The sequence below is a fragment of the Cognatazoarcus halotolerans genome (assembly GCF_009800965.1).
GTDB lineage: Bacteria > Pseudomonadota > Gammaproteobacteria > Burkholderiales > Rhodocyclaceae > Cognatazoarcus > Cognatazoarcus halotolerans.
In genome coordinates this window covers 1-163,478 of sequence record NZ_WUAF01000012.1, presented here as the reverse complement: position 1 = coordinate 163,478, position 163,478 = coordinate 1, and the positions used below count along the sequence as shown (strand labels likewise).

Genomic DNA, 163,478 nt, shown 5'->3' with positions numbered 1-163,478 from the left:
GCGTCGCGTCGGTCACCAGAATATCCACGCACAGGCCGTTGCGATTCTCCATGAGCACATGACCGCCGTAGCTGAGCTTGGCCGGCTGGCCGTTGCCTTTCCTCATGAGCTTCGATTCCGGGTCGGTCGTGCTCTGGTGCGTGGCATTCGATCGCTTCTCGCCCTTGAAATCGACCATGCCGGTGCCGTCACCTCCATCCTTGGGCGGCTCGCCGTCCTTGCGCCTGAAGCTCTTGAACGAGGCCCAGGCTTCGATCAGCGTGCCATCGACGGTGAAGTGATCGGAAGACAGCAGCCGCTCACGGCGCGCAAGGCACACGACTTCATCAAAAAATCGGCGCGCGATGTCGGTGACCACCAAGCGCTCGCGCAGCCGACTGAAATTCGATTGATCCAGACTGGCGCTCTCCAGATCCATGTCGAGAAACCAGCGGAAGAGAATGTTGTAATCGAGTTGCTCGCAGAATTGTCGATCGGAGCGAATCGAATACAGCGCGATGAGCAATTGGCCCTTGAGCAGCCGCTCCGGCGGAATCGACGGGCGACCCGTGCTCGAATAGAGCGCATCGAGTTCAGAAGAAATCGCGCCAAGTGCTCGCTCGGCCAGTGTCTTGACCCCACGCAGCGGATGATCTGTCGGCACGCGAGATTCGGCGGAGAAGTAATGGAACATCGAGGACTGGGGGTCGAGTTGGCCGCGCATCGCTTTCAGGCAGAGAGTTCTGGGAGCGTTTTTATGACAAACCACCGCCCAGTTCGTTCACTGGGTTTTGCATCAACCTGCTAACTGCGGCAAGCCAAGCGAATGGTCGGTCAGCAACAAATGGCGACCGTTCTGCAGCGAGCGTTGCCGCAGGATCGATCTCGGGGCGTGGGCTGCGGACGAGTATCGGGTACCGGGCTCGGAACCGGACCCGGGCAAGCTCGAGCACTGAGCCCGGCGGTGTCAGCCGCTTTGCCAGAGACCGCGAATTGCAGCGATACCGTGAGCGCCTCGAGTGCGCGCCTCGTTCATGTCGCTCGGTGCAAGGCCGCCGAGGGCGAACACGGGGAGAGGCAACTCGGCAGCGAGTGTGGCAAACGCGTTCCAACCCAGACCCGTCTGCCCGGGATGACTGGTGGTTTCCTTTACTGATCCGAGAAGCGCGTAATCCAATCCGAGCTCGGCTGCCCTTTCCAGCTCCGCGCGGGTGTGGCATGACGCGCCAACCCATTCCAGCTCCGGGCGGGTACGTGTTTTCATGAGTGAGATCGAATCCAGGTGAACGCCGTCGGCGCCGGCCTTGATCGCAAAAGCCGGCGCTGTATTGACGAACACGAGCGTGCCGGTCCCGTGGCTGCGCTGGCGGATCAGTTCGACGAATCTGGTCAATTCCGACAGATCCATCGTTTTTTCCCGCACCTGTATCAGGCGGCAACCGTTCTTCACGGCCTTGTCGATAGCGATCAGTTGGGCGTCGAGCCCAAGCGCTGTGGTGCAGGTGATCGCCATCGCGCGGGGAAGGCGCAGTGATTTGAGAATCGGACCGTTAGCCGGCAGCATCGGGCCGACGTCGAAGCGATGCGGATCCTGCCAGGCAAGCGCGGCATGTACATGGTCGCTGAGCGTTCCATGCCAGTCGGGAACCTCGAAGAAGTGGAGACGGACGTGCGCATGTTCGTAGATATGCTCGCGCATCAGCCATGGATGGGCCTGGCGCACTTCAATGCCGAGTTCCTCCCTGAGTTCGCGTATCAGCGCCTCACGTGGCGTTTCGCCCGCTTCTACCTTGCCCCCCGGAAATTCCCAGTAGCCCGGATAGAAGGTACCGGCCGCACGTTGACCCAGCAATACGGAGCCATCTGGACGAGTGAGCACGGCCGCTGCGACGTTCACCTGTTTCGACATTTCATTCCTCGAAGCGACCTGCATGATCGCGGGCAAACTGCCAGGCCACTCGGCCACTGCGCGAACCCCGCATCAGTGCCCATTGAAGAGCTTCGGCTCGGGCCCTGTCGAGACTGTTCTTCGGCGCTCCAAAGACCTTGAGCCAGTGCTCCACGACGCTCAGATATTCCTCCTGGCTGAAAGGATAAAAAGAAATCCACAGGCCAAAGCGCTCGGACAGAGAGATCTTTTCCTCCACAGCTTCGCCCGGGTGTACCTCGCCATCCACGTGGCGAGCCTGCAGGTTCTCGGCCATGTACTCTGGCATGAGATGTCGGCGATTCGAGGTCGCGTAAATCAACAGATTGTCGGACATGGCCGAAACGGAACCGTCGAGTACGCTCTTCAGGGCCTTGTAGGCGGCCTCTCCTTCTTCGAATGAAAGGTCGTCGCAGAAAATGATGAACCGTTCCGGACGATCCTGGATCAGTTCGACGATCTCCGGCAGATCGACAAGATCCGTCTTGTCGACCTCGATGAGCCGCAGGCCTTTCTTCGCGTACGCCGTGAGCAGAGCCTTGACCAGCGAAGACTTGCCGGTCCCGCGGGCGCCGGTCAGCAGGGCATTGTTGGCTCGTTTGCCCGCAAGGAATTGTCGCGTGTTACGGTCAATGCGCGATTTCTGGTCGTCGATGTCCTTGAGGTCGCTGAGGCGGATTCGATGTGGTTTTTCAATCGGGATCAGCTCGGCACGACCATTGCGCCGCCGCCATCTGAAGGCGGTCGATGCCTTCCAGTCGGGGGCCTCCGCCGGCCCGGGGAGAAGCTGCTCCAGTTTCTCGAGCACCGCATGTGCTCGCTCGAGCAGCGCGGAGAGATCGGAAGGCTTACTCATCTTCGTCCTTGTTCTTCTTGGGCCAGGTGACCCAGACTATTGTCAATAACAACGCCAACGCAACGCCGGCTTCGAGCAAGATGACCCACATTGGCGACTCCGGGCTTGAACAGGCAGGGCAAAACGAGGGTGCAGATATACTGCTGACTTTCGCAAAGCGCGAGTTTAACCGATCGATCCAGATGACGAATCCGTTGCGAAGCCTGCTTGCCGCGACCGTTGTGGCAACCTCGTTCCTGGCCGGTTGCGCCGGCCCCATGCCCAGACCGGAGCCGCTCAATTGCCCCAAGCCACAATGCCCGTCCTGTCCGGCCTGCCCTCAACAGGGGCCCGTGACCACAACGCCGGCGGCACCGGCAAAGCCGCTTGAGCGTGCCGACTGGTCGGATCTGCCCGATTGGCAGACCGACAGGCTTGCAGGGGCGCTACCTGCGCTGAAGCAGTCCTGTAGCGTTCTCGCGAGAAGACCGCTATGGCAAACGTTTTGCGCCGAACTCTCCAGTCTGGGCACGGGCGTCTCCGAGGTTCGGTTGCGACAGTTTATGGTGCGGGCGCTCAGGCCATGGCGGCTGGTCAACGCGGATGGAACACGAGAAGGGCTGGTGACCGGGTACTACGAGCCGGTGATCAGGGGCAGCAGGTTTCGTAGCGGTGCCAATCGCTGGCCGATCTATGGTGTACCGGACGACATGCTGACAATCGATCTCGGAGCCGCCTATCCGGAGCTTGCCAAATATCGTCTGCGCGGCCGTATCGAAGGTCGCCGCATCGTGCCTTACTGGAGCCGTGGCGAAATTGATGCGCACGGCGATGCCTTCAAGGCGCCTGTGCTGCTGTGGGCGGCCGACCCGATCGATCTTTTCTTCCTCCAGATTCAGGGCTCGGGGCGGATTCTGCTGCCGGATGGTTCAATGGTCAGGGTCGGCTATGCCGATCAGAACGGTTATCCGTATCAATCGATCGGACGATGGCTGGTCGCGCAGGGAGAACTGACCCTGGACAAGGCTTCGATGGCAGGGATAAAGGAGTGGGCACGGGCTAACCCTTCGCGCTTGTCCGAGCTGCTTCAAAGCAATCCGAGTTTCGTATTCTTCCGTGAATTGCCCTCCGGCAACGACGGGCCGATCGGTGCGCTCGGGGTGCCCTTGACAGCTGGGCGCAGTATTGCAGTGGATTCCCAGTCGATCCCTCTCGGGGCCCCGGTATTCCTCGCGAGCACGTGGCCGAACGAGTCTCGTCCACTGCGACGCTTGATGGTCGCTCAGGACACCGGGGGTGCAATCAAGGGCGTAGTAAGGGCGGATTTTTTCTGGGGATTCGGGCCGGAGAACGGCGCGCTCGCGGGTCGCATGCGTCAGTCAGGGGAAATGTGGGTGCTCTTGCCTGTCGGTTACGCACCGAATTGAAGCTATGCGCCGTAGTGGACGTGTCTTTGCACCGATGTTGTGCGATACCGTCTTGTGATGCACGTAGTTGGTGCAATAAATCGCCGCTTTGTGGAAGTGAAATTCACAGTCGTTTGAAAAATAAGGAAATATTTTCTGGCACGTGATCTGCTTTGTGCGCCCACATTGTGCATGGGGAGTGTGATGTGGAGCAGATCAAAGTGAGCAACGATGTCTTGTTCGTGCTGTTGGGCGCCATCATGGTGCTCGCGATGCATGCCGGCTTCGCTTTCCTGGAAGTGGGGACGGTACGCAAGAAGAATCAGGTCAATGCGCTGGTCAAGATCCTTTCCGATTTTGCAGTGTCGACCGTCGCGTATTTCTTCGTCGGCTATACGCTTGCTTATGGCACCAGTTTCATGCACGGCGCCGATCAACTCGCAGCGAGTTCGGGCTATGAATTGGTCAAGTTCTTCTTTCTCCTGACCTTTGCCGCGGCGATTCCTGCGATTGTTTCGGGTGGTATCGCTGAAAGGGCACGGTTCGTACCTCAGTTGCTGGCGACTTTCTTCATCGTCGGGCTGATCTACCCCTTCTTCGAGGGCGTTATCTGGAACGGCAATCTAGGATTTCAGGCATGGCTCGAGAAGAGCTTTGGCGCCCAGTTTCATGATTTTGCGGGCAGCGTGGTTGTCCATGCTGTGGGAGGCTGGATTGCCCTGCCTGCTGTACTGCTGCTAGGCGCACGACGCGGACGCTATCAAAAGGATGGGGGAATCGCAGCTCACCCCCCCTCGAGCATTCCTTTTCTGGCGCTGGGAGCCTGGATTCTCACGGTGGGTTGGTTCGGTTTCAACGTCATGAGTGCCCAGCGCATGGAAGCGATCAACGGCCTTGTTGCGCTGAATTCGTTGATGGCCATGGTTGGTGGCACGCTCGCGGCGCTCATTGCTGGCCGTAACGATCCAGGATTCGTGCACAACGGGCCGCTGGCTGGATTGGTTGCCGTGTGTGCGGGGTCCGATCTGATGCACCCGGTGAGTGCCTTGGTTGTCGGGGCTGTTGCAGGCGGCTTGTTCGTATACATGTTCACCTTGGCTCAGAACCGCTGGAAGATTGACGATGTGCTTGGCGTCTGGCCACTTCACGGCTTGTGTGGTGCCTGGGGTGGCGTTGCAGCAGGCATATTTGGCAGCAAGGCGCTAGGGGGGATCGGCGGCGTGAGCGTGGCGGCGCAGCTGCTGGGGACGCTTGCGGGCATTGCCGTGGCGCTGATCGGAAGTGCGTTGATATACGGGGCTATCAGGTATCTGATCGGCTTGCGACTCGATCCGGAGCAGGAATTCGAAGGCGCCGATCTCGCGCTTCACAGGATCTCCGCCACTGCGGAGCGTGAAACGTCCTGGTAGGGAAATGACGGTCCGGCCAGTCGCATCGTTGTTTATCGTGCCGATAATGCACATGAAATGAAAGAAGGCGGCGCCTTTTCGGGCGCCGCCTTCGTACCGTTTGATACGGCTTGCCGGTCAATCGTTGTTAGCGAAACCGAGCAAGTGAAGCAGGCTGGTGAAGAGGTTGTATATCGTCACGTAAAGCGTAACGGTCGCCATGATGTAGTTGGTTTCGCCACCATTGATGATGTTGCTTGTCTCATACAGAATCAAGCCGGCCATCAACAGCACGAAGGCAGCCGAAACCGCTAGCGACATCGCAGGCATCTGGAAGAAAACTGCAGCAAGACCAGCCAGAAATGCGACGATCATGCCGACCATCAGGAAGCTTCCCATGAAGGAGAAGTCCTTGCGGGTCACCAGCGCCACCGCGGATAGTGCGCCGAAAATGATCGCCGTTCCGCCCATTGCCATCGCGACAACCTGGGTGCCGTTCGGCATTGCAAGGTAGTAGCTCAAGATCGGTCCCAGGGTGTAGCCCATGAAACCGGTGAGTGCGAAGACCGCCAAGATGCCCGCGGAGCTGTTTCGCAGCTTGGTAGTAAGGAACAGCAGGCCGAAATAACCGACCAAGGTAATCAGCATGCCAGGGTGGGGTAGGCCCAGTGCCATTGTTGCACCGGCGGTGATCGCGCTGAAGAGCAACGTCGCCGACAGCAGCATGTAGGTATTGCGCAAGACCTTGTGGGTGGCAAGCAGAGAGCTTCTCTCTGCCGAGCGGCCAATAACGCGTGTGTCCTGATAGTTCATGTGTTGTTCCTCTTTCGAATTCCGGAAATCATCATCATTCTAGGTCGAGCGGTTCGGTTTCCCCCCGCATCTTGCGGAGCCGCACCGGCCGCGTTACCCGGTCAAGTCGTTTGAACACGTTGCGGGCGGTACGTTCCATGGCCCGATTGATCAGCGAACGAAGCTCGGATCCATTTTCCTCGATCGTGATTGCGCCTGCGTTCTCCATCTCCACCTTGATGCTGCAACGCTTGTCTATCCCGCCACGAGGCCCGTTGATATCGCGGAGCCTTACGCTGACCCGCCTGATTCGGTTCGAACAACGGGACAAAGCCGAATTGAGGCGCCGTGCGACATGCTCGCGAATTCCGGTCCCAATGGCCAGGCCGGGTGCTTGAAGATCGAGTTGCATGTGTGACTCCTTTCTAGTGAAGGGATAGCGTGCAATCTAGATCGGTTCAATATTCGTGTAAATTCGATTTATCGATAATGGTTGTTCGATAAAAACTGATAGAAGAGATGCTGAATTTTAAACACCTCAGATACTTCTGGACCGTTGGCAAGGCGGGGGGCGTCATCAAGGCTGCCGAGCGGTTGCACGTTACGCCGCAAACGGTCAGCGGCCAGATTCAGCTGCTCGAATCTTCGCTGGGCGTGACATTGTTCGACCGGAGTGGCCGAGCGTTGTCTCTGACCGATGCAGGGCAATTAGTCTTTGACTATGCCGAAGAGATATTTTCTCTTGGTTCGGAGCTTCAGGAGGCGGTGGAGCTGCTGGAAAGGGGCGGGCGCTTGCAGGATTTCCGGGTCGGTGTCGCCGACGCGGTGCCGAAGGCAATTGCCTACCGGTTGCTGCAGCCTGCGCTTACCCTGCCCGAAAAAGTCCGTTTGGCATGTCGCGAGTGGAAACTTGACAGCCTGATGTCGGAGCTTGCAGTGCACCGGCTGGATCTCGTGATAGCCGATGCACCGATTCCCCAATCCGTCAGCGTAAGGGCGTTCAGTCACCGTCTGGGCGAGTCCGGCATGTCGTTCTTTGCGCGGGAGGATCTCGCCGCGTCGCTTGAGGGGACTTTCCCGGGATCGCTTGACGGCGCGCCGATGCTTCTTCCGGGAGAGGACGCTGCGATCCGGTCAAGGCTGGAAGGTTGGTTCAAGCGGCTGGAAATCCGGCCTCAGGTACGGGGCGATTTCGACGATAGTGCATTGATGCGCGCCTTTGGAGAAGCGGGCGTGGGTGTCTTTGCCGGCCCGACCGCTCTTGAAAGCGATTTTCTCGGCAAGGACGGCGTCGTCATGCTGGGGCGTACCCGTGACGTACTCGAAGAGTTTTATGCGATTTCCGTCGAGCGACGGATTCGTCATCCTTGTGTCGTTGCAATTGTCGAGAATGCGCGTGATCTGCTGCTTGAGTCATGAGTAGCGGGGTCGTGCATCCTGCCATGATGCCCCACGACGATGCCGGTTATCATGACGCCCGGCTTATGCCGCATCCGGGCAGGCCACCTTATTGTTGAGAGCGAAATCAGAGCATGAATCTACAGCCCGTCATTCTTTCCGGAGGATCCGGAACCCGTCTTTGGCCGTTGTCTCGCGAGCAGCACCCCAAACAACTGCTTGCTCTTAACGGCGAGTTGACGATGTTGCAGGCCACCGCGCGTCGAATGGACGGGTTTTCCGGGCGCCTGCCGGTCGCGGCGGAGCCAATTGTCGTGTGCAACGAGGAGTACCGCTTCATTACGGCGGAGCAGCTGCGCTGTTGTGGCTGCGAAAGCCATCGGATCCTGCTGGAACCGGCCGGTCGCAATACTGCGCCGGCCCTCACGCTTGCCGCGCTGCTCGCACTCGATGACGGTAGCGACCCGTTGTTGCTGGTGATGCCGGCGGACCATGTCGTGCGTGATGGCGCGGCATTTCAGCGTGCGATCGACACCGGCGTATCCGCGGCCCAAGGCGGGGCCGTGGTGACCTTTGGCATCGTTCCCGACCAGCCTGAAACGGGCTACGGTTACATTCGTGTGGACGGTGAACTGGCCGACGGCACTCGGGCGATTGCGGCGTTTGTCGAGAAACCCGACCTTGAGACTGCCGAGGCCTACCTGGCGTCCGGAGAGTACCTCTGGAACAGTGGTCTGTTCATGATGCGGGCGAGCGTGTGGCTGAAGGCGATCGAGGCATTCAATTCCGACATGGCTGCGGCATGCCGTCGGGCATACGCCGGCGCGACGCGCGATGCGGATTTCGTTCGGGTCGACAAGGTGGCGTTTCTCGAAAGCCCTTCCGATTCGATCGACTACGCGGTCATGGAAAGGCTCGTCGACAGTGGGCTCGATATCGCTGGCGTGGTGGTCCCGATGGCCGCTGGTTGGTCGGACGTGGGGGCATGGGAAGCCCTCTGGCAGGTAGCCGAAAAGGATGACGACACCAATGTTGCCCACGGTGACGTCATCCTCGAGGATTGCAGCGGAACCCTCGTCTTTGCCGACAGCCGATTGGTTGCCGGCGTTGGTCTTGACAACGTGGTCGTCGTCGAAACGCCGGATGCGGTGCTTGTGGCGCGCAAGGATCGCACCCAGGACGTCAAGAAGATCGTTGCTCGCCTCAAGGCCGATCAGCGTACCCAGGCCAGTGCCCACCGCAAGGTGCACCGACCGTGGGGCAATTATGATTCGATCGACAACGGCGCGCGATTCCAGGTCAAGCGCATTGTGGTCAAGCCGGGGGGGAGGTTGAGCCTGCAGATGCATCATCATCGCGCCGAGCACTGGATCGTGGTGAGTGGTACTGCCATGGTGACTCGGGGCGAGGAAAGCTTCTTGCTGTCCGAGAACCAGTCAACGTACATTCCGCTCGGGGTGACGCATCGGCTGGAGAATCCGGGAAAACTGCCGCTGGAGATGATCGAGGTCCAATCGGGAAGCTATTTGGGCGAGGACGATATCGTGCGCTTTGAGGATACTTACGGACGCGGATGAGCTTTTCCCGAGCTTGCCGCATACGGCGGGTCCCGGCTGGCACGGGGCCCGCCGTCCGCATTTCTGGGTCCAGGGCGCGATCGAAGCAAGGCCTACGGCGTTGGAATGTCCTGGGTCCGACGGAGAACGAGAAAAATGGCCAGATCAGAAGCATTGACTGCAGCATTGCTGCGCAAACGTTGTGATCCCGAGCGCTTGCGGTTTGAGCGTTCCTCGGAGCTTCCGGACCTGATTGGCGGCCTTGGACAGGAGCGGGCAGAGGAGGCGTTGCGCTTTGCGCTGTCGATGCGTCAGCCCGGCTATCACGTCTTCGTGCTTGGCGAGACCGGAACCGGCCGCCATGCGACGGTTTCGCGCGTGTTGTCGGAGTTTGCCGATGGCGCACCGGTGCCCCCGGATCTTTGCTATGTCCACAACTTTGCCGAACCGTTGCGGCCCAGGCTGTTGAGATTGCCGGCCGGAATGGGAGCCAGGCTGCGGGCGCGGATGCAGCAACTGCTGCGTGAGGTCGGGCCGGCAGTCAGTGCGGCACTCGAGGCGGACGTCCATCGGAGTCGGGTGAAGGCCTTGCAGGATGCACACAAGGCCCGTGAGGAAAATGCCATACTCGAACTCGGCCGTGCCTGTGAGGCGGACGGACTTTGTCTGCTGCGCACCGCCGAGGGCTATGTATTTGCTCCCGCCGAAAAGGGAGAGCCGCTTGCTCCGGATGATTACGCAGATCTGTCCGGATCCGCGAAGGAAAAGATCGAAAAGGCTGTTGTCGCCTGGAGTGACCGACTCGAGGACGCGTTGCGCGCCTTTCCCGGATGGAGAAGGTCCTTACGAGAGTCGATCGGAGCGGCGATCCGGGCCGCGCTGCTGCCCGCGGTGGATCATCTCCTTCATCCGGCAGAGAACGAGTTCGCCGACTACCCCGGGGTCGTCGCCTTTCTTGCTGCAGTACGGGACGACCTCCTCGAAACCGGCGAGGACTGGCGAGATCCGGGCGAGGACGAAGAGGATCTCGATACCGATGGTAGTGAAATCCGCTTTCACCGCTATCAAGTGAATCTGCTGGTGGATCATTCTTCGAGTACCGGGGCTCCGGTGGTCACCGAAGACAACCCGGTGTTTGGGAATCTGATAGGGCGGATAGAGCATTTGGCTCAGATGGGTGCCTTGGTGACCAACTACAACCTCGTTCGTGCTGGCGCCTTGCAGCGGGCCAATGGCGGCTATCTTGTGATTGACGCGAACCGGCTGTTCAGCCATTCGTATGCTTGGGAAGGCCTGAAGCGAGCATTGCGGTCGCGGGAGATCCGAATCGAACCGCCGGCCGAAGCACAGGGCTGGGGGGGCGCCTTGACGCTCGAACCGGAGCCCGTGCCATGCGACCTCAAGGTCGTACTGCTTGGCGACCGGGATATCTTTTACCTTCTGAACGAAAACGATCCGGATTTCCCGGAACTGTTCAAGGTGGCGGCAGACTTCGAGGATGACATTCCGCGGTCAGTCCACACAGAATACGAACTGGCGCGCCTGCTGGCGACGCTGGCCAGAGGGAATGGTCTGCGCGAGTTCGACCGGGCAGCGGTGGCGCGCCTGATCGAGGAGTCTTCGAGACTCGCCGACGATGGTGCGCGACTCTCGTTGCAGACACGGCAGATGGCGGATCTGATGCGCGAATCTGATTATTGTGCGGATCTTGCGGGCGCCGAACTTGTCGGCGTGGCGCACGTGGATGCGGCCAGACAGGCAAGGCGGCGCCGCTTCGATCGTTTTCCGTCCAAGGTCCGCGAGTCGATTCTTGATGGCACGGTATTGATCGCCACTGACGGAAGCCAGGCAGGGCAGGTCAATGGGCTGGTCGTCGTCGAACTGGCGGGGGAGCAGTTCGGACATCCGATGCGCATCACCGCAACAGCCCGGCTGGGTGATGGCGATCTCGTAGACATCGAACGTGAAACCGAATTGGGCGGGGCCCTGCACTCAAAGGGCGTTCTGATCCTGTCGGCCTTCCTCGCGGCCAGATATGCTCGCCATCAACCCCTGTCTCTGACGGCGAGTCTGGTCTTCGAACAATCTTATGCGCCCGTTGAGGGCGATTCCGCATCACTTGCGGAGCTTTGCGCGCTGCTTTCAGCGCTGGCCGACATTCCGATTCGTCAAGCATTGGCGATTACCGGATCGGTCAACCAGTTCGGGGCGGTACAGGCTATCGGAGGTGTAAACGAGAAGATCGAGGGATTTTTCGATCTATGCGCTGCTCGCGGCCTCGTCGGAGGACAGGGTGTGGTGATTCCGGCGGCGAATGTTCGCCATCTCATGTTGCGAGAAGACGTGGTTGCTGCGGCAGCGGAAGGGCGGTTCACGGTTTATGCAGTCACCTCGGTCGACGAAGCGATGGAGGTTCTCACCGGACTGCCCGCGGGTACTGCCGATGCAAAGGGAATTATGCCAACCGGGTCGATCAACCAAAGGGTTGCTGCCGCCCTTGCCGACATGGCTGCGGCCCGGCACAGCTATTCCATGGGTGAAGGGGGGGCGCGCAAGCCGCGCCGCCGATCTGAATGATTCGGGTTGTCTCAGTCCGGGCTGGGCGCCGGATCGAATCCGAAACGTGGGGCAATGTCCTCCCGACGGGCATTGGTCACCGGGATGCGCAGCGTACCCTTTTCAAGGACGAGATCAGTCTGTTGTCGATCGATCGCCAGTAGAACGGTCGAATCATCGACGGGGGTTCCGTCGCGATGGCGAAGACATGCGAGCATCGAGGGCAAGTCGCGATCATCGATCAGTGCGATCTGATCGGTCCACCGGATCAACATGTTGCCTTCGTCGTCCAACAGGATCTCCTCCGCGGTGATCGGCTGGCCCGTGTGGGTATGTGGATTGCCCTGCTCGAACCGGCAGATCCATGGTGTGTAATCAAGACTGACGTAGACCCGCTGGGGGCCGTTCTGGAAGAAGAATCTGCCGTGTTCGTCACGGTCGTAGTTTCTGCAGATGAATCCGGTCAGGGCTGGTTGGTGGAGCCGTTCGCCGCGGATGAGCCAGTTACCCCGGCGGTCGAGCCGTAGCCAACCGAAAACCGCAGGGACATTGGGCCACTTGGCCAGCGCGGCGATGACGGAAGAATCCATTCGCGACCCTATCGCCCGGGGGCGCCGCAGTATTGTCGGCGTTCGCAGCCCTGCCTTACCAAAGCTTCCACCATGGTTTGCCGTTTGCCCCGCTTCCAAGCAGATAAGTGCTGTTGGGGAAGCTTTTGCGAAGCACTCTGTCTGCGTCGTCGCGCAGTTCCGGTAGTTCGAGGGCGTCATAGCCCTTGACCATGATGAATAGTGCTTCTTCGTTCGAAGGGGTATTGGGAAAGGACTTCAACGCTTCTGCGGCACGATTTACCGCAGCGAGATAGGCCCCCCGCTTGTAGTAGTAGCGTGCGACGTGGACCTCGTGGGCGCCAAGCGAGTTGATCAGGTACTGCATTCTCTGGCTTGCGTCGGCGGCATACTTGCTTTCGGGGAACCGCGTTACCAGCTCACGGAAAGTATCGAAAGATTCCTTTGCACCGGCCGGGTCGCGTTCAGAGAGATCCTGGTTGGCGAGATTGCCGAGGAGGCCGAGATCTTCGTTAAAGTGCACTAAGCCCTTGAGATAGTAAGCGTAATCGACATTCGGGTGATCGGGGTGGAGCTTGATGAAACGGTCGCAGGCCGCAACTGCGAGTGCGGCTTCACCCGATTTGTAGTAAGCGTAAGCGGCTTCGAGCTGGGCCTGCTGGGCATAGCGACCGTACGGATACCGGGCCTCAAGTTTTTCGAACAGCTTGATCGCCCGGTCGTAGCCGCCGTCGGTCATCGATTCGGACGCCTCGCTGTATATCCGCTGCGCAGACCAGCCCGCAGTCTCGTCCTTTTCCTCGGGCAGCGAACCGCAGCCAGAGAGCAGCAATACGGCGATTAACGCTAAACTACGTCGGGTGAAATTAGCCATCGAAAACTCGTTGGAAGTTGATCTGGACGATTATAGCGCAGCCAACTTTCCGCCTTCCGTCCGGTATCTGAACGTACCGGCGGATTGTGCCGGTTTGCGCATTGATCAGGCGCTTGCACGATTGATGCCCGAGCACTCGCGCAACCGCCTGCAGAGCTGGTTGAGGGACGGACTGATATTGGTGGATGGCGGCGGCGCCGATCCAAAACGGAAGGTGTGGGGTGGCGAAGCGCTCTCCGTCAGCGAGCCGCGTGCCGGGGAACATTCGGAGGCACTTCCCGAGAACATCCCGATCGACATCGTTTTTGAGGATGACGCGCTGCTTGTGATCAACAAGGCTGTGGGTCTGGTGGTACACCCGGGGAGCGGAAACTGGACCGGAACCCTGTTGAATGCCTTGCTGCATCACGATGGCACGCTTGCGTCCGTGCCCAGGGCGGGGATCGTGCACCGCCTCGACAAGGATACGAGTGGCCTGCTTGTGGTTGCGCGCAGCCTTCAGGCGCAGACTGAGCTGGTCAGGCAGCTGCAGGCTCGAAGCGTAAAGCGCCATTACGTGGCACTGGTGCTTGGTGACCTCGCAGGGGCTGGAACGGTCAACGAGCCAATCGGCCGGCATCCGACCCAGCGTACGCGTATGGCCGTCGTACCGGCAGGCAAGCCCGCGGTCACGCATTTTGAGGTGCGGAAGCGGTTCGGGCATTCGACCTTGGTCGAGTGCAGGCTCGAGACAGGGCGGACCCATCAGATCCGGGTTCATATGGCGCACATCGGCCATCCGCTGGTCGGTGACGAAACCTATGGGCGAAGACGGGCCGCAGAGGCGCGTCTTTGCGCGTTTCCCCGTCAGGCGCTGCATGCCTACAGGTTGGGGTTTATGCATCCGGTAACGCGTCGGGAGTGTATGTGGGAAGTACCGATGGCGCACGATATGGACGATTTGCTTTGCGGATTGGAGGCGGCATGAGGGCAGGATGGATTACCCCGGACTGGCCCGCTCCACCTAACGTCAGAGCGTTGTCCACGACGCGTGACGGTGGCGTCAGCGAGGGTTCGTTCGGGTCGTTCAACCTCGGTGCGCACGTGGGCGACACACCTTCATCGGTAAAGCGGAACAGGGAGAGTCTTGCTGCATTGCTACCTGCAGAACCGCTCTGGTTGGAGCAGGTTCACGGCGTTGCGGTGGCGGAGTGCGGTCGGGATCTTGCGGGCATCAGGGCGGACGCGTCGGTTGCTCGGCAGCCTGGGCTGGTGTGCGCCGTCATGACTGCGGATTGTCTGCCTGTGCTCTTCAGCGACGAGAGCGGCTCCGTTGTTGCGGCCGCTCATGCCGGTTGGCGGGGGCTCGAGGCGGGCGTGCTGGAGGCCACGGTACGGTCGATGGGGGTACCCGCTTCTCGAGTCATGGCATGGTTGGGTCCGGCCATCGGCCCTGAGCATTTCGAGGTCGGACCCGAAGTGCGTGATGCTTTCCTGCGCCACGGAGGTGATGCAGCGCTTGCGTTCAAGTCGACGGCGAGGCCGGAAAAATGGCTTGCCGATCTTTACGTACTCGCACGGCTTCGCTTGAGAGCGAGCGGCGTTGAGCAAGTGTCGGGTGGGGGTCTGTGTACCTATTCCGAAGCGGAGCGCTTCTATTCATTTCGCCGTGACAAGACCACCGGGCGTATGGCAAGCGTCGTGTGGCTGGTGTGACGGGCGATGAGCGGGGGGATGCAGAGTGTTTCGACGACCTGCGATAGCGCTATCCGTGTTCCTGTATCCCGGTCGCGTCGACTTCGGAGGAGCCTGGCGGGTTAGCGGCGCCCTCTTGCTTTTGCTCTTCGAGTCTATCTCGGGCGAGGCGCGCCCGTTTGCGCGCTGGGTAGCCAAAAATCCATAGGAACAGCGCCAACGGCCCAATGCCCGAAAAAAGGAATGTCATTACGCCCCCAACGATCGACGTGTCGGCGATGGAAACCATCAAAGCGACGTAAAGCCAGGCTATCGCGATAATATACATGGCAAATTGAGCGTCCGGACGCTAGGCTGTATCGATTCTGAGCTGCCGGAAGGGCTGTGCGGGGAGTGTGTACGACCCGAACGGCATTAAGTTCGTGCATCATCAATGATCAGAATAACAGGATTATGGAGGCTGTCTGATGTCCACCCCCAACGACCCGTCCGGCGCGGGTCTCGAAGGAATTCTTCAGTTCGGACAATCCCTGGCGCAGAACTTCTTTCAGTTTCTGAGTCAGCAGAGCGCGGCTTCGGGACAAGGTGCTGCGATTCCCGAAGCCGTGATCTTGCCGGGCGCCGAGCGCCTCATGGAACTACAGCGCGACCTGGCTAGCCGCCACGCGTCGTTATGGTCCGGGTTGATGCAGAAGAAGCCTGGTGAAACGTCGCCTCCTCAGGTCGCGCCGCAACCCGGTGATAGACGCTTTGCTGCGCCTGAATGGGCTGAGAGTCCGGTATTCGATTATCTCAGGCAGGCCTATTTGCTCAATGCGGAGTACCTGAGCAGGGTTTCCGATTCCCTGCCGATCGAGGATGGTCGGACCAAGGAGCGGATCCAGTTTCTGACGCGGCAGTATGTTGACGCCATGGCGCCATCGAATTTCGCCGCGACGAATCCCGAGTTTCTGAAAACGGCAGTCGAGACCAAGGGTGAGAGCATTACCCGCGGTATCAAGAATCTTCTCGCAGACCTCGAAAAGGGGCGCATCTCGATGACTGATGATGCGGCTTTCGAGGTCGGACGCAATCTCGCCATCACGCCTGGCTCTGTGATCTATGAGAATCAACTGATTCAGCTGATTCAGTATTCGCCCTTGACCGAGAAAGTTCATCAGACGCCGTTGCTGATCGTCCCGCCGTGCATCAACAAGTTCTACATTATGGATCTGCAGCCGGCGAATTCGCTGGTGAGATTCATCGTTGAGCAGGGATTCACCGTATTCCTGGTCTCCTGGAAGAACGCTGGGCCGGAGGACGCCAGGACGGGTTGGGACGACTATCTACAACTCGGGCCCATTGCGGCACTCGAGGTTGTACGGGACGTTACCAGGGTCAAGAAACCCCATGTACTTGGATTCTGTGTCGGGGGCACGATCCTGTCCTCAGCGCTTGCCGTTTTGAAGGGTCGTGGTGAGGATCCGGTGTCAAGTCTGACCCTGATGACCACCCTTCTCGATTTCGCGGATCCGGGGGAACTCGGCTGCCTGATTGATGAGAACTCTGTCGCTGCCAAGGAGGCATCGATCGGCAAGGGTGGCCTGCTGAAAGGGCAGGAGCTCGCCAATGTCTTTTCGAGCCTGCGGGCGAACGACCTTATCTGGCAGTATGTGGTCGGCAATTATCTGAAGGGCAACAAACCTCAGGCGTTTGATCTGCTTTACTGGAATTCGGACAGTACTAACTTGCCGGGGCCCTTCCTCGCGTGGTATCTGCGGAACATGTATCTCGAGAACAATCTGCGGGTGCCGGGGAAACTCAAGATGCTGGGCGTCAAGGTTGATCTTGGCAAGGTGGACGTTCCCGCGTACCTGCTTGCCACGCGTGAGGATCACATCGTTCCGTGGACGAGCGCATACCTTGCGAGAGGATTGTTGGGTGGAGATACGACCTTCGTTCTCGGTGCCAGCGGGCATATCGCAGGTGCGATCAATCCGGCTTCCAAGAACCGTCGCAGTTACTGGGTAAGTGATTCGAATGCCGCTGCGCCGGATGAGTGGCTGGAGTCGGCATCCGAGCAGCCGGGTAGCTGGTGGAGCCATTGGATGACCTGGCTCAAGCCGAAAAGCGGCAAGGAGGTCAAAGCACGCGGTCGACTCGGAAGCCCCCGCAACGAGCCAATCGAACCGGCTCCTGGTCGATATGTCAAGGCAAAGGCCTGATATCTGATAGCCTTGCCGGATAAGCCGTTCTGGAAAAAACGGAAAATGCAGCGGTAGCGGACGAGCAGGGGGCGTTACCGGCTTCTGCAGTTACCCCCGATAGCGTAAAAGGGAGAGGAGAAAACATGGCTAGAGTGGCACTCGTAACGGGTGGTATGGGTGGTCTTGGCGAGGCGATTTGCATCAAACTTGCTGCCCTTGGGTATCGCGTCGTAACAACACATTCGCCCGGAAACACCAAGGCGCACGACTGGTTGCAGAGCATGAACAACATGGGGTACGGCTTTAAGGCCTATCCTTGCGATGTCGCCGATTTCGATTCATGCAAGGCCTGTGTCGAGAAGGTGACGGCTGAAGTGGGCCCAGTCGATGTCTTGGTGAACAATGCCGGCATTACCCGCGACATGACTTTCAAGAAGATGACGAAAGCTGACTGGGATGCGGTGGTTTCGACCAACCTCGACAGCGTCTTCAACATGACCAAACAGGTGATGGACGGGATGCTGGAGCGCAAGTGGGGGCGCGTGATCAACGTTTCCTCGGTCAATGGCCAGAAGGGGGCATTCGGGCAGACGAACTATTCGGCTGCGAAGGCCGGGATGCACGGATTTACGAAGGCGCTCGCGCTTGAGGTCGCGCGTAACGGCGTTACGGTCAACACCATTTCTCCGGGCTACATTGGCACCAAGATGGTCATGGCGATCCCTCAGGAGATTCTGGACTCGAAGATCTTGCCGCAGATCCCGGTCAGCCGACTCGGCAAACCGGAGGAAATCGCGGGTCTTGTTGCGTATCTCTCATCGGAAGAGGCCGCATTCGTGACCGGCGCAAACATCTCTATCAACGGTGGTCAGCACATGTTCTGATTCCGTCGCTCGGAGTCCTAAGGACAGGCAGCACGCCTGTCGCGGCGAACGCCGTTCGGTTTTTCCGGACGGCGTTTTCTTTTGGAGGTTTCCTGTGCGTGGTTCGACATGTAGGGGGGCGTCGCAACCAGGGCAGGTGAGCGTCGGGTGGTCATGGCTTCCGACCTTCAGGATTCGGTTGAACTTGTCAGACAGTGAGCTTTTTTGCAAAAAGAAGATGTTGCGTTGCAACAGAATTTGTTCGCTGTGTATATAATCAGACCCGAGGTGGCCTTGGCCGCCGCAGGCGTGAATCGCTGTGGGTCGTGTTTTGCGGTGCAGTGACCCGCAGTACCCAACAAACAATTGCCGCGCAAGGAAATATGATGACCAAGAAAGTCGCACTTGTGACCGGAGCCATGGGTGGTCTTGGCACCGCTATCTGTCAAGCTCTCGCCAAAGACGGAATGACGGTTCTGGCTAACTGCCTGCCGGGTTTTCCTGAAAAGGATCCGTGGCTCGCGAAACAGAAGGAGTTGGGGTTCGACTTCATCGCAGCCGAAGGTGATGTCTCCGACTACGATTCGTGTGCCGCCATGGTCGCGAAGATTGAAGCGGATGTCGGCCCGATCGACGTGCTCGTGAATAACGCAGGAATTACCCGCGACAAGTTCTTTCCGAAAATGGAAAAAGGGCAGTGGGATGCGGTGATCAACACCAATCTCAACAGTCTCTACAACGTCACTCACCACATTTCGCCGAAAATGGCCGAGCGCGGCTGGGGCCGTATCATCAACATTTCTTCGGTCAACGGTGTTAAGGGTCAAGCCGGGCAGACCAACTATTCGACCGCGAAGGCGGGGGTGCTCGGTTTCACGAAGGCGCTCGCTGCGGAACTCTCGAACAAGGGTGTCACCGTCAACGCGGTTGCGCCTGGGTATATCGGTACCGACATGGTCATGGCCATCCGTGAAGACATCCGTCAGGGCATTATCGATACCGTCCCCATGAAGCGCCTTGGAAAGCCCGAAGAAATCGGCGCTCTTTGTTCCTACCTTGCCTCGGAACTCGCCGGCTATGTGACTGGTGCGACCATTAATATCAATGGTGGTCTGCACATGTGCTGATTTTCTTGTGCAAAGCGAGAAAATGTTGTTAGAGCCCCGCCGCATGGCGGGGTTTTCCTTTTCGCATCGCGATATAATGCGGCAATACGAGAGCGGGGCCTCCGCCACCGAGGAGAATGAGTAAATGGCTGATCCACAGCGTCTGATCAAGAAATACCCGAATCGGCGGTTGTACGATACCCGGACGAGTTCGTACATCACTTTGGCTGATGTGAAGGAATTGGTGCTCGCAAACGAAGAGTTTCAGGTGGTCGACGCCAAGACCAGCGAGGATCTGACCCGCAGCATTCTCTTGCAGATCATTCTTGAAGAAGAAGCTGGTGGTGCCCCGATGTTTACCAGTGATCTGCTGGCGCACATGATTCGGTTCTATGGAAATGCCATGCAGGGAATGATGGGCAAATACCTTGAAAACAACATCAAGGCGTTCACCGACATGCAGCAGAAGCTCCAGGAGCAGGCCAAGTCAATATACGGTGAGAACAGCCCGATCAGTCAGGATTTGTGGGCTCAGTTCCTCAATTTCCAGGGGCCGGCGATGCAAAGCGTCATGGGTGCCTACATGGAGCAGAGCAAGAAAATGTTCACCCAGATGCAGGAGAAGATCGAGAGCCAGACCCGAAACCTGTTCTCCGGCTTCCAGTTCCCGAACTATGTGCCCGGCGAAGGCGCTCCAGCCTCCGACAAGGCCCCGGCAACGCCGGAAGCGGGTGGCAAGCCCGCGGGTGGAAAGAAGTAATCATCAGCCGCGCGTCGGCTTCTGCCGACAGCCTCGAACGATACATGGCTAACTGAATGAGATCCGTACCTCGCGTGGGATTTGTCTCCCTCGGCTGCCCAAAGGCCACAGTTGATTCCGAGCATATCCTTACCCGTCTCCGAAGCGAAGGGTACGAAATTTCAGGTGGCTATGACGATGCCGATCTGGTTGTCGTCAATACCTGTGGGTTTATTGATGCCGCCGTCGCGGAATCGCTGGATGCGATTGGCGAGGCGCTGAACGAAAATGGCAAGGTCATCGTTACGGGATGTCTAGGTGCGAAGGATGACGTCATCTTGGCGGCTCATCCGCAGGTTCTGGAAGTGACCGGACCCCATGCGACCGAGCAGGTCATGCATGCGGTGCATCGGCATTTACCCAAGCCTCACGATCCGTTCATCGATCTTGTTCCTCCACAAGGCATCCGGCTTACGCCGCAGCACTATGCGTATCTGAAGATTTCTGAAGGCTGCAATCATCGGTGCTCCTTCTGCATTATTCCGTCGATGCGCGGCGATCTTGTCAGTCGGCCGATCGGCGAGGTGATGAGGGAAGCCGAGAAGCTCGTCGATTCAGGGGTCAGAGAGCTGTTGGTGATTTCTCAGGACACCAGCGCATACGGCGTCGATACACGTTATCGGACAGGATTCTGGGGCGGACGCCCGCTCAAGACAAAGCTCTATGATCTTTGCAGCGCGCTCGGCGAACTTGGCGTGTGGGTACGTTTGCACTATGTGTATCCATATCCAAGTGTCGATGACATCATCCCGCTGATGGCCGAAGGCAAGATCCTGCCCTATCTCGATGTGCCGTTTCAACATGCCAGTCCGCGCATCCTCAAGCTGATGAAGCGTCCGGCAAGCTCCGAAAACAACCTCGAGCGTATCCGTCGATGGCGCGAGATCTGCCCCGACCTGACCATCAGATCGACCTTCATCACAGGCTTTCCGGGCGAAACCGACGAGGACTTCGAGATGTTGTTGCAGTTCCTCGAGGAGGCCCAAGTCGACCGGGTTGGGGCGTTTGCGTATTCGCCGGTCGAGGGGGCATCGGCGAATGAACTGCCCGGCGCACTTCCTGACGAAGTTCGGGAAGAGCGGCGGATCCAGCTGATGGAGTTTCAGGAGGACATCAGCACCCAACGGCTCGAGCGTTTCATCGGCCGGGAGATGACCGTGCTGGTGGATGATATCGACGAAGATGGCGCGCTTGCCAGATCTCCAGCGGACGCTCCGGAGATCGATGGGCTGGTAATGATCCCGCAGGGCGACGCACTCGAGGTCGGTGATTTCGTCAAGGTCCGCATTACGGATTGCGACGTCCACGATCTCTATGCCGAGCCAATTGAAGCAATGCGTCAATAGATTCGCGTTGTGATGAATCCTCTTGGTGCGCGTCCCCGTATCGGTCTGGCCTTGGGGAGTGGTTCCGCGCGGGGCTGGGCACACCTCGGTGTTATTGAGGCGCTGGCTCGCGAAAGCGTAAAGCCGGATATCATCTGCGGTTGCTCGATTGGTGCTTTTGTCGGCGCTGCAGCTGCCGCAGGTGACCTTGAAAGGCTAAAGAGCTGGGTGGGCTCCCTCAAGTGGAACAATGTTGTTTCGTTGATGGATATCAGCCTGCGCAGCGGCCTGATTCGAGGCGACCGACTGATGGAGTTCTTCGAGCGGAATTTTGCCGATCGCGAGTTTTCGGCGCTCGATACGCCCTTCGCCTGCGTTGCGACAGACCTGCGCAATGGGCGAGAGGTGTGGCTGCGCGAGGGAAGTGTGTCTGCGGCAGTGCGCGCTTCGATAGCCTTGCCCGGCCTGCTCACGCCGGTCGTGCATGAGGGGCGCCTGCTGGTCGACGGCGGCCTCGTAAATCCTGTCCCTGTTTCGCTGTGTCGGGCAATGGGCGCGGATATCGTGATCGCGGTGGATTTGGGCTCCGATCTTGTCGGTAAGACGCGCAAGCCCGCAAAGGCCGATGAGGCGGAGACAGACGAGCCAGGATGGGCGGAAAGGTTCTTCAGCCGCCTCGGTATCGGCGGACGGGAGCTCGAGCCGGTCGCGCCTGATAATGATCTGCCCTCGCTGCTCAACGTGATGTCGACCAGTATCAATATCATGCAGGTGCGGATGGCGCGAAGCCGCCTTGCCGGTGAGCCGGCGGACGTGCTGATTACACCACGTCTCGGTCAGCTCGGGCCGCTGGATTATCATCGTGGTGCGGAGGCGATTGCCGAAGGTGAGGTTGCAGTGGAGCATTCCATGCACACGATTCGCTACGCCCTCGAGCTCTGAAACTGCTCCGGGGGCCGCCCCTTAAGGAGACAAGAATGGCGGACCCTTTTCTTGCATGCCTCGCCGAGCTGATTGGCGAATCGAATGTTCTCGTCGAGGCTGCTGATATGGCGCCCTATCTTACGGACTGGCGCGGTCGGTATTCCGGGCGGGCCCGTGCCGTGGCGCGGCCGGGCTCAGCCCGGCAACTCGCGGAGATCATGGCTCGCTGCTATGCAGCGGGTATCCCAATGGTGCCGCAGGGGGGCAATACCGGCTTGTGTGGTGGCGCTACGCCACGGGATGGCGGTGACGAACTGGTAATAAGTCTTGGGCGATTGAACCGGATTCGCGAATTGGACCCGGCCAACAACACACTGATTGCCGAAGCGGGCTGCACGCTTGCTGCCGTTCAGGAGGCCGCCGCGAGTATCGATCGCCTTTTTCCTTTATCGCTCGCCTCCGAAGGCAGTTGCCAGATCGGTGGCAATCTTTCGACGAACGCGGGCGGTGTGCATGTGCTCCGCTACGGGAATGCACGTGATCTCGTGTTGGGCGTCGAGGCCGTCCTGCCCGACGGCCGTCTTTGGAACGGCTTGCGTGGCTTGCGCAAGAACAATACAGGTTACGATCTCAAACAGCTTTTGATCGGTGCCGAAGGCACATTGGGCATCATCACCGCGGCGGTTCTGAAGCTGTTTCCACGGCCTCGCGCTCTTTGTGTGGCGTGGGTCGAACTCGATTCTCCTGCGCTGGCGGTAGACCTTCTTGGATTCATGCAGTCCCGGACGGGCAATGCGCTCAACAGCTTCGAACTGATCGGACGCGAGGCGCTTGATCTGGTACTGCGCCACTTGCCTGGCGCTCGCTCCCCCGTGGCGGAGCGGGGCAGGTGGGCTGTCCTGATCGAACTCGCGGATGGTGGTGACGAGGAGCGTCTGCGGGAAGTCATGGACGATGCGCTAAGCGGAGCGTTCGACCAAGGGTTGATCACCGATGCGGTCATTGCCAGCAGCCTTGCTCAGTCGCGAGCTCTTTGGCATCTACGCGAAAACATTTCCGAGGCCCAGCGTCTTGAGGGGGTCAGCATAAAGCACGATGTGTCTGTCCCGGTGAGTCTGATTCCCGCATTTCTTGAATCAGCGGGAAAAGCGCTCTGCGAGGCGTTTCCCGGAATTCGCGTTGTTGCATTCGGCCACCTCGGCGACGGAAACCTACATTACAACCTTTCGAAGCCTGATTCGGGCTCCAATGCGCACTTCATCGACTCGACCCCGACTGTGAACCGGATCGTCCATGATCTGGTGGTGAGCTTTGGTGGATCCATTTCCGCAGAGCATGGATTAGGACAACTCAAGAGAACCGAGATTTTGCGCTACCGTGATCCAGAGGAGACTGCAATGATGGTCGCGATCAAGCAACTCTTCGATCCACGCGGGCTCATGAATCCTGGAAAGGTAATTTGATTGTGGGTGCCTTGTTTGATCCGCGCGCCCCGGACGTTTTTCTGGTCGGAAGCCCCGTTCTTTTGCACAAGTGATTCGGTTGCAATTCGGTATTTACAGCTCCGGCAAGCCGACCTATAATTCGGCCTCTTTCGCGGTGCGGGGGTATAGCTCAGCTGGGAGAGCGCTTGCATGGCATGCAAGAGGTCAGCGGTTCGATCCCGCTTACCTCCACCAAAGAAAGAAATAGGTCCCCATCGTCTAGAGGCCTAGGACACCGCCCTTTCACGGCGATAACCGGGGTTCGAATCCCCGTGGGGACGCCAGCTTTGAGAGCCGGCAACGGCAGTAGCTTCGGGCAAAAATCCGGAGTTGGGTTTAGCGCGGAGTGGTAGTTCAGTTGGTTAGAATACCGGCCTGTCACGCCGGGGGTCGCGGGTTCGAGTCCCGTCCACTCCGCCAGTTTCATGTGGTTTCAGTGATGTTGGTATTGCAGAAAGTGCTTGCGTAACCAGATTCGTTTGCTATACTGCCGCCTCTGTTTGGGGGTATAGCTCAGCTGGGAGAGCGCTTGCATGGCATGCAAGAGGTCAGCGGTTCGATCCCGCTTACCTCCACCAAAGAAAGAAATAGGTCCCCATCGTCTAGAGGCCTAGGACACCGCCCTTTCACGGCGATAACCGGGGTTCGAATCCCCGTGGGGACGCCAGCTTTGAGAGCCGGCAACGGCAGTAGCTTCGGGCAAAAATCCGGAGTTGGGTTTAGCGCGGAGTGGTAGTTCAGTTGGTTAGAATACCGGCCTGTCACGCCGGGGGTCGCGGGTTCGAGTCCCGTCCACTCCGCCAAAAACAAAGAAAAAAGCCCTGCATTATGCGGGGCTTTTTTCTTTGCGCATTCCGACTTGTAGTACTTGACGTGCGTATCTTTCAGGTTCTGAAACACGGATTTGATTCGATGGTCGCAGGCCGATAGGCCCTGCTATGTCGTATCGGTGAGTGGGTCATGATCGTTGCCTATGGCGTAAAGATCGCCCGGAACATCCGAGCTCCGCGATAGGTGGATATGAAGAGTCCGTAGGCAGTTCCGATGGCAGGGTGTGCTAAGGGCCGTTAAGCGATACGGATGTGGATCGCTAGCTGCCAAAGCTAATCGATGAGACGCGCTTGGCGACATCCGTACGGTCAGTCGTCTTTGGTCGGGTGCTTTAGGAATGTCTGCACTAGCTCGTCCACCTCGGCGCACAGGTGTGGCACTTGGCTCTTCTGTATTGACCCAGTAAAAACCTGCTCAGGTGTTAGCCTTGAAAGGAAGGACACATGGGTACGGAAATGGAAGACGAAATCAAGCGTTGGACGGCCAGGCGCAAGAGCGCATTGGTGATGGAGCTCCTGCAAGGGAAGAGGACGTTAGCGGAGGCGAGTCGTTCGTACGACCTTCCCCCATCAGAGATCGAGACCTGGATCGACGAGGCGAAGGGAGGTATGGAGAACGCGCTGCGAACCAACCCGCTGGACATCCGGGAGCATTACGAGAAGCAGATCAAGCAGCTCCAGGAAGCCTATGGGGAAGCGATGCTGGAGCTGCGTGCCCGAAAAAAATTGCGTCCCTGCTGGGCGAGGACGAGAAGTGATCGAGACGATCCGCCAAGGACTGCATGAAGAAGGTGTTGTCGTCTCGATCAGTCAGCTGTGCCGGTGGTTTGAAGTGCCCCGTCGCACCTTTTACTACCAGTCGGTGAAGGCCTCGCCGAAGGTGCAGGCTCGCTTTGCCGAACCGATCAAGGCGATAATCGAGGACAACCCGTCCTTCGGCTATCGGACCGTGGCCCACCTGCTCGGTTTCAACAAGAACACCGTGCAGCGGGTGTTTCAGCTGCGTGGCTGGCAGGTCAGGAAGCGTCCGGTTGGGTTTCGGCCACGGATTGCAGCACGGCGTTCGCGAGCCTCTGAGCCCAACGAACGCTGGGCGACGGATCTGTGCCGTGTTTGGGCGGGCCGTGACGGCTGGGCCACGCTGGCGCTGGTAATCGACTGCTTCAGCCGGGAGCTGCTGGGGTGGCACGTCTCACGCAGTGGCAAGTCCCGCACTGCCGAGGCGGCGCTGGAGCAGGCCTTGATCGCCCGTTTCGGCACGCTGGGGCGTGTGAAGGAAGCGTTCCTGCTGCGCTCTGATAACGGTCTGGTCTTCACGAGCTGCAGCTACACGGCGCTGGTCAAAAGCTACGGTCTGAAGCAGGAATTCATCACCCCGTACACCCCGCAGCAAAACGGCCTGGTGGAGCGGATGATCCGTACGTTGAAGGAACAGTGTATCCACCGTCACCGCTTTGAAACTTTGCAACACGCCAGTCGTGTCATTGGCGACTGGATCCAGTTTTACAACCACCAGCGGCCGCATCAGGCCCTGGATATGAAAACGCCCGCTCAGGCATTTACATTAGTGGCGTGACCTGTGCAGGATTTGCTGGGCCAATATAACTTGGCTCTTCGAGATCCCGCTCAAGCCCGCTGCCTGCATCGGATCATCGACTGAGGAGGTGGAGATGCCTGCACGTAGGCTTTCTGAATCACCGTCGTTCGTTTCGCCTGGACCGCCCGGCGAGGCTCCAGAAAGGGCGGGAAGCAGCTGTCAGTGTGTAGCTTTGGGACTCGCGGTGCCGCGTCGGTTTTCGACATAGAGCTCCATTAGCCGCCGGGTAGTGGGGCCCACCATGTCGTCAATGATATCGTCGAGCCTTCTCAGGCAGCTTGGAAAGCTGTCTCCTGTTCTTTGGTCATCGGGGGCTTCCTCATGGACAGCCTTAAGCGTCGCGACTCTCACCGCACCGAAGTTCTCCGACGACCTACCAACTTCGCGCCCACCGTCTGTAGGCACTGCAGGGGCCACGCGGCGAACATCTCACGTCCTTATGCTACTTCTCGACACACCCTCGAGTTCTTTTTGCGCTGCTGTGGGCGACCGACTGGGCGGCATCAGCGAGCAGTGCACTCACTCAACCTTGGCGCTGTTTTCAAACGAATGAGGTTGTCCTCCGTCCGAGGCGCAAAGAATTTTCCGTTGCAGATCATGATTTCCGGACGGTGCTATACTCCGCGACTCGCTCCGGTGATCGAATTGAATGATGTGCGCCGGATAGGTGGCAGAGCGGTTGAATGCACCGGTCTTGAAAACCGGCGATCCTTCGCGGGATCCGTGGGTTCGAATCCCACCCTATCCGCCAATTCAATCAAATCCGCTCGCACAAGGCGTCCGCCCAGCAATTCGGAGTTTCATAGAGGCGAATGCGCTCCAGCCTTAGCTTGTTGTCGTAATTGTTCCGGTAAAGCGGATCGAGAATTCGGAACGCTGTCATTGCAAGATTTTCAGCTGTTGGGACAACATCAAGCAATACGGTTTTGTGGCCGGGTATCATCGAAAGCATTTCTACCACTATTGCATCGTGACGATATGCAAGGAATGCGTGATCCCAAGCCTCGACGAGATGACGATTGGCGATCGATTTGATGTCGCCAAAATCCATGACCATACCGTTTACCGCGGAACCGGCACGTTCGATGATGGTTCCTGTAAGCGTTATTTCGAGTGCGTATCGGTGGCCATGTAGATGGCGGCACTGGCTGCCATGATCGGGAATGCGGTGACCGGCATCGAATTCCAGTCTTCTGGTGATGTTCATGATGTCCAAGTGCTTGATTAAGCGGGCGAAGAGTATAGCATCGAGCCAGTATTGGACTGAGGTACTGTGATGAATTCAGTGGCGACAGGTGTTCTGAGCTTTTCGGATCACGACCGGACGGTCGTCGGTATGCGCTATGTATACCCCGTGGTGTCGCGCCGGGCCGGCGGCGTGTCGATCGGAATCAACCTGAACCCTAACAATGCGTGCAATTGGCAGTGCATGTACTGTCAAGTGCCGGGGCTGATCCGGGGGCGCGCGCCTTCATTGGATCTGGCGTTGTTACGCCACGAATTGACGAGTTTCATGGATCAGGCATTGGCCGGCGACTTCATGCAGAAGCGTGTCCCTGAAGAACTCCGCCGTATTTGTGATATTGCGTTTTCGGGCAATGGCGAACCCACGAGCTCCCACTCATTTGCAGATGCGGTGAAGCTGGTGGGTGAAATACGGGACGACTACGGCCTGACGTCATATACGCCGATTCGCCTGATCACGAACGGGAGCCTGATGGGCCGCACCAGCGTCCAAAGCGGGGTGAGTGCGCTAGGGGCACTTGGCGGTGAGGTTTGGTTCAAGGTTGATGCAGGTCGTCGCGAGGATTTTCTCGATATCAATGGGGTGGTGCTCGATCCGAGCCAGGTCGTAAACAATCTGCGAACGAGTTCCGAACTTTGTCCTACCTGGGTTCAGACCTGCCTTTTTTCGCGCGATGGCAGCCCGCCGGATGAAAACATGATTTCAGCCTATCTCACCCTGCTTGAGGAAGTCGGTACCGATCGCCTCAAGGGGGTATTGCTTTATGGTGTTGCCCGGCCGTCGATGCAGCCTACAGCGTCCCGGATCGTTGCGCTGGATCCGGATCGTCTTGAGTTCTACGCAGAAATGATAAGAAAAAAGGGACTGACCGTAGAGGTCAGTCCCTGATGAAGTGTGCCCGCCGCGCGATTACTTTGCGCTGCGGTCCTTCTTCTTTGAAGCACGCGCTTCCTTCTTGAGCGTCTTGAAAAGCTCGGGATTGCTCGCACGCAGATACTCAGTGACTTCCAGATCTTCCTTCTTGATCTTGCCGATGTCGATCTGTTCAACGTGCACCAGACGTAGTAAAGCCTGCACAGGGCGGGGAATGTTACGACCACTCTCGTAACGGGATCCGCCACTCTGAGTCACGCCGATTTTCGACCAAAATTGCGATTGATTCAGCCCCAGCTTCCGACGAATCTCGCGGACATCCACATCATCGCTTGATTTCATAGTGTTTTCTCCGGTTGGACTACCCTAGCAGGCTATGAGACATGCTTAGGGTTTGCTTGGTTCCTACGACTTTGGTCATAGGATGAATGGAGTATAGGGGACTATTCTTTAGACATACAAGACGAATTTCACGGGTGAGACCAACCGCAAAGCATCGCGTTGAATTTCTGAGCTACTACGTTTTTAGCATGGGCAATCCCAAAGCCGCCGGGTGAAAGTTGTCGTAGAGCCGGTCGCCCCGACGAGATGAGTCCAAGGAGCTTTCGGTACAATCGAAAACCTTGGGCAATCGTGGTCGGAGTAATGGCACTCATCGTTCAGAAGTATGGCGGTACTTCGGTTGGTGACCCGGAGCGGATCAAGAAGGTGGCGTCGCGCGTCGCACGTTTCCGGGCTGAGGGGCACAGGGTTGTGGTCGTGGTGTCCGCCATGAGTGGTGAGACCAATCGCTTGATCGCCCTTGCAAGTCAGATCTCTTCCAAGCCGAGCCCACGCGAGCTCGATGTCGTGCTGGCGACTGGAGAGCAAGTAACAATCGGCCTGCTATGCATGGCGATGAACGAGCTTGGAGTCAAAGCAAAAAGCTATACAGGCAGTCAGGTCAGGATTCTTACCGATAGCGCTCATACCAAAGCACGTATCCTGAGTATCGACGAGACGCCGATTCGTACCGACTTGCAAGAAGGCAGTGTGGTCGTTGTGGCAGGGTTTCAGGGCGTCGATGAGCTTGGCAACATCACTACATTAGGCCGGGGAGGGTCGGACACGACGGGCGTCGCGCTCGCCGCTGCCCTCGGGGCTGATGAGTGTCAGATATATACGGATGTCGAAGGCGTCTATACCACAGACCCGCGAATCGTTTCGGAGGCCCGCAAACTCGATACGATCACGTTCGAGGAAATGCTGGAGATGGCGAGCTTGGGGTCCAAGGTGCTTCAGATCCGGTCGGTCGAATTTGCAGGAAAATACAAGGTCAAGTTACGCGTACTGTCTAGCTTCCTTGAGGAGGGTGAGGGGACGCTGATCACTGTCGAGGAGTCCGGGGGCATGGAACAACCGATCATCTCTGGTATCGCATTCAATCGCGATGAGGCGAAACTCACAGTGCTTGGGGTGCCTGACAGACCCGGCATTGCATATCAGATCCTGGGCCCGATCGCGGAAGCAAACATTGATGTGGACATGATCATCCAGAATGTAGGCAGGGACGGCAGTACCGATTTTTCGTTTACGATCGGTCGCGCTGATTACGAGCGCGCGATGGAAGCGCTTGCAGGCGTGAAAGAGCATATTGGAGCCCGATCGATTGCAGGCGACACATCAATGGCAAAGGTGTCAATCGTGGGCGTTGGTATGCGCTCTCACCCAGGTGTTGCATCCAGGATGTTTCGGACTCTGGCGGAGGAGGGTATCAACATCCAGATGATTTCGACCTCTGAGATCAAGATTTCGGTCGTTGTCGACGAGAAATATCTTGAACTTGCCGTTCGCGTTCTGCATAAGGCATTTGAACTCGAAAATCCTGCTACGCGAGGTTTGACCGGAGCCGGATAAACCATTATTATCCGGCCTCCGTTGTACGGAGAGATGGCCGAGAGGTCGAAGGCACTCCCCTGCTAAGGGAGCATACGGGCTAAAACTCGTATCGAGGGTTCGAATCCCTCTCTCTCCGCCAAAGTTTGATGTTGTAAGTGTTTACAGAAGGCAAAAAGTGGGTATAATTCTTGCTTTCAAAACGCGCTCGTAGCTCAGTTGGATAGAGTACCTGGCTACGAACCAGGGGGTCGTGGGTTCGAATCCTGCCGAGCGCGCCAAGATAAAAAAAACGCCACCTTTTAAAGGTGGCGTTTTTTTTATCTTGGCGCATTCTTGCCGGGCCCATATCTGGTCGTTGACCGGGGCGACCCAGCCATTACGAGAATGGGGCCACCTCTTCTCACGTGCAAAGCGTCGACAAACTGTGTCAGTGCGCGGATTTTCCGACAATCGTCGTTTTTCGGGAAGCTTCCACACGGAGATGGTCGGATCCCGTGACTTTTTCCGGTGCGCTTAAGATCACGCGGACCCATTCGAGCGATGGACCCGCGTCCGTAGGCTGTGCCCTCGACAGCCATTGTCGATTGTCGGTGACAGAAGGACGGAGTTCTCAGCCTTCCGCTATCCGCCGAGCCAGGTGCGCGAGCGCTTCTTCCACCTGATCGACCAGAATCAGGCAAAGATCCCCTGGGCGAAGACGCTCCAAGGAAAGGTCTGTCGCGGCGAATTCGCCCCGGATTTCGTCGATCAGGGTTGTCCTTGTTGCACCGTTCAGCCCTTCACGCAACAGAGCCAGAACTTCCCCGTCCGCACGGCCGCGCTGGCACTGATCCTGGTAGAGGATCACTTCGTCGAAAGCCTTGCCCAGGATCCGGGTCTGATCACGAATGTCTTCGTCACGACGGTCTCCCGCGCCGCTGATGACCACGATGCGTCTACTTGCGTCCATCGCTTCAACCGCAGACACGAGCGCCTTGATCGCATCAGGATTGTGGCCGTAATCGGCGATGATGGTGGCGCCGCGGTAGGTGAATGTATTGAAGCGGCCCGGCGCCGTTGCCACATCGCAGTCGAATTCCTTCAGCGTCCTGCGAATGATTTCTGGAGCGAGTCTAAGTGACCACGCCGCAGCGACCGATGCAAGCGCATTCTCGACCTGAAAGCCGATCTTCCCTCCACCGGTGAAACCTAGCTCGGAAAGCTCAATACGGAATGATTCGTCTTTGGCTATTGCAACGATATCTCCACTTTCGACGATTACTGCCCGCCCCCCACGGAGCAGGTGCGTGGCAACGGCGGGATTGTCACGCGAGCGGGCAAACAGGATCACGCTACCGGACGAAGCCGCCGCCATCGCTGCAACCATTGGGTCGTCGGCGTTCAGCACGGCATCGCCATCCGGCGCGACATTCTGAACGATTACACGCTTCAGCACCGCGAGGTCTTCGACGGTAGTGATGTAGTTCAGTCCGAGGTGGTCACCGGAGCCGATATTGGTGACGACCGCAACCTGGCATCGATCAAAGGCAAGCCCCTCTCGGAGGAGGCCGCCCCGGGCAGTCTCGAAGACGGCGGCATCCACCTCCGGATGCATCAGAACGTTTCGCGCGCTGCGCGGCCCGCTGCAGTCGCCGGTATCGATTCGTCGTCCTTCTATATAGACGCCGTCCGTATTGGTCATTCCCACGCGCGCTCCGCTTGTTGTAAGCATTGCACTGATGAGTCGGACTGTCGTTGTCTTGCCGTTGGTGCCTGTTACCGCAACGACCGGGATGCGGCCGTCTTCGTTCGTTTCGAACATCGAGCCGATAATTGCTTCGCCAACCGCGCGGCCCTTTCCAAAGGAGGGCTGAAGGTGCATCCGTAGCCCGGGCGCAGCGTTGACTTCAACGATGCCGCCTCCCTGGCTCTCGAGTGGCTTGAGAACCGTCTCACAGACGACGTCGACGCCGCAGATGTCGAGGCCGATCATGCGTGCAGCATCAATTGCCCGGTCGGCGAGTTCGGGGTGGACTTCTTCAGTCACGTCGGTGGCAGTCCCGCCGGTACTTAGATTCGCGTTGTTTCTCAACACAACCCGGGCACCCTTCGGAGGAACGGACTCCTTGGTGAAGCCTTGGACAGCGAGACGGGCTACGGCAATGTCGTCGAGCCTGACACGAGTCAGGGACGTGGCGTGACCGGATCCTCGTCGGGGATCGGAATTTACCTGATCCACCAACTGGACGATCGTCTTCTCGCCATCTCCTATAACGTGCGGAGGGTCGCGCCGGGCGGCGGCGATCATTCTGTCGCCAACGACCAGCAGGCGAAAGTCGTGGCCGGGAATGAAGCGCTCGACCATCACTTCGTCACGGAATTCCGCTGCGGCAGCGTATGCGATTTCAAGATGCTCGCGGCTTTCGATGTTGACCGTGACGCCTTTGCCCTGGTTGCCATCACGAGGTTTGACGACGATGGGCAGGCCGATTTCGCAGGCAGCAGCCCAGGCATCAGCCGCGTCGCTGACGGGGCGGCCTTCGGGCACCGGTACGCCCGCCGCCGCCAGGAGTTTCTTGGTGAGTTCCTTGTCTTGCGCAATCGATTCCGCAATCGCGCTGCTCCGATCGGTCTCCGCCGCCTGGATTCGTCTTTGGCGGCTGCCCCATCCGAGCTGCACCAGGCTGCCATCGGTCAGTCTGCGAAAAGGAATGTTTCTGGCGACAGCCGCTTCGACGATTGACCCGGTGCTAGGTCCGAGACGCACATCTTCGTCAAGCTCACGCAACTGCTCGATCGCGGTGTCGAGTACGAACGGCAGCTCCCCGTCTGCCGCCTCGCATAGTTTTGCCGCGAGGGAGAATGCGAGTCTTCCGACGGTTTCTTCTGTGTATTCGACGACTACCTGAAAAACATTCTGTTCGACCGTTTGGGTGCTGCGGGAGAACGTTACCGGGCAACCCGCTTGTATCTGCAGATTGAGGGCGGCGTAGCGCAGCGCGTCGGCCATCGACGTCGTACCTTCGTGGCCGATCGAACGAAGCGCTCCAATCGCTGGAAAGCGCGCTCTCAAGCGGGCTTCGAAACCCGGCATGTCGGCAAGCGAGAGTTCGCGGTCTTCACATTCCAGCAATGCCTCGATTGCTGTACGCCGAGTCCAGATGTTCGGGCCGCGTAGTGCGCGAATCCGGGTTATCTTCATTTTTGTAGATCCTGTCGGCGCCGAGCACGCACCGATTTCGATGCAATCGCATGTTTGGGGAGGCCTTCGATACCGGCCTTAATCAAAGGTAGCGTCACGCCGCTACCCCAGGCCGCGGCGACGGCGGCAGCCTGCCAAAGGCTTGCCGGACCGCTCATGCCAAGTGCGATCTCGATCGGTGGGTTGGCGGCATCAAGTATCTGCAGCGTACCTGCATCGGCGACAACGGCCCGGCCGCCTTCCGCGAGATGGGCGGCAATCACCGTCGAGCCGATCGTTTCTCCAAACAGGATTACATCGCCATCGGAAAGTGACGCCATGCCCGCGATGTCGGGATTGTCTGCGTTGAGCACTGCAAATCCATCTGGCAAGACAACGTCCACCTGGGTCCGCAGAACGTTGAACAGCTGCGCAGTATCGGAGACGTGAAACGCCGAGAACTGCTCCGGATCGTGCAGATCCGTGACGATCCCGATGTGGCAGCGATCATAGGCAAGTCCGTCATTGAGGATCGACGTGGGGCCGTTTTCAATTACCGCAGCCTCGACCCGCGGGTTCATCAGCATCTGGCGTCCTGATGAGTGCCGGTCATGGTTACCACGCGCGACGGTCCTTTTGCCCAGATAGGTACCGTCGGCGCAGGCAAGACCAACCAAGCGATCATCGAGCCCAAGCAGGTATGCGAGCAGATGCGCAACGTCCCTGCCTCCGCGGGTGCCACTGATACCGATGACCGGAATGCGGCCATCGCTCGGAGCCGGCAGCAGGTGTTCGACAATTTTTTCGCCGACGGGGCGCGGGGCCCCGATGGCTGGCTTGAGATGCATCAGCAAGCCCGGCCCTGCATTGACTTCGACGATCGCTCCTCCCTGGCTCGTGAGCGGCCGCGAGATATCCTGGGCCACAAGGTCCACGCCGGCGATATCCAGGCCGATGACGCGAGCAGCAAGTATTACGGCGGCGGCCACGTCGGGATGGACTTCATCGGTGACATCCACGGCCATGTTTCCGGTTCGCTGAATCAAGACCTCACGGCCCGAATCCGGCACCGAATTCCCGTCGAGCCCTTGTCGCTGGAGTTCCATGAGGACTACTGGATTGTTCTCCAAGCGAATCTCGTCGAGCGGGAACTCTTCTTCCGCACCCCGACGAGGATCGCTGTTGAGCTGCATGTCTATCAGTTGCGAGACGCTTGAACTGCCGTCGCCGCGGACCGAGACCAGCTCGCCACGAATCGCGGCAACCATCTCGCCACCCACCACGAGGAGGCGGTGTTCGCTGCCTGGGATGAATCGTTCGACAAGCACCTCGCTACCTTCGCTGTCCGCGAGCTGCCAAGCGGCTTCGATTTCGCTGCGAATCGAGAGGTTGAGGCTGACGCCACGGGCATGATTGCCATCCACGGGTTTGACCACGACCGGCAGACCGATATCCTCCGCAATTTCCCATGCGTTCTCAGGACTCCCCGCGATTTCGCCACGCGGAACCGGGACTCCCACTGATTCAAGCAGATTCTTGGTCAGTGTCTTGTCGCGCGAAATTCCCTCCGCGATAGCGCTGGTGCGGTCCGTCTCAGCAGTCCAGACACGACGCAGGTTGGCGCCGTAACCAAGCTGAACGAGGTTGCCTTCGCTAAGGCGAATCACCGGTACTCGCCGGGCGCTCGCTGCATCGATGATCGAAGCCGTGCTAGGTCCAAGATGATGTCGGTCCAGAATTTCGCGCAGCTCCGCGACAGCCTTTGCGACGTCGAAATTCCGATCATCGGCGGCGGCAAGGAACAACTCACGTGCCAAGGTGAGTGCGCGGCGCCCTACGCGTTCATTGCGGGCACGGAACGCGACCTTGTAGATTCCGCGTACGCCGGTTTCACGCGCTTTACCAAACCCTGCCTGAAGACCTGACATGTTCTGCAGCTCAATCGCGAGATGCTCGATTATGTGCCCTGCCCAGGTGCCCTCGCGCAAACGCTTCAGAAAGCCGCCCGGTTCGCCTATTCCGCAGCGATGCTCGACCAGGCCGGGAAGCCATGTGGTGATTCGCTCGTAAAGGCCGGGCAGAGCGTTGGAGGGAAGATCTTCAAACTGTCCGATATCGACCCATGCTTCGATGACCGGGCGGTAGGTCCAGATGTTGGGCCCGTCAAGATACCGAGCCCTGAGTATTTCTATGTCTCGCTCTTTATTCATGTTTTCCGGCAGGAGGCAGGTGCACGTTCAGGCGGAACACCGATGGATCGGGTAGCACCAGAGTCCCCGAATTCCAACGCCGACGCCACGTTACGCAAAACAAACCTTCAGACCTGTATCTGCGTGTAAGTGTTGTTTGTATTCCACAGCCCGACGATATACTTCGCCCCCAACCCATGCTGAGGTCAGTTCATCGGACCTGCCGACATTTGTCTGCGGCTCTTCTGCTGAAGGTAGTTTAATACGCATCAACCGAATCTTGCTGACCGTTCTCGCCAACCGGAGGGCGGCCTAATTGTTGTGGATGCATCTTCAATGACAGCTCGCCCTCTTGCTGCCGATCTCGTGCCCATGCCTTGGCGCTCGGGCTTGCTATCGTCGCTTGCCGAGGACGAAACATTGCTTGCGGTGCTCCTGCTTGATCTTGACGCGGAACTGCGCTTTGGAAGCGGGATAGTGGCCGTAACCAGTGCACGCTTGTTCGCTTGCACGGCCGAGACTGGTGGCGACTGGAAGCAGTGGACACTGCAGAGCGGACTGAGGTTGAGCCATTACGACCATGGCGGGGTCGGAACCTTGGAGTTGCACGATTCGGAGCGACGCCTTGCACTGTGGCGCTACACCCTTGAACAAAACGCGCAGGCACTGAGAGTGGTTGACGCATTCGACCGGCGAAGAGACGTTCTCGCTGGGCTGGTCGAAGACCACACGGCGGGTGAGCACGTCTGTCCCGATTGTCGGGCGGTACTCGAACCCGATCAGGAAGAATGCCCGATCTGTGCGCGTGAGTTCGAAACGCCGCCTACTACTTGGACCCTTTTTCGATTGTGGCGTTTTGCCCGGCCCTATCGCGGTATGCTGCTTGCGGGTTTCCTGTTGACGCTCGCGTCGACGGCAGCAACCCTCGTTGCGCCGTATCTCACGATGCCAATCATGGATGACATCCTCATCCCGTACCAGAATGGTGCACCGATCAATGCTGGTCTGGTATCGATGTTCCTCGGTGGGCTTTTGCTCTCGGCTCTGGTCGCGTGGGGCCTGGGCTGGGCCAAGACCTACATTCTCGCCTTGGTGAGCGAGAGAATAGGGTCTGATTTGCGAACGGCGACCTACGATCACCTGCTTCAGCTTTCCCTTGAATACTTCGGAGGCAAGCGCACTGGCGACCTCATGGCCCGGATCGGTAGCGAGAGCGACCGGATCTGCGTATTCCTTTCGTTACACCTGCTTGATTTCGCGACTGATGTTCTCATGATCGCAATGACTGCGGTCATTCTCTTCTCAATCAACCCCACGCTTGCGTTGGTCACGCTTGTACCCTTGCCGTTCATCGCCTGGTTGATTCATAGGGTTCGGGACCGTCTGCGAACCGGATTCGAAAAAACCGGTCGAGTCTGGTCGGAGGTGACCAACGTGCTTGCCGACACCATTCCCGGGATTCGAGTCGTCAAGGCTTTTGCTCAGGAGTCGAGAGAGAGTCAGCGTTTCCGTGACGCGAACCTGCACAACCTGATGGTGAATGATCGCCTCAACAAGGTGTGGTCGGTATTTTCCCCGACAGTTTCATTGATGACCGAAATCGGTCTGCTTGTCGTGTGGGGCTTTGGTATTTGGCTGGTGGCGCACGACAGCATCACGGTGGGTGTCCTGACTGCTTTTATCGCGTATATCAGCCGCTTTTACTCACGACTAGATTCGATGAGCAGAATCGTGTCCGTCACCCAGAAGGCGGCGGCCGGGGCGAAGCGAATTTTCGACATCCTCGATCATGTGTCGAGCGTTCCGGAACCCGTGCGTCCGGTCCATCTGGCTGGCGTGACCGGAAGGCTGGAGCTGCGCGAAGTGGCATTCAGGTATGGTAGTCGCAGCGTGATTCGGGGATTGAATCTGGCGGTGAATCCAGGGGAGATGATCGGTCTGGTGGGGCACAGCGGGTCCGGCAAGAGTACGCTCGTCAACTTGATGTGCCGTTTTTATGATGTGACAGGCGGTGCAATTCTTGCCGATGGGGTCGATATACGTTCGGTGCCCGTGGCCGAATATCGTGCGAATATCGGTCTCGTTCTGCAAGAGCCCTTTCTCTTTTTCGGGACGATTGCCGAAAACATCGCATACGGCAGACCCGGTGCATCCCGCGCCGAGATCGTCGCTGCGGCCCGTGCGGCACATGCTCACGAGTTCATCCTGCGCTTGCCGCAAGGCTACGATTCGTTGGTTGGGGAGCGCGGACAGGGTCTGTCGGGCGGCGAGCGTCAACGAATCTCGATTGCCCGCGCACTGCTTATCGATCCGCGGATACTGATCCTCGACGAGGCTACATCTTCGGTCGACACCGAGACGGAAAAGGAGATCCAGAAAGCGCTCGACAATCTGGTCAGGGGCAGGACGACGATTGCAATTGCCCACCGATTGTCGACGCTGCGCAAGGCGGACCGTCTAGTGGTGATGGATCGTGGGCGGATCGTAGAGATCGGGCAGCACGAGGAGCTCATAGAGCGCCGCGGGGCCTATTTCCGTCTGTACGAAGCGCAGGCGCGGCAAGTTGATGAAGAGCCCGTTATCAGGCCGTTGCCGATTCCCGAGAAGGAGCCTTCTTGATGGCGTCGCACGAAGAGCGGGAAATCGGTGGGCTTGAGCGCGATGCGCATGGCAGGTTGGTGCTGACGCTAGCCGACGGTAGCACGCACACGGGTATCGTTCCGATAAGGGCCTTTCCGCTCGGGGCGCCGCGTGAAGGTGTGGCGTTGGTCGGGGCCACGGGTCGGGAGATTTGTTGGATCGAATGTCTCGACGAGCTTCCCGAAGACGTCTTGTTGCTCGTGGAAGAGGAACTGGCATCGCGGGATTTCATGCCCCGCATTCGTCGTCTTGTCGAAGTGTCAACATTTTCGACCCCCAGTGTCTGGCGGATTGAAACCGATCGCGGCAGTACGTCTCTGGTGTTGAAGGCGGAGGAGGACATTCGTCGGCTCGACGCCTCCCGGCTTGTCATTACCGATCGACACGGTGTTCACTACATGATCGAGAATCAGAAAGCGCTTGATCAAGCCAGCCGCAAGCTACTCGACCGGTTCCTCTGAGCATCGCGTTTCTTGGTCCGGGAGATCAGGCCCCAAGCAACTCGAGCAAATCAAGGGGGCACGAGATCACTGCGTCGGCACCCCAGTCGCTGATGCGGCAGTTTTCGCTCACGTAGCCGTAGGAGGCCGCGACCGTCTGCATTCCTGCTGCCTTGCCGGCGACGATGTCTCGTTCGTGGTCTCCGACATATATACACCGTGGAGCGCTGACCGCTGCCAGTGAGCAGGCCAGGAAGAGGGGATCGGGTGCAGGTTTGGGCGCCGCGGCGGAGTCGCCGCCAACGATTGCCGAAGCGCGTCTATCCAAATCGAGTGCGGCGAGCAGTGGCCGGGTGAGTCGAATACTCTTGTTGGTAACGACCCCCCAGCGGATTGCGCGGCATTCAAGTTCTCTCAATACTCCGGGCATGCCTTCGAAAAGACGGGTTCGCTCGCACAACGATTGTTCGTAAAGTGCCAGGAAGCGGGAGGCCAGGCGGGGAAACGCAGAGTCTTGGCGAGAGATGGAAAAACCCGCCCACAGCATGCCTGCTACGCCGTTGGAGGTCCACGGTCGTAGTACGGATTCGGGAAGGGGCTCTTCGTTTTCCTCCGTGCGCAACCGGTTCAGTGCTGAGGCGAGGTCGGGTGCCGTATCCGCGAGCGTGCCATCGAGATCGAAAAATACGGCTTCAGGCATTTCGAACTGCGTACATAAGGTAGTTGACATCGGTATCCGAGCCAAGGGAGTAGACCTTACTCAGCGGGTTGTAGCTCATGCCGATCAATTCGCGAACGTCCAGCCCCGCTGTGCGGCAACTCCGCGCGAGTTCGGACGGTTTGATGAATTTGGCGTAATCGTGGGTGCCCCGCGGTAGCAACTGGAGGATGTATTCCGCCCCGACGACTGCGAGCAGATAGCTCTTCGGATTTCTGTTCAACGTAGAAAAGAAGACATGCCCGCCCGGTTTGACCATTGCCGCGCAAGCACTGACGATACTTGCCGGATCGGGAACGTGCTCAAGCATCTCCATGCAAGTGACTACGTCGAACGTCGCTGGCATCTCGGCCGCAAGGGATTCAGCACTCTGGTGGCGATAGTCGATTTCCAGATTGCTTTCATAGAGGTGGAGCCTCGCGACCGAAAGCGCCTTGTCGGAAAGATCGATGCCGGTCACCCTGGCTCCGCGTGAGGCCATCCCTTCTGCAAGAATGCCGCCTCCGCAGCCGACATCAAGCACGCGCTTTCCTTGCAAGTTGGCATGCCGATCTATCCAATCGAGGCGAAGCGGATTTATCTCATGCAGCGGTCGGAACTCGGATTCCGGATCCCACCATCGGTGAGCCAGTTCACCAAATTTCTGAATCTCGAGCGGATCAGCATTCATTTTCTTCTGTCGCAAGCGGATGCCTTCAGGAGGCGATATTGTCTCAGAGAGGTCGGAAACTTGCCGAAAAAGAAAAAGCCCCGCGTCTGCGGGGCCTTTTCGTGCTACCGAAGCGGTGAATTACTTGGTACCGATCAGTTCAATCTCAACACGGCGATCGGGTTGCAGGCACTCGACCAGCTTCTTGTTGCGGCCGTTCTCGCGACCCATGTTGTTACAGCTACTGCCGGTAACCGGCTGCTTCTCGCCTTTGCCTTCCGTGTAGACACGGTTGGCTTCGATGCCTTTGCCGACGAGGTACTGCTTGACCGCTGCAGCGCGCTTCTCGGAGAGGCGCTGGTTGTAGCCCTCGGAGCCAAGGCGGTCGGTGTGACCGACGGCAAGGATGACTTCAAGCTTGACTTGACCGGCCTTGGCCGCAAGTTCGTCCAGCTTGGCGCGACCTTCCGAACGCAGCACGGCCTTGTCGAAGTCGAACAGGGCGTCTGCGGAGAGCTTGATCTTCTCTGCAGCAGGCTTCGGAGCCGGTGCTGCAGCAGCCGGTGCAGCCGGTGCGGCTGCCATCGGGGCTACACACTTGTCTTTCGGAACGATGTCGCTGTCGCAGCCGCAGCCGACCGGGAATTGGCCAGCCATGGCGCTCGATGCGGCGGCGGGGCTCCAGTAGCCGGTACGCCAGCAGAGATCGGCGCCGCTGCGGGCGACGACGTTGCGGCCGTCGATGACATAAGGAACTTCGCCCTTGCCGTCCACGACCACGTCAGCTGCGAACGCGGTGGCTGCCGACAGACCAAGAGCGGCAATCGAAGTTGCCAACAGAACTTGCTTTTTGAATTGTTTGACCATGTTGTCCTCGTCAATAAGGCAAGGTTGAAAACGGAATTGAGGGCTTCTATTTCCAAGCGAAACCTGAACTCAATATATAGGAGCAGCTTAACCCTTCAATTTATTCTGCCATAGCGCTGCAATTGCGAGCAATTCCTTGTTGGGAATTTGCAACACTTTGCCGTTCTCAGCCGACAGCTTTCCGTCAACCCATACATGGCTGACGTGCTCTCGACCGGCAGCATATACCAAATGCGAAACCGGGTCGAAGCAGGGGCGTGTTTCGAGTGAGGACAGGGATATAGCGATCAGGTCTGCTTGTTTGCCGGGCAGTATCGAACCGACTTGCTGTTCCAGGCCGATTGCGTGCGCGCCTCCCATTGTTGCCATCCACAGGGCCTGCTGGGCGGGGACGGCGCTGGCGTCGCCACTGACGACTTTGGCGAGCAGGGCCGCATGGCGCATTTCCTGGAAAAGATCGAGACGATTGTTGGAGGCCGCGCCATCGCTGCCGAGCGCAACAGGTATGCCCGCCGCGAGCAGTTCTCGAACCGGAGCGATTCCGCTTGCAAGCTTCATGTTGGAACTGGGGCAATGAACAACGCGGCAGGCCTTGGCCCGAAGGGTGGCTATTTCGTTTGCGTCGAGATGAACGGTGTGGACCGCTAGCAGGTTGGGGCCCACGATGCCCAGATCATCCAGTCGTGCAAAAGGTCTCTTGCCAGATTGCTCTACAGCCTGAGCGACCTCCTCGCGTGTTTCATGGAGGTGGAGGTGGATTGTCAGGTCGAGTTCATCGGCGAGGTCAACAATGCGTCTGAAGGTTTCGTCCGAAACGGTATATGGCGCATGTGGCGCCAAGCTGAAATGCATGCGGGGATTGTCTTTCCATTTGTCCCGGATACTTAGCCCCTTGGCTAGGTAATCGTCGGGGCCGGTGGCGTATGCCGTGGGAAAGTCGATGACTACCATGCCGATCATGGCACGCATCCCTGCGCGATCGAACGCTTCCGCCGCGGCGTCGGGGAAGAAGTACATGTCGTTACAGGTTGTTATCCCGCCGGCAAGCATCTCTGCTGCTGCCAACAACGTGCCGTCCCGCACGAAGGCTGCCGAGGCATGCTTCGACTCCGCAGGCCAGATTGCTTCGTGAAGCCAGCGCATCAGGGAAAGGTCATCTGCGAAGCCGCGGAGAAGGTTCATGCCGGCATGGGCATGTGCGTTGATCAACCCGGGGATCAGTGCATGATCTGGTAGTTCGACCGTCTCGTTCGGAGAGAAGAGTCGTTCTGCCTCGGCGACCGGCAAGCAATCGACTATCCGTGTGTCGTGAATTGCGACGGCGTGGTGAGGCAGTGCGGTACAGTCCGGTTCGACTCGGACGACCCATCGAGGCTTGAGAAGCAGGTCAATAGGCTGGGGCATCGGTCGGTCTCGCTTTAAGGATGAGGAACTGCCGCATCCGGCGGGGTTCGGAATCGGGGCTTCAGCGTCCTATTTTGCCGTGCCCTTTGTTTCCACGACAACCCGGCGGTCTAGTGCAAGACACCCGATCAAGTCCTTGCGGGACAGGCTGTCCGGGCAATTCACCCCCAAACAGGCTGCGTGTTCCCATAGCCGAAGGTTTCGACCCGGTCGGCATTGATACCCTTCGACACAAGATAGTTCTTCACTGCATCCGCCCGCCTTTCGGAGAACTGTTGGTTATGGGGGGGCGAACCCGTGCGGTCTGCGTACCCGGAAACGGTGATCATGCGGATCGCCCCGAATTCCGGCAGCCTGGCAAGGATTTCCCGGTCGATGGCGGTGTTGCCATCGGTCTTGAGCATGGCTTGTTCAAATCGGACGGTGCCTTGGACGACGGTCTGATTGTCTTGGGTGAAGTGGCGGTGGGCGGGGGTTCGGAGGCGGGTTTCGTTACCGTGGTCGCGGTCATCGGCGCTACGCACTTGTCCTTGGGTGCGATGTCACCGTCGCAGGCGCAGCCGGCCGCGTGTTGTCCGGCCATTGCCGAGGCGGCCGCAGCCGGAAACCAGTCGCCGGTGCGCCAGCATAGGTCGGCTCCACTTATTGCCACGACGTTGCGACCATCGACGACATAGGGCGTGTCGTCTTTTCCGTCGACAACCACATCCGCCTCGACTGCAGAAAGAGCAAAGGCGGCGCCCGCCATGATGGCAGACCGGGCCAGTCGTTTGGCGATCACGGATCGATTCCTCGTTGGCGGAGTGTGTCGCATGACGAGTGATGCCCGCTGCTTGATTGGTGCGGGGATTCAAGCGCAGGACGTCTGGCGCAACATCGAATGTACAGAGCGTTGCAGGGAGGGTGGGCCGGCCGCGCATGCTAAAATCGCGTGTTTTTCATTTTGAGCTCGCCGCTTCGAAGATCTCCATGACACAGTTCGCCAAAGAGACCCTGCCAATCAGTCTCGAGGAGGAGATGCGCCACTCCTATCTCGACTACGCAATGAGCGTGATCGTGGGGCGCGCTTTGCCTGACGCACGGGATGGACTGAAGCCGGTGCACCGTCGCGTGCTGTATGCGATGCACGAGCTTTCGAACGACTGGAACAGGGCTTACAAGAAGTCGGCACGCATCGTCGGTGACGTCATCGGTAAATACCATCCGCACGGCGATCAATCGGTTTACGACACGATCGTGCGCATGGCGCAGGATTTCTCGCTGCGATACATGCTGGTCGATGGACAGGGCAACTTCGGTTCAGTTGATGGTGATAACGCGGCGGCGATGCGTTACACCGAGATTCGCATGGCGCGGATCGGCCATGAGCTGCTGGCCGATATCGAAAAGGAGACGGTCGATTTCGGCCCGAACTACGACGGCTCGGAAAAGGAGCCGCTGGTGTTGCCGACCCGGCTCCCGAACCTGCTGATCAACGGTTCGGGCGGCATTGCCGTCGGCATGGCCACCAACATTCCGCCGCACAACCTTTCCGAGGTGGTCGAGGCATGTCTTGCCTTGCTGGCCGATCCGCAGATGGACATCGAGGATCTGATCCGCATCATCAAGGCGCCGGATTTTCCGACGGCTGCGATGATCTATGGCCTGCATGGCGTGCACGAGGGCTACCGGACAGGCAGAGGGCGCGTGGTCATGCGGGCTCGCACGCACTTCGAAGACATCGGCAAGGGCGACCGACAGGCGATCATCGTCGACGAGCTGCCATACCAGGTTAACAAGAAGACGCTGCTCGAGAAGATCGCAGAGTTGGTCAACGACAAGCGGATAGAGGGCATCAGCGAGATTCGTGACGAGTCCGACAAGTCGGGCATGCGGGTCGTGATCGAGCTCAAGCGGGGTGAAGTGGCCGAGGTTGTGCTGAACAACCTGTTCAAGCAGACCCAGATGCAGGACACCTTCGGGATGAACATGGTGGCGCTGGTCGATGGCCGGCCACGCCTGCTCAACCTCAAGCAGATGCTGGATTGCTTCCTGTCGCATCGGCGCGAGGTCATTACCCGCCGCACTGTCTTCGAATTGCGCAAGGCTCGTGAGCGGGGCCATGTCCTGGAAGGTCTTGCCGTCGCATTGTCGAATGTCGACGAGATCATTGCCTTGATCAAGGCGGCGCCAACGCCGCCCGAGGCAAAGCGCGAGCTGATGGATCGTGTCTGGCGCTCCCCGCTGGTAGAGGAAATGCTCTCGCGGGCGATGGCCGACAGCTACCGACCTGATGGGTTACTGCCCGAGTTCGGTCTTTCGGATCAGGGGTACAGGCTTTCCGATGTCCAGGCCCAGGCCATCCTCGAGCTGCGCCTGCAGCGGCTGACGGGGCTCGAACAGGACAAGATCGTCGGTGAGTACCGCGAGGTCATGGATCTGATTACCGATCTGCTCGACATTCTTGCCCGTCCCGAGCGCATCACTTCGATCATCTCGGAGGAGCTGACCGCGATCAGGAACCAGTTCGGTGACCCGCGCCGTTCCGAAGTGGTGATGAATACGGCCGAGATAAACATCGAGGATCTGATTGCCCCGGAAGACATGGTGGTGACGCTGTCGCACGCAGGCTACTTCAAGCGTCAGCCCCTCGCGGACTATCGCGCGCAGCGCAGGGGGGGGCGCGGCAAGCAGGCCACTTCGATGAAGGACGAGGATTTCATCGATCGTCTGTTCGTGGCCAATACGCATGACACCATCCTGTGCTTCTCGAATCGCGGCCGCGCGTACTGGCTGAAGGTTTATGAGGTGCCCGAGGGTACGCGCAATTCGCGCGGCAAGCCGATCGTGAACCTGTTTCCGCTTGTCGAGGGCGAAAAGATCACAGCGGTTCTGCCAGTCAAGGAGTTCGATGAGGACCACTTCGTGTTCATGGCAACCTCCATGGGCACCGTTAAAAAGACCGCCCTGACGGCCTTCTCGAATCCGCGCAAAGCCGGGATCATCGCGGTCAACCTGGACGACGGTGATCACCTCATCGGTGTTGCCATTACTGACGGCGAGAGTGACGTCATGTTGTTCTCCGATGCCGGCAAGGCGGTTCGCTTCGGTGAAGGCGACGTCCGGCCGATGGGCCGCGAGGCCCGTGGCGTGCGAGGCATGACCCTCGAAGACGGGCAACTGGTGATCGCCATGCTGGTCGCCAGCGATGAAGAGCAGTCGGTGCTGACCGCAACCGAAAATGGCTATGGCAAGCGCACGCCAGTGGCGGAATACACACGCCACGGCCGCGGCACAAAAGGCATGATCGCCATCCAGACGTCGGAGCGCAATGGCAAGCTGGTTGCGGCGGTCCTGGTCGAACCCGCCGGCGAGATCATGCTGATTTCGACCGGTGGTGTGCTGATTCGCACCAAGGTCACGAGCATTCGCGAAATGGGGCGTTCGACTCAGGGTGTGACGCTCATTTCTCTGGATGAAGGCACCTTCCTTGCGGGTGTTGAAAAGGTCGCCGAGTCGGACGAGGATGCCTATGCGGATGTCGAAGGCGGCGAGACTGCGGCAACCGAGGCAAGCGATCCGGAAGGCAGCGGTACGAACGATGATGGGGCGAAGGAATGAGTCGTGTTTTCAACTTCAGCGCGGGGCCTGCGGTCCTGCCCGAGGCCGTGCTGAAGCAGGCCGCGGAGGAAATGCTGGATTGGCATGGCTCGGGCATGGGCGTGATGGAAATGAGTCATCGCGGCAAGGAGTTCACCTCAATCTATGAAGAGGCTGAAGCCGATCTGCGTAAGTTGCTTGGGGTTCCGCCGAATTTCCGCATTCTCTTCATGCAGGGCGGCGCGATTGCCGAAAACGCGATCATTCCGCTCAACCTCCTCGGTGAGCGACGCAGTGCCGACTATGTGCTTACTGGATCGTGGGCCGTGAAGTCGCACAAGGAGGCCGGACGTTTCTGCACTGCAGGCGTGGCGGCGACGGCGGAAGGGTCAGGCTTTACGACGGTGCCGCCGATGTCGTCGTGGCGAGTGTCCGAAGATCCCGCCTATCTGTTTGTATGTACCAACGAAACCATCGGCGGGGTCGAGTATCCCTTCGATCCGGACATGGCCGCGCTCGGGCGCCCGGAAGTGCCCGTGGTCGCGGATGTGTCCTCTCACATACTTTCCAGGCCGGTCGACTTTTCCAAGTACGGCCTACTGTTTGGTGGTGCGCAAAAGAACATAGGCCCCGCGGGGCTTACGATCGTGATCGTCCGTGATGATCTCATCGGGCACGCCCATCCTGATTGTCCCTCCGCCTTCGATTATCGTCTGGTCGCAGAGAATGGGTCGATGTACAACACACCGCCGACCTACTCGATCTACGTCGCCGGCCTCGTTTTCAAGTGGTTGAAGGCTCTTGGTGGCGTGGCGGAGATCGAGCGTCGCAATATCGCGAAGGCGGCCCTGTTGTACGATTTTCTCGACGACTGCGATTTCTACGAGAATCGAGTGGATCCGGCCTGCCGCTCGCGCATGAACGTCCCTTTTTTCCTGGCGGACGAGTCGCGCAATGAGGCGTTTCTTGCAGGGGCGCGTGAAGCGGGGCTGGTGCAGTTGAAAGGGCACAAGTCGGTCGGTGGCATGAGGGCATCCATCTACAATGCGATGCCGATCGAAGGTGTCGAGGCGCTGGTGAATTACATGCGCGATTTTGCGCAACACAAGAGCTAAGAGTGGAGACGGCATGAGTGACGAACGCGACGAGCTGCTGAGCCTGCGTAGCAGCATCGATCGGCTCGATGAGGAAATTCTCGATCGCCTCTCGCAGCGGGCGAAGTGCGCTCAGCGGGTCGGCGAGATCAAGCAGGGCAGCATCTACCGGCCGGAGCGGGAAGCGCAGGTTCTTCGCCGGCTGGCCGAACTCAACCCCGGTCCTTTGCCGGATTCGGCAGTGCAGCGGATCTTTCGCGAGATCATGTCGCATTGCTTGGCACTCGAAAGACCGCTCAAGGTCGGCTACCTCGGGCCTGCAGGGACGTTTTCGGAAAGCGCTTCGCGCAAGCATTTTGGTGGTGCACCGTCATTCGTGCCGATGCCGACCATCGATGAGGTATTCCGCGCAGTAGAGTCCGGCAATCTCGACTATGGTGTCGTGCCGGTGGAGAACTCAACCGAAGGTGCGGTTGGCGGCACGCTGGATCTGTTGCTCGCCAATCCGCTAAAGATCTGCGGTGAGGTCAAGCTCCGGATTCATCAACACCTCCTCTCGAAGGCGGACGGTATCGGCGCTGCCAAGCGACTTTATTCGCATTCACAGTCATTGGCGCAATGCCATGAATGGCTGAACCGCAATCTCGCGCACGTGCCCCGCGTCCCGGTGGCGAGCAACGCGGAGGCGGCAAGGCTTGCCGCAGAAGATGGCGAGTCCTGTGCCATTGCGGGGGAGGCGGCTGCCGAGCTATACGGCCTGAAGGTGCTCGCCGCGAACGTCGAAGACGATCCCAACAACAGCACACGCTTCCTTGTGATCTCGCGTCACGAAACCGGCCCGAGTGGCAGGGACAAAACCTCCGTGGTGTTCTCTGCCCCAAACCGGCCAGGTGCGATGCATGAACTGCTCGAACCCATCGCACGCTATGGCGTCGACATGACCAAGCTGCAGTCCCGGCCTGCGCGAGGTGGATTGTGGGAGTACGTATTCTTCGTAGACATGACGGGTCATCAAAGCGACGATCAGGTTGCCGCGGCGCTGAAGGCTCTGAACGAGAAGGCGGCGTTCGTAAAAGTGCTCGGGTCGTATCCGGTAGCCGCCCTTTGAGAACGAATTCTGGAGACAGCGCATGAGCGTTGCTGCAAACGCGCCGGATTATGTCCGCGCAATTTCACCCTATCAGCCGGGCAAGCCGATTTCTGAACTTGCTCGCGAGTTGGGGCTGGAGGAGGCCGGCATCGTGAAGCTGGCTTCTAACGAGAACCCGCTGGGGATGGGGGCACTGGCTCGAGCAGCGGCAACCGAGGCGATGACCGAGATCGCTCGTTATCCCGACGGTAACGGATTTGAACTCAAGGCGGCGCTGTCGAGGCGATTTGCCTTGAGCGCCGCGCAAGTGGTGCTCGGGAACGGTTCGAACGATGTGCTTGATCTCGTCGCGCGAGCGTTGCTTGGGCCGGGTCGGGATGCCGTATTCTCGCAGTACGCGTTTGCGGTGTATCCGCTCGCGACGCAATCGGTCGGTGCCAAGGGCGTTCAGGTGCCGGCAGTAAACTATGGCCATGATCTCGACGCAATGCTTACCGCGATAACGCCGGCGACGCGCGTGGTCTTCATTGCCAATCCAAACAACCCGACAGGCACTTTCATCGCCGGCGAGGTACTGCTGGCTTTTCTTGCGAGGGTGCCCGCGGACGTCCTGGTGGTGCTCGACGAGGCCTACACCGAATACCTGGACGAATCACGTCGATACGATTCTGTCGCGTGGCTTGCCCGTTTCCCGAACCTGTTGGTGTGCAGGACTTTCTCGAAAGCCTATGGTCTGGCGGGATTGCGTGTTGGCTACGGGCTGGGGCATCCAGAGGTGATCGACCTGCTCAACAGGGTGCGCCAGCCCTTCAACGTGAGCAGCATTGCGTTGGCGGCGGCGACGGCGGCGCTGGATGATCAGGATTTTCTGATCCGCAGTGCCGAGTTGAACCGTGCCGGCATGGCTCGGATTGCGGCGGCGATGAACGAAATGGGGCTGGAAACGATCCCGTCATCCGGAAATTTCGTCACGGTCAAGGTCGGCGATGCAGCCGGCGTGAACCGGCGATTGCTGGAGCAGGGCGTCATCGTGAGGCCAATCGCGGGCTATGGAATGCCCGAATGGCTACGGGTTTCGATTGGCCTCGAGTCAGAGAACGCCCGCTTCATCGACGCGCTGAGGTTGGCGCTGGCCTGAGGTCCGGTGCCTGAATTGATCAGATGGAGACCATCGGGAAGCTCGTAATCTGCGGCGTTGGACTGATCGGAGGGTCGGTGGCGCTTGCCCTGCGCGAGGCCGGTGTCGTGAAACACATAGTCGGCATCGGGCGTTCGTCGGAGTCCTTGCTGGCAGCCCGCTCCGCGGGGGTGGTCGACGAAATCGCGGATGGCTGGAGTGAAGCCCTTGCCGGCGCAGATTTCGTGCTCGTTGCAACCCCTGTTGGGCAGATGGATGCAGTGATGGCAGCCATGGCGCCGCATCTTGAACCGCAGACGGTGGTTACCGACGCGGGCAGTACCAAACGGGATGTGATCGAGGCGGTCTATCGGCATCTCGATGCCAACCTGGCGAGAGTCGTCCCGTCGCACCCCATCGCCGGCGCAGAAAAGAGCGGGGTCGGCGCCGCTTTTTCGACGCTATATCAGGGTCGAAAGGTCGTGGTTACGCCACTGCCGGAAAATGATCCCGCTGCCATTGAGCGCGTGCGTGCCGTTTGGGGGGCCTGTGGTGCGGTCCTCTATCAGATGTCGCCCCAGGAGCATGATCGTGTCTTCGCGGCGGTCAGCCACCTGCCGCACCTGCTTGCTTTTGGACTTGTTCATGACCTGGCTCAGCGCGCCAACGCCGAACAGCTTTTCAGCTACGCCGCGAGCGGTTTTCGCGACTTCACCCGTATTGCCGGAGGTCACCCGGAAATGTGGCGTGACATCTGCGTCGCTAACAGGCAGGCATTGCTGGGGGAGCTTGACGCCTATCTTGCGGAATTGGCCTTGCTGCGCGCATACCTGATGTCCGGAGACGGGGCGGGGCTTGAAGGCATCTTCGGCGAAGCGCGCGACGCGCGAAATGCTTGGGCCGAGAAACACCTCAACAATTGAGTCGAAAAAGTGGAATACATTGAACTTGCCCCGGCCCTGAGCGCACGGGGATGCGTCCGTCTTCCGGGGTCGAAGAGCATCTCGAACAGGACACTGCTGCTTGCGGCGCTTGCCGAGGGGCGGACCGAGATCCGTGACCTGCTCAGCTCCGATGATGTAGACCGGATGCTCGAAGCGCTGGCAGCGCTCGGCGTGCAATGGTCCCGGGAGGCAGGCAGCGACCACTATATTGTCGATGGCGTGGGCGGCGCATTTCCGGTCAAGTCCGCCAAGCTCTTCCTCGGAAATGCAGGCACCGCCTTTCGGCCGCTCACGGCCGCACTTGCTCTTTCCGGTGGTGAATACGAGCTATCGGGTGTACCCCGCATGCACGAGCGCCCCATAGGCGACCTGATCGATGGCCTCGCCCAGATCGGAGCACGTATAAAGTATCTCGGTAACGGCGGTTTCCCCCCACTTGCAGTCCATCCTGGTGAAATTCGTCCGGGTGGCGTCGTGAAGATACGCGGCGACGTGTCGAGTCAGTTTCTGACGGCTCTACTCATGGCGCTGCCACTCACCGGTGAGGAAACTGCGATCGAGGTTGTGGGTGAACTCATTTCGAAGCCATACATCGCCATTACCCTTGCCTTGATGGAGCGCTTCGGCGTTCGGGTAAAGCGTGACGGGTGGGCACGGTTCGTGATACCAGGCGGTGCGCGCTATTGCAGCCCGGGTCGAATCTTCGTCGAAGGCGACGCGTCAAGCGCGTCCTATTTCCTCGCTGCAGGCGCGATCGGTGGGGGGCCTGTGCGCGTGGAAGGCGTAGGTGCCGACAGCATTCAGGGTGACGTACGTTTCGCGGAGGCCTTGGCTCAGATCGGCGCCCAGGTGGAAGCCGGAGAAAGCTGGATCGAGGCTCGCGCCCCGGAAGTTGGGCGCTTGAAGGCCTTCGACATGGACCTCAACCATATCCCGGATGCGGCGATGACGCTTGCGATCACCGCGCTCTTTGCCGACGGTCCGTGCCGACTGACGAATATTGCCAGCTGGCGCGTCAAGGAAACGGACCGGATATCTGCGATGGCAACCGAGCTCAGGAAGGTTGGTGCCGAGGTCGAGGAAGGTGCGGACTACCTGCGAATCGTGCCACCTGTCGCGTTGCGGTACGCCGAGATCGACACCTATGACGATCACCGCATGGCTATGTGCTTTGCGCTGATAAGTCTTGGCGGGAAGGGAGTCAGGATCAACGATCCGAAATGCGTCAATAAGACGTTTCCGGGTTTTTTCGATACCTTTGCGTCGGTTTGCTCTCCTGTGCCGGTGATCGCAATCGATGGACCTTCTGCATCCGGAAAGGGTACCGTCGCCGCGTTAGTCGCGGATGCGCTCGGTTATCGCTACCTGGATAGCGGGTCGATTTACCGCATCGTTGCTCTTGCGGCAATGAGGGCTGGTATTCCCCTTGATGCCGAGACCGATATTGCCCGGCTTGCTGTGACGCTACCCGCGAGCTTTGAGCACGGACGTGTCCTGCTTGGTGAGGATGACGTAAGTGATGTCATCCGCGGCGAAGAGTGCTCGGTCGGTGCCTCGAAAGTGGCTGCGCTACCGGCAGTGAGGGCCGCGTTGGTGACACGTCAACGTAACTACCGCGTAGGTCCCGGGCTTGTCGCCGATGGGCGTGACATGGGGTCGGTCATCTTTCCCGACGCAACGGTCAAGATATTCCTCACCGCGACAGCTGAAGTGCGTGCTGAGCGCCGTTATAAGCAGTTGATCGAAAAGGGGTTGCCTGCTAACATGGACAGTCTTCTGCGCGATTTGCGTGAGCGTGACGCCCGAGATTCGGGCAGACAGGTCGCGCCGCTGCAGAAAACGCCGGATGCAGTATTGCTCGACACCTCGGGCATGTCGATCGGGCAAGCGGTGGATTTCGTACTCGATCAGGTACGTTGATCCGCCATATCGTCATCCCGGAATACCTACGTTCCGGGGTGGGTGTCTAACTAGACGTCGTCGAAAGACGACTTTTCGGGTTTTTTCAATGTCAACTGCCACCCCTGTCTCCAGCCAGGAAAGTTTTGCCGCCCTGTTCGAGGAATCCCTTTCCCGCCAGGAAATGCGTACCGGTGAGGTTATCACCGCAGAAGTCGTGCGAATGGATCAGAACTTCGTGATCGTGAACGCCGGCCTCAAGTCCGAAAGCTACATCCCCATCGAAGAGTTCCGCAACGATCGCGGCGAAGTCGAAACCAAGCCGGGCGATTACGTTCAGGTGGCGATCGACGCGCTTGAGGATGGATACGGCGAGACGCGCCTGTCGCGCGACAAGGCTAAACGTATCGCTGCCTGGAACGATCTGGAGAAGGCCCTCAACGAGGGTTCGCTGGTCAATGGCGTGATTTCCGGTCGTGTCAAGGGCGGTCTGACGGTCATGACCAATGGGATCCGCGCCTTCCTGCCGGGTTCGCTGGTCGACATGCGCCCGGTCAAGGACACCACGCCTTACGAAGGTAAGGAGTTCGAATTCAAGGTCATCAAGCTGGATCGCAAGCGTAACAACGTGGTGGTTTCCCGCCGTGCGGTGCTTGAAGAAACCATGGGTGAAGAGCGCGAAAAGCTGCTCTCCAACCTCAAGGAAGGCACCGTCATCAAGGGTATCGTCAAGAACATCACCGACTACGGTGCGTTCGTGGATCTCGGTGGTATCGACGGCCTGCTTCACATCACCGATCTGGCATGGCGCAGGGTCCGTCATCCGAGCGAAGTGCTCACGGTTGGTGACGAGATCGAAGCAAAAGTGCTCAAGTTCGATCAGGAAAAGAACCGTGTTTCGCTTGGTCTCAAGCAACTCGGCGAAGATCCTTGGGTCGGCATCTCCCGCCGCTACCCGAACGGTACCCGTCTGTTTGGCAAGGTCACGAACATCACCGATTACGGCGCATTCGTGGAGGTCGAGCAGGGTATTGAAGGTCTGGTTCACGTGTCCGAAATGGACTGGACCAACAAGAACATCCATCCGACTAAGGTTGTGCAACTCGGCGACGAAGTCGAGGTGATGATTCTCGAAATCGACGAAGACCGTCGTCGTATCTCGCTGGGCATGAAGCAGTGCCTGTCCAACCCGTGGGACGATTTCGCGATCAACCACAAGAAGGGCGACAAGGTCCGTGGTCAGATCAAGTCGATCACCGACTTTGGTGTCTTTATTGGTCTGGATGGCGGCATCGACGGTTTGGTTCACCTGTCTGATCTGTCATGGAGCGACGTGGGTGACGAAGCGGTCCGTCGTTTCAAGAAGGGTGATGAGGTCGAAGCGGTGGTGCTTTCCATCGATGTCGAGCGCGAGCGTATCTCCCTTGGCGTGAAGCAACTCGAAGGTGACCCGTTCACCAACTTCATCGCAACCCACGAGAAGAACAGCCTCGTGAGCGGAACGGTGAAGTCGGTCGATGCACGTGGTGCCGTGATCGGTCTTTCGGACGAAGTCGAGGGCTACCTGCGTGCTTCGGAAGCCGCGCCGCATCGTGTAGATGACCTGACCACCATGCTCAAGGAAGGTGATGAAGTCGAAACCCTGATCATCAACGTGGATCGCAAGACCCGTTCGATCAGCCTGTCGATTCGTGCGAAGGATCAGGCAGAGCAGAACGACGCCATGCAGAAACTGGCTTCGGAAAGCTCCGCTGCGACCGGAACCACCAATCTGGGTGCGCTGCTCAAGGCCAAGCTCAACGAGCAAAAGCAGTAAGTCGGGATTGGCATGACCAAATCGGAGCTAATTGCGCGGCTGGCGGAACGCTTTCCCCAGCTCGTTGCGAAGGACGCCGATTACGCGGTCAAGATGATTATCGATGCGATGACCGAGGCTCTGGCTACTGGTGATCGCATCGAGATCCGCGGATTCGGGAGCTTTGCCCTGAATTACCGTCCGCCCCGCGTTGGACGTAACCCCAAATCTGGTGAAAAGGTACACGTACCTGAGAAGTATGTGCCTCACTTTAAGGCCGGCAAGGAGTTGCGCGAGCGAGTCGATATCCGCGAATAAGCGCCTAATTTAGTGCAATGTTTCAGAAAGGCGGCGCAAGCCGCCTTCTTTTTTGTCCCATGCTCGGCGATAATCCCGTTCATGCGAATACTTGTCTGGATCCTACGGTTGGCCATCTTCCTTTTTCTTTTCGGTTTTGCCGTAAAGAACGATCAGTTGGTCGGCCTGCAATTTTTCATGGGCGGGGCATGGCAGCTTCCGCTCGTGTTTGTCATCCTGATTTTCTTTGCGGCCGGTGCAATCCTCGGGGCGACTGCAACGATGATTTCGCTCTTTCGGTTACGCCGGGAGGTGTATAGGTTGCGTCGACGTGTGTCGAGCCTTGAATCCGACGCCTCCGCAGCTTCGCCCCCTGTTGCAGAGGCGCAATCGGCCGAATCTCTCTGAGCACGATGGAATTTGAACTCTGGTGGCTGCTGGCCTTCCCGCTTTTTTTTGTTCTGGGATGGTTGGCTGCGCGCCTCGATATCCGCCAGGTTGTGAAAGAGTCGCGATCGCTGCCGCGTTCCTATCTTACTGGCCTAAACTTCCTCCTCAACGAACAACAGGACAAGGCGATCGACTCGTTTCTTGAGGCGGTCAAGATCGATCCGCATACGATTGAATTGCATTTTGCGCTTGGAAGCCTGTTCCGGCGTCGCGGTGAAACGGATCGGGCAATTCGTATGCATCAAAATTTGGTCAGTCGCGAAGATCTTTCCCAAGAGCAGCGTTTGCAGGCGCTGGCTGAACTGGGGCAGGACTACCTGAAGGCTGGACTACTTGATCGGGCAGAGTCCGCATTCCTGCAGCTAAAGGGTACCCGGTTGGGTGATATCAGCTCAAAGTACCTGTTAGAAATATTTCAGCAGGAGAAGGACTGGGCCAAGGCAATAGAAGTGATTCGTTCGTTGCCCGAGCATGAGCAGGTGATGTGGCGCAAGGAGCTTGCGAACTTTCATTGCGAGCTCGCCGCTTCGGCAATCGCAGATTCACGCTTTGGCGAGGCACATGAGCACCTTGATGAGGCTCTGGCACAGAATCGCCAGTGCGTGCGAGCGAGTCTGCTGCGAGGCGAGTTGCTGGCTGATCAGGGCGATGACGAGGCTGCGCTCGACGTCTGGAAACGTGTCGAGAACCAGAGTCCGATCTATCTGGCGATGGTCGCCGAACCAATGATGGAGGCGTATCAAAGACAGGGTCGGGTCGAGGCTGGACTGCAGTTGCTCGCGTCGTGGCTTGAGCGTCATCCCTCGCTCGACCTTCTCGACGAAGTGTTTCAATGGGAGCTCGAACGAGAAGGACCGCGTGCAGCGTACGAGTTGGTTCGTGATGAGCTGCGTCGTAATCCGACCTTGTTGGGTCTTGATAAGTTGCTGGAAGCGGCGTTGTTGACCGCACCGGTAGAGCAGCGTCACGACATAGACCTGGTCAAGCAGTTGATCCATGGTCATACGCGTCGGGTTGCACGTTATCGTTGTGACGCCTGTGGCTTCAAGGCGAGGCAGTTTTATTGGCGTTGTCCTGCGTGTGGTGGATGGGAGACTTATCCGCCGAGGCGCACGGAGGAATTTGATCTCTCGCCCTGAGTGGAGGTTCCCGGATATCGTTTCCTGACGGAGAGCCTTACCGTGACGAACTGCGGGCTAGGCCGGTTGAGATATTCGATGACCGCGTGATGGCAATTACAGGATTTGCAATGGAATACAAAACGCTTGAAGACTACGTAGGACAGACGCCGTTGGTGCGCCTCAAGCGTATCGATGGTGGCGCGGGGAATGTTCTTCTTGCGAAGCTGGAGGGTAATAATCCAGCAGGCTCCGTGAAGGACCGTCCTGCGCTTTCGATGATCATGCGGGCCGAACGGCGGGGTGAGATCCGCCCCGGTGACACCCTCATTGAGGCGACGAGCGGCAATACCGGTATCGCATTGGCAATGGCGGCTGCAATGCGCGGATATCGAATGATTCTGATCATGCCCGAGAATCAGAGTGTCGAGCGACGCCAGACGATGCGTGCGTTCGGTGCCGAGCTCGTTCTCACTCCGCGGGAGGGGGGAATGGAGATGGCACGCGATGTTGCGGAGAGAATGCGTGATGAAGGAAAGGGTCGGATCCTTGACCAATTTGCAAACCCGGACAATCCCCTCTCGCATGTCGAAGGCACCGGCCCCGAAATCTGGGAGCAGACTGCTGGCCGAATCACTCATTTTGTGAGCAGTATGGGTACGACGGGCACCATTATGGGTGTTTCTCGTTACCTCAAGAGCCGCAATCCCGGAATCTGCGTCGTAGGATGTCAGCCCGAGGAGGGGGCGCAGATCCCCGGTATCAGGAAGTGGCCTGAGGCCTATCTTCCGAAGATCTACGAAGCCCCGCGTGTCGATCGACTCGAATATGTCAGTCAGGCGGACGCTGAAGAGATGACGCGTCGTCTCGCACGGGAGGAGGGAATCTTCGCAGGGATCTCTTCAGGTGGTGCGATGCATGTTGCGCAACGTCTTGGGCATGAGCTGAAAAATGCAGTGATCGTCTCGATTGTTTGTGATCGGGGTGATCGCTATCTGTCGACCGGCGTATTTCCAGCTTGAGAGTTGATAGGTGAGGAATTCACTCCCCATTTCGGCGAGCTGCTACGGTCGATGTTGACTCCGTCACAGTGCCGCAATATCGGGGTTTGAGCTGAGGCGGTTCGACTGCCCAACCCTATTCCGAAAGTGTTTTGCATTGGTGCTCTTGTTTCTTGGTCAGGCTCGCGGATAGCACCTGACCTCTCCTAAAGGCAATGCTCGACTTGCAGTTTGACGTTGTTTCCCGCGTTCGGCTCGCGATTGGAGTCGTGTCGTTGTGGAATAAGCCCTGGCAAGGTCCGCCTCCAATGACCGGAGTAAAGCTTCTGAGGCGGATTGCGACCGCATTGCTCAGGGGCTAGCGGTAAAACTCTCATACCCGCTTCAGGAATGGTTCCCCTGCTTCTTGTAAGGCACTCTTGAAGACCTTTTGATGTCGAGTGAGACGAGTTTGTCGATCACCTTATGAGTGCCGTTGAATCGTATGGGGCGAACTCGGGTGGGGCAGAGATCATTCGACCTTGGGTTCAATGTGCGCCAGGCGTGTTGCCGTATTTGCTCGTATCGGATTGCGCGACGGCAAATATCCATCGTCCAATGGCTGCGGCCGGAAAAGTATCCGTTGCATGATCCGCTCCGGAAGCTGAAGGTCTTGCAGGACCAGTACATCGCCGGATTAGTTGCCTTTGACTGGGGGGCGACGGTTCACATGCTTGAACCGACCACATTCGCGATACGATGCGGAGGAGTAGTTCCCTTTCTGCCTTATGGGGCACGCTGGGTGGATCGGTCTGACCAGTGATCGGGAATTGCTTCGAGGGGCTTGTTTGTCAGTATCGCTCGCCCAACGATGGTCGCTGGAACCGGTTGAGTCTGACAGAGAACACCGATTGTTCGGTGTGCTACATGTAGATGACAGGTGCTAACGGAGACGGGGAATGAGGACAGCAAGTGGGGATACGTTTGCCGGGCGACGGCTCGATCAGGCCCGAACAGGGTCCTGCATGCAGGACCCGAGTGAAAGTTGGAGCATTGCGTGAAGCCTGTCTTGGTGTTTGATATCGAAACGGTCCCAGATGTCGCTGGAATCCGGTTGCTGAATGATCTACCCAAAAGTTTGTCTGACGACGAAGTTGCCGAATTCGGATTTCAGCAATGCAGGGCTTCGCGGGGGAGTGATTTCCTGCCTCATCACTTACACCGAATCGTGACGATTTCCTGCGCATTTCGGGACGAACAGCAATTCCGAGTCTTCTCGCTTTCGGAGCCTGAATGTGACGAGGCGACGATCATTCAGCGCTTCTTCGACGGAATCGAGCGATTCTGCCCGCAGATCGTTTCATGGAATGGAGGTGGATTTGACCTCCCGGTTTTGCACTACAGAGGTTTGATGCACGGCTCCATTGCCCCTCGCTACTGGGATCAGGGCGATGGTGATTACTTGGATTCGCGAGAGTTCAAGTGGAACAACTATATTGGACGTTATCACGCCCGCCATCTTGATCTGATGGACCTTTTGGCGCTTTATCAGGCACGTGCGAGTGCGCCGCTGGACGAGATGGCAAAACTCATGGGCTTCCCGGGAAAGCTCGGTATGGATGGTTCTGTGGTTTGGGATGCGTTTCGTGAAGGACGCGTTAGCGAAATTCGCGACTATTGCGAGACGGACGTCGTGAATACTTACCTGGTATTTCTTCGTTTCGAGCGCATGCGCGGCCATCTCGATGCCGTCGAGTACGGGAATGAGTTGAGCCTGGTTCGCGAGTGTCTGGAGCGTACTGACGGTGCCCATTGGCGGGAGTTTCTGGCGGCTTGGTCCGTGGCCTAGACTGCCGTAGGCGGGCGTTGCACTGATTTGCACTTGCAGCGCCGGTTGTGGGTAACAATGAAACGGTATCCGCAAACAGTTGTACACGGAGGTTAGTGTGTCGATAGTGTTTACAATCCTGATAGGGTTCGTTGTTGGCGTGATCGCGAAGCTGCTTCATCCCGGCAAGGAAAATCTTGGATTCGTCATGACTGCAGTGTTGGGAATTGCAGGGTCCATGGCTGCCAGCTTTGGTGGCCAGATGCTTGGGATCTATCGGGCAGGTGAGGGGGCTGGGTTTGTTGGAGCGATCGTTGGCTCGGTCGTTCTTCTCGTGATTTACACGCGGTTGAAAGCCCGCAGCTAAAAAACTTTGACAGCCGCGCGAAAGCCTCTATAATGCGCGTCTTCGCAGTAGGCGCGTAGCTCAGCTGGTTAGAGCACCACCTTGACATGGTGGGGGTCGTTGGTTCGAGTCCAATCGCGCCTACCAGCATTCTGGAGTAAAACGCCATGGCATTTCGAACTTGTACCGTTGGTTGTAGTTGAACTCGGTCAAGTTGCGCCACGGAGTTTTGTTCCAAACGGAAAAGTGCGGCTTGCCCGCACTTTTTTTTTGTCCTGAGTCTATTCGATCATGCCCAACATCACGCTTCCAGATGGATCCATTCGCAGCTTTGACGTTCCGGTTACGGTAGGCGAAGTTGCTGCGTCAATTGGCGCTGGCTTGGCCAAGGCTGCGCTTGCCGGAAGAGTCGATGGACGTTTGGTCGATACCAGTCACCTCATTTCTTGTGATGTGGCGCTCGCGATCATCACGGACAGAGATCAGGACGGTCTTGAGGTGATCCGTCATTCGACGGCTCACCTGCTGGCTTTCGCGGTCAAAGAGCTTTTCCCCGAAGCCCAGGTTACGATCGGGCCCGTTATTGAGAACGGCTTTTATTACGACTTCGCTTATAAGCGGCCCTTTACCCCGGAAGATCTGCAGAAGATCGAATTGCGGATGGCCGAATTGGCGAAGCACGATTTTCCGGTTCAGCGCGAAGTCTGGCCTCGTGACAAGGCTGTCGAGTTTTTCAAGTCGATCGGTGAGCACTACAAGGCCGAGATCATTGCCTCGATTCCGTCCGACGAGGATGTGTCGTTGTATCGTGAAGGTGACTTCATCGATCTTTGTCGCGGACCCCACGTCCCTTCGACGGGCAAGTTGAAGGTTTTCAAGCTGATGAAGGTCGCTGGAGCCTATTGGCGGGGCGATTCGCGTAACGAGATGCTGCAGCGGATCTACGGCACGGCTTGGGCGAGGAAGGAAGATCAGCAGGCCTATCTGCATATGCTCGAGGAGGCCGAGAAGCGTGATCATCGACGGATTGGCAAGCAGCTGGATCTGTTTCACCTGCAGGATGAAGCGCCGGGAATGGTTTTCTGGCATCCCCATGGCTGGACCTTGTGGCAGCGGGTCGAACAGTACATGCGCGACGTCCTGACGGAGGCCGGCTACCAGGAGGTGAAAACCCCGCTGGTCATGGACAGGAGCCTTTGGGAGCGCTCGGGCCACTGGGAAAACTATCGTGAAAACATGTTTACGACCGAGTCGGAGAAGCGCGATTACGCCATCAAGCCGATGAACTGCCCTGGTCATGTGCAGATATTCAATCACGGTCTGCGCTCCTATCGCGATCTGCCGTTGCGGCTTGCTGAGTTTGGCTCTTGCCACCGCAATGAACCCTCGGGTGCGTTGCATGGCCTGATGCGAGTGCGCGGCTTCGTTCAGGATGATGCGCACATCTTCTGTACCGAAGATCAGATCGTGGAGGAGGTGCAGGCTTTCAATGCGTTGCTCACACGGGTTTATCGGGATTTCGGCTTCAACGATGTGGCCGTGAAGCTGTCGTTGCGACCCGATCAGCGAGCAGGCACCGACGCTGTGTGGGACAAGGCGGAGCAGGGCTTGCGCGATGCACTTTCGGCATCGGGGCTCGAGTGGCAGGAACTGCCAGGGGAGGGGGCGTTTTACGGCCCTAAGATCGAGTATCAGATCAAGGATGCATTGGGCCGCTCATGGCAATGCGGGACGATACAACTTGATTTCGTGCTCCCCGAGCGCCTGGGCGCCGAGTACGTCACGGAGGCGAACAGTAGGGCCCGGCCGGTCATGCTGCACCGTGCCATCCTCGGTTCGCTTGAGCGTTTCATCGGTATTCTCATCGAGAACCATGCTGGCAACTTCCCACTGTGGCTTTCACCGGTTCAGGCCGTAGTCCTGAATATCTCCGACAGTCAGGCTGATTACGCACGTGAAGTTGCAAATCGCCTGCTGCAGGCGGGCTTCAGGGTCGAGTCGGATTTGCGAAACGAAAAAATTACTTATAAAATACGCGAACATAGCGTGCGCAAGTTGCCTTACCAACTTGTGGTTGGTGAAAAAGAGAAGGCAGCGGGTGTGGTGGCCGTGCGCGTCCGGGGTGGTCAAGACCTCGGCCAAATGTCCCTCGATTCGTTGATCGAGCGTTGGCAGCGTGAAGTTCAGGCGCGAGCCGGCACGGCCTGATTTTGTTTGGCATTCGTGGAGATTTGAACCATCGCTCAGGATAAGAAGCAGCGCGTAAACAGAGAGATCAACGCGTTAGAAATTCGACTCATCGATGCGGACGGCGAACAGGCCGGCATCGTGTCCCTTCAGACAGCAATGAATATGGCTGAAGAGTCAGGGCTTGATCTCGTGGAGATCGCGCCGCTTGCCAAGCCGCCGGTGTGCCGGATCATGGACTTTGGCAAGTTCAAGTATCAGGAAGCGAAAAAGGCCCACGAAGCAAAGTCCAAGCAAAAGCAAACGCAGTTGAAGGAAGTAAAGCTCCGCCCCGGTACGGATGAAAACGATTACCAGATCAAGCTGCGTAATCTGACAAGATTTCTGACCGATGGAGACAAGTGCAAGGTGACCTTACGGTTCCGGGGGCGGGAAATGGCTCACCAGGAATTCGGACTGAGGCAGCTTGAGCGAGTTAAGGCCGATCTCGACGAGTTGGGTCAGGTTGAGCAAATGCCAAAGATGGAAGGGCGGCAGATGGTGATGGTGATCGCCCCGAAAAAGAAGGCTTAAGCAGGTTTTGCCCTTGAAATCCGGGGCAAGAAGCGGACGGAGGTTTGTCCGGAAACAAGTGGTGCCGGGTTTGCAAATTCGTCGAAATTGGCGGTACCCGGTGACATGTCATAAACAGGAGCTGTCATGCCCAAGATGAAAACCAAAAGCGGCGCCGCAAAGCGGTTCAAAGTCCGCGCCAGCGGTGGAATCAAGCGTTCCCAGGCGTTCAAGCGCCATATCCTTACCAAGAAGACCACGAAATCGAAGCGCCAACTGCGCGGCATGACTGAAGTGCATGCGGCAGACCAGAAGCTGATTCGTGCAATGCTTCCTTACGCTTGATTCAGGAGTAAAAGATGCCTCGAGTTAAACGCGGTGTAACCGCTCGCGCACGTCACAAGAAAGTCCTCGACCAAGCCAAAGGTTATCGCGGCCGTCGCAAGAACGTATATCGTATCGCCAAGCAGGCCGTGATGAAGGCCGGGCAGTATCAGTACCGCGACCGTCGTCAGCGCAAGCGCCAGTTCCGTGCCCTGTGGATTGCGCGTATCAACGCGGCCTCCCGCGAGCTGGGATTGACGTACAGCACCTTCATGAATGGTCTCAAGAAGGCCGCCATCGAGGTCGATCGCAAGGTTCTGGCAGACCTTGCAGTGTTTGACAAGCCTGCTTTTGCTGCTCTCGCAGAACAAGCTCGGGCCAAACTCGCTGCGTAATTGCCGGCAGCGCGAAAAAAGGAGGCCTAGCCTCCTTTTTTTTTGGAATTGACATTCAGGCTCATCCACCATGAATAACCTTGATCAAATTGTCGAGCAGGCGCGTGCAGATTTCCTGGCTGCCTCGGATAGTGCCCAACTGGAACAAGCCAAGGCACGGTTTCTTGGGCGCAGTGGCTCGCTCACCGAGCTGCTCAAGGGGTTAGGGAAACTGGAGGCCGAGCAACGGCGGGAAATCGGCGCCCGGATCAACCAGGCGAAAGGCGAGATCGAAAGCCTGCTGGAAGCGCGCCGCGAGGCATTGCTCAAAGCGGCGCTCGAAGTACAGCTTGCCGCTGAAGCGCTCGACGTGACCCTTCCCGGCCGAGGTTATGGTGTTGGCGGACTGCATCCGGTCAGCAGAACCCTTGAGCGTATCGAAACCTTGTTCCGTTCAATCGGTTTCGAGGTTGCTGATGGTCCTGAAATCGAGACCGATTATCACAATTTCACGGCATTGAATACGCCCGAAAACCATCCGGCGCGCTCGATGCACGATACCTTCTATATCGAGAACGAAGACAAGGTCCTGTTGCGCACGCATACCAGCCCGGTACAGATTCGCAGCATGGAAGCCCATGTGGCGCGCTTCGGTAGCATGGAGACGATGCCGGAATTGCGGGTGATCATCCCGGGGCGCGTATATCGGGTGGATTCTGATGCTACCCATTCGCCGATGTTCCATCAGGTCGAGGGTTTGTGGATTGGCGCGGATATCAGCTTTTCGGATCTTAAGGGGGTCGTCACGGATTTTCTCAGACGTTTTTTTGAAACCGACGATCTGCAGGTCCGTTTCCGCCCGTCTTTCTTCCCGTTTACTGAGCCCAGCGCCGAGATCGACGTTGCGTTCATGAGCGGAGAGATGAAAGGTCGATGGCTGGAAATAGCCGGATGCGGAATGGTTCACCCGAATGTTCTCAGACATGGTGGCGTGGATCCGGAGCGTTATACCGGCTTCGCGTTCGGCATGGGTCCGGACAGACTGACAATGCTCCGATATGGGGTGAATGATTTGAGACTGTTTTTCGAGGGCGATCTGCGTTTCCTCAGTCAATTCAGGTAACAGAGCATGCAATTTTCAGAGCGCTGGTTGCGGAGCCTGGTCAATCCGCCCCTCGATACCGAGGGTTTGAGCCATTTGCTGACAATGGCGGGCCTCGAGGTAGAGGAGGTCGAGCCGGTTGCGCCGGAGTTCTCCGGTATCGTCGTAGCGCGAATCTGCGCCGCGGAGAAGCATCCGAATGCGGATAAATTGCGCGTCTGTAGTGTGGACGCCGGCACCGGTGAACTGCTTCAGATCGTTTGCGGTGCGCCGAATGCGGCACCTGGACTCGTGGTGCCGTGCGCATTGGTTGGTGCGCACCTGCCGGACTTCGACATCAAGGCAGCGAAGCTCCGCGGAGTCGAATCCTTTGGTATGTTGTGCTCGGCACGTGAGCTTGGGTTGTCCGAGGATCATGGCGGCCTTCTGGAATTGCCCGTCGATGCGCCTATTGGCACTGATGTCCGGGATTACCTGGCGCTTGATGACGTATCCATCACCATCAAGCTGACCCCGAACAGGGCCGACTGCTTGAGTCTTGTCGGTGTGGGGCGCGAAGTGTCGGCCCTTACTGGGGCTGCGTTGACCCAGCCATCCTGCGAACCCGTCGCACCTACGATCGACGCACGGCGGGCAATCTTTCTGGATGCCCCCGAGGCCTGCCCCCGTTATTGTGGCCGCATTATTCGAGGGGTTGATGCTGCCGCCAAGACGCCTGACTGGATTCGCGAGCGGATCGAGCGATCGGGTATCCGCTCGATCAGCGCGTTGGTCGACATCACCAACTACGTGATGCTTGAACTCGGTCAGCCCTTGCATGCATTCGATAACAGCCGTCTCCAGGGCTCGATTCATGTCCGCTGGCCGCAAGTTGGTGAGGAGTTGCTGCTGCTGAACGAACAGAAGGTCATGCCGGACGGGGATACCCTGATGATTGCCGACGAACGTCAGGCCCTGGCGATGGCGGGTGTAATGGGCGGCGAAGAGAGCGGCATAAGTCTCGCCACTACAGACCTTTTCCTCGAGAGCGCTTTCTTCGCACCAGACGCGATCTCGGGAAGGGCTCGTCGCTACGGGTTCGGCTCTGATGCTTCGCACCGCTACGAGCGCGGTGTTGACTATGCTCTGGCGCGCCGTGCGATCGAACGTGCGACGCGCCTGGTACTGGATGTCTGCGGCGGGGAAGCAGGGCCTGTAGAAGAAGCCGAATCCGAGGCTCATCTGCCGTCCCGGTCGCCTGTGCGACTGCGTACCGCAAGGGTTCGCAAGGTCTTGGGCATAGCGCTCGATGACGCACGGATGGAGGAGATCCTCAAGGGGCTTTCACTCCAGGTCGAGAGTACGGAGAGCGGGTTCCTGGTAACGCCTCCATCCTATCGGTTCGATATCGAGATCGAAGAGGATCTCGTCGAGGAGATCGTTCGCATATACGGTTACGACAACGTACCAACCCCGCCGCCTCACGGTAGCCTGGCCATGCTTCCGAGTACCGAGTCGGGCCGGCCCGCGTGGGCTGTCCGTCACCGTCTGGCAGATCGTGAGTACCAGGAAGTCGTCAACTTTGCGTTTGTTGAAGAGGCGTGGGAGAGGGATTTCGCCGGAAACGCCAAGCCGATTCGCCTCGCCAATCCGATTGCGAGTCAGCTCAGCGTGATGCGCTCGAGTCTGATTGCGGGGCTGGTCGGGAACCTTGTCTCGAACCGTAATCGCCAAATCTTGCGGGTGAGGGTATTCGAAACCGGCAGATGCTTCCGCCGATCCGCAGACGGGGCTCCCGTAGACGGGTTTGATCAGCCGGTCATGCTTGCCGCGCTCGCGGGTGGTCCTGCTGTTCAGGAGCAGTGGGCGATGCCATCGCGCGCGGTGGACTTCTATGACGTCAAGGCCGATCTGGAGGCACTTCTTGCCCCCGCGTTGGCCGAGTTCGTGCCATGCGAGCACGCCGCCTTGCATCCGGGCCGCTGTGCTGCAGTTCGTTTGGACGGTAGGGAGATAGGGGTTGTTGGTGAACTCCATCCGTCCCTGGTCCAACGCTATGATCTTGGCGGTGCGCCGGTTGTCTTCGAGGTACGCCTTGACGCAATGATGGAGGCTCGTCTGCCGGCTTACAGCACGGTGTCGCGACAGCCTGCCGTAGTCAGGGACATCGCGTTGGTGATCGATCAGGGCGTGCCTGTCGGCACGGTGATCGAGGTCCTGCGGTCAGTTGCGGATCCCGTCGTGAGGTCCATTGACCTCTTCGATGTCTATCAGGGCAAAGGCATAGCCGCCGATAAAAAGAGCCTTGCTTTCAGGATCTTGATGCAAGATACTCGGCGCACACTTGAAGATGCGGAAGTCGATCGGGCTGTATCCGTGCTGGTCAACGCCGCCGAGTCCAGGTTCGGCGCAAAACTGCGTGGGTGAGTAGTTGAACAAGGTGACATTGACCAAGGCCGAGCTGGCTGATCTTCTTTTTGAGAAGGTCGGGTTGAACAAGCGAGAATCCAAGGATATGGTGGAGTGCTTCTTTGAAGAGATCCGCCTTGCCTTGGAGCGGGGTGACTGTGTGAAGCTGTCGGGGTTTGGAAATTTCCAGTTGAGGGACAAGCCCCAGCGCCCCGGCCGCAACCCGAAAACCGGTGAGGAAATCCCGATTACCGCGCGGCGCGTGGTCACTTTTCATTCCAGCCAGAAGTTGAAAGCGGCCGTGGAATTACTGAGCGATGCAAACAAGCAGCCCTGATAACACCAGAGAGCCATTGCCGCCGATTCCGGCAAAACGGTACTTCACGATCGGAGAAGTCAGCGAATTGTGCGGTGTGAAGCCGCATGTCTTGCGCTACTGGGAGCAAGAGTTCACACAGCTCAAGCCGGTGAAGCGTCGTGGTAATCGGCGCTATTATCAGCATCACGAAGTGCTGCTGGTTCGCAGGATTCGTGAATTGCTTTACCAGGACGGGTTTACGATTTCCGGGGCCCGGCACCGGCTTGGCGAGACGGCAATTCGCGAGCAGGAGGATGCTGAAGAGTCGGTCATGCTTCGTCGGCTGATCGGCGAAGCCCGCGACGAACTCGAAGCCATCCTGACATTATTGCGCGCGGATTAATTGAGTGATCGCGGCGATAGGCGTTAATTTCTGGATTTTTATCTTTCGACTGCTATAATGCCCGCTTGTGTCGGGGCGTAGCGCAGCCTGGTAGCGCACTTGCATGGGGTGCAAGGGGTCGCGAGTTCGAATCCCGCCGCCCCGACCAAAACAATAGAGCCCGGACATCCCGGGCTTTTTTGTTTTTTTGATACGTATTGCTCCTGACAGGCCCCCGTGCAGTCGATCTGTCCGCCCCGGTGGACCTGACCGGGTGTGCTAACATCCTTGGCTATTTCGGGGCGAAGCCGCAGTGCCATATCGAGTCGCGATCGGACTCGCCGGGCAATTTCAACAGTTAGACGATGCGCATTCTATTAAGCAACGACGACGGATATTTTGCGCCGGGGATTGCCGCTCTCGCAGCAGCGCTTGCGGACTTGGCCGACGTTACGGTCGTAGCGCCGGAACGGGATCGCAGCGGAGCGAGCAACTCGTTAACGCTCGATCGGCCACTCTCGCTCCGCAAAGCCAGCAGCGGCTTCTACTATGTCAATGGAACGCCAACCGACTGTGTGCACTTGGCGGTAACCGGTATGTTTGACGCGCTTCCCGATATGGTGGTCTCTGGAATCAATCACGGGGCCAACATGGGTGATGACACGATCTATTCGGGGACGGTGGCCGCGGCGACAGAAGGGTATCTGCTTGGCGTGCCTTCAATAGCGTTTTCGCTTGCCAGCCGCGATACAGTTGATTTCTCCGCCGCTGCACAGGTGGCCCGCGACATCGTTGTCCGATGTATGGAGCGTCCCTTCGGCCAGCCAGTACTGCTGAACGTGAATGTGCCTGAGATTCCCGTTGATCATATCAAGGGTGTCGTGATTACCCGCCTCGGGCGGCGCCACAAGGCAGAGCCTGTGATCAAGAGCGTAACACCAAGGAACGAAACGGTTTACTGGGTGGGCGCTGCCGGTTCGGCGCAGGATGCGGGGGAGGGTACCGATTTCCATGCGGTGGCCAAGGGCTTTGTTTCGGTGACACCGCTGCAGATTGATCTGACCCATCGTGGTTTGATCGACCCGCTCAAGGAGTGGTTGTCCTGATGGCCGTGAGGCAACCTGATGCAGGACTTTCCTCAATGCGGGCGCGTAACCATATGGTTGAACGCCTAAAGGAGCAGGGGGTACGAGATCAGGGCGTGCTGGCCGCCATGCTTGCCGTGCCGCGGCATGCGTTCGTTGAAGAAGCGCTTGCTTCCAGGGCATACGAGGATACCGCGTTGCCCCTGGGGCGCCAGCAGACAATCTCGCAGCCGTTCATTGTTGCCCGGATGCTAGAGATTCTTCGCATGGGCGGGCGGGAACTCGGCAAGACGCTCGAGGTCGGTGCAGGCTGTGGATATCAGGCCGCGGTCCTTTCAAGGCTCGCAAGCGATGTATATGCGGTTGAAAGGATCCGGCAGTTGATCGAGCGTGCCAAGGATAATCTTCGACCGTTGCGGCTGCCGAATGTCCGCCTGAAATATGGTGACGGTACGGTTGGCCTCCCCGAGGCAGCACCTTTTGACTCGATCGTTGTGGCGGCCGCAGCGGGAAGTATTCCACAGGCGCTAAAAGACCAGCTTGCTGACCGTGGACGCTTGATCCTGCCGGTGGGGGCTGGTGAACAACAACTCGTTTTGGTTGAGAGACAGGGTAGCGCGTTCCGTGAGAGTCGCTTTGAAAGCGTCCGGTTCGTGCCCCTGCTAATGGGTATCGAATGAATCCAAGAATTCGAATTGGTCGCCAAATCGCACTTGGCGGAATGGTCGTAGCGCTATTTGCGGGAGGTTGCGCCACGCCGGTATCGGCGCCGGTATCCGATCGGGGGGGGAGCGCGTCTGGCAGGGCAGCGCCATCGTCCACGCCACGTGCCGGTTTCTACATCGTGCGCCCGGGTGACACGCTTTACAGCATCGCGCAGCGAAAGGGCCTTACGATTCGCGATCTCGTCGCTTGGAACCAACTGGCTGATCCGAATCAGCTCGAAGTGGGCACTGAGTTGCGGATTGCCTCGCCTGACGCTGTGGTGGTTAGCCCCGTGAATATTGATGGCCCGGCTGTCGAGGTCAAACCGGTGGCGCCCGAGGCTGCAACGACCTTGCCGTCTCTCAAGCAGGAACCCAAGGGTGGAAAACAGCCCTACAGCGATCAGGCATGGGTTGCCGCGCAGAACGCAACGGTCCCGTCAATCGCAGCGGTCGAGGCCAAGGCTGCGTCCAACGAACCCGGCAAACCATCCGCAGTGCGTCCGGATGGTGCGCGCACTGTCGATGGCGTCGAATGGTCCTGGCCGGTTGGTGGCACGGTGTTCTCGGGGTTCAAGGATAACCCACGCAAAGGCCTCGATATTGCCGGCAAACCCGGGGATGGCGTGTTTGCCGCCGCTGCCGGTAAAGTCGTCTATTCCGGCACCGGCTTGCGTGGCTATGGAAAACTCGTCATCATCAAACACGACTCAAACTACCTGAGTGCTTACGCCCATAACCGGCAATTGTTGGTCAAAGAGGGGCAGACGGTAGAGAAGGGCCAGAAAATTGCGGAACTCGGCAGTACGGATAGCGACCGGCCGAAACTGCATTTCGAGATCCGTCGGCAGGGCAAGCCGGTGGATCCCGTGAACTACCTGCCCGAACGCTGAGGAGCGCTATGTACGATTCGGCCTCGCCTGATGAAAATGACAGTCAAGAGCCGGATCTGCCACCGGAGTTGGAGGCGTTTCACCAAACGCCGGCTCCGTCCTTCGAGAGCGAATTTCTCAGCGATGTCACTCAGCTCTATCTGAACGAGATCGGTGCTAATCGGCTTCTCACAGCGGAAGAGGAGCTGGCTCTCTCTCGGAGGGTGCGCGAGGGTGATTTCAAGGCACGGCAGACGATGATCGAGCGTAATCTACGCTTGGTCGTAAATATTGCGAAGCACTACCTCAATCGCGGTATTCCATTGCTCGATCTCGTTGAAGAGGGCAATCTTGGGCTTATTCACGCCCTGGAAAAATTCGATCCGGAACGAGGTTTCCGTTTTTCCACCTACGCAACGTGGTGGATAAGGCAGAACATCGAGCGCGCGATCATGAACCAGTCACGGACGATTCGGCTACCAGTTCATGTTGTTAAGGAGCTGAACCAGGTGCTCCGGGCGCAGCGCAGCGTCGAAGCCGAAAATGGAAGCGGCTCCAACATTGATGAGATAGCGCGCCGCTTGGACAAACCGGTCGAAGATGTTCGGAGCATACTTGCGCTAAGTGAGCATACGGCTTCGCTCGACGCACCGCTGGAAATAGATCCGTCTCTTTCGATCGGTGAATCTTTGGCCGACGACCGACTTGAAACGCTTGATGATCAGGTCCATTGCTCGGAAGTCGAGAGCCTCGTCGAGGAATGGATAGAGATGCTCTCGGACAAGCAGCGATTCGTGATTCGACATCGCTACGGATTCGATGAAGCTGAAATCCAGACGCTGGAAGAGTTGGCCGAACAATTAAGCCTGACGAGGGAACGCGTGCGCCAGATACAACTGGAGGCTTTGGGGCAATTGCGTCGCATCCTCAAACGTCGAGGCATGCATCGGGATTCACTGCTTTAAGGCGGGGCCCAGTGGGCAAAGCCGGTCGGCGACACTGTGGCTTCGAGGGATGTGGAAGATTGTCGATCCGGCGTGGCAAGCAGTTTCGTGGACCTTGCCTCGCTCCCGATTCGGGGCATGGCGTGCGTCACGCGATTCTGGAAGCGGCCCCGTTGGCAATGATGACGTCCGGCGAGGCGAGGCTCAGTCCCGTTGTGCCATGCGCGCATCGCTGCGCCGGCTGATCGCGTCCGCAAGCTGAAATACGGACATGGCATAGAAGCTGCTGCGGTTGTAGCGGGTAATCACGTAGAAATTCCGATAGCCCAGCCAATACTCTGTGCTACTTCCCGGGCTTGCCAGATCGATGAGGGTCGTTTGCTGATTTTCCGGGTCGCCGATCTTCGCTACTACACCGGCGGCGGCGAGCTGCTCACTCGAAAGGCTCGGCTCGATGCCCGCCGCGAGTAAAGCGTCGATCTTCGATTCGTCCGCCACGGTGGCGGGCACGGCAATGGGAGCGCCCGCTTGCCAGCCATGCAGGTGCAGGTAGTTGGCGACCGATCCGATCGCGTCGGCAATACTGTTGTCGAGATCGATTCTGCCGTCCTCGTCGAAATCTACAGCGTAGTTCCGGATGCTGCTTGGCAGGAACTGGGGCAAACCGATCGCTCCGGCAAACGATCCGTAGTATTCGTCCGCCGGGCGGCCCTGTTCGCGAGCCATCAGAAAGAGGTTCTCCAGTTCGCTTCGGAACAGCGTCGCTCGCGGCGGGTAGTCGAATGCCAGCGTGGCGAGGGCGTCGAGCACCTGAAAGTTGCCCGTGTAGCGGCCATAGATCGTCTCGACCCCGATAATGCCGACGATGATTGCTTCGTCAACGCCGAATCGTTCGGCCGCGGCTCTAACGATGGCTCGATGGGATTCCCAGAAATCGATACCCGCTTGAATGCGTATCGGTTCGATGAATCGGGACCGATACCGCAGCCAAGATCGGACGCCCGTCTTTTTCGGGGGGCTGATGTACCGAATCACCCGATCATCGTAGGTTGCGCGGGTGAGATACGATAGCGTTTCGGCCAGCGGAATCTGGTGGCGGGCCTCGAGGTCACGCGCAAACGCAATTGCCTCCTCCCTTTCCCCATAGCCCTGGGCACTGAGCGAAAGACTGAAAATGCCCAGAACTGCTGCACCGAGGAGATTCTTGATCCGCATCTCTACTGTTTTCCGAGTTCGTCTACGAGTTTCTTGAGGGTGGTGCGTTTCTGCAAGTCGTCCGGGCCCCGTAGTCCGTAGCGCAAGAATGCATACAGGGATCCGATCTGCTCGAGTTGATTAGCCAAGTCTGGCCGTAACGTCGCCGCTCGGCGCGAGAAATCCAATGGCCCTTCATTGTGCATGCGTTCCACGCCTGCTCTTGCGAGTATCGCACACAGCTTGCGCCAGCTACGGTCAAGTTCGTCGCAATCGGAGGGGCGGGCATAGACCCACCGCATGAGCGTTGCAACGATCAGCAGGCTAAGCAAAAAGATGACGAAGGTCAGTTGCCGCCAATCCGTACTGTCCAGCCCGAGCAGATTCAGGAGCAGGCGCTGTCGTCGCGGATCATAGCCCAGTACCCATTGGTTCCATGCATTGTTTGCGGCTTCCCAGCGGTAGCGTGCGGCTTGCAACCAGTCGAAATCCGCGCGGATTACGAAAGGAAGGTCAACCTCGCCCGCGAGCGCCGTACGGATGCCATCATCAATGCGACTGGGGCTGCTCTCGGCCGTGGGGTCCACCCGAACCCAACCATGCCCCTTCAGCCATACTTCTGCCCACGCATGAGCATCCGATTGGCGGACGACAATGCTGTGGTCAACCGGGTTCTGCTCTCCGCCTTGGTAGCCGGTGACTATTCTTGCTGGTACGCCCGCCGCACGGGCAATGAAAACGAAAGCCGATGCGAAGTGTTCGCAGAATCCACGACGGGTGTCGAACAGGAATTCATCGACGGGGTTGTTGCCAAGCAAAGGCGGATTCAGAGTGTAGATGAGGGCACTCTCGCGGAACTGTTCAAGTAATGCCGTGATCCGCATCCTTGGTGCATCGTGGCGCTGCCGCAGATTCTGGCCGAGTCTCCTCGCACGAGGATTGTCACTATCCGGGAGCGCGAGCGCCTCCTGCAATATGTCTTCGGTAGCCTCGGCACCCGTGCGTGCCTCTGGATAGGCGCGTGCCGAATATCGAATCCGACTGGTGACGGGGCGCTCGGAGAGCAGTTGGTAGTCGCTGGAGTAGCGCGCTTGATCCGGGCCGCCAATTGGCACCTCGAGCGCCAGAAGCCAACGCTGACCGTTCGGTTCAAGTGTCATTGTGTAGCTGTATGCCGTACCCGATACGCGATAGAACGGGGTTTTCGCTTCGCGGTGGTTAGATTGCGTCCACGTTCTGCCGTCGAATTTGCTGAGCACCGGCCCTCGCCAGTAACGGAGCCTCGGAGAGGGCGCTTCGCCACTGAATTCTGCGCGAAAGACGATCTCCCCAGATCGCACCAGATTGCTGATCGAGCCCGGCTGCATTGATCCGGACAGGCCGGTTGTGGCCGCAAAGGCATCACCCGGCAAACCCCAGAGGGGACCCTGGATTCGGGGGAAGAGAAGGAAAAGCACCAACATCAGCGGCACGCCCTGAAGTGCGAGCAATATCGCCAGACGTATCGACCCTTTCGCATTGGCAACACCGTGCAGGCGAGCGAGTGTCGATGTCGCCATGATCACGCCGATCATCGTAAACACCGCGGTGTTCATTGTTTGCGATTGCAGAAATTGACCGAGCTGCATGAAAAAGCAGAGTAATACGACCGCCAGACCGTCACGCCGAGTTCGCGCTTCCAGCAGCTTCAGACCAAGGAATGCGGTGAGCAATGCCAAGCCGGGTGCGCGGCCGAAGAGTTCCCCGAAGTGGACGCCCGTAAGTACAGTAATCGCGACGGCCATCGTGGTAAGCAAAATCTTTCCCGGCGCAGGAATACGGTGAAGATCGACGAACAGACGAGCAGCGAGCAAGAGCGTCGCCACGCCGGCCAGCCAGATTGGCAAGTTTCCCAGATGGGGTGCGAGGGTGGTGGCGACAGTCAGAACAAGCCACATGCCATCGCGGGCGGTCAACAGAGGCGAACGATGCGCGCGTTTACTCATCCCTATGCCCGAAAAGCGCGAGAGTTCTGAGGCACCGATCGCGATGCGCGGGGCCGTAACCAGTCTGGACGATACGGCCGGGAATCCGGAGCGAATAGGGGATGCCGGCCGCTTCTGCTAGCAGGGTCCAGCGAGTCAGTCGAGAGAGGCGCTCTTCCGTGCCGAGTGCTGCAGGGAGGTCTGACCAGTCGAGTTCGAGTTCAACGGCGTCTCCGCCGTCGAACTGCTTGGTGAGGAGTCGTTCGCATTTGGCCGCGAGCCGCCAGGCGATGTGACCGGGAGAGTCGGTGCGCTGGTACTCGCGGAAACCGACAAAATCGTCCTTTCCGGTGTTCCCGACGGCCGCTCCGGCAGACGAGGCCCCATGGGCCTGAATAGGCACGGATGGTGTTTCGGGACGGGCGTAAACGAGGCAACGAAGGTCTGGCGCAAATACGCTCCATGCCTTGATCATCCCCAGTGGGTAGGTGGTTGAGAGGGTCACCCGTCCTGGCGTGATCCAGCCGCGCCGCGTTGTTGGAAGCGAGATCGCCATCGATTTGTTTTCGTGGGGCGCAATGTCGAACGGCGTTCCCGCCGGGCCACCGGGAACGCTCAGGAGAAGCGCAGTCCGGGGCCGTCCGGCGTCGTTGCGGAGACGCAGCGTGAAGGTCGCCGGCGTACCGGCGTGAACCGGCGGGCAAGCCGCGGGATGTATCTCGAGATGGAGCAGATTTCGGAACGCGTGGAGGATACTGACCATACCGATACCGCCAAGGCTGAAGGTAAGTGCATAGCCGAGACTCAGGTTGTAATTGATGGAGGTCAGCAGCATGACGAGAAGCGTGAAAGCGAAGGCAACGCCAAAGCGTGTGGGCAGCACGAATATGCGGCGTTGGCGGAGTACGACGGGAAGCGCTTCCGCAGGCCGGATGCGGAACAGCCAGCCGTCGACTCGGCTACGCAGCTCACCTCGGATCTCTTTCAGCAAATGGCGACCTCGGTCAGCACACGTTGTGCCAGCGCCGAACCACTGTGCCGGGTTCCGTCGCGGGCGATCAGGCGATGCGCCGCAACGTTCGGGAACACCGCCTGGACATCTTCCGGCAGGACCATCTCTCTGCCTTCGAGCAGGGCCCATGCCTTCGCTGCGGAGAGCAGGCCGAGGCCGGCTCGCGGGCTCAAGCCAATCAATATCTCCGGATCGTCGCGCGTTGCCCGGATAAGCGCCTGCAGATAATCGGCCAGCCGGTCACTGACATGAACCCGCCCTGCCGCGATCTGTGCACCCTTCAGGGTTTCCGCATCGATTACCGGGGGGTGACGTTCCAGCATGCTGCGCCGATCCTCGCCAAGCAAGAGGGCTCGTTCAGCGATCTGATCCGGATATCCGATCGATACGCGCAACAGAAATCGGTCAAGCTGACTTTCGGGCAGCGGGAAGGTGCCGATCTGAGTAATGGGATTCTGCGTGGCAATGACGAAGAACGGATCAGGCAGATAATGGGTTGTGCCTTCAGTTGTTACCTGCTCTTCTTCAAGCACTTCGAGCAGCGCGCTCTGGGTTTTCGGCGTCGCCCGGTTGATTTCGTCGGCGAGGATGAGTTGGGCGAATACCGGGCCGGGGTGGAAGCGGAATGAGCCGCTTTCGCGATCGAATATGGACATGCCCAGAACGTCCGCCGGCAGAAGATCGCTTGTGAACTGTATTCGTTGAAATCGCAGCCCAAGCAAGCGGGCGAAAGTATGGGCCAGGGTAGTCTTGCCGACGCCCGGGATGTCTTCAATCAGTAGATGTCCGCGCGCCAGGACGGCCGTAAGGGCAAGTTTCAGGGTATGCCGTTTGCCGAGAATTATCTCTTCCGCAGCACTGAGCAAAGTGCCGAGCGCGGGCTGAAATCGAGGCTCTTGAGGCATTTGTTGAAGCTCCGATATAAGTGGATAATGAATTCCACAAACCAAAAGGCTGGCGGTGTAAACCGACGCGGCCGATTTGAAGACGAGATGGCTGAAAAGTTCGCTTTGAGGCCGAAGGGGGGGTATGACATCCACTGCATTCATCACGCATCGGGAATGCTGGTTGCACAATATGGGCGACCATCATCCCGAGTGTCCCGACCGCTTGTCGGCCATCAACGATCGCCTTATCGCAGCCGGGCTGGACATGTATCTAGGCTTTTACGACGCGCCAGTCGCCGAGCTTGAGCAGATCGCCCGAGCGCACCCCATGGAGCACGTCAAAGCGATGATGGCCAACGTGCCTGAGCACGGGATCCGTCACGTCGACCCGGATACTGCAATGTGCCCTCATACCATGCAGGCCGCATTGCGCTCGGCTGGAGCCGGCATTCTCGCGACCGATCTGGTTTTGAAGAAGGAAATAGAGAACGCCTTCTGCGCGATCAGACCCCCCGGGCATCATGCCGAGGCGACAAAGGCAATGGGGTTTTGTTTTTTCAACAATGTCGCAATCGCAGCCAGGCACGCGCTTGAGGTGCACGGGCTGGAGCGCGTCGCGATTGTCGATTTCGACGTTCACCACGGGAACGGGACCGAAGATATCTTCAAGGACGATCCTCGGGTGCTCATGGTCAGTATCTTTCAGCACCCGTTCTATCCATACAGCGGTGCGGACAATCCGGCTCCGAACATGGTCAACGTGCCGGTCCCTGCGGGAACGCGCGGAGATGCTTTCCGGCAGATCGTTTCGGACATCTGGGTGCCGGCACTGCGCGATCACTGGCCACAGATGATTTTCATTTCAGCCGGTTTCGATGCGCACTACGAAGACGACATGGGGTCCCTCGGTCTTGTCGAGGCGGATTACGTGTGGGCGACCGAACAGTTGAAGGTCGTTGCCGAGGAATGCTGCGAGAAGCGCATCGTATCGATACTGGAAGGTGGTTACTCCCTGTCGTCGCTGGCACGCAGCGTCGTATCCCATGTGAAGTCGCTTGCCGACCTGTGAGTTGCTAAGACTCCCGTACTACCCCGCTCCTGCGGGGTGGGTCTTTCCTCGTGGCCTGATGGCGTTCGGCCAATCGGGTACAATCGATTCTTTATTTGTGGTCTGAGCCGAGATGATTACCGGATCTATCGTCGCTATCGTGACGCCAATGCATGAAGATGGCAGTCTGGATTACCCGCGCTTGCGCAGCCTGATCGATTGGCACGTAGCTCAAGGTACTGACGGCATCGTCATTGTTGGCACGACCGGCGAGTCGCCAACCGTCAATGTCGAAGAGCATTGCGAACTCATTCGTGCAAGTGTTGAATACGCGGCGGGTCGTGTGCCTGTCATTGCCGGAACGGGCGCCAACTCCACGGAGGAAGCGGTCGAACTCTCGCAGTTTGCCAAGCAGGCTGGAGCGGCAGCAGGCCTGTCGGTCGTGCCTTATTACAACCGCCCGACTCAGGAAGGCCTCTATCGGCATTTCAGGCGTATTGCCGAGGCCGTGGATCTACCGCTTTACCTGTACAACGTGCCCGGTCGGACGGTCGCTGACCTTTCCAACGATACGGCGCTTCGGCTGGCTGAAGTGCCTAACATTGTGGGGCTCAAGGATGCGACGGGTAACATCGAACGTGCCTGTGACCTGGTTGCCCGGGCTCCTGCCGGCTTTGCGTTGTACAGCGGTGATGACATGACCGCGATGGTTTTCATACTGCTGGGCGGACACGGCACGATCTCGGTTACGGCAAACGTCGCACCTGCATTGATGCATCAGATGTGCGTGGCGGCGCTACGGGGTGATGCTATTGCAGCTCGAGAGATCAATGCCCGTTTGGTAGGTCTACACCGGGATCTCTTCTGCGAAGCAAATCCGATTCCTGTCAAATGGGCCGTAGCGAAGATGGGGTTGATGGAGCAGGGAATCCGTCTTCCCCTTACGCCATTGAGCGAAGCATGCCACGGACGCGTACTTTCGGCGATGCGTATGGCTGGTATCGAGGCATGAAACAGGTCAAGCGGATGAAACAGCCAATGGAGCAAGGAATTATTACTGTTGCGCTTGCGGCTGCGGTGCTCGGTATTGCGGGTTGCGGTTCGATCGGTGACAGCAAGGGCATTGACTACAAGAGTGCCCGGAAGGCCCCGTCACTCGAGATTCCGCCGGACCTGACCGCGCCGTCAACGGGGAGCCGTTACGCAATGCCGGAGGCCGGTGAGCGCGGTGTTGCAACATTCTCTTCGTATTCGGCCGATCGGGAGGCAAAGCCCTCGGAAACGGTCGCGAATGTCCAAGCAGGGACTTCGCCTGATATGCACATCGAGCGTGCCGGAAGCGAGCGATGGCTTGTCGTGAAAGGGACACCCGAGCAGCTATGGCCAGAGATCCGGTCGTTCTGGATCGAAAACGGGTTCGTACTCAATATCGATCAACCCGACATCGGTGTGATGGAAACCGATTGGGCTGAAAACCGGGCCAAACTGCCTCAGGATTTCCTGCGCCGCACATTGGGCAAGGTTCTCGACAGTGTTTACTCGACACCGGAGCGAGACAAGTTCCGGACCCGGCTTGAGCCTGGAAAGACCCCGGGTACGACCGAAGTCTACGTCAGCCATCGTGGCATGATGGAAATCTATCCGAACGAAGCGAAGGATCAAACCATCTGGCAGCCGCGAGCGGTTGATCCCGAACTCGAGGCAGAAATGCTGTCGCGTTTGATGGTTCGCTTGGGTGCCGAGGAGGCGAAGGCGAAGACGCTGCTGGCAACGCAGGCGACACCCAGTCGTGCAACGCTCGAGCAGCGAACAGATGGATCGTCGCTGTTGCATGTGCAGGACGACTTCGATCGAGCGTGGCGGCGTGTCGGCCTGGCTTTGGATCGGAGCGGGTTTGTGGTCGAGGATCGTGATCGGGCGCAAGGTATCTACTTTGTGCGGTACGTCGATCCGGAAGTCGATAACGCCACAGCTGGGGGTGGTTTGCTGTCAAAACTTGCATTCTGGCGCGATGACAAAGCCAAACTCGGGAATGCGAGCGAGTATCGCGTGCGAGTCGTGCAGTCAGGTGGCGAGTCCGTTGTCTCGATTCTTACCAAAGAAGGGGGCGAGGCAAGAGGGGATACCCCGAAGCGGATACTTACTGTCCTCCAGGAGCAACTGCGCTAGCGCTCGCGTCCGGAAGCCAGACATTTGGTGACGAGAAAAAGGCCGATCCTTGGATCGGCCTTTTTCTCGCTCGGATCTGTCCGCATGGCTGACATGTATCGGCAGAAGATATCGCCTGCGGAATCAATGCCGCAAAAAAAGCCGGCGTTAGCCGGCTTCTTGATTTCGCGGATCGCGAAATTACTTGGGCATGGCTTCTTTAGCGGCATCACCAGCGGCCTTGACGGCATCGCCAGCAGCAGCGGCAGCGGCATCACCAGCGGCCTTCACGGCATCGCCAGCGGCGGCAGCTGCGTCACCAGCAGCGGCACCTGCCGCAGCGGCGGCATCACCAGCAGCGGAGGCGGCCTGGCCGGCAGCAGCGGCAGCCTGGTCAGCAGCCGGAGCAGCTTGTTCAGTGGTGGCCGGAGCAGCTTGCTCGGTCGCGGCGGGAGCGGCTTGCTCGACAACCGGAGCCGGCTCCTCTTTCTTGCCGCAAGCGGACACGGCGAGGGCGATCAGGGCAGCAACGAGGAGGGACTTGTTCATTTTGAGATCCTTTTACGATGAAGTGATTTCAGCAAATTGCACACGCAGGACTTTTGCCTGTCGCGATAGAGCGGTCACGCCTGACTTTTTGCGTCTTCGCGTGTTGCGTTGCCGCAACGTCGGCAATGTACCCTAAATCCCAAGAAAGGCGCCATTCGGACCGGGTGTGGAGGCCTGAAAAAGTGTTTCAAATTGTGCGAGGTACTGGGCCGTCAGCGCTGTATCGTCGAGACACAATTTGCCACGCGGGCTATCGACATGGAATCGCGTCAGGAGGTGCCGGCCGTCGACAAGGGCAAACGGCTGCTGCCAGTTCCGGTGATGCAGAGCGCTTACGCGAATGTGGATCTGTTCTGAACGCAGCCTGCATAGGGTCAGCAAACGTGGGCAATGTTGCTCGATATAGCCCGGATCATGAACAACGATGCGCATCGCGAGATGACGATGCGCATTGAATTGCTCGGTCAGGCGTGAGATCGAATCGCTGGTCTCAAGCCCGCAACTGACGAGATCGGGGTCGAAGATGTCGAATGCGAAGTCGGCCAATGGCAATAGACGATGAATGCCGTCGCGATATTCAGAGAGGCTGCCGAGCGCTTCAGAAGTCATTGCGAGCGTGCGTCCGGATGCAGAAAACCATCCAGATAGAGCTCATAAAGGCCCTCCGGGTTTGTCGCATTTTTACAACGCTCCGCCGGTAGCGAGCGATTGTTCGCAAGCGCGAGCAAATCGCGATCCTCTAGAGCGGATTCGTCGACACGCTCGCCGTTAAGATACAGGGCGTTTGCACTGACGAGCAGTTGTGCCCGCGGGTCAAGGCGGCATCCGTTTTTCGCTATCGCCTCGGCGAAGCGCTTTGGAGACATCGGCGAATCGGGAGGGTCGAAGAAAACGTGTGCCTTCGGTTCGCTGAGATAGCTGCCGACAAAATCGGCAACCATGTCCTTGTTCCAGCGAATCTGCTCAAGCATGCGGGCGATCTGTTCGATCATGCCGGCTTCGATGCGAGCCGGTTCGGTGGCCGGCTGAAGATCCGGGTCGCTGTAGATTCCCTCAAGGGCGATGCGTTGCTGCAACCAGTCTAGGAAGCCCTCGGCGAGCTCCTGCGCGGTGGGTGCGCGAAAGCCGATCGAGTAGGTTGTGCATTCACCAACGGCAACCCCGTCGTGGGCCCAGTGAGGCGGGAGATAAAGCATGTCGCCCGGCTCCAACACCCACTCTTCCGTTGGTTGAAAGTCGGCGAGTATGCGCAGTGGGGCATCCTCGACAAATCGTCGGTCCTGCTGATCGCTGATTCGCCAGCGTCGTTGCCCGGTGCCTTGCAAGAGGAACACGTCGTAATTGTCGAAATGGGGACCAACCCCACCGCCGTCGGTGGCGTAACTGACCATCAAGTCGTCCAGACGGGCTTGGGGGATGAAATTGAAACAGCGCATCAGTGCGTCGCCGGCTTCGACAGAAAGGTTTACGCCCTGAACCAGGACCGTCCAGGGATCGCGCTTTCGCCGCAGATCCGCTGCACGCTGCGGCCCCGATCGGACCTCCCAGCCGTCCCTGCCTCTTCGCACAAGGCGCGACTCGACATCCTCGTCCTGCGCCATGGCGAGCAGGGCGTCATGCGACATGATGCCCTTGAAGTCAGGCAGCGCCTGTCTTATCAGAAGGGGCTTCTTCTGCCAGTAGTCGGTCAGAAATTGCTGTGGCGTGAGTCCGCCAAGGAGTGTGCTGATCATGGGTCGCAATTATAGGGCGGGAGTGAGGGGGCTGCTTTCGATCGGCTACAATCGCGACCTTTGCGTCGGGGGAAGTGGCCATGTCTGTCGCGATCATCGAGTCCCTGGATCATGAGGGGCGCGGTGTCACCCATGCTGATGGCAAGGTGGTGTTCATCGAAGGTGCGCTTCCCGGTGAAACAGTGGTGTACGACGTTACCAAGAGTCGACCGAACTATGCCCAGGCGAGCACTCGCGAGGTCGTGAAGGGTAGCGCCCAGCGGGTTGTGCCTCGCTGCGAGTACTTCGGCCATTGTGGCGGATGCAGTATGCAGCATCTGGATGCTGCGGCTCAGACGGCGGCGAAGCAACGCGTGCTTGAAGACGCGCTGCGACATATCGGCGGAGTACGGCCCGAGATCATCTATCCGGCAGTTCACGGTTCCACATGGGGTTACCGCAATCGCACGCGGCTGACGGTGCGTTTCGTCCCGCAGAAGGGTGGGGTGCTGATCGGGTTTCATGAGCGTCGTAGTAGCTACGTTGCTGATATGCGTCACTGTGTGGTACTGGCGCCTGCCATCTCTGCCCTTCTACCGAGTCTGCACGAGCTTGTCGCCCGCTTGTCGATTCCCGACCGCGTTCCACAGATCGAGGTCGCGATCAGTGAGGATGTGACGGTGCTGGTGTTTCGTATCCTGCTGCCGCTGAGCGGTGGGGACGAGACCTTGTTGCGTCGGTACGCGGATGAACGTGGCGTGCAGATCTGGTTGCAGGCGGGCGGTCCGGATAGTGCACGGCGCTTTCATCCCGTCAACGCGCCGGATCTGTGTTACACGCTGCCCGAATTCGATCTTGGTCTCGCGTTTCGACCGACCGATTTCACGCAGGTGAATGTTCATACCAACCGGTTGCTGGTCCGGCGTGCGATTGGCCTGCTTGAACTGCGTGCGGGTGAGCGGATCGCAGACCTCTTCTGCGGGCTTGGCAATTTCAGTTTGCCGATGGCCAGGCTTGGGGCCTCGGTGGTAGGAGTCGAGGGAAGCGCTGCCCTGGTACGTCGTGCTGCGGAAAATGCAGCAGCCAACGGCCTTGCCGAGCGGGCCGCCTTTTACGAGGCGAACCTCTTCGAAGCGACCGAGGATAGTCTGGCTGCGCTGGGGCATCTCGACAAAATGCTGATAGACCCGCCCAGGGAGGGTGCGGTTGCGGTAGTAAAGGCCCTAGGCCCGGAATCTCCGCAGCGAATCGTATATGTATCGTGCAATCCGGCGACCCTCGCCCGCGATGCGGCTGTGCTGGTGCATCAGAAGGGTTACCGGCTGAGGGGCGCGGGCATTGCAAACATGTTTCCGCAGACTTCGCATGTCGAGTCGATCGCACTCTTCGAGCGCTGAAAGTTTCTCGCTTCAAAAGCAAACGCCCCGCTGGGCGGGGCGTTCCGGTTACCGTCCGGTGCGCATGGCGTCAAAGAACTCGCCGTTGCTCTTGGTGGCCTTGATCTTGTCGAGCAGAAACTCCATTGCATCGATATCGTCCATGCCGTAGAGAAGCTTGCGCAGGATCCAGACTTTCTGCAAGACGTCGGGTTTGAGCAGCAGTTCTTCGCGCCGGGTGCCAGAGCGGTTGACGTTGATCGCCGGGTAGACCCTCTTTTCCGCCATACGGCGATCCAAGTGGATCTCCATGTTGCCGGTGCCCTTGAATTCCTCGTAGATCACGTCGTCCATGCGGCTGCCGGTGTCGATCAGCGCCGTGGCGATGATCGTCAGGGAGCCACCTTCCTCGACATTGCGGGCCGCTCCGAAGAAGCGCTTGGGCTTCTGCAGGGCGTTGGCGTCCACACCGCCGGTGAGGACCTTTCCCGAGGCGGGCACGACTGTGTTGTAGGCACGCGCAAGTCGCGTCAGCGAATCGAGCAAGATGACAACATCCTTCTTGTGCTCTACCAGTCGCTTGGCCTTTTCGATAACCATTTCTGCGACCTGCACGTGTCGGGTGGCAGGCTCGTCGAAGGTCGAGGCGACGACCTCACCCTTGACCGACCGTTGCATCTCGGTGACTTCTTCCGGGCGTTCGTCGATGAGCAGCACGATCATCACGACATCTGGGTGGTTCGACGTAATGGCGTGCGCAATATGCTGCAGCATCACCGTCTTGCCAGTCTTCGGCGGTGCTACCAGCAGGCCGCGCTGGCCCTTGCCGATCGGCGAGATCATGTCCACCACCCTTGAGGTGGTGTTTTCCTCGCCACGGATGTCCCGCTCGAGCTTGAGGCATTCGGTCGGGTGAAGTGGCGTCAGGTTCTCGAACAGGATCTTGTGCTTCGAGGCGTCTGGCGCCTCGTAGTTGACCTTGTCGAGTTTGACGAGGGCGAAGTAACGCTCCCCTTCCTTGGGTGTCCGGATCTCGCCCTCGATGGTGTCCCCTGTGCGCAGGTTGAAGCGGCGGATCTGTGAGGGTGATACGTAGATGTCGTCGGTGCCCGCCAGATAGGAAATATCCGGGGAGCGCAGGAATCCGAAACCGTCGGGGAGCACTTCGAGTGCGCCGTCGCCAAAAATCGGCTCACCTTTCTTGGCGCAGTTCTTGAGCAGTGCAAACACCAGTTCCTGCTTTCGCAGGCGGTTTGCGCCATCGACTTCATTGGCGATGGCCATTTCCAGCAATTGGCTGACGTGCAGAGACTTTAGCTCTGAAAGATGCATGGCGATTGTCCGGTAAGGGACCGAAGAATGAGGGGATTTTACTTGCGGGGTGATACGGACTGCGGCACCGGATCGTCGGCTGGCACCGGAGGTGCCGCAGTCAGAGGCGAGATTCTGTGCGCCTCAGAGATTACTGTCAATGAAAGCCGTCAGCTGTGACTTCGAAAGTGCCCCGACCTTTGTTGCCTCGACGTTGCCGCCCTTGAAAAGCATCAAGGTGGGGATGCCGCGGATCCCGAATTTGGCCGGGGTTTCCTGATTCTCGTCAATATTGAGCTTGGCAACCTTGAGCTTGCCGCTGTATTCGGCCGCAACATCGTCCAGAATCGGGGCGATCATCTTGCACGGGCCGCACCATTCCGCCCAGTAGTCCACCAGTACGGGCGTCTGGGACTGCAACACTTCGGCCTCGAAATTGCCGTCAGTGACGTAATGGATATGCTCGCTCATGATTCCTCACAACAGGGATTACAGGGAATGTTTGGGTCGGTCGGTCAGATCTGACCAGAAAACCGGGGTTGACATTGCGCAGGATGGCTTTGTCGAAAGGTTTGTGACACGCAAGTTATGCTAATGCCGATCGTCAGTCAAGCGAACGCCCTTTCCTTGTGTGGCCGATACTGGTTTCCGCAAGGCTGCAATCGGCTATATTCGCCAGCCATGCGGAGTCGTTCCCGATCCGCGTCATCCAGTGGAGCAAAGGCAAATGACCTATGTGGTAACCGAGTCCTGCATCAAGTGCAAATATACCGATTGTGTGGACGTCTGTCCGGTGGATTGCTTCCGCGAGGGGCCGAATTTTCTGGTCATCGATCCGGACGAATGCATCGATTGCACGCTCTGCGTGGCGGAGTGTCCGGCGGAAGCGATCTTCGCCGAGGATGATGTGCCGGATGATCAGCAGGCTTTCATTGCGCTCAACGCTGAGCTCGCAAAAAACTGGAAACCGATCATCGAACGAAAGGATCCGCTCCCGGACGCAGATGACTGGCTCAAGGCCAAGGGCAAGCTTAAGCATCTCGAGCGCTGAGGTGAGGGCGGGAAGGGAGGCGCGCCGGAAGGCTGATCCGCTTCCTGCGTCTGCGGCAGCCTGCATGAAGTTCGGGTTGGCGGTGCCATGCGTTCGGCATGATAGATGGGGCGCGGTTTGTGCGGCACGGCGTGGACATGGTTTGGTCTAACGGCTTTGCCGGGGCGCATTGATGCACTAACATCCAGCGGTAGCGCGCCGTTGCGCGGATCGCAAAATATAACAAGAGAGGTTGCAGATGCTGGTCAGTGAGATTCTCGCCATCAAGGGCAAGGTGCTTTACACCATTGCACCGAGCAAGCCGCTTGGCGAGGCGGTTTCAATCATGGCCGAGCAGGATGTCGGCTCGCTGGTGGTGTTCGAGCACGGTCGGATGGCAGGGATTCTGACCTTCCGCGAAGTGCTCAAGCGTGTTCATGAGGCCGGACGTGACTGGCTCGACATGACAGTGGCGCAGGCAATGATCAGCAGCCCGATGGTGGCTGCGCCGGAAATGGAAATGGATGAGCTTCGCAAGCTCATGGTCGACCATCACCAGCGTTACCTGCCGGTGATGGACGAAGGCACACTGCTTGGCGTGGTCTCCTTTCACGATGTCGCCAAAGCTGTACTCGAAGAGCAGAGTTTCGAGAACCGGATGTTGAAGAACTATATTCGCAACTGGCCCGCTGAGTCCGACGAGGCCTGATTGCGCTCATTCCATCGACGTAGCAGGGGGTACGTCGATGTTCCCGTCACCCGCGCGCGCAGACGCGGGAGCGGTAACCGGATACTGCTGTCCAGCTGCCTCGGGAGGGCAGGGTCGAATGAATTGCCGGCCTCGGAATCCAACGACTGGAAGGAGACGTAATGGACAAAATTTGGCTCAAGAGCTATCCCCCTGGTGTACCTGCCGAGATCGATCTGGAGGAATTCGGGTCGATCGGTGATCTCTTTGAAAAGAGTTGCCGGAAGTTCGGAAATCGCAGTGCGTTCCTCAACATGGGGAAAGCTCTGTCCTTTGCCGAACTCGATCTGCTCTCGGCACGGTTCGGCGCCTACCTTCAACACGTGCTGAAACTGGAGCGCGGCGCGCGTGTCGCGCTGATGATGCCCAACGTGCTGCAGTATCCCGTGGCCATGTTCGGCGCACTACGCGCCGGCTACACCGTGGTCAATTGCAATCCGCTATATACGGCTCGCGAACTCGAGCATCAGCTTAAGGATTCTGGCGCGGAAGCGATCGTAATCGTCGAAAATTTCGCCCATACGCTTCAGGAGGCATTGCCGCACACCGAGATCAGGCAGGTGCTTGTGACCGGGTTGGGAGATCAACTGGGCTTCCCGAAGAGCATGCTGGTGAATCTCGTCGTCCGGCATGTCAAGAAGATGGTGCCGCCGTGGTCCTTGCCAGGCCATGTCCGTTTTTCGGACGCACTGTCTCAAGGCGGGGAGCATCAACTTCTTGCGGTAGATACGGCGCACGACGATATTGCCTTTCTCCAATACACTGGAGGAACGACGGGCGTCGCAAAGGGTGCCATGCTGACGCATGGCAATATCATTGCCAACCTGCAGCAGGCCCATGCATGGATCAAGCCTTTTCTACACGAAGGTGAAGAGGTGATCATCACTGCGCTACCGCTCTACCATATTTTTTCGCTCACCGCGAATTGCCTTACCTTTTTCAAGATCGGCGCCGCCAACGTATTGATTACCAACCCGCGCGATATTCCCGGATTCGTGAAGGAATTGGGAAAACATCGCTTCACGGCCATTACCGGTGTGAATACCCTGTTCAATGCGCTTTTGCACAACCCGGATTTCGCAAAACTGGATTTTTCTTGCCTGCGCATCTCGTTGGGGGGCGGGATGGCGGTTCAGCAGGCCGTTGCGGAAAAATGGGCGGAGGTTACCGGCAAGGCGCTGGTTGAAGCCTACGGATTGACCGAAACCTCACCGGCCGTATGCATCAATCCGCTAGACCTGCCTGCTTTCAATCATTCGATTGGCTTGCCGATATCCTCGACCGACGTCGTTGTGCGGGACGATGAAGGCAATGATCTGCCGGTAGGCCAGTCCGGTGAGCTCTGTGTGCGCGGTCCTCAGGTCATGAAGGGGTATTGGAACAGACCCGACGAGACGGCCCGCGTGATAACGCGTGACGGCTTTCTCAAGACCGGTGATGTTGCTGTGATGGATGACGCGGGATTCCTGAGGATTGTGGATCGCAAGAAAGACATGATCCTGATCTCTGGCTTCAATGTCTATCCGAATGAGGTGGAAGATGTGGTGGTCAGCCACCCTGGCGTGATCGAGGCGGCCGTGATCGGTGTCCCCGATGAGCGCAGCGGGGAAGCGGTAAAGGCATTTGTTGTGCGAAAGGACCCGGGCCTTACCAAGGAGGCGCTCGTTGCTTATTGCCGCGAGAATCTGACAGCCTACAAGGTGCCGCACCTGATTGAGTTTCGCGACGAGTTGCCCAAGACGAATGTCGGCAAGATCCTGCGTAGGGCCTTGCGCGACGGCACGGCGGGCTCCTCTTGAAGAAATTCATGAATGTGGGGCATCGTCTCTTGAAATGACGCTCGTGATGTGGTTTCATCCCACCACTCCAGATCCAACTTTTGTCCGCATCGTTCGATGAACCCGGTTTCCTTCGACATTCGCTCTGTAGTAGCTGTCGTAGTACGCGTAGTAAGCGTAGGGAAACGCGCGTCGTGACGGGATAAAAGGCAAACTAGGAAAATACAGCTTACCAACCCCGCCGGCGCGCAGCCGGCGGGGTTTTTCGTTTTGGCCGCCGGATTGAACGCCAGAGCCAACATGAAGGAGTTTCAGCAATGTCTCAGATGACCGGTGCGCAATTGATTGTCCGCCTGCTCGAACGACAGGGGGTGCGCACCATAGCGGGTGTACCCGGCGGTGCCATACTGCCACTCTACGATGCGCTGTCAGGCAGCGAGTTGATCCACCACGTCCTTGCTCGTCACGAGCAAGGTGCTGGCTTCATCGCGCAGGGTATGTCGCGTATCTCGGGCCGGCCGGAAGTGTGCTTTGCATCGTCCGGCCCGGGCGCCACCAACTTGGTGACAGCGATCGCGGATGCCAAGCTTGACTCGATTCCCATGGTCGCAATCACGGGGCAGGTGCCCTTGTCGATGATCGGGACCGATGCGTTCCAGGAAGTCGACATCTACGGGATGTCGATCCCGATCACAAAGCACAATTTCCTGGTTCGTCACGTTTCCGAATTGCCAACGGTCATTCCGGAAGCCTTCCGCATAGCCATGTCCGGCCGGCCAGGGCCGGTGCTGGTGGATATCCCGAAGGATGTCCAGACCGCAGTGATCGATGTGGAAGACCTGCCCGAGCCTGCCCGGCCTGCTGCCGCAGCCGTCATCGATCTCGGCGCGGTGGAGATCGCCGCGAAGATGATCAACGAAGCGGAGCAGCCCGTACTTTATCTCGGTGGTGGGGTCGTTCACTCGGGGGCCGCCCATCAAGCGGTTACGCTCGCCGAGCAGGGGGGACTGCCGACGACCATGACCTTGATGGCGCTTGGCGCGATGCCCACGGATCATCCGCTCAGCATCGGCATGCTTGGCATGCATGGTGCACGCTATACCAATTTCGTACTGCAGGAGGCCGATCTGCTGATCTGCGTCGGCGCGCGCTTCGATGACCGCGCGATTGGCAAGACCGCCGAGTTCTGTCCGAAGGCAAAGATCATTCATATCGATATCGATCCGTCGGAGCTGCATAAGATCAAGACGGCCCATGTCGCGATCGCTGGCGACGTTGCGACGGTTCTCGATGCACTGCTGCCGCGGGTCAAGGTGATGCTGCGTAAGCGTTGGCTTTCCCATGTGGAAGGACTCAGGTCACGGTTTCCGCTGCAGATGCCGGACCGCGAAAATCCCCGAAGCCACTATGGTCTGATCCATGCAGTGGCCGAGGCACTTGATGATGACGCCGTGATCACCACCGATGTGGGGCAGCACCAGATGTGGGTCGCTCAGGCGTACCCGTTCCGGCGGTCGAGGCAGTGGCTGACCTCGGGCGGGCTTGGCACGATGGGTTTTGGCATGCCGGTTGCGATCGGTGCGGCACTCGCCGATCGCGAGCGCACCGTGGTGTGCTTCTCGGGCGATGGCAGCCTGCAGATGAACATCCAGGAGCTTGGCACGCTGGCCGACGAGAATCTGAATGTGAAGATCGTGCTGATGAACAACAACTCACTCGGGCTTGTGTATCAGCAGCAAAAGCTTTTCTACGGAAAGCGCACCTATGCCTCGAAATATGCGCGCCACACTGATTTCATCAGGATTGCGGAAGGGTTCGGGATCCCCGCCATGGATCTGGATGCCCATGAAGATCCGCGTGCCGCGCTTGCCGAGGCCCTCAATGCGCCGGGACCGTGCCTGATTCATGCCTCGATCGATCGCGAGGAGTTTGTTTATCCGATGGTTGCACCGGGTGCAGCCAATACCGAAATGATCGGAGGCTGAAGGACATGGAACACGTAGCAGAACCTCTGCAACAGGCAGGTTTCTCGAAAGTTATCCTCGAGCTCGAGGTCAACAACCACGCCGGGGTGATGTCCCACATCTGCGGGCTGTTTGCGAGGCGGGCCTTCAACATGGAAGGTATCCTGTGCATGCCGATCGGTGACAGCGGTCGCAGCCGCATCTGGTTGCTTGTCTTCGAGGATCAGCGTCTCGAGCAAATGATCCGGCAACTCGAAAAGCTTGTTGATGTAGTCGCGGTGGCGCGCCACGGTGCGGACCACGCGGTTTTCGAACGCCTCGAAGAGTTCTTCCGCTAGACGCGGTGGTCCACTATGGAGTCGCCTCGATCGGGTGGGACCGATTGGGGCGGGCTCCCGCTTTTGATAGACTGGCTGGCTATCTCTCGACCCACGGATTTCAGCATGTCCGGCAACTCCATCGGAAAACTCTTCTGCGTATCATCTTTCGGCGAATCGCACGGACCGGCTATCGGTTGCGTGGTTGATGGCTGTCCCCCGGGACTGGAGATCACCGAGGCCGATATCCAGTCGGAGCTGGATCGGCGCAAACCCGGAACGTCACGTCATGTGACCCAGCGCCGCGAGCCCGACACGGTGGAAATACTGTCGGGTGTCTTTGAAGGTCGGACCACGGGGGCGCCAATCGGCCTTTTGATTCGCAACCAGGATCAGCGCTCCAAGGATTACGGCAATATCGCCGAAACATTCCGGCCAGGCCACGCAGACTACCCTTATTGGCAAAAATATGGCATTCGTGACTATCGCGGAGGCGGGCGCTCGTCGGCACGTGAAACGGCGGTACGGGTAGCGGCAGGCGCGATAGCCCGCAAATGGTTGCGCGAACGCTACGGCGTGATGATCCGTGGCTACATGGCTCAACTCGGGCCGATCGAGATTCCATTCGAGTCGTGGTGCGAGATCGACAACAATGCTTTCTTTGCGCCGAACAGCGCGATCGTCCCCGAACTTGAGAAATATATGGATGATCTGCGCAGATCCGGGGATTCGGTGGGAGCGCGGATAAATGTCGTCGCCAGTGGTGTTCCCGTTGGCTGGGGTGAGCCGGTCTACGATCGGCTTGATGCGGATATCGCCTACGCGATGATGAACATCAACGCAGTCAAGGGGGTGGAGATCGGGGCGGGGTTTGCAAGCGTGGCTCAACTCGGCACTGAGCACGGTGACGAAATGGTGCCGGAGGGATTCTTATCGAACAATGCCGGTGGCGTATTGGGGGGTATCTCGACCGGGCAGGATGTCCTCGTGAGCATGGCAATCAAGCCGACCTCGAGCATCCGTCTCGATCGCCGTTCGATCGACAAGACGGGAAACCCTGTTATCGTCAATACACACGGCCGGCATGACCCGTGTGTCGGCATTCGGGCAACGCCGATCGCCGAGGCCATGTTGGCGATCGTGTTGATCGACCATGCGCTTCGACACAGGGCCCAGAATTCGGACGTTCAATGCGAGACGCCGCGTATAGCGGGGCTCGCTCCCAACGGTGTGCAGAACGTTCCGTCGCCCCGCGGTTGAGCGTCCGGCCCGGTTGATCCTCGTCAACGGAAGAATGCCGAGGCGGGGGTAGGGTTGAATCGGGATGCGGAGCGAGGTTCGCGCCGCGGGGACAAATATCGAAAAGGAGGAGGCCAATGGTTCTTGAGCCACACGATCTGCATCACGAGTTTCCGGAATATGGCGAGGCCATTCACAGTCTCAAGGTGTCGAACGCGCACTTTGCGCGACTTTTCGACGAATACCATGAAGTCAACAGACACGTTCAGCGGGTTGAAACCTTGGCCGAGCTCGCTACCGATGTTGAGCTTGAGGCGCTCAAGAAGCAGCGCCTCAAGCTCAAGGACGACCTCTACGGAATCCTGAAAGGCCAGTAGTCCGCCTGACTGCCGCTTCCGATAGATTGTCGGGCGTCCGTCCGGGCGCCCGATTCGTTTGCGACGCCCCGACGATGGGCCTGCGGGTCAAGCTTCCGGGCTAGAATGCCGGCCCATGTTTCCGTACTGGCGCCTGTCGGCATACTATTTTTTCTATTTTGCGTTTGTAGGCGCGTTCTCTCCGTACTTTACGCTCTACCTGCAGGCACTGGATTTTTCTGCCACCGAAATTGCGGTGCTGATGTCCTTGATGCAGGTGATGCGTATTGCCGCGCCCGTGGTCTGGGGCTGGCTATCGGATCGCTCCGGTCGCCGTGTCGCGATCATCCGGTTATCCGGGCTCGCAAGTCTCGCCGGCTTTGCGGTGTTCTTCTTTACGACCCGTTTCGAGGGCATCTTCATCGCGATGGCCTTGATGGCATTTTTCTGGAGTGCCGCGCTGCCGCTTTTTGAGGGCCTGACCTTCAATCACCTGGGAGACCGAGCCCGTGCTTATGGACGGGTTCGCTCCTGGGGTTCGGTCGGATTCGTCGTGGCAGTGCTGGCAATCGGGTATCTGCTCGATCGTCTGCCAATCGACACCCTGCTCTGGATGACTGCGCTGGTGTTGTCGGGGATCGTGGTGTGTGCGTTCTTTCTGCCTGAGGCCGTACGGCCGGTGGTTTACGTCGAGGGCGTCGGTCTTGGAGTCGTGTTGCGCCGTCGCGAAGTGCGTGCCCTTTTGGGTGCATGCTTTCTGATGTCGGCCGCCCATGGTGCGCTCTATGTCTTCTATTCGATCTATCTGGTAGAGAACGGGTACAGCAAGTCTCTGGTCGGATGGATGTGGACCTTGGGCGTGATTGCCGAAATTGGTGTTTTCATCCTGATGCCGCGGCTGCTGGGTGCGTTTTCGATCCGCGCAATCCTTGTGTTTGCGTTCGCCAGCGCCGTCTTGCGCTTCGCGCTGATTGGCTGGGGCGTCGATTCGGTGGTGGTACTGGTCTTCGCGCAGCTGTTGCACGGTGCGACCTTCGGCGCCTATCACGGGGCGGCCATCGCTGCTGTCCATGCGTGGTTTCCGGGACGTCTTCAGGCGAGGGGGCAGGCTCTGTACGGCAGTATTTCCTTTGGCGCCGGGGGGATGGTGGGCGGACTGATCAGCGGTTTGGTCTGGGATTCGATCGGAGCCGCGTGGACTTACACTGTTGGGTCGGTTTTTGCCGCGGCCGGACTGATCTGGATCGTCCTCGGCTGGCATTCCGGTGAGCAGACGAATGAAAGAGGAGCTGGTGCATGAATATCGTAAGACGACGCATTGTCACGACCCTCGTTGCGTTATCGGCCGGACTCGGCGCCGGTTGTCAAAGCATTCAAACCACACAGGCAGGCGCAGTTGGTGTTTCCCGCGAGCAGACGATGCTCGTTTCCTCGCAGGAAATCGAGGCTGCGTCGGCGAAGCAGTATCAGCAGGTGATTGCGGAAGCTGCTGCCAAGCGGGCCCTTAACCGGGATCCGGGGCAAGTGAGGCGCGTGCGTGCCATCGCCGCTCGCCTTACGCCGCAGACCGGCGTGTTCCGGGCCGATGCATTGCGCTGGAACTGGGAAGTCAATGTCATCGAGTCCAATGAGCTGAATGCCTGGTGTATGGCCGGCGGAAAAATTGCCTTCTATTCAGGCCTGATCGAGCGTCTCAATCTCAGCGACGACGAGATCGCTGCCGTCATGGGGCACGAGATCGCACATGCGCTGCGCGAGCATGCCCGTGAGCGCGTCTCGCGCTCGATGGCAACGGGGCTCGGGGTGTCCATTGCAGGTGCCTTGCTGGGTGTCGGTCAGGTCGGCAATGACCTGATGGGGCAGGTTGCCAAGGTCACCTTCGAACTTCCGAACTCGCGCTTGCACGAGACCGAGGCGGATCGGATCGGCGTAGAGCTTGCAGCGCGAGCCGGGTACGACCCGAGGGCGGCCGTTGGCCTGTGGCAGAAGATGGAGCAGGTGGGAGGCGGGCAGCCGCCACAGTGGCTTTCAACTCACCCCTCACACGATACGCGGCAGCAGGATCTCGCGCGGTATGCGGCGAAGGTGATGCCGCTGTATCTGGCTGCGCGCGCCAGACGCTGAATTCCTGCCGCCTGGGCGCAGCTATTCTTCCTTGCCGCCCTGTGAAATAATCGTCGATTATCTAAATTTCGGAAGTTCTGGATGCAAGCGCAGACGCTTTACGAAAAACTCTGGTCGAGCCACGTGGTGCACCAGGAGTCCGATGGCACCGCGTTGATCTATATCGACCGGCATCTGGTGCATGAAGTCACCAGTCCTCAGGCCTTCGAAGGGCTGAAACTGGCGGGCCGCGCGCCGTGGAGGGTGTCGTCGATTGTTGCCACTGCCGATCACAACACGCCCACCGATCATTGGGATCAAGGTATTCAGGACCCTGTGTCGAGGCAACAGGTTGAGACACTGGATGCAAACATCCGGACGGTCGGGGCCTTGGCCTACTTTCCGTTCAAGGATCAGCGCCAGGGGATCGTGCACGTGATCGGCCCCGAGAACGGCGCGACGCTACCGGGCATGACCGTGGTCTGTGGTGACTCCCATACGTCGACACACGGTGCTTTTGCATGCCTGGCGCATGGCATTGGAACTTCCGAAGTCGAACATGTGCTCGCGACCCAGTGCCTGTTGCAGAAGAAATCCAAGACCATGCTGGTAAAGGTCGAGGGCGAGCTTGCGGAGGGTGTAACCGCAAAGGACGTCGTGCTGGCGGTCATCGGGCGGATCGGTACCGCTGGGGGTACCGGCTATGCGATCGAGTTCGGTGGCAGCACGATTCGCGGGCTCTCGATGGAAGGCCGGATGACGATCTGCAACATGGCGATCGAGGCAGGCGCGAGAGCGGGAATGGTTGCGGTCGACGATGTCACGATCGAGTACCTGCGCGGTCGTCCCTACGCGCCCAAGGATGCGCACTGGGAACAGGCCGTGACTTATTGGCGGACATTGATCTCGGATGAAGGTGCGCGCTTCGACAAGGTGATCGAGATCGATGCGGCAGGCCTGCTGCCTCAGGTGACTTGGGGTACGTCGCCGGAAATGGTGACCGACATCCTCGGACGGGTGCCGAATCCTGCGAGCGTGCAGGATCCGGTCCGGCGCGAGGGCATGGAGCGTGCGCTCAGCTACATGGGGCTGGTTGCGGATACGCCGCTCAATGAGGTCGAGATCGATCAGGTGTTCATCGGTTCCTGCACCAATTCGCGTATCGAGGATCTGCGCGAAGCGGCCGCTGTCGCACGGGGGCGCCGAAAGTCCGATCGCGTGAAGCGCGTGCTCGTGGTGCCTGGTTCGGGTCTGGTCAAGCGACAGGCCGAAGCGGAAGGGTTGCACGAGATCTTCGTCGCAGCCGGTTTCGAATGGCGAGAGCCGGGTTGCTCCATGTGCCTGGCAATGAATGCGGACCGCCTTCTGCCCGGGGAGCGCTGTGCCTCGACTTCGAACCGCAATTTCGAGGGTCGACAGGGTAATGGCGGTCGAACGCACCTGGTGAGTCCCGCAATGGCGGCGGCCGCAGCCGTGACCGGGCATTTCGTCGACGTGCGTACGTTCGAGCGGCTGGCAGAGGACGGGGCATGAAGCTTGTTCTCGGGATTCTGATCGTGGCAGTTTCAGGCCTTGCCGGGTGCAATACGGTGCAGGGCATCGGCAAGGATATCGAAAAGGGTGGTGAGGCCATCCAGAAGGCGGTGAAGTAATGAAAGCATTCACAATTCTCGAGGGCTTGGTGGCGCCGCTCGATCGCGCCAACGTCGACACCGACGCGATCATCCCGAAGCAGTTCCTGAAGTCGATCAAGCGCAGCGGGTTCGGCCCCAATCTTTTCGACGAGTGGCGCTATCGGGATCACGGCGAGCCCGGGATGGACAATGCCAGCAGACCATTGAATCCGGATTTCGTCCTGAATGCTGAACGTTATCGCGGGGCGCAGATTTTGCTGACCCGGCAAAACTTTGGTTGCGGCAGTTCACGCGAACATGCGCCGTGGGCGCTAGAGGATTACGGCTTTCGTGCGTTGATCGGCCCTTCCTTTGCCGACATCTTTTTCAACAACTGCTTCAAGAACGGACTGCTGCCAATCGTTCTTCCTGAAGCAGTCGTTGACGGTTTGTTCAGTCAATGTCTGGCGAATGAAGGCTTTCGTCTCAAGATCGATCTTCGGGAACAAACCGTCAGTGCCACGGACGGTTCAGTGCTGTCCTTCGAAGTCGATGCCTTTCGCAAGGAATGCTTGCTGAACGGCTGGGACGATATTGGACTCACGTTGCGCCATGCCGAGAAAATCAGGGCATTCGAAGCGCAACGCAAAGTGGAACACCCCTATTTTTTCGCCTGAACGGGCGCCAATCATCCTGAAGCCTCGGATATACGCGGGGACTGCCGGATGAGTAGACAAGTGAGACAGGAATGAAGATTTGTGTATTGCCCGGTGACGGCATCGGCCCCGAGATCATGGTGCAGGCCGTGCGCGTGCTCGATTTGCTGCGCGGAGAAGGATTGGCGATCGAAATCGAAGAGGCCTTGATTGGCGGTGCGGCGGTTGACGCCACTGGAGGGCCGCTGCCGCAATCAACGCTGGCGCTCGCAAAGGCGGCAGACGCGGTGCTCCTCGGTGCGGTCGGTGGTCCCAAGTGGGATGTGCTGGCCCGCGAACTGCGGCCGGAGCGTGGCTTGCTCGGTATTCGCAAGGAACTCGAGTTGTTTGCCAACTTGCGCCCGGCAATTCTTTATCCCGAGTTGGCAAACGCCTCTAGCCTCAAGCCGGAAATTGTCAGCGGTCTGGACATCATGATCGTCCGGGAGCTTACCGGTGACATCTATTTCGGACAGCCTCGTGGCATCGAGGAGCGCGACGGCGAGCGGGTCGGATTCAATACCATGCTGTACAGCGAGTCGGAAGTCAGGCGGATCGGCCATGTGGCGTTTCAGATCGCACGCAAGCGGAACCACCGTCTCTGTTCGGTCGACAAGATGAATGTCCTGGAAACGACCCAGCTGTGGCGCGACGTCATGATCGAGATTTCGGCCGAATATCCGGATGTCGAGTTGAGCCACATGCTGGTCGACAATGCCGCGATGCAGCTGGTCCGCAACCCCAAACAGTTCGATGTGATGGTGACGGGCAACATGTTCGGCGATATTCTTTCCGACGAAGCGTCAATGTTGACCGGTTCTATCGGCATGCTCCCGTCCGCTTCGCTAGACTGCAACAACAAGGGTATGTACGAACCCAGTCATGGCTCTGCCCCCGATATTGCCGGCAAGGGTTTGGCGAACCCGCTTGCCACCATTCTCTCGGTGGCAATGATGCTGCGGTATAGCTTCGGCCTTGAAGAAGCGGCAGTACGGATCGAGCGGGCGGTCAAGGGCGTGCTTGCGGCCGGAATGCGTACCGGGGACATCTACGAGCCGGGAACGCGCAAGATCGGAACGGCGGAGATGGGGGACGCGGTATTGGCCGCGATGTGATCGCAGGCGGGATCAATAAACTTGGATGGGTGGAGAGATGAAGCGAGTAGGTCTGGTTGGCTGGCGTGGCATGGTTGGATCCGTGCTGATGCAGCGGATGCGCGAAGAGGGCGATTTTTCCCATATCGAGCCCGTATTCTTTACGACCTCGAACGTTGGAGGTGCCGCCCCTGATTTCGGCAAGGCAGCGCCTGCTCTCCTGGATGCTCGCAGCATCGAGGCGCTCAAGGCAATGGATATCGTCATTACCTGTCAGGGGGGCGATTACACCAACGAGATCTATCCGCAATTGCGCGCAGCCGGCTGGGCCGGCCACTGGATCGACGCGGCTTCGGCCCTGCGCATGAAAGACGATGCGGTGATCATTCTCGATCCGGTAAACATGGGCGTCATCAAGTCTGCGCTCGGCAATGGTGCCCGCGACTGGATTGGTGGTAATTGCACAGTGTCGTTGATGTTGATGGCGCTGGGCGGTTTGTTCCAGAACGATCTGGTGGAATGGGCCAGTTCGATGACCTATCAGGCAGCGTCCGGTGCAGGTGCGCAGAACATGCGCGAACTCATCAATCAGATGGGAATGCTGCACCGCGTTTCGGCCGATCTGCTCAACGATCCCGCTTCAGCGATCCTCGATATCGATCGCCAGGTCGCGGCGACGATGAGGGCCGGGGATTTCCCGACCGACAATTTTGGGGTGCCGCTTGCCGGTTCGCTGATACCGTGGATCGACAAGGATCTTGGCAATGGTCAGAGCCGCGAGGAGTGGAAGGGGCACGCCGAAACGAACAAGATCCTCGGGCGCGGGGCCAGCCCGGTTCCGATCGATGGATTGTGTGTTCGCATCGGCGCGATGCGCTGCCATAGCCAGGCGCTGACAATTAAGCTAAAGAAAAACGTTCCGCTTGACGAAATAACAGGCATGCTGGGCACCGCGAACGATTGGGTCAAGGTCGTTCCGAACCAGCGCGAGGTCACGATGAAGGAATTGACCCCTGCAACTGTGACCGGCACCCTGTCGGTTCCGGTCGGGCGTTTGCGCAAGATGGCGATGGGTGACGAGTACCTTTCCGCCTTCACGGTGGGCGACCAGTTGCTTTGGGGGGCTGCCGAGCCGTTGCGCCGGATGCTCCGGATCTTGCTAGACGCCTGAACGACATTCAGGCGCGATGCGCGCCGGAAGATCAAGCGACGATGCGCCCGGTTCTTCACCGGGCGTTTTTTTGGCCGGAGCGAATGTCGTTGCCGCACCGCCCTGCGGCGGTGCCGGATTCGCTTCGGAGAAGTTGTATTGGAAGTGGCAATGCGGGCAAGGATCGCGTCATTGCTCACACGAGTTCTCAGCTTGCTACGCTAAGTTCATGATGTTATTTTCGATTATCTGAATCAATCCGGCATGAATACGCGGTTTTGAAGGCCACCATGAAAAAGTCGATCAAACTCTCGCTGGTCGCGGCTTCAATAGCCGCGATGCCCTACTTGAGCCACGCTGCCGGAATGGGGAGGCTGACTGTACTGAGTGCCTTGGGGCAACCCCTGAGGGCGGAAATCGTGGTCAACGCCACATCGGACGAACTGCAGAGTCTCGCAGCGACGGTTCCGGAGGCGAGTGAATTCAGGCAGGCGGGGGTGGCGATTTCGCCAGTTCTGTCGGACATCCGTGTCGCGATTGAACGGCGTGGTTCGGGGGCAGTGGTTCGGCTGTCGAGCGACAGGCCGATCAACGAGCCTTTTGTCGACATGATGGTCGAGCTCAATTGGGCGAATGGGCGGTTGATTCGGGAGTACACATTCCTGCTCGATCCCGCCCAGGCCTCACCTGGAAAGCCGGTCAGCGCTGTCGCCCAGCCGGCGATGAGGCAGGCCCCGCAGGTCGCACCGATTGCGAGGATGTCGGGGGGCTCGATCGGGGCCACGGCAAGGCCGGACAATTACCGTGTCAGGCGGGGCGATACGCTTAATCGCATCGCCCAGGAGACCCGTCCCGATGGCGTGTCGCTTGACCAGATGCTGGTTGCACTGTTCCGCGCTAACCCATCGGCTTTTGACGGAAACATGAACCGATTGCGGGCGGGGCGGATCCTCAGCGTGCCAGCCGAAGATGCGGTTCGTTCCATTGATCAGGTCCAGGCTCGCCGCGAAGTCGTCGCGCAGTCAGCGGATTTCGCCGATTATCGCAGGCGACTTGCCCAAGCGACCATGGATATGACGCCGGCGGCGAGTCCGGCCGATCAGCAAAGCAGCGGACGCATTGCGCCAAAGGTGAGTGAGGCTCCCAACGCAGTAACGGAGGCCAAGGATCAGGTCCGGGTTTCCAAGACGGAGATGAGTCAGACGCCCGAGGGGGGAAGTGGGGTATCGGCGGACAGCTCGAGATTGCAGGCGCTTGAAGAAGATCTCCTGGCTCGGGACAAGGCACTCAAGGAAGCCAACGCGCGACTCGCCGAATTGGAGAAGAACATTCTCCAGCTGCAGCAATTGATCGAACTCAAGAGCAAGGGCATGGCCGAGCTGCAAGCGGCGGCCGCGCCTGCGCAAAATGTGGCAGCGTCCGGATCCGGTCAGTCGGTGCCGCCTCCGGTCGCCGAGGGGACTGCTGGCCCCGTTGCGTCTGAGACCGTGCCGCCGGCGCAGCCCGCGCCTTCCGAAACCCCGGCTCCGGTTGCCGAGACCAAGCCGGCACCGTCTGTGCAGCCGCCTCCGCCGACGGAACCCCCTCCGCCGGAGCCCGGGTTCCTCGACGAGATTCTCTCGAATCCCTTGAATCTTGCTGCTGGTGGCGGTTTGCTCGCCCTTTTGCTTGGCTGGGGGTTCTACCGCAAGCGCAAGGCTGCCGAACCTGCGGGCTTGTCGCAGGGAGGCGTCGCGACCGAGCTGTCGATCGGCGGGGCTTCGGTGTTCGGCGCCAGCGGTGGGCAAAGCGTGGATACGGGCAGCAGCATCATACAAACCGATTTCAGCCAGTCGGGAATGACTTCGATCGACGCCGATGAGGGTGTCGATCCGGTTGCCGAGGCGGACGTCTATATGGCTTATGGACGAGATGCCCAGGCGGAAGAGATTCTTCTGGACGCGCTCAAGGCCGATCCCGCTCGTACGGCAGTTCACCTGAAGCTGCTCGAGATCTACGCGCAGAGAAAGAATCTGAAGCAATTCGAGCATACTGCCACCGAGTTGTATTCACAGACGCAGGGGCAGGGCGCGGATTGGCAGAAGGCTGCGGCCATGGGGCGCAAGCTCGACCCTGCAAATCCGCTTTACGGTGAAGACGGCGTCGAGGCCGATATCGCAGGTGGTTCGAAAGGAGCACTGGCGGGGGGGGGCGCCTCGGCAGTTACGGCAAGCGCGGCTGCCGCCGGTTTGGCCGGAAGTGCAGGGCTTGGCAACGAGGAGGCGCCCGCAAGCGCGCCCGAGGCTATCGAGTCGCTCGATTTCGTTGGTGCCGAGGTAGGCGGGAAGGGTTCGGTAACCGAAATGCCGACCAGCAACGCCGAGTTGAAGGACACTTGGGCCATGCCCGGCGATCTAAATCAGTTCGTCGATGGTGAATCCGCGGCCGCTGGCGTTGCTTCGCCGCAATCGCCCGGTGAGGGGCTGGCGCCGATGGAGGGTAGCGACATCGATTTCAATCTCGACCTCGGCGATGCACCCACCGAGGAGATTACTGATGTCGGAATTCCCGTCGGAGAGGACGATTCGGTTGGAATTTCCTCGGCGCTTGAGTTCGACCTCGACATTGCCGAAGACGCACCCGCGCATGCAGGTGTTTCTGACGCCAATGCGGAGAGCCACTTGGCCGAGACTTTGGTTGAGGGAGATCCTCTTGCTGAGGTGGAGGCCGAAGAGGCACGCTTGGGTGACTCCGTCGGGCTCGATTTCGACCTAGATGTTGCGGAAACGGATGCAAGCCAGACCGAACCGATGGACCTTGCCGCAACTGTGTCGGTGTCGCCGGTTGATGCCCTGGACAACGATGACGTGGCCATGGTTGATCTGGAGAAGAGCAACTTCGACGGCACCCTGCTTGACTTTGATTTCGAGCCCGAGTCGACTGGAACGCAGCCCACGACCGAAGCCACGATGCTAGATCTTTCTTCGATCGATCTCGATCTCGAGGCGCCCGAAAGTGGCGTGGAAGCGGAAGCTGACGAGGAGAGTGCTCCTCTGGCATTGCCCGAGATCGAAACACCGATGCCCGATATTGAAGGCGCGGATCAGCCGGATATCGATCTGCAGTCGGAAGGCGACGAGGAAGGTATCGCGACCAAGCTGGAGCTTGCCCGCGCCTATGAGGAGATGGGTGACAAAGATGGTGCGCGGGAGCTCTTGGAGGAAGTACTGAAGGAGGGCGGTGAAGCGCACCAGAGCCAGGCCCGTGCGATTCTCGAGCGTCTTTGAGTGCAGCTTTCGCGGGTCGGACACGACCCGGCCCGCGGTTTGAATCCCGCGATATGGCTTGCGTACTGGGCATTGGCTGTCGTCGGTGTCCAGCGTCTTTCAGGATTTGCATTGCTGCTTGCCCTGTGTCTTCTGTTCGGAGTCGCGCTCGGCAGCCCCGGAAATGCACTTGCAAAGCTCTTGAAACGTAGCCGTTTTCTTTTTATCGCGCTTTTCGTGCTTTTTGCCTTCTTTTCACCTGGAACCGCACTCCTTCGGGATCTTCCGTCGCTCTCACCGACGCTCGAAGGTCTTGAGCTTGCTGCGATTCATCTCGGTCGCCTGATGTGCGTGATCGCCTTGGTCGCCATTCTGCTTGCCCGAATGAAGCCGTCACGACTGGTTGGCGGCATGGTGACGCTGCTGGGACCATTGCGGATCGTCGGTCTGTCGCCGGAGCGGCTTGCCGTCAGGTTGTCGTTGGTTCTCGAACTTGCGCAAGTCCCCGCAGACGGCGGCTGGCGGGCATGGCTTCAACCCACGGGAGTGCTGCTGATGCCCTCTGTGCAATTGGATCAGAAGCCCTTGAGGGCCGGCGATCTGCTTTGGGTTGTACCGTTGTTTATTTTGTGTTGGTGGATACTTTGAGTCGAATCGCACTTTGCCTGGAGTATGACGGTTCGGTCTTCGAGGGTTGGCAGAGTCAGTCTCATGGTCGTACTGCCCAGGATCAGGTCGACCGGGCCATCTCCGCAATCGCAGGCCACACGGTAGTCACCTCCTGTGCGGGTCGTACCGATACCGGTGTGCATGCGACGGTTCAGGTGGTTCATTTCGATACTGATTCGCGGCGCCCGCTCAGCGCCTGGGTGCGTGGCGTAAACAGTAATCTTGGTCCTTCGGTCGCAGTACGCTCGGCTCACGCGGTCGATGATCGGTTCCATGCCCGTTTTTCCGCATATCGGCGGCATTACCGGTATTTCCTCTTGAACCGGCCGGTCCGCCCGGCCTTGCTTTCAGGGCGTGTGGGCTGGTTTCACACGCCACTGGATGTCGGTCGCATGGCTGATGCGGTGACGGCGCTTGTGGGGGATCACGATTTCTCAGCCTTTCGTGCGGCGCGTTGCCAGGGGCGCACGCCGATTCGCCGAATGCATCATGCTGCGGTCGAGCGATGTGGTGATTTCCTGGTCTTCGATTTCGCTGCAAACGGGTTTCTCCATCATATGGTGCGCAACCTTGTCGGTGCGCTCGTGTATATCGGGCGGGGCAGCAAGGAGCCCGGCTGGATGGCTGACTTGCTACAGCAGCGTGATCGCAGGGCTGCCGCACCGACTTTTCCGGCCGATGGTCTTTATCTGTGCGGGATCGAGTATCCACCGCATTGGCCCTTGCCGGACGATGGGCGTATCATCTGCCGGCCCCAAATACCGCTCGTCTAGATCATTTGACCCGAACCAGAATCAAGATTTGCGGCCTGACACGGCCGGAAGATGTACGTGCAGCCGTTGCATCCGGTACGGATGCGATCGGTCTTGTCTTCTATCCGCCCAGTCCGCGTGCAGTCAGCGCGGAGCAGGCACGTGCGCTTTGCACGATCGTTCCGCCGTTCGTAACGATCGTGGGGCTTTTCGTGAATCCGGAACCGGTATGGGTGCGTGAAGTGATGCGCACGGTTCCGCTTCAGCTACTCCAGTTCCATGGCGATGAGTGCGAGGAGGATTGCCTGCGTTATGGACTGCCTTACATCAAGGCGGCCAGAATGCGGCAAGACCTTGATCTGATAAACTACGCGGCTTGTTTCCCGAGTGCACGCGGTTTTCTGCTTGACGCATTTGTCGAAGGCTACGGGGGGGGGGGCAAGGTCTTCGACTGGGGACTGATTCCCCGCGGATTTGCACGACCCCTGATTCTTTCTGGCGGTCTCGATGCGGAGAATGTGGGCGACGCCATCCGTCGGGTTGCACCTGTGGCGGTCGACGTCTCAAGCGGGGTCGAGTGTGCCAAGGGAATCAAGGATGCAGGAAAGATTGCCCGCTTTGTTGCCGGAGTACGAGATGCAGATGGCTGATATACCCTACAACATGCCGGATCCGCGCGGTCACTTCGGGCCGTATGGCGGCATTTTTGTCTCCGAAACGCTGATTCCTGCGTTGGAAGAGCTTCGTACCGTATATGCGGAGTGCCTTTCCGACCCTGCCTTCAAGGCCGAATTCGAGTACGAACTCAAGCATTACGTGGGGCGACCGAGCCCAATCTATCACGCCCGCCGGATGTCCGACGAGTTCGGAGGCGCTCAGATCTACCTGAAGCGCGAAGATCTCAACCATACCGGTGCGCACAAGGTGAACAACTGCATTGGTCAGGCCCTGGTTGCGCGCAAAATGGGGAAGCGACGGGTCATTGCCGAGACGGGGGCGGGCCAGCATGGTGTGGCGACTGCAACGGTCGCTGCCCGCTACGGTATGGAGTGCGTGGTCTACATGGGCTCCGAGGACGTCAAACGTCAGGCCGCCAACGTCTACCGGATGAAGCTGCTCGGTGCAACGGTGGTTCCGGTGGAGTCGGGATCCCGGACGCTCAAGGACGCGTTGAACGAAGCAATGCGCGACTGGGTCACGAACGTCGGTGACACTTTCTATATCATCGGCACCGTCGCTGGACCCCATCCCTACCCGATGATGGTGCGCGATTTTCAGGCTGTGATCGGCAGGGAATGCCTGCAACAAATGCCCGAACTGGCGGGCCGGCAACCGGATTATGTCCTGGCCTGCGTTGGTGGCGGATCGAATGCGATTGGTATTTTTCACCCATATGTGGATTTTCCCGATGTGCGACTGGTGGGCGTAGAGGCGGCGGGTGACGGCATCGAAAGCGGTCGTCACGCGGCATCACTTTCCGCCGGTCGGCCGGGTGTCCTGCATGGCAATCGGACTTATCTGCTGCAGGACGAAGACGGGCAGATCATCGAAACCCACTCGATTTCAGCGGGCCTCGATTATCCCGGGGTCGGTCCCGAGCACGCGTGGCTCAAGGACAGCGGCCGTGCAGAGTATGTGGGTATCACCGATGCCGAAGCGCTCAAGGCCTTTCATGATCTTTGCCGACTCGAGGGCATCATTCCGGCTCTGGAGTCGTCACACGCGCTGGCTTACGCGGCCAAGCTCGCTCCGACCTTGTCCACCGACCGGATCATTCTGGTGAATCTCTCGGGCCGCGGGGACAAGGACATGCATACCGTTGCCGAGAAGTCCGGCATCCAGTTCTGATCAGGCGGGAAGGGCGGACCGGATCCTCTTTTCGCAATTGCGGCGACCTATATGTCCAGAATCAAAGCTACGTTTTCCCGTCTCGAGGCAGAAGGCCGAAAGGCATTGATCCCATTCATTACGGCGGGTGACCCCGACGCCGCAACGACCTTGCCGCTCATGAGGGCATTGGTCGCCGGCGGGTCGGACATCATCGAGCTTGGTGTTCCGTTCTCGGATCCGATGGCAGACGGTCCGACCATCCAGCGTGCCTCCGAACGGGCTCTGGCCGGCGGCATGAGCCTGCGCAAGGTGCTCGGGATCGTCACGGAGTTCCGTAAAGAAGATGCGGTGACGCCGATCGTCTTGATGGGCTACGCCAATCCGATCGAAGCGATGGGGCTGGAGCGATTTGTCGACAGTGCGGTACAGGCGGGTGTCGACGGCGTGCTGGTTGTCGACTACCCGCCCGAAGAGTGCGAAACCTTTGCCGCCACGTCGAAGGCCGCGGGGCTTGACCCGATCTTCCTGCTGGCACCTACATCGGAAGACGAACGCATCCGCGACGTCGGTGCGGCTGGCCGCGGCTATATTTACTACGTGTCCCTCAAGGGGGTGACTGGCTCTGTTGCGCTCGACTTTGAAGAGGTCTCCGCGCGAATCCCGAAAATCCGTGCGGCGGTGGGTATGCCGGTGGGGGTCGGTTTCGGTATTCGTGATGCCGAGTCCGCTCGCCGCATTGCGGCCGTTGCGGATGCGGTAGTCATCGGCAGCAGAATCATAGAAGAGATCGAACAGGCAGGTGCGGCCGAGGCACCCGCTCGGGTGCAGGCCTTTATCAGTGGCGTGCGCGAAGCGCTCGATGCCGAAAGGGAGAACGTGCAATGAGTTGGCTCAAGAAGCTTCTTCCGCCCAAGATCAAGCGAGAGGCCCCGTCGAAGAAATCCATCCCGGAGGGGCTGTGGAGCAAGTGCGTTTCTTGCGAGGCGGTGTTGTACCGTTCCGATCTCGACAGCAACCTCGGCGTCTGCCCGAAGTGCGGTCATCACCAGCGGATCAGGGCACGGGCACGCATGGACATGCTGCTCGATCCCGAGGGGCGTTTTGAGGTCGGAGCCGAGGTCGTGCCGGTCGATCCGCTCAAGTTCAAGGATTCTCGCCGCTATCCCGATCGCCTTTCGGCTGCGGCAGACGACACGAGCGAGGCGGATGCGATGGTCGTGATGCAGGGCGCGATCAAGACGCTGCCGGTGGTCATTGCATGTTTCGAGTTTGACTTCCTGGGGGGGTCGATGGGGTCTGTTGTCGGTGAGCGCTTCGTTCGCGGCGTGCGCCAGGCGCTCGAGCACAATTGCCCATTCATCTGTATTACTGCAACAGGTGGCGCACGGATGCAGGAAGGTCTGTTTTCGCTCATGCAGATGGCAAAGACCACGGCTGCGATCACGCGTCTCGGTCGACAGCGGCTCCCGTTCATCACGCTGCTGACCGATCCGACCATGGGCGGGGTGTCGGCGAGTTTCGCGTTCGTGGGAGACGTGGTGATTGCCGAGCCGGGTGCGCTGATCGGGTTTGCCGGGCCGCGGGTCATCGAGCAGACGGTGCGCGAGACGCTGCCGGAAGGCTTTCAGCGCTCCGAGTTCCTGCTGGAAAAGGGGGCGGTCGACATGATTGTTGACCGCCGTCAGTTGCGCGACAAGCTCGCGGATATCATCACCTTGCTGACGCGCCAGCCCGCTGCGAGCCTCTGAATCGACGCATGACACAGTTACCGGAAACGCTGGACGGGTGGCTAGCACTTCTCGAAGCCCGCCACGACCAGCAGATTCAGCTTGGCCTGGAACGTGTAGAGAAGGTCTTTCGAGAGAGTGGGCTCGATCTGTCGTGCCCGGTCTTCACCGTCGGGGGCACCAATGGCAAGGGGTCGGTTTGCGCGATGCTCGAAGCCATCCTGCTTGCAGCCGGGTATAGGGTCGGTCTCTATACTTCACCTCATCTCTTGCAATACAACGAGCGCGTGCGGGTAAACGGGCGCGAGGTCGATGACGCGGCCTTGGTGGAAGGCTTTGCACGCATAGAGAGGGCGAGGGCGGCAACACCACTGACATATTTCGAACACGGCACTCTGGCCGCGATGTCGGTGTTCGAGGGCAGCGAACTCGATGTGGTGATCCTCGAAGTGGGACTCGGCGGGCGTCTGGATGCGGTTAATGTGATTGATCCCGACTGCGCGATCGTGACCAGTGTCGCCATGGATCACATGGAATACCTGGGCACGAGTCGCGAAGCGATCGGTTTCGAAAAGGCGGGAATATTCCGCGCGGGACGGCCGGCGATCTGTGGTGATCCGATACCGCCCGAGAGTCTTGTCAATCGCGCGACGGAACTCGGCGCGGAGTTGCAGATATCGGGGCGGGATTTCGGCTTTTCGGGCGACCGGACGCAGTGGGCCTTCTGGGGGCGCAACGGACTGAAGCGCGGTGGACTGGCCTATCCTGCCCTGCGCGGCGCGAATCAACTCCTCAATGCTGCGGCGGTCATCGCCGCACTGGACGCCATCAAGGAACGCCTGCCCGTTCCGATGCAGGCCGTTCGACAAGGAATGATGCTGGTGGATCTGCCCGGGCGTTTCCAGATTCTGCCCGGAAGGCCCACCGTGGTACTCGACGTCGCACATAATCCTCAAGCGGCCGGTGTGCTCGCGGAAAACCTTTCAAACATGGGTTTCTATCCAGAAACCTGGGCCGTTTTCGGAATGCTTGCCGACAAGGACGTAGCCGGGGTTGTCCAACGCCTCGGTGGGCGCGTCGATCACTGGCTTGTCGCATCGCCGCCAGGACCCCGAGCCAAGCCGGCCGGTGAGCTCGCCGAAGTGGTTAGCTCGGTGTCCGGGTGCAGTGATGTCCGCGTTTGCGAGAGTGTTCGCGACGCCTATGAGCAGGCAGGAAAATCTGCGGCCGAGGGTGATAGAATCATTGCTTTCGGCTCATTCCTGACCGTAGCCGAGGTAATGAAGGCCTTGCGCAAGCAACGCTGAGAAAAGCCGCCATGGCCGACGACGACAAGCAGATTGAACTCCGCAAGCGAGCCCGTCGCCGGCTGGTCGGTGCGGTTGCGCTCGCACTTCTGGCGGCGATTGTTCTCCCGATGGTAATGGACGCAGAACCGCGTCCGGTGAATCGTGACATTCAGGTGCGGATTCCCGCGCAGGAAGGGGAGAATGCCGTGGCCAGGCCGATCGCCGAGCCGGTCAGGTCCGGGACGTCTTCCTCAGAGGCCGGAGGTGAGCCCGAGCGACCCGACGTGACCCCGCCACCGGTGGTGATTGCCTCGCCTCGTGAAGAGCCCGCAAAGCCTGAACCGGTCAAGCGGGATCCGGCCAAGGTGGAGGTCCCCGCTCGCGAACCCTCGCGGGCGCCTGAAAGCAAAGTCGATGACGCTGCACGGGCAGCAGCAATTCTTGCTGGAAAGCCGGTGCCGGTAACTACGCCTCCCGTTTCCGCCGCGGTAGCCGGTGGCTTTGTCGTGCAGCTGGGTGCCTATCGCGACCAGGCGAATGCAAACAGCCTGCGCGGCAAGCTCAAGGCGGAGGGATACCCCGGCTATACCGAGAAGGCCGGTGACAAAACCCGTGTCAGGGTTGGTCCCTATCCAAATCGCGAGGCGGCGGAAGCGGCGATGGCGAAGCTCAAGCGTTTGGGGCTCAATGGTGCGGTATTGCCGCTTTGACGAAACGCCATGACAGCATTCGACTACGGTTTGTTGTTTCTGCTTGTCGTGACCGCAGGCCTTGGGTTCTGGCGTGGGCTCGTGTCGGAAGTGTTGTCGTTGGTGGCGTGGGTGCTCGCCATCGTGCTCGGCCGCATCTATGCGCCTCAAGTGGCGACCTGGTTGACAACCGTCGACCATCCGCTTGGCCGCTACGCACTCGCGTTCCTGTTGATCTTCGTGCTCGTTCTGCTGCTCTCCGGCGTTTTGCGCTGGCTTCTGCGGGAGTTGCTCAAGGCTGTCGGACTGGGCGTGGTGGACCGCGTGCTCGGTGCATCGTTCGGATTTGTAAAGGGCTTGGCGATCGCATTGCTGATCGTTCTGGCCGGTGGCCTGCTGGGTGTTTCGCAGGCCAGTTGGTGGCGGCAGGCGACTTTTTCGCCCATGCTTGAAACGGCCGTTCTTGCAGCCCGACCATGGTTGCCGGAAACAGTGGCTAAACGGGTTCGATTTGATTAGGTGGTGTAGTCATGTGTGGCATTCTCGGGGTCGTTGCGAAGAGTCCCGTCAATCAGTTGCTCTATGATGGTCTGCAGGTCCTGCAGCACCGGGGACAGGATGCGGCAGGGATCGCAACCGCAGAAGGCGGCCGTTTTCACATGCACAAGGGTTCGGGTTTGGTGCGGGACGTTTTCCGGACGCGTAACATGCGGAATCTGCAGGGAAACTGGGGTCTCGCGCATGTCCGCTACCCGACGGCCGGATCGGCATACAACGCTGCCGAAGCCCAGCCTTTCTATGTAAATTCGCCCTTCGGCCTGATGCTCGCCCACAACGGAAACCTGACGAATGCCGAGGCGTTGAAGCGAGAGATGTTCCTGGCCGACCTGCGGCACATCAATACGAATTCCGATTCCGAAGTTTTGCTCAACGTGCTTGCGCACGAACTGCAGGAGGCGGCGGACCAGTATCGTCTGGACGAAGATGCCATCTTCCGTGCCGTGGCCGGTGTGCATCGTCGTTGTCGGGGGGCCTATGCTGCCGTGGTGATGATCGCGGGCTATGGTCTTCTGGCCTTTCGTGATCCGTACGGGATTCGCCCGCTTGTGATCGGCCGTAACGACGTGGCAGAGGGAACCGAGTGGATGGTGGCGTCAGAGAGCGTCGCGATCGACGTCCTCGGTTTCAGCTTTCTGCGTGACGTAGCACCTGGCGAGGCCGTGTTGATCGACACTGACGGCAACTTCCACAGTCGTCAGTGTGCCGAGCGCACGATGCAGGCGCCCTGCATGTTTGAATATGTCTACCTTGCTCGACCCGATTCGCTGATCGATGGCATTTCGGTTTACGACTCGCGAGTGAAGATGGGCGAATACCTCGCCAGCAAGTTCAAGCGGATGTTGCCCCATGTGTTGCCGGACGTGGTTATCCCGGTACCCGATTCAAGTCGTCCCGCAGCGATGGAAATGGCTCATCGTCTGGGGGTTCCGTATAGCGAAGGTTTCGTCAAGAATCGCTACATTGGTCGAACCTTCATCATGCCGGGTCAGGCGATCCGGCGGAAATCGGTACGACAGAAGCTCAATGCGATCAAGCAGGAGTTCCAGGGGAAGGTCGTGCTGATCGTCGATGACTCTATCGTGCGGGGTACCACGAGCCGGGAGATCGTGCTCATGGCGCGTGAGGCCGGAGCCAAGAAAGTCTATCTTGCGTCGGCTGCGCCGCCGGTGCGCCACGCCAATGTCTACGGGATCGACATGCCGACCAGCGAGGAGCTGATTGCGGCCGATCGTGACGAGGCCGAGATCAACCGGGTGATCGGTGCGGATGGCCTGATCTATCAGGATCTCGAAGACCTCAAGGCCGCGGTGAGGGCGCTCAATCCCGCGATCAATTTCTTCGAAACATCCTGCTTCGATGGCTGCTATGTGACCGGAGATATCACCCCTGAGTATCTTTCCGGGGTGGCAAGCAAGCGAGGGGAGCCCTCCACCGGACACGATGATGGTGATGATGGGCAGCTTGACCTTAATCTCGTCTCCGCCGGGCATCAGGAACACTGAGGTACGGCATCTTGAGAAACGACCCGGCAGCGGATCCGCAATGAACGAATTTGAATTCGATACCCTGGCAGTTCGGGCCGGAACCGATCGCAGCCAGTTCAACGAGCATAGCGAGGCGCTCTATCTGACCTCGAGTTTCGTGTTCGAGAATGCGGCGCAGGCAGCGGCGCGATTCTCGGGCGCGGAAGAGGGCAATGTCTATGCCCGCTTCACCAACCCGACCGTCACCGCGATGCAGACGAGACTGGCTGCACTTGAAGGCGCAGAAGCTTGCATTGCGACGGCATCGGGGATGTCGGCCATCCTGTCGACCGTGATGGCCCTCATGAAGGCGGGTGATCATGTCGTCGCGTCGCGTGGACTGTTTGGTTCGACGCAGCAACTGTTCTCGAATGTGATGTCGAAGTTCGGCATCGAGACGACATTCGTGCCGGCAACCGATCTCGCGGCCTATCGTTCGGCGGTTCGACCGGAAACGCGCCTTTTCTTCGTCGAGACGCCATCTAATCCGCTCACCGAACTTGTCGACATTGCGGCGGTTGCAGAGATAGCGCACGAGGCAGGTGCGCTGCTTGCGGTTGACAACTGCTTCTGTACGCCTGCACTGCAGCGACCGCTCGAGTTCGGCGCCGATCTTGTGATCCACTCCGCGACAAAATACCTGGATGGCCAGGGGCGGGTGCTTGGTGGTGCGGTGGCCGGTCCGAAATCGCTGACGGAAGAGATTTTCCGATTCCTGCGTACCGCTGGCCCGAGCATCTCGCCGTTCAATGCATGGATCATTCTCAAGGGCCTGGAGACCCTGCGTGTCCGCATGGAAGCGCAATCGTCGGCTGCGCTTCAGCTCGGCTCGTGGCTGGAGCAGCAAGCACGGGTTTCCAGGGTGTTCTATCCCGGACTTCCCTCACATCCGCAGTACGAACTGGCCCTTCGTCAGCAGCGCAGCGGTGCAGCGATTGTCAGCTTCGAGGTCGATGGTGGTCGTGCGGAGGCGTGGAAAGTGGTCGACAACTGCAAGGTGATGTCTATCACTGCGAATCTGGGCGACACCAAAACCACGATCACTCATCCCGCGTCGACCACCCACGGGCGGATATCGGCCGAGGCACGGGCGGAGGCTGGCATCAAGGAGGGGCTCCTGCGAATTGCGGTCGGCCTTGAATCGGTCGAGGATCTGAAGGCTGACCTGGCTCGCGGACTGGCCCTGATCTGATCGTCAGCCCTCGTCGGGCTACTTGGCCTTTAACCAGCGGACGGCTGCCACGACTGCGGTCTGCCCGGATGTCGGGTCAGTCTTGGGCAGTCTCCGGTATGTAAACACGATCATGCAGCATTCCGGTCGACCATTCGAGATAGGGCGCGCTTGCGTTCCAGTCGGATAGCACGATACGTCTGCACAGTCTGCCATCCACGGTATGTTCGTGCCAGGCGGGGCGATGAGTATGCCCGTGGATCAGCGTCGGATAGTCATGGGCGCGGAGCAGGCGCTCGACTGCCGACATGTTGACGTCCATTATCTCCGATGCCTTTTGCGTCTTTTCGGATTCGCTGCGGGTGCGTATCTCTTCGACAAGCCTGCGACGGATGGCCAAGGGTTGCGAGAGAAAGCCCTCTTGCCAGCTGAGATCGCGTACCTGCTTACGAAATGCCTGATAGGCGATGTCATCGGTGCATAGCTGGTCGCCATGGCTCAGCAGGTAGTTGCCGTCCATCAGCTGCAACTCGAATGGATCGTCAATGCGTTCGATCCCCGCCTCGGTGGCGTACGAGGCTCCGAGCAGAAAATCACGATTCCCGGCCATGAAACGGATCCGGACGCCGGAATCCCGGACGGTCCTGAACGCGCCGGCAATCAGTGTCTTGAAATCCGTCGTATCGTCGTCACCCGCCCAGTATTCGAAGAGGTCGCCGAGGATATAGAGCTCACTGCATCGCGACGCTGGCCCTTCGAGGAATCCAAGCAAGGCCCGCGTCGTCGTCGGGCGGCCCTCGCAAAGATGAAGGTCGGAAATGAACAGAATCGTCCGTTCGGTTCCGACCGTTCCGGTTTCCATCAAACGACTTCTGCGCGCTCGATGATCACGTCTTCCTTCGGTACATCCTGATGGAATCCGCTGCGGCCCGTCTTGACCGATTTGATTTTCTCGACGACGTCCATGCCTGCGGTGACTTTACCGAAAACGCAATACCCCCAGCCGTCCTGCCCTGGATGATCGAGAAAAGCGTTATCGCTTACGTTGATGAAGAACTGAGCAGTTGCCGAATGAGGGTCGTTGGTACGGGCCATTGCCACCGAACCAAGCACATTCTTGAGCCCGTTGGCTGCTTCGTTCTTGATCGGAGCGCCGCAGCGTTTCTGAGTCATGCCCGGAGTGAAGCCGCCTCCCTGAATCATGAAGCCGTCGATGACGCGATGAAAGATCGTATTGTCGTAATGGCCTGCCTCGACATAGTCGGTGAAGTTCTTTGCCGTTTCGGGCGCCTTGTCGGCGTCCAGCTCAATGGTTATGAGGCCGAGGTTTGTGTGCAGATTGACTGCCATGTTGATCTCCGTAGGGTTATTTGTCGGCTTTGACATCTTCGATGATGCGTACCGACTTGATGACGACCGGTTGGGCGGGTACGTCCTGGTAGTAACCGACAGTAGTTGTCTTGACCTTGCCGATCTGACGCACCACCTCCAGCCCCTTTGTGACCTTGCCGAATACTGCATAGCCCCACCCATCGAAGGACGGATAGTCGAGTGACGGGTTATCTACCAGGTTGATGAAAAACTGCGCTGCCGCCGAGTGCGGATCACGCGTTCGCGCCATGGCGATCGTTCCGATCTGGTTGTGCAGACCGTTCTTCGCCTCGTTCCGGATGGGCTCCCGGGTCGGCTTTTCCTTCATGTTGGCGTCGAAACCACCGCCCTGGATCATGAATCCATCGATCACGCGATGAAACACGGTTCCCGCATAGAAGCCGCTGCGGGCGTAGTTCAGAAAGTTCTCTACGGTTCCAGGGGCCTTTTCGGGATAGAGTTCGATCGACATGGAGCCTGCGGAAGTTTCCAATTCGACCACGGGATTGGCAGCAGCCGCAGCAAAGGCGAAACCAGCCAGCAAGCTGGTGGCCAGAAAGTTCTTCATGTGAATGTCCTCGGGAATGCGGGGCCTGTTTCGGGCGTACGGCGTTGGTATTGATCTTGAGTCAAGTCAGGCGGGGCCTTCGTAGGCGATCTTCCATTGCCCCTGCTCCTTGATCCAGTATTGCCGCTTGCGCAAAGAGTCGTTCAGATTGTTGCTCTGGTAGTCCTGCCTGAACGTGACCACTACCATTTCTTCACTTCCGGGGTTGCGGAACATGCTCAGTTCATTGAGCCTGACCTTCACCCAATCCTTGCTTGCATTGATCTGACGTTTGGATTTGGCCCAGGCGGTTCTGTCTTGCTGATCACTGTGAAAGCTGCTCGCGTAGTGTGTGAGATAGCGGTCCGTATCGCGGCTCTCCCAGTCGCGGCGCCATGATTCGATTGCCTTGTTGAGCGCCGAACGCTCCGCTTGCCAGCTGTCGAGACTCAACCATTCGACCTGATCACTGATGATGACGGGGGTCTCACCCGGTGTCACGTAATTGGAGAGCGCGTTGAAGTCCTGGTTCGCCAACACGACGCAACCGTCAGATGCCAACGGGGGTCTCGAATAGGTGTCACTCTGCGTTCCATGGAGCCAGATTCCGTGTCCCGTACGTTTCTCCCGTTTGTCCCACTCGTTTGGATAATTGAGCGGAAAGGCGCCGCTGCCATAGAGATCGGCGAGTTTGTCGCCAGGGATGGCGGAAGTTACGTGGTAGACCCCGATCGGCGTGCGCTTGTCGCCTTCCCTCCATTTGTCGGAACCGGCCTTGCCGTGGGTGACGTAATAGTCGGCGACGAATCGGGGTTTGCCCTTGTCATTGCGGTAGACGTAAAGCCGCGAGCGTTTCGTGTCCACTACAACGGCATAGGCCTGGCCGGGGGACATTTCCAGGAGGTAACGGGGTACGGAATTTGTCTTGGGTCTGTCGCGATAACCCCGAAGACGGGCGATGGCCTCGGCTCTCAAGCCATCAAGATTTTCGCGTGATGCGCCGTCGACATTTCCGAACCGCTTCAAGGCGCCCGCGTGTGAGAGTAGCAAATCACCCTTGATGAGATGTCCGAGGCGAAAGTTCGGATAGTACTTGAGCAGGGTTTCCGTGCGTGTCAGGGCACTGTCGAGGCGGTTGTTCTCGATATCCAGGAAAATCGCCTCGAGAGCGGCTTCGGGGCCTCCATCTGAAATCGCGGTGCTCGGACCCGCGACCGCCGGCATGCCACATGCCGCGAGCAATGCGCCAATGAACAGAAGACGCGAGATTGGCACGCGGATCAACGTGAAACGAAACGAGTCAACCACCAACGATTTCCTGCTGAATGCGCCACTGGTTGCTCCGTTTGATGAGAAGCAATCGTTTCGTGGTCGATGCGTCGAAATTATTCGAGTTGTAATGCTGGCGGAAACGGGCCTCTGCGCGGTCCCCATCGACCTTGACACTCAGATTCTCCAGCTCGACGGAGATCGTGCCGGGCTTTCCGACCCGCTGACTACGTTCGTCTTCCCAGGCCTTGCGGCTGCGACCGCCGGGAGTCTTGAAGTCGCGGTCATACGATGCGAGATAGGCGCGCACGTCCTTGCGGGACCACGCTGAAGCCCAGCTCCTGACGGCCTTTTGGACGGCCTGTTCGTCTTCGGCCGATGCAGGCGCAGCAACTACCTGTGACGGGGTCGGTCTGGCAGACGCGGCCGGGGCCTCGGCTTTCACCGTTGCGACGGGTTCGCGCGCCGCCGTGCTCGCCGCAGGCGCGGGCTCGACAGTTTGTGGTCGGGCGGCTGCTACCGCAGTTGCGCCTGACTTCGATGACGCGGTGATCAATTCGCGAATCAGCGCGAGCTTGGTCTGGGCGCCGACATTGGCCGAATCGATCTGCAAGGCCTTGTTGTACGCTTCGTTCGCGAGCCGGGCGTAGACGTCTCCGAGGTTCTCATGGGCTGTCGCGTAGGCAGGGTGGGTCCGAATTGCCATTTCAAGAGCGCTCTTGGCCTTGTCGAACTGCTTCTGCTGGGCATAGAGCACGGCCAGATTGTTGTACGGCTCGGGCAATTCAGGGAAATCGGTCGTCAGGGCCTGGAACGCGGCGATTGCCTCGGTCGGTCGTCCCAACTCGGTGAGGGCGACGCCCCGCAGAAAGCGCAGCTGAGGATCCTTTGGTTGTGCCGCCAGGAGGCGATCGGCACTGTCCAGTGCTTTTGAAAACTGGCCTTGTTTCAGCAGTAACTGTACGTCTGCCGGATTCGCGTAAACGGTCAGGGAGAAGCACGCGGCCGCCAGAAACGGCACGGCTTGATGCAGGAAGGAGCGAATTTTCATTGTGATATTATGGCCAGAACGTGCCGGTTCGCTATTTGGAAGAATCAACGCAGCATTTTACCAACAAGGTAAACGCCCTCACAATCAAGCGTTCGGTGATGGGGGCGGAAAATGGCACGAGTACACGCGGGCCTCGATTCGGGGCCCGCTTGCGTTCAGGATTTAAGTCAATCGTATCAACTCCTTAGTGGAGCTGTGTGCAATGCTCAGTATTTTTAACACGCTGACCAGGGAAAAGGAAAAATTCTCGTCAATTGAGCCTGGAAAAGTCAGGATGTACGTCTGCGGGATGACGGTCTACGACTATTGCCACCTCGGTCATGCGCGTGTCCTGGTGACCTTCGACGTCGTCGCGAGATGGTTGCGGACGTCGGGCTTCGATGTCACCTACGTACGGAATATCACGGACATTGACGACAAGATCATCCGAAGGGCGCAGGAAAACGGTGAGACGGTGCGTTCCCTGACCGACCGTTTCATTGCCGCAATGCACGAAGACTGTGCGGCGCTCGGGGTGCAAAGTCCGGAGCATGAGCCGCGGGCGACCGAATTCGTACCGCAGATGCAAAGCATGATCTCCAGGCTCGAGGCGCGTGGCCTGGCTTACCTCGCCGCAAACCGCGACGTTTGCTTTTCGGTACGGAAGTTCGACGGTTACGGGCGCTTGTCGGGAAAATCGCTTGACGACCTGCGTGCTGGCGAACGGGTCGATGTAGCGTCCGACAAGCAGGATCCGCTCGATTTCGTCCTGTGGAAACATGCCAGGGAAGACGAGCCTGAGGAGGTCAAGTGGCCGTCGTCCTGGGGGGCAGGGCGGCCTGGATGGCATATCGAATGCTCTGCGATGAGTTCCGAGTTGCTCGGTGCTCATTTCGATATTCACGGCGGGGGGCAGGATCTGCAGTTTCCGCACCACGAAAACGAAATAGCTCAGAGCGAGGGCGCAAACGGTTGCACCTTCGTGAACTACTGGATGCACAACGGATTCGTGCGGGTCGACAACGAAAAGATGTCGAAGTCGCTCGGAAATTTTTTCACTATCCGGGACGTACTCAAACGGTTTGATGCTGAGGTGCTGCGCTTCTTCATCATCCGCGCGCACTATCGTAGTCCGCTCAATTATTCCGACACGCATCTTGAGGACGCGCGAAACGCACTCGATCGACTGTATACCGCGCTCAGAAACGTTCCGGCGGCGGCTGTCGCCGCGGACTTTGAGGAGCCCCACGGTCGGCGTTTTGCGGCGGCGATGGACGATGATTTCAATACTGCGGAGGCTGTGGCGGTACTGTTTGACCTTGCCGGTGAGGTCAATCGGACGCGGTCTCCCGCGTTGGCGTCCCAGCTGAGGGCGCTCGGCGGTATCGTTGGTCTGCTGCAGAGAGATCCGGCGAGCTATCTACAGTCGGCAGCGGGTGGGGATGAATGCGGATTGAGTTCTTCCGAGATCGAGGCTCGTATCGCATGTCGTGCGCAAGCGAAGAAGGCACGTGATTTTGGCGAAGCGGATCGCATTCGCGCGGAACTGTTGGCAGCTGGCATAGTCCTTGAGGATGGTGCGCAGGGGACTGTCTGGCGGCGCGCCTGAATGCCGGACCAATCTATCCGCGGGGTGCGATGTGGCGCCCCGTTTTGGTTGAAATGAGATACGTCAAGATTCGATCAGAATGGCTGGGCCACAGCGATTGCTCGACCTGTCAGGTTCGCAGCGACGCATTGTTTTCGGTCCTCGACCAAGCGGACATTGAGCCGATTGCCTGCAAGCTCGATGACCTGAGTTTCCCTGCTTCAAGTGTGGTCTTTCACCAGGGAGCCCTGCCGGATGCCGTCTATACGGTACGGGAGGGGGCGATCAAGCTGATCCGCTATCTCGCGAATGGTGATCGTCGCATCGTGGGTGTGCTCAAACCCGGAGACCTTGCTGGTCTCGAGGCTTTTTCGGACGAGCCGTACTCATGTTCGGGCATCACACTTGGCGAAGTCCGGGCTTGTCGGATTCCTTCGTCGCTGATCTGCTCGCTTGCCGAGAAGAACGAGGCGCTGCGCCGACGTATTTTCGAGAAGTATCAGGCGGCGTTGCGTGAGTCCGGCGCCTGGTTGTCCGAGCTGGCCGCCGGCAGCGGTTCCGCGCGGGTACGGATGGCGCGGCTGTTGTTGCGCCTGAGAAGATCAAATTCGTGCGACGAGGTGTTTCGCTTCGGGGTCGAGGATCTTGGCGCCATGCTGGGCATTTCCGTGGAAACCGCGAGCCGTGTACTTGCTGCATTGAAGCGCGAGAACGTGCTCGGACCGGCATCCCGCGGCCAATTTCATTTTTCAGCCGATCTCAGCGCATTGGAGCGGATCGCGGCCGGGTGAAGTGGCCGAGGCCGGCCGCGTCGCAAGTCAGCGATGTCAGGGCGCGAAACTGCTGCGACTGATCACCACGAGATCGACGTAGTCCGAGGCTGCCCGCCGACGCGACGTGAAATCGACCGTCCAGCCACCCAGATCCCATTTGTTGATGCTTTCGAGCGCTGATACCAAGCGTGCTCGGTCAAGATCCGGCCCGGCCCGGCGCAGCGCCTCCGAGAATATCTTGGCCGCCATGTAACCTTCCTGGGCGGCATAGCTGAGTGGGCTCTTCGCCAGTTTTGCCACGTTGCGGTATTCGTTCGCAACAGGGCTTTCGAAGCGATAAGGTGACGGCACTACCTGCGAAATGACCAGGCCATGTGCAAGTTCCCCAAGGTCATGGCTCAACTGGCTGCTGCTGATTACCGACAATCCATAGATCATTGGTCTTGCGTCGGTGGCCATGAGCCTGCGTACGAAAGCGCTCGAGCTGTTACCCGCCGTGACGAGGATGACCGCGGCGGGATTGATTGTCGCTATCCGGGTGGCGACGGCGGTCGCGTTTTCACCACTGGCCTCGATCGGAACGATCGCCACAGGTTTCAGCGAACGTTCTGCGAGCGCTTGCACGGCCGCATTCATGCCGAATTCACCGAATGCGTCCGCATGGTGAACAATGGCGATCGAGCGTACCCCTGTTCCGGAGAGATGATCGAGGATCTTCTCGATCTCCTGCCTATACGAGGCACGCACGTGAAACACCCCCCGGCGGGGCTTTTCGCGCAGGCTGTCTGCGCCTGTGTAGGGTGCAAAGAATGGTACACCGCGTTCCGCGGCAAGTGGAATCACCTGTTGGCTCGGGCCGGTTCCAAAACAGCCGAAGAGCGCAAATACGCGATCCTCGTCGATCAGCTTGCGGGCGTTCTGCAACGCGCGTTCGGGTTGGTAGCCGTCGTCGAGGGTACGCAATTCCACCCGTCGGCCATTGATGCCGCCTGAGGCATTTACCTTGTCGAAATAGAGCCTGGCGCCGCCCAGGTACTCTCCGCTCAGCTGCGCAAGCGGGCCGCTGGCAGCGCCGGTCTGTCCGAGCAGGATATGGCTGGCGCTGATGCCTTCCTCGGCATGCAGGCCGACGGCAGACATCAATGCGAAAGCAGCCGTGAGCAGATATCTCTTGAATCCTATCGCGGGCATGGCAGGCCTGAGTGCGTGGTTGGTCGAGGTGCAGGGAGGGCGAGTATGCACCTTCGCCGTGACGAAGCTCAGAACCCGCGCGCCGATCGTGGCATGAGGGCCGACGACCGGCGTTTTCAGCGTAGCGGGAGATTCAAGCGGGGGGGCGATCGTTCCCCCCGGGAGCCCATCCGGAAGGCCCGGCGTTACCCGCCGAAGAAGTCCTTCACCTTGTCCATCCAGGACTTTGCCTTTGGATTGTGCCGATCCGCGTTGCTGTTTGAGATCTCATCGAATTCCCGCAGCAGTTCCTTCTGCCGGTCTGTCAGCTTGACCGGCGTCTCGACGACTACATGACAAAGCAGATCACCGGGCGCATGGCTGCGCACGTTGCGGATACCCTTGCCGCGAAGGCGGAAAACCTTGCCGCTTTGCGTTTCGTTCGGAACCTTGATCCGAGCCATCCCGTCCAGCGTCGGAATCTCGATTTCGCCGCCCAGCGCAGCCGTGGCGAAGCTGACAGGCATCTCGCAATGCAGATCGTCGCCGTCGCGCTGGAAGACCGGGTGTGACTTGATGTGGATCTCGACATAGAGATCGCCGGCGGGGCCGCCATTGATGCCTGGTTCTCCGTGCCCGCCGTGACGCAACCGCATGCCGTCGTCGATGCCGGCCGGGATCTTGACCTCTAGTGTCTTCTGCCGCTTGACGCGTCCAGCGCCGCCGCACGCCGAGCAGGGTTCCGGAATGATGCGGCCCGAGCCGTGGCATTTCGGGCAGGTCTGCTGGATCGAAAAGAAACCCTGCTGGATACGGACCTGACCGGCGCCGCCACAGGTGGTGCAAGGCTTCGGCTGGGTGCCAGGCTTCGCACCGCTGCCATGGCAGGTGTCGCAGTTGTCGAGGGTCGGAATGCGAATTGTCTTTTCGGCGCCTCGGGCGGCTTCTTCGAGCGAAATCTCGAGGTTGTAGCGCAGATCCGCACCGCGATAGACGTTCGAACGTCCGCGCCCGCCCCCGCCGAAGATGTCGCCGAAAATGTCGCTGAACGCATCTCCGAAGCCATCGAATCCCTGGCCGGCGCCGCCTCCACCCATCGATGGATCGACACCGGCATGGCCGTATCGATCATAGGCCGCCTTCTTGTCGGGGTCCGACAATACTTCGTAGGCTTCCTTGGCTTCCTTGAATTTCTCTTCGGCGTCCTTGCTGTCCGGGTTTCGATCCGGATGGTGTTTCATGGCCAGCTTGCGGTAGGCCTTCTTGATATCGTCGTCCCCGGCATCCCGATTCAGGCCGAGAACCTCGTAGTAATCCCTTTTCGCCATGGTTGTTCTGGTTCACTTGTGCAAAGGCCGAGCCGTGCGGTGCGCTTCGCACCGAACGGCCCGGCCGGGTGTTTCAGAGTCGCTGTATATGCGGTCGTCCTGGCTTACTTCTGGTCCTTCACTTCGGTGAACTCCGCATCTACCACATCGGCGTCGTCGGCCTTCTTGCTGCCCTGCGAGCTGCCTTCGCCCTGCGGCTGGCCAGCCTCGGCCTGAGCCTGTGCATACATGTGCTCACCGAGCTTCTGGCTGGCCTGGGCGAGCGCCTCGCTCTTGGCATCGATTGCAGCCTTGTCGTTGCCCTTGATGGCTTCTTCGGCTTCCTTGATGGCTTCCTCGATCTTGGCCTTTTCGTCGGCGCCGACCTTGTCGCCGTGCTCGGCCACTGCCTTCTTCGCCGAATGTACCAATCCGTCGAGCTGGTTGCGTGCGTCGACCAGTTCGTGCGTCTTTTTGTCTTCCTCGGCGTGCGCCGCCGCATCCTGCACCATGCGCTCGACTTCCTCGTCCGACAGACCCGAGTTGGCCTTGATGGTGATCTTGTTCTCCTTGCCGGTCGCCTTGTCCTTGGCCGACACGTGGAGGATACCGTTGGCGTCGATGTCGAAGGTCACCTCGATCTGCGGCATGCCGCGCGGCGATGGCGGGATGTCGCTCAGGTTGAACTGCCCCAGGCTCTTGTTGCCGCTGGCAATCTCGCGCTCGCCCTGCAGCACGTGGATGGTCACTGCGCTCTGGTTGTCCTCGGCGGTCGAGAACACCTGGCTGGCCTTGGTCGGGATCGTCGTGTTCTTCTGGATGAGCTTGGTCATTACGCCGCCGAGCGTCTCGATACCCAGCGACAACGGGGTCACGTCGAGCAGCAGCACGTCCTTGACTTCACCCTGCAGCACGCCGCCCTGAATCGAAGCGCCTACTGCCACGGCTTCGTCGGGGTTGACGTCCTTGCGCGGTTCCTTGCCGAAGAACTCCTTGACCTTCTCCTGCACCTTGGGCATGCGGGTCTGGCCACCGACGAGAATCACGTCGTCGATGTCGGTGATCTTCACGCCGGCGTCCTTCAGGGCCACGCGGCAGGGTTCGATGGTGCGCGCAACCAGATCCTCGACCAGAGACTCGAACTTGGCGCGGGTGATCTTCACCGCCAGGTGCTTCGGTCCGGTGGCGTCCGCGGTGATGTACGGCAGATTGACTTCCGTCTGGCTACCGGACGACAACTCGATCTTGGCCTTCTCGGCGGCTTCCTTGAGACGCTGCAGCGCAAGCACGTCGTTCTTGAGATCGACGCCTTGGTCCTTCTTGAACTCGGTGACGATGTAATCGATGATGCGCTGGTCGAAATCCTCGCCGCCGAGGAAGGTGTCGCCGTTGGTAGCCAGCACTTCGAACTGGTGTTCGCCGTCGATGTCGGCGATCTCGATGATCGAGATGTCGAAGGTGCCGCCGCCGAGGTCATATACTGCGATCTTGGAGTCGCCCGGCTTCTTGTCCATGCCGAAGGCGAGCGCGGCAGCAGTCGGTTCGTTGATGATGCGCTTCACTTCCAGGCCGGCGATCTTGCCCGCATCCTTGGTCGCCTGGCGCTGGCTGTCGTTGAAATAGGCCGGCACCGTGATGACGGCTTCGGTCACTTCTTCGCCCAGGTAGTCCTCAGCGGTTTTCTTCATCTTGCGCAGCACTTCGGCGGAAACCTGCGGCGGGGCAATCTTCTTGCCGCGCACCTCGACCCAGGCGTCGCCATTGTCCGCCTTGGCGATCGAGTAGGGCATCAGATCGATGTCCTTTTGCACTTCCTTCTCTTCGAAGCGCCGGCCGATCAGGCGCTTGATCGCGAACAGCGTGTTCTTGGCGTTGGTCACGGCCTGACGCTTGGCCGGTGCGCCGGTCAGAATCTCGCCGTCTTCGGCATAGGCGACTACTGACGGCGTTGTGCGGGCGCCTTCGGAGTTCTCGATGACCTTCGGCTTGCCGCCTTCCATCACGGAGACGCAGCTGTTGGTGGTGCCGAGGTCAATACCAATGATCTTTCCCATGCTTGTTCCTTTATCTCTGAATTCTCAAATCGATCCGGTTGCGGCGGATCGTGTCTGCATCGAATATGGGGCGTTCCGGTCCGGTTTCAAGCGCCTTTCGTCTTGGAAACGATAACCAGTGCGGGTCGGATCACGCGTTCGTTCAGGAGGTAGCCCTTCTGCAGCACCGTGATGACCGTATTCGGCTCGCCGTCGGCTTCCACCGTGCTGATCGCCTGATGCCTGTTGGGGTCGAATTTCGCTCCGGCAGGGTTCTCCTCGGTCAGCTTTGCACCGTCGAATGCGGACACTAGCTGCTTGAGGGTCAGTTCGACGCCCTCACGCATGTTCTCGATGGTGGCGTTCTCGGTCGCGAGTGCGGCTTCCAGGCTATCCTTGACGGGAAGCATCGCCTGGGCGAATTTTTCGGCGGCAAACTTCGTGGCCTTGGCGATGTCTTCCTGCGCCCTGCGCCGGATGTTCTCTGCATCGGCCTTGGCGCGCAGCCAGGCGTCGTGGTGTTCGGCTGCCTTCAGCTCGGCGAGGCGCAGCGCTTCTTCAAGGCTTGGCATCACGTCAGCTGCGGCGCCCGCGTCCATCGTCGTGGCCTGATCATCGTTCGGCTGGACCTGCTCCGCGGATTGATCTGCAGCTGTATCGGGATTCTGGTCTTGCATCGTACAAAGCTCCTAAAATCAACCTTTCAGCTAGTGGGGGCGCTGTGTTGGAATTTCAAGGGGCGTGCACGAAATTGATGAAAAGCGTTGCGGATCTCTACACAGGCACGGGTCATGACACAATTGCACCACGATATTCTGACGACGCCGACGTGTGGCGTTGAGAGATAGCCATGACAGCTGCACCCGAGAAGATCGGTAAGTACAGGATTGTCCGTGAGGTGGGACGGGGCGCGACGGCGACTGTCTACCTTGCCGAGAATCCGCACTATCCCGAGCCGGTGGCAGTCAAGTACATCCGCTTCGACGACAAGGCGAAGGACGAGGCCAAATGGAACCGGCGGCTTCTGAAGCTCCTCAAGGCTGAACAGTCCGTAGCCCGGCGCCTCAACCATCCGAACATCATCAAGATTTTCGAAGCGGTCGTGACGGAGCGGGAAGCCTATGTGGTCATGGAGTATTTCCCCGGCGATACGCTCGAGCGACATTGCAATTTCGAGCGGTTGCTTCCCATACATCGCACCATAGGCATCATCTTCAAGTGCTGCATGGCGCTGGACTACGCCTATCGACAGGGCATCGTGCATCGTGACATCAAGCCGGCCAACATCCTGGTGGATGACAAGGACAACGTAAAGATCACCGACTTCGGACTGGCGCTGAACATCAACAAGCAGAGTCACTCCGACTCGACCTTCATCATGGGCGTTGGGTCGCCCGCGTACATGTCGCCGGAGCAGATCAAGAACTATCCGCTCAACCAGAAGACTGATCTCTATTCACTCGGCGTCGTGTTGTTTCACCTGCTGGCGGGCCGTTTGCCGTTTCGTGCCCGCAATGCCGCGCAACTCATCTACAAGATCATCAACGCGGACCCGCCCTCGGTCAGCCAGCTCAATCCCGATGTGCCGGAGCAGATGAACAATCTGATCCGCAAGGCGCTCGAAAAGGATCTTTACTCGCGCTACAAGAACGGAGCCGAATTCGCCAAGGATCTTTCGGCGGTGCGCTACAAGATCGTCGACGACAAGTACGTGCCGCCGGATACCAGTCGGTTTTCGATACTCCGCAAGCAGACGTTCTTTACCGAGTTTGACGATCTGGACATCTGGGAAGTACTGCGGATGTCTGCATGGCGCCGGATCGAGGCAAATGTGACGGTCGTGCGCGAGGGTGACGCCGATCAGCGTTTCGGGATGGTCATCGAAGGAAAGGTCGAAGCGTCGGTCGGGGGGCGCAAGGTGGCCGACCTCGGTGAAGGTGAGGTGTTCGGTGAACTGGCGTATCTGGATAGCCTGGAACACAAGCACATGATGACGATCGTCTCGCTCGAGCCGACGACCTATATCGAATTCAATCCGGCTGCACTGGCGCTGGCGACCGAAGAATGTCTGGCCGTGTTGCGCAAGGCGCTTACCACGCTGGTGGCGCGGCGCCTGGGCTCGGCGAGCCGGCAACTCTCCGCTTCGGGGGAGGTTGCAACGAAGGGCAGCGCGATGGCGTCGGGATTCGAGATGCAGCTGGTCGACGACTGAGCGGTGCCTTCAGAGCTTCGAGCGCGTCCAGCTGACCAGAGACCCACTGTCCATTGCACCTGATTGCCTCGCAATCTCGCGGCCACCGCTGAACAGGATCAGCGTGGGGATGCTGCGGATCCCGAAGCGACCAGCCAGTGCCTGCTCGGCCTCGGTGTTCAGCTTGGCGAGCCGTACGCGGGGTTCGAGCTGTCTGGCTGCGGCTTCGAAAGCGGGCGCCATCATGCGACAGGGGCCGCACCATGGAGCCCAGAAGTCCACCAGGACGGGGATCGTCGAGCGCTCGACGTGAGCCGAGAAGTTCGATGCGTCGAGTTCAACCGGCTTGCCCGCAAACAGGGCCTTCTTGCATCGACCGCAGGTACCGCCTTCCGACAGGCGCTCTTCCGGGACACGGTTGAGACTGTGACAATGGGGGCAGGCCACCAATAGTGAAGAGAGCATGAGTGTCTCCATATCAGCAATGGCTGATAAAGTGAGGCCGATTCCGAGCGCTTCAAGTCCTTCTTCGTTTTCGGACGTGCCTAAAGTTTGATTTCGCCGCGCCGAAAGAACTCCTGTGTCATCCGCACGGATGGGTCGGGAGTGACGAGGTGAGTCGAAGCAGCGTTTATGGAATCAGCCGGGTCGACAATGAGGCGAGTCGCACGCATGGGTGGCTGGTGACGATCCAGCGGCGCGGGGTGATCTATCGCAAGCATTTCAGCGATGGAATCCACGGCGGCAAGCGAAATGCCTTCAAGGAAGCGCGTGCTTATCGCGACGAGGTGGTGGCAAAGCACCCGCCGCTCTCGATGCAGGAGTACTCGAGCATTGTCAAGCGCAACAACCGCTCCGGAGTGGTCGGTGTCTGCAGGTATTGCGCATCCGAAACCCGTGACCTTCCCGAAGACAAGCAGCGTTGGTTCTGGGTCGCTTCGTGGCCCTTGCCGGACGGTCGTCGGAAACGGGTGAAATATTCGGTCGGAAAGTACGGGGAAGAGGGGGCCTTCGAGCGGGCACTGAAGGCGCGAACCGACGCGCTGGAAAAGCTCAACGGAGCTTTCGACCCGGGTGCCTTGAGGCGCAGGCCGAAGCGCAAGGCCGAGGGTGGCGGTAGCGCGACCCGGGAACTGGGCGGCCGTGCCCCCTAGCGGCCGCGCACACGCGTTTGGCCCGGTGCCGTATCGGCTAGTGCGAGGTTGACCAGCCAGGTAAGCAGGCTGTAGACGATCGCCCCCCAGAAAGCCGGCCAGAAGCCGGGCACATGCAGTCCGCCGACCAGATTGCCGACCATCCAGAACAGTAACGCGTTGATGACGAGGGTGAAAAGTCCCAGCGTGAGCAGGGTGATCGGCAAGGTTATCAGTATCAGCAGCGGTCGGATCAGCGCGTTGACGAGTCCAAGAAGCAACGCGCTGACCAGCGCCGCAGCGTAGCTATCGACGCGAATGCTCGGGAGCAGTTCGGGTAGCAGCATCAGGGCAAGCGCGTTGAGCCCCCAGCGAAGCAGCAGTTTCATCGGGCATCCTTGTCGGTGGCGCCAAGGGCGCGTGCTCGCGAAAGGCGCTCGTGGCGCATTTCGTCGTTTTCCTGTGGTTGTTCGAGCCAGTTGCCCAGGTGCTCGATGGCAATCCGGGCAAGCGACCTGATCCAGTCGTCCCGTTCATTGAGGCACGGTATGAAATGGAAGCGCTTGCCGCCGTGTGCCAGAAATGCGTCGCGGCATTCCACGGCGATCTCTTCAAGTGTCTCGAGGCAATCCGCCACGAAACCGGGACAGATCACGTCGACCGAGCGGACGCCCTCGTCGGCCAGCGTCTCGAGAGTGGGCTGGGTGTAAGGTTGCAGCCATTCAGCTTTGCCGAAGCGCGACTGAAAGGTCACCAGATAGCGATCCCTGGGCAGATCGAGGGCTTCGGCCAGCAAACGACCCGTCTTCTGGCATTCACAGTGGTAGGGGTCGCCCTTGTCGAGGGAAAAGCGGGGGATGCCATGAAAGCTCATGACAAGCTTTTCGGGTTCACCGTTGCGCATCCAGTGTTCCCGCACCGAGGCAGCAAGTGCGCCGATGTATCCGGCGTGCGCTGCAAAGTCCCGTACGAAGCGGATCTCGGGCATATTGCGCCATTCGAGCATGCATCCGGCCACTTCGTCCATGACGCTGGCGGTCGTGCTTGCCGCGTACTGCGGATAGGCCGGGATTACGAGTATCCGGGAGCAGCCCGCCGCCCGCATGCGCTCGAGCGTTTCGGGAATCGACGGCGCGCCGTAGCGCATGGCGTACTCGACCATCAAGTCGCCATGCCCCTGCATCCCGAGGTATCCCTTGAGCAGTTTGGTCTGGCGTTCGGTATGGACCTTCAGCGGCGAGCCCTCGCTGGTCCATACCGTGGCATATTTCTCCGCCGACTTCTTCGGCCGCACGGTGAGGATGATCCCGTTGAGGATCAGCCACCAGATCGGCCGCGGAATCTCGACGACCCGTGGATCGGAGAGGAACTGACGCAGATAGGGTCGAAGTGCGGCGGCTGTGGGTGCCTCTGGGGTGCCCAGGTTTACAAGCAGCACGCCGATACGCCTGGTCTGGTCGTGGCTGAAGGCGGGTTCGGGCCGGAAACGGGCCATTGGGAATCCTGTTGTGTTTCTCGGTTCAGTTGTTGGAAGACAGCGCGCTCGAGAGCAGGCGTGCCGTGATATCGACGATCGGAATGACGCGCTCGTAAGCCATCCTGGTCGGACCGATCACGCCAAGTGATCCGACAACTTTCCCGTCGACTTCGTAGGATGCCGTCACCACGCTGCAGCCGTCGAGCGGTTCCAGGCCTGACTCTCCGCCTATGAAGATCTGGACGCCGTTGGCCTTGTGGGAAACGTCGAGCAACTGCATCAGACTGGTTTTCTGATCGAACAACTTGAACAGATCCCGCAGCCGCACCATGTTGCTGGAAAGATCCTCCACGTCGAGCAGATTGTTCTCGCCCGACAGGACATATGAGCCAGCGCTCTCCTGGAAGGCCTCGTTGCCTGCCTCGACGGCTGCCGACATGAGTTCCGTCATGTCGTTTCGAAGCTGCCTCAGTTCTTCCTGCAGACGAATTCTGATCTGGCGGAAGTCCTGTCCCGCGAAGTGCTGGTTCAGGTAATTCCCCGCCGAGGTGAGTTCGGCGGCACTGTAGCCCCTTTTTGTGGACAGGATCCTGTTCTGCACGTCGCCGGCCGTTGTGACGATGATCAGCAGGATACGGGTCTCGGACAGGCCGATGAACTCGATCTGGCGAATGCGGACGGTGTCCTTGTCCGGCGTTACGACCAGACCGGCAAACTGGGTCAGCTGGGACAACAGATTGGAGGCGTTGCTGATGACGCGTCGTGGCTGATCAGGTTGCAACTGACCCTCGAGCTCGCGCAATCGCTTGTCCTCGATGGGCTTGACCGTTAGCAGACTGTCCACGAATAGCCGGTAGCCCTGTGCGGTCGGAATCCTGCCGGCCGAAGTGTGGGGGCTGGTGATGAAGCCCATTTCCTCGAGATCGGACATTACATTGCGGATCGTGGCAGGCGACAGTTCAAGCCCCGATACTCGGGAAAGCGCGCGGGAGCCGACCGGCTGACCGTCGGCGATGTGGCGTTCGATCAGTGTCTTCAACAGGATCTGAGAGCGGGTGTCGAGAGCTTGCATGGTCTGTGTGGCAAATTTGTCGGTCAATTCTAAGAAACCGGTCGACGGCTGCATAGCATGCCCTGCAGTCACGTGCGAATCGCTGCGCACAGATGTGGTTTAATCCCGCACATGGAGCACCAATTCAATACCATTGCGCTTATCGGAAAATACCAGAGTCCGGATGTTACAGAGTCGGTGGTCCGGCTCGCGGAGTTCTTGCGCGGGCGCTCGCTTACGGTGTTGATCGAGCAGGGTACGGCGAGTTCCACGGGTCTGGGCGTGACCTATCCGGTCGCATCGTATGACGAGATCGGTGCCAAGGCGGATCTTGGCGTGGTCCTCGGTGGTGACGGCACGATGCTCAACTCGAGCCGCCGCTTGGCTGAGTACAGTGTACCGCTGGTAGGCGTAAACCAGGGCAGGCTGGGCTTCCTCACCGATGTCGCGCGTGACGAGGTTCTGGTGCGGATCGGTGGGATACTCGATGGCCGCTTCACCCGTGAGTCGCGGGGCCTGCTGGAAGCCGAGGTGCTGCGTAACGGGCGGCGCGTTTTTCATACGGTCGCGTTCAACGATGTAGTGGTCAACAAGGGTGAGATCGGCCGGATGATCGAGTTCGACGTACTCATCGACGGCGAATTCGTCTACACCCAGCGTTCCGATGGCATCATCGTTTCCTCGCCCACCGGCTCCACCGCCTACGCGCTTTCTGCCAATGGTCCGATTCTCCATCCGCGCGTGGCAGGCATCGCACTGGTTCCGCTGTGCCCGCACGCGCTTACCGCACGGCCCGTTACGCTGCCGGACGATTGTTCGATCGAGATCGTCGTGAGTCCGCCGCACGATGCCAGGGTTCATTTCGACGGCCAGACCCGCTTCGATGCGCGTGCCGGGGATCGGGTCAGGGTGGCGCGTTCGCCGCATACCGTGACGCTGCTGCACCCGGAGGGTTACAGTTATTTCGACATGCTGCGCGAAAAGCTTCACTGGAGCTCGTCGCCGCGGCCTTTCTGAGCGCGCTGCCGATCATGCTACGTCGTCTTCAAATTCGGGATTTCGTCATCGTTGATCGCCTCGAGCTGGAGTTTGGTGGTGGCTTTGGCACGCTTACAGGTGAAACCGGTGCGGGCAAGTCGATTCTTCTGGACGCGCTGGGTCTGGCGTTGGGCGCGCGGGGTGAGCCTGGCGTGGTCCGGCCGGGTTGCGAGCGTGCCGAGGTCGTTGCCGAGTTCGATCTCCCGGGCCCGGGTGGTCTGTCCGACTGGCTTGTCGCGCAGGAAGTATCTTCAGAAGATGGTTGTCTGCTATTGCGCCGGGTGGTAGACCTTGGCGGAAGGTCCAGAGGTTGGATCAATGGCACCTCGGTTACGTTGGCTCAATTGCGTGAGGTCTCGGAGTGGCTCGTGGATATCCACGGCCAGCATGCCCATCATGCGCTGTTGCGAAGCGATGCCCAGCGTAGCCTGCTCGATTCTCACGGGGGACTGGAAGCGCTGACCCTGCAGGTGGGTGAGCGCTATCATCGATGGCAGGCGGCGCGCTCCGCGCGCGTTGCCTCCGAGAGCAATGCCGAAGGACTGGCGCGCGAACGAGAGGTGCTGTCCTGGCAGCTCGACGAGTTGCGCGAGCTTGGATACACCGCCAACGGGTGGGACGAACTCAACCAGGAGCAGGCCCGTCTCGCCCACGGGGTGAGCCTCATTGAAGGTGCCGAAAGCACGATTTCGGCGCTGACCGATTCCGATATGGCGATTGCGCCCGTGCTTGACAGACTTTCCGCACGCTTGGCGTCGATGGCCGGAGTCGATGAGGGTCTGGCGCCGATCGCAGAGCTGCTGGCCACGGCGGCCATCCAGCTGGATGAGGCCGGACACGCGCTGCGGCGCTATCGCGAGCGGTTCGACCTGGACCCGGCGCGACTGGAAGAACTGGATCGGCGGATCGCCCGGATTTCCGATGTGTCGCGCAAGTACCGGCTTGTACCCGATGCGCTGCCGGCCCTGCTCGAGGAAACCGAGCGACGCCTTGCCGACATGGAGGATTCCGGCGATCCGGCCTTGCTCGCGGAGCGTGAACGCCAAGCCGAAGAAGCCTACCTCCAGGTTGCGCGCGAACTCTCGGCGGGGCGTGCCCTGGCGGCGGACACCCTGTCCCGGGCGGTCACCGAAGCGATGCAGCGTCTCGCTATGGGGGGTGGTGCGTTTGCCGCTGCGTTGCTGCCGATGGATGAGGGGGGGGCGAGCGGTCTGGAGCGCATCGAGTTCCAGGTGACGACCAACGCGAGCCAACCGTTGCGCCCGCTTTCCAAAGTGGCGTCCGGCGGTGAATTGTCGCGCATCGGACTCGCAATACAGGTGATCGCGAGTCGCAGCTCCGCCACTCCGACCTTGATCTTTGACGAGGTCGACGTCGGTATCGGTGGACGGGTGGCGGAGATCGTCGGGCAGATGCTGCGTCGTCTGGGAGACGAGCGTCAGGTGCTCTGTGTCACCCATCTGCCGCAGGTCGCGGCTCAGGCCGGCTGGCAGTGGAACATATCGAAAGGCGAGCGCGATGGTGCCACGCTGAGCCGGGTTGCCTTGCTGGACGAGAACGGCCGTATAGAAGAAATTGCACGCATGCTCGGCGGAGTCACGATCACTGATACCACCCGTCGTCATGCTGCGGAAATGCTGGGGCTTGCAGATCTGGCGGCCTGAGCGCTGCGCATTTCCTCCCGTGGGGGCAGATCACCTGTTGCGCCAGGGCGTTTGCTAGCTGCCTTTCTTTTGGGGGCAGTCGTCCTTGACGCAGTCCGCATAGAGATAGAGAGCGTGCTCTTTTACCTGGAAGCCCCGTTCTGCAGCTACCGCCAGCTGTCGGGCTTCTATCTGCGGATCGTAGAATTCTTCGACCTTTCCGCATTGCAGACATACCAGATGGTCATGGTGCTGGCCCTGGTTGAGTTCGAAAACCGCTTTGCCGGACTCGAAGTAGTGGCGTTCGAGCAGGCCGGCCTGCTCGAACTGGGTGAGGACCCTGTATACGGTGGCAAGGCCGATATCCATTTCCTCCTGAATCAGCAGCCGGTATACGTCTTCCGCCGTAAGATGCCGTTCGTCCGCATGTTGGAACAGATCGAGGATCTTCAGGCGGGGTAGCGTTGCCTTGAGGCCGATATTCTTGAGGTTCTGGGAGTTGGAGGGCATTGATGGCACCGGGTAATCTGGTTCGGCCGCCCTAAAGGGTATCGGGCGGGGCCCACTGCGCCTGTGCCGGGCATTGAGCGGGCTCTATGATATATTTTTTGCCCCTGTCTGAGAATGTTCGTCGGCGGCCTTGTCTGCTGATAGAGGAAAATCGCTCCCCATGCATCTCCGTATTCTTTCCGCCGTCCTGGCGGGCAGTGTTGTTGCGTTGTCCGGCTGCTCCGTTCTCGAGCGGTTGACCCCATACAAGATCGATATCCGGCAGGGTAATGACGTCACGCCCGAGATGGTCGGCCAATTGAAGAAGGGCATGACCAGGGACCAGGTGCGCTTCGTGCTTGGCACTCCGCTCGTTACGGACGTTTTCCATCCGGATCGCTGGGACTATGTCTATCGGTTCCAGCCGGGGCGCGGGAAGGTTTCGGAGCGTCGGCTCACGGTGTTCTTCAAGGATGATGTGCTTGATCGGGTGATCGGCGACATAGAACCGGCCGACCCTGCCGACGCCAAGGAGAAGTCCCGCGTCATCGAGATCGGGCCTGCCAAGGACAAATGATTCCGTGCGATTGCATGCACGGCGCGGGTTGTCAGGCGTGTCCTTCAAATCAGTACATGGAGCAATGAATGAGTGAGCAGCGCATAGCGATTGCGGGTTGTACCGGCCGCATGGGGCGTATGTTGATCGAGGCGACGTTGAAGGGGGAAGGCGTTAGCCTGGTGTCAGCCTTCGATCAGCCGGGAAATCCGTTCATCGGCCGGGATGCGGGCGAGTTGCTCGGTGCCTCGTGTGGTGTCACGATCGGCGACGACGCACGTGGCGCCATCGATACCGCCGATTGCCTGATCGATTTCACTCGCCCGGAAGGTACGCTCGAACATCTCGAGATCTGTAGAAGCCTGGGCAAGGCGATCGTAATCGGCACCACGGGATTTTCTGCGGTGCAAAAGCAGCAGATCGAAGCTGCAGGGAAGGACATTCCCGTGGTGTTCGCACCGAACATGGCGGTCGGCGTCAATGCCGTTTTCAAGCTCCTCGCGGAGGCGGCCCGGATTCTCGACGAGGGGTATGACGTCGAGGTGATCGAGGCGCACCACCGCTACAAGGTTGATGCGCCTTCGGGCACGGCCCTGCGGATGGGGGAGGTCGTTGCCGCCGCGCTCGGCAGGGATCTCGATCAGTGCGCGATCTACGGCAGAGAAGGCGTTACGGGCGAACGTGATCCCCGGACGATTGCATTTTCGACAATCCGTGGCGGCGACATCGTGGGTGACCATACGGTGCTCTTTGCCGGATTGGGGGAGCGTATCGAAATTACGCACAAATCAGGAAGTCGGATGCCTTACGCGCTTGGCTCCCTGCGAGCAGCGCGTTACCTGAAGGGCCGAGCTGCAGGGCTGTTCGACATGCAGGACGTTCTTGGGCTGAGGTAGTCGGGCGGGGGCGAGAAGTACGTCGGGCCGGCCTCAAGAATGTGCGACACGGGTCGTTTATAGTCAGCATGTTTCGACGCGTTCCGATCATGCTCTGCCACGCCGCCAGCGGGGCTTCGCGCGGCCGCTCCGCCGGGAGGTCGCGTGCGTTCTGACGCGCTCACCCGACATCTGGCGGAGCATTTCGGTGCCGAGTCGATCGAGGCGCTGTTGGGTTCGGATGCAGGCTTCGGGCAGTGCGGCAGTGATTTGTCCGCGCGTCTGATAGCGCTACTTGAGGCGGTTGACGCAGATCTGTGCGGCGTCGAACAGCCTTCCGGGCAGAATACGTCGAAGCTGATCCAGTTGCTCGCTCACTTTGAAGAGGTGTCGGGTGTCGATGCGCGCTCGGAGCATCCGCAGACGCCGGCGCAGTTGCTGGACGAGGTCGTTGCGCGCGGTGAGGCCGTTGTCGACCAATTGCGATCCACCCGGGAGCGTCTGGATCTGACGATGCGCAACGCCCAGTCGGGCTTGTGGGACTGGGATCTCACTACCGATTCGCCGTTTCTGGACGGCGGGTGGCGAACCATGCTGGGCATTGCGGACGACGAGGCCTTGGGCAACGACGTCACGATCTGGTTGCCGCTGATGCATCCGGCGGATGTGGACAAGACCCGAGCTTTGCTGCGGGCGCATCTCCGCCAGGAATGCAGCGTCTTCGATGCCGAATTCCGGATGCGACACCGCAATGGCGAATGGCGCTGGTTCCAGGCGCTCGGGCGGGTGAGTGACAGGGGGGCGGATGGCCGATTCGGGCGTTTGGCTGGCACTTATCGTGATATCACCGAGCGCAAGGAGTGGGAACTCGAGCTCCTTCAGGCGAAGGAGGCGGCAGAGTCGGCGAACCGGGCAAAGAGCGATTTCCTGGCCAACATGAGCCACGAGATTCGCACCCCGATGAACGGTATTCTGGGGATGACCGAACTCGTTCTCGATACATCACTCGATGACGAGCAGCGCGACTATCTGCATAGCGTGAAATCGTCCGCGGAGTCCCTGCTGACGATCATCAATGACATCCTCGATTTTTCGAAGATCGAGGCCGGCAAACTTGCATTGGAGCGGATCGAGTTTTCGCTGCGATCGGTGGTGTCCGAAACGGTCCGCTCGCTTGCATTGCGCGCCCACCAGAAGGGGCTCGAGGTCATCTTCGGGGTCGCGGCCGACGTTCCCCAGCAGTGTTTCGGGGATCCGGGCCGAATCAGGCGGGTCCTGCTCAATCTGCTCGGCAATGCGATCAAATTCACCGAAAAGGGCGAGATCGAGGTTACCGCGAGGATCGTCGAGCGAGAGGGGCAGCAGATACAGGTTGCAATCGCGGTGCGCGATACCGGAGTCGGCATCGCGCCCGAAAAGTGTGACGAGATCTTTGGCGCTTTCGAGCAGGCGGATTCTTCAACAACCAGGAAGTATGGTGGTACCGGACTCGGTCTGGCAATTTCGAAACGTCTGGTCGAGATCATGAATGGTGCGATCAGAGTCGAGAGCCGGCCAGATCAGGGCAGCGTTTTCGAGTTTACGGTCAGCCTTGAAGCCGCTGGCACTTCGGTTCCGCCGCTGCGGCGGGCTGGCGAGTTGCGGCGTCGCTCGGTTCTCGTGGTGGCGGAAAACCGTGCGCTGGCGCTCAGCGTCGCAAGCATGGTGGAAACGTGGGGCGGCCGTCCCACGATCGCGGCGGGCAAGAGCGAGGCGCTCGAGCTCCTCAAATTTGCTCACCAAAGCAACGGGCCCTTTGATTTCATGCTTGTGGATGCCGGGCTGGCAAACGACGAGGGCTTCGCGCTCGTCGCGCATTTTCGCGATCAGACACCGTACATCGACCGCGTGGTGATGATGCTGAACGCCCATTCGCAGCGCAATGACGTGATCCGCTGCCGGCAGCTGGGCGTCGAGACGCGTTTGGCCAAGCCTTTCTCGGCAGCCGATCTGCACGATGCTCTCGTTCTGGCCGTGCTTGGGGGGCGCTCGGATGACGACATCCTCGCCGAATTCGATCCTCAGATGACACTCACCGAAATGGTGCACGAGGTGCAGAACCAATCGGGTCTCAGCGTGCTTCTGGTCGAGGATAATCCGGTCAATCAGACGGTCGGTTTGAAGATGCTTCAGAAGGCAGGTCACCGGGTTACCCTTGCGGGAAACGGGCAGGAGGCACTGGATCTGCTCGATCGGCAGCGCTTCGATCTCGTTCTGATGGATGTCCAGATGCCGGTCATGGGCGGCCTGGAGGCGGCGCAGGCGATCAGGGCGAGAGAAGCCCGCCGGAGCTGGTCGGCCGGTTCGGGGCTTGCTTCGGTGCCGATCGTGGCGATGACCGCCCATGCGATGCAGGGCGACCGTGAACGATGCCTTGACGCCGGGATGGATGATTACGTCGCTAAACCGATCCGACCGGCCGAACTGTTTGCCGCAATTGCCCGCGTATGTGGCCGTGGCGCCTCCGTCGGTCGCGGCGGGTCCGATTCGTCACTTCTCGAACCCGCGAATGCCGGCAGGGTGCTCGATCTCGACGGAACCCGTGCCTTGCTTGATGGTGACCAGGTGGCGCTGGATCAACTCGTCAGCCTTTTTATTAGCGATTTGCCGCGTAATCTGAAAGAACTCAACGAGGCCGTCGCCCAGCGCAACGCAAGCCGTCTGGCAGCCGCCTCGCACAGCCTCAAAGGGGCTGTTGGTGTGTTCAATGCCTTGCAGGCGCAAGATGCGGCGCAAAGAGTGGAGTCCGCCGCGAAGGGGGCCGACGTCGATCTGGCATGTCGGGAGGTAACGTCGTTGGTGGCGGAACTCAATACACTTGCTACCGCGCTGCGCAGCTCACTCAAATCGTGACCCGGTGACTGCGGCGCGTTGCTCCGGATACGGAAAATCGATAGAATGCAGTGCTACGCGGGAAGGCCCTGGCGCCTCTCCCGTTTTTTTGCGCGCTCTGTGCGCAATGCCGAATTTCATCCCAATGCTTGAATCAGGAGTTTCGTTGTGACTGCCTTCCCGCCCGCCATACTTGCACTTGCCGACGGGACAGTGTTTCACGGCAAGGGCATCGGTGCCGAGGGGCGCACCGTGGGTGAAGTGGTATTCAACACTTCGATGTCCGGTTACCAGGAGATCCTTACCGATCCCAGCTACAGTCGCCAGATCGTTACACTGACCTATCCGCACGTCGGCAATACCGGCGTCAATACTGAAGATTGCGAAGCGCAGAAGATCCATGCCGCGGGTCTGGTGATACGGGATCTTCCGATCGTCGCTTCCAACTGGCGCAAGCAGCAGACTCTCGATGCCTATCTGAAGTCCGAGGGCATCGTGGCGATTGCTGGCATCGACACCCGGCGCCTGACCCGCGTGCTCCGCGAGAAGGGTGCGCAGGCTGGCTGCATTGTCACTGCAGCCGATGTGCGTTCGATCGACGTGAACACTGCAATCGCGGCTGCACGCGGTTTTCCGGGGCTTGCCGGAATGGATCTGGCGAAGGTCGTTTCGGTATCCGAGCCCTATGCCTGGACGGAAGGCGAATGGCGCCTTGCGCAAGGCTACGTCGGGCAAGCGTCCGCACGCTTCCACGTTGTCGCATACGACTTCGGCGTCAAGCGCAATATTCTGCGAATGCTTGCAGAACGTGGCTGTCGCCTGACCGTCGTGCCGGCGCAGACCCCGGCGTCCGAGGTGCTTGCGTTGAATCCGGACGGTATCTTCCTGTCCAACGGCCCCGGTGATCCGGAGCCATGCGATTACGCAATCGAGGCAATTGGCGAATTCCTTGCCAAGGGCATCCCGACCTTTGGAATCTGCCTAGGCCACCAATTGCTGGCCCTGGCTTCCGGGGCGAAGACCATGAAGATGAAGTTCGGCCACCATGGTGCCAATCACCCGGTCAAGGATCTTGATTCCGGCCAGGTGCTGATTACCAGCCAGAACCATGGTTTCGCGGTCGATCCGCAAACCCTTCCGGCGAACCTGCGCGCCACTCATGTTTCCCTGTTCGACGGCAGCCTGCAGGGGCTGGCCAGAACCGACGTGCCTGCCTTCTGTTTCCAGGGGCATCCCGAAGCGAGTCCCGGCCCGCACGACGTGGCCTACCTCTTCGACCGCTTCATCAAACTGTTGGAAGAACGTAAGTGATTTCTCGATGTGGCGACCCGTTGCGCCCCGTGCGTGACCGGTTGCCGCTTCGGGTCATCCGAATCGAGGCAATACCATGCCCAAACGCACAGACCTAAATACCATTCTGATCATTGGTGCCGGCCCGATCATCATCGGCCAGGCATGTGAGTTCGACTATTCCGGCGCGCAGGCCTGCAAGGCGCTGCGCGAGGAAGGCTACAAGGTCGTTCTCGTCAATTCCAATCCCGCGACCATCATGACTGATCCGGGTACCGCCGATGTGACCTACATCGAGCCGATTACCTGGCAGGTCGTCGAGCGCATCATTGAAAAGGAGCGCCCGGACGCGCTGCTGCCGACCATGGGCGGGCAGACCGCGCTGAACTGTGCGCTCGACCTCGCGCGCAACGGCGTGCTCGAGAAATATGGCGTGGAATTGATCGGCGCCTCGCAGGAGGCGATCGACAAGGCCGAGGATCGGCTCAAGTTCAAGGACGCGATGACGAAGATCGGCCTTGGCTCGGCGCGATCCGCGATTGCCCATAGCATGGAGGAAGCGCTCCAGGTACAGGGCGGCATCGGTTTTCCGGCAATCATCCGCCCTTCATTCACGCTTGGCGGAACCGGTGGCGGCATCGCCTACAACATGGAAGAGTTCCTCGAGATCTGCAAGCGCGGTCTCGAAGCGAGTCCGACCAACGAGCTCCTCATCGAGGAATCGCTGATCGGCTGGAAGGAGTACGAGATGGAGGTGGTGCGGGACCGCGCCGACAACTGCATCATCGTATGTTCCATCGAAAACCTGGATCCGATGGGTGTGCACACCGGCGACTCGATCACGGTTGCGCCGTCGCAGACCCTCACCGACAAGGAATACCAGATCCTGCGCAATGCCTCGATCGCCGTGCTGCGCGAGATCGGCGTCGATACCGGCGGCTCGAACGTCCAGTTCGCGATCAATCCGGAAGACGGCCGCATGATCGTCATCGAGATGAACCCACGGGTGTCGCGCTCGTCGGCACTCGCCTCGAAAGCGACCGGGTTCCCGATCGCCAAGGTGGCAGCAAAGCTCGCGGTGGGCTACACGCTCGATGAACTCAAGAACGACATTACCGGCGGTGCCACGCCGGCATCGTTCGAACCGTCGATCGACTATGTCGTGACCAAGATCCCGCGGTTCGCCTTCGAGAAATTCCCGCAGGCGCCGGACCGGCTTACCACGCAGATGAAGTCGGTCGGCGAGGTGATGGCGATGGGCCGCACCTTCCAGGAGTCGTTCCAGAAGGCGCTGCGTGGTCTCGAGGTTGGTGCCTATGGTCTCGACGAAGTCGAGGCGGACGAAGAGGATCTCGAGCACGAACTTGCAAACCCGGGTGCGCAGCGCATCTGGTATGTCGGCCAGGCCTTTCGTGAGGGCATGAGCTTCGAGAAGGTCCAGCAGCTCACCAAGATCGATCCGTGGTTCCTGGCGCAGATCGAGGACATCGTCCTCACCGAAAAGTCGCTTGCCGGCCGCTCGCTCAAGAATATCGGTGCCCCCGAATTGCGGGAGCTCAAGCGCAAGGGTTTCTCCGATCGTCGCCTTGCCAAGGTGCTCAATACCGACGAGACCGCTGTTCGCCTTCATCGCCACGCCGTGGGCGTGCGCCCGGTGTACAAGCGGGTGGATACCTGCGCCGCGGAGTTCTCGACCTCGACCGCCTACATGTACTCGAGTTACGAGGAAGAGTGCGAGTCGATGCCGACCGACAAGAAGAAAATCATGGTCCTCGGTGGCGGACCGAACCGCATCGGGCAGGGTATCGAGTTCGACTACTGCTGCGTACATGCAGCGCTAGCGCTGCGTGAAGATGGCTATGAGACGATCATGGTCAACTGCAACCCCGAGACCGTATCGACAGACTACGATACTTCCGATCGACTCTACTTCGAGCCGATCACGCTTGAGGACATCCTCGAGATCGTGCACATCGAAAAACCGGTTGGCGTGATCGTCCAGTTCGGTGGTCAAACGCCGCTCAAACGGGCAAAGGCGCTTGAAGAGAACGGTGTGCCGATCATCGGAACCTCGCCGGACATGATCGATGCGGCAGAGGACCGTGAGCGCTTCCAGAAGCTGCTCAACGACCTCGGGCTCAAGCAGCCGCCCAACCGCACGGCGCGCACGCCGGAAGCCGCGGTGCGTCTCGCCGCCGAGATCGGCTACCCGCTGGTGGTGCGGCCGAGCTATGTGCTGGGTGGCCGTGCGATGGAGATCGTGCACGAACAGAAGGATCTCGAGCGCTACATGCGGGAGGCGGTCAAGGTCTCGAACGAGTCACCGGTGCTGCTCGACCGCTTCCTCAATGATGCGACCGAGGTGGATGTCGATGCCTTGTCCGACGGAAACCAGGTCATCATCGGCGGCATCATGGAGCACATCGAGCAGGCGGGCGTCCATTCCGGCGACTCGGCCTGTTCCCTGCCGCCCTACACGCTGACGCAGAAGCTGCAGGATGAGTTGCGTCGGCAAACCGAGGCGATGGCGCGGGCCCTGAACGTGTGTGGCCTGATGAACGTCCAGTTCGCGATCCAGGGCGAGGGCGACGAAGCGGTCGTCTATGTGCTCGAGGTGAATCCTCGGGCGTCGCGAACCGTTCCGTTCGTGTCGAAGGCCTGCTCGCTGCCGCTTGCCAAGGTCGCGGCGCGCTGCATGGCTGGCCGTTCGCTGGCCGATCAGGGGGTGCTGACCGAAATCGTGCCGCCCTATTTCTCGGTGAAAGAAGCGGTTTTCCCCTTCGTCAAGTTCCCGGGTGTCGATACCATCCTCGGGCCGGAAATGAAATCGACCGGCGAAGTGATGGGTGTCGGACGCACTTTTGCAGAAGCGTTCGTAAAGTCGCAACTCGCTGCCGGCACCCACTTGCCCGCCTCCGGGAAGGTATTCATCAGCGTGCGGCCGTCTGATCGCAAGGCTGCGATTGAGGTCGCGCAGGAACTGCACGATCTTGGTTTTTCGGTGGTCGCGACGCGTGGAACCGGTGCAGCGATCGAAGCCGCGGGCGTTCCGGTTTCGGTTGTGAACAAGGTCAATGAAGGTCGTCCGAACGTTGTCGACATGATCAAGAACGAAGAGATCTGTATGGTGATCAACACGGTCGAGGAGAAGCGCCAGGCGATTACCGACTCGCGTTCGATCCGCACCAGTGCGCTTGCCGCGAAGATCACCATCTATACGACGATCGAGGGCGCGCGCGCGGCCTGCATGGGCATGCGCCATCTCTCGGGCCTCGAGGTCTATTCCGTGCAGTCGCTGCATGCCGAACTGAATTGAAGTAGAAAGTCATGATCAAGACACCATTGACCCTCAAGGGGGCGGAGTTGCTGCGCGAGGAACTTCATCGGATGAAGACGGTGGAGCGGCCCAACGTCATTGCCGCAATTGCGGAGGCGCGCTCCCACGGGGATTTGTCCGAAAACGCCGAGTACGATGCGGCAAAGGAGCGCCAGGGCTTCGTCGAAGGGCGCATCAAGGAGCTCGAGGGCAAGCTGTCTACTGCCCAGGTGATCGATCCAAAACTGCTTGACGCCGACGGGCGTTGCGTCTTTGGTGCGACTGTGGACCTCGAGGATCTCGAGACCGGCGATAACGTGACCTATCAGATCGTGGGCGACGACGAGGCGGACCTGAAGGCAGGAAAGATCTCGATCAGTTCACCGATCGCGCGTGCCCTGATCGGAAAATACTCCGGCGACGTAGCCGAGGTGCAGGCTCCGGGTGGAATTCGCGAGTATGAAGTAATCGACGTCCGCTACGTCTGAATCAAAGCCGGGACCATGTCGCGATTCCTGTCGGGGCTTTATTCGGTTGCGATCGTGATGTGGGTCGGCGCGATGTGGACGGTTGGCTACATGGTCGCGCCCGTGCTCTTCGCGACGCTTTCCGATCGGGGCCTGGCAGGCATTCTTGCCGGAAAGCTGTTCGGTCTGGTTGCGATGCTGGGGATCGCGGTGGCCGTGTTCCTGATCGCGTCCCTGTTGTTCCGGCGTGGGCTCCAGGTCTTCCGGGATCGCGTGTTCTGGGTCGTTCTGGCGATGCTTTTGATGACCCTGGTGGGTCATTTCGGAATCCAGCCGGTCATGGCGCAGCTCAAGGCCGACGCGCTGCCACGGGAGGTCATGCAAAGTGTCCTGCGAGATCGCTTCGCGACCTGGCATGGCATATCGAGCGTCCTCTATCTCATTCAGAGCGTACTTGGCTTGGCGCTGATACTGCTCCATGGGCGGGGGCCGCGCCCGTGAGCGAGGTGATGTAGCCGTCGATGGTTCATCTACCGCGATGGGTGGTGCTCTTCGGGCTCTTGTGCAAGGTGGGGCGGCTCGGACGGCCACTGGATCTGGCGGGTGGGACGCGGCGTGGCACCTTGGCCGGGATCACGGCGCGCGTGGGCGTTGCGGCCTTCGTTGCTGGCGGCTCGGGTTTTTGGCGCCAGACGATCAGGATGTTCCCGATATGTTGGACCGGCGCAGCGCCACTCGCCTCGCAGATCGCGTCGATCAGGGCGGCGCGTTGGGACTTCTCGGCCCCATACACCCGGATCTTTATCAGCTCGTGAGCCTTCAGTGCGATGTCGATCTCGTGCAGGACGTTGTCGGTTAGCCCGTTGCCGGCAACACTGACCACCGGATTGAGGTGGTGAGCCTGTGCCTTGAGTTCGCGGCGACGGGCGGGTGACAATTGATTCATGATGCAGGCTCAATGGGAAACAGGGGCGGAATTCTACTCCGATGAAGCGCAGCAAGACCAGTAAGTCCTGGATGCAGGAGCATGTCAATGATCCCTTTGTGCAGCGCGCGAAGGCCGACGGATATCGTTCGCGTGCCGCGTACAAGCTTCTCGAGATTGACGACAAGGACCACCTTCTGCGTCCCGGTATGATTGTGGCGGATCTCGGTGCCGCGCCGGGTTCATGGTGTCAGGTTGCGGTCCGCCGGGTGGGGCCCAAGGGAAAAGTGTTTGCGCTCGACCTGCTGCCTATCGAGCCACTCGACGGTGTCGACTTCGTACAGGGGGATTTCTGCGACGACGAGGTGCTGGCCGGTTTCGAGCGATGCCTTGCGGGGCGGAAGGTAGGACTTGTTCTTTCTGATATCGCCCCAAACATGTCGGGTATCCCTTCTGCGGACCAGGCGAGGTCGATCCATCTTGCCGAACTGGTCCTGGAGTTCGCACGCGAACACCTTGCCGAAGGAGGGCAGATGTTGATAAAGGTTTTCCAGGGGGCCGGTTTCGAGCAGTACCGGAAGCAGATGGGGGGCCTTTTCGTGAATGTTTCGGTGCGCAAGCCCAAGGCCTCGCGCGACCGAAGTTCCGAGGTCTACCTGCTGGGGACAGGCCGGCGTCCTTGATTACGGACATACGTGTTGTTTGCCCCTGGGAACGATCACACTTAGAATCAGTCAATCAGACCGAGGCCCCTGTCGGGCCATCGAGGAGCGGAGTTGAACAATCTCTTCAAGAATCTTGCGATCTGGGTGGTGATCGGCGTCGTTTTGATGACGGTTTTCAACCAGTTCAATACACGCCAGGTTGCCCAGAGCACCATGGAGTACTCCCAGTTCATGGAGGAGGCTCGGTCGGGCCGCATTTCGGCGGTTACGGTGGATGGGCGCGTGGTCAAGGCCACAACGCAGGAAGGCCGCCAGATCACGGTTTACACGCCGGGCGTTCAGGATATCTGGATGGTGTCCGACCTCATGAAGTACGGCGTCAAGGTCAATGCCTCGAAGCCCGAGGAAGAGCAGTCCTTCCTCGCCAGCATCTTTGTCTCATGGTTCCCGATGTTGCTTTTGATTGGCGTGTGGATCTTTTTCATGCGCCAGATGCAGGGCGGTGGGAAGGGCGGGGCATTCTCGTTCGGCAAGAGCAAGGCGCGCATGCTCGACGAATCCGCGAATTCGATTACGTTTGCCGATGTTGCGGGGTGCGACGAAGCCAAGGAGGAAGTTGCCGAACTCGTCGAGTTCCTGCGTGACCCATCCAAGTTCCAGAAGCTCGGCGGCCGCATTCCGAAAGGCGTGCTGATGGTTGGCTCCCCCGGTACCGGCAAGACGCTGCTAGCAAAGGCAATTGCCGGCGAGGCCAAGGTTCCGTTCTTCTCGATCTCCGGCTCCGATTTCGTCGAGATGTTCGTCGGCGTGGGCGCGGCCCGCGTTCGTGACATGTTCGAGCAGGCGAAGAAGCAGGCACCTTGCATCATCTTCATCGACGAAATCGACGCGGTTGGCCGGCAGCGGGGTGCCGGGCTTGGTGGTGGTAACGACGAACGCGAACAAACGCTCAACCAGTTGCTTGTCGAGATGGACGGTTTTGAAGGGCAGACCGGCGTGATCGTGATTGCCGCAACCAACCGACCCGACGTGCTTGATCCGGCCTTGCTGCGCCCCGGGCGCTTCGACCGCCAGGTCGTCGTCTCGTTGCCGGATATCCGGGGTCGCGAGCAGATCCTCCGCGTGCACATGCGCAAGGTGCCGATCGCCCCGGACGTCGATCCGATGGTGCTTGCCCGGGGTACGCCGGGTTTTGCTGGCGCCGATCTGGCCAACCTCGTCAATGAGGCGGCGTTGTTCGCAGCGCGTGGAAACAAGCGTCTGGTCGATATGGAAGACTTCGAGCACGCCAAGGACAAGATCATGATGGGGGCCGAGCGGCGCTCGGTCGTCATGCCTGAAGAGGAGCGTCGCAATACGGCCTACCACGAATCCGGTCATGCGGTGGTGGCCAAGCTGCTCGACAAGACTGACCCGGTTCACAAGGTCACGATCATCCCGCGTGGCAGGGCGCTGGGGGTGACCATGCAACTGCCCGCCCAGGATCGCTACAGCCAGGATCGGGATCGCCTGCTGCAGACTATTGCAGTGCTGTTCGGTGGTCGGATCGCCGAAGAGATCTTCATGAACCAGATGACCACCGGTGCATCGAACGATTTTCAGCGTGCAACGGATCTGGCTCGGCGCATGGTGACCCAATGGGGCATGTCCGACAATCTGGGGCCAATGGTCTATGGGGAGGAGGACGGGGAGATTTTCCTCGGTCGCCAGGTGACTACCCATCGTAACGTTTCGGAAGCGACGATGCAGAAGGTCGATGCCGAGATTCGGCGGATCATTGATCAGCAGTATTCACTCGCCCGCAACCTAATCGAAGAGAGTCGCGACAAGATTGAGGCAATGACTGCGGCACTGCTCGAGTGGGAGACGATCGATGCCGAGCAGATCAATGACATCATGGAAGGGAATCCGCCGCGGCCTCCCAAGCCTACCAATCAGCAGCCGAAAAAGCCGAACGATAGTTCGTCCGGCCCGGAGCCTTCCGCGGCCACTTCCGCGGCCTGACGAAGCGGTTTCAAGATATCGGGCGGCGTGGCCGCCCGTTTCCATTTCGGAGAGGGTAAATGTCGGAATTTCTCCGATGTGGGCGCTTCAGGCTAGATCTGCGCCAGCCGGTGGTAATGGCGATTGTCAATGTGACGCCGGACTCGTTCTCTGGGGATGGGCATGACAGGCATTTCGATGTCGCTCTGCGACATGCGGAGCGGGCCGTGACTGACGGCGCGGCTATTCTCGATATCGGAGGAGAGTCCTCGAGGCCGGGGGCCGAGCCGGTTTCCGAGCAAGAAGAGATGGATCGGGTATTGCCGCTTCTCGAGCGGATCGTTGATTGGGAGGTGCCAGTATCGATCGACACGGTGAAGCCTGGCGTGATGCGTGCCGCGGTTGCGGCGGGCGCTTCGATGATCAACGATATCAACGCATTTCAAATGGCTGGTGCGCTCGAGGCGGTTGCCGCGAGCGACGCCGCGTTGTGCGTGATGCACATGCGCGGAAAGCCGCAAAGCATGCAGCTTGATCCCGAGTATTCCGACGTGGTGGTCGAGGTTCGCGATTACCTCATGCGCCAGAAGGATCGCTGCCTGGAGGCGGGCATCGCTGCGGATCGAGTCACGTACGATCCGGGATTCGGTTTCGGTAAATCGCTGGCGCATAACCTCGCGCTGCTTCGTGCGCTGCCTGATCTGGTGCCGCTGGGGCCGCTCTTGATTGGCGTATCGCGCAAATCGATGGTCGGTGCAATCACGGGTCGTCCGGTTGGCCAGCGACTCGCTGGAAGTCTTGCGACTGCGCTCATGGCCGCAGATCGCGGGGCAAGCATCATCCGTGTTCACGATGTAGGAGAGACCGTCGATGCCCTCAGGGTCCGCGCGGCAGTCCTTTTTGACAAGTGATGCGGTGAGCACTTCACGGCGCCTTTCGGGTGTTGCCGTCATAATCCGCCGGGCTTCGGGCGCTTCGGTTTGACGAGCGGCCTGAAATACTGAGATTCCACGAGCGGGGTTTTTTCGATGAGCAGAAAGTATTTTGGAACGGACGGAGTGCGCGGCAAAGTCGGTGAGTTCCCCATCACGCCCGACTTCGTGATGCGCCTCGGTTATGCGGCGGGGCTTACCCTGGTCGCTCGCGAACATCTTGGCGCCGGTGAGCGACCTGCAGTGCTGATCGGGAAGGATACCCGTGTTTCCGGCTACATGCTGGAGGCGGCGCTCGAGGCGGGATTCTCAGCGGCTGGGGTCGATGTCATGCTCGCCGGGCCGATTCCGACGCCTGCGGTTGCACATCTCACCCGTGCGCTTCGGCTCCAGGCCGGTGTGGTGATTTCCGCTTCTCACAATCCATATCAGGACAATGGCATCAAGTTTTTCTCGGCCCATGGATCGAAGCTGCCCGACGCAGTGGAGCACGAGATCGAGGCTCGGCTGGACCAGCCCATGGACTGCATGGAGTCGGCCCGGCTCGGGCGTGCGCGACGCGTCGACGATGCAGCGGGTCGCTATATCGAGTTCTGCAAAAGTACTTTCCCCAATGAACTTGATCTTCGAGGCGTCAAGATTGCGCTCGACTGTGCGCATGGCGCCTGCTACCACATCGCTCCGAAGGTGTTTCACGAGCTAGGTGCTGACGTCATTGCGGTCGGTGTCGAACCCAACGGGCTGAATATCAATGATGGCGTCGGCGCGACCCGCCCTGACAGTGTTCGCCGCGCGGTGCTGGAGCATGGCGCCGATATTGGTATCGCGCTGGACGGCGATGGTGATCGCGTCATGATGGTGGATGGCCGCGGAGAGATTTATGACGGAGACAAACTGCTTTACGTGATAGCCCGCACCCGGCATGCCAGTGGTGTTCTGGACGGTGTTGTCGGGACGCTCATGAGCAACCTGGGCTTCGAGCATGCGATCGGGCGGCTCGGGGCGCCGTTCGCGCGAGCCAAGGTCGGAGACCGTTACGTGATGGAGGTGCTTCAGGAGCGGGGCTGGCGCCTCGGTGGCGAAAACTCCGGCCACATTCTCTGCCTTGACCGTCACACGACTGGCGACGGAATCATCTCTGCGTTGCAGGTTCTGGCTGCACTGCGTGTTTCTGGCGAGAGTCTGTCCGAGGCCTGTGCGGATCTTGCCTTCTATCCACAGGTATTGATCAACGTGCGACTGCCTGCCGGCTTCAACTGGCAGGCGGATGAGGCGATCACGGCCGCGCGGCTCGGCGCCGAGAAGGAGCTGGGCGATCGTGGCCGTGTGCTGTTGCGACCCTCGGGAACCGAGCCGCTGTTGAGAGTGATGGTCGAGGGTGCGGACAAGGCGCAGGTCGAGCGGCTCGCGCGGCAGATCGCGGATGTGGTCGCGCGTGCTTGTGATCCGGCTGCCGCGGATTGATGTGTGACGGTGAGCCGGTTGCGATTGCTCCGGACCTGGGCTCGATCGTACGGACGCCTGTTTCGGCCGGCTGCATTTTGGGCGGTGTTTGACCACGCTGGCTACGAACGAATACAATCCCGCGGTTTAGGGGTCATGGCGGGCGCCCGTGAGAAAAAAGTTGATTGCCGCGAACTGGAAGATGAACGGTGGGCTTGTGGCCAACCGCGATCTTACGCAGGCTATTCTTAAGGGCGTTCCCGAAAACGCTTCGAGCGTCGTGCTGTGTGTTCCGTTTCCGTATCTTGCACAGGTCGGAGCGATGTTGCAGGGCTCCTCGATTGCCCTCGGGGCGCAGAACTCGAGCGAATACGGATCCGGTGCCTACACGGGCGAGGTCGAGGCAGGCATGCTTGTGGAGCTTGGCTGCAGCTACGTCATCCTTGGCCACTCGGAACGCCGCGTGCTCTTCGGCGAGACCGACGATCAGGTGGCCGCGAAGGTCGTCAAGGCACTTGCAGCGGGGTTGCGCCCGATCGTCTGTGTTGGCGAGAGCGAGTTGGAGCGTGCCGGTGGAAAGACCAAGGAAGTCGTGGAGCGACAGCTTGAGGCGGTGCTGGACGTGATGCCCGATGTCGGACGCGCGTCCCTGATTGTGGCGTATGAGCCGGTATGGGCAATAGGGACCGGACGCTCGGCGTCTCCAGAAGACGCGCAGGAAGTGCATTTGCATATTCGCGGATTGCTTCAGAGGCGCTTTGGAACGGATGCTCGCGGGGTGCCGCTTCTGTATGGAGGGAGCGTCAAGCCGGCGAATGCGTCAGCATTGTTCGCGAAACCCGATATTGATGGTGGCTTGATTGGTGGCGCGTCGCTGGTTGCCGGGGATTTCCTCGCGATTTGCGCGGCAGGCGACTTGATGAATTGAATGGACAGGTAAAACAGCAAATGAGCAGCTATCTTTTTTCGATCGTATTGACGGTGCACGTCCTGATCGGTCTTGCGGTAATCGGTCTAGTGTTGATGCAGCACGGTAAGGGTGCGGATATGGGGGCAGCGTTTGGTAGTGGTGCTTCCGGAAGTCTTTTTGGTGCATCCGGTTCCGCCAATTTCCTGAGTCGGATGACCGCGGTTCTTGCGACCCTGTTCTTCCTGACCAGTCTGGGATTGAGCTACGTTGCGCATAATGATGGCGGTGCAGCCAAGAGTGTCATGGATGCGGTGCCTGCGGCTGCGTCCGAAGCGCCTGCCGCGCCAGCAGACGCACCCGCTGGAAACCCTGATTCGAAGGCGCTGGCGATCCCCAAATAGCGTGCGGGCCTTTTCTTTGGCACTGCAGCAAGATATACTTTCGTTCGCTGATTTTTGTGATGCCGACGTGGTGAAATTGGTAGACACGCCATCTTGAGGGGGTGGTGACGCGAGTCGTGTGAGTTCGAGTCTCACCGTCGGCACCAGATTATGAGGACGCCCGCATTTGCGGGCGTTTCCATGCGGAGCTAAGCTCCCAAATCACATTGGATGTCTTGGGTATGCTGGAAAATTACTTTCCCGTCTTGATCTTCATCCTCGTCGGTCTTGCCTTCGGGTGCGTACCCATCGTTCTTGGCCGCCTGGCCGGCCCCCATCGGCCTGATGCCGAAAAACTCTCTCCCTACGAATGTGGCTTTGAGCCGTTCGAAGATGCGCGGATCAAGTTCGACGTACGCTACTATCTGATCGCCATCCTTTTCATTCTTTTCGATCTCGAGATTGCGTTCCTCTTTCCATGGGCGACCATCCTGAAGGAGATTGCAGCGACTGAAGGCCTCAGGCTCTTCGGGTTTTTCGAGATGATGGTTTTTCTTGGCATTCTTCTGATCGGTTATATCTGGGTCTGGAAGAAGGGTGCCCTTGAGTGGGAATGATCCTTTCGCGGCAGATTTGTGGTTCCATGCTTCTGCGGGTGAAATGGGGGGATGAATGAGTATCGAAGGTGTTTTCAAGGAAGGCTTCGTTACGACGTCGCTGGACACTGTGATCAACTGGACCCGGACAGGTTCATTGTGGCCGATGACTTTTGGTCTCGCATGTTGTGCGGTCGAAATGATCCACGCAGGCTGTTCTCGTTATGACCTGGACCGCTTTGGTGTGGTGTTTCGCCCAAGTCCCCGGCAGTCGGACCTGATGATTGTGGCCGGGACGCTGTGCAACAAGATGGCCCCGGCCTTGCGCAAGGTATACGACCAGATGGCGGAGCCGCGCTGGGTGATCTCGATGGGGTCGTGTGCCAACGGCGGCGGCTATTACCATTATTCGTACTCGGTTGTTCGGGGCTGCGATCGCATCGTTCCGGTCGACGTTTATGTGCCGGGCTGCCCTCCGACTGCCGAGGCGCTTCTCTACGGAATCATCCAGCTCCAGAACAAGATCAAGCGCACCAACACGATTGCGCGTTAATCCGGAAAAACGTTCCTATGAGTGCCAAACTCGAAAAACTTTCCTCGTTGCTGACCGAAATTTTCGGCGACAAGGTGATTTCGCTGGTGGTGGATCGTGGTGAGGTGACGCTCGAAGTGGCAGCGGCAGATTATCTTGCGGTCGCCCAGACGCTGCGCGACCATGCGGATCTGCGCTTCGAACAGCTGATCGACCTCTCGGGAGTCGATTACGCAACCTACGGTGATGGCAGTCGCGAAGGACTGCGTTTCGCGGTGGCGGTGCACCTCCTGTCTGTCAGTCATAACTGGCGGCTGCGGCTGAAGGCATTCGCGGCCGAAGACCAGTTCCCGGTGCTTGATTCAGTGTTTCCCGTGTGGCCATCGGCGAACTGGTTTGAGCGTGAGGCTTTCGACCTCTACGGGATCATGTTCTCGGGCCACCCGGATCTGCGGCGAATTCTTACCGACTATGGTTTTGTGGGTCATCCATTCCGCAAGGATTTCCCGATTTCGGGCTATGTCGAGATGCGATACGACCCGGAGGCAGGTCGTGTCGTCTATCAGCCGGTGAGCATCGAGCCGCGCGAGAACACACCGCGGATCGTACGTGAAGAGAAATACGGGGACGTCGGCCATGGCTGAGATTCGCAATTACACGATCAACTTCGGGCCTCAGCACCCCTCGGCGCACGGCGTGCTTCGTCTGGTACTGGAGCTCGACGGCGAAGTGGTTGAGCGGGCCGACCCGCATATCGGTTTGCTGCATCGAGGGACCGAGAAGCTCGCGGAGACACGTACCTGGGTCCAGTCGGTGCCTTACATGGATCGTCTCGACTACGTTTCGATGATGTGCAACGAACATGCGTACTGCATGGCCATCGAGAAGCTGCTGGGTGTCGAGGTACCTCTGCGGGCACAATATATCCGGGTGATGTTCGATGAAATCACCCGGATCCTGAATCACTTGTTGAACATCGGCACGCACGCGCTCGACATCGGTGCGATGACGATGGTGCTGTACACGTTCCGCGAGCGTGAGGACCTGATGGACGCCTACGAGGCGGTCTCTGGTGCCCGCATGCACGCGGCGTACTACCGGCCGGGCGGCGTGTACCGCGATCTTCCCGACCAGATGCCGCAATACGAGGTTTCGAAGTGGAAGGGCGCGGATGCGGTCAGGAAGCTCAACGAGAATCGCCAGGGCTCGCTGCTCGACTTCCTCGATGATTTCTGCTCTCGCTTCCCGCGCTACGTTGATGAATACGAGACCTTGCTCACCGATAACAGGATCTGGAAACAGCGGACCGTCGATATTGGTATCGTGACCCCGGAGCAGGCTCTGGCCTGGGGTTTCACCGGGGCGATGCTGCGTGGCTCGGGAATCGAGTGGGATTTGCGCAAGAAGCAGCCGTACGAGGTCTATGACCGGGTCGATTTCGACATCCCCGTTGGTGTCAATGGTGACTGTTACGATCGCTACCTCGTCCGTATCGAAGAGATGCGTCAATCGAATCGCATCGTCAAGCAGTGCATCGACTGGCTGCGGGCAAACCCGGGTCCCGTGATCACCTCGAACCACAAGGTGGCGCCCCCGAAGCGCGAATCGATGAAATCCAACATGGAAGAGCTGATCCATCACTTCAAGCTCTTTACCGAAGGCATGCACGTTCCGGAAGGTGAGGTGTATGCAGCCGTCGAGCATCCCAAGGGCGAGTTTGGGGTGTACGCAGTCTCCGACGGTGCCAACAAACCTTATCGACTCAAACTTCGTGCGCCGGGCTTTGCCCACCTTTCCGCGATGGATGACATGGCGCGCGGCCACATGATTGCCGACGTGGTGGCGATTATCGGCACGATGGACGTCGTGTTCGGGGAAATCGACCGCTAAGACAACCGGCCGAAAGGCTGAATCCGTATCCGAGCTGAATATGCTGAGTCAGGAATCGCTAGCCAGAATCGACGTGGAAGTCGCCAAGTATCCGCCGGAGCAGAAGCAGTCGGCGGTGATGGGGGCCTTGCGCATCGCGCAGGAGGAGAAAGGCTGGCTTGCCAACGAGACGATCGATTTCGTCGCCCGCTATCTCGACATGGCGCCGATCGCGGCATTCGAAGTGGCAAGTTTCTACAACATGTACGACATCGAACCGGTCGGCAAGCACAAGATCACGGTATGTACCAATCTGCCGTGCGCGTTGTCGGGCGGTGTGCATGCTGCCGAGTACATCAAGCAGAAGCTCGGGATCGATTTCAACGAAACGACGGCCGACGGCAAGTTCACTCTCAAGGAGGGTGAATGCATGGGCGCCTGTGGCGATGCGCCGGTCCTGCTGGTCAATAACCATCGCATGTGCAGCTGGATGACGCCCGAGAAAATCGATCAAATGCTGGCAGACCTCGACAAATGAGTACCCACGAACTGATATTCGCTGGACTCGATGGCGACCGGACCTGGCGCCTCGAGGACTATGTGGCCAGGGGCGGTTATTCGGCCCTGAAGAAGATCATCAACGAGAAGATCTCGCCGGAAGACGTGATCGCCGAGGTCAAGAAATCCGGTCTGCGCGGTCGCGGTGGTGCCGGCTTCCCGACTGGGCTCAAGTGGAGCTTCATGCCGCGTGCCTTTCCGGGTGCCAAGTACCTTGCCTGCAACTCCGACGAGGGCGAGCCCGGGACCTTCAAGGACCGCGATATCCTGCGCTACAACCCGCACTCGGTCATCGAGGGGATGACCATCGCGGCCTACGCGATGGGGTGCGAGCGAGGCTACAACTACATCCACGGCGAAATCTTCGATGTCTATCAACGCTTCGAAGAGGCGCTCGCCGAGGCGCGTGCAGCCGGATTTCTAGGCCAGAATATTCTCGGCACCGATTTCGGATTCGAGTTGTTCGCTCACCATGGCTACGGTGCCTACATCTGTGGCGAAGAGACCGCACTCCTCGAATCGATCGAAGGCAAGAAGGGGCAACCGCGATTCAAGCCGCCTTTCCCGGCAAGCTATGGTATCTACGGCAAGCCGACGACGATCAACAACACCGAAACATTCGCTTCGGTTCCGTTCATCATCAATGACGGTGGTGAGCACTTCCTCAATCTGGGCAAGCCGAACAACGGTGGTACCAAGATCTTCTCGGTCTCGGGGCACGTCGGCCGTCCCGGAAACTACGAAGTCCGCCTTGGCACGCCGTTTTCCGAACTGCTTGCCCTCGCAGGCGGGGTGCGCGGCGGGCGTCGGCTCAAGGCGGTGATTCCCGGCGGCTCCTCAGCGCCGGTGTTGCCGGCGGACATCATGATGGACTGCACCATGGATTACGACTCCATCTCCAAGGCCGGTTCGATGCTCGGCTCGGGGGCGGTGATCGTCATGGACGAGAGCACCTGCATGGTGAAGGCGCTCGAGCGACTCTCGTACTTCTACTTTGAAGAGTCCTGCGGTCAGTGCACGCCGTGTCGTGAAGGTACCGGCTGGCTCTACCGTGTGGTGCACCGCATAGAACACGGCAAGGGCCGGCCCGAAGATCTGGATCTGCTCAACAGTGTCACGGCGAACATCATGGGCCGCACAATCTGTGCGCTCGGCGATGCCGCGTCAATGCCGGTTCAGAGCTTCGTCAAGCACTTCGGCAGTGAATTCGAATACCACATCGAACATAAGCAGTGCCTCGTGCCTGCTGATGTTCAGAACGAAGGCAGCAAGATCTACGTAGGTCCGACATGCTAGAGATCGAGATCGACGGGAAAGTAATCCAGGTCAACGATGGCAGCACCGTGATGGATGCTGCTACCCAGGCCGGTTCTTACGTCCCCCATTTCTGTTACCACAAGAAGCTGTCCATCGCGGCGAACTGTCGCATGTGTCTGGTGCAGGTGGAGAAGGCGCCCAAGCCGCTGCCTGCCTGCGCCACGCCGGTTACCAACGGCATGAAGGTCTGGACGCACTCTGAAGCGGCAGTGAAGGCACAGAAGGGGGTGATGGAGTTCCTGCTCATCAACCACCCTCTGGATTGTCCGATCTGCGACCAGGGCGGTGAATGCCAGTTGCAGGATCTGGCCGTGGGCTACGGCGATTCCAGTTCCCGCTACCAGGAAGAGAAGCGGGTCGTTCTCAACAAGAACCTCGGCTCGCTCGTCGCCACCGACATGACGCGGTGCATCAACTGCACCCGCTGCGTGCGCTTCACCCAGGAGATCGCGGGTGAAATGGAGCTTGGGCAGGCATTCCGCGGCGAGCATGCCGAGATCATGCCCTTTGTCGAGAAGACCGTCGATTCCGAGCTTTCGGGCAACATCATCGACCTCTGCCCGGTTGGCGCGCTGACTTCAAAACCGTTCCGCTTCAGCGCCCGCACCTGGGAAATGTCCCGCCGCAAATCGGTGAGCCCCCACGATTCGCTGGGTTCCAACCTGATCGTCCAGGTCAAGCACGACACCGTGAAACGCGTGCTGCCGCTCGAGAACGAAGCGATCAACGAATGCTGGCTCTCCGACAAGGACCGCTTTGCCTACGAGGCGCTCGGCTCCGACGAGCGCCTTACCAAGCCGATGATTCGCCAAGGCGGCGAATGGCAGGAAGTGGATTGGCAGACCGCGCTCGAGTTTGTCGCCAACGGTCTCAAGTCGACGGTACGTGAACAGGGTGCGCAATCGGTCGGCGCACTGCTCTCGCCGCACGCCACACTCGAGGAACTCCACCTCGCGCAGAAGCTGATGCGCGGTCTCGGTTCGGAAAACATCGATTCGCGCCTGCGCCAGGCCGATTTTTCTGGCGACGCAAGCCGCAGTGGCGCGCCGTGGCTCGGCATGCCGATCGCCGAGGTCGCGAGCCTCAACCGCCTACTGGTGGTGGGCAGTTTCCTGCGCAAGGATCATCCGCTGCTGGCCCAGCGCGTCCGTCAGGCCGCCAAGCGTGGCCTGCGGGTGAGCTACGTCGGTCCCAATGCCGAAGATTGGCTGCTGCCGGTTCGTAACCGCGCGCTGGTCGCTCCGGGCAAGATGCTTGCCGAGCTCGCCGGCGTCGTCAAGGCGCTTTCCCTGGCGGTCTCCAAACCCGTATCCGGCGCGATCGCGGATTACGTCGCCGCAGTGGCGATCAGCCCTGCAGCGCAGGCCATCGCCGACGACCTTGCCGCAGGTAGCAGCGCTGCGGTGTGGCTCGGCAATCTCGCCGCACAACATCCGCAAGCCGCATCCCTGCAGCAGCTCGCACAGGAAATCGCACGTCTTGTCGATGGTCGCGTCGGCATCATCGGCGAAGCGGCAAACAGCGTCGGTGCTCATGTGGTGGGGGCCGTCCCCGGTGCTGGCGGGCGCAACGTCGCCGACATGCTCGACAAGCCGCTGGCGGCCTATCTCGTGCTCGGCGCAGAGGCCGAGTTCGACTTTGCCGATGCAGTGAAGACCCGCACGGCGTTCGAGCAGGCTGGCCTGGTGGTCAGTCTGGGTGCCTTCCGTTCGGTGGCCGCGCTCGATTACGCCGATGCGATGCTGCCGATCGCACCCTTTACCGAGACCGCCGGCACTTTCGTCAACTGCGAAGGGCGCGTGCAAAGTTTCTATGGCGTGGTCAAGCCGCTTGGCGAAACCCGTCCGGGCTGGAAAGTGCTGCGGGTGCTCGGCAATCTGCTCGGTCTCGATGGCTTCGATTTCGCGAAGGCGGACGAAGTATGCGTCGAGGCACTGGGCGGGAGCCCCGAGTTCGTGAGCGAGCGCCTGGGTGGCCTGGTCGATGTGCCGCTGTCCTCGCAGCCTGCTGCTGAAGGCAAGGGTTTCGAGCGCGTAGCGGACATCCCGCTCTACTTCGCTGATCCGCTGGTGCGCCGTGCGCCCTCGCTTCAGAAGACCAAGGACGCGGCGGCACCGCTTGCACGGATGAATGCTGCCACGGCGGCAGCATCGGGCGTAGCCGATGGCCAGCTTGTGCGACTGCGTTCTGCTGCCGGCGTCGTCTCGCTCACTGCGCGCGTGGATGAAGCGGTGGCGGATGGTTGCGTGCGGGTTGCCGGTGCTCACCAGAGCACTGCCGGCCTCGGGCCGCTCAGCGGCGTGATCAGCGTGGAGGGCCTCTGACAATGGACGGATTGCTTCAACCCGTAGTCGATCTGTTCGGCCCGACCTGGCCGCTGGTATGGACGCTGGTCAAGATCGTCGCGATCATTGCCCCGCTGATGATTTGCATCGCCTACCTCACCCTGGCGGAGCGCAAGGTGATCGGTTACATGCAGGTGCGAATCGGCCCCAACCGGGTCGGCCCGCTCGGTCTGCTCCAGCCGATTGCGGATGGCGTGAAACTCCTGCTCAAGGAAGTGATCGTTCCGTCCGGCGCGAGCAAGGGTCTCTTCATCATCGGCCCGATCCTGGCGTTCGCTCCGGTGCTGGCTGCATGGGCGGTGGTGCCGTTCTCCGACGGGATGGTGCTCGCGAACGTGGATGCCGGCCTGCTTTTCCTGCTGGCGATTACCTCCCTCGAAGTGTACGGGGTGATCGTGTCCGGCTGGGCCTCCAACTCGAAGTACCCCTTCGTGGGAGCCATGCGTGCCGCGGCACAGATGGTGTCCTACGAGATTTCGATGGGCTTTGCACTGGTTTGCGTGCTGATGATCTCCGCCAGTCTGAATCTGAGCGATATCGTCATGCAGCAAGGGCAGGGGCGCTTTGCCGACATGGGCCTGGGCTTCCTGTCGTGGAACTGGCTGCCGCTGTTCCCGATGTTCATCGTCTTCATGGTGTCGGGCATCGCGGAGACAAACCGCGCGCCTTTTGACGTCGTCGAAGGCGAATCCGAGATTGTCGCGGGTCACATGGTCGAATATTCCGGCATGGCTTTCGCGCTGTTCTTCCTCGGTGAATATGCTGCGATGTGGCTGGTTTCGGCGCTGACCTCGATACTGTTCCTCGGTGGCTGGCTCTCGCCGGTGTCCTTCCTGCCGGACGGCTTCCACTGGCTGTTCATCAAGGTCGCGGCGATCCTGTTTCTTTTCCTGTGGGCGCGGGCGACGTTCCCCCGGTTCCGCTACGACCACATCATGCGTCTGGGTTGGAAGGTGTTCATCCCCATTACCCTGACCTGGGTCATCGTCGTTGCAGTGTGGATGCTCTCCCCGCTGTCGATCTGGAAGTAAGAGGCTTATATGGGTGCCATGGATTTCGTCGGAAGCCTGTTCCTCAAGGAACTGGTGAAGGGGCTGGCCCTGACCGGTCGTCATTTGTTCGCGCGCAAGATCACCGTGCAGTTCCCCGAAGAGAAGACGCCGCAAAGCCCGCGCTTCAGGGGCCTGCATGCCTTGCGGCGTTATCCCAACGGCGAGGAACGCTGCATCGCCTGCAAACTCTGCGAGGCGGTATGCCCGGCGATGGCGATCACCATCGAATCGGACCAGCGCGATGACGGTTCGCGCCGTACCAGCCGCTACGACATCGATCTCACCAAGTGTATCTTCTGCGGCTTCTGCGAGGAGGCCTGCCCGGTCGATGCGATCGTAGAGACGCGGGTGCTCGAGTATCACGGAGAGAGGCGGGGCGATCTCTATTACACCAAGCAGATGCTGCTTGCCGTGGGCGATCGCAACGAAGCGCAGATTGCCAAGGATCGCGAGACCGACGCGAAGTACCGATAACCGATTGGGGCCGGCGACGCCTGCCCCGGGGTGCCACAGATGGATTTCAAGACCTTCGTTTTCTACATGTTCGCAACGATCATGATTCTCGCGTCGTTGCGGGTGATCACCGCCCGGAACCCGGTGCATGCCGCGTTGTTCCTGGTGCTCGCCTTCTTCACCGCGGGCGGTATCTGGATGTTGCTCGAGGCAGAGTTCCTGGCCATCACCCTGGTGATGGTCTATGTCGGCGCGGTGATGGTGCTGTTCCTCTTCGTGGTGATGATGCTCGACATCAATCTCGACCGGATCCGTGAAGGGTTCTGGAGCTACCTGCCGCTCGGCGCGGCGATCGGCCTGTTGATGGTCGCGGAGATGGTGATCGTCCTCGGCGGCAGCTACTTCGGTCTCGACAGCATGCCCGAGCCGCCCGCCGCCGCTGCCGGCTACAGCAACACCCGCGAGCTGGGTCGCCTGCTTTACACCGAATATGTATATCCCTTCGAGCTTGCCTCGCTAGTGTTGCTGGTGGCGATGGTCGCCGCCGTGGCATTGACGCTGCGGCATCGCAAGGGCACGAAGAGCGTCAACCCGTCGCAGCAGATTGCGGTCAAGCGCAATGACCGCGTGCGGATGGTGTCGATGCCGACCGAGAAAGAATAAGAACGACGGCTGCAAAGGGAGTCCCGTAATGCTTTCGCTTTCCCATTACCTGATCCTGGGCGCGATCCTGTTCGCGATCAGCGTCGTCGGTATCTTCCTCAACCGGAAGAACCTGATCGTGTTACTGATGGCCATCGAATTGATGCTGCTGTCGGTCAATACCAACTTCATCGCGTTTTCCCATTACCTGGGCGACGCGGCGGGGCAGATTTTCGTGTTCTTCATTCTGACCGTGGCAGCTGCTGAAGCGGCGATCGGTCTTGCCATCCTGGTGGTGCTGTTCCGCAATCTGCGCACCATCCATGTGGATGACCTCGACAGCCTCAAGGGTTAAGGAAGCGTCTCGATGTCGGATATGCAAACACTCTATCTGATGGTGCCGCTGGCACCGCTGGCCGGCGCCATCCTGGCGGGTCTGTTTGGCAAGACCATCGGCCGGGCCGGTTCCCACGTGGTGACCATCCTCGGCGTGGCGATCGCCTTCGTGCTTTCCATCGTCATCTACCAGGATGTCCAGGCGGGCAATACCTTCAACGGAACGATCTATACCTGGGCTACCAGCGGGAACCTTAAGCTCGAGGTCGGCTTCCTGATCGATCAGCTCACCGTGATGATGATGCTGGTGGTGAGCTTCGTCTCGTTGATGGTTCACGTCTATACCATCGGCTACATGCACGACGATCCCGGTTACCAGCGCTTCTTCAGCTATATCTCGCTGTTCACCTTCTCGATGCTGATGCTGGTGATGTCCAACAACTTCCTGCAGCTGTTCTTCGGCTGGGAAGCGGTGGGTCTGGTCTCCTACCTGCTGATCGGTTTCTGGTACACCCGCCCGACCGCCATCTACGCGAACATGAAGGCCTTCCTGGTCAACCGCGTCGGCGACTTCGGCTTCCTGCTCGGCATCGGCCTGGTTGCAGCCAATACCGGGAGCCTCAACTACGCGGAAGTCTTCGCCCAGGCTGATCAGCTGGCGGCCAAGAGCATCGAGCTGTTCCCGGGTTCGCCCTGGCTGCTGATCACGGTGATCTGTATCTGCCTGTTCATCGGTGCGATGGGCAAATCGGCCCAGGTGCCGCTGCACGTCTGGCTGCCCGATTCGATGGAAGGCCCGACTCCGATCTCGGCCCTGATCCACGCCGCGACCATGGTGACCGCGGGCATCTTCATGGTGGCGCGCATGTCGCCGCTGTTCGAGCTTTCCGACACCGCGCTCTCCTTCGTGCTCGTCATCGGAGCCACAACCGCGCTCTTCATGGGCTTCCTCGGCATCATCCAGAACGACATCAAGCGGGTGGTCGCCTATTCGACCCTGTCGCAGCTCGGCTACATGACCGTTGCGCTGGGGGTTTCGGCCTACTCCGCGGCGGTGTTCCACCTCATGACCCACGCCTTCTTCAAGGCGCTGCTGTTCCTTGGTGCCGGCTCGGTCATCATCGGCATGCACCACGACCAGGACATGCGCAATATGGGTGGTCTGTGGAAGTACATGCCGATCACCTGGATCACCTCGCTGTTCGGCTCGCTGGCGCTCATCGGCTTCCCCTTCCTGTCGGGTTTCTATTCAAAGGACTCGATCATCGAGGCGGTGCATTTCTCGCACATCCCGGGCGCCGGCTACGCCTACTTCTGCGTCATCGCGGGGGTGTTCGTGACCGCCTTCTATTCCTTCCGGATGTACTTTCTGGTTTTCCACGGCAAGGAGCGCTTCGGCCAGCCTCATGACGGTCATCACGATCACCATGGTGATCACGAAGACGAGGAAGTTTCCCACGATCACCATCACGGTCTCGCGCCGGGGCAGAAACCCCACGAGTCGCCGTGGGTGGTCACCGTTCCGCTGGTCCTGTTGGCGATCCCCTCGGTGATCATCGGCTTCATGACCATCGAACCGATGCTCATGGGTGAATGGTTCAAGGGTGTCATCCACATGTCCGAAGCGCACCCGGTAATGGAAGAGCTCGCCAGCGAATTCCACGGTCCGGTCGCGATGGCGCTGCACGGCTTCACCACGCTGCCGTTCATGCTCGCCATGGCTGGCGTGGTCATTGCCTGGTTCTTCTACATGATCGCCCCCGGCATTCCGGCAGCGATCCAGCGGATCTTCAAGCCAATCTACCTGCTGCTCGAGAACAAGTACTTCTTCGACCGTTTCAACGAGATCTTCATTGCCGGCGGCGCCCGCCTGCTCGGCAAGGGGCTGTGGAAAGGCGGCGACGGCATGCTGATCGACGGTGTCGCGGTCAACGGAACCGCGGCGCTGGTGGGCAAGGTGTCCCGGCTTTCCCGTCTGATCCAGACCGGCCACATTTACCAGTATGCGTTTGTGATGATCATCGGCGTCTTCCTGCTCCTGACCTTCTGGTTCACGGGCTGAGAGTCGCACAGGGATGGATAGAACTAGAACTCGCGTCCTGACCGACGCACAAAACGGATGTTGACGATGACGGGTATGCCTTACCTCAGCCTCGCTATTTGGGTGCCGATTGTCGGTGGCCTTGTAGTGCTTGCGACCGGCTCGGACCGGAATGCGCCGCTTGCTAGGGTGATCGCGCTGGTCACCGCGATTGCCGGACTCCTGGTGGCGATCCCGCTCTACCAGGGCTTCGATACCACCACCAGTTCGATGCAGTTCGTTGAACTCGCGCCGTGGATTCCCTACTTCAACATCAATTACTACCTCGGCGTCGATGGCATCTCGATGCTGTTCGTACTGCTGAACAGCTTCATCACCGTCATCGTTGTGATCGCCGGCTGGGAAGTCATCCAGCAGCGGGTGTCGCAGTACATGGCCGCCTTCCTGATCATGTCCGGCCTCATGAACGGCATCTTCTCGGCGCTTGACGGCATCCTCTTCTACGTCTTCTTCGAAGCCTCGCTGATCCCGATGTACCTGATCATCGGTATCTGGGGCGGTCCCAACCGGGTTTATGCGGCAATCAAGTTCTTCCTCTACACGCTGCTCGGCTCGCTGCTGATGCTGGTTGCGCTGATCTACTTGTTCCTCGAGTCGGGCGGCAGCTTCAATATCCTCGACTGGCACAAGCTGCCGCTCGCCATGGGCGTGCAGGTCGCGGTGTTCGTGGCCTTCCTGCTGTCCTTCGCGGTGAAGGTGCCGATGTGGCCGGTGCACACCTGGCTGCCGGACGCCCACGTCGAAGCGCCCACGGGTGGTTCGGTCGTGCTGGCTGCCATCGCCCTCAAGCTCGGTGCCTATGGTTTCCTGCGGTTTTCGTTGCCGATCGCCCCGGATGCCAGCCAGGCAATGGCGCCGCTGATCATCACCCTGTCGCTGATCGCCGTGGTCTACATCGGCTTCGTTGCGCTGGTCCAGACCGACATGAAGAAGCTGGTGGCCTACTCGTCGATCGCCCACATGGGCTTCGTGACGCTGGGATTCTTCATCTTCAATCCGCTCGGCATCGAAGGTGCGCTGGTGCAGATGATCTCCCACGGCTTCATCTCGGGCGCGATGTTCCTGTGCATCGGTGTGCTTTACGACCGGGTGCACTCGCGCAACATTGCCGACTACGGCGGCGTGGTCAACACCATGCCCAAGTTCGCGGCCTTCTTCATGCTCTTCGCCATGGCCAATGCGGGCCTGCCGGGCACCTCGGGCTTCATCGGCGAATTCATGGTCGTGCTCGGCTCCGTTCAATACAACTTCTGGGTCGCCTTCGCTGCCGCGACGACCCTGATCACCGGTGCTGCCTACACCCTCTGGATGTACAAGCGGGTCGTGTTCGGCGATGTGGCGAACGACCATGTCGCCGAACTCGAAGACATCGGGGCGCGAGAGTTCGCATTCCTCGCCGTACTGGCGATCTGCGTGCTGGCGATGGGTCTCTATCCGAAACCCGTCACGGACGTGCTCCATACCTCGGTTAACGAACTGCTGCGTCACGTGGCAGTGAGCAAGCTGTAAGGCGACCGGCAAGTCAATTACACGGAATGGTCTGACGATGAACTTTGTTGTCCCTAACTTCGCGCCCGCCTACGCCGAGCTGTTCGTCGCGGCGATGGGTGTGGTGATCCTGTTGGTCGCCGTGTTCCTCAAGCAGAGCGCACGTCCATTTGCCTATCTGGCAAGCCTTGCAACGCTGCTCGGAGCGGCGTTCATCACCTGGTACACGATGGACGGGCAGGTAAGCTATACCTTCGGCAACATGTACATCGATGACCTCATGGGTGATGTACTCAAGCTCATGGTGTATTTCGCGATGGCAGTCACACTGCTCTACAGCAGGGGCTACCTCACCGATCGCAAGATGGATCGCCCCGAGTACTTCGTGCTCGCTACGTTTGCCACCCTCGGCATGATGGTGATGATCTCGGCCAACCACCTGCTCACGGTCTATGTCGGTCTCGAGATGCTCTCGCTGTCGCTCTATGCGCTGGTGGCCTTCGATCGCGACTCCGCACGCTCCACCGAGGCCGCGATGAAGTATTTCGTGCTCGGCGCGCTCGCGTCCGGCCTGCTGCTCTACGGAATGTCGATGGTCTATGGCGCCACTGGCAGCCTCGAACTCTCCGGTATCGCCCAGGCGATCTACCATCAGGCGGGCAACCGCACCGTGCTGCTGTTCGGTCTGGTCTTCCTGATGGCCGGTATCGCCTTCAAACTGGGGGTCGTCCCGTTCCACATGTGGGTGCCCGACGTCTATCATGGCGCGCCTACCGCGGTGACGCTGCTGATCAGCACCGCGCCCAAGCTCGCCGCGTTTGCAATGACGATGCGTCTCCTCGTCAATGGCCTGTTCGAGCTCGCCGACCAGTGGCAGGCAATGCTCATGTTCCTCGCCATCGGCTCGATCGTGCTCGGCAACATCGCCGCCGTGGCACAGAGCAACATCAAGCGCATGCTCGCCTATTCGGGCATCTCGCACATGGGCTTCATGCTGCTCGGCCTGCTCTCCGGTGTCGTCGATGGCGATTCGCGGCTCGCACTCAACGCCTACGGCTCCGCGATGTTCTACGCCGTGGTTTATGTCCTCATGAGCCTCGCCGCCTTCGGCATGGTCATCCTGCTGTCGCGCGCCGGCTTCGAGGCCGAGAACATCGATGACTTCAAGGGCCTCAACAAGCGCAGCCCGTGGTTTGCCGCGATGATGATGTTCGTCATGTTCTCGATGGCCGGCGTACCCTTCTTCGTCGGCTTCTTCGCCAAGCTTGCGGTGCTGCAGGCAGCGGTTGCGGCGGGCTATGTATGGCTCGCGGTGCTGGCGGTGATGATGTCGCTGATCGGCGCTTTCTACTACCTGCGGGTGGTCAAGGTGATGTACTTCGATGATCCGCTCGACGCATCCCCAATCAGCGCCTCGGCCGACCTCAAACTGGTGTTGTCGGCCAACGGTCTGGCGATCGCCGTGTTCGGCCTGATGCCCTCGCAGCTCATCGAAAGCTGCGTCGCGGCGCTGGCCGGCTCGTTCTGAGGCCCCGCGACCGCTCGGGAGAAACCGGCGCTGCGGCGCCGGTTTTGCATTCCGGTCCAGTGCGGGACAAACCCGAAATTCAGGGAGAGCAGTGTGTGTGACAAGGATCCGGCGCTCGCCGAAACACGGCTTTCGGGCGAACAGGTATTCGACGGCGGCCTGCTCAAGGTCTACCGTGACACCGTCAGGCTGCCCGACGGCGGCAGCGCCACGCGCGAATACATCAAGCACCCGGGCGCGGTCGTCATCGTCGCGGTACTGCCCGATGGCAAGCTCATCTTCGAACGTCAGTTCCGCTATCCCCTGGATCGGGTCTTTCTGGAGTTGCCCGCCGGCAAGCTCGATCCGGATGAAACCATCCTTGCCTGTGCCCAGCGCGAACTGCTCGAGGAGACAGGCTACCGTGCAGACCACTGGCAGCATCTTGGCGTGATGCATCCGTGCATCGGTTACTCGGACGAGCGCATCGAGATCTTCTTCGCCCGCGATCTGCACTTCGAGGGACAGAAGCTCGACGATGGGGAGTTTCTCGAGATCGTCTCGATGAACCATGCCGAGGTCGAGGCAGCCGTCATGGCGGGGAAGATTACCGACGGCAAGACCATCAGCGCGCTGTTCGTGGCGCGCACGCTGCTCGGTGCCTGAGCTGCGGTTGCGGCAGGCCTGGCGCAAGGCCGGATGGCGGCTCCCGCCGCGCTGTTCGGCCGCTGACGCATTTCCCGGACCACGCTCGGCTGATTGCGTCGCGCAATGCCGATGCGATCCCGCAAGAGACCACCCGCCGGGCCTCCCGACGTCGAGCCGCATGGCTTGCGGCATCCACAATTGCGGGGCTGGCCCGGCAGGAGTGCATGTCAGAGCAACCCGGTCGAGAACCAAGGCACCGCGACAACGATACGCATGCCGATGAGCGGAACGCTCGCGTAATCCATGATGGAGCGAACGCCTTCATGGACTTCGCTTTGCTGATTGCACAGGCAGCGTAAAGGCCGCCCCGGAAGGTCAGTGAGAAGAGGTCGAGGCCCTCGGACAGCCAACACCGCCGCATAGTGCACCTCGTCCATGTCCATCTACCGCTATCGGGGGACATCGAAGTGGGCTGCGAACTGTTGCTTCATGAGCTGACGAATGTTACCGAGCGCGACCTGACCCCGTGTTCCCCCTCAAAGGCGTGCTCGTGGGCCGTCAGCAGAGAAGCGAGCCGCTCGTGCTCGAAACCTTCGACGTAGGCGCGCCGCGAGTAGCCGAGCGTCATCACAAAGATATGGACCACGGCTGCTCCCGTCTCGAAGCGCACCTTGATCTGGCCCCAG

At 59.4% G+C, this 163,478-nt stretch carries 150 protein-coding genes, 12 tRNA genes and 2 pseudogenes; 123 read left to right on the top strand and 41 right to left on the bottom strand.

Going from position 1 to position 163,478, the window contains the following annotated elements; all coding sequences use genetic code 11:
* Positions 1-703: transposase (locus GQB03_RS16070; RefSeq protein WP_200832254.1), on the bottom strand; the 703-nt coding region annotated here is incomplete at its 3' end.
* A gap of 67 nt (positions 704-770) precedes the next feature.
* Between GQB03_RS16070 and GQB03_RS16065 the strand changes: the two genes are divergently transcribed.
* Positions 771-935: a DNA gyrase inhibitor YacG gene (locus tag GQB03_RS16065; RefSeq protein WP_159691573.1), complete on the top strand. Its 165-nt coding sequence runs from the start codon at positions 771-773 to the stop codon at positions 933-935.
* Positions 936-946: 11 nt separating this feature from the next.
* Here GQB03_RS16065 and GQB03_RS16060 read toward each other — a convergent pair whose 3' ends face one another.
* A complete protein-coding gene (locus tag GQB03_RS16060) occupies positions 947-1,888 on the bottom strand; it encodes a Nudix family hydrolase (RefSeq protein ID WP_159691571.1) in 942 nt (313 codons plus the stop codon).
* Between the two features lies 1 nt (position 1,889).
* Complete coding sequence (locus GQB03_RS16055) at positions 1,890-2,762, bottom strand: ATP-binding protein (RefSeq protein ID WP_159691569.1); 873 nt, start codon at positions 2,760-2,762, stop codon at positions 1,890-1,892.
* An 80-nt stretch (positions 2,763-2,842) separates the two neighbouring features.
* On the opposite strand from GQB03_RS16055, the gene mltA reads away from it, so the two are divergent.
* On the top strand, positions 2,843-4,168 hold the full coding sequence (gene mltA, locus GQB03_RS16050) for a murein transglycosylase A (protein ID WP_200832253.1): 1,326 nt from the start codon (positions 2,843-2,845) through the stop codon (positions 4,166-4,168).
* A gap of 185 nt (positions 4,169-4,353) precedes the next feature.
* Entirely contained in the window at positions 4,354-5,556 is a 1,203-nt protein-coding gene (locus GQB03_RS16045; protein WP_159691567.1) for an ammonium transporter, read from the top strand.
* A 117-nt stretch (positions 5,557-5,673) separates the two neighbouring features.
* On the opposite strand, the gene GQB03_RS16040 is transcribed toward GQB03_RS16045, so the two are convergent.
* The gene (locus GQB03_RS16040) at positions 5,674-6,348 is read right to left on the bottom strand and encodes a Bax inhibitor-1/YccA family protein (protein WP_159691565.1); all 675 of its coding nucleotides are present in this window, start codon (positions 6,346-6,348) and stop codon (positions 5,674-5,676) included.
* Positions 6,349-6,382: 34 nt separating this feature from the next.
* Positions 6,383-6,739, bottom strand: coding sequence for an HPF/RaiA family ribosome-associated protein (locus GQB03_RS16035; protein WP_159691563.1), 357 nt, complete (start codon positions 6,737-6,739; stop codon positions 6,383-6,385).
* 107 nt (positions 6,740-6,846) lie between these two features.
* On the opposite strand from GQB03_RS16035, the gene nhaR reads away from it, so the two are divergent.
* The 3 genes from nhaR to GQB03_RS16020 all read left to right on the top strand — a co-directional run bounded on the left by nhaR (position 6,847) and on the right by GQB03_RS16020 (position 11,858).
* On the top strand, positions 6,847-7,746 hold the full coding sequence (nhaR, locus tag GQB03_RS16030) for a transcriptional activator NhaR (protein ID WP_159691561.1): 900 nt from the start codon (positions 6,847-6,849) through the stop codon (positions 7,744-7,746).
* A gap of 113 nt (positions 7,747-7,859) precedes the next feature.
* A complete protein-coding gene (locus tag GQB03_RS16025; RefSeq protein WP_159691559.1) occupies positions 7,860-9,302 on the top strand; it encodes a mannose-1-phosphate guanylyltransferase/mannose-6-phosphate isomerase in 1,443 nt (480 codons plus the stop codon).
* A 135-nt stretch (positions 9,303-9,437) separates the two neighbouring features.
* On the top strand, positions 9,438-11,858 hold the full coding sequence (locus GQB03_RS16020) for a Lon protease family protein (RefSeq protein WP_159691557.1): 2,421 nt from the start codon (positions 9,438-9,440) through the stop codon (positions 11,856-11,858).
* Positions 11,859-11,869: 11 nt separating this feature from the next.
* Here the strand turns inward: GQB03_RS16020 and GQB03_RS16015 are convergent, their stop codons facing one another.
* Positions 11,870-12,427 (bottom strand): DUF2946 family protein, encoded by a 558-nt coding sequence (locus tag GQB03_RS16015; RefSeq protein ID WP_159691555.1) that lies wholly within the window; start codon positions 12,425-12,427, stop codon positions 11,870-11,872.
* A 55-nt stretch (positions 12,428-12,482) separates the two neighbouring features.
* Complete coding sequence (locus GQB03_RS16010) at positions 12,483-13,280, bottom strand: outer membrane protein assembly factor BamD (RefSeq protein ID WP_159691553.1); 798 nt, start codon at positions 13,278-13,280, stop codon at positions 12,483-12,485.
* A 22-nt stretch (positions 13,281-13,302) separates the two neighbouring features.
* On the opposite strand from GQB03_RS16010, the gene rluD reads away from it, so the two are divergent.
* The 17 genes from rluD to GQB03_RS15925 all read left to right on the top strand — a co-directional run bounded on the left by rluD (position 13,303) and on the right by GQB03_RS15925 (position 26,047).
* Positions 13,303-14,247: a 23S rRNA pseudouridine(1911/1915/1917) synthase RluD gene (gene rluD, locus GQB03_RS16005; protein WP_268817558.1), complete on the top strand. Its 945-nt coding sequence runs from the start codon at positions 13,303-13,305 to the stop codon at positions 14,245-14,247.
* On the top strand, positions 14,244-14,975 hold the full coding sequence (gene pgeF / locus GQB03_RS16000) for a peptidoglycan editing factor PgeF (RefSeq protein WP_159691549.1): 732 nt from the start codon (positions 14,244-14,246) through the stop codon (positions 14,973-14,975). The genes rluD and pgeF overlap by 4 nt, the downstream gene beginning before the upstream one ends.
* A 446-nt stretch (positions 14,976-15,421) precedes the next feature.
* On the top strand, positions 15,422-17,158 hold the full coding sequence (locus GQB03_RS15995) for a PHA/PHB synthase family protein (protein ID WP_159691547.1): 1,737 nt from the start codon (positions 15,422-15,424) through the stop codon (positions 17,156-17,158).
* Positions 17,159-17,283: 125 nt separating this feature from the next.
* Positions 17,284-18,024: a beta-ketoacyl-ACP reductase gene (phbB, locus tag GQB03_RS15990; protein WP_159691545.1), complete on the top strand. Its 741-nt coding sequence runs from the start codon at positions 17,284-17,286 to the stop codon at positions 18,022-18,024.
* Between the two features lie 365 nt (positions 18,025-18,389).
* Positions 18,390-19,130 (top strand): beta-ketoacyl-ACP reductase, encoded by a 741-nt coding sequence (gene phbB / locus GQB03_RS15985; protein WP_159691543.1) that lies wholly within the window; start codon positions 18,390-18,392, stop codon positions 19,128-19,130.
* 124 nt (positions 19,131-19,254) lie between these two features.
* Entirely contained in the window at positions 19,255-19,869 is a 615-nt protein-coding gene (gene phaR / locus GQB03_RS15980; RefSeq protein ID WP_159691541.1) for a polyhydroxyalkanoate synthesis repressor PhaR, read from the top strand.
* Between the two features lie 56 nt (positions 19,870-19,925).
* The gene (rimO, locus tag GQB03_RS15975; RefSeq protein ID WP_159691539.1) at positions 19,926-21,254 is read left to right on the top strand and encodes a 30S ribosomal protein S12 methylthiotransferase RimO; all 1,329 of its coding nucleotides are present in this window, start codon (positions 19,926-19,928) and stop codon (positions 21,252-21,254) included.
* Between the two features lie 12 nt (positions 21,255-21,266).
* Complete coding sequence (rssA, locus tag GQB03_RS15970) at positions 21,267-22,175, top strand: patatin-like phospholipase RssA (RefSeq protein ID WP_159691537.1); 909 nt, start codon at positions 21,267-21,269, stop codon at positions 22,173-22,175.
* Positions 22,176-22,210: 35 nt separating this feature from the next.
* Positions 22,211-23,620, top strand: a complete 1,410-nt coding sequence (locus GQB03_RS15965) for an FAD-binding oxidoreductase (protein ID WP_159691535.1) — start codon at positions 22,211-22,213, stop codon at positions 23,618-23,620.
* A 140-nt stretch (positions 23,621-23,760) separates the two neighbouring features.
* A tRNA-Ala gene (locus GQB03_RS15960) sits at positions 23,761-23,836 on the top strand.
* Positions 23,837-23,849: 13 nt separating this feature from the next.
* Positions 23,850-23,925 (top strand) — tRNA-Glu (locus GQB03_RS15955).
* Between the two features lie 59 nt (positions 23,926-23,984).
* A tRNA-Asp gene (locus GQB03_RS15950) sits at positions 23,985-24,061 on the top strand.
* 82 nt (positions 24,062-24,143) lie between these two features.
* Positions 24,144-24,219, top strand: a tRNA-Ala gene (locus GQB03_RS15945).
* A 13-nt stretch (positions 24,220-24,232) separates the two neighbouring features.
* Positions 24,233-24,308: transfer RNA gene (locus tag GQB03_RS15940), tRNA-Glu, on the top strand.
* A 59-nt stretch (positions 24,309-24,367) separates the two neighbouring features.
* Positions 24,368-24,444 (top strand) — tRNA-Asp (locus tag GQB03_RS15935).
* 471 nt (positions 24,445-24,915) lie between these two features.
* Positions 24,916-25,257, top strand: coding sequence for a transposase (locus tag GQB03_RS15930; protein ID WP_159691533.1), 342 nt, complete (start codon positions 24,916-24,918; stop codon positions 25,255-25,257).
* The gene (locus tag GQB03_RS15925; protein ID WP_200832252.1) at positions 25,226-26,047 is read left to right on the top strand and encodes an IS3 family transposase; all 822 of its coding nucleotides are present in this window, start codon (positions 25,226-25,228) and stop codon (positions 26,045-26,047) included. The genes GQB03_RS15930 and GQB03_RS15925 overlap by 32 nt, the downstream gene beginning before the upstream one ends.
* Before the next feature lie 27 nt (positions 26,048-26,074).
* Here GQB03_RS15925 and GQB03_RS23560 read toward each other — a convergent pair.
* A pseudogene (locus GQB03_RS23560) lies at positions 26,075-26,250 on the bottom strand (transposase); the annotation flags it as partial.
* A 479-nt stretch (positions 26,251-26,729) separates the two neighbouring features.
* On the opposite strand from GQB03_RS23560, the gene GQB03_RS15920 reads away from it, so the two are divergent.
* A tRNA-Ser gene (locus tag GQB03_RS15920) sits at positions 26,730-26,819 on the top strand.
* Between the two features lie 6 nt (positions 26,820-26,825).
* On the opposite strand, the gene GQB03_RS15915 is transcribed toward GQB03_RS15920, so the two are convergent.
* Positions 26,826-27,275: a 6-pyruvoyl trahydropterin synthase family protein gene (locus GQB03_RS15915; protein WP_159691529.1), complete on the bottom strand. Its 450-nt coding sequence runs from the start codon at positions 27,273-27,275 to the stop codon at positions 26,826-26,828.
* A 69-nt stretch (positions 27,276-27,344) separates the two neighbouring features.
* On the opposite strand from GQB03_RS15915, the gene GQB03_RS15910 reads away from it, so the two are divergent.
* The gene (locus GQB03_RS15910) at positions 27,345-28,202 is read left to right on the top strand and encodes a radical SAM protein (RefSeq protein WP_159691527.1); all 858 of its coding nucleotides are present in this window, start codon (positions 27,345-27,347) and stop codon (positions 28,200-28,202) included.
* A 21-nt stretch (positions 28,203-28,223) separates the two neighbouring features.
* Here the strand turns inward: GQB03_RS15910 and GQB03_RS15905 are convergent, their stop codons facing one another.
* The gene (locus GQB03_RS15905) at positions 28,224-28,529 is read right to left on the bottom strand and encodes a helix-turn-helix domain-containing protein (RefSeq protein WP_159691525.1); all 306 of its coding nucleotides are present in this window, start codon (positions 28,527-28,529) and stop codon (positions 28,224-28,226) included.
* Positions 28,530-28,832: 303 nt separating this feature from the next.
* On the opposite strand from GQB03_RS15905, the gene GQB03_RS15900 reads away from it, so the two are divergent.
* From GQB03_RS15900 to GQB03_RS15890, 3 genes are all read left to right on the top strand, one after another.
* The gene (locus tag GQB03_RS15900) at positions 28,833-30,083 is read left to right on the top strand and encodes an aspartate kinase (RefSeq protein ID WP_159691523.1); all 1,251 of its coding nucleotides are present in this window, start codon (positions 28,833-28,835) and stop codon (positions 30,081-30,083) included.
* A gap of 27 nt (positions 30,084-30,110) precedes the next feature.
* Positions 30,111-30,204: transfer RNA gene (locus tag GQB03_RS15895), tRNA-Ser, on the top strand.
* Positions 30,205-30,266: 62 nt separating this feature from the next.
* A tRNA-Arg gene (locus GQB03_RS15890) sits at positions 30,267-30,343 on the top strand.
* A 332-nt stretch (positions 30,344-30,675) separates the two neighbouring features.
* Here the strand turns inward: GQB03_RS15890 and cphA are convergent.
* Both cphA and GQB03_RS15880 read right to left on the bottom strand, forming a co-directional pair.
* Positions 30,676-33,246 carry a cyanophycin synthetase gene (cphA, locus tag GQB03_RS15885; protein WP_159691521.1) on the bottom strand — a complete coding sequence of 857 codons (2,571 nt, stop codon included), beginning with the start codon at positions 33,244-33,246 and terminating at the stop codon, positions 30,676-30,678.
* Positions 33,243-35,435, bottom strand: a complete 2,193-nt coding sequence (locus GQB03_RS15880; RefSeq protein WP_159691519.1) for a cyanophycin synthetase — start codon at positions 35,433-35,435, stop codon at positions 33,243-33,245. Before GQB03_RS15880 ends, cphA begins: the two co-directional genes overlap by 4 nt.
* Before the next feature lie 315 nt (positions 35,436-35,750).
* Between GQB03_RS15880 and GQB03_RS15875 the strand changes: the two genes are divergently transcribed.
* On the top strand, positions 35,751-38,033 hold the full coding sequence (locus tag GQB03_RS15875; protein WP_159691517.1) for a cyanophycin metabolism-associated ABC transporter: 2,283 nt from the start codon (positions 35,751-35,753) through the stop codon (positions 38,031-38,033).
* Complete coding sequence (locus tag GQB03_RS15870) at positions 38,033-38,515, top strand: cyanophycin metabolism-associated DUF1854 family protein (protein WP_159691515.1); 483 nt, start codon at positions 38,033-38,035, stop codon at positions 38,513-38,515. Before GQB03_RS15875 ends, GQB03_RS15870 begins: the two co-directional genes overlap by 1 nt.
* A 25-nt stretch (positions 38,516-38,540) precedes the next feature.
* On the opposite strand, the gene GQB03_RS15865 is transcribed toward GQB03_RS15870, so the two are convergent.
* The 5 genes from GQB03_RS15865 to GQB03_RS23270 form a co-directional block, all read right to left on the bottom strand.
* On the bottom strand, positions 38,541-39,194 hold the full coding sequence (locus tag GQB03_RS15865) for an HAD-IA family hydrolase (protein WP_159691513.1): 654 nt from the start codon (positions 39,192-39,194) through the stop codon (positions 38,541-38,543).
* On the bottom strand, positions 39,187-39,882 hold the full coding sequence (gene ubiG, locus GQB03_RS15860) for a bifunctional 2-polyprenyl-6-hydroxyphenol methylase/3-demethylubiquinol 3-O-methyltransferase UbiG (protein WP_159691511.1): 696 nt from the start codon (positions 39,880-39,882) through the stop codon (positions 39,187-39,189). The genes GQB03_RS15865 and ubiG overlap by 8 nt, the downstream gene beginning before the upstream one ends.
* 120 nt (positions 39,883-40,002) lie before the next feature.
* Entirely contained in the window at positions 40,003-40,728 is a 726-nt protein-coding gene (locus tag GQB03_RS15855) for an OmpA family protein (protein WP_159691509.1), read from the bottom strand.
* 87 nt (positions 40,729-40,815) lie between these two features.
* Positions 40,816-42,132, bottom strand: a complete 1,317-nt coding sequence (locus tag GQB03_RS15850; RefSeq protein WP_159691507.1) for a TRZ/ATZ family hydrolase — start codon at positions 42,130-42,132, stop codon at positions 40,816-40,818.
* Positions 42,133-42,293: 161 nt separating this feature from the next.
* The gene (locus GQB03_RS23270; RefSeq protein WP_235027091.1) at positions 42,294-42,536 is read right to left on the bottom strand and encodes an OmpA family protein; all 243 of its coding nucleotides are present in this window, start codon (positions 42,534-42,536) and stop codon (positions 42,294-42,296) included.
* Between the two features lie 565 nt (positions 42,537-43,101).
* Between GQB03_RS23270 and gyrA the strand changes: the two genes are divergently transcribed.
* The 27 genes from gyrA to rpoS all read left to right on the top strand — a co-directional run bounded on the left by gyrA (position 43,102) and on the right by rpoS (position 69,902).
* Positions 43,102-45,732, top strand: coding sequence for a DNA gyrase subunit A (gene gyrA / locus GQB03_RS15840; protein ID WP_159691505.1), 2,631 nt, complete (start codon positions 43,102-43,104; stop codon positions 45,730-45,732).
* Complete coding sequence (serC, locus tag GQB03_RS15835) at positions 45,729-46,826, top strand: 3-phosphoserine/phosphohydroxythreonine transaminase (RefSeq protein ID WP_159691503.1); 1,098 nt, start codon at positions 45,729-45,731, stop codon at positions 46,824-46,826. Before gyrA ends, serC begins: the two co-directional genes overlap by 4 nt.
* Before the next feature lie 13 nt (positions 46,827-46,839).
* Positions 46,840-47,913, top strand: coding sequence for a prephenate dehydratase (pheA, locus tag GQB03_RS15830; protein ID WP_159691501.1), 1,074 nt, complete (start codon positions 46,840-46,842; stop codon positions 47,911-47,913).
* A gap of 22 nt (positions 47,914-47,935) precedes the next feature.
* On the top strand, positions 47,936-49,033 hold the full coding sequence (hisC, locus tag GQB03_RS15825; protein WP_159691499.1) for a histidinol-phosphate transaminase: 1,098 nt from the start codon (positions 47,936-47,938) through the stop codon (positions 49,031-49,033).
* A 23-nt stretch (positions 49,034-49,056) separates the two neighbouring features.
* On the top strand, positions 49,057-49,935 hold the full coding sequence (locus tag GQB03_RS15820; RefSeq protein ID WP_159691497.1) for a prephenate dehydrogenase: 879 nt from the start codon (positions 49,057-49,059) through the stop codon (positions 49,933-49,935).
* A gap of 9 nt (positions 49,936-49,944) precedes the next feature.
* Positions 49,945-51,876, top strand: coding sequence for a bifunctional 3-phosphoshikimate 1-carboxyvinyltransferase/cytidylate kinase (locus tag GQB03_RS15815; protein ID WP_159691494.1), 1,932 nt, complete (start codon positions 49,945-49,947; stop codon positions 51,874-51,876).
* Positions 51,877-51,964: 88 nt separating this feature from the next.
* On the top strand, positions 51,965-53,671 hold the full coding sequence (gene rpsA / locus GQB03_RS15810; protein WP_159691491.1) for a 30S ribosomal protein S1: 1,707 nt from the start codon (positions 51,965-51,967) through the stop codon (positions 53,669-53,671).
* A gap of 12 nt (positions 53,672-53,683) precedes the next feature.
* Positions 53,684-53,968 carry an integration host factor subunit beta gene (locus tag GQB03_RS15805; protein ID WP_159691488.1) on the top strand — a complete coding sequence of 95 codons (285 nt, stop codon included), beginning with the start codon at positions 53,684-53,686 and terminating at the stop codon, positions 53,966-53,968.
* Positions 53,969-54,076: 108 nt separating this feature from the next.
* On the top strand, positions 54,077-54,355 hold the full coding sequence (locus GQB03_RS15800; RefSeq protein WP_407644545.1) for a lipopolysaccharide assembly protein LapA domain-containing protein: 279 nt from the start codon (positions 54,077-54,079) through the stop codon (positions 54,353-54,355).
* A gap of 5 nt (positions 54,356-54,360) precedes the next feature.
* Positions 54,361-55,536 carry a lipopolysaccharide assembly protein LapB gene (lapB, locus tag GQB03_RS15795; protein WP_159691482.1) on the top strand — a complete coding sequence of 392 codons (1,176 nt, stop codon included), beginning with the start codon at positions 54,361-54,363 and terminating at the stop codon, positions 55,534-55,536.
* Between the two features lie 110 nt (positions 55,537-55,646).
* Positions 55,647-56,537: a cysteine synthase CysM gene (cysM, locus tag GQB03_RS15790; RefSeq protein WP_159691479.1), complete on the top strand. Its 891-nt coding sequence runs from the start codon at positions 55,647-55,649 to the stop codon at positions 56,535-56,537.
* A 1,015-nt stretch (positions 56,538-57,552) separates the two neighbouring features.
* Positions 57,553-58,344, top strand: coding sequence for a 3'-5' exonuclease (locus tag GQB03_RS15785; protein WP_159691476.1), 792 nt, complete (start codon positions 57,553-57,555; stop codon positions 58,342-58,344).
* A gap of 97 nt (positions 58,345-58,441) precedes the next feature.
* Positions 58,442-58,690: a GlsB/YeaQ/YmgE family stress response membrane protein gene (locus GQB03_RS15780; RefSeq protein WP_159691473.1), complete on the top strand. Its 249-nt coding sequence runs from the start codon at positions 58,442-58,444 to the stop codon at positions 58,688-58,690.
* Positions 58,691-58,739: 49 nt separating this feature from the next.
* Positions 58,740-58,816 (top strand) — tRNA-Val (locus GQB03_RS15775).
* Positions 58,817-58,960: 144 nt separating this feature from the next.
* A complete protein-coding gene (gene thrS / locus GQB03_RS15770) occupies positions 58,961-60,877 on the top strand; it encodes a threonine--tRNA ligase (protein WP_159691470.1) in 1,917 nt (638 codons plus the stop codon).
* A 30-nt stretch (positions 60,878-60,907) separates the two neighbouring features.
* Positions 60,908-61,429 (top strand): translation initiation factor IF-3, encoded by a 522-nt coding sequence (infC, locus tag GQB03_RS15765; protein WP_159691595.1) that lies wholly within the window; start codon positions 60,908-60,910, stop codon positions 61,427-61,429.
* 126 nt (positions 61,430-61,555) lie between these two features.
* A complete protein-coding gene (gene rpmI, locus GQB03_RS15760) occupies positions 61,556-61,753 on the top strand; it encodes a 50S ribosomal protein L35 (RefSeq protein ID WP_159691467.1) in 198 nt (65 codons plus the stop codon).
* Between the two features lie 14 nt (positions 61,754-61,767).
* Entirely contained in the window at positions 61,768-62,127 is a 360-nt protein-coding gene (gene rplT / locus GQB03_RS15755; RefSeq protein WP_159691464.1) for a 50S ribosomal protein L20, read from the top strand.
* 70 nt (positions 62,128-62,197) lie between these two features.
* Positions 62,198-63,229, top strand: coding sequence for a phenylalanine--tRNA ligase subunit alpha (gene pheS / locus GQB03_RS15750; protein WP_159691461.1), 1,032 nt, complete (start codon positions 62,198-62,200; stop codon positions 63,227-63,229).
* Between the two features lie 6 nt (positions 63,230-63,235).
* Positions 63,236-65,614, top strand: coding sequence for a phenylalanine--tRNA ligase subunit beta (pheT, locus tag GQB03_RS15745; protein WP_159691458.1), 2,379 nt, complete (start codon positions 63,236-63,238; stop codon positions 65,612-65,614).
* A 13-nt stretch (positions 65,615-65,627) separates the two neighbouring features.
* Positions 65,628-65,933 (top strand): integration host factor subunit alpha, encoded by a 306-nt coding sequence (locus GQB03_RS15740; RefSeq protein ID WP_159691593.1) that lies wholly within the window; start codon positions 65,628-65,630, stop codon positions 65,931-65,933.
* Positions 65,914-66,297: a MerR family transcriptional regulator gene (locus GQB03_RS15735; RefSeq protein ID WP_159691455.1), complete on the top strand. Its 384-nt coding sequence runs from the start codon at positions 65,914-65,916 to the stop codon at positions 66,295-66,297. Before GQB03_RS15740 ends, GQB03_RS15735 begins: the two co-directional genes overlap by 20 nt.
* 71 nt (positions 66,298-66,368) lie before the next feature.
* Positions 66,369-66,445: transfer RNA gene (locus GQB03_RS15730), tRNA-Pro, on the top strand.
* Positions 66,446-66,641: 196 nt separating this feature from the next.
* A complete protein-coding gene (gene surE, locus GQB03_RS15725; RefSeq protein ID WP_159691452.1) occupies positions 66,642-67,382 on the top strand; it encodes a 5'/3'-nucleotidase SurE in 741 nt (246 codons plus the stop codon).
* Positions 67,382-68,041 (top strand): protein-L-isoaspartate(D-aspartate) O-methyltransferase, encoded by a 660-nt coding sequence (locus tag GQB03_RS15720; protein ID WP_159691449.1) that lies wholly within the window; start codon positions 67,382-67,384, stop codon positions 68,039-68,041. The genes surE and GQB03_RS15720 overlap by 1 nt, the downstream gene beginning before the upstream one ends.
* A 317-nt stretch (positions 68,042-68,358) precedes the next feature.
* Positions 68,359-68,958: a murein hydrolase activator EnvC family protein gene (locus GQB03_RS15715; RefSeq protein ID WP_407644544.1), complete on the top strand. Its 600-nt coding sequence runs from the start codon at positions 68,359-68,361 to the stop codon at positions 68,956-68,958.
* An 8-nt stretch (positions 68,959-68,966) separates the two neighbouring features.
* On the top strand, positions 68,967-69,902 hold the full coding sequence (gene rpoS / locus GQB03_RS15710) for an RNA polymerase sigma factor RpoS (RefSeq protein ID WP_159691443.1): 936 nt from the start codon (positions 68,967-68,969) through the stop codon (positions 69,900-69,902).
* Between the two features lie 183 nt (positions 69,903-70,085).
* Here the strand turns inward: rpoS and mltB are convergent, their stop codons facing one another.
* From mltB to GQB03_RS15690, 4 genes are read right to left on the bottom strand one after another with little or no spacing between them, the layout of a single operon-like run.
* On the bottom strand, positions 70,086-71,096 hold the full coding sequence (gene mltB, locus GQB03_RS15705; RefSeq protein ID WP_159691440.1) for a lytic murein transglycosylase B: 1,011 nt from the start codon (positions 71,094-71,096) through the stop codon (positions 70,086-70,088).
* 2 nt (positions 71,097-71,098) lie between these two features.
* Positions 71,099-73,060, bottom strand: coding sequence for a transglutaminase TgpA family protein (locus GQB03_RS15700; protein ID WP_159691437.1), 1,962 nt, complete (start codon positions 73,058-73,060; stop codon positions 71,099-71,101).
* Entirely contained in the window at positions 73,053-74,030 is a 978-nt protein-coding gene (locus tag GQB03_RS15695) for a DUF58 domain-containing protein (protein WP_235027090.1), read from the bottom strand. Before GQB03_RS15695 ends, GQB03_RS15700 begins: the two co-directional genes overlap by 8 nt.
* Positions 74,024-74,956 (bottom strand): AAA family ATPase, encoded by a 933-nt coding sequence (locus GQB03_RS15690; protein WP_159691589.1) that lies wholly within the window; start codon positions 74,954-74,956, stop codon positions 74,024-74,026. The genes GQB03_RS15695 and GQB03_RS15690 overlap by 7 nt, the downstream gene beginning before the upstream one ends.
* 124 nt (positions 74,957-75,080) lie before the next feature.
* On the opposite strand from GQB03_RS15690, the gene GQB03_RS15685 reads away from it, so the two are divergent.
* The 4 genes from GQB03_RS15685 (at position 75,081) to GQB03_RS15670 (ending at position 78,704) form a co-directional block, all read left to right on the top strand.
* On the top strand, positions 75,081-76,007 hold the full coding sequence (locus GQB03_RS15685) for a histone deacetylase family protein (protein ID WP_159691434.1): 927 nt from the start codon (positions 75,081-75,083) through the stop codon (positions 76,005-76,007).
* 112 nt (positions 76,008-76,119) lie between these two features.
* Complete coding sequence (dapA, locus tag GQB03_RS15680; protein WP_159691431.1) at positions 76,120-76,998, top strand: 4-hydroxy-tetrahydrodipicolinate synthase; 879 nt, start codon at positions 76,120-76,122, stop codon at positions 76,996-76,998.
* On the top strand, positions 76,995-78,155 hold the full coding sequence (gene bamC / locus GQB03_RS15675) for an outer membrane protein assembly factor BamC (RefSeq protein ID WP_407644543.1): 1,161 nt from the start codon (positions 76,995-76,997) through the stop codon (positions 78,153-78,155). The genes dapA and bamC overlap by 4 nt, the downstream gene beginning before the upstream one ends.
* A gap of 93 nt (positions 78,156-78,248) precedes the next feature.
* Positions 78,249-78,704, top strand: a complete 456-nt coding sequence (locus tag GQB03_RS15670; RefSeq protein WP_159691428.1) for a hypothetical protein — start codon at positions 78,249-78,251, stop codon at positions 78,702-78,704.
* 111 nt (positions 78,705-78,815) lie between these two features.
* On the opposite strand, the gene GQB03_RS15665 is transcribed toward GQB03_RS15670, so the two are convergent.
* Both GQB03_RS15665 and GQB03_RS15660 read right to left on the bottom strand, forming a co-directional pair.
* Positions 78,816-79,292, bottom strand: a complete 477-nt coding sequence (locus GQB03_RS15665; protein ID WP_159691425.1) for a DUF7931 domain-containing protein — start codon at positions 79,290-79,292, stop codon at positions 78,816-78,818.
* Positions 79,289-80,119: a JmjC domain-containing protein gene (locus GQB03_RS15660; protein ID WP_327516858.1), complete on the bottom strand. Its 831-nt coding sequence runs from the start codon at positions 80,117-80,119 to the stop codon at positions 79,289-79,291. Before GQB03_RS15660 ends, GQB03_RS15665 begins: the two co-directional genes overlap by 4 nt.
* A 377-nt stretch (positions 80,120-80,496) precedes the next feature.
* Between GQB03_RS15660 and rlmD the strand changes: the two genes are divergently transcribed.
* Positions 80,497-81,792 carry a 23S rRNA (uracil(1939)-C(5))-methyltransferase RlmD gene (gene rlmD, locus GQB03_RS15655; RefSeq protein WP_159691419.1) on the top strand — a complete coding sequence of 432 codons (1,296 nt, stop codon included), beginning with the start codon at positions 80,497-80,499 and terminating at the stop codon, positions 81,790-81,792.
* 48 nt (positions 81,793-81,840) lie between these two features.
* Here rlmD and rho read toward each other — a convergent pair whose 3' ends face one another.
* Entirely contained in the window at positions 81,841-83,103 is a 1,263-nt protein-coding gene (rho, locus tag GQB03_RS15650) for a transcription termination factor Rho (RefSeq protein WP_159691416.1), read from the bottom strand.
* A 123-nt stretch (positions 83,104-83,226) separates the two neighbouring features.
* Positions 83,227-83,553, bottom strand: coding sequence for a thioredoxin TrxA (gene trxA, locus GQB03_RS15645; protein WP_159691413.1), 327 nt, complete (start codon positions 83,551-83,553; stop codon positions 83,227-83,229).
* A 256-nt stretch (positions 83,554-83,809) separates the two neighbouring features.
* On the opposite strand from trxA, the gene fdxA reads away from it, so the two are divergent.
* The 26 genes from fdxA to GQB03_RS15515 all read left to right on the top strand — a co-directional run bounded on the left by fdxA (position 83,810) and on the right by GQB03_RS15515 (position 110,646).
* On the top strand, positions 83,810-84,133 hold the full coding sequence (gene fdxA / locus GQB03_RS15640; protein ID WP_159691585.1) for a ferredoxin FdxA: 324 nt from the start codon (positions 83,810-83,812) through the stop codon (positions 84,131-84,133).
* A 238-nt stretch (positions 84,134-84,371) separates the two neighbouring features.
* Complete coding sequence (locus tag GQB03_RS15635; protein WP_159691410.1) at positions 84,372-84,821, top strand: CBS domain-containing protein; 450 nt, start codon at positions 84,372-84,374, stop codon at positions 84,819-84,821.
* A 161-nt stretch (positions 84,822-84,982) separates the two neighbouring features.
* Entirely contained in the window at positions 84,983-86,659 is a 1,677-nt protein-coding gene (locus GQB03_RS15630; RefSeq protein ID WP_159691407.1) for a long-chain-fatty-acid--CoA ligase, read from the top strand.
* 296 nt (positions 86,660-86,955) lie between these two features.
* Complete coding sequence (gene ilvB, locus GQB03_RS15625) at positions 86,956-88,623, top strand: acetolactate synthase large subunit (protein ID WP_159691404.1); 1,668 nt, start codon at positions 86,956-86,958, stop codon at positions 88,621-88,623.
* A 5-nt stretch (positions 88,624-88,628) separates the two neighbouring features.
* Positions 88,629-88,940, top strand: coding sequence for an acetolactate synthase small subunit (gene ilvN, locus GQB03_RS15620; RefSeq protein WP_159691401.1), 312 nt, complete (start codon positions 88,629-88,631; stop codon positions 88,938-88,940).
* Between the two features lie 105 nt (positions 88,941-89,045).
* Positions 89,046-90,179, top strand: a complete 1,134-nt coding sequence (aroC, locus tag GQB03_RS15615) for a chorismate synthase (RefSeq protein ID WP_159691398.1) — start codon at positions 89,046-89,048, stop codon at positions 90,177-90,179.
* Positions 90,180-90,295: 116 nt separating this feature from the next.
* Positions 90,296-90,535, top strand: coding sequence for a YdcH family protein (locus GQB03_RS15610; RefSeq protein ID WP_159691395.1), 240 nt, complete (start codon positions 90,296-90,298; stop codon positions 90,533-90,535).
* Between the two features lie 115 nt (positions 90,536-90,650).
* Positions 90,651-91,814 carry an MFS transporter gene (locus GQB03_RS15605; protein WP_159691392.1) on the top strand — a complete coding sequence of 388 codons (1,164 nt, stop codon included), beginning with the start codon at positions 90,651-90,653 and terminating at the stop codon, positions 91,812-91,814.
* Complete coding sequence (locus tag GQB03_RS15600; protein WP_159691389.1) at positions 91,811-92,638, top strand: M48 family metallopeptidase; 828 nt, start codon at positions 91,811-91,813, stop codon at positions 92,636-92,638. The genes GQB03_RS15605 and GQB03_RS15600 overlap by 4 nt, the downstream gene beginning before the upstream one ends.
* Before the next feature lie 81 nt (positions 92,639-92,719).
* A complete protein-coding gene (gene leuC / locus GQB03_RS15595) occupies positions 92,720-94,150 on the top strand; it encodes a 3-isopropylmalate dehydratase large subunit (RefSeq protein WP_159691386.1) in 1,431 nt (476 codons plus the stop codon).
* The gene (locus GQB03_RS15590; RefSeq protein ID WP_159691383.1) at positions 94,147-94,269 is read left to right on the top strand and encodes an entericidin A/B family lipoprotein; all 123 of its coding nucleotides are present in this window, start codon (positions 94,147-94,149) and stop codon (positions 94,267-94,269) included. Before leuC ends, GQB03_RS15590 begins: the two co-directional genes overlap by 4 nt.
* Positions 94,269-94,907, top strand: coding sequence for a 3-isopropylmalate dehydratase small subunit (gene leuD / locus GQB03_RS15585; RefSeq protein ID WP_159691380.1), 639 nt, complete (start codon positions 94,269-94,271; stop codon positions 94,905-94,907). Before GQB03_RS15590 ends, leuD begins: the two co-directional genes overlap by 1 nt.
* 71 nt (positions 94,908-94,978) lie before the next feature.
* Complete coding sequence (leuB, locus tag GQB03_RS15580) at positions 94,979-96,040, top strand: 3-isopropylmalate dehydrogenase (protein WP_159691377.1); 1,062 nt, start codon at positions 94,979-94,981, stop codon at positions 96,038-96,040.
* A 37-nt stretch (positions 96,041-96,077) separates the two neighbouring features.
* Complete coding sequence (gene asd, locus GQB03_RS15575; protein WP_159691374.1) at positions 96,078-97,190, top strand: aspartate-semialdehyde dehydrogenase; 1,113 nt, start codon at positions 96,078-96,080, stop codon at positions 97,188-97,190.
* Between the two features lie 269 nt (positions 97,191-97,459).
* Positions 97,460-100,435 carry a FimV/HubP family polar landmark protein gene (locus GQB03_RS15570; RefSeq protein WP_159691371.1) on the top strand — a complete coding sequence of 992 codons (2,976 nt, stop codon included), beginning with the start codon at positions 97,460-97,462 and terminating at the stop codon, positions 100,433-100,435.
* On the top strand, positions 100,436-101,062 hold the full coding sequence (locus GQB03_RS15565; protein ID WP_159691368.1) for a CbiQ family ECF transporter T component: 627 nt from the start codon (positions 100,436-100,438) through the stop codon (positions 101,060-101,062).
* Entirely contained in the window at positions 101,059-101,856 is a 798-nt protein-coding gene (gene truA, locus GQB03_RS15560; protein ID WP_159691583.1) for a tRNA pseudouridine(38-40) synthase TruA, read from the top strand. The genes GQB03_RS15565 and truA overlap by 4 nt, the downstream gene beginning before the upstream one ends.
* A 5-nt stretch (positions 101,857-101,861) precedes the next feature.
* A complete protein-coding gene (locus GQB03_RS15555; RefSeq protein WP_159691581.1) occupies positions 101,862-102,485 on the top strand; it encodes a phosphoribosylanthranilate isomerase in 624 nt (207 codons plus the stop codon).
* Positions 102,472-103,683, top strand: coding sequence for a tryptophan synthase subunit beta (trpB, locus tag GQB03_RS15550; protein ID WP_159691365.1), 1,212 nt, complete (start codon positions 102,472-102,474; stop codon positions 103,681-103,683). Before GQB03_RS15555 ends, trpB begins: the two co-directional genes overlap by 14 nt.
* 51 nt (positions 103,684-103,734) lie before the next feature.
* On the top strand, positions 103,735-104,550 hold the full coding sequence (gene trpA / locus GQB03_RS15545) for a tryptophan synthase subunit alpha (RefSeq protein ID WP_159691362.1): 816 nt from the start codon (positions 103,735-103,737) through the stop codon (positions 104,548-104,550).
* Entirely contained in the window at positions 104,547-105,413 is an 867-nt protein-coding gene (gene accD / locus GQB03_RS15540; RefSeq protein ID WP_159691359.1) for an acetyl-CoA carboxylase, carboxyltransferase subunit beta, read from the top strand. The genes trpA and accD overlap by 4 nt, the downstream gene beginning before the upstream one ends.
* 8 nt (positions 105,414-105,421) lie before the next feature.
* Positions 105,422-106,699 carry a bifunctional tetrahydrofolate synthase/dihydrofolate synthase gene (gene folC, locus GQB03_RS15535; protein WP_159691356.1) on the top strand — a complete coding sequence of 426 codons (1,278 nt, stop codon included), beginning with the start codon at positions 105,422-105,424 and terminating at the stop codon, positions 106,697-106,699.
* 11 nt (positions 106,700-106,710) lie between these two features.
* Positions 106,711-107,391 carry an SPOR domain-containing protein gene (locus GQB03_RS15530; RefSeq protein WP_159691353.1) on the top strand — a complete coding sequence of 227 codons (681 nt, stop codon included), beginning with the start codon at positions 106,711-106,713 and terminating at the stop codon, positions 107,389-107,391.
* 9 nt (positions 107,392-107,400) lie between these two features.
* Entirely contained in the window at positions 107,401-107,889 is a 489-nt protein-coding gene (locus tag GQB03_RS15525; RefSeq protein WP_159691350.1) for a CvpA family protein, read from the top strand.
* An 11-nt stretch (positions 107,890-107,900) separates the two neighbouring features.
* Positions 107,901-109,433 carry an amidophosphoribosyltransferase gene (gene purF, locus GQB03_RS15520; protein WP_159691347.1) on the top strand — a complete coding sequence of 511 codons (1,533 nt, stop codon included), beginning with the start codon at positions 107,901-107,903 and terminating at the stop codon, positions 109,431-109,433.
* Positions 109,434-109,473: 40 nt separating this feature from the next.
* Complete coding sequence (locus tag GQB03_RS15515) at positions 109,474-110,646, top strand: O-succinylhomoserine sulfhydrylase (protein ID WP_159691344.1); 1,173 nt, start codon at positions 109,474-109,476, stop codon at positions 110,644-110,646.
* A 76-nt stretch (positions 110,647-110,722) separates the two neighbouring features.
* Here GQB03_RS15515 and GQB03_RS15510 read toward each other — a convergent pair whose 3' ends face one another.
* From GQB03_RS15510 to GQB03_RS15490, 5 genes are all read right to left on the bottom strand, one after another.
* Positions 110,723-111,487: a UDP-2,3-diacylglucosamine diphosphatase gene (locus tag GQB03_RS15510; RefSeq protein WP_159691341.1), complete on the bottom strand. Its 765-nt coding sequence runs from the start codon at positions 111,485-111,487 to the stop codon at positions 110,723-110,725.
* Complete coding sequence (locus GQB03_RS15505; protein WP_159691338.1) at positions 111,487-111,975, bottom strand: peptidylprolyl isomerase; 489 nt, start codon at positions 111,973-111,975, stop codon at positions 111,487-111,489. The genes GQB03_RS15510 and GQB03_RS15505 overlap by 1 nt, the downstream gene beginning before the upstream one ends.
* Positions 111,976-111,991: 16 nt before the next feature.
* The gene (locus GQB03_RS15500; protein ID WP_159691335.1) at positions 111,992-112,564 is read right to left on the bottom strand and encodes a peptidylprolyl isomerase; all 573 of its coding nucleotides are present in this window, start codon (positions 112,562-112,564) and stop codon (positions 111,992-111,994) included.
* A gap of 66 nt (positions 112,565-112,630) precedes the next feature.
* Entirely contained in the window at positions 112,631-113,767 is a 1,137-nt protein-coding gene (locus GQB03_RS15495) for a L,D-transpeptidase family protein (RefSeq protein ID WP_159691332.1), read from the bottom strand.
* A gap of 76 nt (positions 113,768-113,843) precedes the next feature.
* A complete protein-coding gene (locus GQB03_RS15490; protein ID WP_159691329.1) occupies positions 113,844-114,863 on the bottom strand; it encodes a nuclear transport factor 2 family protein in 1,020 nt (339 codons plus the stop codon).
* A gap of 202 nt (positions 114,864-115,065) precedes the next feature.
* Here GQB03_RS15490 and cysS point away from each other — a divergent pair, with 202 nt between their 5' ends.
* Positions 115,066-116,451: a cysteine--tRNA ligase gene (cysS, locus tag GQB03_RS15485; protein WP_159691326.1), complete on the top strand. Its 1,386-nt coding sequence runs from the start codon at positions 115,066-115,068 to the stop codon at positions 116,449-116,451.
* Positions 116,452-116,504: 53 nt separating this feature from the next.
* Positions 116,505-117,221: a Crp/Fnr family transcriptional regulator gene (locus GQB03_RS15480; protein ID WP_159691323.1), complete on the top strand. Its 717-nt coding sequence runs from the start codon at positions 116,505-116,507 to the stop codon at positions 117,219-117,221.
* Between the two features lie 36 nt (positions 117,222-117,257).
* Here the strand turns inward: GQB03_RS15480 and GQB03_RS15475 are convergent, their stop codons facing one another.
* The 4 genes from GQB03_RS15475 to grpE all read right to left on the bottom strand — a co-directional run bounded on the left by GQB03_RS15475 (position 117,258) and on the right by grpE (position 122,390).
* Positions 117,258-118,394: an ABC transporter substrate-binding protein gene (locus tag GQB03_RS15475; protein ID WP_159691320.1), complete on the bottom strand. Its 1,137-nt coding sequence runs from the start codon at positions 118,392-118,394 to the stop codon at positions 117,258-117,260.
* Between the two features lie 185 nt (positions 118,395-118,579).
* The gene (gene dnaJ / locus GQB03_RS15470; protein WP_159691317.1) at positions 118,580-119,701 is read right to left on the bottom strand and encodes a molecular chaperone DnaJ; all 1,122 of its coding nucleotides are present in this window, start codon (positions 119,699-119,701) and stop codon (positions 118,580-118,582) included.
* Between the two features lie 104 nt (positions 119,702-119,805).
* On the bottom strand, positions 119,806-121,734 hold the full coding sequence (gene dnaK / locus GQB03_RS15465; RefSeq protein ID WP_159691315.1) for a molecular chaperone DnaK: 1,929 nt from the start codon (positions 121,732-121,734) through the stop codon (positions 119,806-119,808).
* 86 nt (positions 121,735-121,820) lie between these two features.
* Positions 121,821-122,390 (bottom strand): nucleotide exchange factor GrpE, encoded by a 570-nt coding sequence (grpE, locus tag GQB03_RS15460; RefSeq protein WP_159691312.1) that lies wholly within the window; start codon positions 122,388-122,390, stop codon positions 121,821-121,823.
* 173 nt (positions 122,391-122,563) lie between these two features.
* On the opposite strand from grpE, the gene GQB03_RS15455 reads away from it, so the two are divergent.
* Positions 122,564-123,925 (top strand): protein kinase domain-containing protein, encoded by a 1,362-nt coding sequence (locus tag GQB03_RS15455; protein ID WP_159691309.1) that lies wholly within the window; start codon positions 122,564-122,566, stop codon positions 123,923-123,925.
* 9 nt (positions 123,926-123,934) lie between these two features.
* Here GQB03_RS15455 and trxC read toward each other — a convergent pair whose 3' ends face one another.
* The gene (trxC, locus tag GQB03_RS15450) at positions 123,935-124,369 is read right to left on the bottom strand and encodes a thioredoxin TrxC (RefSeq protein WP_159691306.1); all 435 of its coding nucleotides are present in this window, start codon (positions 124,367-124,369) and stop codon (positions 123,935-123,937) included.
* A gap of 149 nt (positions 124,370-124,518) precedes the next feature.
* Here trxC and GQB03_RS15445 point away from each other — a divergent pair, with 149 nt between their 5' ends.
* A complete protein-coding gene (locus GQB03_RS15445) occupies positions 124,519-125,058 on the top strand; it encodes an AP2 domain-containing protein (RefSeq protein WP_159691303.1) in 540 nt (179 codons plus the stop codon).
* Here GQB03_RS15445 and GQB03_RS15440 read toward each other — a convergent pair.
* Genes GQB03_RS15440 through hrcA form a run of 3 tightly spaced genes read right to left on the bottom strand, consistent with a single transcriptional unit; the run spans position 125,055 to position 127,586 of the window.
* Positions 125,055-125,426 carry a phage holin family protein gene (locus GQB03_RS15440; RefSeq protein ID WP_159691300.1) on the bottom strand — a complete coding sequence of 124 codons (372 nt, stop codon included), beginning with the start codon at positions 125,424-125,426 and terminating at the stop codon, positions 125,055-125,057. The two genes, GQB03_RS15445 and GQB03_RS15440, sit on opposite strands and share 4 nt — an antisense overlap.
* On the bottom strand, positions 125,423-126,532 hold the full coding sequence (gene hemH, locus GQB03_RS15435; RefSeq protein ID WP_159691297.1) for a ferrochelatase: 1,110 nt from the start codon (positions 126,530-126,532) through the stop codon (positions 125,423-125,425). The genes GQB03_RS15440 and hemH overlap by 4 nt, the downstream gene beginning before the upstream one ends.
* A 25-nt stretch (positions 126,533-126,557) precedes the next feature.
* Positions 126,558-127,586, bottom strand: a complete 1,029-nt coding sequence (gene hrcA / locus GQB03_RS15430) for a heat-inducible transcriptional repressor HrcA (RefSeq protein WP_159691294.1) — start codon at positions 127,584-127,586, stop codon at positions 126,558-126,560.
* A 111-nt stretch (positions 127,587-127,697) separates the two neighbouring features.
* On the opposite strand from hrcA, the gene GQB03_RS15425 reads away from it, so the two are divergent.
* Together GQB03_RS15425 and recN are read left to right on the top strand one after the other, a co-directional pair.
* Positions 127,698-128,582, top strand: coding sequence for an NAD kinase (locus GQB03_RS15425; RefSeq protein WP_159691291.1), 885 nt, complete (start codon positions 127,698-127,700; stop codon positions 128,580-128,582).
* Positions 128,583-128,596: 14 nt separating this feature from the next.
* Complete coding sequence (recN, locus tag GQB03_RS15420) at positions 128,597-130,267, top strand: DNA repair protein RecN (protein WP_159691289.1); 1,671 nt, start codon at positions 128,597-128,599, stop codon at positions 130,265-130,267.
* A gap of 54 nt (positions 130,268-130,321) precedes the next feature.
* Here the strand turns inward: recN and fur are convergent, their stop codons facing one another.
* Positions 130,322-130,756 (bottom strand): ferric iron uptake transcriptional regulator, encoded by a 435-nt coding sequence (gene fur / locus GQB03_RS15415; protein WP_159691286.1) that lies wholly within the window; start codon positions 130,754-130,756, stop codon positions 130,322-130,324.
* Positions 130,757-130,916: 160 nt separating this feature from the next.
* Here fur and GQB03_RS15410 point away from each other — a divergent pair, with 160 nt between their 5' ends.
* The 7 genes from GQB03_RS15410 to GQB03_RS15380 all read left to right on the top strand — a co-directional run bounded on the left by GQB03_RS15410 (position 130,917) and on the right by GQB03_RS15380 (position 140,611).
* A complete protein-coding gene (locus GQB03_RS15410; protein WP_159691283.1) occupies positions 130,917-131,312 on the top strand; it encodes an outer membrane protein assembly factor BamE in 396 nt (131 codons plus the stop codon).
* 68 nt (positions 131,313-131,380) lie between these two features.
* Positions 131,381-132,187 carry a 4-hydroxy-tetrahydrodipicolinate reductase gene (gene dapB / locus GQB03_RS15405; protein ID WP_159691280.1) on the top strand — a complete coding sequence of 269 codons (807 nt, stop codon included), beginning with the start codon at positions 131,381-131,383 and terminating at the stop codon, positions 132,185-132,187.
* A gap of 144 nt (positions 132,188-132,331) precedes the next feature.
* Positions 132,332-135,058 (top strand): response regulator, encoded by a 2,727-nt coding sequence (locus GQB03_RS15400; protein ID WP_235027089.1) that lies wholly within the window; start codon positions 132,332-132,334, stop codon positions 135,056-135,058.
* 147 nt (positions 135,059-135,205) lie between these two features.
* The gene (gene carA / locus GQB03_RS15395) at positions 135,206-136,348 is read left to right on the top strand and encodes a glutamine-hydrolyzing carbamoyl-phosphate synthase small subunit (RefSeq protein WP_159691277.1); all 1,143 of its coding nucleotides are present in this window, start codon (positions 135,206-135,208) and stop codon (positions 136,346-136,348) included.
* Positions 136,349-136,424: 76 nt separating this feature from the next.
* Positions 136,425-139,643, top strand: coding sequence for a carbamoyl-phosphate synthase large subunit (gene carB, locus GQB03_RS15390; RefSeq protein ID WP_159691274.1), 3,219 nt, complete (start codon positions 136,425-136,427; stop codon positions 139,641-139,643).
* Between the two features lie 11 nt (positions 139,644-139,654).
* Positions 139,655-140,131 carry a transcription elongation factor GreA gene (greA, locus tag GQB03_RS15385; RefSeq protein WP_159691271.1) on the top strand — a complete coding sequence of 159 codons (477 nt, stop codon included), beginning with the start codon at positions 139,655-139,657 and terminating at the stop codon, positions 140,129-140,131.
* Positions 140,132-140,146: 15 nt separating this feature from the next.
* On the top strand, positions 140,147-140,611 hold the full coding sequence (locus GQB03_RS15380; protein ID WP_159691268.1) for a DUF4149 domain-containing protein: 465 nt from the start codon (positions 140,147-140,149) through the stop codon (positions 140,609-140,611).
* Between the two features lie 25 nt (positions 140,612-140,636).
* Here GQB03_RS15380 and GQB03_RS15375 read toward each other — a convergent pair whose 3' ends face one another.
* Positions 140,637-141,056, bottom strand: a complete 420-nt coding sequence (locus tag GQB03_RS15375; RefSeq protein WP_159691265.1) for a YhbY family RNA-binding protein — start codon at positions 141,054-141,056, stop codon at positions 140,637-140,639.
* 41 nt (positions 141,057-141,097) lie between these two features.
* Between GQB03_RS15375 and GQB03_RS15370 the strand changes: the two genes are divergently transcribed.
* The 22 genes from GQB03_RS15370 (at position 141,098) to GQB03_RS15265 (ending at position 162,810) form a co-directional block, all read left to right on the top strand.
* The gene (locus GQB03_RS15370) at positions 141,098-141,718 is read left to right on the top strand and encodes an RlmE family RNA methyltransferase (protein WP_159691262.1); all 621 of its coding nucleotides are present in this window, start codon (positions 141,098-141,100) and stop codon (positions 141,716-141,718) included.
* 93 nt (positions 141,719-141,811) lie between these two features.
* Complete coding sequence (gene ftsH / locus GQB03_RS15365) at positions 141,812-143,704, top strand: ATP-dependent zinc metalloprotease FtsH (protein WP_159691260.1); 1,893 nt, start codon at positions 141,812-141,814, stop codon at positions 143,702-143,704.
* 59 nt (positions 143,705-143,763) lie between these two features.
* A complete protein-coding gene (gene folP / locus GQB03_RS15360) occupies positions 143,764-144,594 on the top strand; it encodes a dihydropteroate synthase (protein ID WP_159691257.1) in 831 nt (276 codons plus the stop codon).
* A 117-nt stretch (positions 144,595-144,711) separates the two neighbouring features.
* Positions 144,712-146,079: a phosphoglucosamine mutase gene (gene glmM / locus GQB03_RS15355; protein WP_159691254.1), complete on the top strand. Its 1,368-nt coding sequence runs from the start codon at positions 144,712-144,714 to the stop codon at positions 146,077-146,079.
* Positions 146,080-146,227: 148 nt separating this feature from the next.
* Positions 146,228-146,986 (top strand): triose-phosphate isomerase, encoded by a 759-nt coding sequence (gene tpiA, locus GQB03_RS15350; protein ID WP_159691251.1) that lies wholly within the window; start codon positions 146,228-146,230, stop codon positions 146,984-146,986.
* Between the two features lie 20 nt (positions 146,987-147,006).
* Positions 147,007-147,369 carry a preprotein translocase subunit SecG gene (gene secG, locus GQB03_RS15345; protein ID WP_046534436.1) on the top strand — a complete coding sequence of 121 codons (363 nt, stop codon included), beginning with the start codon at positions 147,007-147,009 and terminating at the stop codon, positions 147,367-147,369.
* 61 nt (positions 147,370-147,430) lie between these two features.
* A tRNA-Leu gene (locus GQB03_RS15340) sits at positions 147,431-147,515 on the top strand.
* A gap of 75 nt (positions 147,516-147,590) precedes the next feature.
* Positions 147,591-147,965 (top strand): NADH-quinone oxidoreductase subunit A, encoded by a 375-nt coding sequence (locus GQB03_RS15335; RefSeq protein ID WP_159691577.1) that lies wholly within the window; start codon positions 147,591-147,593, stop codon positions 147,963-147,965.
* Positions 147,966-148,020: 55 nt separating this feature from the next.
* Entirely contained in the window at positions 148,021-148,497 is a 477-nt protein-coding gene (locus GQB03_RS15330) for a NuoB/complex I 20 kDa subunit family protein (RefSeq protein ID WP_046534434.1), read from the top strand.
* A gap of 17 nt (positions 148,498-148,514) precedes the next feature.
* Positions 148,515-149,120 carry an NADH-quinone oxidoreductase subunit C gene (locus tag GQB03_RS15325; protein ID WP_159691248.1) on the top strand — a complete coding sequence of 202 codons (606 nt, stop codon included), beginning with the start codon at positions 148,515-148,517 and terminating at the stop codon, positions 149,118-149,120.
* Entirely contained in the window at positions 149,113-150,366 is a 1,254-nt protein-coding gene (locus GQB03_RS15320) for an NADH-quinone oxidoreductase subunit D (protein ID WP_159691245.1), read from the top strand. The genes GQB03_RS15325 and GQB03_RS15320 overlap by 8 nt, the downstream gene beginning before the upstream one ends.
* Positions 150,367-150,406: 40 nt before the next feature.
* Entirely contained in the window at positions 150,407-150,883 is a 477-nt protein-coding gene (gene nuoE, locus GQB03_RS15315; RefSeq protein WP_159691242.1) for an NADH-quinone oxidoreductase subunit NuoE, read from the top strand.
* Entirely contained in the window at positions 150,880-152,199 is a 1,320-nt protein-coding gene (gene nuoF, locus GQB03_RS15310; RefSeq protein WP_200832251.1) for an NADH-quinone oxidoreductase subunit NuoF, read from the top strand. Before nuoE ends, nuoF begins: the two co-directional genes overlap by 4 nt.
* Positions 152,193-154,544: an NADH-quinone oxidoreductase subunit NuoG gene (nuoG, locus tag GQB03_RS15305; protein WP_159691239.1), complete on the top strand. Its 2,352-nt coding sequence runs from the start codon at positions 152,193-152,195 to the stop codon at positions 154,542-154,544. Before nuoF ends, nuoG begins: the two co-directional genes overlap by 7 nt.
* A gap of 2 nt (positions 154,545-154,546) precedes the next feature.
* Positions 154,547-155,596 carry an NADH-quinone oxidoreductase subunit NuoH gene (gene nuoH / locus GQB03_RS15300; protein ID WP_159691236.1) on the top strand — a complete coding sequence of 350 codons (1,050 nt, stop codon included), beginning with the start codon at positions 154,547-154,549 and terminating at the stop codon, positions 155,594-155,596.
* Between the two features lie 9 nt (positions 155,597-155,605).
* Positions 155,606-156,091 (top strand): NADH-quinone oxidoreductase subunit NuoI, encoded by a 486-nt coding sequence (nuoI, locus tag GQB03_RS15295; RefSeq protein WP_159691233.1) that lies wholly within the window; start codon positions 155,606-155,608, stop codon positions 156,089-156,091.
* 39 nt (positions 156,092-156,130) lie between these two features.
* The gene (locus tag GQB03_RS15290; RefSeq protein WP_159691230.1) at positions 156,131-156,733 is read left to right on the top strand and encodes an NADH-quinone oxidoreductase subunit J; all 603 of its coding nucleotides are present in this window, start codon (positions 156,131-156,133) and stop codon (positions 156,731-156,733) included.
* Positions 156,734-156,761: 28 nt separating this feature from the next.
* The gene (gene nuoK, locus GQB03_RS15285; protein ID WP_159691227.1) at positions 156,762-157,067 is read left to right on the top strand and encodes an NADH-quinone oxidoreductase subunit NuoK; all 306 of its coding nucleotides are present in this window, start codon (positions 156,762-156,764) and stop codon (positions 157,065-157,067) included.
* A 12-nt stretch (positions 157,068-157,079) separates the two neighbouring features.
* A complete protein-coding gene (gene nuoL, locus GQB03_RS15280; protein WP_159691224.1) occupies positions 157,080-159,110 on the top strand; it encodes an NADH-quinone oxidoreductase subunit L in 2,031 nt (676 codons plus the stop codon).
* A gap of 66 nt (positions 159,111-159,176) precedes the next feature.
* The gene (locus GQB03_RS15275) at positions 159,177-160,658 is read left to right on the top strand and encodes an NADH-quinone oxidoreductase subunit M (RefSeq protein WP_159691221.1); all 1,482 of its coding nucleotides are present in this window, start codon (positions 159,177-159,179) and stop codon (positions 160,656-160,658) included.
* A 37-nt stretch (positions 160,659-160,695) separates the two neighbouring features.
* Positions 160,696-162,165, top strand: coding sequence for an NADH-quinone oxidoreductase subunit NuoN (nuoN, locus tag GQB03_RS15270; protein WP_159691218.1), 1,470 nt, complete (start codon positions 160,696-160,698; stop codon positions 162,163-162,165).
* Positions 162,166-162,258: 93 nt separating this feature from the next.
* Entirely contained in the window at positions 162,259-162,810 is a 552-nt protein-coding gene (locus GQB03_RS15265; RefSeq protein ID WP_159691215.1) for an NUDIX domain-containing protein, read from the top strand.
* 469 nt (positions 162,811-163,279) lie between these two features.
* Here GQB03_RS15265 and GQB03_RS15260 read toward each other — a convergent pair.
* A pseudogene (locus tag GQB03_RS15260) lies at positions 163,280-163,478 on the bottom strand (hypothetical protein); the annotation flags it as partial.

What these genes read in the sequence shown, in the direction of transcription:
- GQB03_RS16035 (WP_159691563.1), bottom strand. Translation starts at nt 6,739, where the DNA reads ATGCAACTCGATCTTCAAGCACCCGGCCTGGCCATTGGGACCGGAATT.
- leuD (WP_159691380.1), top strand. Translation starts at nt 94,269, where the DNA reads ATGAAAGCATTCACAATTCTCGAGGGCTTGGTGGCGCCGCTCGATCGC.
- GQB03_RS15410 (WP_159691283.1), top strand. Translation starts at nt 130,917, where the DNA reads ATGCATCTCCGTATTCTTTCCGCCGTCCTGGCGGGCAGTGTTGTTGCG.
- GQB03_RS15505 (WP_159691338.1), bottom strand. Translation starts at nt 111,975, where the DNA reads ATGGCAGTCAATCTGCACACAAACCTCGGCCTCATAACCATTGAGCTG.
- GQB03_RS15660 (WP_327516858.1), bottom strand. Translation starts at nt 80,119, where the DNA reads ATGCGCTGTTTCAATTTCATCCCCCAAGCCCGTCTGGACGACTTGATG.
- hrcA (WP_159691294.1), bottom strand. Translation starts at nt 127,586, where the DNA reads ATGCAAGCTCTCGACACCCGCTCTCAGATCCTGTTGAAGACACTGATC.
- nuoN (WP_159691218.1), top strand. Translation starts at nt 160,696, where the DNA reads ATGAACTTTGTTGTCCCTAACTTCGCGCCCGCCTACGCCGAGCTGTTC.
- surE (WP_159691452.1), top strand. Translation starts at nt 66,642, where the DNA reads ATGCGCATTCTATTAAGCAACGACGACGGATATTTTGCGCCGGGGATT.
- GQB03_RS15910 (WP_159691527.1), top strand. Translation starts at nt 27,345, where the DNA reads ATGAATTCAGTGGCGACAGGTGTTCTGAGCTTTTCGGATCACGACCGG.
- secG (WP_046534436.1), top strand. Translation starts at nt 147,007, where the DNA reads ATGAGCAGCTATCTTTTTTCGATCGTATTGACGGTGCACGTCCTGATC.
- GQB03_RS15865 (WP_159691513.1), bottom strand. Translation starts at nt 39,194, where the DNA reads ATGCCTGAAGCCGTATTTTTCGATCTCGATGGCACGCTCGCGGATACG.
- hisC (WP_159691499.1), top strand. Translation starts at nt 47,936, where the DNA reads ATGAGCGTTGCTGCAAACGCGCCGGATTATGTCCGCGCAATTTCACCC.
- rplT (WP_159691464.1), top strand. Translation starts at nt 61,768, where the DNA reads ATGCCTCGAGTTAAACGCGGTGTAACCGCTCGCGCACGTCACAAGAAA.
- lapB (WP_159691482.1), top strand. Translation starts at nt 54,361, where the DNA reads ATGGAATTTGAACTCTGGTGGCTGCTGGCCTTCCCGCTTTTTTTTGTT.
- GQB03_RS15665 (WP_159691425.1), bottom strand. Translation starts at nt 79,292, where the DNA reads ATGACTTCTGAAGCGCTCGGCAGCCTCTCTGAATATCGCGACGGCATT.
- leuC (WP_159691386.1), top strand. Translation starts at nt 92,720, where the DNA reads ATGCAAGCGCAGACGCTTTACGAAAAACTCTGGTCGAGCCACGTGGTG.
- GQB03_RS15495 (WP_159691332.1), bottom strand. Translation starts at nt 113,767, where the DNA reads ATGCCGGCGGTCGCGGGTCCGAGCACCGCGATTTCAGATGGAGGCCCC.
- thrS (WP_159691470.1), top strand. Translation starts at nt 58,961, where the DNA reads ATGCCCAACATCACGCTTCCAGATGGATCCATTCGCAGCTTTGACGTT.
- hemH (WP_159691297.1), bottom strand. Translation starts at nt 126,532, where the DNA reads ATGGCCCGTTTCCGGCCCGAACCCGCCTTCAGCCACGACCAGACCAGG.
- GQB03_RS15880 (WP_159691519.1), bottom strand. Translation starts at nt 35,435, where the DNA reads ATGAATAAAGAGCGAGACATAGAAATACTCAGGGCTCGGTATCTTGAC.
- GQB03_RS15370 (WP_159691262.1), top strand. Translation starts at nt 141,098, where the DNA reads ATGAAGCGCAGCAAGACCAGTAAGTCCTGGATGCAGGAGCATGTCAAT.
- trpA (WP_159691362.1), top strand. Translation starts at nt 103,735, where the DNA reads ATGTCCAGAATCAAAGCTACGTTTTCCCGTCTCGAGGCAGAAGGCCGA.
- rlmD (WP_159691419.1), top strand. Translation starts at nt 80,497, where the DNA reads ATGTCTGTCGCGATCATCGAGTCCCTGGATCATGAGGGGCGCGGTGTC.
- serC (WP_159691503.1), top strand. Translation starts at nt 45,729, where the DNA reads ATGAGTCGTGTTTTCAACTTCAGCGCGGGGCCTGCGGTCCTGCCCGAG.
- nhaR (WP_159691561.1), top strand. Translation starts at nt 6,847, where the DNA reads ATGCTGAATTTTAAACACCTCAGATACTTCTGGACCGTTGGCAAGGCG.
- GQB03_RS16010 (WP_159691553.1), bottom strand. Translation starts at nt 13,280, where the DNA reads ATGGCTAATTTCACCCGACGTAGTTTAGCGTTAATCGCCGTATTGCTG.
- nuoG (WP_159691239.1), top strand. Translation starts at nt 152,193, where the DNA reads ATGCTAGAGATCGAGATCGACGGGAAAGTAATCCAGGTCAACGATGGC.
- pheT (WP_159691458.1), top strand. Translation starts at nt 63,236, where the DNA reads ATGCAATTTTCAGAGCGCTGGTTGCGGAGCCTGGTCAATCCGCCCCTC.
- nuoL (WP_159691224.1), top strand. Translation starts at nt 157,080, where the DNA reads ATGTCGGATATGCAAACACTCTATCTGATGGTGCCGCTGGCACCGCTG.
- GQB03_RS16025 (WP_159691559.1), top strand. Translation starts at nt 7,860, where the DNA reads ATGAATCTACAGCCCGTCATTCTTTCCGGAGGATCCGGAACCCGTCTT.
- trxA (WP_159691413.1), bottom strand. Translation starts at nt 83,553, where the DNA reads ATGAGCGAGCATATCCATTACGTCACTGACGGCAATTTCGAGGCCGAA.
- nuoH (WP_159691236.1), top strand. Translation starts at nt 154,547, where the DNA reads ATGGACGGATTGCTTCAACCCGTAGTCGATCTGTTCGGCCCGACCTGG.
- GQB03_RS15870 (WP_159691515.1), top strand. Translation starts at nt 38,033, where the DNA reads ATGGCGTCGCACGAAGAGCGGGAAATCGGTGGGCTTGAGCGCGATGCG.
- GQB03_RS15440 (WP_159691300.1), bottom strand. Translation starts at nt 125,426, where the DNA reads ATGAAACTGCTGCTTCGCTGGGGGCTCAACGCGCTTGCCCTGATGCTG.
- folP (WP_159691257.1), top strand. Translation starts at nt 143,764, where the DNA reads ATGTCGGAATTTCTCCGATGTGGGCGCTTCAGGCTAGATCTGCGCCAG.
- GQB03_RS15900 (WP_159691523.1), top strand. Translation starts at nt 28,833, where the DNA reads ATGGCACTCATCGTTCAGAAGTATGGCGGTACTTCGGTTGGTGACCCG.
- GQB03_RS15290 (WP_159691230.1), top strand. Translation starts at nt 156,131, where the DNA reads ATGGATTTCAAGACCTTCGTTTTCTACATGTTCGCAACGATCATGATT.
- GQB03_RS15335 (WP_159691577.1), top strand. Translation starts at nt 147,591, where the DNA reads ATGCTGGAAAATTACTTTCCCGTCTTGATCTTCATCCTCGTCGGTCTT.
- nuoK (WP_159691227.1), top strand. Translation starts at nt 156,762, where the DNA reads ATGCTTTCGCTTTCCCATTACCTGATCCTGGGCGCGATCCTGTTCGCG.
- fur (WP_159691286.1), bottom strand. Translation starts at nt 130,756, where the DNA reads ATGCCCTCCAACTCCCAGAACCTCAAGAATATCGGCCTCAAGGCAACG.
- GQB03_RS15915 (WP_159691529.1), bottom strand. Translation starts at nt 27,275, where the DNA reads ATGAACATCACCAGAAGACTGGAATTCGATGCCGGTCACCGCATTCCC.
- GQB03_RS15995 (WP_159691547.1), top strand. Translation starts at nt 15,422, where the DNA reads ATGTCCACCCCCAACGACCCGTCCGGCGCGGGTCTCGAAGGAATTCTT.
- ilvB (WP_159691404.1), top strand. Translation starts at nt 86,956, where the DNA reads ATGTCTCAGATGACCGGTGCGCAATTGATTGTCCGCCTGCTCGAACGA.
- GQB03_RS15805 (WP_159691488.1), top strand. Translation starts at nt 53,684, where the DNA reads ATGACCAAATCGGAGCTAATTGCGCGGCTGGCGGAACGCTTTCCCCAG.
- GQB03_RS15685 (WP_159691434.1), top strand. Translation starts at nt 75,081, where the DNA reads ATGACATCCACTGCATTCATCACGCATCGGGAATGCTGGTTGCACAAT.
- GQB03_RS15605 (WP_159691392.1), top strand. Translation starts at nt 90,651, where the DNA reads ATGTTTCCGTACTGGCGCCTGTCGGCATACTATTTTTTCTATTTTGCG.
- GQB03_RS15720 (WP_159691449.1), top strand. Translation starts at nt 67,382, where the DNA reads ATGGCCGTGAGGCAACCTGATGCAGGACTTTCCTCAATGCGGGCGCGT.
- GQB03_RS15490 (WP_159691329.1), bottom strand. Translation starts at nt 114,863, where the DNA reads ATGAAAATTCGCTCCTTCCTGCATCAAGCCGTGCCGTTTCTGGCGGCC.
- nuoE (WP_159691242.1), top strand. Translation starts at nt 150,407, where the DNA reads ATGCTGAGTCAGGAATCGCTAGCCAGAATCGACGTGGAAGTCGCCAAG.
- cphA (WP_159691521.1), bottom strand. Translation starts at nt 33,246, where the DNA reads ATGAAGATAACCCGGATTCGCGCACTACGCGGCCCGAACATCTGGACT.
- cysM (WP_159691479.1), top strand. Translation starts at nt 55,647, where the DNA reads ATGGAATACAAAACGCTTGAAGACTACGTAGGACAGACGCCGTTGGTG.
- pheA (WP_159691501.1), top strand. Translation starts at nt 46,840, where the DNA reads ATGAGTGACGAACGCGACGAGCTGCTGAGCCTGCGTAGCAGCATCGAT.
- cysS (WP_159691326.1), top strand. Translation starts at nt 115,066, where the DNA reads ATGCTCAGTATTTTTAACACGCTGACCAGGGAAAAGGAAAAATTCTCG.
- GQB03_RS15905 (WP_159691525.1), bottom strand. Translation starts at nt 28,529, where the DNA reads ATGAAATCAAGCGATGATGTGGATGTCCGCGAGATTCGTCGGAAGCTG.
- rpsA (WP_159691491.1), top strand. Translation starts at nt 51,965, where the DNA reads ATGTCAACTGCCACCCCTGTCTCCAGCCAGGAAAGTTTTGCCGCCCTG.
- GQB03_RS15610 (WP_159691395.1), top strand. Translation starts at nt 90,296, where the DNA reads ATGGTTCTTGAGCCACACGATCTGCATCACGAGTTTCCGGAATATGGC.
- GQB03_RS15735 (WP_159691455.1), top strand. Translation starts at nt 65,914, where the DNA reads ATGCAAACAAGCAGCCCTGATAACACCAGAGAGCCATTGCCGCCGATT.
- GQB03_RS15630 (WP_159691407.1), top strand. Translation starts at nt 84,983, where the DNA reads ATGGACAAAATTTGGCTCAAGAGCTATCCCCCTGGTGTACCTGCCGAG.
- GQB03_RS15850 (WP_159691507.1), bottom strand. Translation starts at nt 42,132, where the DNA reads ATGCCCCAGCCTATTGACCTGCTTCTCAAGCCTCGATGGGTCGTCCGA.
- dapB (WP_159691280.1), top strand. Translation starts at nt 131,381, where the DNA reads ATGAGTGAGCAGCGCATAGCGATTGCGGGTTGTACCGGCCGCATGGGG.
- asd (WP_159691374.1), top strand. Translation starts at nt 96,078, where the DNA reads ATGAAGCGAGTAGGTCTGGTTGGCTGGCGTGGCATGGTTGGATCCGTG.
- GQB03_RS15590 (WP_159691383.1), top strand. Translation starts at nt 94,147, where the DNA reads ATGAAGCTTGTTCTCGGGATTCTGATCGTGGCAGTTTCAGGCCTTGCC.
- phbB (WP_159691543.1), top strand. Translation starts at nt 18,390, where the DNA reads ATGACCAAGAAAGTCGCACTTGTGACCGGAGCCATGGGTGGTCTTGGC.
- ubiG (WP_159691511.1), bottom strand. Translation starts at nt 39,882, where the DNA reads ATGAATGCTGATCCGCTCGAGATTCAGAAATTTGGTGAACTGGCTCAC.
- GQB03_RS15500 (WP_159691335.1), bottom strand. Translation starts at nt 112,564, where the DNA reads ATGAAGAACTTTCTGGCCACCAGCTTGCTGGCTGGTTTCGCCTTTGCT.
- GQB03_RS16040 (WP_159691565.1), bottom strand. Translation starts at nt 6,348, where the DNA reads ATGAACTATCAGGACACACGCGTTATTGGCCGCTCGGCAGAGAGAAGC.
- phaR (WP_159691541.1), top strand. Translation starts at nt 19,255, where the DNA reads ATGGCTGATCCACAGCGTCTGATCAAGAAATACCCGAATCGGCGGTTG.
- GQB03_RS16015 (WP_159691555.1), bottom strand. Translation starts at nt 12,427, where the DNA reads ATGGATTCTTCCGTCATCGCCGCGCTGGCCAAGTGGCCCAATGTCCCT.
- purF (WP_159691347.1), top strand. Translation starts at nt 107,901, where the DNA reads ATGTGTGGCATTCTCGGGGTCGTTGCGAAGAGTCCCGTCAATCAGTTG.
- aroC (WP_159691398.1), top strand. Translation starts at nt 89,046, where the DNA reads ATGTCCGGCAACTCCATCGGAAAACTCTTCTGCGTATCATCTTTCGGC.
- GQB03_RS15380 (WP_159691268.1), top strand. Translation starts at nt 140,147, where the DNA reads ATGTCGCGATTCCTGTCGGGGCTTTATTCGGTTGCGATCGTGATGTGG.
- GQB03_RS15325 (WP_159691248.1), top strand. Translation starts at nt 148,515, where the DNA reads ATGAGTGCCAAACTCGAAAAACTTTCCTCGTTGCTGACCGAAATTTTC.
- GQB03_RS15690 (WP_159691589.1), bottom strand. Translation starts at nt 74,956, where the DNA reads ATGCCTCAAGAGCCTCGATTTCAGCCCGCGCTCGGCACTTTGCTCAGT.
- GQB03_RS23270 (WP_235027091.1), bottom strand. Translation starts at nt 42,536, where the DNA reads ATGCTCAAGACCGATGGCAACACCGCCATCGACCGGGAAATCCTTGCC.
- grpE (WP_159691312.1), bottom strand. Translation starts at nt 122,390, where the DNA reads ATGCAAGACCAGAATCCCGATACAGCTGCAGATCAATCCGCGGAGCAG.
- carB (WP_159691274.1), top strand. Translation starts at nt 136,425, where the DNA reads ATGCCCAAACGCACAGACCTAAATACCATTCTGATCATTGGTGCCGGC.
- GQB03_RS15855 (WP_159691509.1), bottom strand. Translation starts at nt 40,728, where the DNA reads ATGGTCAAACAATTCAAAAAGCAAGTTCTGTTGGCAACTTCGATTGCC.
- fdxA (WP_159691585.1), top strand. Translation starts at nt 83,810, where the DNA reads ATGACCTATGTGGTAACCGAGTCCTGCATCAAGTGCAAATATACCGAT.
- GQB03_RS15930 (WP_159691533.1), top strand. Translation starts at nt 24,916, where the DNA reads ATGGGTACGGAAATGGAAGACGAAATCAAGCGTTGGACGGCCAGGCGC.
- GQB03_RS15670 (WP_159691428.1), top strand. Translation starts at nt 78,249, where the DNA reads ATGTATCGGCAGAAGATATCGCCTGCGGAATCAATGCCGCAAAAAAAG.
- glmM (WP_159691254.1), top strand. Translation starts at nt 144,712, where the DNA reads ATGAGCAGAAAGTATTTTGGAACGGACGGAGTGCGCGGCAAAGTCGGT.
- GQB03_RS15530 (WP_159691353.1), top strand. Translation starts at nt 106,711, where the DNA reads ATGGCCGACGACGACAAGCAGATTGAACTCCGCAAGCGAGCCCGTCGC.
- GQB03_RS15600 (WP_159691389.1), top strand. Translation starts at nt 91,811, where the DNA reads ATGAATATCGTAAGACGACGCATTGTCACGACCCTCGTTGCGTTATCG.
- GQB03_RS15820 (WP_159691497.1), top strand. Translation starts at nt 49,057, where the DNA reads ATGGAGACCATCGGGAAGCTCGTAATCTGCGGCGTTGGACTGATCGGA.
- GQB03_RS15635 (WP_159691410.1), top strand. Translation starts at nt 84,372, where the DNA reads ATGCTGGTCAGTGAGATTCTCGCCATCAAGGGCAAGGTGCTTTACACC.
- rpmI (WP_159691467.1), top strand. Translation starts at nt 61,556, where the DNA reads ATGCCCAAGATGAAAACCAAAAGCGGCGCCGCAAAGCGGTTCAAAGTC.
- GQB03_RS15330 (WP_046534434.1), top strand. Translation starts at nt 148,021, where the DNA reads ATGAGTATCGAAGGTGTTTTCAAGGAAGGCTTCGTTACGACGTCGCTG.
- leuB (WP_159691377.1), top strand. Translation starts at nt 94,979, where the DNA reads ATGAAGATTTGTGTATTGCCCGGTGACGGCATCGGCCCCGAGATCATG.
- mltA (WP_200832253.1), top strand. Translation starts at nt 2,843, where the DNA reads ATGACCCACATTGGCGACTCCGGGCTTGAACAGGCAGGGCAAAACGAG.
- dnaK (WP_159691315.1), bottom strand. Translation starts at nt 121,734, where the DNA reads ATGGGAAAGATCATTGGTATTGACCTCGGCACCACCAACAGCTGCGTC.
- GQB03_RS16020 (WP_159691557.1), top strand. Translation starts at nt 9,438, where the DNA reads ATGGCCAGATCAGAAGCATTGACTGCAGCATTGCTGCGCAAACGTTGT.
- greA (WP_159691271.1), top strand. Translation starts at nt 139,655, where the DNA reads ATGATCAAGACACCATTGACCCTCAAGGGGGCGGAGTTGCTGCGCGAG.
- folC (WP_159691356.1), top strand. Translation starts at nt 105,422, where the DNA reads ATGACACAGTTACCGGAAACGCTGGACGGGTGGCTAGCACTTCTCGAA.
- mltB (WP_159691440.1), bottom strand. Translation starts at nt 71,096, where the DNA reads ATGCGGATCAAGAATCTCCTCGGTGCAGCAGTTCTGGGCATTTTCAGT.
- GQB03_RS15320 (WP_159691245.1), top strand. Translation starts at nt 149,113, where the DNA reads ATGGCTGAGATTCGCAATTACACGATCAACTTCGGGCCTCAGCACCCC.
- GQB03_RS15510 (WP_159691341.1), bottom strand. Translation starts at nt 111,487, where the DNA reads ATGGAAACCGGAACGGTCGGAACCGAACGGACGATTCTGTTCATTTCC.
- accD (WP_159691359.1), top strand. Translation starts at nt 104,547, where the DNA reads ATGAGTTGGCTCAAGAAGCTTCTTCCGCCCAAGATCAAGCGAGAGGCC.
- GQB03_RS15475 (WP_159691320.1), bottom strand. Translation starts at nt 118,394, where the DNA reads ATGCCCGCGATAGGATTCAAGAGATATCTGCTCACGGCTGCTTTCGCA.
- GQB03_RS16060 (WP_159691571.1), bottom strand. Translation starts at nt 1,888, where the DNA reads ATGTCGAAACAGGTGAACGTCGCAGCGGCCGTGCTCACTCGTCCAGAT.
- nuoI (WP_159691233.1), top strand. Translation starts at nt 155,606, where the DNA reads ATGGGTGCCATGGATTTCGTCGGAAGCCTGTTCCTCAAGGAACTGGTG.
- gyrA (WP_159691505.1), top strand. Translation starts at nt 43,102, where the DNA reads ATGACACAGTTCGCCAAAGAGACCCTGCCAATCAGTCTCGAGGAGGAG.
- recN (WP_159691289.1), top strand. Translation starts at nt 128,597, where the DNA reads ATGCTACGTCGTCTTCAAATTCGGGATTTCGTCATCGTTGATCGCCTC.
- bamC (WP_407644543.1), top strand. Translation starts at nt 76,995, where the DNA reads ATGAAACAGGTCAAGCGGATGAAACAGCCAATGGAGCAAGGAATTATT.
- GQB03_RS15275 (WP_159691221.1), top strand. Translation starts at nt 159,177, where the DNA reads ATGACGGGTATGCCTTACCTCAGCCTCGCTATTTGGGTGCCGATTGTC.
- GQB03_RS15425 (WP_159691291.1), top strand. Translation starts at nt 127,698, where the DNA reads ATGGAGCACCAATTCAATACCATTGCGCTTATCGGAAAATACCAGAGT.
- pheS (WP_159691461.1), top strand. Translation starts at nt 62,198, where the DNA reads ATGAATAACCTTGATCAAATTGTCGAGCAGGCGCGTGCAGATTTCCTG.
- GQB03_RS15480 (WP_159691323.1), top strand. Translation starts at nt 116,505, where the DNA reads ATGAGATACGTCAAGATTCGATCAGAATGGCTGGGCCACAGCGATTGC.
- GQB03_RS15455 (WP_159691309.1), top strand. Translation starts at nt 122,564, where the DNA reads ATGACAGCTGCACCCGAGAAGATCGGTAAGTACAGGATTGTCCGTGAG.
- rpoS (WP_159691443.1), top strand. Translation starts at nt 68,967, where the DNA reads ATGTACGATTCGGCCTCGCCTGATGAAAATGACAGTCAAGAGCCGGAT.
- GQB03_RS15515 (WP_159691344.1), top strand. Translation starts at nt 109,474, where the DNA reads ATGAACGAATTTGAATTCGATACCCTGGCAGTTCGGGCCGGAACCGAT.
- rimO (WP_159691539.1), top strand. Translation starts at nt 19,926, where the DNA reads ATGAGATCCGTACCTCGCGTGGGATTTGTCTCCCTCGGCTGCCCAAAG.
- dnaJ (WP_159691317.1), bottom strand. Translation starts at nt 119,701, where the DNA reads ATGGCGAAAAGGGATTACTACGAGGTTCTCGGCCTGAATCGGGATGCC.
- rssA (WP_159691537.1), top strand. Translation starts at nt 21,267, where the DNA reads ATGAATCCTCTTGGTGCGCGTCCCCGTATCGGTCTGGCCTTGGGGAGT.
- trxC (WP_159691306.1), bottom strand. Translation starts at nt 124,369, where the DNA reads ATGCTCTCTTCACTATTGGTGGCCTGCCCCCATTGTCACAGTCTCAAC.
- GQB03_RS15875 (WP_159691517.1), top strand. Translation starts at nt 35,751, where the DNA reads ATGACAGCTCGCCCTCTTGCTGCCGATCTCGTGCCCATGCCTTGGCGC.
- GQB03_RS15965 (WP_159691535.1), top strand. Translation starts at nt 22,211, where the DNA reads ATGGCGGACCCTTTTCTTGCATGCCTCGCCGAGCTGATTGGCGAATCG.
- GQB03_RS15375 (WP_159691265.1), bottom strand. Translation starts at nt 141,056, where the DNA reads ATGAATCAATTGTCACCCGCCCGTCGCCGCGAACTCAAGGCACAGGCT.
- pgeF (WP_159691549.1), top strand. Translation starts at nt 14,244, where the DNA reads ATGAGGGCAGGATGGATTACCCCGGACTGGCCCGCTCCACCTAACGTC.
- phbB (WP_159691545.1), top strand. Translation starts at nt 17,284, where the DNA reads ATGGCTAGAGTGGCACTCGTAACGGGTGGTATGGGTGGTCTTGGCGAG.
- dapA (WP_159691431.1), top strand. Translation starts at nt 76,120, where the DNA reads ATGATTACCGGATCTATCGTCGCTATCGTGACGCCAATGCATGAAGAT.
- nuoF (WP_200832251.1), top strand. Translation starts at nt 150,880, where the DNA reads ATGAGTACCCACGAACTGATATTCGCTGGACTCGATGGCGACCGGACC.
- ilvN (WP_159691401.1), top strand. Translation starts at nt 88,629, where the DNA reads ATGGAACACGTAGCAGAACCTCTGCAACAGGCAGGTTTCTCGAAAGTT.
- GQB03_RS16055 (WP_159691569.1), bottom strand. Translation starts at nt 2,762, where the DNA reads ATGAGTAAGCCTTCCGATCTCTCCGCGCTGCTCGAGCGAGCACATGCG.
- GQB03_RS15525 (WP_159691350.1), top strand. Translation starts at nt 107,401, where the DNA reads ATGACAGCATTCGACTACGGTTTGTTGTTTCTGCTTGTCGTGACCGCA.
- GQB03_RS15700 (WP_159691437.1), bottom strand. Translation starts at nt 73,060, where the DNA reads ATGAGTAAACGCGCGCATCGTTCGCCTCTGTTGACCGCCCGCGATGGC.
- GQB03_RS15570 (WP_159691371.1), top strand. Translation starts at nt 97,460, where the DNA reads ATGAAAAAGTCGATCAAACTCTCGCTGGTCGCGGCTTCAATAGCCGCG.
- rho (WP_159691416.1), bottom strand. Translation starts at nt 83,103, where the DNA reads ATGCATCTTTCAGAGCTAAAGTCTCTGCACGTCAGCCAATTGCTGGAA.
- trpB (WP_159691365.1), top strand. Translation starts at nt 102,472, where the DNA reads ATGCAGATGGCTGATATACCCTACAACATGCCGGATCCGCGCGGTCAC.